General features: G+C 71.4%; 221 protein-coding genes, 6 tRNA genes, 1 other RNA gene, 1 pseudogene and 2 riboswitches (2 of these 231 cut by a window edge). Of the genes and pseudogenes, 143 read left to right on the top strand and 86 right to left on the bottom strand.

The genetic code is table 11. The features are described from left to right. The 5 genes in view from HD594_RS13580 to xseA are tightly spaced (at most 25 nt apart) and all read right to left on the bottom strand, a layout consistent with a single transcriptional unit that may run on beyond the window. Window positions 1-925, bottom strand: the 5' portion of a protein-coding gene (locus tag HD594_RS13580) for a class II fumarate hydratase (RefSeq protein ID WP_184751457.1). 470 nt of this gene lie to the left of the window's left edge; the window shows 925 of its 1,395 coding nt (coding positions 1-925); it begins with the start codon at window positions 923-925; the stop codon falls past the left edge of the window. A gap of 25 nt (window positions 926-950) precedes the next feature. Then, window positions 951-1,577: a carbonic anhydrase gene (locus HD594_RS13575; protein WP_184752877.1), complete on the bottom strand. Its 627-nt coding sequence runs from the start codon at window positions 1,575-1,577 to the stop codon at window positions 951-953. Between the two features lie 14 nt (window positions 1,578-1,591). Continuing rightward, a complete protein-coding gene (locus HD594_RS13570) occupies window positions 1,592-2,227 on the bottom strand; it encodes a DUF4245 family protein (RefSeq protein WP_184751456.1) in 636 nt (211 codons plus the stop codon). Next, a complete protein-coding gene (locus HD594_RS13565) occupies window positions 2,227-2,460 on the bottom strand; it encodes an exodeoxyribonuclease VII small subunit (RefSeq protein ID WP_373877198.1) in 234 nt (77 codons plus the stop codon). The genes HD594_RS13570 and HD594_RS13565 overlap by 1 nt, the downstream gene beginning before the upstream one ends. Before the next feature lie 10 nt (window positions 2,461-2,470). Then, window positions 2,471-3,775 carry an exodeoxyribonuclease VII large subunit gene (xseA, locus tag HD594_RS13560; RefSeq protein WP_184751454.1) on the bottom strand — a complete coding sequence of 435 codons (1,305 nt, stop codon included), beginning with the start codon at window positions 3,773-3,775 and terminating at the stop codon, window positions 2,471-2,473. A gap of 100 nt (window positions 3,776-3,875) precedes the next feature. Between xseA and HD594_RS13555 the strand changes: the two genes are divergently transcribed. The 3 genes from HD594_RS13555 to HD594_RS13545 are packed head-to-tail and all read left to right on the top strand — an operon-like array spanning window position 3,876 to window position 6,044. Next, entirely contained in the window at window positions 3,876-4,913 is a 1,038-nt protein-coding gene (locus HD594_RS13555) for a 4-hydroxy-3-methylbut-2-enyl diphosphate reductase (protein ID WP_184752875.1), read from the top strand. Continuing rightward, the gene (locus tag HD594_RS13550; RefSeq protein WP_184751453.1) at window positions 4,910-5,470 is read left to right on the top strand and encodes a DUF6264 family protein; all 561 of its coding nucleotides are present in this window, start codon (window positions 4,910-4,912) and stop codon (window positions 5,468-5,470) included. The genes HD594_RS13555 and HD594_RS13550 overlap by 4 nt, the downstream gene beginning before the upstream one ends. A 13-nt stretch (window positions 5,471-5,483) precedes the next feature. After that, window positions 5,484-6,044 (top strand): MOSC domain-containing protein, encoded by a 561-nt coding sequence (locus tag HD594_RS13545; RefSeq protein WP_184751452.1) that lies wholly within the window; start codon window positions 5,484-5,486, stop codon window positions 6,042-6,044. Between the two features lie 78 nt (window positions 6,045-6,122). Here the strand turns inward: HD594_RS13545 and fbaA are convergent, their stop codons facing one another. Then, on the bottom strand, window positions 6,123-7,154 hold the full coding sequence (gene fbaA, locus HD594_RS13540) for a class II fructose-bisphosphate aldolase (protein ID WP_184751451.1): 1,032 nt from the start codon (window positions 7,152-7,154) through the stop codon (window positions 6,123-6,125). A gap of 191 nt (window positions 7,155-7,345) precedes the next feature. Here fbaA and glpX point away from each other — a divergent pair, with 191 nt between their 5' ends. Then, window positions 7,346-8,335, top strand: a complete 990-nt coding sequence (gene glpX, locus HD594_RS13535) for a class II fructose-bisphosphatase (RefSeq protein WP_184751450.1) — start codon at window positions 7,346-7,348, stop codon at window positions 8,333-8,335. Between the two features lie 228 nt (window positions 8,336-8,563). Next, window positions 8,564-8,770 carry a UDP-N-acetylmuramyl pentapeptide phosphotransferase gene (locus HD594_RS13530; RefSeq protein ID WP_184751449.1) on the top strand — a complete coding sequence of 69 codons (207 nt, stop codon included), beginning with the start codon at window positions 8,564-8,566 and terminating at the stop codon, window positions 8,768-8,770. Between the two features lie 29 nt (window positions 8,771-8,799). Here the strand turns inward: HD594_RS13530 and HD594_RS13525 are convergent, their stop codons facing one another. Together HD594_RS13525 and HD594_RS13520 are read right to left on the bottom strand one after the other, a co-directional pair. Further along, window positions 8,800-10,104 carry a DNA recombination protein RmuC gene (locus tag HD594_RS13525; protein ID WP_184751448.1) on the bottom strand — a complete coding sequence of 435 codons (1,305 nt, stop codon included), beginning with the start codon at window positions 10,102-10,104 and terminating at the stop codon, window positions 8,800-8,802. Window positions 10,105-10,172: 68 nt separating this feature from the next. Continuing rightward, complete coding sequence (locus tag HD594_RS13520) at window positions 10,173-10,781, bottom strand: exonuclease domain-containing protein (RefSeq protein WP_184751447.1); 609 nt, start codon at window positions 10,779-10,781, stop codon at window positions 10,173-10,175. A gap of 109 nt (window positions 10,782-10,890) precedes the next feature. Between HD594_RS13520 and HD594_RS13515 the strand changes: the two genes are divergently transcribed. The 7 genes from HD594_RS13515 (at window position 10,891) to HD594_RS13485 (ending at window position 14,810) form a co-directional block, all read left to right on the top strand. Then, on the top strand, window positions 10,891-11,640 hold the full coding sequence (locus tag HD594_RS13515; protein WP_184751446.1) for a class I SAM-dependent methyltransferase: 750 nt from the start codon (window positions 10,891-10,893) through the stop codon (window positions 11,638-11,640). Between the two features lie 6 nt (window positions 11,641-11,646). After that, entirely contained in the window at window positions 11,647-12,258 is a 612-nt protein-coding gene (locus HD594_RS13510) for a dihydrofolate reductase family protein (RefSeq protein WP_184751445.1), read from the top strand. Window positions 12,259-12,306: 48 nt separating this feature from the next. Then, window positions 12,307-13,401 (top strand): redox-regulated ATPase YchF, encoded by a 1,095-nt coding sequence (gene ychF / locus HD594_RS13505; RefSeq protein WP_184751444.1) that lies wholly within the window; start codon window positions 12,307-12,309, stop codon window positions 13,399-13,401. A gap of 49 nt (window positions 13,402-13,450) precedes the next feature. After that, a complete protein-coding gene (locus tag HD594_RS13500; RefSeq protein WP_184751443.1) occupies window positions 13,451-13,702 on the top strand; it encodes a hypothetical protein in 252 nt (83 codons plus the stop codon). Window positions 13,703-13,770: 68 nt separating this feature from the next. Then, window positions 13,771-14,052, top strand: coding sequence for a type II toxin-antitoxin system RelE/ParE family toxin (locus tag HD594_RS13495; protein WP_184751442.1), 282 nt, complete (start codon window positions 13,771-13,773; stop codon window positions 14,050-14,052). Beyond that, entirely contained in the window at window positions 14,027-14,347 is a 321-nt protein-coding gene (locus tag HD594_RS13490; protein WP_184751441.1) for a HigA family addiction module antitoxin, read from the top strand. Before HD594_RS13495 ends, HD594_RS13490 begins: the two co-directional genes overlap by 26 nt. Before the next feature lie 103 nt (window positions 14,348-14,450). Further along, window positions 14,451-14,810, top strand: a complete 360-nt coding sequence (locus tag HD594_RS13485; protein ID WP_184751440.1) for a hypothetical protein — start codon at window positions 14,451-14,453, stop codon at window positions 14,808-14,810. A gap of 33 nt (window positions 14,811-14,843) precedes the next feature. Here the strand turns inward: HD594_RS13485 and HD594_RS13480 are convergent, their stop codons facing one another. Beyond that, entirely contained in the window at window positions 14,844-15,305 is a 462-nt protein-coding gene (locus HD594_RS13480; protein WP_184751439.1) for a hypothetical protein, read from the bottom strand. Window positions 15,306-15,522: 217 nt separating this feature from the next. On the opposite strand from HD594_RS13480, the gene HD594_RS13475 reads away from it, so the two are divergent. Further along, a complete protein-coding gene (locus HD594_RS13475) occupies window positions 15,523-16,194 on the top strand; it encodes an alpha/beta fold hydrolase (RefSeq protein WP_184751438.1) in 672 nt (223 codons plus the stop codon). Between the two features lie 43 nt (window positions 16,195-16,237). Here HD594_RS13475 and HD594_RS17725 read toward each other — a convergent pair whose 3' ends face one another. After that, entirely contained in the window at window positions 16,238-18,151 is a 1,914-nt protein-coding gene (locus HD594_RS17725) for a copper chaperone PCu(A)C domain-containing protein (RefSeq protein WP_184751437.1), read from the bottom strand. A gap of 199 nt (window positions 18,152-18,350) precedes the next feature. Between HD594_RS17725 and HD594_RS13465 the strand changes: the two genes are divergently transcribed. Beyond that, window positions 18,351-19,229 (top strand): LLM class flavin-dependent oxidoreductase, encoded by an 879-nt coding sequence (locus HD594_RS13465; protein WP_184751436.1) that lies wholly within the window; start codon window positions 18,351-18,353, stop codon window positions 19,227-19,229. Window positions 19,230-19,242: 13 nt separating this feature from the next. Here the strand turns inward: HD594_RS13465 and HD594_RS13460 are convergent, their stop codons facing one another. Further along, window positions 19,243-19,626 (bottom strand): TraR/DksA family transcriptional regulator, encoded by a 384-nt coding sequence (locus HD594_RS13460; RefSeq protein ID WP_271171171.1) that lies wholly within the window; start codon window positions 19,624-19,626, stop codon window positions 19,243-19,245. 89 nt (window positions 19,627-19,715) lie between these two features. On the opposite strand from HD594_RS13460, the gene HD594_RS13455 reads away from it, so the two are divergent. Next, window positions 19,716-20,105 (top strand): nuclear transport factor 2 family protein, encoded by a 390-nt coding sequence (locus HD594_RS13455; protein WP_184751435.1) that lies wholly within the window; start codon window positions 19,716-19,718, stop codon window positions 20,103-20,105. Between the two features lie 33 nt (window positions 20,106-20,138). Here HD594_RS13455 and HD594_RS13450 read toward each other — a convergent pair whose 3' ends face one another. From HD594_RS13450 to HD594_RS13435, 4 genes are all read right to left on the bottom strand, one after another. Then, window positions 20,139-20,831, bottom strand: coding sequence for a hypothetical protein (locus HD594_RS13450; RefSeq protein ID WP_184751434.1), 693 nt, complete (start codon window positions 20,829-20,831; stop codon window positions 20,139-20,141). 83 nt (window positions 20,832-20,914) lie between these two features. Further along, window positions 20,915-22,195, bottom strand: a complete 1,281-nt coding sequence (locus tag HD594_RS13445; protein WP_184751433.1) for an MBL fold metallo-hydrolase — start codon at window positions 22,193-22,195, stop codon at window positions 20,915-20,917. Further along, complete coding sequence (locus HD594_RS13440) at window positions 22,192-24,249, bottom strand: gluzincin family metallopeptidase (protein WP_184751432.1); 2,058 nt, start codon at window positions 24,247-24,249, stop codon at window positions 22,192-22,194. The genes HD594_RS13445 and HD594_RS13440 overlap by 4 nt, the downstream gene beginning before the upstream one ends. Before the next feature lie 69 nt (window positions 24,250-24,318). Continuing rightward, window positions 24,319-24,987, bottom strand: a complete 669-nt coding sequence (locus tag HD594_RS13435) for a hypothetical protein (RefSeq protein WP_184751431.1) — start codon at window positions 24,985-24,987, stop codon at window positions 24,319-24,321. Between the two features lie 276 nt (window positions 24,988-25,263). Between HD594_RS13435 and HD594_RS13430 the strand changes: the two genes are divergently transcribed. The 5 genes from HD594_RS13430 to HD594_RS13410 all read left to right on the top strand — a co-directional run bounded on the left by HD594_RS13430 (window position 25,264) and on the right by HD594_RS13410 (window position 29,233). After that, window positions 25,264-25,872, top strand: coding sequence for a hypothetical protein (locus tag HD594_RS13430; protein WP_184751430.1), 609 nt, complete (start codon window positions 25,264-25,266; stop codon window positions 25,870-25,872). Window positions 25,873-25,961: 89 nt separating this feature from the next. Beyond that, window positions 25,962-26,594 carry a copper resistance CopC family protein gene (locus HD594_RS13425; RefSeq protein ID WP_184751429.1) on the top strand — a complete coding sequence of 211 codons (633 nt, stop codon included), beginning with the start codon at window positions 25,962-25,964 and terminating at the stop codon, window positions 26,592-26,594. Further along, window positions 26,591-27,121 carry a copper chaperone PCu(A)C gene (locus HD594_RS13420; RefSeq protein ID WP_184751428.1) on the top strand — a complete coding sequence of 177 codons (531 nt, stop codon included), beginning with the start codon at window positions 26,591-26,593 and terminating at the stop codon, window positions 27,119-27,121. Before HD594_RS13425 ends, HD594_RS13420 begins: the two co-directional genes overlap by 4 nt. Continuing rightward, complete coding sequence (locus tag HD594_RS13415; RefSeq protein ID WP_184751427.1) at window positions 27,118-28,356, top strand: Dyp-type peroxidase; 1,239 nt, start codon at window positions 27,118-27,120, stop codon at window positions 28,354-28,356. Before HD594_RS13420 ends, HD594_RS13415 begins: the two co-directional genes overlap by 4 nt. Before the next feature lie 43 nt (window positions 28,357-28,399). Next, window positions 28,400-29,233 (top strand): DNA-formamidopyrimidine glycosylase family protein, encoded by an 834-nt coding sequence (locus HD594_RS13410; protein WP_184751426.1) that lies wholly within the window; start codon window positions 28,400-28,402, stop codon window positions 29,231-29,233. A 40-nt stretch (window positions 29,234-29,273) separates the two neighbouring features. On the opposite strand, the gene HD594_RS13405 is transcribed toward HD594_RS13410, so the two are convergent. Both HD594_RS13405 and HD594_RS13400 read right to left on the bottom strand, forming a co-directional pair. Beyond that, window positions 29,274-30,788 carry an MDR family MFS transporter gene (locus tag HD594_RS13405; RefSeq protein ID WP_184752871.1) on the bottom strand — a complete coding sequence of 505 codons (1,515 nt, stop codon included), beginning with the start codon at window positions 30,786-30,788 and terminating at the stop codon, window positions 29,274-29,276. 150 nt (window positions 30,789-30,938) lie between these two features. Further along, window positions 30,939-31,130, bottom strand: coding sequence for a hypothetical protein (locus HD594_RS13400; protein WP_184751425.1), 192 nt, complete (start codon window positions 31,128-31,130; stop codon window positions 30,939-30,941). Between the two features lie 50 nt (window positions 31,131-31,180). Here HD594_RS13400 and HD594_RS13395 point away from each other — a divergent pair, with 50 nt between their 5' ends. After that, entirely contained in the window at window positions 31,181-33,103 is a 1,923-nt protein-coding gene (locus HD594_RS13395) for an ABC transporter ATP-binding protein (RefSeq protein ID WP_373877186.1), read from the top strand. A gap of 34 nt (window positions 33,104-33,137) precedes the next feature. On the opposite strand, the gene HD594_RS13390 is transcribed toward HD594_RS13395, so the two are convergent. The 5 genes from HD594_RS13390 to HD594_RS13370 are packed head-to-tail and all read right to left on the bottom strand — an operon-like array spanning window position 33,138 to window position 38,899. Beyond that, a complete protein-coding gene (locus HD594_RS13390) occupies window positions 33,138-34,283 on the bottom strand; it encodes a cysteine desulfurase family protein (protein ID WP_184751424.1) in 1,146 nt (381 codons plus the stop codon). Between the two features lie 6 nt (window positions 34,284-34,289). Beyond that, complete coding sequence (gene nadC, locus HD594_RS13385) at window positions 34,290-35,147, bottom strand: carboxylating nicotinate-nucleotide diphosphorylase (RefSeq protein ID WP_184751423.1); 858 nt, start codon at window positions 35,145-35,147, stop codon at window positions 34,290-34,292. Next, complete coding sequence (nadB, locus tag HD594_RS13380; protein WP_184751422.1) at window positions 35,141-36,817, bottom strand: L-aspartate oxidase; 1,677 nt, start codon at window positions 36,815-36,817, stop codon at window positions 35,141-35,143. The genes nadC and nadB overlap by 7 nt, the downstream gene beginning before the upstream one ends. Next, window positions 36,814-38,166, bottom strand: a complete 1,353-nt coding sequence (nadA, locus tag HD594_RS13375) for a quinolinate synthase NadA (RefSeq protein ID WP_184751421.1) — start codon at window positions 38,164-38,166, stop codon at window positions 36,814-36,816. Before nadA ends, nadB begins: the two co-directional genes overlap by 4 nt. A gap of 13 nt (window positions 38,167-38,179) precedes the next feature. Next, entirely contained in the window at window positions 38,180-38,899 is a 720-nt protein-coding gene (locus tag HD594_RS13370; protein WP_184751420.1) for an NUDIX hydrolase, read from the bottom strand. A gap of 121 nt (window positions 38,900-39,020) precedes the next feature. Between HD594_RS13370 and HD594_RS13365 the strand changes: the two genes are divergently transcribed. From HD594_RS13365 to gcvP, 5 genes are all read left to right on the top strand, one after another. Continuing rightward, on the top strand, window positions 39,021-40,196 hold the full coding sequence (locus HD594_RS13365) for a MarP family serine protease (RefSeq protein WP_184751419.1): 1,176 nt from the start codon (window positions 39,021-39,023) through the stop codon (window positions 40,194-40,196). Window positions 40,197-40,260: 64 nt separating this feature from the next. Continuing rightward, a riboswitch (glycine riboswitch) is annotated at window positions 40,261-40,348 on the top strand. Beyond that, window positions 40,349-40,441, top strand: a riboswitch (glycine riboswitch). A 69-nt stretch (window positions 40,442-40,510) separates the two neighbouring features. Continuing rightward, window positions 40,511-41,890, top strand: coding sequence for an L-serine ammonia-lyase (locus tag HD594_RS13360; RefSeq protein ID WP_184751418.1), 1,380 nt, complete (start codon window positions 40,511-40,513; stop codon window positions 41,888-41,890). Window positions 41,891-41,900: 10 nt separating this feature from the next. Then, window positions 41,901-43,118 (top strand): glycine cleavage system aminomethyltransferase GcvT, encoded by a 1,218-nt coding sequence (locus HD594_RS13355; RefSeq protein ID WP_184751417.1) that lies wholly within the window; start codon window positions 41,901-41,903, stop codon window positions 43,116-43,118. Continuing rightward, complete coding sequence (gene gcvH, locus HD594_RS13350; RefSeq protein ID WP_184751416.1) at window positions 43,115-43,498, top strand: glycine cleavage system protein GcvH; 384 nt, start codon at window positions 43,115-43,117, stop codon at window positions 43,496-43,498. The genes HD594_RS13355 and gcvH overlap by 4 nt, the downstream gene beginning before the upstream one ends. A gap of 53 nt (window positions 43,499-43,551) precedes the next feature. After that, complete coding sequence (gcvP, locus tag HD594_RS13345) at window positions 43,552-46,389, top strand: aminomethyl-transferring glycine dehydrogenase (protein WP_221446988.1); 2,838 nt, start codon at window positions 43,552-43,554, stop codon at window positions 46,387-46,389. A gap of 209 nt (window positions 46,390-46,598) precedes the next feature. Here gcvP and HD594_RS13340 read toward each other — a convergent pair whose 3' ends face one another. Both HD594_RS13340 and HD594_RS13335 read right to left on the bottom strand, forming a co-directional pair. Next, entirely contained in the window at window positions 46,599-47,588 is a 990-nt protein-coding gene (locus HD594_RS13340) for a hypothetical protein (RefSeq protein ID WP_184751414.1), read from the bottom strand. Window positions 47,589-47,965: 377 nt separating this feature from the next. Beyond that, the gene (locus HD594_RS13335) at window positions 47,966-48,817 is read right to left on the bottom strand and encodes a CPBP family intramembrane glutamic endopeptidase (RefSeq protein ID WP_271171168.1); all 852 of its coding nucleotides are present in this window, start codon (window positions 48,815-48,817) and stop codon (window positions 47,966-47,968) included. A gap of 210 nt (window positions 48,818-49,027) precedes the next feature. Here HD594_RS13335 and HD594_RS13330 point away from each other — a divergent pair, with 210 nt between their 5' ends. From HD594_RS13330 to HD594_RS13320, 3 genes are all read left to right on the top strand, one after another. Continuing rightward, window positions 49,028-50,806: an ABC transporter family substrate-binding protein gene (locus HD594_RS13330; RefSeq protein ID WP_184751413.1), complete on the top strand. Its 1,779-nt coding sequence runs from the start codon at window positions 49,028-49,030 to the stop codon at window positions 50,804-50,806. A gap of 83 nt (window positions 50,807-50,889) precedes the next feature. After that, a complete protein-coding gene (locus tag HD594_RS13325; protein ID WP_184751412.1) occupies window positions 50,890-52,437 on the top strand; it encodes an ABC transporter permease in 1,548 nt (515 codons plus the stop codon). Between the two features lies 1 nt (window position 52,438). Then, window positions 52,439-53,653, top strand: coding sequence for an ABC transporter permease (locus tag HD594_RS13320; RefSeq protein WP_184751411.1), 1,215 nt, complete (start codon window positions 52,439-52,441; stop codon window positions 53,651-53,653). Window positions 53,654-53,664: 11 nt separating this feature from the next. Here the strand turns inward: HD594_RS13320 and HD594_RS13315 are convergent, their stop codons facing one another. Further along, window positions 53,665-54,261: a PH domain-containing protein gene (locus HD594_RS13315; RefSeq protein WP_246414046.1), complete on the bottom strand. Its 597-nt coding sequence runs from the start codon at window positions 54,259-54,261 to the stop codon at window positions 53,665-53,667. Between the two features lie 51 nt (window positions 54,262-54,312). Here HD594_RS13315 and HD594_RS13310 point away from each other — a divergent pair, with 51 nt between their 5' ends. From HD594_RS13310 to HD594_RS13255, 12 genes are all read left to right on the top strand, one after another. Next, a complete protein-coding gene (locus tag HD594_RS13310; protein ID WP_184751409.1) occupies window positions 54,313-55,986 on the top strand; it encodes an ABC transporter ATP-binding protein in 1,674 nt (557 codons plus the stop codon). Between the two features lie 51 nt (window positions 55,987-56,037). After that, on the top strand, window positions 56,038-58,731 hold the full coding sequence (locus HD594_RS13305; protein ID WP_184751408.1) for a hypothetical protein: 2,694 nt from the start codon (window positions 56,038-56,040) through the stop codon (window positions 58,729-58,731). After that, window positions 58,728-61,448, top strand: a complete 2,721-nt coding sequence (locus HD594_RS13300; RefSeq protein ID WP_184751407.1) for an FtsX-like permease family protein — start codon at window positions 58,728-58,730, stop codon at window positions 61,446-61,448. Before HD594_RS13305 ends, HD594_RS13300 begins: the two co-directional genes overlap by 4 nt. Continuing rightward, window positions 61,448-62,389, top strand: a complete 942-nt coding sequence (locus tag HD594_RS13295; RefSeq protein WP_184751406.1) for an ABC transporter ATP-binding protein — start codon at window positions 61,448-61,450, stop codon at window positions 62,387-62,389. The genes HD594_RS13300 and HD594_RS13295 overlap by 1 nt, the downstream gene beginning before the upstream one ends. Then, window positions 62,382-63,065 carry an ABC transporter ATP-binding protein gene (locus HD594_RS13290; protein ID WP_184751405.1) on the top strand — a complete coding sequence of 228 codons (684 nt, stop codon included), beginning with the start codon at window positions 62,382-62,384 and terminating at the stop codon, window positions 63,063-63,065. Before HD594_RS13295 ends, HD594_RS13290 begins: the two co-directional genes overlap by 8 nt. Window positions 63,066-63,161: 96 nt before the next feature. Continuing rightward, on the top strand, window positions 63,162-65,075 hold the full coding sequence (gene typA / locus HD594_RS13285; protein WP_184751404.1) for a translational GTPase TypA: 1,914 nt from the start codon (window positions 63,162-63,164) through the stop codon (window positions 65,073-65,075). Window positions 65,076-65,108: 33 nt separating this feature from the next. Then, window positions 65,109-65,870 carry an AzlC family ABC transporter permease gene (locus HD594_RS13280; RefSeq protein ID WP_184751403.1) on the top strand — a complete coding sequence of 254 codons (762 nt, stop codon included), beginning with the start codon at window positions 65,109-65,111 and terminating at the stop codon, window positions 65,868-65,870. After that, the gene (locus HD594_RS13275) at window positions 65,867-66,181 is read left to right on the top strand and encodes an AzlD domain-containing protein (protein WP_184751402.1); all 315 of its coding nucleotides are present in this window, start codon (window positions 65,867-65,869) and stop codon (window positions 66,179-66,181) included. The genes HD594_RS13280 and HD594_RS13275 overlap by 4 nt, the downstream gene beginning before the upstream one ends. A gap of 35 nt (window positions 66,182-66,216) precedes the next feature. Next, on the top strand, window positions 66,217-66,585 hold the full coding sequence (locus HD594_RS13270; protein WP_184751401.1) for a DUF6113 family protein: 369 nt from the start codon (window positions 66,217-66,219) through the stop codon (window positions 66,583-66,585). 10 nt (window positions 66,586-66,595) lie between these two features. Then, window positions 66,596-66,916 carry a ferredoxin gene (fdxA, locus tag HD594_RS13265; protein WP_184751400.1) on the top strand — a complete coding sequence of 107 codons (321 nt, stop codon included), beginning with the start codon at window positions 66,596-66,598 and terminating at the stop codon, window positions 66,914-66,916. A gap of 25 nt (window positions 66,917-66,941) precedes the next feature. Beyond that, window positions 66,942-68,048: a succinyldiaminopimelate transaminase gene (gene dapC, locus HD594_RS13260; protein ID WP_184751399.1), complete on the top strand. Its 1,107-nt coding sequence runs from the start codon at window positions 66,942-66,944 to the stop codon at window positions 68,046-68,048. 184 nt (window positions 68,049-68,232) lie between these two features. Continuing rightward, window positions 68,233-69,531, top strand: coding sequence for a citrate synthase (locus tag HD594_RS13255; protein ID WP_184751398.1), 1,299 nt, complete (start codon window positions 68,233-68,235; stop codon window positions 69,529-69,531). A gap of 99 nt (window positions 69,532-69,630) precedes the next feature. Here HD594_RS13255 and ppk2 read toward each other — a convergent pair whose 3' ends face one another. Further along, a complete protein-coding gene (gene ppk2 / locus HD594_RS13250) occupies window positions 69,631-70,461 on the bottom strand; it encodes a polyphosphate kinase 2 (RefSeq protein ID WP_184751397.1) in 831 nt (276 codons plus the stop codon). Between the two features lie 30 nt (window positions 70,462-70,491). Beyond that, window positions 70,492-71,448 (bottom strand): 2,3,4,5-tetrahydropyridine-2,6-dicarboxylate N-succinyltransferase, encoded by a 957-nt coding sequence (dapD, locus tag HD594_RS13245; RefSeq protein ID WP_184751396.1) that lies wholly within the window; start codon window positions 71,446-71,448, stop codon window positions 70,492-70,494. A gap of 65 nt (window positions 71,449-71,513) precedes the next feature. Here dapD and dapE point away from each other — a divergent pair, with 65 nt between their 5' ends. The 3 genes from dapE to HD594_RS13230 all read left to right on the top strand — a co-directional run bounded on the left by dapE (window position 71,514) and on the right by HD594_RS13230 (window position 74,065). Further along, on the top strand, window positions 71,514-72,584 hold the full coding sequence (dapE, locus tag HD594_RS13240) for a succinyl-diaminopimelate desuccinylase (RefSeq protein ID WP_184751395.1): 1,071 nt from the start codon (window positions 71,514-71,516) through the stop codon (window positions 72,582-72,584). Further along, a complete protein-coding gene (locus HD594_RS13235; protein ID WP_373877183.1) occupies window positions 72,572-73,792 on the top strand; it encodes a hypothetical protein in 1,221 nt (406 codons plus the stop codon). The genes dapE and HD594_RS13235 overlap by 13 nt, the downstream gene beginning before the upstream one ends. A 99-nt stretch (window positions 73,793-73,891) precedes the next feature. Beyond that, window positions 73,892-74,065, top strand: a complete 174-nt coding sequence (locus HD594_RS13230; RefSeq protein ID WP_067875042.1) for a DUF3117 domain-containing protein — start codon at window positions 73,892-73,894, stop codon at window positions 74,063-74,065. Between the two features lie 60 nt (window positions 74,066-74,125). On the opposite strand, the gene HD594_RS13225 is transcribed toward HD594_RS13230, so the two are convergent. Beyond that, window positions 74,126-74,761: an O-methyltransferase gene (locus HD594_RS13225; RefSeq protein WP_184751394.1), complete on the bottom strand. Its 636-nt coding sequence runs from the start codon at window positions 74,759-74,761 to the stop codon at window positions 74,126-74,128. Between the two features lie 69 nt (window positions 74,762-74,830). Here HD594_RS13225 and HD594_RS13220 point away from each other — a divergent pair, with 69 nt between their 5' ends. After that, window positions 74,831-75,235, top strand: coding sequence for a twin-arginine translocase TatA/TatE family subunit (locus tag HD594_RS13220; protein WP_184751393.1), 405 nt, complete (start codon window positions 74,831-74,833; stop codon window positions 75,233-75,235). 4 nt (window positions 75,236-75,239) lie between these two features. Here the strand turns inward: HD594_RS13220 and HD594_RS13215 are convergent, their stop codons facing one another. From HD594_RS13215 to HD594_RS13205, 3 genes are read right to left on the bottom strand one after another with little or no spacing between them, the layout of a single operon-like run. Then, the gene (locus HD594_RS13215; protein WP_184751392.1) at window positions 75,240-76,388 is read right to left on the bottom strand and encodes an Mrp/NBP35 family ATP-binding protein; all 1,149 of its coding nucleotides are present in this window, start codon (window positions 76,386-76,388) and stop codon (window positions 75,240-75,242) included. Further along, window positions 76,385-76,921 carry a DUF1003 domain-containing protein gene (locus HD594_RS17510; RefSeq protein WP_184751391.1) on the bottom strand — a complete coding sequence of 179 codons (537 nt, stop codon included), beginning with the start codon at window positions 76,919-76,921 and terminating at the stop codon, window positions 76,385-76,387. Before HD594_RS17510 ends, HD594_RS13215 begins: the two co-directional genes overlap by 4 nt. Next, window positions 76,921-78,201 (bottom strand): magnesium transporter MgtE N-terminal domain-containing protein, encoded by a 1,281-nt coding sequence (locus HD594_RS13205; RefSeq protein WP_184751390.1) that lies wholly within the window; start codon window positions 78,199-78,201, stop codon window positions 76,921-76,923. Before HD594_RS13205 ends, HD594_RS17510 begins: the two co-directional genes overlap by 1 nt. Before the next feature lie 40 nt (window positions 78,202-78,241). On the opposite strand from HD594_RS13205, the gene HD594_RS13200 reads away from it, so the two are divergent. From HD594_RS13200 to HD594_RS13180, 5 genes are all read left to right on the top strand, one after another. Next, a complete protein-coding gene (locus HD594_RS13200) occupies window positions 78,242-78,916 on the top strand; it encodes a YflT domain-containing protein (protein ID WP_246414044.1) in 675 nt (224 codons plus the stop codon). Further along, window positions 78,913-79,608, top strand: coding sequence for an alpha/beta hydrolase family protein (locus HD594_RS13195; RefSeq protein WP_184751389.1), 696 nt, complete (start codon window positions 78,913-78,915; stop codon window positions 79,606-79,608). The genes HD594_RS13200 and HD594_RS13195 overlap by 4 nt, the downstream gene beginning before the upstream one ends. Continuing rightward, window positions 79,608-79,841, top strand: a complete 234-nt coding sequence (locus HD594_RS17190) for a FitA-like ribbon-helix-helix domain-containing protein (RefSeq protein ID WP_221446625.1) — start codon at window positions 79,608-79,610, stop codon at window positions 79,839-79,841. The genes HD594_RS13195 and HD594_RS17190 overlap by 1 nt, the downstream gene beginning before the upstream one ends. Continuing rightward, window positions 79,838-80,251 carry a type II toxin-antitoxin system VapC family toxin gene (locus tag HD594_RS13185; protein ID WP_184751388.1) on the top strand — a complete coding sequence of 138 codons (414 nt, stop codon included), beginning with the start codon at window positions 79,838-79,840 and terminating at the stop codon, window positions 80,249-80,251. The genes HD594_RS17190 and HD594_RS13185 overlap by 4 nt, the downstream gene beginning before the upstream one ends. Before the next feature lie 105 nt (window positions 80,252-80,356). After that, window positions 80,357-80,962: a hypothetical protein gene (locus HD594_RS13180; RefSeq protein ID WP_184751387.1), complete on the top strand. Its 606-nt coding sequence runs from the start codon at window positions 80,357-80,359 to the stop codon at window positions 80,960-80,962. Between the two features lie 40 nt (window positions 80,963-81,002). Here HD594_RS13180 and HD594_RS13175 read toward each other — a convergent pair whose 3' ends face one another. Together HD594_RS13175 and HD594_RS13170 are read right to left on the bottom strand one after the other, a co-directional pair. Then, window positions 81,003-82,235 carry an RNA polymerase sigma factor gene (locus tag HD594_RS13175; protein WP_184751386.1) on the bottom strand — a complete coding sequence of 411 codons (1,233 nt, stop codon included), beginning with the start codon at window positions 82,233-82,235 and terminating at the stop codon, window positions 81,003-81,005. 2 nt (window positions 82,236-82,237) lie between these two features. Continuing rightward, complete coding sequence (locus tag HD594_RS13170) at window positions 82,238-82,600, bottom strand: YciI family protein (protein WP_184751385.1); 363 nt, start codon at window positions 82,598-82,600, stop codon at window positions 82,238-82,240. 231 nt (window positions 82,601-82,831) lie between these two features. Between HD594_RS13170 and HD594_RS13165 the strand changes: the two genes are divergently transcribed. Continuing rightward, window positions 82,832-83,476 carry a hypothetical protein gene (locus HD594_RS13165; RefSeq protein WP_184751384.1) on the top strand — a complete coding sequence of 215 codons (645 nt, stop codon included), beginning with the start codon at window positions 82,832-82,834 and terminating at the stop codon, window positions 83,474-83,476. A 76-nt stretch (window positions 83,477-83,552) separates the two neighbouring features. Here HD594_RS13165 and HD594_RS13160 read toward each other — a convergent pair whose 3' ends face one another. Genes HD594_RS13160 through HD594_RS13150 form a run of 3 tightly spaced genes read right to left on the bottom strand, consistent with a single transcriptional unit; the run spans window position 83,553 to window position 87,822 of the window. After that, complete coding sequence (locus tag HD594_RS13160) at window positions 83,553-85,343, bottom strand: gamma-glutamyltransferase family protein (RefSeq protein ID WP_271171166.1); 1,791 nt, start codon at window positions 85,341-85,343, stop codon at window positions 83,553-83,555. Beyond that, on the bottom strand, window positions 85,340-86,761 hold the full coding sequence (locus HD594_RS13155) for an aminopeptidase P family protein (protein ID WP_184751383.1): 1,422 nt from the start codon (window positions 86,759-86,761) through the stop codon (window positions 85,340-85,342). The genes HD594_RS13160 and HD594_RS13155 overlap by 4 nt, the downstream gene beginning before the upstream one ends. 50 nt (window positions 86,762-86,811) lie before the next feature. Continuing rightward, window positions 86,812-87,822 (bottom strand): endonuclease/exonuclease/phosphatase family protein, encoded by a 1,011-nt coding sequence (locus tag HD594_RS13150; protein ID WP_184751382.1) that lies wholly within the window; start codon window positions 87,820-87,822, stop codon window positions 86,812-86,814. 106 nt (window positions 87,823-87,928) lie between these two features. Here HD594_RS13150 and HD594_RS13145 point away from each other — a divergent pair, with 106 nt between their 5' ends. Further along, the gene (locus HD594_RS13145; protein ID WP_271171165.1) at window positions 87,929-88,792 is read left to right on the top strand and encodes a PHP domain-containing protein; all 864 of its coding nucleotides are present in this window, start codon (window positions 87,929-87,931) and stop codon (window positions 88,790-88,792) included. Window positions 88,793-88,825: 33 nt separating this feature from the next. Here the strand turns inward: HD594_RS13145 and HD594_RS13140 are convergent, their stop codons facing one another. Together HD594_RS13140 and HD594_RS13135 are read right to left on the bottom strand one after the other, a co-directional pair. Then, window positions 88,826-89,251, bottom strand: coding sequence for an SHOCT domain-containing protein (locus HD594_RS13140; protein WP_184751380.1), 426 nt, complete (start codon window positions 89,249-89,251; stop codon window positions 88,826-88,828). Between the two features lie 62 nt (window positions 89,252-89,313). After that, window positions 89,314-90,801 (bottom strand): DEAD/DEAH box helicase, encoded by a 1,488-nt coding sequence (locus HD594_RS13135; protein WP_184751379.1) that lies wholly within the window; start codon window positions 90,799-90,801, stop codon window positions 89,314-89,316. Between the two features lie 130 nt (window positions 90,802-90,931). On the opposite strand from HD594_RS13135, the gene HD594_RS13130 reads away from it, so the two are divergent. Continuing rightward, window positions 90,932-91,648, top strand: coding sequence for a ferritin-like fold-containing protein (locus tag HD594_RS13130; RefSeq protein ID WP_184751378.1), 717 nt, complete (start codon window positions 90,932-90,934; stop codon window positions 91,646-91,648). Between the two features lie 7 nt (window positions 91,649-91,655). Here HD594_RS13130 and HD594_RS13125 read toward each other — a convergent pair whose 3' ends face one another. Together HD594_RS13125 and HD594_RS17505 are read right to left on the bottom strand one after the other, a co-directional pair. Continuing rightward, on the bottom strand, window positions 91,656-91,946 hold the full coding sequence (locus HD594_RS13125) for a hypothetical protein (protein WP_184751377.1): 291 nt from the start codon (window positions 91,944-91,946) through the stop codon (window positions 91,656-91,658). 10 nt (window positions 91,947-91,956) lie between these two features. Beyond that, window positions 91,957-92,181, bottom strand: a complete 225-nt coding sequence (locus tag HD594_RS17505) for a DUF3107 domain-containing protein (RefSeq protein ID WP_184751376.1) — start codon at window positions 92,179-92,181, stop codon at window positions 91,957-91,959. 141 nt (window positions 92,182-92,322) lie between these two features. Between HD594_RS17505 and HD594_RS13115 the strand changes: the two genes are divergently transcribed. Continuing rightward, window positions 92,323-95,535, top strand: coding sequence for an ATP-dependent DNA helicase (locus HD594_RS13115; RefSeq protein ID WP_184751375.1), 3,213 nt, complete (start codon window positions 92,323-92,325; stop codon window positions 95,533-95,535). Further along, a complete protein-coding gene (locus tag HD594_RS13110; protein ID WP_184751374.1) occupies window positions 95,532-98,951 on the top strand; it encodes an ATP-dependent DNA helicase in 3,420 nt (1,139 codons plus the stop codon). Before HD594_RS13115 ends, HD594_RS13110 begins: the two co-directional genes overlap by 4 nt. Here HD594_RS13110 and HD594_RS13105 read toward each other — a convergent pair. After that, entirely contained in the window at window positions 98,873-100,195 is a 1,323-nt protein-coding gene (locus HD594_RS13105; RefSeq protein ID WP_184751373.1) for a phosphotransferase, read from the bottom strand. The two genes, HD594_RS13110 and HD594_RS13105, sit on opposite strands and share 79 nt — an antisense overlap. Before the next feature lie 96 nt (window positions 100,196-100,291). Between HD594_RS13105 and nudC the strand changes: the two genes are divergently transcribed. Both nudC and HD594_RS13095 read left to right on the top strand, forming a co-directional pair. After that, the gene (gene nudC, locus HD594_RS13100; RefSeq protein ID WP_184751372.1) at window positions 100,292-101,188 is read left to right on the top strand and encodes an NAD(+) diphosphatase; all 897 of its coding nucleotides are present in this window, start codon (window positions 100,292-100,294) and stop codon (window positions 101,186-101,188) included. Further along, the gene (locus HD594_RS13095) at window positions 101,185-102,951 is read left to right on the top strand and encodes an ATP-dependent helicase (RefSeq protein WP_184751371.1); all 1,767 of its coding nucleotides are present in this window, start codon (window positions 101,185-101,187) and stop codon (window positions 102,949-102,951) included. Before nudC ends, HD594_RS13095 begins: the two co-directional genes overlap by 4 nt. Before the next feature lie 778 nt (window positions 102,952-103,729). On the opposite strand, the gene HD594_RS13090 is transcribed toward HD594_RS13095, so the two are convergent. Then, window positions 103,730-105,127, bottom strand: coding sequence for a zinc-dependent metalloprotease (locus HD594_RS13090; RefSeq protein WP_184751370.1), 1,398 nt, complete (start codon window positions 105,125-105,127; stop codon window positions 103,730-103,732). 123 nt (window positions 105,128-105,250) lie between these two features. Between HD594_RS13090 and HD594_RS13085 the strand changes: the two genes are divergently transcribed. Continuing rightward, a complete protein-coding gene (locus tag HD594_RS13085; protein WP_184751369.1) occupies window positions 105,251-106,375 on the top strand; it encodes a YlbL family protein in 1,125 nt (374 codons plus the stop codon). 66 nt (window positions 106,376-106,441) lie between these two features. Continuing rightward, entirely contained in the window at window positions 106,442-109,360 is a 2,919-nt protein-coding gene (locus tag HD594_RS13080; RefSeq protein ID WP_184751368.1) for a UPF0182 family membrane protein, read from the top strand. Window positions 109,361-109,435: 75 nt separating this feature from the next. Here the strand turns inward: HD594_RS13080 and HD594_RS13075 are convergent, their stop codons facing one another. The 7 genes from HD594_RS13075 to idi are packed head-to-tail and all read right to left on the bottom strand — an operon-like array spanning window position 109,436 to window position 115,046. Further along, entirely contained in the window at window positions 109,436-110,311 is an 876-nt protein-coding gene (locus tag HD594_RS13075) for a prenyltransferase (RefSeq protein WP_184752861.1), read from the bottom strand. Between the two features lie 11 nt (window positions 110,312-110,322). Continuing rightward, window positions 110,323-110,640, bottom strand: coding sequence for a lycopene cyclase domain-containing protein (locus HD594_RS17500; RefSeq protein WP_184751367.1), 318 nt, complete (start codon window positions 110,638-110,640; stop codon window positions 110,323-110,325). Then, entirely contained in the window at window positions 110,637-110,990 is a 354-nt protein-coding gene (locus tag HD594_RS17495; protein WP_184751366.1) for a lycopene cyclase domain-containing protein, read from the bottom strand. The genes HD594_RS17500 and HD594_RS17495 overlap by 4 nt, the downstream gene beginning before the upstream one ends. 3 nt (window positions 110,991-110,993) lie before the next feature. Next, the gene (gene crtI, locus HD594_RS13060) at window positions 110,994-112,565 is read right to left on the bottom strand and encodes a phytoene desaturase family protein (protein ID WP_184751365.1); all 1,572 of its coding nucleotides are present in this window, start codon (window positions 112,563-112,565) and stop codon (window positions 110,994-110,996) included. Continuing rightward, entirely contained in the window at window positions 112,562-113,449 is an 888-nt protein-coding gene (locus HD594_RS13055; protein WP_184751364.1) for a phytoene/squalene synthase family protein, read from the bottom strand. The genes crtI and HD594_RS13055 overlap by 4 nt, the downstream gene beginning before the upstream one ends. After that, window positions 113,446-114,498 carry a polyprenyl synthetase family protein gene (locus HD594_RS13050; RefSeq protein WP_184751363.1) on the bottom strand — a complete coding sequence of 351 codons (1,053 nt, stop codon included), beginning with the start codon at window positions 114,496-114,498 and terminating at the stop codon, window positions 113,446-113,448. The genes HD594_RS13055 and HD594_RS13050 overlap by 4 nt, the downstream gene beginning before the upstream one ends. Next, the gene (gene idi / locus HD594_RS13045; RefSeq protein ID WP_184751362.1) at window positions 114,495-115,046 is read right to left on the bottom strand and encodes an isopentenyl-diphosphate Delta-isomerase; all 552 of its coding nucleotides are present in this window, start codon (window positions 115,044-115,046) and stop codon (window positions 114,495-114,497) included. Before idi ends, HD594_RS13050 begins: the two co-directional genes overlap by 4 nt. Window positions 115,047-115,125: 79 nt before the next feature. Here idi and HD594_RS13040 point away from each other — a divergent pair, with 79 nt between their 5' ends. Further along, window positions 115,126-115,605 (top strand): MarR family winged helix-turn-helix transcriptional regulator, encoded by a 480-nt coding sequence (locus tag HD594_RS13040; RefSeq protein ID WP_184751361.1) that lies wholly within the window; start codon window positions 115,126-115,128, stop codon window positions 115,603-115,605. A gap of 99 nt (window positions 115,606-115,704) precedes the next feature. Here HD594_RS13040 and HD594_RS13035 read toward each other — a convergent pair. Beyond that, window positions 115,705-115,778: transfer RNA gene (locus HD594_RS13035), tRNA-Met, on the bottom strand. 105 nt (window positions 115,779-115,883) lie between these two features. On the opposite strand from HD594_RS13035, the gene HD594_RS13030 reads away from it, so the two are divergent. Continuing rightward, window positions 115,884-116,696 carry a carbon-nitrogen hydrolase family protein gene (locus tag HD594_RS13030; protein WP_184751360.1) on the top strand — a complete coding sequence of 271 codons (813 nt, stop codon included), beginning with the start codon at window positions 115,884-115,886 and terminating at the stop codon, window positions 116,694-116,696. A gap of 1 nt (window position 116,697) precedes the next feature. On the opposite strand, the gene HD594_RS13025 is transcribed toward HD594_RS13030, so the two are convergent. Further along, window positions 116,698-117,897: an aminotransferase class I/II-fold pyridoxal phosphate-dependent enzyme gene (locus HD594_RS13025; protein ID WP_184751359.1), complete on the bottom strand. Its 1,200-nt coding sequence runs from the start codon at window positions 117,895-117,897 to the stop codon at window positions 116,698-116,700. 129 nt (window positions 117,898-118,026) lie between these two features. Between HD594_RS13025 and HD594_RS13020 the strand changes: the two genes are divergently transcribed. Genes HD594_RS13020 through HD594_RS13010 form a run of 3 tightly spaced genes read left to right on the top strand, consistent with a single transcriptional unit; the run spans window position 118,027 to window position 122,406 of the window. After that, the gene (locus HD594_RS13020; RefSeq protein ID WP_184751358.1) at window positions 118,027-119,643 is read left to right on the top strand and encodes a S1C family serine protease; all 1,617 of its coding nucleotides are present in this window, start codon (window positions 118,027-118,029) and stop codon (window positions 119,641-119,643) included. 43 nt (window positions 119,644-119,686) lie between these two features. Next, on the top strand, window positions 119,687-120,955 hold the full coding sequence (locus HD594_RS13015) for a CDP-glycerol glycerophosphotransferase family protein (RefSeq protein ID WP_184751357.1): 1,269 nt from the start codon (window positions 119,687-119,689) through the stop codon (window positions 120,953-120,955). Then, a complete protein-coding gene (locus HD594_RS13010) occupies window positions 120,952-122,406 on the top strand; it encodes a CDP-glycerol glycerophosphotransferase family protein (RefSeq protein ID WP_184751356.1) in 1,455 nt (484 codons plus the stop codon). Before HD594_RS13015 ends, HD594_RS13010 begins: the two co-directional genes overlap by 4 nt. 11 nt (window positions 122,407-122,417) lie before the next feature. Here HD594_RS13010 and HD594_RS13005 read toward each other — a convergent pair whose 3' ends face one another. Then, window positions 122,418-123,443, bottom strand: coding sequence for a glycosyltransferase family 2 protein (locus HD594_RS13005; protein ID WP_246414575.1), 1,026 nt, complete (start codon window positions 123,441-123,443; stop codon window positions 122,418-122,420). Window positions 123,444-123,556: 113 nt separating this feature from the next. Here HD594_RS13005 and HD594_RS13000 point away from each other — a divergent pair, with 113 nt between their 5' ends. Continuing rightward, window positions 123,557-124,837: a CDP-glycerol glycerophosphotransferase family protein gene (locus tag HD594_RS13000; RefSeq protein ID WP_184751354.1), complete on the top strand. Its 1,281-nt coding sequence runs from the start codon at window positions 123,557-123,559 to the stop codon at window positions 124,835-124,837. Between the two features lies 1 nt (window position 124,838). Here HD594_RS13000 and HD594_RS12995 read toward each other — a convergent pair whose 3' ends face one another. Together HD594_RS12995 and HD594_RS12990 are read right to left on the bottom strand one after the other, a co-directional pair. Then, entirely contained in the window at window positions 124,839-125,807 is a 969-nt protein-coding gene (locus HD594_RS12995) for a hypothetical protein (RefSeq protein WP_184751353.1), read from the bottom strand. Window positions 125,808-125,858: 51 nt separating this feature from the next. After that, entirely contained in the window at window positions 125,859-126,551 is a 693-nt protein-coding gene (locus tag HD594_RS12990; protein ID WP_184751352.1) for a phosphocholine cytidylyltransferase family protein, read from the bottom strand. Window positions 126,552-126,751: 200 nt separating this feature from the next. Here HD594_RS12990 and HD594_RS12985 point away from each other — a divergent pair, with 200 nt between their 5' ends. The 3 genes from HD594_RS12985 to HD594_RS12975 are packed head-to-tail and all read left to right on the top strand — an operon-like array spanning window position 126,752 to window position 130,031. Then, window positions 126,752-128,188, top strand: a complete 1,437-nt coding sequence (locus HD594_RS12985; protein ID WP_338103874.1) for an ABC transporter ATP-binding protein — start codon at window positions 126,752-126,754, stop codon at window positions 128,186-128,188. An 11-nt stretch (window positions 128,189-128,199) separates the two neighbouring features. Next, window positions 128,200-129,732 (top strand): hypothetical protein, encoded by a 1,533-nt coding sequence (locus HD594_RS12980; protein ID WP_221446623.1) that lies wholly within the window; start codon window positions 128,200-128,202, stop codon window positions 129,730-129,732. A 32-nt stretch (window positions 129,733-129,764) separates the two neighbouring features. After that, complete coding sequence (locus tag HD594_RS12975; RefSeq protein ID WP_184751350.1) at window positions 129,765-130,031, top strand: DUF3039 domain-containing protein; 267 nt, start codon at window positions 129,765-129,767, stop codon at window positions 130,029-130,031. Window positions 130,032-130,054: 23 nt separating this feature from the next. Here HD594_RS12975 and HD594_RS12970 read toward each other — a convergent pair whose 3' ends face one another. After that, a complete protein-coding gene (locus tag HD594_RS12970) occupies window positions 130,055-131,410 on the bottom strand; it encodes a nicotinate phosphoribosyltransferase (RefSeq protein ID WP_184751349.1) in 1,356 nt (451 codons plus the stop codon). 40 nt (window positions 131,411-131,450) lie between these two features. Here HD594_RS12970 and murI point away from each other — a divergent pair, with 40 nt between their 5' ends. From murI to HD594_RS12950, 4 genes are all read left to right on the top strand, one after another. Continuing rightward, a complete protein-coding gene (gene murI / locus HD594_RS12965) occupies window positions 131,451-132,272 on the top strand; it encodes a glutamate racemase (protein ID WP_184751348.1) in 822 nt (273 codons plus the stop codon). 93 nt (window positions 132,273-132,365) lie between these two features. After that, complete coding sequence (gene rph, locus HD594_RS12960; protein WP_184751347.1) at window positions 132,366-133,112, top strand: ribonuclease PH; 747 nt, start codon at window positions 132,366-132,368, stop codon at window positions 133,110-133,112. 5 nt (window positions 133,113-133,117) lie between these two features. Next, window positions 133,118-133,720: an RdgB/HAM1 family non-canonical purine NTP pyrophosphatase gene (gene rdgB / locus HD594_RS12955; protein ID WP_184751346.1), complete on the top strand. Its 603-nt coding sequence runs from the start codon at window positions 133,118-133,120 to the stop codon at window positions 133,718-133,720. Window positions 133,721-133,802: 82 nt separating this feature from the next. Beyond that, window positions 133,803-134,714, top strand: a complete 912-nt coding sequence (locus HD594_RS12950) for a cation diffusion facilitator family transporter (protein ID WP_184751345.1) — start codon at window positions 133,803-133,805, stop codon at window positions 134,712-134,714. 3 nt (window positions 134,715-134,717) lie between these two features. Here HD594_RS12950 and HD594_RS12945 read toward each other — a convergent pair whose 3' ends face one another. Continuing rightward, window positions 134,718-137,309: an ATP-dependent DNA ligase gene (locus HD594_RS12945; RefSeq protein WP_184751344.1), complete on the bottom strand. Its 2,592-nt coding sequence runs from the start codon at window positions 137,307-137,309 to the stop codon at window positions 134,718-134,720. 114 nt (window positions 137,310-137,423) lie between these two features. On the opposite strand from HD594_RS12945, the gene HD594_RS12940 reads away from it, so the two are divergent. From HD594_RS12940 to HD594_RS12930, 3 genes are all read left to right on the top strand, one after another. Further along, window positions 137,424-138,803, top strand: coding sequence for a TIR domain-containing protein (locus HD594_RS12940; protein WP_184751343.1), 1,380 nt, complete (start codon window positions 137,424-137,426; stop codon window positions 138,801-138,803). A 71-nt stretch (window positions 138,804-138,874) separates the two neighbouring features. Next, window positions 138,875-139,765 carry a non-homologous end joining protein Ku gene (gene ku, locus HD594_RS12935; RefSeq protein ID WP_184751342.1) on the top strand — a complete coding sequence of 297 codons (891 nt, stop codon included), beginning with the start codon at window positions 138,875-138,877 and terminating at the stop codon, window positions 139,763-139,765. 10 nt (window positions 139,766-139,775) lie between these two features. After that, a complete protein-coding gene (locus HD594_RS12930) occupies window positions 139,776-140,150 on the top strand; it encodes a VOC family protein (RefSeq protein ID WP_184751341.1) in 375 nt (124 codons plus the stop codon). A gap of 22 nt (window positions 140,151-140,172) precedes the next feature. Here HD594_RS12930 and HD594_RS12925 read toward each other — a convergent pair whose 3' ends face one another. The 3 genes from HD594_RS12925 to HD594_RS12915 all read right to left on the bottom strand — a co-directional run bounded on the left by HD594_RS12925 (window position 140,173) and on the right by HD594_RS12915 (window position 141,409). Continuing rightward, window positions 140,173-140,937 (bottom strand): DedA family protein, encoded by a 765-nt coding sequence (locus HD594_RS12925; protein WP_246414041.1) that lies wholly within the window; start codon window positions 140,935-140,937, stop codon window positions 140,173-140,175. Window positions 140,938-140,995: 58 nt separating this feature from the next. Further along, window positions 140,996-141,077 (bottom strand) — tRNA-Leu (locus HD594_RS12920). 71 nt (window positions 141,078-141,148) lie between these two features. Continuing rightward, window positions 141,149-141,409, bottom strand: coding sequence for a PLD nuclease N-terminal domain-containing protein (locus HD594_RS12915; protein ID WP_184751339.1), 261 nt, complete (start codon window positions 141,407-141,409; stop codon window positions 141,149-141,151). A gap of 101 nt (window positions 141,410-141,510) precedes the next feature. On the opposite strand from HD594_RS12915, the gene HD594_RS12910 reads away from it, so the two are divergent. Together HD594_RS12910 and HD594_RS12905 are read left to right on the top strand one after the other, a co-directional pair. Next, window positions 141,511-141,942 carry a hypothetical protein gene (locus tag HD594_RS12910; RefSeq protein ID WP_271171163.1) on the top strand — a complete coding sequence of 144 codons (432 nt, stop codon included), beginning with the start codon at window positions 141,511-141,513 and terminating at the stop codon, window positions 141,940-141,942. Window positions 141,943-141,998: 56 nt separating this feature from the next. Beyond that, window positions 141,999-142,730 (top strand): hypothetical protein, encoded by a 732-nt coding sequence (locus tag HD594_RS12905; protein ID WP_184751338.1) that lies wholly within the window; start codon window positions 141,999-142,001, stop codon window positions 142,728-142,730. 803 nt (window positions 142,731-143,533) lie between these two features. On the opposite strand, the gene HD594_RS12900 is transcribed toward HD594_RS12905, so the two are convergent. Then, complete coding sequence (locus tag HD594_RS12900) at window positions 143,534-144,526, bottom strand: hypothetical protein (RefSeq protein WP_184751337.1); 993 nt, start codon at window positions 144,524-144,526, stop codon at window positions 143,534-143,536. A 195-nt stretch (window positions 144,527-144,721) separates the two neighbouring features. Between HD594_RS12900 and HD594_RS12895 the strand changes: the two are divergent. Then, window positions 144,722-145,027, top strand: a pseudogene (locus tag HD594_RS12895) (ATPase, T2SS/T4P/T4SS family); the annotation flags it as partial. 47 nt (window positions 145,028-145,074) lie between these two features. Here the strand turns inward: HD594_RS12895 and HD594_RS12890 are convergent. Next, entirely contained in the window at window positions 145,075-145,353 is a 279-nt protein-coding gene (locus HD594_RS12890; protein WP_184751336.1) for a hypothetical protein, read from the bottom strand. 85 nt (window positions 145,354-145,438) lie between these two features. Next, window positions 145,439-145,702 (bottom strand): hypothetical protein, encoded by a 264-nt coding sequence (locus tag HD594_RS12885; RefSeq protein WP_184751335.1) that lies wholly within the window; start codon window positions 145,700-145,702, stop codon window positions 145,439-145,441. Window positions 145,703-145,884: 182 nt separating this feature from the next. On the opposite strand from HD594_RS12885, the gene HD594_RS12880 reads away from it, so the two are divergent. Together HD594_RS12880 and HD594_RS17865 are read left to right on the top strand one after the other, a co-directional pair. Beyond that, window positions 145,885-146,979 (top strand): hypothetical protein, encoded by a 1,095-nt coding sequence (locus HD594_RS12880; RefSeq protein ID WP_184751334.1) that lies wholly within the window; start codon window positions 145,885-145,887, stop codon window positions 146,977-146,979. 76 nt (window positions 146,980-147,055) lie between these two features. After that, complete coding sequence (locus HD594_RS17865; RefSeq protein WP_184751333.1) at window positions 147,056-147,313, top strand: Gmad2 immunoglobulin-like domain-containing protein; 258 nt, start codon at window positions 147,056-147,058, stop codon at window positions 147,311-147,313. 233 nt (window positions 147,314-147,546) lie between these two features. On the opposite strand, the gene HD594_RS12870 is transcribed toward HD594_RS17865, so the two are convergent. Both HD594_RS12870 and trxA read right to left on the bottom strand, forming a co-directional pair. After that, window positions 147,547-147,825 (bottom strand): YgaP-like transmembrane domain, encoded by a 279-nt coding sequence (locus HD594_RS12870; protein WP_184751332.1) that lies wholly within the window; start codon window positions 147,823-147,825, stop codon window positions 147,547-147,549. Further along, window positions 147,822-148,214 (bottom strand): thioredoxin, encoded by a 393-nt coding sequence (gene trxA, locus HD594_RS12865; RefSeq protein ID WP_184751331.1) that lies wholly within the window; start codon window positions 148,212-148,214, stop codon window positions 147,822-147,824. Before trxA ends, HD594_RS12870 begins: the two co-directional genes overlap by 4 nt. Before the next feature lie 67 nt (window positions 148,215-148,281). Here trxA and HD594_RS12860 point away from each other — a divergent pair, with 67 nt between their 5' ends. Next, window positions 148,282-148,650: a rhodanese-like domain-containing protein gene (locus HD594_RS12860; protein ID WP_184751330.1), complete on the top strand. Its 369-nt coding sequence runs from the start codon at window positions 148,282-148,284 to the stop codon at window positions 148,648-148,650. A 36-nt stretch (window positions 148,651-148,686) separates the two neighbouring features. Here HD594_RS12860 and HD594_RS12855 read toward each other — a convergent pair whose 3' ends face one another. From HD594_RS12855 to HD594_RS12845, 3 genes are all read right to left on the bottom strand, one after another. Then, a complete protein-coding gene (locus tag HD594_RS12855; RefSeq protein WP_184751329.1) occupies window positions 148,687-149,022 on the bottom strand; it encodes a hypothetical protein in 336 nt (111 codons plus the stop codon). A 52-nt stretch (window positions 149,023-149,074) separates the two neighbouring features. Continuing rightward, window positions 149,075-150,070, bottom strand: a complete 996-nt coding sequence (locus tag HD594_RS12850) for a heme-binding protein (protein WP_221446622.1) — start codon at window positions 150,068-150,070, stop codon at window positions 149,075-149,077. 113 nt (window positions 150,071-150,183) lie between these two features. Further along, on the bottom strand, window positions 150,184-151,425 hold the full coding sequence (locus HD594_RS12845; RefSeq protein WP_184752853.1) for an MFS transporter: 1,242 nt from the start codon (window positions 151,423-151,425) through the stop codon (window positions 150,184-150,186). Window positions 151,426-151,508: 83 nt separating this feature from the next. On the opposite strand from HD594_RS12845, the gene prfB reads away from it, so the two are divergent. From prfB to smpB, 4 genes are all read left to right on the top strand, one after another. Then, window positions 151,509-152,621: a peptide chain release factor 2 gene (gene prfB, locus HD594_RS12840; RefSeq protein ID WP_184751328.1), complete on the top strand. Its 1,113-nt coding sequence runs from the start codon at window positions 151,509-151,511 to the stop codon at window positions 152,619-152,621. Between the two features lie 69 nt (window positions 152,622-152,690). Further along, window positions 152,691-153,743 carry a cell division ATP-binding protein FtsE gene (ftsE, locus tag HD594_RS12835; RefSeq protein WP_184751327.1) on the top strand — a complete coding sequence of 351 codons (1,053 nt, stop codon included), beginning with the start codon at window positions 152,691-152,693 and terminating at the stop codon, window positions 153,741-153,743. Beyond that, the gene (ftsX, locus tag HD594_RS12830; RefSeq protein ID WP_184751326.1) at window positions 153,740-154,654 is read left to right on the top strand and encodes a permease-like cell division protein FtsX; all 915 of its coding nucleotides are present in this window, start codon (window positions 153,740-153,742) and stop codon (window positions 154,652-154,654) included. Before ftsE ends, ftsX begins: the two co-directional genes overlap by 4 nt. A gap of 91 nt (window positions 154,655-154,745) precedes the next feature. Continuing rightward, entirely contained in the window at window positions 154,746-155,222 is a 477-nt protein-coding gene (gene smpB / locus HD594_RS12825; RefSeq protein ID WP_184751325.1) for an SsrA-binding protein SmpB, read from the top strand. 33 nt (window positions 155,223-155,255) lie between these two features. Here smpB and HD594_RS12820 read toward each other — a convergent pair whose 3' ends face one another. After that, complete coding sequence (locus HD594_RS12820) at window positions 155,256-155,924, bottom strand: SIMPL domain-containing protein (RefSeq protein ID WP_184751324.1); 669 nt, start codon at window positions 155,922-155,924, stop codon at window positions 155,256-155,258. Between the two features lie 126 nt (window positions 155,925-156,050). Here HD594_RS12820 and HD594_RS12815 point away from each other — a divergent pair, with 126 nt between their 5' ends. The 8 genes from HD594_RS12815 to HD594_RS12780 all read left to right on the top strand — a co-directional run bounded on the left by HD594_RS12815 (window position 156,051) and on the right by HD594_RS12780 (window position 161,176). Next, window positions 156,051-156,869 carry a DUF4397 domain-containing protein gene (locus HD594_RS12815; RefSeq protein WP_184751323.1) on the top strand — a complete coding sequence of 273 codons (819 nt, stop codon included), beginning with the start codon at window positions 156,051-156,053 and terminating at the stop codon, window positions 156,867-156,869. A 5-nt stretch (window positions 156,870-156,874) separates the two neighbouring features. After that, a complete protein-coding gene (locus HD594_RS12810) occupies window positions 156,875-157,522 on the top strand; it encodes a class F sortase (protein ID WP_184751322.1) in 648 nt (215 codons plus the stop codon). Between the two features lie 35 nt (window positions 157,523-157,557). Further along, a complete protein-coding gene (locus HD594_RS12805; protein WP_271171161.1) occupies window positions 157,558-158,109 on the top strand; it encodes an RNA polymerase sigma factor in 552 nt (183 codons plus the stop codon). Beyond that, a complete protein-coding gene (locus HD594_RS12800) occupies window positions 158,096-158,872 on the top strand; it encodes an anti-sigma factor (protein ID WP_184751320.1) in 777 nt (258 codons plus the stop codon). Before HD594_RS12805 ends, HD594_RS12800 begins: the two co-directional genes overlap by 14 nt. 64 nt (window positions 158,873-158,936) lie before the next feature. Then, complete coding sequence (locus HD594_RS12795) at window positions 158,937-159,377, top strand: hypothetical protein (protein WP_221446621.1); 441 nt, start codon at window positions 158,937-158,939, stop codon at window positions 159,375-159,377. A 124-nt stretch (window positions 159,378-159,501) separates the two neighbouring features. Then, window positions 159,502-159,871: a transfer-messenger RNA gene (gene ssrA / locus HD594_RS12790) on the top strand. A gap of 137 nt (window positions 159,872-160,008) precedes the next feature. Further along, window positions 160,009-160,239, top strand: coding sequence for a phage baseplate assembly protein V (locus HD594_RS12785; protein ID WP_184751319.1), 231 nt, complete (start codon window positions 160,009-160,011; stop codon window positions 160,237-160,239). A gap of 79 nt (window positions 160,240-160,318) precedes the next feature. Continuing rightward, a complete protein-coding gene (locus HD594_RS12780; protein WP_184751318.1) occupies window positions 160,319-161,176 on the top strand; it encodes an aldo/keto reductase in 858 nt (285 codons plus the stop codon). A 16-nt stretch (window positions 161,177-161,192) separates the two neighbouring features. Here HD594_RS12780 and HD594_RS12775 read toward each other — a convergent pair whose 3' ends face one another. From HD594_RS12775 to HD594_RS12760, 4 genes are read right to left on the bottom strand one after another with little or no spacing between them, the layout of a single operon-like run. Continuing rightward, entirely contained in the window at window positions 161,193-162,521 is a 1,329-nt protein-coding gene (locus HD594_RS12775) for a flavin monoamine oxidase family protein (RefSeq protein WP_184751317.1), read from the bottom strand. A 22-nt stretch (window positions 162,522-162,543) separates the two neighbouring features. After that, entirely contained in the window at window positions 162,544-163,083 is a 540-nt protein-coding gene (locus HD594_RS12770; protein WP_184751316.1) for a YaeQ family protein, read from the bottom strand. A 53-nt stretch (window positions 163,084-163,136) separates the two neighbouring features. After that, window positions 163,137-163,547, bottom strand: a complete 411-nt coding sequence (locus HD594_RS12765; protein ID WP_184751315.1) for a hypothetical protein — start codon at window positions 163,545-163,547, stop codon at window positions 163,137-163,139. A 43-nt stretch (window positions 163,548-163,590) separates the two neighbouring features. Continuing rightward, the gene (locus HD594_RS12760) at window positions 163,591-164,301 is read right to left on the bottom strand and encodes an alpha/beta fold hydrolase (protein ID WP_184751314.1); all 711 of its coding nucleotides are present in this window, start codon (window positions 164,299-164,301) and stop codon (window positions 163,591-163,593) included. 80 nt (window positions 164,302-164,381) lie between these two features. Between HD594_RS12760 and HD594_RS12755 the strand changes: the two genes are divergently transcribed. Continuing rightward, window positions 164,382-164,735, top strand: coding sequence for a DUF2200 domain-containing protein (locus HD594_RS12755; protein WP_184751313.1), 354 nt, complete (start codon window positions 164,382-164,384; stop codon window positions 164,733-164,735). A gap of 5 nt (window positions 164,736-164,740) precedes the next feature. After that, window positions 164,741-165,280: an NUDIX hydrolase gene (locus tag HD594_RS12750; protein ID WP_221446962.1), complete on the top strand. Its 540-nt coding sequence runs from the start codon at window positions 164,741-164,743 to the stop codon at window positions 165,278-165,280. A 27-nt stretch (window positions 165,281-165,307) separates the two neighbouring features. Here the strand turns inward: HD594_RS12750 and HD594_RS12745 are convergent, their stop codons facing one another. Together HD594_RS12745 and HD594_RS12740 are read right to left on the bottom strand one after the other, a co-directional pair. Next, on the bottom strand, window positions 165,308-165,883 hold the full coding sequence (locus tag HD594_RS12745; RefSeq protein WP_184751311.1) for a hypothetical protein: 576 nt from the start codon (window positions 165,881-165,883) through the stop codon (window positions 165,308-165,310). A 26-nt stretch (window positions 165,884-165,909) separates the two neighbouring features. Beyond that, entirely contained in the window at window positions 165,910-166,740 is an 831-nt protein-coding gene (locus tag HD594_RS12740; RefSeq protein WP_184751310.1) for an inositol monophosphatase family protein, read from the bottom strand. 93 nt (window positions 166,741-166,833) lie between these two features. On the opposite strand from HD594_RS12740, the gene HD594_RS12735 reads away from it, so the two are divergent. The 10 genes from HD594_RS12735 to HD594_RS12690 all read left to right on the top strand — a co-directional run bounded on the left by HD594_RS12735 (window position 166,834) and on the right by HD594_RS12690 (window position 175,706). Further along, window positions 166,834-166,909: transfer RNA gene (locus HD594_RS12735), tRNA-Lys, on the top strand. A gap of 200 nt (window positions 166,910-167,109) precedes the next feature. Continuing rightward, complete coding sequence (locus tag HD594_RS12730; protein WP_184751309.1) at window positions 167,110-168,306, top strand: substrate-binding domain-containing protein; 1,197 nt, start codon at window positions 167,110-167,112, stop codon at window positions 168,304-168,306. 22 nt (window positions 168,307-168,328) lie between these two features. Further along, entirely contained in the window at window positions 168,329-169,093 is a 765-nt protein-coding gene (locus tag HD594_RS12725; protein ID WP_184751308.1) for an ABC transporter ATP-binding protein, read from the top strand. Next, window positions 169,090-169,803, top strand: coding sequence for an ABC transporter ATP-binding protein (locus HD594_RS12720; RefSeq protein WP_184751307.1), 714 nt, complete (start codon window positions 169,090-169,092; stop codon window positions 169,801-169,803). The genes HD594_RS12725 and HD594_RS12720 overlap by 4 nt, the downstream gene beginning before the upstream one ends. After that, the gene (locus HD594_RS12715) at window positions 169,800-170,675 is read left to right on the top strand and encodes a branched-chain amino acid ABC transporter permease (RefSeq protein ID WP_184751306.1); all 876 of its coding nucleotides are present in this window, start codon (window positions 169,800-169,802) and stop codon (window positions 170,673-170,675) included. The genes HD594_RS12720 and HD594_RS12715 overlap by 4 nt, the downstream gene beginning before the upstream one ends. Continuing rightward, complete coding sequence (locus HD594_RS12710; RefSeq protein ID WP_184751305.1) at window positions 170,672-171,814, top strand: branched-chain amino acid ABC transporter permease; 1,143 nt, start codon at window positions 170,672-170,674, stop codon at window positions 171,812-171,814. The genes HD594_RS12715 and HD594_RS12710 overlap by 4 nt, the downstream gene beginning before the upstream one ends. Next, window positions 171,811-173,376: a class I adenylate-forming enzyme family protein gene (locus HD594_RS12705; protein WP_184751304.1), complete on the top strand. Its 1,566-nt coding sequence runs from the start codon at window positions 171,811-171,813 to the stop codon at window positions 173,374-173,376. The genes HD594_RS12710 and HD594_RS12705 overlap by 4 nt, the downstream gene beginning before the upstream one ends. Then, window positions 173,360-174,043, top strand: coding sequence for a TetR/AcrR family transcriptional regulator (locus HD594_RS12700; RefSeq protein WP_184751303.1), 684 nt, complete (start codon window positions 173,360-173,362; stop codon window positions 174,041-174,043). Before HD594_RS12705 ends, HD594_RS12700 begins: the two co-directional genes overlap by 17 nt. Next, on the top strand, window positions 174,040-174,792 hold the full coding sequence (locus tag HD594_RS12695) for a 3-hydroxybutyrate dehydrogenase (protein WP_184751302.1): 753 nt from the start codon (window positions 174,040-174,042) through the stop codon (window positions 174,790-174,792). Before HD594_RS12700 ends, HD594_RS12695 begins: the two co-directional genes overlap by 4 nt. Next, a complete protein-coding gene (locus HD594_RS12690) occupies window positions 174,777-175,706 on the top strand; it encodes an alpha/beta hydrolase (RefSeq protein ID WP_246414038.1) in 930 nt (309 codons plus the stop codon). The genes HD594_RS12695 and HD594_RS12690 overlap by 16 nt, the downstream gene beginning before the upstream one ends. A 10-nt stretch (window positions 175,707-175,716) precedes the next feature. On the opposite strand, the gene HD594_RS12685 is transcribed toward HD594_RS12690, so the two are convergent. Beyond that, on the bottom strand, window positions 175,717-176,508 hold the full coding sequence (locus HD594_RS12685) for an IclR family transcriptional regulator (RefSeq protein ID WP_184751301.1): 792 nt from the start codon (window positions 176,506-176,508) through the stop codon (window positions 175,717-175,719). Window positions 176,509-176,623: 115 nt separating this feature from the next. Between HD594_RS12685 and HD594_RS12680 the strand changes: the two genes are divergently transcribed. From HD594_RS12680 to HD594_RS12670, 3 genes are read left to right on the top strand one after another with little or no spacing between them, the layout of a single operon-like run. Next, on the top strand, window positions 176,624-177,400 hold the full coding sequence (locus HD594_RS12680) for a CoA transferase subunit A (protein WP_184751300.1): 777 nt from the start codon (window positions 176,624-176,626) through the stop codon (window positions 177,398-177,400). Window positions 177,401-177,402: 2 nt separating this feature from the next. After that, on the top strand, window positions 177,403-178,056 hold the full coding sequence (locus HD594_RS12675) for a 3-oxoacid CoA-transferase subunit B (RefSeq protein WP_184751299.1): 654 nt from the start codon (window positions 177,403-177,405) through the stop codon (window positions 178,054-178,056). Continuing rightward, window positions 178,056-179,243, top strand: coding sequence for an acetyl-CoA C-acetyltransferase (locus HD594_RS12670; RefSeq protein ID WP_184752847.1), 1,188 nt, complete (start codon window positions 178,056-178,058; stop codon window positions 179,241-179,243). The genes HD594_RS12675 and HD594_RS12670 overlap by 1 nt, the downstream gene beginning before the upstream one ends. Window positions 179,244-179,256: 13 nt before the next feature. On the opposite strand, the gene HD594_RS12665 is transcribed toward HD594_RS12670, so the two are convergent. Continuing rightward, entirely contained in the window at window positions 179,257-179,508 is a 252-nt protein-coding gene (locus HD594_RS12665; RefSeq protein WP_184751298.1) for a hypothetical protein, read from the bottom strand. 80 nt (window positions 179,509-179,588) lie between these two features. Between HD594_RS12665 and HD594_RS12660 the strand changes: the two genes are divergently transcribed. The 7 genes from HD594_RS12660 (at window position 179,589) to HD594_RS12630 (ending at window position 187,358) form a co-directional block, all read left to right on the top strand. Then, window positions 179,589-181,019, top strand: a complete 1,431-nt coding sequence (locus HD594_RS12660) for an alpha,alpha-trehalose-phosphate synthase (UDP-forming) (RefSeq protein ID WP_184751297.1) — start codon at window positions 179,589-179,591, stop codon at window positions 181,017-181,019. Continuing rightward, window positions 181,016-181,813, top strand: coding sequence for a trehalose-phosphatase (otsB, locus tag HD594_RS12655; RefSeq protein WP_184751296.1), 798 nt, complete (start codon window positions 181,016-181,018; stop codon window positions 181,811-181,813). Before HD594_RS12660 ends, otsB begins: the two co-directional genes overlap by 4 nt. Before the next feature lie 18 nt (window positions 181,814-181,831). After that, on the top strand, window positions 181,832-183,538 hold the full coding sequence (gene ilvD, locus HD594_RS12650; RefSeq protein WP_184751295.1) for a dihydroxy-acid dehydratase: 1,707 nt from the start codon (window positions 181,832-181,834) through the stop codon (window positions 183,536-183,538). Between the two features lie 45 nt (window positions 183,539-183,583). Next, window positions 183,584-185,389 carry an acetolactate synthase large subunit gene (locus HD594_RS12645; protein ID WP_184751294.1) on the top strand — a complete coding sequence of 602 codons (1,806 nt, stop codon included), beginning with the start codon at window positions 183,584-183,586 and terminating at the stop codon, window positions 185,387-185,389. A gap of 3 nt (window positions 185,390-185,392) precedes the next feature. Next, window positions 185,393-185,902 (top strand): acetolactate synthase small subunit, encoded by a 510-nt coding sequence (gene ilvN / locus HD594_RS12640; RefSeq protein WP_184751293.1) that lies wholly within the window; start codon window positions 185,393-185,395, stop codon window positions 185,900-185,902. Window positions 185,903-185,981: 79 nt separating this feature from the next. Then, window positions 185,982-187,007 (top strand): ketol-acid reductoisomerase, encoded by a 1,026-nt coding sequence (gene ilvC, locus HD594_RS12635; protein WP_184751292.1) that lies wholly within the window; start codon window positions 185,982-185,984, stop codon window positions 187,005-187,007. 195 nt (window positions 187,008-187,202) lie between these two features. After that, the gene (locus HD594_RS12630) at window positions 187,203-187,358 is read left to right on the top strand and encodes a hypothetical protein (protein ID WP_184751291.1); all 156 of its coding nucleotides are present in this window, start codon (window positions 187,203-187,205) and stop codon (window positions 187,356-187,358) included. Window positions 187,359-187,422: 64 nt separating this feature from the next. Here the strand turns inward: HD594_RS12630 and HD594_RS12625 are convergent, their stop codons facing one another. After that, window positions 187,423-188,805, bottom strand: a complete 1,383-nt coding sequence (locus HD594_RS12625) for an NAD(P)-binding protein (RefSeq protein WP_184751290.1) — start codon at window positions 188,803-188,805, stop codon at window positions 187,423-187,425. Between the two features lie 58 nt (window positions 188,806-188,863). Beyond that, on the bottom strand, window positions 188,864-193,117 hold the full coding sequence (locus HD594_RS12620) for an nSTAND1 domain-containing NTPase (protein ID WP_184751289.1): 4,254 nt from the start codon (window positions 193,115-193,117) through the stop codon (window positions 188,864-188,866). Between the two features lie 148 nt (window positions 193,118-193,265). Here HD594_RS12620 and HD594_RS12615 point away from each other — a divergent pair, with 148 nt between their 5' ends. The 11 genes from HD594_RS12615 (at window position 193,266) to HD594_RS12565 (ending at window position 203,269) form a co-directional block, all read left to right on the top strand. Next, complete coding sequence (locus HD594_RS12615; RefSeq protein ID WP_184751288.1) at window positions 193,266-193,601, top strand: hypothetical protein; 336 nt, start codon at window positions 193,266-193,268, stop codon at window positions 193,599-193,601. Between the two features lie 105 nt (window positions 193,602-193,706). Then, window positions 193,707-194,546, top strand: a complete 840-nt coding sequence (locus tag HD594_RS17720; RefSeq protein ID WP_184751287.1) for a peptidoglycan-binding domain-containing protein — start codon at window positions 193,707-193,709, stop codon at window positions 194,544-194,546. Window positions 194,547-194,642: 96 nt separating this feature from the next. After that, a complete protein-coding gene (locus HD594_RS12605) occupies window positions 194,643-195,197 on the top strand; it encodes a DNA polymerase III subunit gamma/tau (RefSeq protein ID WP_184751286.1) in 555 nt (184 codons plus the stop codon). Further along, entirely contained in the window at window positions 195,194-195,532 is a 339-nt protein-coding gene (locus HD594_RS12600) for a bacitracin resistance protein (protein WP_184751285.1), read from the top strand. Before HD594_RS12605 ends, HD594_RS12600 begins: the two co-directional genes overlap by 4 nt. Before the next feature lie 131 nt (window positions 195,533-195,663). Next, entirely contained in the window at window positions 195,664-197,268 is a 1,605-nt protein-coding gene (gene serA / locus HD594_RS12595; RefSeq protein WP_184751284.1) for a phosphoglycerate dehydrogenase, read from the top strand. A 1-nt stretch (window position 197,269) separates the two neighbouring features. Next, window positions 197,270-198,322: a 3-isopropylmalate dehydrogenase gene (locus tag HD594_RS12590; protein WP_184751283.1), complete on the top strand. Its 1,053-nt coding sequence runs from the start codon at window positions 197,270-197,272 to the stop codon at window positions 198,320-198,322. Window positions 198,323-198,375: 53 nt separating this feature from the next. Further along, the gene (locus tag HD594_RS12585) at window positions 198,376-199,476 is read left to right on the top strand and encodes a branched-chain amino acid aminotransferase (protein WP_184751282.1); all 1,101 of its coding nucleotides are present in this window, start codon (window positions 198,376-198,378) and stop codon (window positions 199,474-199,476) included. Window positions 199,477-199,549: 73 nt separating this feature from the next. Continuing rightward, window positions 199,550-200,317, top strand: a complete 768-nt coding sequence (locus tag HD594_RS12580; protein ID WP_184751281.1) for a fumarylacetoacetate hydrolase family protein — start codon at window positions 199,550-199,552, stop codon at window positions 200,315-200,317. Then, on the top strand, window positions 200,310-201,599 hold the full coding sequence (locus tag HD594_RS12575; RefSeq protein ID WP_184751280.1) for an MFS transporter: 1,290 nt from the start codon (window positions 200,310-200,312) through the stop codon (window positions 201,597-201,599). Before HD594_RS12580 ends, HD594_RS12575 begins: the two co-directional genes overlap by 8 nt. 11 nt (window positions 201,600-201,610) lie before the next feature. Then, a complete protein-coding gene (gene gltX / locus HD594_RS12570) occupies window positions 201,611-203,125 on the top strand; it encodes a glutamate--tRNA ligase (protein ID WP_184751279.1) in 1,515 nt (504 codons plus the stop codon). Window positions 203,126-203,197: 72 nt separating this feature from the next. Next, window positions 203,198-203,269: transfer RNA gene (locus HD594_RS12565), tRNA-Gln, on the top strand. Between the two features lie 34 nt (window positions 203,270-203,303). On the opposite strand, the gene HD594_RS12560 is transcribed toward HD594_RS12565, so the two are convergent. Beyond that, window positions 203,304-203,714: a hypothetical protein gene (locus tag HD594_RS12560; RefSeq protein WP_184751278.1), complete on the bottom strand. Its 411-nt coding sequence runs from the start codon at window positions 203,712-203,714 to the stop codon at window positions 203,304-203,306. Window positions 203,715-203,969: 255 nt separating this feature from the next. Here HD594_RS12560 and HD594_RS12555 point away from each other — a divergent pair, with 255 nt between their 5' ends. Continuing rightward, window positions 203,970-204,740: a hypothetical protein gene (locus tag HD594_RS12555; protein ID WP_184751277.1), complete on the top strand. Its 771-nt coding sequence runs from the start codon at window positions 203,970-203,972 to the stop codon at window positions 204,738-204,740. Window positions 204,741-204,789: 49 nt separating this feature from the next. Here the strand turns inward: HD594_RS12555 and HD594_RS12550 are convergent, their stop codons facing one another. Further along, a complete protein-coding gene (locus tag HD594_RS12550; protein WP_184751276.1) occupies window positions 204,790-205,701 on the bottom strand; it encodes an aminoglycoside phosphotransferase family protein in 912 nt (303 codons plus the stop codon). A gap of 113 nt (window positions 205,702-205,814) precedes the next feature. On the opposite strand from HD594_RS12550, the gene HD594_RS12545 reads away from it, so the two are divergent. From HD594_RS12545 to HD594_RS12520, 6 genes are all read left to right on the top strand, one after another. Then, window positions 205,815-206,846 (top strand): class I SAM-dependent methyltransferase, encoded by a 1,032-nt coding sequence (locus tag HD594_RS12545; RefSeq protein WP_184751275.1) that lies wholly within the window; start codon window positions 205,815-205,817, stop codon window positions 206,844-206,846. A gap of 99 nt (window positions 206,847-206,945) precedes the next feature. Beyond that, the gene (locus HD594_RS12540) at window positions 206,946-207,725 is read left to right on the top strand and encodes a DeoR/GlpR family DNA-binding transcription regulator (protein WP_184751274.1); all 780 of its coding nucleotides are present in this window, start codon (window positions 206,946-206,948) and stop codon (window positions 207,723-207,725) included. Continuing rightward, on the top strand, window positions 207,722-208,669 hold the full coding sequence (locus tag HD594_RS12535) for a 1-phosphofructokinase family hexose kinase (protein ID WP_184751273.1): 948 nt from the start codon (window positions 207,722-207,724) through the stop codon (window positions 208,667-208,669). Before HD594_RS12540 ends, HD594_RS12535 begins: the two co-directional genes overlap by 4 nt. A gap of 25 nt (window positions 208,670-208,694) precedes the next feature. Next, the gene (locus HD594_RS12530; RefSeq protein WP_184751272.1) at window positions 208,695-210,716 is read left to right on the top strand and encodes a PTS fructose transporter subunit IIABC; all 2,022 of its coding nucleotides are present in this window, start codon (window positions 208,695-208,697) and stop codon (window positions 210,714-210,716) included. Between the two features lie 40 nt (window positions 210,717-210,756). Continuing rightward, entirely contained in the window at window positions 210,757-211,026 is a 270-nt protein-coding gene (locus HD594_RS12525) for an HPr family phosphocarrier protein (protein ID WP_184751271.1), read from the top strand. Window positions 211,027-211,295: 269 nt separating this feature from the next. Further along, window positions 211,296-212,492, top strand: a complete 1,197-nt coding sequence (locus HD594_RS12520) for an IS30 family transposase (RefSeq protein WP_420827207.1) — start codon at window positions 211,296-211,298, stop codon at window positions 212,490-212,492. 69 nt (window positions 212,493-212,561) lie between these two features. Here HD594_RS12520 and HD594_RS12515 read toward each other — a convergent pair whose 3' ends face one another. Beyond that, window positions 212,562-213,200, bottom strand: coding sequence for an MBL fold metallo-hydrolase (locus tag HD594_RS12515; RefSeq protein WP_184751270.1), 639 nt, complete (start codon window positions 213,198-213,200; stop codon window positions 212,562-212,564). Window positions 213,201-213,307: 107 nt separating this feature from the next. Between HD594_RS12515 and HD594_RS12510 the strand changes: the two genes are divergently transcribed. Continuing rightward, window positions 213,308-213,383: transfer RNA gene (locus HD594_RS12510), tRNA-Glu, on the top strand. A 47-nt stretch (window positions 213,384-213,430) separates the two neighbouring features. Further along, window positions 213,431-213,503, top strand: a tRNA-Glu gene (locus HD594_RS12505). 50 nt (window positions 213,504-213,553) lie between these two features. Here HD594_RS12505 and HD594_RS12500 read toward each other — a convergent pair. Together HD594_RS12500 and HD594_RS12495 are read right to left on the bottom strand one after the other, a co-directional pair. After that, window positions 213,554-214,651, bottom strand: a complete 1,098-nt coding sequence (locus HD594_RS12500) for a DUF4349 domain-containing protein (protein ID WP_184751269.1) — start codon at window positions 214,649-214,651, stop codon at window positions 213,554-213,556. After that, the gene (locus tag HD594_RS12495) at window positions 214,648-215,205 is read right to left on the bottom strand and encodes an RNA polymerase sigma factor (RefSeq protein WP_184751268.1); all 558 of its coding nucleotides are present in this window, start codon (window positions 215,203-215,205) and stop codon (window positions 214,648-214,650) included. Before HD594_RS12495 ends, HD594_RS12500 begins: the two co-directional genes overlap by 4 nt. A 275-nt stretch (window positions 215,206-215,480) precedes the next feature. Here HD594_RS12495 and HD594_RS12490 point away from each other — a divergent pair, with 275 nt between their 5' ends. The 7 genes from HD594_RS12490 (at window position 215,481) to HD594_RS12460 (ending at window position 223,164) form a co-directional block, all read left to right on the top strand. Then, complete coding sequence (locus HD594_RS12490; protein ID WP_184751267.1) at window positions 215,481-216,593, top strand: TerC/Alx family metal homeostasis membrane protein; 1,113 nt, start codon at window positions 215,481-215,483, stop codon at window positions 216,591-216,593. A gap of 168 nt (window positions 216,594-216,761) precedes the next feature. After that, entirely contained in the window at window positions 216,762-218,243 is a 1,482-nt protein-coding gene (gene leuC, locus HD594_RS12485) for a 3-isopropylmalate dehydratase large subunit (RefSeq protein WP_184751266.1), read from the top strand. Window position 218,244: 1 nt separating this feature from the next. Next, a complete protein-coding gene (gene leuD, locus HD594_RS12480; RefSeq protein ID WP_184751265.1) occupies window positions 218,245-218,841 on the top strand; it encodes a 3-isopropylmalate dehydratase small subunit in 597 nt (198 codons plus the stop codon). Between the two features lie 71 nt (window positions 218,842-218,912). Further along, window positions 218,913-220,283 (top strand): UDP-N-acetylglucosamine 1-carboxyvinyltransferase, encoded by a 1,371-nt coding sequence (gene murA, locus HD594_RS12475; protein ID WP_184751264.1) that lies wholly within the window; start codon window positions 218,913-218,915, stop codon window positions 220,281-220,283. A gap of 5 nt (window positions 220,284-220,288) precedes the next feature. Further along, a complete protein-coding gene (locus HD594_RS12470; protein WP_271171256.1) occupies window positions 220,289-221,053 on the top strand; it encodes a lysophospholipid acyltransferase family protein in 765 nt (254 codons plus the stop codon). Next, complete coding sequence (locus HD594_RS12465; protein WP_221446617.1) at window positions 221,043-222,173, top strand: NAD(P)H-dependent glycerol-3-phosphate dehydrogenase; 1,131 nt, start codon at window positions 221,043-221,045, stop codon at window positions 222,171-222,173. Before HD594_RS12470 ends, HD594_RS12465 begins: the two co-directional genes overlap by 11 nt. Then, complete coding sequence (locus tag HD594_RS12460; protein WP_184751263.1) at window positions 222,073-223,164, top strand: D-alanine--D-alanine ligase family protein; 1,092 nt, start codon at window positions 222,073-222,075, stop codon at window positions 223,162-223,164. Before HD594_RS12465 ends, HD594_RS12460 begins: the two co-directional genes overlap by 101 nt. On the opposite strand, the gene HD594_RS12455 is transcribed toward HD594_RS12460, so the two are convergent. Beyond that, on the bottom strand, window positions 223,161-223,652 hold the full coding sequence (locus HD594_RS12455) for a DUF3515 family protein (protein ID WP_184751262.1): 492 nt from the start codon (window positions 223,650-223,652) through the stop codon (window positions 223,161-223,163). The genes HD594_RS12460 and HD594_RS12455 overlap by 4 nt on opposite strands. Window positions 223,653-223,704: 52 nt before the next feature. On the opposite strand from HD594_RS12455, the gene thiL reads away from it, so the two are divergent. Next, window positions 223,705-224,700: a thiamine-phosphate kinase gene (gene thiL, locus HD594_RS12450; RefSeq protein ID WP_184751261.1), complete on the top strand. Its 996-nt coding sequence runs from the start codon at window positions 223,705-223,707 to the stop codon at window positions 224,698-224,700. Here thiL and rsmD read toward each other — a convergent pair whose 3' ends face one another. Together rsmD and HD594_RS12440 are read right to left on the bottom strand one after the other, a co-directional pair. Then, window positions 224,701-225,261, bottom strand: coding sequence for a 16S rRNA (guanine(966)-N(2))-methyltransferase RsmD (rsmD, locus tag HD594_RS12445; RefSeq protein ID WP_184751260.1), 561 nt, complete (start codon window positions 225,259-225,261; stop codon window positions 224,701-224,703). Between the two features lie 4 nt (window positions 225,262-225,265). Continuing rightward, window positions 225,266-225,715, bottom strand: the 3' portion of a protein-coding gene (locus HD594_RS12440; protein ID WP_184751259.1) for a 1-acyl-sn-glycerol-3-phosphate acyltransferase. Its footprint extends 144 nt past the window's final position; the window shows 450 of its 594 coding nt (coding positions 145-594); the start codon falls outside the window, past its right edge — the gene reads right to left on this strand; the stop codon is at window positions 225,266-225,268.

Raw genomic sequence — 225,715 nt, 5'->3', positions numbered from 1 at the left:
CGGGAATGTGCAGCTCGCCGAGGCCGGTGTTGGGGCCCGAGCCCATCCAGCGCAGATCGTTGTTGATCTTCGTCAGCGAGACGGCGATCGTGCGCAGCGCGCCCGAGGTCTCGACGAGGCCGTCGCGGTTGGCCTGCGCCTCGAAGTGGTCCTTCGCCTCGGTGATGGGCAGCTCGGTCTCGCTCGCGAGCAGCGCGATGACCTTCTGCGGGAAGCCGAGCGGCGTGTTGATGCCGGTGCCGGTGGCCGTGCCGCCCAGGGGCACCTCGCCGACGCGGGGGAGCGCGGCCTGGACCCGCTCGATACCCAGGCGCATCTGGCGTGCGTAGCCGCCGAACTCCTGGCCGAGGGTGACGGGCGTGGCGTCCATCAGGTGCGTGCGGCCGGACTTGACGACGTCCTTCCACAGCTCCGCCTTCGCCTCGAGGGCGACCGACAGGTGGTCCAGCGCCGGGATGAGGTCGTCGATGAGCGCCTGCGTCACGGCGATGTGCACGGAGGTCGGGAAGACGTCGTTGGACGACTGCGACGCGTTGACGTGGTCGTTGGGGTGGACCGGCGAGCCGAGGCGGGCCGTCGCGAGGTTCGCGAGCACCTCGTTCATGTTCATGTTCGACGACGTGCCCGAGCCGGTCTGGTACGTGTCGACGGGGAAGTGGGCGTCGTGGACGCCCGTGATGACCTCGTCGGCTGCCGCGGCGATCGCGTCGGCGACGTCGCCGGCCAGGACGCCGAGGTCCTTGTTGGCCAGGGCGGCGGCCTTCTTCACGCGCGCGAGGGCGGCGATCTGCGTCGACTCCAGGCCCTGGCCCGAGATCGGGAAGTTCTCCACGGCCCGCTGGGTCTGAGCGCTGTAGAGCGCGGCGGCGGGGACCCGCACCTCGCCCATGGTGTCGTGCTCGATGCGGTATTCGATGTCGGTCACGTCGTCGTTCCTCCGATGGTGGTTGTCAGTTGTCTTCGCCGGTCAGACCCACGATGAGGTCCGGGACGGCCATTCCCTCGGCGAGCCGGTAGTTCGCGCCCACGATCGCGAGGCGCCCGTTCGCGACGGCGTCGCTGATGAGCTCGGACGAGTGCAGCAGCTCCCCGACGGTGTCGCGCAGGTGCTCGCGGCCGACCTCTTCGGGGCTGATCGTGCTGCCCGAGCCGTTCCGGCGCAGCACGCGGCGGGCCGCCGGGACGATCGGCGCGATCTGCCGCCAGATGTGCGCCGGCAGCGGCGGGGCGTCCAGCTGGGTGCTCTCGATGGCGGCGCCGACGGCGCCGCATGCGTCGTGGCCGAGCACGACGATCAGCGGCACCTCGAGCACCGCCACGGCGTACTCGAGACTGCCGACGACCGAGTCCGAGATGACCTGACCGGCATTGCGGACGACGAAGAGGTCGCCCAGGCCCTGATCGAAGATGATCTCGGCCGCCAGGCGCGAGTCGGCGCAGCCGAACAGCGCCGCTCGCGGACGCTGGCCCCCCGCGAGCGAGCTGCGGCGCTCGACGTCCTGTCGGGGGTGACGGGGAGCACCCGACACGAATCTCCCGTTGCCCTCGACCATCTCCTGCCAGGCCTCGGCCGGCATCGGCTGGGTCACGCTCACTCGTCCTCCTCGCGAAGCTCTCGCACATCATCGGCGACCGACGCGGCCGCGATCTCGAGCGTCTCGTCCGAGACGGCTCCGTACACCATCACGATGTCGTTCCCCGCCTGGGTCGCGAGCGCGCCCGAGATGTTGCCGGCGCGTTCGGGATTGACGATGTCGTAGCGGTCCCACTCGATGCCGTCGATCACGACGGTCTGGCCGGCATCGGCGCCGCTGAGCACGCGCGTCGGCCAGGCCGGATCGGCGTCGAAGCCCTGCGCGACGCGCAGGAACCCCTGTGCGGGTGCGTACACGATCGTCCACGCGCGCACCGAGTCGCCGGTGACCGACGCGGCGTTCACACGCCAGTCCTCGGGGGCGTCGGGCACGACGACGACGCGGCCCTGCGCCGACGAGACCTGCTCGGCCACGGCGGCCACGTCGATCGGCTCCGCTTCGGGGGGCGTGCCGCGCGGAACGGCGAGGATGACGATCGCGACGACGCCGACGGTGACGATGAGGGCGGCGAGCAGGTTCCGCACGTTCTGGCTGGACCGGTAGACGCGCGAGGACTCCGCCTTGCGGTCGGCCGTCTCCTGGGGCGTCTCGGGTCGGCCGAGCTCGGCGACTACGCGGGGACCGCGAGCCATCACGCCTCCGCCTCGTCCGCGCCGCGCCGGGCCTCGTCCAGGCGACGCTTGGCGCCCAGGAGCCACTCCTCGCAGCGCGCGGCGAGCGCCTCGCCGCGCTCCCACAGGGCGAGGGAGTGCTCGAGGGTCGGTGCGCCCTGCTCGAGTTCGGCGACGACCTGCACGAGCTCGTCGCGCGCCTGCTCGAACGTCATCGCCGCGACGTCGGCGGCGGGTTCGCGCGAGTCGGTCATGATCTCCATCCTATTCCGCGCGCGGACCATCGCCCGCGGGGCGGGGATCGGCCACCGCGCCCTCCGACCGGGCCGAGAATCTGCCGCGCGCGACCGTGACGAACAGCTCCTCGCCCTCGGGAGCCTGCTCGGCGTCCCGCACGATCGCCCCGTCGCCGCGCTGGGTGATCGAATACCCGCGCTCCAGCGTCGAGGCGGGCGAAAGGGCGCGCAGGGCCGCGGTCAGCTCGCCGGTGCGCCGTTCGCGGGAGTCCAGGTCGCGGCCGACCCGGTCCCGTCCCCGAGCGGTCAGCAGATGCACCTCGTGCGAGCGGGCCGTGAGCATCGACCACGGGTCGCGCAGCACCGGTCGCGAGCGCAGCTGTTCGAGACCCGCGATGTCGTGCGTGATGCGCTGCGTGAGGCGCATCGTCAGACGAGCGCGCAGCTGCGAGATGAGCGCCCGCTGCTCGGCGACGTCGGGGACGACGCGCTTGGCCGCATCCGTCGGCGTCGACGCCCGCACGTCCGCGACATCGTCGAGCAGCGGATGGTCGTTCTCGTGGCCGATGGCGCTCACGACCGGCGTGGACGCCGCCGCGACGGCGCGGAGCAGCCGCTCGTCGCTGAACCCGAGCAGCGTCTGGGGGTCGCCGCCGCCGCGGGCGATGACGATGACGTCGACGTCCGGGTCGGCGTCCAGCGCCTTCAGCGCGGCGATCGTCTCGGGCACGCAGCGGTCGCCCTGAACGGCTGCGTAGCGGGTGCGGAACCGCACCTGCGGCCAGCGCAGCTCGGCGTTGCGGTGCACGTCCTTCTCGGCATCCGACTTCTCGCCGGTGATGAGGCCGATCAGGTGCGGCAGGAAGGGGAGGGGCTTCTTGCGGGCCGGATCGAACAGCCCCTCGGCGCGCAGCTGGGCGCGCAGGCGCTCGAGCCGTTCGAGCTGATCGCCGAGCCCGACGTGACGCATGGCCGAGACGGCGAACGTGAGGTCGCCGGTCTTGATGAAGTAGTCGGCCTTGACGCACGCGATGACATGGTCGCCGACCTTCAGGTCCGCGGGGAGGCGATTGCGCGTCGAAGACCAGATGCGGAACGAGATCGTCGAGTCCGTCACGAGGTCCTTCAGACGCCCGAAGACGTTGCCGCCGCGCACATTCCACGACGTGATCTCGCCCTCGACCCAGACCGAGCCCCACCCCTGGATGAAGCCGCGGATCGTGTCGTTGAGCCGGGCGACGGAGGTGGGCGCCTCGGCGGTGGACGCGCGAGGCGCGACCGAATCAGGCGGCGGCGCCTCGCCGGGGACGGCGACGGGCTCGAAGGTGGTCATCGTCCTCCTGCGGTGTGCGCTTCTCGTCGGCGGGCCGGGTGCGCGCCTCGCACGTAGAATCGTCAGCGTGAGTGCATCGCCAGCGAACCCGGCCGTCCGCATGCCCGTGCCGCGAATCCCGAAGCGGCGCGAGCGCCTTCAGGATATCCCGGTGCCCGGACGCAAGAAGGTGCTGCTGGCATCTCCCCGCGGCTACTGCGCCGGCGTCGACCGGGCGGTGATCGCCGTGGAGAAGGCGCTCGAGCGCTTCGGCGCGCCCGTGTACGTGCGCAAGCAGATCGTCCACAACATCCATGTCGTGACCGAGCTCGAGGGCAAGGGCGCGATCTTCGTCGACGAGGTCGATGAGGTGCCCGAGGGCGCCCACGTGGTCTTCAGCGCGCACGGGGTGTCGCCCGCCGTCGTGAACGCCGCATCCGATCGGCAGCTGCAGGCGATCGACGCCACGTGCCCGCTCGTGACGAAGGTGCACCGCGAGGCCGTCCGCTTCGCCCGCGACGACTTCGAGATCCTCCTGATCGGCCACGACGGGCACGAGGAGGTCGAGGGCACGGCCGGCGAGGCGCCCGACCACGTCACGGTCGTGAACTCGCCCGAGGAGGCCGCCACGGTCGAGGTGAAGGACCCGTCCAAGGTCGTGTGGCTGTCGCAGACCACGCTGTCGGTGGACGAGACGATGGAGACGGTGCGTCGCCTGCGCGAGCGGTTCCCCGAGCTGCAGGATCCCCCCTCGGACGACATCTGCTACGCCACCCAGAACCGGCAGGTGGCGATCAAGAAGGTCGCGAAGGACGCCGATCTCGTGATCGTCGTCGGCTCGGCGAACTCGTCCAACAGCGTGCGCCTGGTCGAGGTCGCGCTCGAGTACGGCGCGAAGGCCGCCTACCGCGTCGACTACGCCGACGAGATCGAGCAGGCGTGGCTCGACGGCGTCACGAGTGTCGGTGTGACCAGCGGGGCATCGGTGCCGGACGTGCTCGTCCAGCAGGTGCTCGAGGACCTCGCCCACGCGGGCTTCCGCGACGTCGAAGAGGTGCGCACGGCCGAGGAGGACCTGATGTTCTCGCTGCCCAAGGAGCTCCGCCAGGACGCCGAGGCGCGTCGCGGCGGCCGCTCCGCCGGCCGGGTGAACGCGTGAGCGATTCCGCGGACGACCACCGGCCGCGCCCGCGGTACGGCGAGTACGCCACGCCCGAGGAGCAGCGGGCGCGCATCCGCGTGCCCGACCCGGCCCTCATGGACCCGGTGCCGCACGTCGCGGCGGAGCCGGCATCCGCACCGTCCCCCGCGCCCGTGGCCGAGGCCGCCGGCGGACAGCGCCGCGGCCGGCTGTGGGACCGGCTGCTGACGTGGGCGCTGCTGGGCTACGGCTTCATCACGGTGCTGTCGTCGGTGACGGCCCTGATGGACTACGGCGCGTTCGCCGCGACGTTCCTGGAGATCCTCGGCGTCGACGCCGAGCTCGCCGACCCGTCCGCGGGCACCGGCTGGGGGATCGGCGCCGCGGTCGTGCTGGCGCTGGGCTGGATCCTCACCGCGGTGCTGTCGTGGTTCAGCCTTCGCGCCGGACGCATCAGCTTCTGGATCCCGCTCGTGGGCGGCGCCGTGTTCAACATGGCCTCCGGCATGCTGATGCTCGTGCCGATCATGTCGGACCCGACCGTGTGGGACGCGCTCATCGCGACAGCGGGGTGACAGACTCGGGGCCATGACCGCCTCGGGAACACTGCTCGCCGTCTGCGTCGTCCGCGAACTCCATGCGGATGCCGGCAGCATCGGCGTCACCGCGATCGACAAGGGCCCCGTCGACGGTCCGGTGCGGGTGGGCCCGTACGGCGCGTACGCCGACGTGCAGGCCGACCGCAAACACCACGGCGGATTCGACAAGGCCCTGTACGCCTACGGCCAGGAGGATGCCGACTTCTGGGGGGCGCAGCTCGGGCGCGACCTTGCGCCGGGTTTCTTCGGGGAGAACCTGCGGGTGGCGGGCTTCGACGTCAATGCGTCGCGTGTCGGCGACGTGTGGCGCATCGGCGAGACCGTCGAGGTGGAGGTCACCGTGCCCCGCACGCCGTGCCAGACGTTCGCGCGCTGGGTGGGCGGTCCCGACCAGCGAGGCTGGGTCAAGCGGTTCTCGGCCGAGCGCCGGCTCGGGCCGTACCTGCGCGTCGTGCGGGGAGGGCGCATCCAGGCGGGCGACCCGGTGGTCGTGGTGCGCACCGACCCGGATGCTCCGGGGCTGCTCGACGGGTACGTCGACCCGGAGTGAGCACGTCGGCCGCTCGGGTCCCCGACGGCGAACGCCCCGTCCCGCGAGGCGCGGTCCGGGGCGTTCGAGGCGGTTCGGTCAGACGCCGAGGCTCTTGCCCGCCGAGCCGAGCTGCTGGGTCGCCTCGACGACGCGCGCGGCCATCGCCTTCTCGGCGACCTTGCCCCATGCGCGCGGGTCGTACAGCTTCTTGTTGCCGACCTCGCCGTCCACCTTCAGGACGCCGTCGTAGTTCGAGAACATGTAGCCGGCGATCGAGCGGGTGAACGCGTACTGCGTGTCGGTGTCGATGTTCATCTTCACGACGCCGTTGGCGACCGCGAGGGCGATCTCCTCCTCGGTCGAGCCGGAGCCGCCGTGGAAGACGAGGTCGAGGGGCTTGGCGCCGGTGCCGAACTTCGCGGCGATGCCCTCCTGGATCTCGCCGAGGAGCTCGGGGCGCAGCTTCACGTTGCCGGGCTTGTACACGCCGTGCACGTTGCCGAACGTGAGCGCCGAGATGTAGCGGCCGTTCTCGCCGAGGCCGAGGGCCTCGACGGCCTTGGTCACGTCGCCGACGGTGGTGTAGAGAGCCTCGTTCGAGCCCTCGTGCTTGACGCCGTCCTCCTCGCCGCCGACGACGCCGACCTCGATCTCGAGGATCGCGTTGATGTTCTTCATGCGGGGGAGGAGGTCACCGGCGATGGCGATGTTCTCGTCGAGCGGCACGGCCGAGCCGTCCCACATGTGCGACTGGAAGATCGGCTCGCCGCCGGCCTTCACCTGCTCCTCGCTGGCGGCCAGCAGCGGCAGGACGAAGTCCTCGAGCGCGGGCTTGGGGCAGTGGTCGGTGTGGAGCGCGACCGTGATGGGGTAGTTCTTGGCGACCTCGGTCGCGAACTTGGCGAAGGCCAGCGCGCCGGTCGCGCGCGCCTTCACCGACTGGCCGGCGAAGTAGTCGGCGCCGCCGGTGGTGACCTGGATGATGCCGTCCGAGCCCGCCTCGGTCAGGCCCTGGAGAACGGCGTGGATGGTCTGCGAGCTCGAGACGTTGATCGCGGGGTAGGCGAATCCGCCGGCCTTCGCGCGATCGAGCATGTCTGCGTACTGATCAGGGGTGGCGACGGGCATGGTTGCTCCTTGGTCGTAGCGGTTCTGCAGGCTCACTCTAGCGAAGGCGCCCGGTGTCTCGAACGGGACTTCGGTCCCGGACGCCGCGGCAGCCGCGACTCGCATGACACCGGGATAAGAATCGCGAATCCTTCGCGGCGCGAGCATGACATGCACGGCGGCGGAGGGGGCATCCTGGATAGGCTGACGCCATGGTTAGTCTGACCGCGGACATGAGCCCGCTGCACCCCGATAGAAACCTCGCACTGGAGCTGGTTCGCGCCACCGAGGCCGCCGCGATCCGCGCCGTTCCGTTCATCGGACGGGGGGCGAAAGAGGCCGCCGACGGTGCCGCCGTCGACGCGATGCGCGCCTTCTTCACGACGGTCAACTTCGACGGCACGATCGTGATCGGCGAGGGCGAGAAGGACGAAGCGCCGATGCTCTTCAACGGCGAGCGCGTCGGCAACGGCCGCGGTCCGAAGGCGGACGTGGCCGTCGACCCCATCGACGGGACGTCCCTCACGGCCGAGGGCCGCAACAACGCGCTCTCGGTGATCGCCATCTCGGATGCCGGCACGATGCTCGACGCGTCGAGCGTCTTCTACATGGACAAGCTGGTGACCGGGCCCGCCGGCGTCGGCGTCGTCGACATCCGCCTGCCGATCGGCGAGAACATCCGGCTGCTCGCGAAGGCGCTCGGCAAGCCGGTCGACGAGATCGTGGTGTCGGTGCTGAACCGCCCGCGTCACGAGCAGCTCATCCACGACATCCGCGAGGCGGGAGCCGGAACGCGCCTCATGAGCGACGGCGACGTCGCCGGCGGCATCAACGCCGCTCGCCACAACGCCCGCACCGACATGTGCGTCGGCATCGGCGGCAGCCCCGAGGGCATCGTGACCACGTGCGCGATCCAGGCGCTCGGCGGCCACATCCAGGGTCGCCTGTGGCCGCGCGACGATGACGAGCTGCAGAAGGGCAAGGACGCGGGCCTGAACATGGACGGCTACGTGTACGAGGCCGACGAGATGGTCAAGAGCAAGAACACGATCTTCGTCGCGACCGGCGTCACCAACGGCGAGCTGGTCGCGGGCGTGCGTCGCGAGGGTGGCTACGTCTACACCGAGAGCGTCGTGCTGCGCAGCGCCTCGGGCACCCTCCGCCGCATCACGTCGGAGCACCTGACCTCGAAGTGGCTGTGACGGTCTGAACGGACTCGGGGGAGGGGGCGCCGCAGGCGTTCCCTCCCCTTCGCTGTTCCCGCAAGGTCGGCTCCCACTCGGCGCGAAGCCGGCGACGCGGCACCCGGGATCGGTTGCGAATGTCGCGATCGTGACCGCGTCGTGACGTACCTCTCAGGCATCTCTGGCACAATCGGGAGCGGTGTCAATGGTGATGCTTGCCGTCCGTAGATACCCAGGGGGTTCGTGATGTCCGCACAGAGCGGAACCGCACCGCAGACCGGCGCGATCGCCGTCGTCGCCGACGCAGGCGACCCCGCGCGCCGTCCGGACGTCCTGCTGCGCAAGCGACGCGACGAGGGCCACGAGCTCAACGCCTGGTGGATGGTCGGCGCGTTCGTCGGCGTGTCCGCCGCCGTGATCCTGCTGCTGAGCTTCGTGCCCGGCGGCGCCTGAACCGACGCCTTCCGCCCCGTCGGCCGCCCTCAGCGATCGGCGTCGATGCGCGCCCGGATGTCGTCGACGTCCGCTCGTGCCACGACGGGGCCGGCGTCCGCCCCCTCCGCCTCGCTCTCGAGCAGTTCGGGAGCCGTGAGGCGTCGCGGAGCGTTCTCGATGGCATCGGGGGCCGCGACGGCGTCGAGCTTGGTGTCGTCGACGCCCGGGAACTTGCGCGCTGTGACGAGCACGCGCGATTCGAGCGAGCCCACGAACCTGTTGTAGCTGTCGACGGTCCGCTCGATGGCCCGGCGCAGGTCGTCGGCGTGACCGGCGAGCGAGCCGAGCCGCTCGTAGAGCTGGTTGCCGAGGTCGAAGAGCGTGCGGGCCTCTTCCGTCACGTCCTGCTGCGTCCACGTGTACGCGATGGTCTTCAGCACCGCCCACAGGTTCACGGGTGAGGCGAGCGCGACGCGCTTGCCGAACGCGTGGTCGAGCAGCGCCGGGTCCTCTTCGAGCGCCGCGGCCAGCAGGGATTCGCTCGGGACGAAGCAGATGACGAACTCGGGGCTGGAGCCGATGCCGCTCCAGTAGGTCTTCTTCGCCAGCGCGTCCACATGGGCGCGCACGGCGCGCACGTGCTTCTCGAGGAGGGTGCGGCGGCGGTCGGCTTCGGCCCCCGATGCGCTCGGCGGGATGGCGCTGGCCTCGATGTAGGCATCGAGCGGCACCTTCGCGTCGACGGCGATCGCCTTCTCGCCGGGGAGCCGGATGACCATGTCGGGCCGGCCGGTGCCGGCATCCGTCGTGATCGAGGACTGCAGGTCGAAGTCGACATACCGGGTGAGGCCGGCCGCTTCGACGACCCGGCGCAGCTGCGTCTCGCCCCACACCCCGCGGGTCGTGCCCGACCGCAGCGCGCCTGCGAGCGACTCGGTGGTCGCGCGCAGCGCCTCGTCGCTCTCGTGGGCGCGGCGCAGCTGCTCGGCAAGCGACCCGAACTGCTCCGTGCGGTCGCGCTCGAGCCGGTCGACCTTGGTCTGCATCAGTTCGAGGGACTGCTGCACGGGCGACAGCGCCCGCAGCACCGCCTGCTCGCGGCGTTCCCGCTCGTCGCGGACGGCCTGCTCGGCCCGCGTCTGCGACGCCAGCTCGCGGTACAGCAGCTGCTGGTGATCGAGCTGCGCCTGCACGCCCTGGCGCGCGGCGTCGCCGGCGGCCAGCTGCGCGCGCAGGTCGGCTTCGCCGCGGGCCGCTCGCGCCGCCCCCCGGGCGAGCCCGATCGCCCAGCCCGCGAGCGCGCCGACGAGAAGGCTGCCGATGACCAGGCCTGCGACTGCGAGTGCGTCCATGCCGTCAGTGTGCCGCAGGCCTCCGACATCGCGACGTCGACCTTCCGGTGCGCCCCGGTGCGGTCGGATCAGGCGACGGCGGCGGGGAACGACGTCTCGGGCGCGGCGGCCACCGCGATCCGCGACACGCGGATGCGCGCCGCGGCGGCGAGATCGTCGACGTCGTCGACGCCGAGCCGGCCGGCGATGTCGATCATCACGTGCGCGCACGCGAGCGCGTCTGCGACGGCGTTGTGGTGGGCGAACTCGGCGAACCCGGCCTCGGCGGCGACGAACGGCAGGCGGTACGAGGCCAGGTCGTACACCTTGCGCGCGGCCTGCAGGCTGCACGCGTAGCGATAGGGCGGCACGACGTCGGCGCAGGCCTCGGACGCGCGCTGGAGAACCGCCATGTCGAAGCCGGCGTTGTGGGCGACGAGGACGTCGGCGCCCGCGAACGCGGTGAGGTCGCCCAGCTGCTCGCTCCAGGTCTTGGCGTCCGCGACGTCCTCCTCGCGGATGCCGTGGATGCGCGTGTTGAGCTCGAAGAACCGGTCGTACCCCGCGGGCGGGCGGATGAGCCATCCGGTCTGCGCCACGACGCGCCCCGCGCGGACGCGGACCAGGCCGACGGCGCACGCCGACGCGTTGCTGGAGTTCGCCGTCTCGAAGTCGATCGCGGTGAAGTCCAGTGGCACGCTCCCACCCTCGCCCGCCTGGTCGCACGTGCCGGGCAGGCGCGCCGGGAGCCGCCGATCCCGCCGCGGGAGCCGCGCCGACGGCGCCGATCCCGCCTAGGCTCGGTGCATGGCCGGTCGAGAAGAGCTGTCGAGATCGTTCGGAGCGGTCGCCGACGTGTACGAGTCCGGACGCCCCGAGTACCCGTCCGAAGCGGTGGCGTGGCTCCTCGAGCCGGTGCGGAGCGAGGGCCGTGTTCTGCGGGTCGCCGACGCCGGCGCCGGCACCGGCAAGCTCACGCGCGCGGCGGTGGAGTTCGGGGCGCAGGTGGTCGCGGTGGACCCCGACCCGGCGATGCTCGCGCAGCTGCGCGAGCAGGTGCACGGCGTTCCGACGTTCGCGGGCTCGGCGGAGTCGCTGCCGCTGCCCGATGCCTCCCTCGACGCGCTGCTCTACGGCCAGGCGTGGCACTGGGCGGAGCCCGTCGCGGCATCCGCCGAGGCCGGTCGCGTGCTGCGCAGCCGCGGCGTGCTCGGACTGGTGTGGAACATCCGCGACGAGCGTGAGCCGTGGGTGCGGCGGCTCGGCGAGGTCATGACGCCCAGCAGCGCCGAGCGGATGCTGGCCGCGGGCGATCCGCCGGTCGCGGCTCCGTTCACCTCCGTCGAGCACGCGCGGTGGACATGGCGCCGCCCGATGCGTCGCGACGACCTGTTCGCCCTCGCGCGGTCGCGCAGCACCCTGATCACCGCCCCCGACGACGAGCGGGCGCGGGTCGAGGAGGGCCTCGCGGCGCTGTTCGATCAGATCGGCGCCGTCGGCGACGACGCCGTCGAACTGCCCTACGTCACGCACGCGTACCGCGCCGCGCGGCCGTGACGTCGCATGCGCACCCTCACCGTCTGCAACTTCGTCACCGTCGACGGACGGTACGAGGATGACGACCACGACATCGCCTCGTTCTTCGAGCATCAGCATCCGGACTATGCCGGTGCCGACTCCTTCGACCACTACACGGCGTCGCTCGTGGCGGCATCGGACGTGCTGCTGCTGTCGGGACGGCGTTCGGCGCTGGCGAACCTCTCGTACTGGGCGAGCGTCCGCGACAGCGCCGATGCGACCGACATCCGCCGGGAGTTCGCGAGGCTGTTCGCCGGCATCGAGAAGATCGTCGTGTCGGACGCCGTCACCGAAGCCGACATCGCTCCGTACCCGAACACGCGGATCGTGGGGGTCGCCGACGCGCGCGAAGAGGTTCGGCGTCTGAAGGCCGCAGACGGCCGCGGCATCCTGATCCTGCTCGGGCGCGTGCTGTGGAACGACCTCATGCGCGCGGGGCTCGTCGATGAGCTGCACCTCGTGACCTTCCCGCTCATCGCCGGCGGCGGCGTGGGCCTGTTCGACGACAGGCCGCCCGTTGCGCTCAAGCTCCTCGGGACCCACGCCTGGGAGGAGTCGGGCAACGTCCTGATGCGCTGGCGGGTCGACCCCGACTGAGAAGAGAGCGACGGGGGAGCGGCATCCCGCGACGTAGACTGGGTGCCCGTGGCTCTCACCATCGGAATCGTCGGACTCCCGAACGTCGGCAAGTCGACCCTCTTCAACGCCCTGACCAAGAACCAGGTTCTCGCCGCGAACTACCCGTTCGCGACGATCGAGCCGAACATCGGCGTGGTCAACCTGCCCGATCCGCGCCTGGCGACGCTCGCCGAGATCTTCCACAGCGAGCGGATCCTGCCCGCCGCGGTGTCGTTCGTCGACATCGCCGGCATCGTGCGCGGCGCGAGCGAAGGCGAGGGGCTCGGCAACAAGTTCCTCGCGAACATCCGCGAGGCCGACGCGATCGCGCAGGTGGTCCGCGGCTTCGCCGATGACGACGTCGTGCACGTCGACGGCGCCATCAACCCCGCCGGCGACATGGAGACGATCAACGCCGAGCTGCAGCTGGCCGACCTCGAGACGCTCGAGAAGGCGATCACGCGCTACGAGAAGGAAGTCAAGGGCAAGAAGCTCGACCCGTCCGTCCTCGCCGCTGCGGTGGCCGCCAAGGACGCGCTCGAGCGCGGCGTGCTGCTGTCGGCATCCGGCATCGACCTCGCTCCGATCAAGGAGCTGGGTCTGCTCACCGCCAAGCCCTTCATCTTCGTCTTCAACGTCGACGAGGGCGTGCTGACGGATGCGGCGCGCAAGGGCGAGCTCGAGGCGCTCGTCGCCCCGGCGAAGGCGATCTTCCTCGACGCGAAGATCGAGTCCGAGCTCATCGACCTCGACCCCGAGGACGCCGCCGAGCTGCTGGCGTCGACGGGCCAGGAGGAGTCGGGTCTGGACCAGCTGGCCCGCATCGGCTTCGACACGCTCGGGCTGCAGACGTACCTGACGGCCGGCCCCAAGGAGGCCCGCGCCTGGACGATCGGCAAGGGCTGGAAGGCCCCGCAGGCGGCCGGCGTCATCCACACCGACTTCGAGAAGGGCTTCATCAAGGCCGAGGTCATCTCGTTCGACGACCTGGTCGAGACGGGTTCGGTCGTCGAGGCTCGTGCGAAGGGCAAGGCGCGCCTGGAGGGCAAGGACTACGTCATGCAGGACGGCGACGTGGTGGAGTTCCGTCACGGAGGAACATCTGGGAGCGGGAAGAAGTGATCGTGCGCGAACCGGGAGAGTGTTGCTCGTTGGGCCGGGGCGGTTGACGGTGAGTCAGGTGATCGCGGTCGTATGGGGAGTCTTCGCGATTGGCTTCGGCACCGTGTTCGCATGGAAGGCGAACTACCTCGAGGAGACCTACCGCACGGACATGGCCCGATTCCGTCCCACCTGGCGCATGTACACCCGATTCTCCACCTCGCGTATCGTGACAACGTTCTTCCGCGTCAGCGGCATACTGGTTGCCGTCGCGGGCGTAGGTGTCGTAGTCGCAGGCTCGATGGGATGGATCGGGCGTTGAATCTTCACGTCGTCGAGTTTCGGTTTAACGTGTAGCGTTATTGACGCACGGCGTTATATTCTGGTCGTGTGATCAGATCGTTCGGGAACAAGGACACCGAGCGCATCTGGCACGAGCAGTACGTCAAGCGCGTCGACCGTGTGGTGCAGCGGGCGACGCTGCGCAAGCTGGAACTCGTTCACGCGGCGAAGGATGTCGAAGATCTCCGGATCCCACCGGGCAATCGGCTCGAGCAGCTGGTGGGGGACCGTCGCGGTCAGCACAGTATCCGAGTGAACGCGCAATGGCGCATCTGCTTCGTCTGGAGAGATGGAGGTGCGGAAGATGTCGAACTCGTCGACGATCACTGAGAGTGACCTGATCGAGCCGATTCATCCGGGGGAGGTCCTGAAGGAGGACTTCCTCGAGGGCTTCGGGATCACGCAGAACAAGCTCGCCGTGTCGATCGGCGTCCCGCCGCGGCGCATCAATGAGATCGTGCATGGCAAGCGGGGGATCACCGCCGACACGGCGATCCGTCTGGCGCGGTATTTCGGCACGTCCGAGGAGTTCTGGATGAACCTCCAGTCGCACTACGAGCTGCGGATGGAGCGTCGCGCGCTGCGCGACAAGGTCGCTGCGATCACACCGCTGAAGGTCGCGTGAACGATGGGTCGGTCGCACTCCGTCAAGGCGACGCACCGACCCGGTGCGATGCCGAGCGCCGAGCGGACCGGCTGATAGCGGGCGAGTCGAGGGGGTGATGGCCGTGACCCGGAGCGCAACTGCCCTCGCGGGGCCGGCGGTCGTGGTCCTTCTGCTCTCGGGGTGCTATCAGCTTCTCGGGGGTCCAGGGCAGCTGACCATCACTCGGGTCGTCGGCGTCGACTCCGGCACGCAGCTCTGGGTCTATTTCGAGGAGCCGACGTGCGGTGCCGAGTTCGAGGACGACGTGACCCAGACCGACGCCGCGGTCACGATCGACGCCCGCCGCACGAATCCGTACGATGGCGCGGACTGCCTCAAGGCGCTCGAGATCGAGCTGAGCGAGCCGCTCGGATCGCGGACGGTGATCGACGCGGGCACGGGAGAGCAGGTCGAGGTCGTGCCCTCGCCGTACGGGGACTGATCCGCCCGCCCGATCACGACGGGAGGGAGCGACTCACCGCGGCACGTCGATCGTCACGGTCTCGCCGCCGTAGCCGTTCGCCTGGTCGCGTGCCTCGACCGTGACCTGGTCGATGTCGTCGGGGATCGAGAAGGGGCTGCTGGTGCGCGTGAAGGGCTGCTCGCTCGCGTGGTCGTGGGTGAGCTGATGCTCGGCGAGCACCTCGCCGTCGGGCGTCAGCACGCGCCACCCGTCGGCATAGCGCTCGGGTGTGTCGTACGGCGAGCAGATCGTCACCGAGACGGTGAACCCGTCGCTGCCGGGCGCGAGTTCGGCCGCGAGGACGTCGGGGTACTGCTGCTGCGGGTCGACGTCCGATACGTCGCAGGCTGCATCCGGGCTGCTCGACTCCGCGGGCGGAGCGCTCTGGTCGACGGTCGCGGTGCCGGTGCACGACGTCATCAGGCCCAGCATCACAGCGACGGCCGGAGCGAGAAGGAAACCGCGGCGCCTCATGCCGGCCGACGGTACCAGTCCCGGGCGCGGGCCACAGGAGGGCGGGCACGCGCGGGATAGAATTCCTCGAGGATCCGAGGCCGCTCCGGCTCCCGCTGTCCGCTCGGACGCGGAGCGAGCGGAGCGCGTTCTCCCGGTCCCCCCGATCGCTGAGCGAGCGCGGCGAGATGAATCGCCCGCACGCGGACATCCCCCTATGCGAAGGAAGCGCACCGCGATGACCGACATCACCACCTTCGAGCCCGACGGCCGTGCCATCCCCTACGTCGACGAGGGGAGCGGTCCCGCGATCGTGCTCGTGCCCGGCATGGGGCTGAACGTCCGGTACCTGGGACCGCTCGCCGGCGCGCTCGCCGAGGAGGACTTCCGCATCGTCCGCATCGGGTCTCGGCACGGCGCGACCGAGGGCGACCTGACGATGCACGACCTCGCGCAGGACGTCGTGGACGTCATGGACCATCTCGGGCTCGCAGGCGCCTGGGTGGGCGGGCACGCGTTCGGCGGCGCGATCGCGCGCACGGTGTCGCTCGACCACGCCGGACGCGCCAGCGGCGTGCTGCTGCTCGGCGTCGAGGCCGCCGACACGCACGAGTCCGACCTGTCGGAGCTGCCGCCGAACGCCCGCGACGCCGGCGTCGAGGCGATGCAGCTCGCCGCGCGCGAGGCGACGCCCGTCGAGGAGTGGGCGGGCCTGGCCGCGGGCGTCCCGGTGCTCGTCGTGCAGGGCAACGACGACACGATCACACCGCCCGCGAACGGCGAGGCGCTGCAGGCTTCGGCTCCGGACCGCGTGAGCGTCGTCGGCATCGCCGGCGGCGGCCACCTGTTCCCGGCGACGCACATCGGCGAGACGGCGTGGCCGATCGAGGACTACCTCGACTGGGACTGATCCGGCGTTCCCCCGATTCCGCGAAGGCGCGCGGGGACTCGGATCATCCGCCGCTCGCGAACGGCGAGAGCGGCCACGTGATCTCCGCGAGCACCCGCTGGCCCTCGACGCTCGGGTGGAAGTAGTCGGAGGTCGACACGTCCTTCGAGCTGAAGACGTAGTCCGCGACCTCGTAGCCGTCGAACGTGCAGTTCACCGTCGCCGTGCACGCCGCCGCGAGGGCGGCGTTGTAGTCGTCGACGCGCTGCTGCACGCTCAGCCGGCGGTCCTCATCGGCTTGGCTGGTGCTCGTCGGGTTCGCGAGCATCGACTGGCAGATCCCGGCGATGCTCCAGGTGAATCGTGCCGCGAACTTGCCCTTGGACACATTCCACATCTGGTAGAGGTTCGGGATGCTGGCGACGAAGATCTCAGCGTCGGGGCGAGCGGTGTGGAAGGTCTGCAGCGCGGCCCGGATGCGCTGGTCGTAGTCGGCGACCGACGTCATCTCGGCGACGGTGCTCGTGCACGCGTCGTTGGCGCCGATCTCGATGGTCAGGTAGTCGGCACGCGCGCTCACGGCTGAGGTGATCTGCGACGCCAGATCGGCGGACGACGCCCCGACGACGGCGAGGTTCGTCGCCGTCACGCTCGACTGCAGCGTGTCCTGCAGTCGCAGGAGGTGGGAGTCGACGGTGGTCGAGGAGCCCGTCGCCCAGCTGTACTGCGGGTACGAGCCGTATCCGGCCGCGTCGTAGGCCACGGTGATCGAGTCGCCGACGGCGGCCATCACGGACACGGACGGCGCCGGTGGGGGCGGCGGCGGGGTGGCCGGCATCGGGGCGGTGAATTCGAGGGTCGAGGTGTCGGAGAACGTCAGGGTGATCGTGACGTCGGCGGGCAGTGTCTCGGGGAGGTTGGAGAGCCTGATGTGTTCGCCGTCGACCGTGAGGGTGAGGGTGCTGCCGCCGGCGACGGTGAGCTCGGTGACCGCGCCGGTGCTGTCGTGCAGTGCGGCGGTCCCGGCGTCGGCGGATGCCGACGAGATCGTGGCGGCCGTGGCGGAGGAGTTCTCGATGTCTGCGAGCACGGCGTAGTCCGAGCCGGCGGCCTCGATCGAGGCGCTCGTGACGGTGATGGAGTCGGCCACGGGTGCCGGTGGGGGCGGCGGCGGGGTGGCCGGCATCGGGGCGGTGAATTCGAGGGTCGAGGTGTCGGAGAACGTCAGGGTGATCGTGACGTCGGCGGGCAGTGTCTCCGGGAGGTTGGAGAGCCGGATGTGTTCGCCGTCGGGCGCGAGGGTGAGGGTGCTGCCGCCGGCGACGGTGAGCTCGGTGACCGCGCCGGTGCTGTCGTGCAGTGCGGCGGTCCCGGCGTCGGCGGATGCCGACGAGATCGTGGCGGCCGTGGCGGAGGAGTTCTCGATGTCTGCGAGCACGGCGTAGTCCGAGCCGGCGGCCTCGATCGAGGCGGCGGAGACGGTGATGGAGTCGGCCACGGGTGCCGGTGGGGGCGGCGGCGGGGTGGCCGGCATCGGGGCGGTGAATTCGAGGGTCGAGGTGTCGGAGAACGTCAGGGTGATCGTGACGTCGGCGGGCAGTGTCTCCGGGAGGTTGGAGAGCCGGATGTGTTCGCCGTCGACCGCGAGGGTGAGGGTGCTGCGGCGCGGGACCGTGAGCTCGGCGACCACTCCCGTGCCGTCGTGGAGCTCGGCCGTTCCTGCGTCGGCGGACGCCGACGAGATCGTGACGGCGCTCTTGGACGAGTTCGAGAGGTCGCCGATCACGGCGTAGTCCGAGCCCGCGGCCTCGATCGAGGCGCCCGAGACCGTGACGGAGTCGGCCGCGGTCGCGGTCGGCTTGCCCTTGTCCCCGGGCGGCGCGGCGATCGCGGGCGATGCGGTCGCGGCCGTCGCGACGAGCGCGGCAAGCGAGAGAGTGGCGGCAAGGGCGAAGAATCGCCCACGTCGATAGGCCATGTCGGCTCCTCGGTTCCCCAGCCGAGCGCACTCCGGCCCCCCGATGCGCCCGTGTGCCGCCATTGTCCTCTCGGCCGTGTGCGAGGTCAACGGGTGCGAACGCGCGCAGGCGGCTCCGGCAGAAGGGCACGGCGCAGGGCCTGACGGCACGCAGGCCGCAGATCCCGAGCGCGTCCGCCGCCCGTGTCAGAGTGGTCGCATGCGACGCATCGGTGCCATCTTCACGCCCTTCTCGCCGCCCGAGGCGCTTCGCGATGCCGCGCAGGCGGCCGACGAGTCCGGGGTTCCCGAGCTGTGGCTGTGGGAGGACTGCTTCCGCGAGTCGGCGTTCGCGGCCGCATCCGCCGTCCTGGCCTGGACCGCGCGGCTGCGCGTGGGCATCGGGGTCGCGCCGATGCCGCTGCGCAACGTCGCCCTCACGGCGATGGAGATCGCCACGATCGAGCGGCTGTTCCCCGGGCGGCTCATTCCGGGCGTGGGTCACGGCGTCCTGCCGTGGATGGCGCAGGTCGGGGCGCGCGCGGCGTCGCCGCTCACGCTCATGCGCGAGTACGTTCCCGCCCTCCGGTCGCTGCTGGCCGGTGAGGAGGTCAGCACGAGCGGCCGCTACGTCACGCTCGACCGCGTGCGGCTCGACTGGCCGCCGGTGACCGCGCCTCCCGTGGTCGTGGCCGGTGAGGGGCCCAAGACCGTACGGCTGACGGGGCAGGTCGGCGACGGGACCGTGCTGCCCGCGACCAGCAGCCCCGAACGCGTCGCGCGCACCCTCGCCCTCGCCCTCGAAGGCAGGGCGGATGCCGGGCGCGACGGCGCGCATGAGCTCACCGTCTTCGTCGCGACGGCGTTCGGCGGCGACGACGCGCGCGCTCGGCTCGCAGGAGACCTGGAACGGATGCTGGGTGCCGTCGACCCGACTCTGCTGGTCGCCGGTGACGCGGCGGGCGTCGCCGCGGCGATCGAGCCGTTCTTCGCGGCCGGCGCCACGTCGGTCATCCTGCAGCCGCGCGAGGAGGAGACGGACCTCGCGGGCTTCATGGGCGGTGCGGGCGAGGTCGCCGAGATCATCGCCGGAACCTGATCGTCGCGCGCCGTCACAGCCCGGCGCGCGACGCGCAGGAGACGCACCGGGTCGCCGTCGGCCGGACCTCGAGCCGAGCGGCCGGAATGGCGCGGCCGCAGTCGGCGCACGCCCCGTACGTCCCGGCTCTCACGCGCACGAGCGCTCCGTCGATGTCGGTCAGCTCGGCGCGGACGGCGGTGCGCAGACCCTCGAGACGGGACCACTCGGCGGCGAGCGTGTCGCCCTCGGGGTCGTGTTCGTCATCGGCCGACTCGCCCGCGCGATCGGCGCGCAGAACCGCCATCTCGCGCTCGATCCGGGACAGGCGGGCCTCGGCGTCCGCGCGGCGCGCGTCGAGCGCACCCTCGGGCGAGCGGGCCTTCTCCGCTCGAGGTGCGTCTGCGCGTCCGGTCACGACGACGAGGCTAGTCGCTCGTCGCGCGATCCCCGATCGACGGCCCGGGCACGGTTCCGCGCGCCGCCTTCGCGTGCCAGGGTGGGCGCGTGTCCATCGACGACGTGAGCGACGAGGTCGTCCGCGAGCAGCTGCGCGCACGCGAGCCGCTGTTCCACCGCGTCGAGCTCGGCACGAGCCGCGAATGGTTCGAGCACGAGACCGACGACGAGTTCTGGGAGGTGGGCGCATCCGGCGCGGTGTACGACCGCGAGCAGGTGTGGGCGATGCTCGAACCCCGGTACGCCGAGGGCGCCGACGATCCCTGGTCGATCACGGACTTCGCGGTGCGACGTGTGGACGCCGTCGTATACCTCGCCACGTATGTGCTGCACCAGGGCCCGCGCGTGACGCGCCGCGCGACGCTGTGGAGGCGCACCGACACCGGGTGGCGGATCCTGTACCACCAGGGCACCGAGGCGCCGTCCACCCGGATGTGATGGCGCCGGCCGGCCATGGCGCGGCGTGCCTTCCTACAGGTCCGAGAAGTCGTTGCCCGGCGCCTGGATCTGCCTGACGACATCGCCGTCCATGACGAGCAGGACGTAGAGGATGCCGACGGCGTCGGGGCGCGTCAGCGAGGTCGTCCCCGGCACCTCGAGGGGGTCGAGACCGAGGTAGTCGGCGGCGCCGTCGCCGTCGGAGTCCCACTCGTCCCAGGCGCCCGCGGCCACGACGACCTCGCGATCGCTCCCGACCGCGACGCCCGCATCGGTCCGGATCCCGATGCCTCCGGTGGCCGCGGCGTCGACCGCGACGGAGGCCCGCTCTCCGTTGACGCTCACCGAGAACCCCGCCCATTCGTACAGGTCGCGCGGACCGAAGTCGTAGCCGGTCTCGGCGCCCCAGTGCTCCTCGTGGGTGTACTCGGGAGCGGAACCGGTCGCGCCGGTGACCAGCTGCACGACCGCGTCGGGGTCGTCGTACGTCGCCCACTCCGTCTCGTCGGCGCGCTCGAGCGCGATGCCCGCGGAGGACACGACGATCGCGTCCGGCTCGGGTTCGGCGGTGGGGGTCGGGCTGGGGCTCGGCGCTGCGTCGGCGGACGCCGCGGGCGACGGGGACTGCGACGCGCCCGAGGCCTGCGGGGCGGAAGCGCACGCCGCGAGCGCCAGCGAGAGACCGAGAACGCCGACGAGGGACAGGAGCCGTGACGGTGCGCGCATGGCTCCGACGGTAGCCTGTGGCGACACCGCGTCCGGACGCCCTGTGGACAGCGGGAAGACCGTGACGAGACGGGCCGCTCGGATCAGGCCGTGAACGTCACCTCGCTCCACAGCCCGTCCTCGTCGACCGTCACGTCGGGCCCCTCGGGATCGTCGGCGCGGATGACGTGGGTGTCGAGGTCCTCCAGTTCGTCCAGCAGCTTGTGCTCGGGGATGGACGGCCACTGCGGCACGAGGCGGAAGGGCATCATGGCGACGTGGCCGCGCCCGAGGAGCTCCTCGGTGACGTACTCCTTGGGGGTGGCGTTGTGCGACCCGTGATGCCCGACCTTGTAGAAGGCGGGCTGGGTCACGAGCGCCCGCGACTCCGGGTCGTCGAGCACATGCCGCCACGCGCCGTACTGGGAGTCGCCCACGAACACCAGCCGGGTGCCGTCGACGTCCAGCACGAAGTACACGCTGGTGTTGTTGACCGCGTTCTCCAGCAGCGACGACGCGGCGAGGAGCTCGTCCGCCTCGTCGGCGATCGGGCTGAGGTTCAGCGCCCGCTGCGCGTCGCGCAGCACCTGGGGGACCTCTGTCTCGAGCGCTCCGATCGGCACGGTGTAGGCCGGCTCGAAGGGCGGGTGCTCGTCGTCGACGTCGTCCATCCGCTCGTCGGCGGCCAGCTGCAGCCACCGCACGGCCTTGGGCGGATTCATGCGCCGGAGGTCTTCGCGTTCCCGCGAGGGCCCGAGCACGTGCACGACGGTGTCCGGGATCGTCGTGGCGATCACGTTCCGGTCGGGCTCGACGTCCGGCAGATACCTCACCGGCGGCGCGTTGCGGAACGACAGCCCGTTGCGCCCGAGCAGCCGGTCGCTCGCGACGTCGTTCCCCGACGAGTTGGCCGCGAACACCGCGGCGATGGCGAGCGCGTCACGCGCGTGCGGGTCGTCGTCGGCGGCCAGGCGCCGCGTCGCGTCGTCGATGAGGGCGGTCAGCGCGTGCGCGGCACGCGACTGGCCCGATCGCAGCGCCCGCACGTCGGCGTCATCGGGATCCTCGACGAACGGGACCCACACCTCGCCCACGTCCACCTCCTCCCACGCGGGATCGGCGAATCCGGCGATGTGATCGGCGTGGTGGTGCGTCGCGACGACGACGTCCAGGCGGGGCGGCGAGCCGGCCGGGGCGACGGCCGTCAGATCGTCGATGATCGCCCGCACGGATTCGGCGATCGGGCGGGTCTGGCTCGACCGGGAGACGCCGCAGTCCACCAGCATCCGCCACACCTTCTTGGACCGCGTGACGGTGACCACGAACGCGTCGCCGAACCCCACGTCGTACATGCGGACCGTCGCGGTGGTCTTCGCCCTCGTCATGGCCTTGCCCCCTCGGCTTCTGCAGGCCCGACGTCCGCCGGCTCGGGCTGGGCCGCCACCGCCTCGGCTGCGTGGAACCGCGCGAAGTTCAGCCGGTTGACGGCGGGCTCGGTGAACCACGGCGTGAGGGGATCGTCTTCGGCGACCTTCTCCTGCCAGCTCTCGAGGCGCCGGAGCCGCTCGTTGCCCATGGCGTGGAAGTGCCGCACGACATCCGCGCTCGTATGGAACCGCTCCGCGATGGCGGCGATCACGTCGATGAGGTCGTTCGCGCGCTTCTCGGCCTCGAGCGCCAGCGCCGCCACCTCGGCGTCCGGCGCGTCGCGCGCGGCGAGCTGTGCGGCCTTCGCCGCCTTCGCCGCCTCCTCCGCCCGGCGGATCGCGGCGAACGGGAGGGGCTTTGGCACCAGATGCTCGACGGTGCCGTTGACCCGGGCGATCACCGTCGTCGCCGCGTGCATCGGCACCCGCTCGTCCTTGCTCGCCCCCGCGTCCTCGAGGTCCTCGCGCCGTTGCAGCAGCTGCACGACGGCCACCGGCCGTGACTGCCCGTCGGCGGCATTCAGGTACGCGACGTGGAATCCCCTGACCTGGATGGCGTCGTCGGGGTCGAGCCCCAGCGTCGCCGCGTTCGCGGTCGCCCAGCCGTGCAGATCCGAGGCGATCCGGCGTCCGCGCACCGCGGGGTCGTCATCGCCGGCACCGGCCTGCTCGTCGTGCGAGCCGCGGTCGCTCACATCGAGCCGGCGCGTGGCGTCGATGATGAGCATGCTGAGATCGGCGCCGCCGGGCCCGGTCGAGAGATTCAGCGGGTGCGCCGGCTTGTCCCACGCCAGCGCCTCGTCCGCGAGCGACGTCACGCCGGTGGGACGGATGCCGCGGCGGCGCAGCGCCTCGACGAGGGTGGACCGCAGGCGGTTGTCGTCGTCGGGGAAGAGAGCGCGGTCGGCGGTGACGATCGCCTTCACGACGTCGCCGAGGGTGACGTCGACGACGGGCAGGAACTCGAAGGCGCGCACGACCATGCCCAGGAACCGGTCCGCCAGGCGCACGGCCTGCTTCGAGGCGAGGTCGACGAGGTCGGGCGGCAGCGCACCCGGGGGCAGCACGCCGCTGCCTCCGGTGGCCAGGCGCCGCAGGCCGGCGATGGCCTCCTTGTAGGTGTCGACGTACGCGTCGAACACCGCCGCGACGAAGCACGCGCCGCGCGCGTGCGGCTCGGTCGCCTGCAGGAAGGCGTCGGGCGTGCGATCGCCCCGGATGGCGTTGCGCAGCGCCTCACCGCGACCGGTGGACTCGCCGAACTCCTTCGCGAGATCGAGCAGCGCGTCCGCCTGGCTGAGTTCGGCGCGCGAGGTCGCGATCGCGTCGGTGACGACCTCGGGGAACAGGAAGTGATGGAACAGCGCCACGAGGTCGGCGAAGGCCTCGTGCCACGCGTACACGTCGGGGTTCGTCGCGTACTGGTACAGCGGGCGCTGACGGTTCACGATCGCGTGGGTCACCTCATGCGCGATGATGTCGACGGACAGGCACGTGAACATGAGCTGACCCGGCAGGTTCGCGCCCGGGTCGCTGGCCGAGGCCCGGTAGTAGCCGAACAGCACGGCGTTGCGGGACGGATCGAAGTAGGCGTTGCGGCCCTCGAAGGCGTGGGGCACGAGCTTGAGACGCTCGTCGCCCACCCAGCGGAAGCGCCGGCCGCCGAACCGCTCGAACCGCTCGATGACGCTCATCGCGACGGCGTACACGATCTGCTGATGCGTCCGCGGGTCGCTCTCCGACGGGCGCATCCCCTGCTGGGCCAGGATGAACGGGTCGTTGAGGTCGACGGGGCGGTACCACACACGCCGGGACGGGTCGTAGTCGACGACCTCGAGCAGGCCGCCCGCGGGCCCGGGCTGCAGGTCGGTCTCGAACGGCACGTCGACGCGCAGGTACCGGCTGGTCAGCCGCGTCGACATCGGATCGAACGCGAACGCGCGCAGCACGCGGCGGCTGGGCGTGGGGACGGCGGGCGCGACCGGCGGCGCGTCGCCTGCGTCGGTGACCATCGTGACCTCCTCTTCGAGTACACGAGCGGACGGGGCCGCACCGTGATACCAGAGGTACCAGAGATGGCGCTACAGATCGCCCCAGTCGCTCGCGGGGCTGATCATCCGAACGACGGCGTCGCCTTCGAGGATCACGAGGATGAAGTCCACACCCGTCTCCCCGGGGTTCTCCAACGACTCGGTGCCCGGCGCCTCGCGCACCTGCAGGCGCAGCAGATCGGGAAGCCCGTCGCCGGTCTCGTCGCGATCCGGCACAGCTCCGAGCGCGATCGCCTCCTCGCGCGTCATCCCCACCGTCACACCCTCGGTCGTGCGCAGCTCGAGCCCGCCTGTCGCGGCCGCGGCGATCCACACGGTCGCAGGGCCGTCGTCGATCACCGAGACCGACATGTCGCCCCAGTCGTAGAACGTGATCGGGTAGCCCTGGGCGTTCGGGGTGCCCTCGGGGGTGGTGCCGAGCGCGTCTCCCAGGAACGACAGGACCCCCGCGCCGTCGTCGAAGGAGGCCCGCGCGGTGACGTCTTCCGCGCTGTCGACGAGGTCGATCCCGTCGAGCGAGACCTCGAGTGCGGCGGGTTCGGGGTCGGGCTCGGGAGTGGGCGTCGGCGTCGCCGATTCGCTGCTCGACGGCGAAGCGGACGGCTCCGGCGCCGGCTGCACGCACCCGGGGAGCATCGTGGCGGCGATCAGCAGGGCCAGGGCGGTCGCGGCGGTGCGCGTCGTTCGTGGGATCGTCACAGAGTCAGCCTCTCGCGTCGGGGTGTGCGGCCATCCGTGGAAGCATCCTCGCGCGCGCGACGAACCGAGCCGAGCGTGCCATCGTGCGCCCCTCACGTGACCCATCGGTTCTCGCCGCGGCCCCAGTTCCATCCGCGGCGACCCGTGGGATTGGGGCGATTATGCCGTGCGCGAAGTCGGGCCGTCAACGTCCTCGGTGAGCAGCGCGGAGCCGTCGGCGAGGGGCCGTCCGCCGCCGCGCCTCGGCGCGTGGCGGTCCATGGGAGGATGGACCACATGCGTCCGACCCGAGCCCTCCGCGTCCTGCGGGGCTCGGTCGCGGCTTCGGTCGCCACGTTCATCGCGCTGATGTCGCACGTGGCCGGCGGCGGGGGCGTCCCCGGCTGGCTCGGGGTGGCCGTGCCGTGGGTGCTGTCGGTGGCGATCTGCACGATGCTCGCGGGGCGGGCTCTGTCGCTCGCGCGGCTTTCGGCCGGTGTGATCCTCAGCCAGCTGCTCTTCCACGGGCTCTTCGTCCTCGGGGCCGTCGACCCCGCCGCCGCATCGACCCCGGGTCACCATCACGGTGAGGCCCTCGCGCTGTCGGCCGAGTCACTCGGGGTCCCGCTCGCCGCGGATCCCCTCATGTGGATCGCCCACGGCATCGCCGCGGTCATCACGATCGCGATGCTCCACCGCGGCGAGCGCGCCCTCGTCGCCCTGCTGAACCTCGCGGCGAGACTCGGCTCGTGGGTTCGCCGCGCCGTCACGCGCGCGCTCACGCCCCTGGCACCCGTCGGCACCGGGCCGCGGGTCGCCATCGCCACCGTCGACGCGCCGACGCCGCTCGGGCTGCGCGTCGGCGCCGTCCGGCGCCGCGGACCCCCGCTCCTCCCTGTGATCTGAGTCCTGTCGCACCGACCCCTCCGGGGTCGGATCGTCGCGCCGCCCCCGGGCGGCCGATCCGCCTGCTCACGCACGGGGAAGGTCCCTTCATGTCCGCTGTCCGCTCCCTTTCGCGCTTCGGCGTCGCCGTCGCGCTGGCCGCCGCGGCCGCGCTGTCGGCCGCCGTCCCGGCATCCGCCCACGACGACCTCGTCCGCAGCGACCCCGCCGAGGACGCCGCGCTCGCCGCGGCCCCCGCCCAGGTCACGCTGGAGTTCACGGACGAGGTGCTCACGGTCGGAGCCGTGATCGTGGTCGTCGACGCATCGGGCGCCGACTGGGTCGACGGCGACCTCGAGATCCGCGAGGGCACCGTCGTCGCGCCCCTCGAGAAGGGCATGCCCGACGCCGGCTACGAGGTGCGCTGGCGCGTCGTGTCGGCCGACGGCCACCCGATCAGCGGGCTCATCCCCTTCACCGTCGGGGATGCCGAGCCGCTCGCGCGCGAGAGCGCCGCGGGCGCGTCGGGGGACTCCGAGGCGGAGGCGTCGGGCGACACCGGAACTCAGATCACACAGGAGGGCGGCATTCCACGTGTCGTCCTGATCGGCGGGATCGGGGCGGCCGTGGCCGCGGCCGGATTCGCCGCCGTCACCCTCATCCGCCGCCGCGCGAGCGTCGCCGGCGGCACCGGCACCGGCACGAATTCCGCCGGGTCGGAAGACCGAAAGGAATCCCTGTGATCGCACGCACCACCCGCCTCGGCGTCCTCGCCGCCGTCGCCGCCCTCGCCCTGACCGGCTGCGCGACCGGCACGTCGGCCTCGAGCGATGAGGCCGTCTCCGCCGCCGCCGACGTCGTCACCGTCTCGGACGCCTGGGTCAAGGCCGCCGATGAGGGCATGACCGGAGCCTTCGCCGAGCTGGAGAACGACGGCAGCGCCGACGTCACCGTCGTGGCCGCCTCGACGGACGCCGCCGCCATGGTCGAGCTGCATGAGACCGCGATGGGCGACGACGGCGAGATGGCGATGAGCGAGGTCGACGGCGGCTTCGTCGTCACCGCCGGCGGCACCCACGTGCTCGAGCCGGGCGCCGACCACATCATGCTCATGAGCCTGACCGGCCCCCTCGCCGCCGGCGACGAGGTCACCATCACGCTCACCTTCTCCGACGAGTCGACCCTCGAGTTCACCGCGCCCGTCAAGGACTTCAGCGGCGCGAACGAGAACTACGACGAGGGCGAGGACGACATGGAGATGGACGAGTGACCCCCTCCGACCGGGAGCCGCGCCCCGGTCGGGCGGCCTCGACCCGGCGGCAGTTCCTCCTCGGAGGGGCCGTCGTCGGGGCCGGGGCGGCGGCCGCCATCGGCATCGACTACGCGCTGAACGGCGGACGCGAGGACGCCGCGGCGACCGCGTCCGCGCAGGCGCCGCTCAACGGCACCGTCACGGTTCCCTTCCACGGCGTCCACCAGGCGGGGATCGACACGGATGCCCAGGCTCACGGCCTGTTCGTCGCCCTCGATCTGCACGACGACGTCGACCGCGACGGGCTTCGCCGCATGATGAGCATCCTCACCGACGACGCGCGCCGCCTCACGCAGGGCGAAGCGGCACTGGCGGACTCCGAGCCCGAGCTCGCCGTCGCGCCCGCGCGGCTCACGGTGACCTTCGGGTTCGGCCCCGGCTTCGTCGAGCGGGCGGGCGGCGCCAGGCCCGCGTGGCTGCAGCCGCTGCCGGCGTTCTCGATCGACCGGCTCGCGGGCACCCACGACGGCGGCGACCTGCTGCTGCAGATCGCCGCCGACGACGCGCTCACGGTCTCGCACGCCGCGCGCATGCTGCTGAAGGACGCGCGCGGCTTCGCGTCGGTGCGCTGGACGCAGAGCGGCTTCCGCCGCGCCCACGGGTCGGTGGCGCCCGGCACGACGATGCGCAACCTGTTCGGACAGGTGGACGGCACCGCCAATGCGACGCCGGGCACCGCGGAGTTCGACCGCGTCGTGTGGAGCTCGGACGGCTGGCTCGCGGGCGGCACGAGCATGGTCGTGCGCCGCATCGCCATGGACCTCGAGGGCTGGGACAAGCTCGACCGCTCGGGCCGCGAGCAGTCGGTCGGACGGACCCTCGCCAACGGCGCGCCGCTCACGGGCGCCGACGAGCACGACGAGCCCGACTTCGAGGCGACCACGCCCATCGGGTTCCCGGTGATCCCCGAGTTCTCGCACATGCGCCGATCGCGCAGCGACGACGAGGGCGAGCGCATCTTCCGCCGCTCGTTCAACTACGACGAGTCGCCCGCAGCCGGCGAGATCTCCGATTCCGGGCTCGTGTTCGTCTCGTTCCAGGCGGACGTCGACCGTCAGTTCGTGCCGATCCAGCGCCGCCTGGACGAACTCGACCTGCTGAACCAGTGGACGACGCCGATCGGCTCCGCCGTGTTCGCGATACCGCCCGGCTGCGCCGAAGGCGGCTACATCGGCGAGACGCTGCTGGCCTGAACCGGCGGGTGCGGCAGCGCGGGCCCGGTGGCACCATGGGCTCATGCCGGAGTCGCCCGAGGTCGACGCGCTCGTCGGGTTCCTCGACGACTCGCTGCGCGGACGCCGCATCACCGGCATCGAGGTCGTCGAGTTCCGCGCGTGGAAGAGCAGGGACCGCCCGCCCGAGTCGTTCATCGGCGCCCCGGTGACCGGCGTGCGGCGATTCGGCAAGCATGTCGCGCTGCTGACCGACCGCGACGATCTCGTGATCGGTCTCGGCCGCGCCGGGTGGATCCGCATCCGGGCGACCGGCGACGCCGCCGCGGCCGAGGACGAGCCGCCGGCGATCGTGGGCTTCGCCTTCGACGACGGGACGACGCTCGAGGTCACGGATGCGGGGGAGTGGCTCTCGATCGCGGTCACCGCCGCGGAGGACCCCGTGCTCGCGGGCTCCGTCGCACGGCTCGGGCCCGATCCCCTCGGGCAGACGTACACGCGGGCGGACTTCGACCGGGCGCTCGGCACCCGCCGCAAGCAGCTGAAGGCGCTGCTCCAGGAGCAGCAGAGCATGGCCGGCATCGGCAACGCCTACTCGGACGAGATCCTGCACGCGGCCGGCCTGTCGCCGGTCGTGCGCGCATCCGACCTCGACGACGCCGAGCGCGACCGGCTCTACGCGGCCGTGCGCACCGTGCTGTCCGACGCCGCGCGCGATCGCCGCGGCATCCCGATCTCCGATCAGAAGGCGGCCAAGGTCGCCGCGATGCGCGTGCACGGCCGCACCGGCGAGCCGTGTCCCGTGTGCGGCGTCGCGATAGAGGATCTCCCCGGCTCGAAGGGCGGAGCCCAGTACTGCCCGGGGTGTCAGACGGGAGGGGTGCCGCTCGGCGGCTGACCGGCGCGCGTGCGCGTGGCGGATCGCCGCGCGCAGCCGATCAGTGGAAGCCGGCCGGCAGGTCCGCGCCCGACTCGTCGGGCTTGCGGATCAGCACGGCGCTGATCAGCAGCGGCACCGAGACGATCGCCGCGAGCAGGAACGCCGCGCGGGTGCCGCTCACGCCCGCGGCGGTCTCGGCGGCGCCGGCGGCGACCTCGGACGCGGAGACGCCCGAGAAGATCGTCACCAGCAGCGCGATGCCGGCGGCGCCGCCGACCTGCTGGGTGGTGGCGAGCACGGCGGAGCCGTACGAGTAGAAGGGCCGGTCCAGCGAGGCGAGGGAGGCCGTGAACAGCGGCGTGAACGACATCGCGAGGCCGAGCGAGAGCACCGTCTGGGCGATCGCGATCGTGAGGATCGTGGTCGACTCGTCGTAGGTCGTGTAGAACCACAGCATGGCGCTGGTCAGCGCGGTCCCCGGGATCAGCAGGACCCGCGTGCCCCAGCGGTCGTAGATGCGACCGATGACGGGCCCGGCCAGGCCCATCACGAGCGCTCCCGGCAGCACGACCAGCCCGGTCTCGAGCGCCGAGACGCCCAGCACGCTCTGCATGAACAGCGGCAGCAGCGTGATCGTGCCGAAGAACGCCGTCGACATCACGAGCATGTGGACGATCGACAGCGTGAAGTTGCCCGAGCGGAACACGCGCAGATCCAGCAGCGCGTCGTCGATGCGCTGCAGGACCAGCTGGCGCCACACGAACAGGCCGAGCGCGACGACCGCGACCGACAGCGACACCCACAGCGACACCGTGGACACGGTGCCGGCGGCGGCTTCGGCCGCCGTGGCCGCCTCGCCGCCGTGGGCCGCGGCGCCCCCGATCTGGCTGAGGCCGAACACGAGTCCGCCGAAGCCGAGGGCCGACAGGACGACGGAGAGGGCGTCGATCGGGGCGTGCGTCGGCTCGCCGAGGTTGACCATCCACCGTGCACCGGCGGCGAGGGCGAGCACGGCGATCGGGAGCACGAAGCCGAAGATCGAGCGCCACCCGACCGCGTCCAGGAGGAAGCCCGACAGCGTCGGGCCGATCGCGGGCGCGAGCGAGATGACGACGCTGACGCGGCCCATCATGCGGCCGCGCGACGCGGGCGGCACGAGCTCCATGAGCGTCGTCATCAGCAGCGGCATCATGATGGCCGTGCCGGAGGCCTGGACGACGCGGGCCGCCAGCAGCACTTCGAATCCGGGCGCGAGCAGGGCGATCAGCGTGCCGAGCGAGAACAGCGACATCGCCGCGATGAACATCGCGCGGGTCGTGAAGCGGCGGAGCAGGAAGCCCGTGATGGGGATGACGACGGCCATCGTCAGCATGAACGCCGTGGTGAGCCACTGCGCGGCGAGGGCCGTGATGCCGAGGTCGTCGATCAGGTGGGGGATCGCCACCCCCATCGTCGTCTCGTTGAGGATGGCGACGAAGGCGGCGGCCAGCAGCAGCCAGATGACCCGGTTCTCCTCGGGGCGCAGCGCGTCTCCCGCACCCCGGGGCACGGGAATGCTCCCCGTGCGGCTCATCCCGGCGGCTGTCATGCCCACCTCTTTCGGCTCGTCGGATTCGGCGAAGCCACCCGAGGATGGCAAGCCTCCAGGATAACCGCGCGCGTGCGCACGGCATTCCCGATGTCCGCCGGGCGGGACATCGATTCCGGACGTGCCGGGCTCGGGTCAGTCGTCCCCGGGCGGGGTCCACTCCTCCGAGCCGATGGCATCGGTGGGGGCCGGAGTCGGCTCCTCCCTCGCCAGGTCCGCGGGGAGCGGGCTGATCAGCTCCTCCTCGGGGATCTTCTTCAGCTCGTCGATCTCGTCACGGAGGGCTTCGAGGTCCTCGCCGTCGGGGATGTCGCCGGTGCCGCTCATACGGCCGAGCCTAGTGTCTTCGGGCGCGGATAGGCTGGGCCCTCATGAGCATGGGCATGCGGGGCGGCGGGGGCGGCCACGGGGGCGGTCCGCCGGCGTTCCGCGGCGTCGACATCGAGGCGCAGAAGCGGCTGAACGCGCAGGCGCCGAAGATCCCGCACCTGGGCGCACGCGTCGTCGCGCTGTTCCGCCCGTACACCGGCCGCATCGCCGTCACCGCGCTCCTGGTCGTCGCCGGCGCCGCGATCGCGGTGATCCCTGCGCTGCTGGTGCAGCGCGTGTTCGACGAAGCGCTGTTCCCCCTCTCGGGCGGCGGTCCCGATCTGCCGCTGCTGTGGGAGCTCGTCGGGGCCATGATCGGGCTGTTCCTGCTGTCGGCCGCCCTCGGGGTCGTGCAGACGTGGCTGACCTCGACGGTCGGCAACCGCGTGACCGGCGACCTGCGCGTGCGCCTGTTCGACCACCTCCAGGCGATGGAGCTCGGATTCTTCACGCGCACCAAGACGGGGGTCATCCAATCCCGTCTGCAGAACGACGTCGGCGGTGTGTCGGGGGTCCTGACCAACACCGTCACGAGCATCCTGGGCAACGCCGTGACCGTCATCGCCTCGCTCGTGGCGATGGTGATCATCGATTGGCGCCTCACGCTCATCGCGGTCGTGATGATGCCGTTCCTCGTGATCGTGCAGCGGCGCGTGGGGCAGGTGCGCGCGCGCATCGCGGGCGAGACGCAGGAGTCGCTGTCGGAGCTGACCGCCATCACGCAGGAGACCCTGAGCGTGTCGGGCATCCTGCTGTCGAAGTCGTTCAACCGTCAGCGCACCGAGTCGGCCCGCTACGGCGACGAGAACGTCAACCAGGTGCGGCTCCAGGTGCGACGCGCGATGAGCGGCCAGGGGTTCTTCGCGGTCGTGCAGGTGATGATGGCGAGCGTCCCGGCCGTCATCTACCTCGTGTCCGGGTACTTCGTCGCCGGCGGCGCCGACACCATCACGGCGGGCACCATCGTGGCGTTCACGACGGTGCAGGCCCGGCTGCTGATGCCGCTCATGGGCCTCATGCGCGTGGCGCTGGACGTGCAGACCTCGGCGGCGCTGTTCGCCCGCATCTTCGAGTACCTCGACCTCGTGCCCGCGATCACCGACGCCCCCGATGCGATCGGCGTCGAGGACGCGCCGGGCCCGGTCGGGCGGATCGAGTTCCGCGACGTCGTGTTCCGGTACCCGGATGCCGGCCCCGACGCGCGCGCGACGCTCGACGGCGTCAGCTTCGTCGCCGAGCCGGGTCGCCACGTGGCGTTCGTCGGGCCTTCGGGTGCGGGCAAGACCACGATCCTGTACCTCACGCCGCGCCTGTACGAGGCCTCGGGCGGCAGCGTGCTGTTCGCCGGCGCCGACGTGCGGGGGCTGCGCCAGGAGTCGATCGTCGACCACGTCGGGATCGTGTCGCAGGAGACGTACCTGTTCCACGCGAGCATCCGCGAGAACCTGCGCTACGCCAAGCCCGAGGCGACGGATGCCGAGATCGAGGGCGCCTGCCGCGCCGCGAACATCCACCACGTGATCGCCGGATTCGAGCGGGGCTACGACACCGTCGTGGGAGAGCGCGGCTACCGGCTGTCGGGCGGCGAGAAGCAGCGCATCGCGATCGCGCGCGTGCTGCTGAAGGACCCGCCGGTGCTGCTGCTGGACGAGGCCACCTCGGCGCTGGACACCGTGTCGGAGCGCGTCGTGCAGGACGCCATCGACGCCGCCGCACGCGGGCGCACGACCCTCACGATCGCCCACCGGCTGTCGACGGTCGTCGGCGCCGACCGCATCCACGTCGTCGAGGCGGGGCGCATCGTCGAGACCGGCACGCACGCGGAGCTGCTCGCTGCCGGCGGGCTCTACGCCGATCTCGCCGCCGAGCAGCTCGCGGCATCCCGCATCATCGACGCCGAGGAGGCCGCCGAGTCCGGCCGATCCGCGTGAGCGGGGCGTCTGCCGGCCGGAGCGTCGGGCGCGGTCAGGCGCCGGTGCGGACGGCCTCGACGGAGGCGCGCAGCGCGTCGGCCACCGGCTCCAGCGACCCCGCGAGCGATCGCGGGAAGGTGAACCGGACCGACGTGCGGGCAACGTCCGGATCGATCCCCAGCGCGACGAGCACGTGCGAGGGCTCGTCGCTGCCGGCGGCGCACGCCGAGCCGCTCGAGGACACGACCCCGCGGCGCTCCAGCTCGAGCAGCACCGCCTCGCCGCTGGTGCCCTCGAACGTGAAGCTCGCGGTGCCGGGGAGCCGGTTCACGGGGTCACCCGTGAGCCGGGCCGCAGGGATGTCGGCGAGCACGTGCGCGATGAAGGCGTCGCGGATCGGCGTCACGCGCTGCGAGGCCTCGGCGCGCTCGGCCTCGGCCAGCTCGAGCGCCACCGCGAACCCGACGGCGCCGGCGACGTCCTCGGTGCCGCTGCGCCGCTCGCGCTGCTGACCGCCGCCGTGGATCAGGGGCTCCAGCGGCACGCGGCCGCGCACCGCGAGCACGCCGGTGCCCTTGGGGGCGCCGATCTTGTGCCCGGCGATCGAGATCGCGTCGTAGGCGAGGTCGGCGGCCGACAGCGTCAGCCACCCGGCGGCCTGCACGGCGTCGACGTGCAGCGGCACGACGTGCGCGCGGCACACGTCGGCGATCGCCGGCACGTCCTGCACGGTGCCGATCTCGTTGTTGGCGTACCCGAGGCTCACGAGCGCCGTGTCCTCGCGCAGTGCGCCGGCGACGGCATCGGGATCCACGCGGCCGAGCCCGTCGACCGGCACGTGCGTGATCTCGAACCCGTGGAGCCGGTGGAGGTACTCCGCCGACGCGAGCACCGATTCGTGCTCGATCGGCGAGGTCACGACGTGCCGGCTGCCGCGGTGGGCCATGGCAGCCAGCGCGATGCCCTTCACCGCGAGATTGTTGGCCTCGGTGCCGCCCGACGTGAACACGACGGCCCCCGCGCGCATCCCGAGGACGCGCGCGACGCGTCGGCGCGCGTCGTCGAGGGCAGCGGCGGCCCGCTCGCCGACGGTGTGATGGCTCGAGGGGTTGCCGTACACCTGCGTGAGGTACGGCGTCATCGCCTCGAGCACCTCGCGTCGGATGGGTGTGGTCGCGGCGTTGTCGAGGTAGAGCATGATGCGTCAGGACGCGGAGACCCGCACGTCCAATCCGAGGTCGAGCGCGCGCGCCGAGTGCGTGAGTGCACCGACCGAGATGACGTCGACGCCCGTCTCGGCGATGTCGCGCACCGTGTCGAGGGACACGCCCCCCGACGCCTCGACCGTCGCGCGGCCCGCGATCTGCGCGACGCCGGCGCGAAGGTCGGCGAGCGAGAAGTTGTCGAGCATGATCGTGCCGACGCCGGCGGCGAGCACCGCGTCGATCTGGTCGAGCCGGTCGACCTCGACCTCGACGTGCATCGTGTGCGGCAGGCGCGCGATCGCGCCCTGGAGCGCGGCGGTCACCGACACTCCTCTCTGCGCGAGCACGGCCAGGTGGTTGTCCTTGGCCATCACCGCGTCGGACAGCGAGTGGCGGTGATTGTGGCCGCCGCCGCTGACGACGGCATGCCGCTCGAACGCGCGCAGGCCCGGCGTGGTCTTGCGCGTGTCGGCGATGCGGGCGCCGGTGTGGGCGACCTCGGAGACGTAGCGGGCGGTGAGCGTCGCGATGCCGGCCATGCGCTGGACGAAGTTCAGGCCCACGCGCTCGGCCGTCAGCACGGCGCGCGCCGGGCCGGTCACGGTCGCGAGCACGGCTCCGGGTCCGAAGCTCTCGCCGTCGCGCACGAGCAGCCGGACGTCGATCGACGGATCGGTCAGGGCGAACGCCGCGGCGAACACATCGCCGCCGCTGAACACACCCGCCTCGCGCGCGATCAGGTCGGCGTGCGCGTGCGCGGTCTCGGGGATGAGGGCCTCGCACGTGACGTCACCCCACGGTGCGTCCTCGTCGAGCGCGGCGGCCACGGTGTGGTCGATCACGGTGCGGGTCAGCATGCGATGCCTCCGAGACGCTGGGGCTCGTGTGCGGACGCCCACGGACTCCCGTGCGCGTGGTCGCCGGCCCCGGCGGAGACCGCGTCTGCGGCCGGGATCCGCTGAGCGAGGTCCGCGGCGTCGGAGCGGAAGTGCGCTCCGGCCGACTGCCGGCGCGCACGGGCCGCGGCCACGAGCCGCTCCGCGACCAGCAGCAGGTTCTCGTCCTCGTACATGCGCTCGCTGCGCGGCGCGCGGCTCTCCGCGCGCCATCGGGCGATCACGTCGGCCGCGTGGGCCAGCCCGGCCTCGTCGCGGACGAGGCCGGCGTCCTCCCACAGCAGCTCCTGCAGGGCGCGTCGCGAGAACGGCTGCGCACCGTCTCGACCGGCGGGCTCGCCCGCCGCCGGAGCCGGTGCGGGGGAGACGAAGTGCGACACAGCCGGCCATGCGCCCGAGGCGATGTCGGCGGCGATCGCGTCGCCGGCGCGCGCGCCGAACACGGCCCCCTCGAGGAGCGAGTTCGAGGCGAGACGGTTGGCGCCGTGCACGCCGGTGCGCGCGACCTCGCCCACCGCGTAGAGCCCCGGGACCGATGTGCGGCCGTCGAGGTCCGTGACGACGCCGCCCATCAGATAGTGCGCCGCGGGCGTCACGGGGATCGGCTCGCGGGCCCAGTCCAGACCGCGCTCGCGGACGGCCCGGTCGATCGTGGGGAACCGCCGCGCGAGGAACGCCGCGCGCTCGTCGGCGTCGTCGGAGTGCAGCCCGGTGGCGTCGAGCACCACGGGGCGTCCGCCCTGGCGGTCCATCGCGGTCGCGATCGCGCGCGCGACGACGTCGCGAGGCGCCAGTTCGCCGTCCGGGTGCGCATCAAGGGCGAAGCGATGGCCGCTGTCGTCGCGCAGCACCGCGCCCTCCCCGCGCACGGCCTCCGACACCAGGAACGCCTCGCCGACCGCCAGGATCGTCGGGTGGAACTGGAAGAACTCCAGGTCCGCGACGGCCGCGCCCGCGCGCAGCGCCGCAGCGATGCCGTCGCCGGTCGCGACGGCGGGGTTGGTCGAGTGCGCGTAGAGCTCGCCGGCTCCGCCGGTCGCGAGCACGACCGCATCCGCCTCGATCCGGCGGCGGTGGCCGGTGACCGCGGGTGCGGCATCCGTCTCGTCGCGCTCGCCGACGAGCAGGTCGACGCCCCGGACGCGTCCGTCGTCCCGCACGAGGTCGATCAGGAACGCGTGCTCGATCACCTCGACGCGGCTCGCGCGCAGTCGCGCGACCAGCGCCTTCTCGATGACCGTGCCGGTGGCATCCCCGCCGGCGTGGAGGATCCGCGGATACGAGTGCGCGGCTTCGAGACCCTTCACGAACGCGCCGTCGTCGCCGCGGTCGAACGCGACGCCGAGGGCGACGAGCTCGCGGATGCGGTCGGGGCCCTCCTCGACGAGCACGCGCACGGCGTCGGGGTCGTTGAGGCCCACCCCGGCGGTCATCGTGTCGCGGACGTGGTCCTCGGCCCGGTCGTCGTCGAACATGACGCCGGCGATGCCGCCCTGCGCGTAGCGGGTGTTGGCGTGCTCGAGCACGTCCTTGGTCACCAGCGTCGCCGTGCACCCGTGCTCGACGGCGTGCAGGGCGACGGTCAGCCCGGCGATGCCCGAGCCGACGACGACGACATGAGGCGTCGTCACGCGGGGACCCCGGACTTCTCGACGCGGCCTGCCGGGGGCTTGGCGGCCAGCATCCGCTGGAGGGCCACACGGGCCGGCTCGGCGACGTCGGCGGCCACCTCGATGCGGTTGACGACCTCGCCCGCGACGAGCCGCTCGAGCACCCAGGCGAGATAGCCGGGGTGGATGCGGTACATCGTCGAGCACGGGCACACCACGGGGTCGAGGCAGAAGATCTCGTGCTGCGGGTTCTGGGCGGCCAGGCGCTGCACGAGGTTGACCTCGGTGCCGATCGCGAAGGTGGTCGGCTCGGCGGCGTCCTCGATCGCGCGGCGGATGTAGTCGGTGGAGCCTGCCTCGTCGGCGGCGTCCACGACCTCCATCGGGCACTCCGGGTGCACGATGACGCGCACGCCCGGGTGCTCGGCGCGGGCCTGGGAGATCTGGTCGACGCTGAACCGGCGGTGCACCGAGCAGAAGCCGTGCCACAGGATCACGCGGGCGTCTGCCAGCGCCTCTTCGCTCGAGCCGCCCAGGGGCTGACGCGGGTTCCACATCGGCATCCGCTCGAGCGGCACGCCCATCGCCTTCGCGGTGTTGCGTCCCAGGTGCTGGTCGGGGAAGAACAGCACGCGGCGGCCCCGCTCGAACGCCCACTCCAGCACCGTGCGCGCGTTCGAGGACGTGCAGACGATGCCGCCGTGGCGGCCGACGAAGCCCTTGATGGCCGCGGACGAGTTCATGTAGGTGACGGGGATGACCGGCACGAGCCCGTCGGCATCCTGCGCGTCCATGTCGCCGTAGACCTCTTCGAGCTGCTCCCAGCACTCCTCGACCTGGTCGATGTCGGCCATGTCGGCCATCGAGCAGCCGGCGGCGAGGTTCGGCAGGATCACGGACTGCTCCGGCCCCGAGAGCATGTCGGCGGTCTCGGCCATGAAGTGCACGCCGCAGAAGACGATCGCCTCGGCATCCGGGTGCTCGAGCGCCGCGTTCGCGAGCTGGAACGAGTCGCCCACGTAGTCGGCGTGACGGACGACCTCTTCGCGCTGGTAGAAGTGGCCGAGCACGACGAGGCGGTCGCCGAGGGTCTCCTTCGCGGCGCGGATGCGTGCGTCGAGCTCCTCTTCGGAGGCCTCGCGGTACTCCAGCGGCAGCTCGCCCTGGCGGGGCGCGCCCGTGGGGATCACGTCGCCCATCGACGAGCCGGGACCGTAGCCGGGGCGCTCATCGAAGTTCCAGGGGCCGGCGGCGAGATCGGTGTTGCAGGTCTCGCCCACGAGGGCGCCCGAGACGATGGCCTGGATCTCGTGGTCGACCGAGGGATCGATCTCGGGACGGGGCAGCAGGTTCAGGTTCACAGCGGGCATGGCACTACTCGATTCAGTGACGGGTGGACAGCGGCCCGCGCTCGGCGAGCTCGACGTCCTGGTCGTACCGGTACAGGCGCGCGGGGCGATGCGCTCCCGTGCGGAACCGGTCGGTGGGGATGAGGGTTCCGGAGTTCTCGGCCTGGCGGCGGAAGTTCGCGGGGTCCAGGCGCCGGCCGAGGATCGACTCGTACACCTCGCGCAGCTCGGCGAGGGTGAACTCGTCGGCCAGCAGGCCGTGCGCGATGCGGCTGTAGCCGACCTTGTTGCGCAGGCGCCACAGGGCGTATCCGACGATCTCGTTGTGGTCGAAGGCGAGACGGGGGAGGGATGCCGCGTCGAACCACGCGGTGTTCTCGATGCCGGCATCCGGGATCTCGTCGGCGCGGATGAGCGCCCAGTAGACGATCGACACCACGCGCGCGGGAGAGCGGTCGACGGCGCCGAACGCGTACAGCTGCTCGAGGTAGCTCGGCTCGAGCCCCGTCGTCTCGGCGAGCGTGCGGGATGCCGCTGCCTCGAGACTCTCGGCGACGTCGAGCCAGCCGCCCGGGAGCGCCCACAGTCCTTCGTGAGGATCCCGCGTGCGACGCACGAGGGGCAGCGCCAGCTCCATGCGGTCGGTCCGCGGATCGCGCCGGATCGTGAAGATCACGGTGGACACGGCGACGCGCGTCGCGTCCGGCGGTGCGGAGGCGAGCGGCGTGGCGGTGGCTGCGGTTGTTTGTGTCATGGTGACTCTAACTTCGCACCCGATCTTAGTGTCATGGTGACCAGAAGTGCAAAATCGCGGGGAATCACCGCCGTTCTCCCAGCCTCGGGCCGTAGTGTGACCAGTCCCGGAAGGAGACGGCGTGCAGGTGATCGACATCATCCTGATCGGGGTGCTCGTCATCGCGCTCGCCGTCGGCCTGCAGCGCGGGCTCCTGGCGAGCCTGGGCTCGCTGATCGGGCTGGTCGCCGGCGCCTTCGGTGCGCTGTGGGTCATCCCACTGGTCAACGACGCGCTGCCGAGCCAGGCCTGGCGCGGCGTCGTGGTGATCGGCGGGACCATCTTCCTGCTCGTCGTCGGGGCCGCGATCGGCGGGGCGGTGGGCGAGGCTCTGCGCAGCGGCGTGGACCGCACTCCGCTGCGCGGCTTCGAGCGCTTCCTCGGCGGCGTCGCCGGCGTCATCGTCGCCGCCCTGGCGGCATCCTTCGTCGGGCAGGGACTGGCCGCGACAGGCATGCCCGTCGTCGCGCAGGCCCTGGGCTCCTCGGTCGTGCTGCGCACCATCGACGATCTGACCCCGGCGCCGGTGCAGACGACGCTCGCCCAGCTGCGCTCGGCGGTGCTCGACGAGGGCATCCCGCGCCTGGGCATCCTCCTCGTGCCCGACGCCGTCGATGAGCCCCTTCCCGCCATCGCGCTGGACTCCCCGGACCTCGAGTCGGCCGCGGCGTCGGTCGCCCGCATCTCGGGCGTCGCGTACGCGTGCGGCACCAGCTCGACCGGCAGCGGCTTCGTCGCGGCGACCGACCTCGTCGTCACCAACGCCCACGTCGTCGCCGGCGTCGAGACGCCCGTCGTCGAGCTGCCCGGACGCGCCGCCCGCGAGGGGCGCGTCGTCTACTTCGACGCCGTCGACGACATCGCCGTGATCGAGGTCGACGATCTGGAGGCGACGTCGCTGACGGTCACGGCTCCGCTCGGGACGGGTGCCGCCGCCGTCGTGCAGGGCTATCCGTACGGCGGCCCGTTCGAGATGGGATCGGCGCGGGTGCTGTCGGTCGCCACCACGCCCGTGCCCGACATCTACCAGGGATCGAGCGCGCCGCGCGACATCTACGCGCTGCAGGCGACGATCGTCCCCGGCAACTCCGGCGGTCCGCTGCTGAGCACGACCGGGCAGGTCGTCGGCGTCGTGTTCGCCCGCGCGGACGACGGCCGCGACATCGGCTACGCCATGACGACGACCGAGCTGCTGCCCGTGCTGGCGCAGGCCGATGCGCTGGAGCAGCCCGTATCGACCGGCGCCTGCACGACCTGACGCCGGCCGCGCGCGGTCGGAGCCGAGACGTACCGCTAGAATCGACGTACAACTTCACGACCGATCACCCGCCACGGGAGAACGCCGCTTCGCGGCTGCCGTAGGAGCAACCCCTCCCGGAATCTCTCAGGCCCACGTACCGTGGCGACAGGTCACTCTGGAAAGCGGAACCGCATGGTTCCCGCCGACGGGGCAAGCGCAGTATCCTGCGCGGAAACTCTCAGGCCAATGACAGAGCGGGAGGAACTCTCACCCATCCATCCGGATGCCTTCGACAAGGAGTTCCTCATGACCGCCGCCGTACCCTGCCGCCGATGAGCGCCACCGACATCGGTGTCGCCGACCTCTTCTCGATCGGCATCGGCCCGTCGAGCTCGCACACCGTCGGGCCGATGCGGGCGAGCGCCGACTTCGTCGCGCGCCTGGGCGCGAGCATCGTCGACGTCGCCGCCGTCGACGTGGAGCTGTACGGCTCGCTCGCCGCGACGGGCGCCGGCCACGGCACGCTCACGGCCGTCCTGATCGGACTCGAGGGATGCCGCCCCGAGCAGATCGCGTCGGACGAGGTCGCCGCCCGGGCGACGCGGATCGAGCGCGACGGCACGGTGCGCGTCGGCGGCGTGCGCGAGGTCGCGCTGCGCACGTCCGACATCCGCCTTTCGCCGCGCACCGTCCTCGCGGTCCACACCAACGCCGTGCGCCTGCGCGCCACGGCGGCCGACGGGCGCATGGTCGACGAGGCCGTGTACTACTCGGTCGGCGGCGGATTCGTCGTGCGCGAGGGCGAGGCGCCCGCGGCCGACGACCGTCCGTCCGTTCCGCACACGTACTCGACCGCGGCCGAACTGCTGACCCTGTGCGAGGCCGAGGGCGTCGGGATCGCCGAGATCGCCTGGCGCAACGAGTCCGTTCGGCGCAGCGGCGACGACCTCCGGGCCGACATCCTCCGCATCCGGGACGTCATGGACGAGTGCGTCGCGGCGGGGATCGCCGCCGACGGCATCCTCCCCGGCGGTCTCGGCGTGCAGCGCCGCGCCCCGGGCTGGCACGCGCGGCTCGAGCGCGAGGATCCGGACCGCTCCGACGCCTTCGCGCAGGAGTGGGTCAACCTCGTCGCCCTCGCCGTCAACGAGGAGAACGCCGCGGGAGGACGCGTCGTCACCGCGCCCACCAACGGGGCAGCGGGCATCATCCCCGCCGTGCTCCACTACGCCGTGCACTACTCGCCGGCCGCCCGCGCGGGACGCGACCGCGACGACATCGCCGTGGAGTTCCTGCTGACCGCCACCGCCATCGGCGCTCTGTACAAGACGCGCGCGTCCATCTCGGGTGCCGAGGTCGGCTGCCAGGGCGAGGTCGGATCCGCCTGCTCCATGGCCGCCGGCGCGCTCGCCGCGGTGCTCGGCGGAACCCCCGAGCAGGTCGAGAACGCCGCCGAGATCGGCATGGAGCACAACCTCGGCCTCACGTGCGACCCGGTCGCCGGGCTCGTGCAGATCCCGTGCATCGAGCGCAACGCCATCGCGGCGGGCAAGGCCATCAACGCCGCCCGCATGGCGATGTGGGGCGATCGCAGTCACCGCGTGTCGCTGGACGCCGTCATCGAGACGATGCGCCAGACCGGCCGCGACATGAACGACCGATACAAGGAGACCGCTCTGGGCGGCCTCGCCGTCAACGTGGTGGAATGCTGAGGGGGTCCGCATGAGCGAGACGCACGACGACCAGACGCCGGCCGAGCCGGCGACGTACACGTCCCTGAGGGACGTGCACGAGGCGCTCGGCGCCGCCTTCACCGACTTCGGCGGCTGGATGATGCCGGTCCGCTACACGTCCGACCTCGCCGAGCACCACGCGGTGCGGCAGGCGGCCGGTCTGTTCGACATCTCGCACATGGCCGAGTTCATCGTCGAGGGTGAGCCCGCCGGCGCGTTCCTGGACTACGCGCTCGCCGGACGCGTCTCGACGATGCGCGTGGGCAAGGCGAAGTACTCGCTCGTGCTCGCCGAGACCGGCGGCATCGTCGACGACGTCATCGTCTACCGGGTCGCCGACGACCGCTTCCTTGTGATCGCCAACGCCGGCAACCGGGATGCCGTGGCCGCCGCGTTCGCCGAGCGGGCCGCCGAGGCGCCCGTCGCTTCGGTCTTCCGCAGCGCGCGGGTCGCCGGTGACGCGTTCCTGCGCATCGACGGCGCCGACCCGCAGGTCGCGACCATCGAGGACGCCTCGGACGAGTTCGCCCTCATCGCGGTGCAGGGGCCTGTGGCCCGATCCGTGATCGAGGCGACCGCTGCGATCACCGGCGTCGCCCCGGCTCTGGACGAACTCGGCTACTACGCGTGGTCGGCGGCGAGCTTCGCGGGTTCACCCCTGTTCATCGCCCGCACCGGCTACACCGGTGAGGACGGCTTCGAGCTGCTCGTCCCGCAGGCCGCCGCATCCGGGCTGTGGAACGCCCTGCTCGACGCCGGCCGTCCGCTCGGTCTCGTGCCGGCGGGCCTCGCCGCGCGCGACACGCTGCGGCTCGAAGCCGGCATGCCGCTGTACGGCCACGAGCTCTCGCTCGAGGTCGCTCCCGCACAGGCCGGCCTCGGTCGCGCCGTCGCCGCCGACAAGGACGACTTCGTCGGCAAGGGCGCCGCGGTTCCCGCCGACGCCCCCGTGCTGGTCGGACTCGCAGCCGAGGGACGGCGCGCCGGACGGGCCGGCTACGGCGTCTTCGTCGGGGCGGATGCCGACGCCGCCCGCGTCGGCGAGATCACGAGCGGCGCGCTCAGCCCGACGCTCGGCCACCCGATCGCGATGGCCTACGTGACGCCTGCGGCATCCGCCGAGGACACCCAGCTCTACATCGACGTGCGGGGCAAGCGCATCCCCGCGACCGTGACCCCCTTGCCCTTCTACCGGAGGAAGAAATGACCGACCTGAACAGCCTCAAGTACACCGCCGAGCACGAGTGGATCGCCCTCGAGGGCGACACCGCCACCGTCGGCATCACCGACTACGCCGCCGACAAGCTCGGCGATGTCGTGTTCGTCGAGCTCCCCGGCGAGGGCGACGGCGTCACCGCCGGCGACGTGTGCGGCGAGATCGAGTCGACCAAGTCGGTGGGCGAGCTGTACGCGCCTCTCACCGGTGACATCGTCGCCGCGAACGACGCCGTCGTCGACGACCCGTCGCTGGTGAACTCCGACCCGTTCGGCGAGGGCTGGCTCATCAAGATCACGGTCGACCCGGCCGCCGTGGACGGTCTCATGGACCGCGCGGCGTACCTCGAACTCACGGGCGGCGAGGCGTGACCGGCGCCTTCGCGCAGCGTCACATCGGGACGGATGCGGCCGCTCAGCGCGTCATGCTCGACGCGCTCGGCTACGCCGATGTCGACGCGCTCGTGAAGACCGCGGTGCCGGCGTCCATCCAGGTCCAGCCCCGCACCACGAGCGACATTCCCGCGGCGGCGACGGAGGCCGAGGCGCTGGCGGAGCTGCGCGCGCTCGCATCGCAGAACGGTGCCGCGCGCCCCATGATCGGTCTCGGGTACTACGACACGCTCACCCCGAGCGTCATCGCGCGCAACGTCTTCGAGAACCCGTCCTGGTACACCGCGTACACGCCGTACCAGCCCGAGATCTCGCAGGGTCGTCTCGAGGCGCTCATCAACTTCCAGACGATGGTCACCGACCTCACCGGGCTCACGACGGCGAACGCGTCGATGCTCGACGAGTCGACCGCCGTCGTCGAGGGGATGCTGGTCGCGCGACGCGCCTCGAAGTCGCGGTCGGACGCCTTCCTGGTCGACGCCGACGCGCTGCCGCAGACCAAGGCGCTGCTCGAGCACCGCGCGGCGGCGCTCGGCATCCGCATCCGCTACTCGTCGTTCGACACGTCGCCGCCCGCAGACCTCGACGTCTTCGGCGCGTTCTTCCAGTACCCGGGCGCCTCGGGCCGCGTGTGGGACCCGACCGAGGCGATCGCCGCGGTCAAGGACGCCGGCGGGCTCGTCGTGGTCGCGGCCGATCTGCTGGCGCTCACGCTGCTGCGCTCGCCCGGCTCGATGGGCGCCGACGTTGCGGTGGGCACGACCCAGCGCTTCGGCGTGCCGCTCGGGTTCGGCGGCCCGCACGCCGGCTACATGGCCGTGCGCGCAGGGCTCGAGCGTCAGCTGCCGGGTCGCCTCGTGGGCGTGTCGCAGGATGCCGCCGGCCACCCCGCGTACCGGCTGTCGCTCCAGACGCGCGAACAGCACATCCGCCGCGAGAAGGCGACGTCGAACATCTGCACCGCGCAGGTGCTGCTGGCCGTGATGGCCTCGATGTACGCCGTCTACCACGGCCCGACAGGGCTGACCGCGATCGCGACCGAGGTGGCGAAGAAGGCGCAGGCCCTCGCGGAGCGACTGCGCGAGCACGGGCTGTCGGTCGCGCACGAGGCGTTCTTCGACACGCTCCGCGTCACCACGCCCGGCCCGTCCGAGCGCGTCATCGACCGGGCGCGCGAGCGCGGCTACCAGCTGTTCTGGGCCGACGACGCGACCGTCGGCGTCTCGGTGGACGAGACCACGACCGCCGACGACCTCGCCGCCGTCGCGTGGGCGTTCGGCCTCCCCGAAGGCGAGTTCCTCGGTGCGGGGGAGCAGGGCGAGCGGGCGCTGCCGTTCGAGGGCGCCGAGGCGCTCGCCGGCGTCCCGTCGACGCTGCTGCGCGAGAGCGGGTTCCTCGAGCATCCGGTGTTCAACACGCACCGCTCCGAGACCGCCATGATGCGGTACCTCAAGACCCTCGCCGACCGCGACTATGCGCTGGACCGCGGCATGATCCCGCTGGGCTCGTGCACCATGAAGCTCAACGCGGCCACCGAGATGGCGGCGGTGTCGTGGCCCGAGTTCTCGCGCGTGCACCCCTTCGCGCCCGAAGCGGACGTGCACGGCTACCTCGCCATGATCGAGCAGCTCGAGGTGTGGCTGGCCGAGGTCACCGGCTACGACGCGGTGTCGCTGCAGCCCAACGCCGGCTCGCAGGGCGAGCTCGCGGGCCTGCTCGCGATCCGCGGCTACCACCACGCGAACGGCGAGACCGAGCGCACCGTGTGCCTGATCCCGTCGTCGGCGCACGGCACCAACGCGGCATCCGCGGTGCTGGCCGGCATGAAGGTCGTCGTCGTCGCGTGCGACGAGGCCGGAAACGTCGACCTCGACGACCTGCGCGCCAAGATCGCGGCGCACGCCGACGCGCTCGCGGCGCTCATGATCACGTACCCGTCGACGCACGGGGTGTACGAGCACGACGTGCTCGAGATCACGCAGGCGGTGCACGACGCCGGCGGCCAGGTGTACGTCGACGGCGCGAACCTCAACGCGCTGCTCGGCTACGCGCGCTTCGGCGACCTGGGCGGCGACGTGTCGCACCTGAACCTGCACAAGACGTTCGCCATCCCGCACGGCGGCGGCGGCCCCGGCGTCGGCCCGGTGGCGGCGAAGGCGCACCTCGCGCCGTACCTGCCCTCGCACCCGCTCGCGCAACGCAAGGACCACGCCGGCGGACACGTGTTCGACGGCGGCCCGGTCTCGTCGGCGGCGTACGGATCGGCGTCCATCCTGCCGATCACCTGGGCGTACGTGCGCATGATGGGGCTCGCCGGGCTCAAGGACGCCACGGCCGCCGCGGTGCTGTCGGCGAACTACATCGCGTTCCGGCTGAAGGACCACTTCCCGGTGCTGTACGCCGGCGAGGGCGGCCTCGTCGCGCACGAGTGCATCCTGGACCTGCGCCCGCTGCGGGAGGCGACCGGGGTCACCGTCGACGATGTGGCCAAGCGCCTCATCGACTACGGCTTCCACGCGCCGACGATGTCGTTCCCGGTCGCCGGGACGCTGATGGTCGAGCCGACCGAGTCCGAGGACCTCGCCGAGATCGAGCGGTTCGTCGAGGCGATGATCGCGATCAAGGCCGAGGCGGATGCCGTCGCGTCGGGAGTCTGGCCCGCCGAGGACAACCCCCTCGTGAACGCGCCGCACACCGCGGAGTCGGTGGTCGCGGGGGAGTGGGCGCACCCGTACTCCCGCGAGACGGCGGTGTATCCCGTGCACGCCATCGTGCGGAACAAGTACTGGCCGCCCGTGCGCCGCATCGACCAGGCCTACGGCGACCGCAACCTGGTGTGCGCCTGCCCACCCATCGAGGCCTTCGCGTAGCTGCCCGGGTCCCACCGGGCCGCGTCCCCGCGTCCTCGCGTCCCCGCGTCCCCGCGCGCCCGCGTCGGGACCGCGCATCTGCGCTGAGACACACGAATCGCACCGAGACCCCCCGATGATTCGGGGGGTCTCGGTCATTCCGGGGGGTCTCGGTCATTTCGGTGCGTCTCGGTCACTCGCGGGGCGGGCGCGTCGGGGCGGGGACGCAGTCACTCGCCGGCGGCGCGGTCGCGGAGTGGGGTGCGGCCGACGCTGGCAGATGGCGCAACGGAGCGCGGATTCGAGCGGAGCGTGTCGAGCAGCGCGCGAGCGGCGGGCCGCGCGGGCGTCAGACCCGCGGCGGACAGCTTGTCGCCGAGCGGCGTCCCGCGCATCATGTCGGCCCACTCCCAGCGGGCCATCGGGCCTTCGTTCCGGCGCAGCCGGTCTTCGCGCCGCTTCTCATCGACGAAGTGCGCCTTCATCGCGCGCGGGTCGTCCGCGTCGTACTTGCCCCAGCCGTCGGACTCGCCGATGACGCGCCTGACGCGCCAGAAGAAGTCGACCCGGTCGGTGAAACCCTCGTGCTCGAACGCGGTCTGGAGTTCCGGGGCTTCGAAGCCCAGCCACTCGATCACCGCGCGGCTCACCGACTCGCCGACCGACTCGGCGACCGCCGTCGCGCGCTCGTGCACCCAGTCGAGGCGCCGCCGTCCCCGCCGGTCGGCGGCGGCGCGACCGAGCGCAGCGAAGTCGAGGCTCTCAGCGCTCTGTCTCAGCGCGGCGTCCGCGACGGCGAGGGCGAACGCCGGTGGCAGCACGCGGCACAGCGCCACCGCCGTCGGAACGAGTGCGGTGGCTGCGATCCCGTCGTGCCGGACGGTCTCGGCGTCGTCCATCGAACCGTGCACGACGACATCGCCGTAGCGCCGGGACGTGCCGCCGGAGTCGAGGACGTGCACGTCGCGAGGTTCGCCGAACACCGGAAGCGTGCCCAGGACGGCCGCAGATTCGAGGCAGAACACGGGATCGTCCCACGTGAGCGCGACCGCCTCGACCCGATGGCGATACCGGTCCCACGGGCTGAGAGCGCGCCACGCCGCGCCGTCCGCGTAGACGCCCGGGCGCACGCGTGCGAGCCCTCGGCGCCGCGCGGAGGGAAGCACACCCGCATCGCGCGTGCGGAACAAAGTCACCTGATGGTGCGTCGGCTTCGGCATCCATCGACGATGAGTCCGCGCATCCGGCCGCGCCCGCCGGCCGCCCGATCTGTGGACGCCTGCTGCGCGTGCGCGCCATGTGCAGGAGCCCGCGCCCGCTGGTCCTGGACCCGCGCCCGCGCCGGGACGTGGGTCGCTCGCCGAAGCGAAGGTCGCTCGCCGAGACGCAGGTCCCTCGCCCGGACGCAGGTCTCTTGCCCAGACGCGGATCGCTCGCCGAAACGAAGGTCGCTCGCCGAGGCGCGGGTCGCTCGCCCAGACCAAAGTCGCTCACCGAGACGCGGGTCGCTTGCTGAGGCGCGTTTCGTTGGCCCAGACGCGGGTCAGGGGCGCCCGGTCTCGGTCGAAATCCGTGGTCTCGGCGAATCGGGGGCGTGTCAGGCGGACGGGGACGGTGTGGCGGACGGGGACGGGGACGGGGTGGGCGTGGGGGAGACGGCGGGGGCGAAGACGTCGGGCCACAGGGCGGCGGCGACCGGGTAGCCGACGAACGCGACGATGTCGAGCAGCGCGTGGGCGATCACCAGCGGCATGATCCGGCCCCACCGGCGGTAGCACCAGCCGAAGACGACGCCCATCGCGAAGTTGCCCACGATCGCGCCGAAACCCTGATACGCGTGGTACGCCCCGCGCATCGCGGCGGTCGCGAGGATGATCGTCCACCATCCCCAGCCCAGCCGCCGCAGCCGGTCGTACAGCCAGGCGATCCCGATGACCTCTTCGAGCAGCGCCGCGCGCAGGGCCGAGAGCACCAGCAGGGGAATCGTCCACCACGCCGCGTCGAGGGTCGATGCCGCCACGGCGACGTTCAGCCCGAGCACCCGCGCGAGCGCGTAGAGCCCGAGCCCGGGGATGCCGATCACGGCGAACAGCGCGGCTCCGCGCGCCAGGTCGCCCCCGAACCGCGAGAAGTCCAGGCCGATGCGGCGAAGCGCATTCGACCCGGGCTCCCACAGCAGGTAGATCACCAGCGCGACGAGCGCGAGATCGAAGGCGATGTCGAGCACGCGGTAGATCGCGTCCCACACCGCCTGATCGGCGCGCACGGGGTTCAGCTGCGCCGACTGCTGCGACAGCGGAACCTCGATCGTGAGGCGGCGGATCAGGGTCAGTGTGGAGTAGATCGCCTGCTGACCCAGGGTGAGGGCGAGCACGATGCCGACCTCCCACCACAGTCTGGCGCGGCTGGGAGTCCGCTGATCGCCCGGTGGGGGTCCGGTGAACTGCACCTTGTGCACTTCCTCTCAGGGGTGTAGGCGACAAGACGGGCCGTGTTGTCACAATGTCACATCGGATGCCGCTTGAGTAAAGGGCATGTAACGTTTTGGGCTCAAGTTTTGATCATCGATGCAAGCGTGCCTATCGTTTATCCGTTCGTGTCCGAGGACGTACAGCGCGTTCATCGGATACATGTATCCCTTGCACAGGAGGAAATCAGAGTGAAGATCACACGTCTGGGTGCAGGCCTGGGCATCGTTACGGTTGGGGCTCTCGCCCTCGCCGGATGCTCGGTCCCGTACGAGTCGGAGGTCATCGAGGACACCGAGATCACGGTGTCCTGGAACGACATCGTCGACAACTTCAACACCGACAGCACCGCCGGCAACAACGTCGCCAACTCGAACATCGACTACATGACGACGTCGGACTGGAGCTACTACAACGACTCGCCGGAGCTCGTGCAGAACACCGAGTTCGGCACCTACGAGAAGACCAGCGACGACCCGCTGACCGTCGAGTACACGATCAACGAGAACGTCGTCTGGTCGGACGGTACGCCGATCGACGAGGCCGACCTGCTCCTCGCGTGGGTCACGATCTTCGGTGCTTTCGAGACCGAGGACGGCTACCTCTTCAACCACGCGAACCCGCGTCCCGACCTGGCGTCGGCGCTGCCCGAGCTCGACGAGCGCAAGCTGACGCTGGTCTACGACAAGCAGTACGTCGACTGGGAGGTCCAGTACGGCCTCGGCCAGGTCGCCGCGCACGCCGCCGTCATGCTGGCGTACCCGGAGATCGAGGACCCGCAGGAGGCCAAGGACCAGTTCGTCGAGGCCGTCCAGAACGAGGACGTCGAGTGGCTCACCCCGGTCGCGGACGTCTGGAACTCGGACTTCCAGTCGGCCAACACCCCCGACAACGAGCTGAAGTACCTCTCGGCCGGTCCCTACATCGTCGAGGACCTCGTCGAGGAGGACTACGTCACCCTCGTCGCGAACGAGCTCTACACCTGGGGCCCCTCGCCCAAGTACCAGCGCATCACGGTCCGCCAGATCGCCGACCCGACCGCGCAGGTGCAGTCGCTGCAGAACCAGGACGTCCAGGTGGCCTCGGGCCAGCCGACGCCCGACGTGCTGCAGCTCGTCCAGGAGACCGAGACCGCCGAGTACTACACCGGTGACGAGGCCACCTACGAGCACGTCGACCTGACCTTCAACAACGGCGGTCCGTTCGACCCGGCTACCTACGGTGGCGACGAGGAGAAGGCGCGCATGGTCCGCGTCGCGTTCCTCAAGACCATCCCGCGCGAGGAGATCCTCGAGAAGCTGATCCGTCCGCTGAACCCGAACGCCCAGGTCCGCAACTCCACGCTGACCATCGCGGGCTCGCCGTTCTACGACGGCATCGTCTCGGAGAACGGCTCGGCCGAGTACGCCGAGGTCGACATCGACGGCGCCAAGGCGCTGCTCGAGGAGGCCGGTGTCGAGACCCCGGTCGACGTGAAGTTCTGGTACCCCGAGGGCAACACCCGTCGTGCCGCTGAGTTCGAGCTCATCGCCACCTCGGCCGCTCTCGCCGGCTTCAACGTGATCGACGACTCCGAGCCCAACTGGGAGTTCACCGACACGACCGCTCTGCCGATCAACCCGCACGACGCGGTGATCTTCGCCTGGGCGTCGACGAGCCTCGCGCTCACCGGTTCGGACCAGTACCTCGGCTCGGGCCAGCCCTCGAACTTCGGTGGCTACTCGAACGAGGTCGTGGACACGCGTCTGGCGGACCTCGAGACCGAGCTGGATGAGGGCGAGCAGCAGCAGATCCTCATCGACGTCGAGTCCGAGCTCTGGGGTGACGGCTACGGCATCACCATCTTCCAGTTCCCCGGTCTGACCGCATGGGACAAGGGCGTGACCGGCATCGCTCCGGCACCGCTGGCCCCGTACTACTTCTGGAACTTCTGGGAGTGGGCGCCCGTGGACGGCACGGTCGCTGAGTAAGCACTAGTGCATCGCCCCCGGTGGGCCGGATGCGATAGCATCCGGCCCACCGGCCATGTCGATCAACAAAAGGACCCTTGTCGGTGCTCTCCTTCGTTTCACGGCGACTCGTCGCCACCCTCCTCGTTCTTCTCGTCGCGTCGTACGTCGTCTATGTGCTGACCGCGATCTCCGGCGATCCGCTGCTCGAACTGCGCGGCAGCAACGATCCGGACACCCAGGTCAAGATCGAGTACCTCTCCGGGGTGCTCCAGCTGGATGTCCCGCCGGCCCTGCGCTACTTCACGTGGCTGCCCGGTGCGGCCGGATGCCTGATCGGTCAGTGCGACCTCGGCATCTCCGTCGCGCGCGGTGAGCTGCCGGTGACCGAGATCATCCTCACCGCGATGGGCTCCACCCTTCAGCTCGTCACCGTCGCCGTCGTGCTGTCGATCCTCTTCGGTGTCGCCATCGGCATGACCACGGCCCTGCGCCAGTACAGCGGCTACGACTACACGGTGACCTTCGCCACCTTCGTCTTCTACTCGCTGCCCGTCTTCTGGGTCGCGGTGATCCTGAAGCAGTACGGCGGCATCGCCTTCAACCAGTTCCTCGGCGATCCGGTGATCGCGTGGTGGTTCATCGTCGTCTTCGGCCTGGTCGCCGGATTCATCTTCATGGCGGTCGTCGGCGGCAGCCTGAGCACGCGCATCAAGACGTTCATCTTCACCGGCATCGCGGCCGGCGGGTTCCTGGCGCTGCTCGACGTGACCAACTGGTTCGAGCAGCCGTCGATCGGCATCGTGGGCGTCGTCCTCTTCACGATCGGCAATGCGCTGATCGTCGCGAGCCTGACGACCGGGCTGCGTGACCGCACAGCGCTGATCGCCTTCGGCCTCGCCGCCGTCGTCGGTCCCGTGGCGCTGTACTACCCGTTCCAGTACCTCTTCTACTACGGCAACGCGTGGTGGACGATCGCTATCGCAGCGCTCGCGCTCGCGGGCATCGGCGGCCTCGTCGGCTTCCTGTTCGGCGGCGATCGCAAGATGTACATGGCTCGGATCGTCGGCCTCGCGGCGCTGCTCGGCACCATCCCGCTCGTGTTCGACCAGATGTTCCAGCGCTGGGCGACCTACCAGTCGATCATTCCGCTCTCGAGCGGTGTCATCTCGACCATCGGCGCCTCGACGCCGGCGATCGACCGCCAGGACGACTACTGGCTGCAGATGCTCGACTCGCTCACGCACATGATCCTGCCGACCATGACCCTGATGCTGATCTCGCTCGCGGCGTACACGCGCTACTCCCGTGCGAGCCTGCTCGAGGTCATGAACCAGGACTACGTCCGCACGGCGCGCGCGAAGGGCCTCTCCGAGCGCGTCGTCGTCATGCGTCACGCGTTCCGCAACGCCATGATCCCGATCGCGACCATCATCGCGTTCGACTTCGGCGGCCTCATCGGCGGCGCGGTCATCACCGAGACGGTGTTCGCGTGGAAGGGCATGGGTGCGGTGTTCTCCGACGCCCTCAGCCACACCGACGTGAATCTCATGATGGGCTTCTTCCTCGTCACGGGAATCCTCGCCGTCGTCTTCAACATCATCGCCGACCTTCTGTACTCGGCTCTCGATCCTCGAATCCGGGTGAGCTGACATGGCTGACAAGTACAACTCCGAGAACATCCCGCAGGAAGCGAACCCGAACGACCTGCTTCCCAACGAGGACGACTTCGAGTCGCAGCACCGCGATGACCGCGGCAGCGAGATGTCGATCGAGCAGCGCGAGGTCGCCGGCCTCAGCCAGGGGGCGATCGTCCGCCGCCGGTTCTTCCAGCACCGCGGCGCGATCATCTCGCTGATCGTGTTCGCGCTCATCGTGATCCTGGCGTACTCGTCGGTCGGCACCGTCATCGGCGGCACGGGCAACTACAAGATCGACCCGACCACGGGAACACTCGTGATCGACGGCTTCCGCATCACCGGCTGGTGGGGCAAGGACTGGTGGACCCGCTACAACATCGTCAACGGAGGCCAGCCCACGATCCAGCTGTGGCCGTTCCAGCTCGGCGAGCACCCGTTCGGTCAGGACGACCTCGGCAAGGACATGTTCGCCCGCGTCATGCGAGGAACCCAGCAGTCGCTCGTCGTGGTCTTCATCACGGGCTTCCTCGCGACGGTCGTCGGCACCGTCATCGGAGCCGTCTCGGGCTTCTACCGCGGCGTCACCGACTCGCTGCTGATGCGCTTCACCGACGTCATCATCATCATCCCGATCCTCGTCCTCGCGGCGGTGCTCGCGCGCACCGTGGGCGGCAACGCCGTCACGATCGGCGTCGTCATCGGCGTGCTTGCGTGGACCGGTCTCGCGCGACTCGTGCGCGCGGAGTTCCTCGCGCTGCGAGAACGCGAGTTCGTGGATGCCGCACGTGTGGCGGGCGCCAGCGATGTGCGCATCATCTTCAAGCACATCCTGCCCAACACCGTCGGCGTCATCGTCGTGAACTCGACGCTGCTGATGAGCGCCGCGATCCTGATCGAGGTGTCGCTGAGCTTCCTCGGCTTCGGCATCCAGACCCCCGACATCTCGCTGGGTCAGCTCATCAACGAGTACCAGGGTGCGTTCAACACCCGGCCGTGGCTGTTCTGGTGGCCGGGCGTGTTCATCATCGCCATCGCCCTGTGCATCAACTTCGTCGGCGACGGCCTGCGCGACGCGTTCGACCCGCGCCAGAAGCGCGTGCCGAACTTCAACGGCCCGCGCGCCGAGCTCAAGCGCTGGTGGGCGGCGCGCGGCGCCGACCGCACCGGCGCCACGGTTGGCGCGGCGGTCGCGGACGATGCGTCCGCACCCGGCACTGAGAAGCGGTGACGCGGATGTCGCTACACGAACAGCGCGAGCGCGAGCGCCGCGACCAGCGCGGCGCCAGCCGCGATGGTGACGGTGTGGAGCCGAACGTCGACGGCACCGACGTGCGCGTCGAGGGTTCCGGCATCGCGGAGCTGCTCCCAGCGGGTGCGCACGATGTAGGCGGCCACCCCCGAGTCCGAGCCGGTGAGATCGCCGGGGCGCACCGTTCCGGCGACGTAGCTCGACTCAGGCAGGTGCTCGGCCTGATCGCGCCGGATGGTCATCAGCTTGTGGCGGCCGGGAGCGGGCGCGGCCCACGCGACGATGCGCCGCTCGGGCGTGAAGAGGGTCAGCGCGAAGCGCGTGTCGATCCGCTGGATCTGCCCGTAGGGCACACGGATCGTGCGGAAGACGTTCTCGACCGTCACCGCGTCGTCGTCCACGCGCACGGAGGGTCGCCAGTACGCGGCCCACGCGACGTAGGCGAGCAGGCCGAGCATCGGCAGCGCGGCGACGCCGTTCACGGGCGACTGCACGAGCAGCACGACCGCCGCGGCCGCGCAGACGATCATCACCGCACCCGCGAGGAAACGGCCGAATCGGGGACGGAGCACATGGGCTTCGGGCATCCCCCTATCGTCGCAGAAGCGGCGTGACGAAACTCTGAAAGGCATCAGCACGTGAACCACACGCAGAACGGCACCGCACCGGTGCTGGAGGTGCGCAACCTCGGCATCGACTTCTGGGTCGATGGCGAGTGGGTCTCGGCCGCCCGCGGCATCGACTACACGCTCAACCCGGGCGACGTCCTCGCCATCGTGGGTGAGTCCGGTTCGGGCAAGTCGACCAGCTCGATGGGTGTCCTGGGACTGCTCCCCGGCAATGGCCGCGCCACCGGAAGCGCGAAGCTGTCAGGCGAGGAGCTCATCGGCGCATCGCCGGCGAAGCTGCGGAAGATCCGCGGCAAGGGCATCTCGGTCATCTTCCAGGAGCCGATGACGGCCCTGAACCCCGTCTACACGATCGGCTTCCAGATCGTGGAGGCGCTGCAGATCCACAACCCGAACATGCACAAGGTCGAGGCGACCAAGCGCGCGCTCGAACTGCTCAAGCAGGTCGAGATGCCCGACCCGCAGAAGGCGTTCGACTCGTTCCCGCACCAGCTCTCGGGCGGCCAGCGCCAGCGCGCGATGATCGCGCAGTCGATGTCGAACGACCCGAAGCTCCTCATCGCCGACGAGCCGACGACGGCCCTCGACGTCACGGTGCAGGCCGAGATCCTCGACCTGATGCGGCGCCTGCACACCGAGCTCGACTCGGCGATCGTGCTCATCACGCACGACATGGGCGTCGTGGCCGACCTCGCCGATCAGGTGATCGTCATGAAGGACGGCGCCGTCGTCGAGCACGGCAGCATCATCGACATCTTCAACGCCCCGAAGCACCCGTACACGCAGGCGCTGCTGGCCGCGGTCCCGCACCTCGGCACCACCGTCACCGACACCGCCGAGGTCAAGGAGCGCATCGAGAGCGAGAACGTCCTCCATCTGAAGGACCTCGTCATCGAGTATCCGAAGCGTGGACGGGTTCCGGCCTTCCGCGCCGTCGACGGGGTGGACCTCGACATCCGTCGTGGCGAGGTCGTGGGGCTCGTGGGCGAGTCCGGCTCGGGCAAGAGCACGATCGGCCGCGCCGCGATCGGTCTGCTCCCGGTCCACTCCGGCGAACTAGAGGTCGCCGGGCACAACATGGCCGGGATCGGCAAGGGCGAGCTGCTGAAGACGCGCCGCGAGATCGGCATCGTCTTCCAGGATCCGGGCTCGTCGCTGAACCCGCGTATCCCGGTCGGCGAGTCGATCGCCGAGCCGCTCCTGCTGTCAGGCGGCCACACGAAGGCCGAGATGACCCAGCGGGTCACCGAGCTGCTCGACGCGGTGGAGCTGCCGCGGGCGATGCGCAACCGATACCCGCACGAGCTGTCCGGCGGTCAGCGCCAGCGCATCGGCATCGCGCGGGCGCTCGCGCTGCGCCCGAAGTTCCTCGTCGCCGACGAGCCCACCAGCGCCCTCGACGTGTCGGTGCAGGCGCGCGTGCTCACGCTGTTCCAGGATCTGCAGAAGGATCTGGGCTTCGGCTGCCTGTTCATCACGCACGACCTCGCGGTTGTGGACCAGCTCGCCGACCGCATCGCCGTGATGAACCACGGCAAGCTCGTCGAGGTCGGCACGCGCGACCAGATCCTGCGCAACCCGCAGGACCCGTACACGCAGAAGCTCCTCTCGGCCGTTCCGGTTCCCGACCCCGAGGAGCAGCGCCAGCGTCGCGAAGCGCGTCAGGCCGCGCGCGGCCAGTAGGAGCACTGCTCGGCACCGACAGAGGAGACGGCATCCGCCGATGAGGGACGTGTGCGCGTGATCGCGTCGTTCGCGCGCGCACGTGCTCGCGCGGCGCTCGCACCGCTGGTGGCGCTCGCCGTCGTCGCGGCGCTCGCGACCGGGCTCGCCGCCGGCGTCGTGGGCGCGGTCCGCGCCGTCGAGGCGGCAGCCGTCGTGGCGGCGATCGCGGATGCCGGTGGCGACCGGGACCGCGTCGTGGTGCGCTTCGACGGTGACGATCCGGCTGCGGCGGCAATGCCGGATGCCGTCGCCGGCGCACTGTCGGCGCTCGGCGCCGGCGGCTCGCTGTCGACCGGGTCGGATGCCGCCTCCGGACGGCTGGAGTACACGGTCGATCCGTCGCGGTTCACCGTCGACGCCGCGGTCGCACTCATCGTCGGGCTGCCCGACCTCGGCGACGAGATCGAGGACCGCGCCGGGACCGAGGTGCAGGTGTCGGGCGGGCTCCGCTCGACGCTGCTGGGTCAGCGCGAGGGGCTCGAGGCCCGTCGGGGACCGACCGCCGTGGGGCTGGCGGTGTTCGGGCTGCTGGCCGGCGTCGTCGTGGCCACGGTCGCCGTCGAGCCGGTGCGTGTGCGTGCGGGCGAGACGCGGCTGCTGCGGGCGCGCGGAGCGCGGTCCCGCATGCTGCTCGGCCTCACGGGCGTCGAGACCGTCGTGTGCGCGGGAGCCGGGGCGGCGATCGGGGCTGTGCTGGGCACGCTCGCGGTGTCCGCGGCGACCGGTGTCGTGCTCGAGGCGTGGATCGGTGCGGCGGCGGCCGGCGTCGCCGTCGTCATCGCGCTCGCGTCGGCGCTGATCGCCGCCGCCCGCGGCATCCGCCGTCGGAGTGCGCGCGCCGAGGCGACGGCGGGGGTCGGTCTGGCGGTACTCGCCACCGTCCTCACCGGCGTCGCCCTGTGGCAGTTCGTTGCGGCCGGCACACCGGTCATCGAGGGTGCGAACGGGGCGACGCGGATGGATCCGGTCGTCGCGCTCGCCCCCGCCCTCACGCTCGCGCTGGCGGCGCTGCTGGCCGTCCTCGCGGTGACGCCGCTCGCCCGTGTGTTCGCGCGCCTGCTCGACCGGTCGCGGGGCCTGACGCCGATCCTGCCGGTGCGCCTGGTCTCGCGCAGACCCGGACGTCACGCGCTCACGACGGCGGTCGTCGCCTTCGCGATCGGCACGATCACGCTCGCAGCGGCGTACCAGGGCACGGTGTCCGCGGTCGGCGACGCCCCCGAGGCGCTGCGGGTCGGCGCCGACCTGCGCGTGACGTCGCTGCCCGAGGACGCCGATCCCGCCGTCGTCACGGGCATCGAGGGCGTCGACGCGGCGATGGGCGTGCGGTCGGCCACCGCGCGCGGCGCGGACGAGCGCGTGCCCGTGCTGGCGGTGGACGCGCGTGAGTTGGGCGAGGTCATGCTCGACGCCGGCGGGGCGATCGACCCCGCCGACCTGGGAGCGGCACTCCAGGTCCCGACCACGGGCGTCGCGATTCCCGCGGGGACCGAGGAGCTCAGCATCGACCTGACCGTCGCCGAGCCGCCGCTGGAGACGGGTGCCGATGGGCGCCCCTGGCAGGCGGCCGCACCGCTCGTCGCGGTCTCCGTCGTGCTGACCGCCGAGGACGGCCGCACCGCCGAGCTGTGGGTCGCGAACGCCGAGGCGACGGAGGTGTCGACCGAGTCCGGCACCTGGGCGGAGTACGTCACCGAGACGGAGTGGACCGAGGTGCTCGCGCTGCCGGACGGCGGTCCGTGGCGCGTCGCGCTCGTGGGGGCGGTCAACCCGCGGTGGGGAGCCGACGCGGATGCCGTCGTCGAGCTCTCGACCGCGGCGGGCCCGCTCGACGTGTCCGGGTACCGGCTCCGGTCCGACGCCGCCACGGTCGAGCCGGCCGCCGACGGTCTGCGGTTCCGCCTCCCCGCTCCCGGCGTCGAGGACCCCGTGACGCCGTACGCGGTGCCCGGTGACACGCCATCGGCCGCGCCGGCGGCGATCACGGGCGGCCTCGCCGCGTCGCTCGCCCTCGAGGTCGGCGACGTCACGTCGCTCCAGGTGCCCGACTTCTCCGGAGCGCTCGATCTCGAGATCGTCGAGGTCATTCCGGTCCTGCCCGGATCACCGTCCGGTGAGGGCGTGCTCGTCGACCGCGCGGCCGCCGCGCTGGTCGTCGGCCAGCCGCTGGCCGAGAACGAGGTGTGGGTCGCCACCGACGATCCGGTGTCCGTCGCCGAAGCGGTGGCGACGGAGCTGCCGGGGGCGCGGACGGAAGCGGCCGACCACCGCTCGGCGGCCGCGGCCGCCGACACAGCGTGGTCGTTCATCCTCGCGGCGGCGGCGGCCGCCGTGCTCGCCCTCGTGGTGCTGGTGCTGCGGCGGACGCGCAGCAGGGCGGACGCCCGCGAGATCGCCCTGCTCGCCGTGCTCGGCGCGGGACGCTCCGGCGCGAAGCGCGTCCGGGTGTCCGAGGATCTGTTCGCCCTATCCATGGGCGTCCTGGGCGGGCTCGCCGCCGGGGCGGTCACGGCATGGCTCGTCGTGCCGCCGCTGGTGCGCGCCGCGTACGTGAGCGTGCCCGACGGGTTCCCGATCGCCGTGCAGGCGGACGTGCTCACCTTCGCGGGCGCGGTCGCGGCGACCGTCGCCGTCTTCGCGCTCGTCGTCGGGTCCGTGCGCGCTCCCTCGGCGCTGTCGCCGCTGGTGCGGGAGGACGAGTGAGACGGTCGCCCGGGCTCGTCGCCCTCACCCGCCGACGCTTCGCGACACCGCGCAGCGCGGTTCTCGTCGTGGTCGCCCTCGCAGCGCTCGCGGCGTTCATCGTGGCAGGCGCGCCACGAGCACTCGTCGGCGTCATCCGCGCCGAGGTGGCGTATCAGATCGGAGAGGTCCCTGCGGCGCTGCGGGACCTGTCGGGCACCATGCTGCTCCCGCCGGACTTCGCCCCGGCCGAAGACGACGCGCTCGTGGAGGGGTGGGATGCCGGGGCCGCCGACGTCCTCGGCGACCTGGCGCAGCGCCTGGCCGACAACCGCGCGGACTTCGAGGACGTCCTCGTCCCGGTCACCGACGACGCGCAATTCGCGCTGCGCACCGCGACGCTCATCGCGACACCGGAGTCGCTGCCGGCCGACGCCCCCAACGGGAACGTCCAGCTGCTGGCCGACCCGCTTCTGCGCAGCGCCCTCGTCCTCGCGGACGGCGCGTGGCCCGCACCGTGGAGCGGCGACGGCGACATCGAGATCGTGCTCGCGGCGGAGGCCGCCGAGCGCATACAGTGGCCGATCGGCGAGGTGCGCGCGCTCTCGGGCCAGTTCGTCCTCGAGCCGGGTACGGATGCCGCCGTGGTGCTCGTGGGCGTCGTCGAGGCCGCCGATCCCGAGGCCGACCGCTGGCAGCACCTGCCGACCGGCGCGCTCACCGCCACGATCTTCGACGACGGCAATCGGCGACCCGAGGCGACGGCTGTGGCGTACGTCGACGCGGCGGCATGGCCCGAGGTCGTGCACATCATCCGGCACGGACAGACCGAGACGACGGCTTGGTACCCCGTGGACGGCGACGGTGCGCAACAGGCCGACCCGGCCGAACTGCACGCGGCGCTGCGCCAGGCGACGGCGCAGTCGGTCCCGCTCAACGAGGCGGGTTCGGCTCGCATGCGCTTCTCGTCCGACATCGTCGACGTGCTGGGCGCGTCGCTCGCCCGGGCGACCTCGGCGAGCGCCATCCTCACCGTCGCCGCGGTCGGCCCGCTCGCGGTCAGCGTGGCCCTCGTGGTGCTCGCATCCGTGCTGATCATCCGGCGCCGACGCGCCGACCTCACGCTCATGTCGGCGCGAGGGGCGCCGATCGGGCGCCTGCGCGGTCTGCTCGCGGGGGAGGGGCTGGCACTGGGGGCGCCCGCTGCCGCCGTCGGGGTCATCGCCGGAGTTGCGCTGGCCGGCTTCGACGCCGGCCCCCTCCCGACGGTGCTCGGCGTGCTGATCGGCGCGATCCCCGCCGCTGCGCTGGCGATGTCGCTGCGCCCGGGGACGCTGACGACAGAGCGCGCCGACCTCGACACGGCGCGGAGCGGACGTGTCGCGCGCATCGTGGAGGGCCTCGTGGTGCTGCTGGCCGTCACCGCCGTGACGCTGCTGGTGGTCCGCGGCATCGCCCCCGCCGAGGACGCGGTCGATCCGCTGGTCATCGCGGCGCCGCTGCTGGCGACGGTCGCCCTCGCCCTCGCGGTGGTGCGCCTGCATCCGCTTCCGATCGCGGCCGCGCTGCGCGTGGCCTCGCGCGGCCGGGGGGTCGTGGGCTTGGTCGGCGCCGCGCGCAACCTGCGCGAGGCGGCCGCCGGCTCCACGGCGGTGCTCGCGATGCTCGTCGCGGTGGCGATCGCCGTGTTCTCGTCGGTCGTGCTCGCCACGGTCGACAGCGGGGCTCAGACCGCCGCGGAGCGCCAGGTCGGCGCCGACATGAAGGTGTCCGGCCCGTTCCTGAACACCGATCAGCTGGAGGCCATCCGCGGCGTCGACGGCGTCGCGGCCGCCTCGGGCGTGCTCGTCGGCGACCGCGTGAGCGTCGAGGCGGCGGGCGCCTCGGTGACGACGGTCGTGGTGGCGGTCGAGACCGAGCAGCTCGCAGTCGTGCAGGACGGACTCGACGGAGCGCTGCCGACCGCGCACCCCGCGCCCGGACGCGATCCGGTCGACGCGGTCGCCTCGACGGCGCTCGTCGACGAGGTCGGCGACGACGGGCTCACCGCGGCCGGCACGCCGATCGAGGTCGCCGGCGACGTGCCGCGCGTGCTGGGCACCGCCCTGCCGGCCGACTTCGTCGTCGTCGACGCCGCCGACTACCGCGCGATCACCGGGCTCGGCTTCTTCCCGCGCACGATCCTCGTGGGTCTGGACGCGGATGCCGACGTCGACGCCGTCTCGGCGGGGATCGCCCGCGTCATCGGCGGAGCGCACAGCGTCGAGCTGCTGGCCGAGCGCACCGCCGCGATCCAGGCGTCGCCGGCGATCACGGCACTGCGTGTCGCGCTGCTGGCAGCGCTCGGACTCGCCGTGGCGCTGTCTGTCGTGGCCGTGCTGCTCGTGGCCGGCGTCGCCCGCGACGGGCGGTCGCGCACGATCTCGCTGCTGCGCACGATGGGCCTGACCAGGCGCCAGAGCCGAGGCATCGTGGTGTGGGAGTTCGCCCCGCTCGGTGTGACCGCCCTCGTAGGCGGCGTCGTGCTGGGAGCGATCCTGCCCCTGCTCGTGCTCGTCGCCGTCGATCTTCGCCCGTTCACCGGCTCGGCGGCGCAGCCCGCGCTCGCCGTCGACCCGGTGCTGACCGGCGCGCTGCTCGTCGCCGTCGTCGTCGCCCTCGTGCTCGCGGTCGTCGTCGGCGTGGTCAGCGCGCGCACCGCATCCATCGCCACCGTGCTCCGAACCGAGGAGGACTGATGCCCTCATCCACACCGACCCCGGCGCCGCCCGAGATCGTCTGCGAAGGACTCGTGCGGATCTTCACCGTCGCCGACATCGAAGTCCAGGCGCTCCAGGGCCTCGACCTGCTGGTCCGCCAGGGCGAGCTGGTCGCCCTGGTGGGCGCGTCGGGCTCGGGCAAGTCGACGCTGCTGACGATCCTCTCGGCGCTCGACGCGCCCACGGCCGGCAAGGCGACCGTCGCCGGCCGCGACCTGCCCTCGCTGTCGGCGCGCGAACGCGTGCGGTACCGGCGCGACGTCGTCGGCTTCGTGTGGCAGCAGACCGCGCGCAACCTGCTGCCGTACCTGTCGGCGCTCGAGAACGTCCAGCTGGCGCGGGCGATCGGCGGCGACCGGCGGCACCCGCAGCGCGCGATGGAGCTGCTCGACCTCGTCGGCGTCGCCGAGCACGCCGACAAGCGCCCCGCCGAGCTGTCGGGCGGGCAGCAGCAGCGGGTGGCGATCGCGGTCGCCCTCGCCAACGATCCCCGAGTGCTGCTCGCCGACGAGCCGACCGGCGACCTCGACGAGCACACGTCCGTCGAGGTGCTGCGCACGTTCGAGCAGGTCAATCGGGAACTCGGCACCACGGCGCTCATCGTCACCCACGACCCGACGGTGTCCGAGCACGTGCAGCGCACCATCCAGATCCGCGACGGTCGCACCTCGACGGAGGTGCTGCGGTGGACGCACACCGATGACGAGGGGCGCGAGCACGCGATGGCCGAGGAGTTCGCGGTGCTCGACCGGGTGGGGCGGATGCAGCTGCCCGCCGACTACATGGACCGGCTGTCGCTGCGCGACCGCGTGCGGCTGCGGCTCGAGTCCGATCACGTCGGCGTATGGCCGGGCGACCGGAAGACGGTCGGCGACGAACCCGGCCCAGCCGCCGAGGGCGAGGAGCAGGACGATGAGTGACACGGTGCTCGAGGCATCCGGCCTGTCGGTGGTCCACCGCACGCCCGCGGGCGACGTGACGGCGCTCGCCGACGCGACCCTGGAGCTGCGCCGCGGCGAGTTCACCGTCCTCATCGGCCCGTCCGGCGCGGGCAAGACGACGCTGCTCCACGTGCTCGGCGGCATCCAGCATCCGACCACGGGGCGCGTCAGCGTCGGGGGAGTGGACCTCGCGGAGGCCGGCGAGAGCGAGGTCGACCGCATCCGCCGCGACGAGATCGGCTACGTCTTCCAGTCGTTCGGCCTCATCGGCGCGCTCTCGGCGCAGGAGAACGTCGAGCTGCCGCTGCGGATCCAGGGCGCCGACCCCGCCGAGCGGACGCGGGTCGTCGCCCACCTGCTCGAGCGGGTGGGGCTGGCGGCCCACGCGGCGCAGCGTCCCGGGGAGCTGTCGGGCGGCCAGCAGCAGCGCGTCGGCATCGCCCGCGCGCTCGCGGGCCGGCCCACGGTCCTGCTCGCGGACGAGCCGACCGGGCAGCTGGATTCGCACACTGCCGAGGCGATGATCGAGCTGATCGGCTCGATCGCGCATGACGAGGGGGTCGCCGTGCTGCTGTCGACCCACGACCCGAGCATCGTCGATCGCGCCGACCGCGTGCTCGAGATCCACGACGGGGTGCTCAGACACCGGGGCTGATCGCCGCCGGGTGCCGTGCGCCGTCCGCACAGGCAGGGCCCGATAGACTGGTCAGCGCCCGAATCCGGGCGTCACCCCAATCGCAAGGACCCTCACATGGCGCGCGCCCTCCGCCCTGACCTCCGCAACGTCGCGATCGTCGCCCACGTCGACCACGGCAAGACGACCCTCGTGGACGCCATGCTCCGCCAGACGGGCTCGTTCGGCGAGCACGCCCACGTCGACGAGCGCGCGATGGACTCGAACGACCTCGAGCGCGAGAAGGGCATCACGATCCTCGCGAAGAACACCGCGATCACCTACGACGGCGCCCACACCGACATCCCGGTGACGATCAACGTCATCGACACCCCCGGCCACGCCGACTTCGGCGGCGAGGTCGAGCGCGGTCTGTCGATGGTCGACGGCGTCGTGCTGCTGGTCGACGCGAGCGAGGGCCCGCTGCCGCAGACGCGCTTCGTGCTGCGCAAGGCCCTCGAGGCCAAGCTCCCGGTGATCCTGCTGGTCAACAAGACCGACCGCCCCGACGCCCGCATCGCCGAGGTCGAGGAGGAGGCCCACGACCTGCTGCTGGGCCTGGCGAGCGACCTGCACGAGGACATCCCCGACCTCGACGTCGACGCGCTGCTCGACGTTCCGGTCGTGTACGCGTCCGGTCGTGCCGGCGCGGCATCGCGCACCCGTCCCGCCAACGGCGACCTGCCCGACAACGACGACCTCGAGCCGCTGTTCGAGGCGATCCTCGAGCACGTTCCGGCGCCGTCGTACGACGACGACGCACCGCTGCAGGCGTGGGTCACGAACCTCGACTCGAGCCCGTTCCTCGGCCGCCTCGCGCTGCTGCGCGTGTTCAACGGCACGCTCAAGAAGGGCCAGACGGTCGCGTGGGTGCGTCACGACGGCTCGCACACGAACGCCCGCATCACCGAGCTGCTCAAGACGAAGGCGCTCGAGCGCTTCCCGGCCGAGTCCGCCGGGCCCGGCGACATCGTCGCTATCGCCGGCATCGAGGAGATCACCATCGGCGAGACGATCGCCGACCCCGAGGACGTGCGCCCGCTCAAGGCGATCACCGTCGACGACCCGGCGATCTCGATGACGATCGGCACCAACACGTCGCCGCTGGTCGGCAAGGTCAAGGGCCACAAGGTCACCGCGCGCATGGTGAAGGACCGCCTGGACCGCGAGCTGATCGGCAACGTGTCGCTCAAGGTCGTCGACATCGGGCGCCCGGATGCGTGGGAGGTGCAGGGCCGCGGCGAGCTGGCCCTCGCGATCCTCGTCGAGAACATGCGCCGCGAGGGCTTCGAGCTCACCGTCGGCAAGCCGCAGGTCGTCACCCGCAAGGGCGAGGACGGCAAGGTCCAGGAGCCGTTCGAGCACCTCACGATCGACGCGCCCGAGGAGTACCTCGGCGCCATCACGCAGCTGCTCGCCGCCCGCAAGGGCCGCATGGAGACGATGGTGAACCACGGCACCGGCTGGGTGCGCATGGAGTTCATCGTCCCCTCGCGCGGCCTCATCGGCTTCCGCACCGAGTTCCTGTCGGTCACGCGCGGCACGGGCATCGCCAACGCGATCTCGCACGGCTACGACGACTGGGCCGGCCACATCGTCGCCCGCCAGAACGGCTCGATCGTCGCCGACCGCGCCGGCGTCGTCACCCCCTTCGCGATGATGGCGCTGCAGGAGCGCATGAGCTTCTTCGTCCAGCCCACCGAAGAGGTGTACGAGGGCATGGTCGTCGGCGAGAACACGCGCGCCGACGACATGGACGTCAACATCACCAAGGAGAAGAAGCTCACCAACATGCGCTCGTCGACCGCCGACGAGCTCGAGAAGCTCACCCCGCCGCGTCAGCTGTCGCTGGAGGAGAGCCTCGAGTTCGCCCGCGAGGACGAGTGCGTCGAGGTGACGCCCGAGAAGGTGCGCATCCGCAAGGTCATCCTCGACCAGACCGAGCGCGGTCGTGCGGCCTCCCGTCTGAAGCGCCAGGACGCCAACGCCTGATCGGGCTCCCGCCGGCGCAGTAGGCTCTGGCGGGTGACCGACGTTCCGCACTTCGACGAGGGGGCGGATGCCGCGCACCGGCGTCGCGCCTGGCGCGACGGGCTGGGGGTGGCGGTCGCCACGAGCGCCTACGGCGTCTCGTTCGGCGCGCTCGCGGTGGCCGCGGGCCTGGACGTCTGGCAGACGTGCGTGCTGAGCCTGGTGATGTTCACCGGCGGCTCGCAGTTCGCGTTCGCGGGCGTCATCGGCGCCGGGGGACTGGCGGCGATCCCCGCGGCGATCGCCTCGGCGACGCTGCTGGGCGTACGCAACATCGCCTACGGCATGCGCATGTCGCCGGTCATCGGGGCGGGCTTCTGGCGGCGCGCGGCGGCCGCCCAGTTCACGATCGACGAGTCCACCGCGGTCTCGCTCGCCCAGACGACGCATCGTGCGCGCCTCATCGGCTTCTGGGTCACCGGCATCGGCATCTACGTCGGCTGGAACCTCTCCACGCTCGCCGGCGCGCTGCTGGGCGACGTCCTCGGCGATCCGCGCGCGTACGGGCTCGACGCGGCGGCGGCCGCCGCCTTCCTGGCGCTGCTGTGGCCGCGGCTCCGGCAGCGCCAGCCGATCGTCGTCGGGGTGGCCGCGGCCGTGGTCGCGACGGTCCTCACGCCGCTGCTGATGCCCGGCATGCCCGTGCTCATCGCGGCGGTCGTCGCCGTCGTCGTGGGCTGGGCGAACTGGCTCGGACGCGATGAGCGCCCGCCGGAGGAGCCGGACGACGTCCCGGAGCTCGGGGGACTGCCGTGACGCTGTGGAACGCCGTGCTGATCGCCTCGATCCTGGCGGTCGCGCTCAAGACGCTCGGCTACCTGGTGCCGCCGCGCTTCCTCGAGGCGCCCCGGCCGGCGCGGATCGCCGACCTGCTCACGGTCGCCCTGCTGGCCGCCCTCGTGGCCGTGCAGACGCTCGGCGCGGGGCAGGCGGTCGTCGTCGACGCCCGCATCCCCGCCCTCGCGGTGGCGGCGGGACTGCTCGTCGCCCGGGCGCCGTTCCTGGTCGTCGTCGCCGCCGCCGCGCTGGTGGCGGCCCTGCTGCGGCTGTGGGGCTGGGCGGCCTGAGCGTTCGCCAGGGGCGCCCCCTCTAGACTGTCGCGGTGACCTCCTCGTGGGCCCGCTTCGCGACCTGGGCCGTCTCCCTGATCGTGGGCGCCGTGTACGGCGTCGCCGGCACCATCGCGCACTCCTATGAAATCGGCTGGTTCCCGCTCGGGCTGATCCTCGCCGCGATCGGGTGCGCCGCGCTGCTGATGGCGGTCCGGCTGCTGGCCGCCGACCGCTGGGCGGCGCTGGCGGCGGGCCTGGGCATGATGGGCACGACCCTCATGTTCTCGGGCGAGGGTCCCGGCGGTTCGGTCGTCGTGCCCCAGAACACCATCGCGATGGTGTGGACGCTGCTCGTCCCGCTGCTCGTGGTCGTAACAGTGGCGTGGCCCGAGCGCATGCGGGTGCGCCCGGACAACTAGACTGACTCCCGTGACGTACGTGATCGCTCTCCCCTGTGTGGATGTCAAGGACCGTGCCTGCATCGACGAGTGCCCGGTGGACTGCATCTACGAAGGGGACCGGATGCTGTACATCCACCCCGACGAGTGCGTGGACTGCGGCGCCTGCGAGCCGGTGTGCCCGGTCGAGGCGATCTACTACGAGGACGACCTCCCCGACGAGTGGCAGGACTACTACAAGGCCAACGTCGAGTTCTTCGAAGAGGTCGGCTCGCCCGGCGGCGCGGCCAAGGTCGGGGTGATCCACAAGGACCACCCGGTCATCGACGCCCTGCCTCCGCAGGACGCGTGACCCCCGTCCGGCACGGGGAGGCCTGATGGGCGTCGCGGACCTCGCCGACTACCCGTGGGATGCCGTCGCCCCGTACGCGCAGCGCGCCCGCTCGCATCCCGATGGCATCTGCGACCTGTCGATCGGGTCGCCGGTCGATCCGACGCCGGCGGTCGTCGCCGACGCTCTGCGGGCCGCCACCGACGCGCACGCCTACCCCCAGACGATGGGAACGCCGGCTCTCCGCGAGGCGATCGTCGACTGGTACGCCCGTCGACGCGGCGTGGCGGGCCTCACGGCCGAGCACGTGCTGCCGACGGTCGGCTCCAAGGAGCTCGTCGCCCTGCTGCCGCTGCTGCTCGACCTCGGCCCCGGCGACGTCGTCGTCCACCCGCGCGCGGCCTACCCGACCTACGAGGTCGGCGCGCGCCTGGTCGGCGCGACTCCGCTCGCCGCGGACGACCCCTCCGAGTGGCCCGAGAGCGCCCGCCTGATCTGGATCAACTCGCCCGGCAACCCCGACGGACGCGTGTGGGATGCCGCAAGCCTCGCGGCCGCCGTGGCCCGCGCCCGTGAGCTCGGCGCCGTGCTCGCCTCGGACGAGTGCTACGCCGAGCTCGGCTGGGATGCGCCGTGGGACTCCGAGCCCGTGCCGTCGGTGCTGGACGACCGCGCCACCGGCGGCGACCGCACCGGCGTGCTGTCGGTGTACTCGCTGAGCAAGCAGTCGAATCTCGCCGGGTACCGCGCCGCGTTCCTCGCCGGCGACCCCGTGCTGGTCGCCCGGCTGCTCACCGGTCGCAAGCACCTCGGGCTCATGCTCCCGGCTCCGGTCCAGCACGCGATGACGGTCGCGCTCGGCGACGACGCGCACGTGGCCGCGCAGAAGGAGCTCTACCGCCGCCGGCGTGCGGTGCTGCGCCCCGCCGTCGAAGCCGCCGGGTTCCGCATCGACCGCAGCGAGGGCGGACTGTACCTGTGGGCGACCGAGGGGCGCGACGCCTGGGAGTCGCTCGGGAGGCTCGCCGATCTCGGCATCCTCGCCGGCCCCGGGCACTTCTACGGGGCCCACTTCACCGAGCACATCCGGCTGTCGCTGACCGCGACGGACGAACGCATCGACACCGCCGCGGCCCGGCTGCGCGCCCGCTGACGCCATCTCTGAGGAATCCTCCAGTCGATCCACAGATGCCTTGGCTGTGTCGGCAGTAGGTCTGCACGCGCACTAGGCTGTAGAGCGGCGACGGGCTTCCCGTGCCGATTCCCCCGGTCGCGGCGACCCTCGCGACAGCGGGCGGACGAACACCCTGGACGACCAGACATCGCGAGGAGGCGCCGTGAGCGAAGCGGGCACCCAGCAGGAGAAGGCCACCCTCGAAGTCGGAGGGAAGACAGCCGAATTCCCGGTGCTGCGCGGCGTGGACGGCATCCCGAGCATCGACATCGCGACGCTGACGCGCCAGACCGGGCACACCACCCTCGACTACGGCTTCGTCAACACCGCGGCGACCAAGTCGGCCGTCACCTACATCGACGGCGACCAGGGCATCCTCCGCTACCGCGGCTACCCGATCGAGCAGCTGGCCAAGCACTCCAACTACCTCGAGGTCGCCTGGCTGCTGATCTACGGCGAGCTGCCCACGCCCGATCAGCTCGCCGAGTTCGATCACCGCGTGCGCCGCCACACGCTGCTGCACGAGGACCTCAAGCAGTTCTTCTCCGGTCTGCCCCACACCGCGCACCCGATGTCGGTGCTGTCGGCGGCGACCGCGGCGCTCTCGACGTACTACGAGGACCAGTCCGACCCGGCCAACCCCGAGCACGTCGAGCTGAACACGATCCGGCTCCTCGCCAAGCTGCCGGTCATCGCGGCCTACGCCCACAAGAAGAGCATCGGGCAGGCGTTCCTGTACCCCGACAACTCGCTGGGCTTCGTCGACAACTTCCTCAAGCTCAACTTCGGCGTCCTCAGCGAGCCGTACGAGATGAACCCTGTTATGTCGCGCGCGCTCGAGCGCCTGTTGATCCTCCACGAGGACCACGAGCAGAACGCCTCGACCTCGACAGTGCGCCTGGTCGGCTCGACCGGGGCGAACCAGTTCTCGTCGATCTCGGCCGGCATCAACGCGCTCTACGGCCCCCTGCACGGCGGCGCGAACGAGGCGGTCCTCGACATGCTGGCCCGCATCCGCGACTCGGGTGAGAGCGTCCAGCGCTTCGTCGAGCGCGTCAAGAACAAGGAAGACGGCGTGAAGCTCATGGGCTTCGGCCACCGCGTCTACAAGAACTACGACCCGCGGGCGAAGCTGGTCAAGGAGTCCGCCGACGAGGTGCTGCGCGAGCTGGGCGTGCACGACCCGCTGCTCGACCTCGCGAAGGAGCTCGAGGAGATCGCGCTCAACGACGACTACTTCAAGGAGCGTCGCCTCTACCCGAACGTCGACTTCTACACCGGCGTCATCTACAAGGCGATGGGCTTCCCGACGCGCATGTTCACCGTGCTGTTCGCGATCGGCCGCCTCCCCGGCTGGCTCGCCCACTGGCGCGAGATGCAGTACGACCCGCAGACGAAGATCGGCCGCCCCCAGCAGCTGTACACGGGCGCTCCCGAGCGCACGTACCCCGGCCTGGCCTGAGCGTGGTCCGCGGCTGCTCGCCATGACGCGGGCAGCCCGACCGTCGCCGCGCGCCGAGGCGCGTGGGCGATCGAGTGCGTTCGGTCTCGTCCGGCCCGGTCACTCCTCCGCGGCGGCGCGCCGCTCCAGCTCGGCCGCGACGTCGGGCACCTGGGTCGTCAGATCGCGCGGGGGCCGCTCGTAGCCGCCGCCGGCCGGACGAGAGGGGATGACGACCTCTTCGCGCTCGATCGGCTTCCACGGCACCTGCGAGACGAGGTGCGCCATCATGTTGATCCGGCCGCGCCGCTTGTCTTCGTTGTCGACCTCGAACCAGGGCGCCTCGGGGATGTCGGTGTGCACGAACATCGTGTCCTTCGCGCGGGAGTAATCCTCCCACTTCGTGATCGACATCACATCGTTCGGGCTGAGCTTCCAGCGGCGCATCGGGTCCTGCGCGCGCGAGAGGAAGCGGGCCTCCTGCTCGACATCCGACACGCTGAACCAGTACTTCAGCAGCAGCACGCCGTCCTCGACCAGCATCCGCTCGAAGATGGGGGCCTGGTGGAGGAAACGGTGGTACTCGGCGTTCGAGCAGAAGCCCATGACGTGCTCGACGCCGGCGCGGTTGTACCAGGAGCGGTCCATCAGCACGATCTCGCCCGCCGCGGGAAGGTGCGGGATGTACCGCTGGAAGTACCACTGCGTGCGCTCGCGCTCGGTGGGCGCGGGAAGGGCGACGATGCGCGTGACGCGCGGGTTCATGTAGGCCGACACGCGCTTGATCGTCGAGCCCTTGCCGGCGGCGTCGCGGCCTTCGAAGATCACCACGATGCGGGCACCGGTGTTCTGGACCCACGCCTGCATCTCGACCAGCTCGGCCTGCAGGCGCTTGATCTCCTTCTTGTACAGCGGCTTGGGAACCCGCTTGCGCTTCCCGTCGTGCGTCATCATCGCTCCCTCGCGGTCGATGACTCGACTCTAGGCGTGCAGGGCCTCGTTCAGGGTGACCCCCACGCCGTCGCGCGGGACGGCCTCGATCGCGCCGGTGAGCGAATTTCGGCGGAACAGGATGCCGTTCACGCCCGACAGCTCGCCCCCCTTGACCGTGGGGCGCGTGCCGTCGGCGCGAACCGGCTCCTTCGCGAGCACGATCTTCGAGCCCGCGGTGACGTACAGGCCGGCCTCGACGACGCAGTCATCGCCGAGCGAGATGCCCACGCCGGCGTTGGCCCCGAGGAGCGTGCGCGCGCCGATGGCGACCTTGTGGGTGCCGCCGCCCGAGAGCGTGCCCATGATCGATGCGCCGCCGCCGATGTCGCTGCCGTCGCCGACGACGACGCCCTGCGAGATGCGGCCCTCGACCATCGAGGCGCCGAGCGTGCCGGCGTTGAAGTTGACGAAGCCCTCGTGCATCACGGTCGTGCCGGGGGACAGGTACGCGCCCAGGCGCACGCGCGAGGCGTCGGCGATGCGGACGCCGGCGGGCGTGACGTAGTCGAGCAGACGCGGGAACTTGTCGAGCCCCTGCACCTGGATGCCCTCGCGCTGCAGCATGGGGCGCAGCCGCGTCAGGTCGTCGGGGTGCACCGGTCCGGCGTTGGTCCATGCGACGTTCGGCAGGTGCCCGAAGATGCCATCGAGGTTGAGGCCGTTCGGCTCCACGACCCGGTGCGACAGCGCGTGCAGGCGCAGGTAGGCGTCAGAGGTCGACGCGGGGGCGGCATCCAGGTCGACCTCGACGGTCACGACCTCGACGTCGACGCCGCGCCGGGGATCGGCCACCGCGAGACGATCGAGGTCGGCCGGCGGCTTGGACTGGTCGAAGCCGAGGGGGATGCGGCCGGAGCCGACCTCGGGGTACCAGGTGTCGAGCACCGTTCCGTCTGCCGTGGTCGTCGCGAGGCCGACGCCCCAGATCCATCGCTCTTCGCTCACCCGTCCACGATACCGGGCCCGCCTTCGCGGATCGGGCGGCGGGCGTGCGTCGGTAGACTCGGGGGATGCCGCAGCTCGACCTGTCCGCATCCGCTGTCGACCTCACCCGCGCGATCTGCGACATCCCCAGCGTCTCGGACGACGAGACCGTCCTCGCGGATGCGATCGCCGACGCCCTCGCCGATCTGCCGCACCTCGAGGTGCACCGCGATGGCGACACGATCGTGGCGCGCACGATGCTCGGTCGATCCCAGCGCGTCGTGATCGCCGGTCACATCGACACCGTCCCGATCAACGGCAACGTGCCCACGCGCGACGTCGAGGTCGACGGCGAGCCGCACCTGTGGGGTCGCGGCACCGTGGACATGAAGGCCGGCGTGGCGGTGCAGCTCAAGCTGGCCGCAGAGCTCGTCGCCCCCCGCGTCGACATCACCTGGATGTGGTACGACCACGAAGAGGTCGAAGCCGCCAAGAACGGACTCGGGCGCCTGGCGCAGGCGCGCCCCGACCTGTTCGAGGCCGACTTCGCGATCCTCGGCGAGCCCTCGAACGGCCAGGTGGAGGGCGGGTGCAACGGCACTCTGCGCGCCGTGGTGCGCACGCACGGCGTGCGCGCGCACAGCGCCCGGGCATGGATCGGCGAGAACGCGATCCATGCGGCGGCGCCGATCCTCGCGCGCCTGGCGGAGTACCGTCCGCGCGACGTGGAGGTCGAGGGCCTGGAGTACCGCGAGGGGCTGAACGCCGTGCGCATCTCGGGCGGCGTCGCCGGCAACGTCATCCCCGACGCGTGCGAGGTCGAGGTCAACTACCGCTTCGCTCCCAGCAAGGACGCCGATCAGGCCGTCGCGCATGTGCGCACGGTGTTCGAGGGGTTCGAGGTCGAGATCACCGACCTGTCGCCGGGGGCGCGTCCCGGTCTCGATGCGCCGCTCGCGCAGGAGTTCGTGTCGGCCGTCGGCGCCGTGCCGCAGCCGAAGTACGGCTGGACCGACGTCGCGCGCTTCAGCGCCCTCGGCGTTCCGGCGGTCAACTACGGGCCGGGCGACCCGCACCTCGCGCATCACGACGAGGAGCGGGTCCCGCTCGCGCAGATCGAGGCCGTCGAGCGCGGGCTGCGCGCGTGGCTGACCTGAGCAGCGAACCGGCGCCGGCGCACGAGCGCCACCGCGTGCCGAGGTGGGCGGCGATCGCGGCGATCTACCTCGTCGCACGGCTGATCACGACCGGCTTCCTGCTGCTGGCGGCGAACCTGTCGACGGCGTCGTCCCGATTCGGGGCGGATGCCGACCTCGGCTCGCTGCTGGGCGGCTGGGACGCCGCCTGGTACGCGTACATCGCGGCGGTCGGCTACCCCACCGACCTGCCGCTCTCGGCCGACGGCTTCGTCGAGACGAACCAGTGGGCCTTCATGCCCGTGTATCCGTACCTGTCGGCGGTCGTGGGGGCGCCGTTCGGCTCGTGGCTGGCCGGCGCCGTGGTGGTCTCGCTCGCGGCCGGCTACGGCGCGTGCCTGGTGCTGTTCGCGCTCCTGCGGGATCGCATCGGGGATTCGCCGGCGATGTGGGCGGTGGTCTTCTTCTCGGTGGGGCCGCTCGCGGCGCTCTTCCACGTCGGGTACGCCGAGTCGCTGTTCCTGCTGCTGCTGTTCCTGGCCCTCTGGGCGGTGATGCGCCGGCGGTTCGCGTGGGTGTACCCGCTCATCGTCGTGATGGGCTACACGCGCCCGGGTGTGCTGGCGTTCGCGCTGTTCCTCGGGCTCTACGGCATCCATCGCTGGTTCACGCGCCGGCGCGACCCCCTGCCGGTCCGTGACATCGTGCACATCGTCGCACTCGGGGCGCTCGCGACGATCGTGGGGTTCTCATGGCAGTTCATCGCCGCGGCGGTGACCGGCTCCCCGAGCGCGTACCTCGACACCGAGCTGGCGTGGCGGCGGGGCTGGATCGACACCAGCGAGCACTTCGTGCCGTTCAGCGGCTTCATCGAGGGTGCGGCGCTGTGGTTCCGGCTGTGGGGACTGCCCGAGGTGGCCGCCTACGTCGTGCTCGGACTGGTCGTCGCGGGGATCGCGGCTGTGCTGCTGTTCGTTCCCGCGGTGAAGGCGCTCGGACCCGAGATCCGCCTGTGGAGCGCGAGCTATCTGGTGTACCTGCTGGCGGTCTTCTTCCCGCAGTCGAGCGTGTTCCGGCTGCTCGTGCCGCTGTCGCCGCTGTGGGGCGCGGCGGCGGTCCCGCGGTCGGTCTGGTGGCGGGGCGGGGTCGTCGCAGTGTGCCTGCTGGGGCAGTGGTGGTGGATCTACAACATGTATGCGCTCGCCAGCATGTACTGGCAGATCCCCTGACCGCGTGGCGTGATCATCCCCAGATCGGGGCGCGGATTATCCCCCGTCCGGGACCCGGGATAAACTTGTCAGGCTGACACCCGATGTAAAGGAGCCGCAATGGCAGCCATGAAGCCGCGAACCGGAGACGGGCCGATGGAGGCAGTGAAGGAGGGGCGCCTCATCATCGTGCGTGTGCCGTTGGAAGGCGGCGGGCGCCTCGTCGTCTCGGTGAACGACGCTGAGGCCAAGGAGCTTTACGACGTGCTCGGCGGTGTGGTCAACCCCGCGTGAGCCCCATCGCATTCTGAGACGGCCGGTCTTCTGACCGGCCGTTCTCTTTTCCCGGGAGGATCAGTCGCCCTCGACGGTCGTCAGCTGCAGGAGTCCCTCGCCGACGATGGACAGCGCCCCGATGACGGCGGGCGATGCCTGGGTCTCCTGGATGAGAGAGCGGTAGGCGCTGACGACCGGGTCTCGCTTGACGGGATCGGCGACGGCGCCGCCGGCGAGGACCCGCGGCACGAGCACCGTGCCCCCGGGGCGGACCAGCTCCAGACCGTGCTCGACGTACTCGATGACACCGGCCGGATCGGCATCCACCAGCACGATGTCGTAGGACGCCTCGTTCATGCGCGGCAGAACATCCGCGGCGCGGCCCGTGATGAACCGGGCGCGCGCGGGCGGGACCTTGGCCTCCGCGAACGCCCGTCGAGCGGCCCCGAGATGCTCGGGCTCGCTGTCGATCGTCGTGAGCGTCGCCCGCGGCGCGCCGTGCATGAGCCACAGTCCCGAGACGCCGGCGCCGGTGCCGATCTCGACGATGTTCATGGCTCGGCCGACGGCGGCGATGAGGGCGCACTGCGCGCCGACTTCGGGGCTGATCGGCGACGCTCCGAGTTCGAGCGCGTGCGCCCGGGCGCGCGCGATGTGCTCGGGCTCGACCGTCGCCTCGGCGGCGAATCGGCGGTTGGCATCGTGGTCGGACATCTCTCCTCCGGAGTCAGCCTACGACGGCCCTGTGCAAGAACCCGTCCGGCGCGGCGGTAACCTGAACACATGTTCTTCGGGCTCACGATCGAGAAGCTGCTGCTCATCGCCGTCGTCGCAGCGTTCGTCATCGGCCCCGAGCGTCTTCCGCGCGCCGCAGAGGCGCTGGCGCGTTTCACCAGGCAGGCGAAGGACTGGGTCAATTCGGCCAAGACCCGCGTCAAGGACGAGATGGGCGAGGACTTCGACGACGTCGACTGGCGCACGCTGGACCCGCGTCAGTACGACCCGCGTCGCATCATCCGCGAGGCGCTGCTCGACGACGCCCCGACGCCGACCGTCCGCGCCGCACAGGCCGCCGCCGTGACCACGACCGCGCTCTCGGCGCCGGTCGCGTCGCCCTTCAAGGGACCGGAGGCGAAGACGCCCTCCAAGTCCGAGGAGCCCACGCCGTTCGACTCCGAGGCGACCTGAGCTCTCAGGCGGGACGCATCGGCAGCGGGCGTCCCGTGAGTCCGCGCGGCGTGCGCGCGATGTGGTCGGCGACCTGCGCGATCGCGGCGGAGGCCGCATCGCCCGGATGTGCGAGGACCGCGGGCACACCGGCGTCGGCGTCCTGACGCAGCGCCGGGCTGAGCGGGATCGACGCCACGAGGGGCACGTCCTCGTCGTCGGTGCTGAGCGCCGCGGCGACGGCCGCGCCGCCGCCGGACCCGAACAGATCCAGGACCGTGCCGTCGGGCATCGCCATCGCCGCCATGTTCTCGACGACGCCGATGACGCGCTGGCCGGTCTGACGGGCGACGAGGCCGGACCGCACGGCGACGTCGGATGCAGCGGCCTGCGGCGTCGTCACCACCAGCACGTCGGCGTGGGGGAGCAGCTGCCCGACCGAGATCGCGACGTCGCCGGTGCCCGGCGGCATGTCGAGCAGCAGCACGTCGAGGTCGCCGAAGAACACGTCGGTGAGGAACTGCTGCACCGTGCGGTGCAGCATCGGTCCGCGCCAGGCGACGGCGCCCACAGGCCCGTCGGCGTCGCCGCGGCGCAGGAACATCCCGATCGAGATCGTCTTCACGCCGTGCGCGACCGGCGGCAGCATGAGGTCGTCGATGCGGGTCGGCTGGGGCGCCGCACCGTCGGCGTCCGTCAGGCCGAGGAGAGCAGGGATCGAGAACCCGTGCACGTCGGCGTCGATCAGGCCGACCGACAGGCCGCGCTCGGCGAGCGCGACGGCGAGGTTCGCCGTGACGGTGGACTTGCCGACGCCGCCCTTGCCGCTGGTGACGGCGATGATCCGCGTGAGGCTGTCGGGTCCGAACGGCATCTCGCGCGGTGCGCGCCCGTCGCGCAGCTTGTCGGTGAGGGCCGCGCGCTCCGCGGGGGTCATGACGCCGAGTTCCAGGTCGACCTCGTCGACGCCGTCGACCGACAGTGCGGCCGCGCGCACGTCGCGGCTGATGCGATCGGAGGCGGGGCAGCCCACGATCGTGAGGGCGATGCCGACTTGGGCGACCGAGCCGGTCACCGCGATGTCGCGCAGCATGTCGAGATCGGCGAGCGGGCGCCGCAGTTCGGGGTCGGTGACCGCGCCCACCGCGCGGCGCACCGCGTCGGCGGCGCTCACGAGGCGGGTGTCCGGTCGCCGTCGTCGCCGGAGGACTCGTCGAGCCGCTCGAGCATGCGCGAGAGCTCGGCGCGGAGCACGTCGCGGGTGATCGCCTCGCTCTGGTACTCGGTGACGGCCATGCGCAGCGCCACGACCTCGCGGGCGAGGTACTCGGTGTCGGCGAGGTTGCGCTCGGCGCGCTGACGGTCCTGCTCCATCGCGACGCGGTCGCGGTCGTCCTGGCGGTTCTGCGCGAGCAGGATCAGCGGGGCGGCGTAGGAGGCCTGCAGCGAAAGCACGAGCGTGAGCGCCGTGAAGCCGAACGCGGCCGAGTCGAAGCGCCACTCGGGCGGCGCGAGGGTGTTCCACGCGATCCAGCTGAGGCAGAAGACGGTGAGTCCGAGCAGGAACGCCGGGGTGCCCATGTTGCGGGCGATCCACTCGGTGAAGCGGCCGAAGCGATCGCGCGAGCGGCGCGGCGGGCGCGGGCCCAGGACGCCGCCGCGGCCGCGGGGCGCGTCGAGAGAGGGCTGGCGGGGCTGGCGTGCCATCAGCGCACCACCGGGTTGCTCGTGGTCGCCGGCGACGCGTCGCGATGCGCGTCCTGCGAGCGCCAGTCTTCGGGCAGCAGGTAGTCGAGGACGTCGTCGACCGAGACGGCGCCGACGAGCCGGTGTGCGGCGTCGACGACGGGAAGCAGCACGAGGTCGTAGCTGGCGAGGCGCCGCGCGACCTCGGCAGCGCTCGCGGACGCGGGCACGGGTTCGAGCGTCTCGTCGATGATGGCGCCGATCCGCTCGTGCGGCGGATAGCGCAGCATCCGCTGGAAGTGCGCCGTGCCGAGGAATCGCCCGGTGGGGGTTTCGTACGGCGGGAGGGTGATGAAGACGGATGCCGCCAGCGCCGGGTGCATCTCGTGACGGCGGATGAGGGCCAGCGCCTCGGCGACGGTGGCGTCGGCCGGCAGGATGATCGGCTCGCTCGTCATCAGGCCGCCGGCGGTGTCGGGCTCGTACTTCAGCAGCTCGCGGACGTCCTCGGCCTCTTCGGGCTCCATCAGCTCGAGCAGCTGCTCGAGGCGGCCTTCGGGCAGCTGGCCGAGCAGATCGGCGGCGTCGTCGGGGTCCATCGCGTCGAGGATGTCGGCGGCGCGGTCGTCGCCCAGCTGCTCGAGGATGTGGATCTGCTCGTCCTCGGGCATCTCTTCGAGAGCGTCGGCGAGACGGTCGTCGGGAAGCTCTTCGGCGACCTCGAGCAGGCGGTCCTCGGGAAGGTCCAGCAGCGTGTTGGCGAGGTCGGCGGCCTTGAGCTCGGAGTACGTGGCGACGAGCTGCTCGGCGGACTGCGCCTCGCCCGAGGTCTGGTCTTCGCGCACGTCGTTCCAGCCGGCGAAGGTCGTCGGACCCTTGGCGAACGGCGACGGGCTCGTCTTGGGCCGCCGCAGGAACAGCTGGCCGATGTCCCACTCGCCCAGGCGGTTGCGCTCGATGGCGACGTCCTCGATGACGGCTTCGCCGGAGCCGTCGCGCAGGAACACCTTGCGGCCGAGGAGCTCGGCGACCACGCGCACCTCACCGCCGCGCTGCTCGAAGCGGCGGACGTTGATGAGGCCCGTCGTGATGACCTGGCCCGTCGCGATCGACGTGATGCGGCCGATGGAGAGGAACACGTGGCGGCGACCCGGGATCTCGACGACGAGTCCCACGACGCGCGGCGGATCGTCGCGTCGATAGATGACGACGACGTCGCGCACCTTGCCCACCCGATCGCCCGAGGGATCGAAGACCGTGGTGCCGGTCAGGCGCGCGACGAAAACCCTCTGCGTGCTCACACTCACAGAGTAGCCGGGCCGGGCGTGCGAGGATGGAGAGATGACCATGATGGGCGGAGGGCTCCCGCAGGGCAAGGGCGAGGTCGGCGAGACCGTCGCCAACTACCCGACGTACGAGGGCGCGCAGAAGGCGGTGTCGGCGCTCATCGCCGCCGACGTCCCGGCGCGCCACATCGCGATCGTCGGGATGGGCCTGCGATCCGTGGAGCGCATCACCGGACGGCTCGGCTACGCATCGGCCGCGCGCTCGGGCGCGATCAACGGCCTCCTTCTCGGCCTGTTCTTCTCGGCGATCCTCGTCATCGGCAGCCCATCGGTGCCGATCCAGGCATTCGTGGGCGTGCTGTTCGTCGGCATCGCGATCGGCATGCTGATGAGCATCGTGACGTACGCGATCGTGCGCCGCCGCCGCGACTACGCCTCGGTGATGCAGGTCGTCGCCGACCACTACGACGTCACGGTCACCGCCGACAGCTACCACAAGGCGCGCCAGGTCCTCGGGGTGACGGGCGCGCCGCCGGCCCGCCCGCAGGCGGCGCCAGCGCAGGCGCAGCCCGTCGCGCAGCCGGCTCAGCCCGCGCAGCCCGCCCCCGTCGAGCCGCCGAAGTACGGCGAGCGGATCGCTCCCGCGCCGCCGGTGACCGAGGCCGGTTCCGAGGGCTCGGGCGAGGCTCCCGCCGCCGAGCCGCGCGACGGCGAGACCAGCGGGCGATGAGCGAGGGCGACGCCCTGCGGCTGGGCGTCGAGCTGCCGAACGGCGCCGCCGAGGTCTCGGCCGCGTCCGAGCACGCTGACGACGCCTGGGCGACCCTGGCGATCGCGCACGGCGCCGGTGCCGGGTTCGACCACCCGTTCATGATCGGCTTCGCGCGCGGGATGCGCGCCGCCGGAGTGTCGACGCTGCGCTTCAACTTCCCGTACGTCGAGGCAGGCAGGCGGATGCCGGGACCGGCGCCGCATGCGATCCGAACGTGGCAGGCGGTGGCCGAGGCGGCTGCGGGGCTGTCTCCGCAGCCGCTGTGGGCGGCGGGCAAGTCCTACGGCGGCCGCATGGCTTCCATGGCCGCCGCCGAGGGCGTGATCTCGCCGCGTGGGCTGATCTACCTCGGGTACCCGCTGCATCCGCCCGGCAAGCCCGAGAAGCCGCGCATCGAGCACCTGCCGTCGGTCGCCCAGCCGCAGCTGTTCGTCGAGGGCACGCGCGACCCGTTCGTCGATCCGCACGAGCAGCTCATCGAGGCGGTGGCCTCATGTCAGGACGCATCGATCACGTGGATCGAGGGCGGCGGCCACTCGTTCGAGGTCGCCGGCAACAAGCGCCCGGCGGATGTCGTGGGGGAGGAGCTCGCGCCGCTGGTCGCGGAGTGGATGCGCGGCAGAGTGCTAGCATTGCTGTCACGGAGGTGATGGCGATGGCGACCTTGACGATCCGCAACCTGCCCGACGCGACGCGGCTGGCTCTCAAAGCGCGCGCTGCGGCGCACAACCAGTCGATGGAGGCCGAGGTGCGTGACATCCTCGCCGACGCCGTCGCCGCCCGCTCGGACTTCGTCGTCGATTGGATCGCGGCGACCGCTTCGCTTCGCGGCGATTTCGAGGCGCCCGAGCGTTCGCCCGCCCGAGATGTCGACTTGTCGTGATCGTCGCCGACACGAACGTCCTCTCCGAGCCTCTGCGTCCGGCGCCGGACCCTCAGGTTCTGGCGTGGCTGGCTGACCACAGCGGCGAACTCGCCGTCACGACGCTCACCGTGGGTGAATTGTTCTACGGTGCTCAGCGCTTGCCGCCCGGACGGCGGCGGGAACACCTTCTCACTGCTGTCGAGGCGATCGTGTCGTCAGCGGGAGATCGGCTGCTCCCGTATGACTCCCCGGCCGCGCGGCAATATGGACTCCTGCGCGCGCGTCGCGAAGCGGCCGGGCATGCGGTGAGCGTCGAAGACACCATGATCGCCGCGATCTGCCTGGCCGGCGGCCATGAGCTGGCGACCCGGAACACCCGCGACTTCGCAGACACCGGAGTCGTCCTCCACGACCCCTGGACGCAGTAGCCGACGTGGTGTGTGCGCGCCCGCGTGACCTTCGCCTCTGTTCCGCGCGCTCTCGGGGAGGACAGTGGTGTCCGGATAGCGAAGAAGCGAAAGGGGTGAGGCGCCATGTCCGGCAGGGCACGCGCCATCGTCGCCCTTGTCTCGGCGCTCGCACTGGCCGGCGGAGTCGCCGGATGCACGGCGAGCGACTCCGAGCTCGAGGCGCAGCTGGAGCAGGTCACGGCGGAGCGGGATGCGCTGCCGGCGCAGATCGACGCGGATGCCGTGAGATACGACAACACCATCGCGGTCCATGAGGAGGTGCGCGCCATCCTCGACGACCCCGAGGCGTACGGGACCGAAGACGAGGTGGTCGCCGCCCTGGCGGCGCTGGCGACTCCTGAGGCCGAGATGTACGACGACGCCTACGGCGACGGCGTCGGCATGCAGCAGGCCTGGTACCAGACGCTGTACAGCGGTGCCATGGACTCGCGGATCGAACTGGTCCACGAGTGGGTGGCGCGCGACGGCTCCCAGAGCGGCGGGCTGTGGCTCTGGTACGGCACGAATCTCGCCGGCAACGAGTTCCAGCTCGTCGGCGTGCAGATCGACGATCACGACGACGACGGGCTCATCACGCACGAGCTGGTCGTCTACCCGTACCCCGACGCGTATGTGATCGAAGCGCTCGAGGGAGCCGGGACGACGGTCATCGACTTCTCGGGCGAGTAGGCGGCGCAGGCGCTCCCGCGACAGGTCGCCGAGCACCGGGTCACGAGACGGTCGGTCCGGCCGCAGCCAATCGCGCCGCCGCCACCCGGTGGATCGCGCGACGCTCGGCGTCGCTGTCGCAGCAGTCGAGCGCGCGGTCGAACGCCTCGCGTGCGGCGCGCCGGTCGCCGGTCTGGGCGAGCATGTCGGCGCGGGCGAGGTGGAAGTAGTGATAGTCCGCGAGATCGTCCGCCAGCGGCTCGAGCAGCGCCAGGCCGGCCACGCCGCCCTCGGCGAGCGACGCGGCGACGGCTTCATTGAGCCGAATCACCGGCGACGGCTCGAGTTTTCCGAGCACGGCGTACAACCGCCTGATCGTCGCCCAGTCGGTCTCGTCGAACGTCGGCGCGTCGGCGTGAGCGCCGGCGATCGCCGCCTGCAGCTGGTACGGCCCCACCCGGCGATGGCTCAGCGCTCGACGCAGCAGGCGTCGCCCCTCGGCGATGGCCGCGGCGTCCCACAGCGACCGGTCCTGCTCCGAGAGGAGGACCACCTCGCCGTCGGCGTCCAGGCGTGCCGGACGTCGCGCATCGGTGAAGGCGAGCAGCGCCGCGAGCCCCCACGTCTCGGGTTCGTCCGGCAGCAGCTCGCACAGGCATCCGGCCAGCCAGCGGGCCTCGTCGCACAGGTCGCCGCGGATGAGCTCGCCCGTCGGTGCGGCATGGCCCTGCGTGTAGATCACGTAGACGATCCGCAGAACCTCGTGGAGCGACTCCGCCTGGTGACCGCGATCCGGCACCTGGAACGGGATGTTCGTCGCGGCGATCTTCTTCTTCGCCCGCACGAGGCGCTTGGCCATCGTCGCCTCGGGCACGAGGAACGACTTCGCGATCGCCGCCGTCGGGAGCCCGACGACGTAGCGGAGCGTGAGCGCCACGCGCGCGGACTCGTCGAGGGCGCGGTGGCAGCATCCGAAGATCATCGCCAGCAGGTCGTCGGCGATCGGTCCGCGCTCTCGCTGCGGCAGCTCGAGCGCGGCCCGCACGTCGTCCTCGCGCTGCGCCCAGCGGATGTCGCGGCGCGCCTGATCGATCGCCCAGCGGCGCGCGACCGTGACCAGCCACGCGCCGGGGACGTCCGGGGTGCCGTCTGACGGCCAGCGCTCCGAGGCCGCGGCGAACGCGTGCTGGGCGGCATCCTCGGCGAGGTCGAGGTCGCCGAGGTCGGCGCGCAGCGTCGCGACCAGGCGCGGCCACTGCGCGGCGAAGACCTCGGCGACCTCCGCGTCCGGCATCCCTATCCGGCCATCGCCGAGACATCCAGGACGGCGCGGATCTCGACGGAGCCGTAGCCGATGTTCGGCACCTTCTCGGCGTACGAGATCGCGGTGTCGAGGTCGGGAACGTCGATGACGTAGTAGCCGCCGAGGTACTCCTTCGTCTCGGCGAAGGGGCCGTCGGTGACGACCGTGCCGCCGTCGCGCACGCGGACGGTCGTGGCGGTGTCGACGGGGTGGAGCGCCTCGCCCGAGACGAACACGCCCGCCTGCTTGAGCATGTCGTCGTACGCGAACCATTCGCCCATCTCGGCGGCCTCTTCGGGGCTGCCGGGCTGCGGGCCCGCGTCCGGAGCGCTGGTGAGCAGAAGCATGTACTGCATGGGAGTGTCCTCTCGTCACGGGAGCCGCCCCCTGCGGCCCCTCACCGAAGTGACGAACAACAGTCGACCAGATGGACACCTCGAGCGCACGGGTTGTCGCAGATCTCGTGGATCCGCCGACAGCAGGCTTCGAACGGACGTCGGATGCCGCCTCCACCGATCGGTGGATGCCGCGCGGGAGCCCGAGAGCGAGACTCGGGAGCACAGAGTTCGCAGACGGAAGAAGCCATCATGTCCACGCCGGCCATCACGATCCGCCGCCCCGGCCTGGTGCCGGCGCTCGTCTCGCTGCTTCCCACAGCGGTGTTCCTGCTCGTCGACAACTGGCTCGGACTGATCCCGGCGATGATCGCCGCCAGCGCGATCGCGATCGTGCTGATCGTCGTCCGCCGCAGCCGCGGCCGCGGCATCGGCGTGCTGCTGCCGCTCACGCTCGCCTACGTCGTGGTCAAGGCCGTCGCGGGCGTCCTCACGCAGTCGCACGTGGTCTACTTCGGCGCCGGCATCGCCCTGAGTGCCGTGATCGCGGTGGCGGTCGGCGCGACGGCCTTCACGCGCCGGCCGGTCGCCGTCTACCTGATGCCGCTCGTGACCCCGTACCGCCACCTGACCGCGGAGCACGCCGTCTACCGGCGCGTCGCCGCCCACGTCACGCTCGTGTGGGCGCTCGTGGAGCTCGGCATCGCCGGGTGGGAGGCCTGGCACCTGTCGGTGTCGTCGGCGACCGAGTTCGTGATCATGCGCACCATCGGCCCCTGGATGGCGATGGCCGTGCTGATCTTCTTCCTGATCTTCTACATCCGCTTCCGCCTCGACCGCTACGAGTGGGCGATGCGCCGCGCCGAGGAGCGGGAAGCCGCCCAGGTCGCCGCCTGACGGCACTGTCCGTCGATCGGGTTACGCGCGCGCATCGATGCGTGATGCGATGACTTTCGATCTCCCGATCGAGGCTCTACCGCCCCGCGGCGTACCCCTGCATGCCGCGCGGGTTCGCGGCTGCCCACACCGTTCCGCGGTCGCGGTCGATACCAACGGCCGACAGGCGCCCGAGACGCCATTCGCCCGCGCGGACCACGTCGTGCCCGCGCCGCGCGAGTCCCTCGACGATGTCGTCGCCGATGCGATCCTCGACGACGGCGCCGGCAGGCTCCCACGTGCGCGGCCAGAACGAGTCGACGAGCGCGACGGTGTGCAGGATCGGGGCGTCGATGGCCTCCTGCGCGGCATAGCCGCCCGCGAGCATGCGCAGCAGCATCGGCAGTTGCCACTGGTCCTGCTGGTCGCCGCCCGGTGACCCGAGGGCCATGACCGGCGCCCCGTCGCGCAGCACGAGCGTCGGGGTGAGCGTCGTGCGGGGGCGCGCGCCGGGACGCAGCGCCGAGGGCGACGACTCGTCGAGCCACGCCATCTGCAGGCGCGTGCCGAGGCAGAAGCCGAGCTCGGGGATCGTCGGGCTCGACTGCAGCCAGCCGCCCGAGGGCGTCACCGAGACGATGTTGCCCCAGCGGTCGACGACGTCGATGTGGCACGTGTCCCCGCGCGTGTGCCCCTCGCGCGAGACGGTGGGCTCACCGGCGCCGGCGAACGAGACGGCCTCGTCGGCCGAACGGCGCAGCGGCGGACGGAAGGGCTCGCGCCCGGGCACCGAGCCCGGACGCCACGCGCGCGACGCGACGTCGCCGATCTCGGCTCGTCGGCCGGCGAGGTACGCGTCGTCGAGGAGCGGATCAAGATCCACGCCGTCGCCGAAGTACGCGTCGCGATCGGCGAGCACCAGCTTGAGGGTCTCGAGCACCGTGTGGGCGCCGGCCTCGGTCGACACGTCCAGCAGCTCGTCGGGCAGCGGCTCGAGGATCCGCAGCGCCTGCAGCAGCGCCGGGCCCTGGCACCACGCGCCCGCCTTCGCCACGGTGTGGCCGCGGAAGGTCGCCGTCAGGGCCTCCTCGTACCCGGCGCGGAAGCCCGCGAAGTCGGCGGGGGAGATGACCGCAGCGTGGTCGCCGCCGGTGGAGTGGCGGTGGGGCCGGGCGAGGAAGGCGGATGCCGCCTGCGCCACGAGACCGGTCGCCCACTCGGCACGGGCGGCCTCGACGCGCGACGCGCGGTCGTCGGCATCCGCTCCCGCCGCGATGAGCCGTTCGAGCACGCCGGCGTACGCGGGGTTGCGGTGCAGGTCGCCGGCCTGCGGCACCTCGCCGCCGGGCAGCCACAGGTCGGCCGACGTCGGCCAGTGGTCGCGGAAGAGATCGGCCACTCGTTCGATCACGGCGACCGTGGTCGGAAGCAGCGGGGCGCCGTCGCGCGCGTACCCGATCGCAGGGCCGAGCACGTCGGCGAGTTCCATCGTGCCGTGGTCGCGCAGCAGCAGCAGCCACGCGTCGACGGCGCCCGGGATCGCCGCGGCGAGGCCGCCCGCGCCGGGCACGAGGTCGAGCCCCTCGCCGCGGAAGTGCTCGATCGTCGCGCCGGCCGGAGCGGGGCCCTGGCCCATCAGCACGACCGGGCGTCCAGGGTCGTCGGCCGTCGCGAACAGCCCCACGAGGTCGCCGCCCGGGCCGTTGAGGTGCGGCTCGACGACGTGCAGCACGAACGCCCCGGCGACTGCGGCGTCGAACGCGTTGCCGCCGCGCTCGAGCATCGCCTGCGCGCTCGCCGTCGCCAGCCAGTGCGTCGACGCCGACATGCCGAACGTGCCCGTCAGCGTCGGGCGCGTCGTGAACGAGTCGGGTGGGGTGAAGCTCACTTCTTCAGGCGTGTGATCCACGCCTCGACCTCGTCGGCCGTGCGCGGGATGTCGGCCGACAGGTTCACCGGACCGTCCTCGGTCATCAGGATGTCGTCCTCGATGCGCACGCCGATGCCGCGGTACTCCTCGGGGACGGTCACGTCGTCGATCTGGAAGTACAGACCGGGCTCGATCGTGAACACCATGCCGGGCTCGAGCGGCGCGTCGTAGTACATCTCGCGGCGGGCCTGCGCGCAGTCGTGCACGTCGATGCCCAGGTGGTGGCTCGTGCCGTGGACCATGTAGCGGCGGTGGTGTCCGCCGGCATCCGCTTCGAGCGCCTCCTCGGCGGTGACCGGCAGCAGCCCCCACTCGGCGACGCGCGCGGCGATGATCTCCATCGCAGCCGCGTGGACCTCGCGGAACAGCACACCGGGCTTCGCGGCGGCGAACGCGTGGTCGGCGGCTTCGCGGACCGTCTCGTAGATCTTGCGCTGGATGTCGGTGAACGTCCCGCTCACGGGGAGCGTGCGCGTGATGTCGGCCGTGTACAGGCTGTCGACCTCGACGCCGGCGTCGATGAGGATCAGGTCGCCGGGGATCACCGCGCCATCGTTGCGGGTCCAGTGCAGGTAGCACGCGTGGGGGCCGGACGCGGCGATCGTGTCGTAGCCGACCGCGTTGCCGTCGCTGCGGGCGCGCGTGTGGAACACGCCCTCGACGATGCGCTCGCCGCGGGCGTGCTCGATGGAGCGGTCGAGGTTCGCGACGATGTCGTCGAAGCCGCGCGCGGTGACGTCGACCGCGAGACGCATCTGCTCGATCTCGTAGGCGTCCTTGACCAGGCGGAGCTCCGAGACGAAGCGCGTGAGCTCGTCGTCCTCGTCCACCACCAGGTCGTGCTCGCCGGCGGCGAAATCGTCGACGTGCGCGGTCGCCAGGCCGAGGTCCGAGGCGACGCCGTCCAGCGCCGGGCGCGGGCCGATCCAGAACTCGCCGATCGCGGCGTTGGAGTAGAACTCGGCGGTCGTGCGGTCGGCGCGCTCGCGGAAGTAGAGGGTGACGTCGTGCCCCGTCTCGTCGCGCGGCTCGAAGACGAGCAGCGAGTCGGGCTCGGCGTCGGCGGCCCAGCCGGTGAGGTGGGCGAACGCCGAGTGGGGGCGGAACGGGTAGTCGGTGTCGTTGCTGCGCTGCTTGAGCGAACCGGCCGGGACCACGAGCCGGCGGCCCGGGAAGGCGGCCGAGACCGCGTCACGGCGCGCGGCCGCGAAAGCGGCCTGCGCTCGCTGCGGCGGGACGCTCTCGGGGCGGTCGGCCCACCCGGTCGAGATCGTGTCGAGGAAGCCCTGGCCGTACGGCTGGCGGCGGTTGGTGCTCGTCGTGGGCTTCTCGGAGTCGGTCTGAGCGATCGTGTCGCTGTCGCCTGTCGTGCTCATCTCTCCAGTCTCCCATGCCGGCGCCGAGCGCGCCCCGCCCGGGGCGGGCGTCAGCCGGCGGGCTCGAGCTGCACGATGAGCGGGCGGTGGTCGGACCCCGAGTCGTCGGCGGAGCGCAGCACGATCGAGCCGGTCACCGTCCAGTCCGCCGACACCATGACGTGGTCGATCGGCACGCCGACCAGAGACGGGACCTCGGTGGACCAGGTGCCCACCGACCCGTTGCCGGACTCGGCGGCCGCGTCGTAGCACTGGCCGAGCGTGCCGCCGTCGATGCCGAGCCCCGACATGTGCTCGACGGTGGCGTTGAAGTCGCCCGCCATGATGACGTTGGCGTCGCCGCACTGGTCGGCGAGCCACTGCAGGTCCTCGCGCCAGTCGGCCATGTACGACCGCCGCGGGGCGACCGCGTGCGCGGCGACGACGATCGGCCCCCCGCCGTCGGTGGGCATCGCGACGGCGCTCGGAACGGTCGACGTTCCCGCCTGGGAAGCCTCGATGACGGCGTAGTCGCCGAGCTCGGGCGCGATCAGCAGCGTCGTCGACCCGGCATCCCATTCGGTGTCGGGGTAGTCGGTGTAGTGCGCCCACATCGGCTGGCCGAGCTCGCGCATCGCGATCGCGACCTGCTCGCCGCTCTCGATCGTCGTCTCGGGCAGCGCCACGATGTCGGCGTCCATCGCCACCGCGATGCGGGCCACGGTCTCGGGCGCCGTGGCCTCGCCGGCGGTGTTCCAGGTCATGACGCGGATGCTGGAGTCGGTCTTCGCCGGGAGTGTCTCGGTTCCCAGGCCCCGCCCGACCATCATCACGGCGCCGGCGACGGCGGCGATCGCCGAGATCGCGGCCAGCGAGAGCGCGAACCGCCGGAGGGGCCTGACGACCGCCAGCACGAGCGTGATCACGGCGATCGCCGCGAACGCGGCCACGAGCAGACCGCGGAACGAGATGATCTGCGCGATCGGCCACATCCGCTCGACGCGGAAGAATCCCGGCCACGTGAGCACCGCTGCGGCGATCGCCCACAGCACGCTGAAGAGGACACCCACGAGGCGAAGCACGACCGAGACTCTATGTCAGGTGTCTGGGAGATCCGTCAGGGGACATGCCGATCCGGGCATGTCGCGCCGGCCGCTGACGGCGCGCGGCGGACGATACGCTCGTGCCGTGTCGGATTCGCGGCGTTTCGAAGGCCCCAGCGACCTTCATCTGCACTCCACCCGGTCGGACGGCACCGAGCCGCCGGCCCAGGTGATGGCCGCCGCGCACCGCCACGGGCTCGGCACCGTGTCGCTCACCGACCACGACACCACCGCGGGGTGGGCGGAAGCCGCGGAGGCCGCCGCGTCCCTGGGCATGACGCTGCTGCCCGGCATGGAGCTGTCGTCTCGGCAGGAGTGGCGCAGCGTCCACCTGCTGGCCTACCTGTTCGACCCGGACGACCGCGCGCTGCGCGCGCTCACCAGCCGCATCCGCTCGTCTCGCCTGGACCGCGCGCGCCTGATCGCCGAGCGCATCTCGCACGACTTCGACCTCGCGTGGGAGGACATCCTCGAACAGACCGTCGACGGGGCGACCGTCGGGCGCCCGCACATCGCCGATGCGCTGGTCGCGCGCGGTTTCGCGCGGGACCGGGCCGAGGCGTTCTCGGGGATCCTCCACCCCCGGGGGGACTACTACGTCGCGCTGTACGCTCCGGACCCGGTGACCGCCGTCGAGGCGATCGTGGCTGCCGGGGGAGTCGCGATCGTGGCGCACCCGGCGGGCCGCGCGGGCGTGCCGGAGGCGGCGCTGCTCCGGCGCATGCTCGACGCCGGGCTGGCGGGGTTCGAGCTCGGGCACCGCGACAACCATGCGTCCGGTGTGCGGACACTGCGCCGGCTCGTCCGCGAGCGCGACCTCATCGTCACCGGCTCCAGCGACTACCACGGGCTCGGCAAGCCCAATCAGCCGGGTGAGCACACGACCTCCGACGACATGGTCGCGCGCATCATCGACGCCGCAACCGGCAGCGCCCCCGTCTACCCGTAGGCGGACGAGGGCGCTGCGCGCGGCGGAGAAGGATCAGCCGAGGGCCTTGGCCTTGATGGCCTCGTACTCCTCGGGGGTGATCGTCCCGGCGTCCAGGAGCGCCTTGGCCTTGGCGATCTCCTCACTGGGGCTCGAGCTCGCCACCTGCTTGATGTAGGCGTCCTGCGCCTCCTGCATCTGACGTGCCGTGGCGGCGCTGCGCTCGGCCATGCCCTTCCCGCGGGCGATCAGGTAGATCAGGGCCGTGAGGAACGGCACGAAGATCAGGAAGAGGATCCACACCGCCTTCCACCAGCCGTTGAGCTTGCGGTCGCGGAACAGGTCGCCGATGATCGCGAACAGGGCGAACAGATACGCGAAGAACACGAAGACCGCCAGGAACCACCAGATGATGTCCCAGAACGAGCCCCAGAAACCCTGGTACTCATAGCCGGTCGTGACTGCTTCGAGGAAACGCACGATGATGCGCCTTTCTTGAGCGAGGGACGGACGCGGGCGCGTCCGTCGCTCACCCTAGCGCGTCAGCCGGCGGCGGGAGCGCCCGGCGTGCGGGGACCGCGACGACGGCGGCGTCGGCGGGCCGACGGGTTGCCGTCGTGGTGTCCCTTGCCGCTGCCGTCGTGCGTTCCCGCACCTTCCGGGCCGGCGCTCTGCGGTGCCGGAGCGCCGTGCTCGGCCGGGACCTCGGGTGCGCTCTTCGCCGGGCCCTGCGCGCCCTGACCCGACGCCCCCGAACGGCGGCGGCGGCGACGGCGCTGCGACGAGGACCCGTCGCCGTTGCCCGACGGCTGCCCCTTGGTCGGGATCGACTCGGTCTTCGGCGCCGTCCGGATGCGGCCCTTGGTGCCCTCGGGGATGTCGAGGTCGGCGTAGAGGTGCGGGCTCGACGAGTAGGTCTCGACGGGCTCGGGCTGACCGAACTCGAGGGCGCGGTTGATGAGGGCCCACTTGTGCAGGTCCTCCCAGTCGACGAAGGTCACCGCGATGCCGGTCTTGCCTGCGCGGCCGGTGCGGCCCGCGCGGTGCAGGTACGTCTTCTCGTCGTCGGGGATGGTGTGGTTGATCACGTGCGTGACGTCGTTGACGTCGATGCCGCGGGCGGCGACGTCGGTCGCGATCAGCACGTCCTTCTTGCCGGCCTTGAACGACGCCATCGATCGTTCGCGCGCCTCCTGGCTCATGTCGCCGTGGACGGCGGCGGCGTTGAAGCCGCGGTCGCTCAGCTCGTCGACGAGCTTCTGCGCGGCGCGCTTGGTGCGCGTGAAGATCACGCTCTTGCCCCGGCCGTCGGCCTGAAGGATGCGGGCGATGACCTCGTCCTTGTCGAGCGCGTGGGCGCGGTAGACGACGTGCTTGATATTCGCCTGCGTGAGTCCCTCGTCGGGGTCGTTCGCGCGCATGTGGATGGGGTTCGACATGAAGCGACGGGCGAGGGCCACGATCGGGCCGGGCATCGTCGCCGAGAAGAGCTGGGTGTGACGGACGGCCGGCACCTTCTGGAAGATCTTCTCGATGTCGGGCAGGAACCCGAGGTCGAGCATCTTGTCGGCCTCGTCGAGCACGACCTCGGTGGCGTTCGAGAGATCGAGCAGGCGCTGGTTCGCCAGGTCGATGAGGCGACCGGGGGTTCCGACGACGATCTGGGCGCCGGCCTTGAGCTGCTCGATCTGCCCCTCGTACGCCTTGCCGCCGTAGATCGCGACGACGCTGGTCGAGCGGTTCTCGGTGAGCATGTCGATGTCCTCGTAGACCTGCACTGCGAGCTCGCGGGTCGGGACGACGATCAGCGCCTTGACGCCGTGCTCGGGATCCTTGCCCAGGCGCTGGACGACGGGGATGCCGAAGCCGAAGGTCTTGCCCGTGCCGGTCTTGGCCTGGCCGATGATGTCCTGGCCGGGGAGGCCGAGCGGGATCGTCTGCTCCTGGATGGGGAACGCGTCCACGATTCCGCGCGAGGCGAGGGCCTCGACGATGTCCGGGTCGACGCCGAGGTCGGCGAAGGTCGTCACGATATGCACCTGTTCGGGGAGAGGGCGGCGGTGGCCGCGAGATGGATCCACGCCCTCTTCAGCCGCAGGCGCGGGGTCCCGGTCCGACGCCGGGATACATTCCAGGATACCCGGCCATAGGCTAGACCCCGTGGTGAGGTGGTTCTGGCAGCGGCGCTCGGCGGGCGAGCGCACGATGACGCTGCGCTCCCGGGGGGACTTCGGCGACGCCGTGCGCGTGGATTTCGAGGAGCTCGCACCCGATGCCGACACGTTCCTGGGACAGGCGGCGTACCTGCAGCTGGGGTTCTTCGAGACCCTCAGCGAGCTGATCGCGGCGACCCCCGAGCTCGAGGACAAAGAGGCCCTGTCGCGCGCCGCCGGGGCCGCGCTGACCAAGCACGAGGAGCTCGTGGCGCTCATCCGCGAGCGCGGCGACGACCCGACGGCGCTCATGCTGCCGTTCCGGGAGCCCCTCGACGACTTCCGGCGCGAGACGCACGGCGTGCGCCCGCAGGAGACGATGCTCTCGGTGCACATCACGGCGGGCATGCTCGACGACTTCTACCTCGCTCTCGCGTCGAGCTACGGCGACACCGGCCGGCGCGTCGCCCGTATCCTCGGCGTCGACTCCGACCGCGAGGCGATCGTCGACCTCATCCACGCCGCGATCGACGGGGACGTCGAGATGAAGTCGCTGCTGGCGATGTGGGGGAGGCGCCTGGTCGGCGACACGCTCCTGATCGCGCGCGCCGCGCTCCGTCCCCGGCAGCTCGACCTGGCCGACGAGGAGAAGGTCGAGCCGGTGTTCACCGAGCTGATGTCGGCGCATTCGCGTCGCATGGACGCGATGGGCCTCGCCGCCTGAGGCGTCCTCAGCCGATGCCGAGGCGCTCGCGCTCGGCGGCGTCGCGGGCCGTGCGCACGCGCGACAGCACGATGACCGCCGGATAGGTCACCGCCAGCGGCACGACGATCGCCGCCAGCCACGGCCACGGCGTGTCGATGCCGATGCCGGCCCACGTGAGGATCGTCCACGCGCCGCCGCCCGAGATCGCGCCGATCATGGGGGCCAGCGCCGCTCCGCGCGTGGATCGCGCGCCGATGTGGAAGTGCACGCCGATGCCGATCACGGCGCCGGCGATGAACGCGAGCAGGATCTGCATGCCGCCTCCGTCAGGCGACGAAGCCGACGCGGCGCGACTCCTCGGTGCCGAGCTCGATGTAGGCCAGACCCGTGGTCGGGACGATGTAGGAGTTGCCCTTGTTGTCGGCGAAGGTCAGGTGGGTGGCTCCCGCGTCGAGCGCGCCCGCGACGGACTTCTTCACCGCGGCAGCGGGCTCGTCCGTCTCGAAGCTGAGCTCACGGCCGGTGTTCGCGATGCCGATGCGGATCTCCACGTGACTGCCTTTCTCGAGCGTGCGCGACCCGGTGCCCCGGGCGCATGGCCACTCTACGACACGGCCGGTGCGCACCCGCCGCCGGGGCGCACGCTGTGGGCGAACGGCCGTGTCGCCGGCCCGCGCTACCGTCGAGGGGTGATGTCCCGCCGGTTCGATGCGTCCGCCCGCCTGGATGCCGACCAGCGGTCGGTGGTCGACCTCGATCCCGAGGCATCGGGCGTCGTGCTCGGCGCTCCCGGAACGGGCAAGACGACGGTGCTCGTGCGCCGCGTCGCGCGGCTGCTCACCGAAGCCGGCCTCGAACCCGACGAGCTGCTCGTGCTCACCCCGACGCGCCAGACGGCGACGGAGCTGCGCGACCGGCTCGCCGCGGGACTGGACGTCGCCACTCCGGGGCCGCTCGCGCGGTCGACGTCGTCGTTCGCGTTCCAGCTCGTGCGCGCGGCCGCTGTCGCCGCCGATGCGGCACCGCCGCTCCTGCTCACCGCGGGCGACCAGGACCGCATCATCGCCGAGCTCCTCGCGGGCGATGAAGAGGATGCCGCGCACGGAGCCGACCGCTGGCCGGCTGCGCTGTCGCCGGCGGTGCGCCGCTCGCGCGCGTTCCGGTCGGAGCTGCGGGCGCTGTTCGCCGAATGCGCCGAACTCGGACTCGCACCCGCCGACCTCGGCTCCCTCGCGACGGCGCAGGCACATGAGACATGGGCGGCCGCCGCCGGCTTCGCCGCCGAGTACGCGTACACGCTCGGGCGCATGCGCGCCGACCACCGCGACCCCGCCCAGCTCGTGCACGAGGCGGCGGGGCTCCTCGCCACCGCCGATGCCGCCCGCATCGGCCCGGCATCCCGCCTGCGGGTGCTCCTGATCGACGACGCGCAGGAGCTCACGCGCGGCGGCGTCGCCCTGGTGGAGGCCGCCCGCGAGCGCGGCATCGCCGTCCTCGCGTTCGGCGACCCCGACATCGCCTCGGGCGCGTTCCGCGGGGCCAGCGTCGAGCTGTTCGAGCAGCTCGTGCGCATCCTCGGCTCCGACGTCCACGTGCTGGACGGCCCGCATCGCGCCGCACCGGGCCTGACGCGCCTGACCCGGTCGGTGACGGCGTCGATCGGAGCGAGCGGCCGCGTGGACCACCGGCGCGCGCCCGGGCCGGTGACAGACGATGACGCCGTGACGGCGATCGTGGCCGACTCGCCGTTCGCGGAGGTCGACCGCATCGCGCGGACGCTGCGCACCTGGCATGTGATGGACGGGATCGCGTGGGACGACATGGCCGTCATCGCGCACGACACGCGCCAGGTGGCGCAGCTGGACGTCGAGCTGGCCGCGCGCGAGGTCCCCACCCGCGCCGCGAGCGTGCCGCGGCCGCTCGGACGCGAAGAGGTGGTGCGCGATCTCGTCGGCATCGTGCGGCTGGGCATGACGGATGCCGACGAGCGCGATCCCGACGACGTCGCGGACGCGCTGCTGACGGCGTTCGGCGGGCTCGACGCGGTTGGCCTGCGGCGCCTGCGCGCGCGGCTGCGCGTCGCCGAACTGGCAGAGGAGGGCACCCGGTCCGCGCGCGAGCTGCTGGCCGCGGCGATGCGCGAACCCGCGTGGCTCGCGCTCATCGACTCCGCCGAGGCGCGGCGCGCCGGGCGCCTCGCGGCGGCGCTCGAGAAGGTCCATCACCAGGCCCGCCGGGGCGCGACGATCCACGAGCTGCTGTGGACCGTGTGGGAGCGCTCCGGACTCGAGCAGACATGGCTGCGCCGCACGCAGTCCGGCGGCGCGGGCGCGGACGAGGCGACCCGCTCGCTGGACGCGCTCGTCGCCCTCTTCGGCGCGGCCAAGCGCTCCGTCGAGCGGGCGCCCGAGGAGGGGCCGGCGGGGTTCATCCGCGAGATCCTCGACAGCGACGTCCCCGAGGACATGCTCACCGCGCCCGAGCGGTCGGGCACCGTCGCGCTGCTGACCCCGGCCTCGGCCCTCGGCACCGAATTCGAGGCGGTGATCCTCGCGGGCGTCCAGGACGGCGTGTGGCCGAACACCCGGCTGCGCGGCGGGCTGCTGGACGCCTGGCGGCTCGCCGACGCGGCGGCCGCCTGGCGCGACGGCGCGGCCGTGCCCGAGCCGGCCGTGCTCGACCGGCGCCGCTCGGCACTCCACGAAGAGCTGCGACTGTTCGCGCGCGCGGTGTCGCGGGCGCGGTCGCGCGTGGTCGTGACGGCGGTCGACGACGACGACCTCGGCCCGAGCGCGCTGTTCGCCTATCTGCCCGACCCGGTGGCGGATGCCGGTGACGCAGCATCCCACCCGCTGACGCTGCGCGGACTGGTGGCGCGGCACCGGAGGACCCTCACGTCGACCCGGGACGGGGCCGAGCGCGCTCACGCCGCACGGCAGCTGGCTCTGCTGGCCGACGCGGGCGTTCCCGGCGCGCATCCCGACGAGTGGTTCGGCGTCGCCGGGCCCTCGAGTACAGCGCCGCTGCACGACCTCGACGTCTCGCCCGTGCGCATCTCGCCGTCGCGCCTCGAAGGCTTCGAGAAATGCGCGCTCGACTGGGCGGTGCGCGCACTCGGCGGCGACACCAGCTCGTTCTCGTCCGGGCTCGGCACGATCCTCCACGCCGCCATGGAGGCGGCGCCCGACGGCGAGCTCACCGCGCTGCGCGAGGCGGTCGACGATCGCTGGGGCGAACTGCCGTTCGAGGCGGAATGGCTCGAACGGCAGGAGCGTGCGTGGGCCGAGGTGCTCGTGCAGCGGCTCCACGTGTACCTGCGCCGGGTCGGCGCCGAGGGCGGTGTCGCGGTCGGCGCCGAGTCGCGCTTCCGGCTCGCGATCGATCTGCCCGGCGGAGGCGAGCCGTCGGTGCGGACCGCCGACGCCGACGACGAAGGACCTGCCGCGCTGCTGTCGGGCTCCATCGACCGCGTCGAGGTCTACCCGCCGGGGCGCGGCGAGGACGTGCCGGTCACGGGGGCGGGAGACGCACAGCGCGTCGTCGTGCTCGACCTGAAGACCGGACGGTCGGAGTCGCGCGTGTCGGCCGACAAGGTCGCCGACGACGCCCAGCTGGCCGCGTACCAGCTCGCGGTGGCCGAGGGTCTCGTGGAGGGGGTCGACGGGGCCGTGAACGCCGGGGCGCGCCTGCTGGTGCTGTCGAAGACCCTGAAGGGCACCCACTACCGGATCGCCCATCAGCCGCCCATGGACGACGAGGCCCGTGCGGCGTTCCTGCGGCGCATCGGCGTCAACGCCCGCGGCATGGCCGCATCCGACTTCACCGCGAACGTCGACGCCCACTGCACCGACGACCGCTTCGCGGTGTGCCGTCTGCACACGGTGAAGGCGGTGAGCTCGTCGTGACGTCCTCCGGGGCATGGCCGGCCGGAGCAGGCCTGTCGGCATCCGCCATCGCCGCGGCGCTCGGCCTCCCCGAGCCCACGGCCGACCAGCGCGCCGTCATCGAGGCGCCGGCGACGCCCGCGCTCGTGATCGCCGGCGCGGGAAGCGGCAAGACCGAGACGATGGCCGGCCGCGTGGTGTGGCTCGTCGCGAACGGGCACGTGCGCCGCGACGAAGTGCTCGGGCTGACGTTCACGCGCAAGGCCGCCGGCGAACTGGGGGAGCGCATCGGCGCGCGGCTCGCGCGGGTCGACGAGTACGCCCGGCGGGGGCTCGTGCCGCTCATCGGGTCGCTCGCGGCATCCGGGGCGCTCGCCGACGTGTGGGAGCGCGTCGGCGGCGAACCGGAGCGGCGCCGCGGCGCGGCCCTCGGCGAGCAGCTCGACCGCCTCGCGCGCGAGCACGGCACGCTCACCGGCGACCAGGCGGCTCCCGTGGGCGAGGACGTGCTGCTGCGGGCGCGGGTGTCGACGTACAACGCGTTCGCCGACGCGATCGTGCGCGAGCACGCGGCACGCATCGGCCGTGATGCCGAGGCGGCGCTGCTGAGCCAGTCCGGCTCGTGGCTCACCGCGCGCCGGGTGGTGGTGGACTCGCTCGACGAGCGCCTGGCGACGCGGGAGGACCGGTTCGGAACCGTGGTCGACGCCGTCCAGCGGCTCGCGGGCGAAGTGCTCGACAACCGTGCCGACCTCGACGAGGTCGCCCGGTTCGGCGCCGAGCTCGAGGCGGCCGTCGCTCCGCTGGTCAACCCGAACCTCGCGGGGCCCGGCGACATCGAGAAGCTGCACGCGGCCATGGGCGGGCTCGGCATCCTCGCCGATCTCGTGCGCGACTACGACCGCGCCAAGCACGCGCGCGGCGCCCTCGACTTCGCCGACCAGGTCGCGGGTGCGCTCGAGATCGTGCAGACGGCCCCCGACGTCGCCCGCGACCTGCGCGACCAGTACCGCGTCGTGCTGCTCGACGAGTACCAGGACACGTCGGTGCTGCAGACGGAGCTGCTGGGCGGCATCTTCCGCGACACCGCCGTGATGGCCGTCGGCGACCCTCACCAGTCCATCTACGGCTGGCGCGGGGCGAGCGCCGACAACCTGCGCACCTTCGACCGGTCGTTCGCGCAGGAGTCGCCGTGCGCGCGCTACACGCTCATGATCAGCTGGCGCAACGATGAGGCGATCCTCGATGCCGCCAACGCCGTCATCGCGGCGGCCGACGCAGACGTGCCGCCGCTCGCGGCGCGGCCGGGGGCCGGCGACGGGCGCGTGGAGCGCGTGTTCGCCCCGACGATCGAGGAGGAGGCGGCCGCCGTCGCGGACTGGTTCGCGGCGGCCCGCGATGCCCACGACGCCGCGCACGACCGTCCCCACTCCGGAGCCGTCCTCTTCCGGGCCAAGCGGCACATGTCGACGTTCGCCGACGCCCTCGCCGCCCGCGGCATCCCGCACCGGATCCTCGGACTCGGCGGTCTCCTGTCCACGCCCGAGGTCGTGGACGTCGTCGCCGCGCTGCGTGTGCTCAGCGACCCGTCGCAGGGATCGAGCCTGATCCGTCTGCTCGTCGGCCCGCGGTTCGGGGTGGGCGTGGCCGACATGGCCGCGCTCCACGAGCTGGCCAGGTCGCTCGCGCAGCGCGACGCGTCGTTCGCGCGCCTGCCGGACGCGCTCGTGCAGCGGCTGCGCACCTCGGTCGGCGTCGACGAGCAGGTGTCGATCATCGACGCCGTCGACGTCGTGCGCGCCCTGCCCGCCGACTACGCGCTGCTCGCGGGCTTCACCGACGAAGGCCGACGGCGCATCAAGGAGGCCGGGACGGTCTTCGAGCGACTGCGCGCGTCGACGGCGCTGCCGATCCCCGACCTCATCCGCCAGATCGAGCTCGAGCTGCGGCTGGACGTCGAGCTCGCGGCGAACGAGAGCCGGGGGCCGGCGCGTCTCGCCTCGGCGCAGCTGCGCTCGTTCGTCGACGAGATCCGCGGATTCCTCGCCGCCGACGAGCGCGGCTCGATCGGGAGCCTGCTGGCGTGGCTGGACCACGCCGAGGAGACCGACGAGCTCATGCCGCGACCCGAGCCGCCGGAGCCCGGAGTCGTGCAGCTGCTCACCATCCACGGCGCCAAGGGGCTCGAGTGGGACGCCGTGGCGGTGGTGCGGATGGTCACGGACGAGCTCCCCAAGCGTCCGCGCTCGACCCTGGGCTGGCTCGGGTTCGGCGTGCTCCCGTACCGGTTCCGGGGCGACGTCGACGCGCTGCCGCACTTCGACTGGGATCCCGGGACCGCCGGCAACCGCACCGCCCTCCAGCGGGCGATCCGGGACTTCAAGGGCGCGGGGCGCGCGCACCAGGAGTCCGAGGAGCGCCGGCTGGCGTACGTCGCCGTCACCCGCGCGCGCGAAGACCTGCTGCTCACCGGTTCGCGGTGGGGCGGCCAGCTCCAGGCGCGGGGGCCCAGCCCCTACCTGGCCGAGATCATCGCCGCACTGGAGCTCGAGCCGATTGAGGAGCCCGACGACGACGAGAACCCGTACGAGGGCCGGCAGGGCGCGACCCTGCAGTGGCCGCTCGATCCGCTGGGCGAACGCGGCGACCGAGTCCGCGCCGCCGCCGACGAGGTGCGCCGCGCGCTGGAGCGACCCCGCGCCGCCGCCTCCGATGAACTCGACCGCCTGCTGCGCGAGCGGGCCGCACGGGTGGCGCCGCGGGTCGCCGAGCCGCCCGCGCGTGTGGCGGCATCGCGCTTCAAGGACTTCGTCGAGGACTTCGACGGCACCGTCTCGTCGATCGTGCGGCCGGTGCCCGAGCGTCCCTACCGCCAGACGCGCATCGGCACGCTCTTCCACGCGTGGGTGGAGCAGCGTTCCGGGCTCGCCGGACGCGGCACGTCGCTCGACGACGGACTGTGGGAAGTCGACGACGAGCCGGCGAGCGAGGCGTCGCTCGCGGACGCGGCTCAGCTGGGCGCGCTGACCGACACCTTCCTCGCGTCGGAATGGGCTTCGCTGCAGCCCATCGAGGTCGAGACCGAGATCGACGTCACCCTCGCGGGCGCCGAGGGTCTGGTCAATGTCATCTGCAAGCTCGACGCCGTCTACCGGCGCGACGACCGGGGCGGGCGCATCGAGATCGTGGACTGGAAGACCGGCCGGCCGCCCGCCGACGAGGACGAGCGCGACGAGCGGATGCTGCAGCTGGCGCTGTATCGCGTCGCGTACCACAAGCGCCACGGCGTCCCGCTGTCGCAGATCGACGTGACTCTCTACTACGTCGCGGACGACCTCGTCATCCGCTCGGACCGGGTCTACTCCGAGGCGGAGCTCGTCCAGCGCTGGAACGCGGCGCGCGAGGCCCGCTCGGTCTCGAGCTCGGCCTCGGCGTGATCGTCGGCGTACGCGCCGATGTCGATGGGAGCCGTCGAGACGTCCTCGATGCGTGGGGCGGATGCCGGCGCCGACGCGGCGGCCGCGACCGGCAGCTCCACGAGCGGCGCCACGGGCTGGGTGTCGGCGTCGGTGATGGCGGGGTCGGCGCGGTGGGCGGACTCGTCGTCGTCGGAGTGATCGACGTTCATCCACAGGGCCAGCTCGGCCATGTCGTACGCGTCGGTGTGCATCGAGGTGTCGACGCTCGGCGCCGAGCTTCCGGGGACCTGGCCGATCATCGCGATGGCATCGTCGACGTCCACGGCGGTGTCCACGACCAGCGACTGCCCGCGCACGCCCTCGGCGAGCGTCGTCAGCAGCTCGCGCGCGTCGGCGACGATGTCGTCTCGGCCCGCGTCGTGACCGTGCACGAGCCACTTCGCGAACTCGAGTTCGGCGTACAGGCGCGACCGGTCGCGCACGTGCGCGTCGGGCGCGCGGTCGCTGTGCGCGGCGTAGGCGTCGAACACATCGCGCGCGGCCTCGGGCGCCGATGCGAGCCACTCCAGGTCGGCGGCGGGGTCGCCCGCCGACAGCCCGTGCCAGTCGAGCAGACCGGTCACGTGCGGCACGCCGTCGATGTCCTCGAACAGGAAGGATGCGGCGCCGGCGCCGCCGAGCACGATGGTCGACTCGAACCGCCACAGCGCCTCGGCGTCCAGAGCGCCGCGCCAGCGGGCGAGCAGCGGCGCGGGAACCGCGCCCGTCGCCGCGGCGCGGTCCACCACGCGCAGCGCGTCGCCCCGCACCTGTGCGGGGGTGCGGGCGGGAAGGCCTTCGGCGCGGACGATCGACAGCGGCAGCGCGTGCAGCGCGGCCAGCGCCGACCCGAGCGATGTAGCGGCACCGCGCCCGGGCGGCAGATGCGCGGGATCCACGCGGTATCCCGGCAGGAAGTCCACGACGATCGCGGGGGAGCCCGCCATGCCGGTCTCGCCCAGCAGCTCCGGGGCGCGGAAGGGGAGCAGGCCCCGCACACCCGGCGTCAGGGCGCGCAGCGCACGGGCCTGCGCCACGAGCTCGGCTCCGGCCGACGGGTCTGCGGGGGTGCGGACGACGACGGTGCGCCCGTCGTCGAGACGCGCGAGGGCGGAGTCGTAGCGACCGGTCGCCCCCTCGGTGAGTGCGCCGGCTCCGACCACCCCGACGCGGGGGAGAGCCGACGTGACTGCCGCGGCTAGAGTGAGGGGTGAGCGTGCCATGTGCTCAGGGTAGGTCGGGCGCGCGCGTGCGCCGTCGCGCCACGCCCTGTCTGCGGAGCACCGCCGGAATCGTCCGATCACGCGAGAGGGGACCCGATGCCGTCGCCCGAGAGCGCGCCACCGGCGCTCGCCCGAGCCGAGCTCGATCGATCCGCCGCCGAGCGCGACGAGCCGGGCGTGCTCGATCGGCTGCGGTCCGAGCCGTCGACGCGGGTGCTCGTGGTGGCGCGCGACAAGGCGCCGATCTCGGACTCGGGGGCACTCGCGTGGCGGGCGCCGGACGAGGCTCCGGAGGACGCCGAATGGGCGCTGCTCGGCCGCGCCGCCGACGGAGCGGCGCTGCTGGCCGCGGTGATGTCGGAAGCGCCGGCGGACGAGGACTGGGCCGGACTGCGCGCGGTCGGCGCCGCACTCGCACCCGAGGACGCCGCGGCCTTCGTGACGGCGGTCTCGCTCGGCCGCTGGCTGCGCGACGCGCCGTTCTGCCCCGCGTGCGGAGAGCGCGCGCTCGTCGCCCAGGCGGGATGGTCGCGGCGCTGCCCCTCGTGCGGGCGCCAGCACTTCCCGCGCACCGACCCGGCCGTCATCGTCGCCGTTACCAGCGCGGTGGATCCCGACCGGCTGCTGCTCGGCTCGAACGCGATGTGGGCGGGGACCCGCTTCTCGTGCTTCGCGGGCTTCGTCGAGGCGGGGGAGTCGCTCGAACAGGCGGTGCACCGCGAGGTCGAGGAGGAGGCCGGGGTCGCCCTCACCCGCCTGCACTACCGCGGTTCGCAGCCGTGGCCGTACCCGCGTTCGCTCATGGTCGGCTACCTGGCCGAGGCCCGGGACGACGCGGCGGCTCGGCCCGACGGCGAGGAGATCGTCGACGTCCGCTGGTTCACGCGCGATGAGATCGGCGCGGGACTGCGCGGCGACCCCGCGGTCGGCCTGCCGGGCCCCGCCTCGATCGCGCACCGGCTGATCGCCGACTGGCATGCGGGCCGGGCATGACCGGCGGCCCCCTCGACGGTCTCGACGAGCGCCAGCGCGAAGCGGCATCCGCTCTGCGCGGCCCCGTCGCGGTGCTCGCCGGCGCCGGCACCGGCAAGACGCGCGTCATCACGCACCGCATCGCGCACGGCGTGGACACGGGGGCGTTCTCGCCCGGCCGCGTGATGGCGGTGACGTTCACGTCGAAGGCGGCCGGCGAGATGCGCGGACGCCTCCGCGCGCTCGGCGTCGAGGGCGTCGCCGCTCGCACGTTCCACGCCGCCGCCCTCGCGCAGCTCAACTACTTCTGGCCGACGGTCGCCGGCGACACGGCGCCCCGGCTCGTCGACAACAAGGTGCGCGTGCTCGCCCACGCCGCCGACGGCATCGGGCTCGATCCCGACATCGCGACGCTGCGCGACGTCGCGTCCGAGATCGAGTGGCGCAAAGTGACGATGCGCTCGATCGAGCAGTATGCCGCCGAGCGCACCCAGGGCGTCGGACGGATGCCGGTCGAGCGCGTGGCCGACCTGCAGCGCGCCTACGAGAGGCTCAAGGACGAGCGTCGGCAGATCGACTTCGAGGACGTGCTGCTGGCGTGCGCGGGCATGCTCGAGGCCGAGCCGAAGGTCTCGCGCGCCGTCCGCGAGCAGTACCGTCACTTCACCGTCGACGAGTTCCAGGACGTCTCGCCGCTGCAGCATCGGCTGCTGGATCTGTGGGTCGGCGACCGCCGGGACATCTGCGTCGTCGGCGACGCGAGCCAGACGATCTACTCGTTCGCGGGAGCCGACGCGGGGTTCCTGCTCGACTTCGCCCGGCGGTACGAGGACGCGCGTGTCGTGCGGCTGGAGACGAGCTACCGTTCGGACGCGCCGATCCTCGACGTCGCGAACGAGCTGATGCGCGATCGACCCGGTGCGCTCCATCTCGTCGCCCGGCCGGCCGCGGAGGCCGACGCCGACGCGCCGGCGGATGCCGACCGGCCCACGGTGAACGCCTTCGCGGACGACGCGGCGGAGGCCCGTGCGATCGCGGCCGCCGTCGCCGCGCAGATCCGCTCGGGCGCCGAGCCGAGCCAGATCGCGGTGCTGTACCGCGCGCACGCGCAGTCCGCCGAGATCGCGGGGGCCCTCGCCGGCGCGGGCATCGCCTCGACCGTGCTGGGAGGTCGCCGCTTCTTCGATGTGCCCGAGGTGCGGCAGGCGGTGATGGCGCTGCGCGGCGCATCCGTCGCGCCGCTCCAGTCGGCATTCGTCGACGCCGTCCGCGACGTGCTGCGATCTCTGGGTCTCACGGACGAGCCGCCGCAGGCCGGGGGAGCGCTGCGCGACGCCTGGGAGGCCCGGGCCGCGCTCCTGCGCCTGGCCGAGGAGGCCCCGGCGGGGTCGACTCTGCGCACGTTCACCGACGAGCTGATGGCGCGGGCGAAGGCGCAGCACGAACCGGCGATGCGCACCGTGACGCTCGCGACCCTGCACGCCGCCAAGGGCCTCGAGTGGGACCACGTGCACGTGGCGGGCCTCGCCGAGGGGCTGCTGCCGATCGCCTACGCCACGACCTTCGAAGCGGTGGACGAGGAGCGGCGCCTGCTGTACGTCGGGATCACCCGGGCGGCCCGGTCGCTGTCGCTGACGTGGGCTCGGGGTCCGCGAGATCGTCAGCCGTCGCGATTCCTTCGAGAGATCGGCACCCGCACGCTGCGTGCGGTCGGTGCCAGCGGGTCCGGCGGTGCAGCGACCCGGCGTGGAGGGTCAGCGAGCGCGTCCGCGCGCGTCCGCTGACGACGAGGGCGTCGCGCAGCAGCCGCGCGGCGACGGCGCCCGCCTCGGCCGCGCGCGACGGGGCCAGGGGCGGGGCCGACCGGCCCATCAGCTGGGCGGCCACGGCGGGCCAGGCGGGGTCGGCGTCGCGTCGCCGCGTCCACACGCACGCCAGGCACGCGGTGCGTCCGGGGGTGACGACCGGGCCGACCTCGACGTGGCGCTCGCCGACCACGACCGGCACATGGACGAGGTCGGCGGCCATCAGATGCGACACCAGGCGCGGATCGACCACGCGGGCGGCGATGACGACGACGGGGAGTCCGTCGAGGGCGACGCCGGCGGGACGCTGCGGATCGACGGTCGTCCAGCCGCCGTCCGCGAGCGCCTGGACGAGCATGTCGCCTGCGGCGTCCGTGAGGCGCATCTGGTCGAGCACCGCGAGGGGCAGCCGCGGCGCGGCGGGCTCGCGTTCGAGCACGGGGCGAAGCTCGGCGAGGAAGGCGCCGGCCGCGGTCGCGTCGACGCCGAAGCCCGCCGCGATGCGGGCGACGTCCGAATCGGTCGCGCCCGACTCGAGTGCGGCGATGACGCGCTCCTGCCACGGCTGTGGCGCCGCCAGGACGACGCGCGCATCCTCGCCGAACTGCAGGACGTCGGGCGAGCGCCACAGCGGCGGGTGGGCCGGATCCAGGTGCATGCCGAAGATCCTGCTCGACGGCGCCCTCGTCGGACCGCTGTCCACAGGGCGTCCGCGGGCAGACCGTCCTCCTCCGCGTTGGGGAGGAGACGACGGTGCTCAGACGGGCCGGTGGTCGTCCGGATGGTCGTCGGGCTCGTCGGACTCTCCCGGGGCGTCGCCGCCGGCCGAGGGGTCCTCGCCCGCGAGCAGTCGCGCCAGCGCGTCGTCGAACTCGTCCGGCACGGGCTCGTCGCCGCGGGCGCGAGCCTCGAGCCGGGCGACCAGCGCCGAGGGGTCGTCGATGTCGTCGGCTCCCGGCATGAGGTCCGGGTAGTCCCACAGCGCGTCGCGTGCGGCGACGCCGACGGCATCGGTCACCGCGCGCCACATCGCCGCCGCCTCGCGCATGCGGCGCGGTCTCAGCTCGAGTCCGACCAGCGAGCCGAGCGCACGCTCGGCGGGACCTCCGACGGCCCGGCGACGGCGCACCATCTCGGCGATGCGCTCCGCGGACGGGATGCGGGCGGTCGCGTCGGCGGTGACGACGTCGACCCAGCCCTCGATCGTGGCCAGCAGGTTCTCCAGGCGTTCGAGCGCGGCGTTCTGCGCATCCGAACGGGTCGGCAGCAGCTCGCCGCTCTCGATGGCGCGGCGAAGCTCCTCGGGCTCGGACGGATCGAAGCGCGTGGCGAGGTCCTCCAGCGCGTCGGTGTCGACGTGGATCCCCCGGGCGAAGTCGGTCACCTGCGAGATGACGTGCAGCCGCAGCCAGCGGGCGTGGCGGAACAGCCGGGCATGGGCGAGCTCGCGCGTGGCGATGTACAGCGCGAGCTGGTCGTCGGGGATCTCGAGCTCGGCGCCGAGCGTGGCGAAGTTCTGCGGCAGCACGGCGGCCTGCCCGTCGGGCATGAGCGGGATGCCGACGTCGCCGCCGGAGACGACCTCCTTCGACAGCTCGCCCACGACGTGGCCGAGCTGCGTGGCGAACAGGGACCCGCCGACCGTGCGCATGAGGCGTCCGGCGCCCTGGAGCAGGCCCTGCATCTCGGCCGGCGTCTGCGCCGAGAGGGTCTCGGTGAGGGCGTCGGCGATGCTGTTGGCGACCGGGTCGGCCAGTTCCTGCCACACCGGCAGCGTCGCCTCCACCCAGCCGCCGCGCGTGATCGGCGCGGGCGGCGAGGAGAGCTGCGAGATGCCGGTCGCCTCGCTCAGCCACAGGTTGGCCAGCGAGAACGCCTGGTCGACGTCGGTGCGCTGACCGCTCGTGACGCCGAGGCCGTCCTGGTTGGCGATGTGCAGCGCCTGCGTCTTGGCCATGTCCCACGAGATGCCCTCGTCGCCGGCCGCGAACGCGCCCTGCAGATGGCGCATCACCTGCTGCATCATGGCCGGGTCGATCTGCATGCCCGACAGCTGCGACAGCTGCTCGGGGTCCAGCTCGCCCGCGCCGCCGCCGAGCAGATTGCGCAGGAGCTCCTGGAACTCCTCTTCGGGGGTGCGGTCCTCGTCAGCCACTTCAGCCGCCTTTCAGCCGGGTCGGGGCGTCTCGTTCTACGCTAGTCGCGAAGATCCTCGCACCGCCCGGGTGGCACCCGATTCCCGTACGCCGGTCGCGAACGACCCGCCAGAAAGGTACCCGTGGCGCTGTTCGACGAGAATCCCGTCCCTTCGCCGGCGCCCGAGCGCCGACTGTCGCGGGGGGCGGTGGCCGGCACGTGGGCGCTCGCCGTCGCGCTCGTGGTGCTGGTCGTGCTGACGTTCCTCCCGACCTCGTACGTGATCGAGCAGCCCGGGCCGGTCTACAACACGCTCGGCACCGCGCGCGCGTCCGACGGCACGGATGTGCCGCTCATCTCGGTCGACGGCGCCGAGACGTACCCGACCGAAGGGTCGCTGGACCTCCTGACGGTGCAGGTCGTCGGCAATCGCGAGCGCACGCCGTCGTGGTTCGAGCTGGCCACGGCCTGGTTCGACCCGAGCAGGGCCGTCGTCCCGCTGACGTCGATCTTCCCCGACGGGCAGACCAGCGATGAGCGCACCGAGCAGAGCGCCGCGCTCATGGTCGACTCGCAGAAGGAGGCGACGGCGGCGGCGCTGTCGGAGCTGGGCTACGAGGTGCAGCCCGAGTTCAGCGTCTTCTCGTTCGTGACCGACTCCGCGTCCGAGGGCATCCTCGAGGAGGGCGACGTCATCGTGGCCGCGAACGGCACCGAGATCATGGACGTCGACACCCTCCGCGGCATCGTCAACGACGGCGGGGGCGCCGCGATCGAGCTGACCATCGTCCGCGACGGCGAGCAGATGGACGTGTCGGTCACGCCTCAGGTGACCGAGGTCGACGGCGAGACGACGCTGCTGCTGGGCATCTCGCTCATCACCGACTACGAGTTCCCGTTCGACGTCACCATCCAGCTCGACAACGTCGGAGGACCCAGCGCCGGCATGATGTTCGCCCTGGGCATCATGGACGTGCTGACGCCCGGCGAACTCAACGGCGGCGAGCAGGTCGCCGGCACCGGCACGATCACCGGCGACGGGGTCGTCGGCGCCATCGGCGGCATCCGTCAGAAGATGTGGGGCGCGCTCGACTCGGGTGCGGACTGGTTCCTGGCCCCCGAGGCGAACTGCGACGAGGTCGTCGGCCACGTCCCGGGCGATCTGCAGGTGTTCTCGGTCGAGACCCTCGAGGACGCCCTGAGCGTCCTCGAGGCGATCACGGACGACGGAGACCTCTCGGCGCTGCCCACCTGCACCGCGGGCTGATAACGTCCGGGTTACTTCCCAGGCGGGCACGGAGCCGCGCACCGGACGCCGCCTAGGATGGAAGGCGTGACCACGACCTCGGCGCCGAATGCGGCCACACCTTCCCGATCCCGACGCGTCATCGCGATATCGCTCGCGGTGATCGCCGCCCTCGTGGTGGCGTTCTTCATCTTCGCGAACCTGTACACGGACTGGCTGTGGTACGCGCAGCTCGGCTTCGAGTCGGTGCTCATGACGCAGTGGGTCGCTCGCGTGGTGATGTTCGTCGTCGGCTTCCTCGGGATGGCGGTGCCGGTGTGGCTCGCGATCCAGCTCGCCTACCGCCTGCGTCCCGTATACGCCCGGCTGAGCTCGCAACTCGACCGCTACCAGGAGGTCGTCGAGCCGCTGCGGCGCCTGGCGATGTGGGGCATCCCGGTCTTCTTCGGGTTCTTCGCCGGCTTCGCCACGTCGGCGCAGTGGGAGACCACGTGGCTGTGGTTCAACGGCGTCGCGACCAGCCAGACCGATCCCGAGTTCGGACTCGACACCGGCTTCTACCTGTTCGCGCTGCCCTTCTACACGTCGCTGGTGGGGTTCATCTCAGCCGTCCTGCTGGTGTGCCTGCTGGTCACCGCGGCGGTGGCGTACCTCTACGGCGCCGTCCGGATCGGCCAGCGAGAGCTGCGGATCTCGAAGTCCGCGCGCATCCAGCTCGCCGTCCTCGCCGGCCTGTACCTGCTCGTGCAGGGTGCGAGCATCTGGCTCGACCGCTACCGCACGCTCATCGAGCCGGGCGGCATGGGCCGCATCACCGGCCCGGGCTACACCGAGGCCAACGCCGTCATCCCCGGTCAGACGGTGCTCGCGGTCATCGCGGCCGTGGTCGCGATCCTGTTCTTCGTCACGGCGATCATCGGCCGCTGGCGCTACCCCCTCATCGCGACGGCGCTGCTGATCGTCTCGGCGATCGTCGTGGGCGTCGGCTATCCGTGGGTGGTCCGCACGTTCCAGGTGCAGCCGAACCAGCTGTCGCTCGAGAGCGAGTACTACGAACGCAACCTCGAGATGACCAAGGCCGCGTACGGCATCGACGATCTCGAGAAGATCGACTACACCGCCGAGGTCACGACCGAGGCGGGGCAGCTGCGCGAGGATGCCGAGACGACGGCGTCCATCCGCATCATGGACCCCGCGATCATCGGCCCGACGGTGCGGCAGCTCGAGCAGTACCGCGCCTACTACCAGTTCCAGGACCCGCTCGACGTCGACCGCTACGAGATCGACGGCCAGTCGCAGGACACGATCGTGTCGGTCCGCGAGCTGAACACCGACCAGCTGGGCGCGGCCTCCAACTGGCAGAACAACGTCCTGGTCTACACGCACGGCTACGGCATCGTCGCCGCGGCGGGCAACGAGCGCACGGACGACGGCAACCCGGTCTTCCTCGAGCGCGGCATCCCCGCCGCCGGCTTCCTGTCGGACATGGAGGACTTCCAGCCGCGCGTCTACTTCGGCGAGTACTCGCCGGAGTACTCCATCGTCGGAGCGCCCGAGGGGACCGACCCGATCGAGCTGGACTACCCGTCCGGCACCGAGGGCTCGGAGAACGAGACACGGACGACCTTCGACGGCGACGGCGGACCGAGCCTGGGCGGCATCTTCAACCGCCTGCTGTACGCCCTGAAGTTCCAGTCCGAGCAGATCCTCTTCTCGGACTCGGTCAACGAGGACTCGCAGATCCTGTACGACCGCGACCCGAGCCTGCGCGTGCAGAAGGTCGCGCCCTACCTCACGCTCGACAGCGATCCCTACCCCAGCGTGGTCGACGGGCGCATCGTGTGGATCGTGGACGGCTACACGCTCAGCGCCAACTACCCGTACTCGACCACGGTCAGCCTGCAGCAGGCGATCGAGGACTCCAACAACACCGCTCCGCGGTTCGCGCTGGACGACATCAACTACGTCCGCAACTCGATCAAGGCGACGGTCGACGCCTACGACGGCTCGGTCACGCTGTACGCGTGGGACGACGAGGACCCGCTGCTCGAGGCGTGGCAGAAGGTGTACCCGTCGACGCTCAAGTCGGTCAGCGACATGTCGGCCGATCTCATGGCGCATGTGCGCTACCCGACGGACCTGTTCAAGATCCAGCGCGCGCTGCTCGGCGTCTACCACGTCGACGACGCCCGTGCGTTCTTCCAGCGCGACAACGCGTGGGCGACGCCGAACGACCCGCAGACCGATGCGCGCCTGCAGCCGCCGTACTACCTGACGATGCAGATGCCCGGTCAGGACGACCCCAGCTACTCGATGTTCACGACCTTCATCCCGTCCTCCGAGGCGGGCACCGCCAGCCGCAACGTGCTGATGGGGTATCTCGCCGTCGACGCGAACGCGGGCGACACGGCGGGGGAGAAGAACGACGACTACGGCAAGCTGCGCCTGCTCGAGATCTCGGCCGAGACGACCGTGCCCGGGCCCGGCCAGGTGCAGAACCGCTTCGACTCCGACACAGCGGTCTCGTCGCAGATCAACATCCTCCAGCAGGGCCAGTCCGAGGTGCTCAACGGCAACCTGCTGACGCTCCCGGTCGGAGGCGGTCTGCTCTATGTGCAGCCGGTGTTCGTGCAGGCGTCGCAGGGTACGCAGCTGCCGACGATCCGCAAGGTCCTGGTCGCGTTCGGCGACGAGATCGCCTTCGAGGACACCCTCGACGAAGCGCTGAACGCGCTGTTCGGCGGCGAGTCGGGCGCGACGACCGGGGACGAGGGGCTCTCGCCGACCCCCGACGCGACCCCCACGCCCGGCGCGACCCCGACGCCGACCCCGACGCCGAGCGAGCCGACGGAGCCCACCGACGAGTACCAGGCGGCCCTCGAGGACGCCCGTCAGGCGATGCTCGATCGCGACGCGGCTCTCGCGGAGGGCGACTGGACCGCCTACGGCGAGGCCGACGAGCGACTGACCGCCGCCGTCGAGAAGCTCATCGAGCTCGGGGGCTGATCGGCCCGTCCCGCGCGATGAACGCCCCCGGCCCTCGGGCCGGGGGCGTTCCGCATCCCCATCCGGCGGTCTCGATCAGGCCGTGATGATCGCGTACCAGATCAGCAGCAGCGTCACGAGGAAGCCGGCGAGCTGGTTGATCCACAGGAACCGGCGCCACCCGCGTGTGGCCTCGTGCGCGGTCTCGTCGGTGATGGCCCGGTACGGCCAGACCGCGATGAGGTACGGCACGGCGACGACGGCCGCCAGAGGTCCCGGCCAAGCTGTGGCGAGCATCGTGACACCGGCGGCGGCGTAGCAGGTCAGGGCGAACCACACCGTCCAGCGCGCTCCCCGTGCGGTCGCGATCGAGGCGATGCCGGCCTCGCGGTCGGCGACGACGTCCTGCACGGCCCCGAAGGCGTGGGAGGCGACGCCCCACAGCGCGAAGGCGAGGATCACCACGGCGAGCTGCCACGTCCAGTCGGCGCCCGCGAGCACGAGCCCGTACACCGCCGGCGAGAAGAAGTGGATGCTGCTGGTCACCGAATCGGCGAACGGCACCTCCTTGAGCCGCAGCGGCGGTGCGCTGTAGAACACGACGAAGAACAGGCTCGCCGCCAGCACCGCCCACGACACCGGGCCGCCCACGATCGCCAGGTAGACCACGAACGGCGCGCATGCGAGCGCCGCCGCCCACAGCGTGATGCGGTGCATGCGGCGATCGAGCACGGCGCCGTGCGCGCCGCCCTTGCGGGGGTTGCGCAGATCGGACTCGTAGTCGAAGACGTCGTTGATGCCGTACATCGCGAGGTTGTACGGCACGAGGAAGAACAGCGTGCCGATCACCAGGGTCGCGTCGATCTCCCGCGTGGTCAGCAGGTAGGCCGCCGCGAAGGGGTACGCGGTGTTGATCCAGCTGACGGGGCGCGAGGAGACCACCAGCTCGCGCGTCACGCGGGCGGGGGTCAGGGCGTCGGGCGTCACGGGGTCTCCTCGGAGCGGTCGGGAGCGGGCAGCAGGGTGAAGACGGCCGGCACGAGGAAGGCGGCGCACACCGCGTACGAGAAGTCCTCCAGCGGTGCGAGGCCGATCCGCAGGCCGCTCAGGTGCTCGGCGGGGTAGCTGAACAGCCCCGCCGCGATCATCACGTTGTCGAACAGCGCCGTGAGCGCGATGAGGACGACGGCGGCGAGGGCGGATGCGGCCATGCGCCGCCCGAATGCGGGGCGGCGCACCGTCGCCAGCGTGACGGCGATCGTCACGGCGGCGAACGGGAGGACGATGAGCGCGTATGTCACGTCGTGCCCTTCTCGGCGCCGGTGCCGCCGCCTGCGGCGACGGGGCGCCGCAGGCGCTGGGCGCCGCCGTACGCGACGAGGGCGAGGTAGCACAGGAAGGCGAGGAACACGGGCTCCTCGAGCGGCAGTTCGGGCGCGAGGTCGACGCCGACGTACAGGGGGCTGTCGCCCTTCACGAAGACCCCCGTCGCAATCCCGACGAGGTCCCACGCGAGGAAGAACGCCGTCCCCACGGCCACCGCGATGAGCGTCCGCACGGGCGCGGCGAACGCCGCCAGGCGCCAGCGCGCGTCGAGGGCCGCGACGCCCGCCGCCGAGATCAGGATCGCCGCGAGATAGAGCCCCGGCACGCGTCAGACCTTCGCGGGCTCGGCGATCGGACCGGGGGACCGGTCGCCGCGCAGGCGCTTGACGACGAGCTCGGCCGAGATCAGGCACATGGGCAGGCCGATGCCGGGCAGGGCCGACGTGCCGGCGTAGGCGAGCCGATCGACCTTGCGCGACGCGTTGCGGGGCCGGAACATCGCGCTCTGCCCGAGCGTGTGGGCGAGCCCGAGCGCGTTGCCCCGCCAGGCGTTCAGATCCGTCGCGAAGTCGCCCGGCGCGATCGTGCGGCGCACGACGATCCGGTCCTTCAGATCGGGGATGTCGCACCACGCGGCGATCTGGTCGATGACGCGGTCGGCCGCGGCCTCGATGGCGGCGTCGCCGTCGCCGTCCGTGCCGCCGTGCCCGAGCGCGGGTTCGGCGGGTACGGGCACGAGCACGAACAGGTTCTCGTTCCCGTCCGGGGCCACCGTGTCGTCGGTGGCGCTGGGGCGGCAGACGTACAGCGACGCGGGAGTGGGGATGCGGGGGGACGCGCCGAAGATGTCCTCGAAGTTCGCGCGCCAGTCCTCGGTGAACAGCAGCGTGTGGTGGGCGAGCTGCGGGAGCTCGCCTTCCACGCCGAGCAGCAGCAGGAGCGCGCCCGGCGACGGCGTGCGCGAGGCCCACCACTTCTCGGGGTAGGTGCGCAGGTGCTCGGGCAGCAGCACCGTCTCGGTGTGGTGCAGGTCGGCCGTGGAGACGACCAGATCGGCGTCGATGGTCTCGCCGCCGGCCAGCCGGATGCCGGTGGCGACGGCATCCGTCGTCAGGATCTCCGCGACCGGCGCCTCGGTCCGGATCGTCACTCCCCGCGCGCGGGCGAGGCGTTCGATCGCGCGGATCACCTCGGTGAACCCGCCGCGCGGGTACAGCACGCCCTCGTCGAGGTCGAGGTGGCTCATGAGGTGGTACAGGCTCGGCACGCCGTAGGGCGAGCCGCCCAGGAACACCGCCGGGTAGCCGAGGATCTGACGCAGCCGCTGGTCGGTGAACCGCTTGTCGACGTGGGAGGCGAGCGTGCGGGTCAGCAGCGGCGCCAGCTGGGGAACGCGCCGCAGCAGAGCGGGGTCCCGCAGGCCCGCCGTCGTCTCGTAGGTGTCGTACAGGAACCGCGTGACGGCCAGGTCGTACGCGTCGGCCGCCGAGTCGAGGTACGCGGCGAGCCGCTTGCCCGCTCCGGGCTCGATGCTCTCGAACAGCGCCGTGGACTCCTCGCGCCCCGAGCGGACGTCGACGGGCGGCGCGGGATCGGCCCCGGGCTCGGTGTAGACGCGGTACGCCGGGTCCAGCGGCACGAGGTCGAGCTCGTCCGCGGAGGTCGTGCCCAGCAGGCGGAAGAAGTGGTCGAAGACCTCGGGCATGAGGTACCAGCTGGGGCCGGTGTCGAAGCGGAAGCCGTCCTGCTCCCAGGAGCCTGCCCGGCCCCCGACGTCGTCACGGGCCTCGCAGACCGTGACGGTCCATCCCTCCTCGGCCAGCAGGGCCGCCGTGGCGAGGCCGGCGATCCCGCCGCCGACGACGACGGCGGTGCCGGGCTGCTGCGCGGAGACGCTCATGATCGCACCTCCCGCGGTGAGAAGCCGAGCGCGGCTCGCGCGGCCAGACCCGCCTTGACGGGATCGGGCACGCGCACGCGCACGCCGTCGTCGCCGCCGCGGCGCAGGCGCGCCGACAGCGCGGCGAACAGATCGTGGGCCGCCGTCACCGCACGGCGGCAGTCCGCCGGCAGCTTCGGCACGACCGCGGCTGCGGCGGCCAGATCGGCGTCGATGCGATCGAGCACCTCCGTGCGCGTCGTGCGACCGTCCGTGACACCCAGGTAGTCGCGGCCGAGGTCGGAGGCGTCGTGGTCGAGGTCGCGCAGGAAGTTCACGTCCTGGAACGCCGCGCCCAGGCGCCGCGCGCCCTCGACGACGTCGGGGGCCGGCTGCGGCGGCACCGTGGATCCCGCCCCGACGAACACCTGCAGGCACATCAGGCCCACCACCTCGGCCGAGCCGTACACGTACGCGTCGTGCGATGCGTCATCGTGCCGCGCCGTCGACAGGTCGGTCCGCATCGACGCGAAGAAGGGGCGCACGAGGTCCTCGCCGATGCCGCACTCGCGCGCCGTGCGGGCGAACGCGTGCACGATGAGGTTCGCGCTGAAGCCGCGCTCGATCGCGGCGAGCGTCTCGGTCTCGAGGTCGTCGAGCACGGTGTGCAGCGCGTCCGGTGGCAGTCCCGCCGCAGCGCCCGGGCCGTCGACGATCTCGTCGGCGACGCGCACGAGCGCGTAGACGGCGCGCACGTGCGGTCGCGGCCGCGGTCCGAGCAGGCGGCACGCGAGATTGAACGACGTGGAGTACCGGGCGATGACGCGGTCGGCGGCATCCTGTGCGGTCGCGTCGTAGAGGGCGAGGCCGGTCGCCTCTCCGTCTCGGTGGACGGGTCCGTTCACGGCATACGCTCCTGGATGCGGTCGGCGAGGGCGTGCAGCATCCGCCGGGCCGGGCGCGGAAGCGCCTCGTCGTCGTCGGTGCGCACCTGGTCGAGCGTATCGTCGATGAGCTCGCGCAGGCGCGTGCCCGCGCCGCTCGCCTCGAGGGCGCGCTGGGCTGCGCGGACGGCGATCGGGCCGGTGCGGGCCACCTGAAGCGCGGAATCGACCTGCGGCCACGCGGCGCTCTGCCGGGCGAGGGCGACGAGAGCGGTGAGCTTGGACTCGCGCAGATCGCCGCCGGACTCGCGCCCCGCCTGCTCCGCGGAGCCGAACGCGCCGATCAGGTCGTCGACGAGCTGGAACGCCAGCCCCAGGCGGTCGGCGTCCTGCTCGAGCCGGACGAGCGCCCGGTCCGATGCGCCGGCGAGCACGGCGCCGGCCAGCAGCGGAGCGCGGAACGAGTAGACGGCGGTCTTGTGGAAGGCCGTCGCGAGCAGCTCGTCGGCGTCCGCGTCGGCCGGGAGCACGCTGTGCTCGACATCGGAGAGCTCGCCGGCGGCCGAGACCAGCACGGCGTCGTCGAGCAGATCGAGGATGCGCACGCGTGCGTCGGGGGGCACGTCGGCGGTGGCGGCGAGCCGCAGCGCCTCGTGCAGCAGCAGATCGCCGGCGAGGATCGCCGCCGTCTCCCCGAGCAGGTGCGTGCCGTCGGCGTCGGCGCCGTTCGTGCGCGCCCGAACACGGAACTCGCCCGCGACGTTCGGCACGCCGCGGCGCACCGTGTCGTGGTCGATCACGTCGTCGTGCACGACGAAGGCCGCGTGGAGCAGCTCGAACGCGGCGGCGATCTGGTGCAGCCCCGGCACCTCGTCCGTGTCGCCGCCGAACGCCTGGAAGGCGTCGCACACGAGCGCGGGGCGGAAGCGCTTGCCGCCGCGCGCGGCGCGGCCGAGCGCTTCGCTGAGGGCGACGACGGAGTCCCCCAGCGGGAGCGCGCGGGTGCGGATGCGCTGGAGGGCCGTCTCGATCGCGAGGTCGAGTTCGGGTCGGTCTGATCGGAGCGTCATGAGGCGCGTCGCTGCGCGGCGGCGGGTTCGAACAGGCGCAGCTGCTCGGCCTGCAGCACGAGCCACGGGCTGAAGGCCCACGGCGTCGTCGTGAGGGACGCCGCGAGGTCGGCCGGGTCGACCCACTTCGCGTCGACGACCTCGAGCGGGTTCAGCGTGGGCTCCTGGTCGGTGCGCGCCGTGTAGACGGGGCACACCTCGTGCTCGACGATGCCGGTGGCGTCGACCGCGCGGTAGCGGAACAGGGGGAGCGCCAGCTCGATGTCGGTCAGCGTCAGCCCGAGCTCGAACTCGGCGCGTCGGCGGACGGCCGCGATGACCGGCTCGGCGGGACGCGGATGGCCGCAGAACGAGTTGCTCCAGACCCCGGGCCACGTCTTCTTGTCCAGCGCGCGGCGCGTCACGAGCACCTGGCCGGCGTCGTTGACGACATGGCACGAGAACGCCAGGTGCAGCGCCGTGTCGGTGCCGTGCACGCTGCTCTTGGGCGCCGTGCCGATGGCTCGGCCGTCCTCGTCGAGCAGGACGACATGGTCGGTGTCGTTCATGAGCCCCTCCCTGGGTATTCGCTAGCTAAGCTAGCAATCATCGTGGGGTTGATGCTACAAGGGAAGGGGGGTGGTGTCCATGAGTCAAGGCCCGTGGCAGCCGGCCACCGCGCACGAGCACGCGGTGATGGACCTGCTGCTCGCCGTGCGCGCGTTCAGCGACGCGCTCGATCGCATGAACGGCGGCATGAAGGACGACATGGACATGAACGCGTCCGACCTCGCCGCGCTGCGGATGCTGATCATGCGCGAGCAGCGCGGAGAGATCGTCAGCCCCCACGACGTCGCGCGGCACCTGCGCATCTCGACCGCGTCGACGACGAAGCTGCTGGACCGGCTCACCGATTCGGGGCATGTCGAGCGGATGCCGCATCCGACCGACCGGCGTGCCCGCGTCATCCGGCTCACCCCCGAGTCCCGCAAGACCTTCTATCGCCACTTCGGCGAGCGGATGGCGGCGATGCGCGCGGTCGCCGATCGCTACGACGAAGCCGAGCTCGCCCTCATCGTGCGCTTCCTCGGCGAGATGGGCGAGGTCATCGCCGCGCACGGCGAGTAGTCCGACGGCACCGGCGGATCGCGGCCGGGACACAGCGAGAACCCGGTGCAGACGCGAAGAAGGCGCCCCATCCGGGACGCCTTCTTCACTGTATTTCCGTTGCGGGGACAGGATTTGAACCTGCGACCTCTGGGTTATGAGCCCAGCGAGCTACCGAACTGCTCCACCCCGCGGCACAAGAGAAAAGCCTAGCACGGGTTCGGAGGGTCGTCCAATCGGGGCCGCGACCGGGTGACGCTCGCTTGCTCGCAGGGGAGCCCGCGGCCAGGATGAGGGGCATGACGACGTCCGCGTCCCTCGCCCTCGCGATCGCCCAGTTCTCGCCGGCGGCCGACCCCGCGGCGAACCTCCACGCGATCGGTCACCTCGTGGCGACGGCGGCCGATCGGGGCGCACGCGTGGTCGTGCTGCCCGAGTACTCCAGCTACTTCGTCGACCCGTTCGACCGCTCGCTCGTCGAGCATGCGCAGGAGATCGACGGGCCCTTCACGGCGCACCTGCGCGAGCTCGCGGCATCCCACGACGTCGTCATCGCCGCGGGCATGGTCGAGCGCGGGTCCGACGGCGAGCGTGTGCGCAACACGGTCGTCGCCGTCGGCGCCGACGGCGTGCTCGCGCGCTACCGCAAGATGCACCTGTACGACGCGTTCGGCCAGCGCGAGTCCGACTGGGTCGAGCCCGGTGACATCGACGCGCCTCAGGTGTTCGAGGCGGGCGGCCTGCGGTTCGGGCTGATGACCTGCTACGACCTGCGCTTCCCCGAGGTGGCCCGGACCCTCGCCGATGCCGGGGCCGACGTGATACTCGTCCCGGCCGAATGGGTGCGCGGCGCCCTCAAGGAGCACCACTGGCGGACGCTGCTGCACGCCCGTGCCATCGAGAACACGCTGTTCGTCGCTGCGGCCGATCACCCGCCGCCGCTCGGCGTCGGCAACTCGATGGTCGTCGACCCGCAGGGCGTCGAGATCGCGGCCGTCGGCACCGCGACCGACGTGGCCGTGGCCCATCTCGACCTCGGCGCCGTCGCGCGCGTGCGCCGGGTGAACCCCGCGCTCGCGCTGCGACGCTTCCGCGTCGAGCCGATCGGCTGAGTCACGACAGCGCGGCCAGGCGCGCCGCCGCCTCCTCGAGGACGTCGAACCGCTTGCAGGCGGCGAAGCGGACCAGCGACGCGTACTCGGCACGGCGCTCGGGCGTCGTGAACGCCGTCATCGGCACCGCGACGACGCCGGTGCGTCCGGGCAGCGCGCGGCAGAACGCGTGCGCGTCCCGGGCGCCGAGAGCGGCGGCATCCGCCACCGTGAAGTACGACCCGGCAGGCGTCGCGACGTCGAAGCCCGCCGCGCGCAGTCCCGCGCCGAGCACGTCGCGCTTGCGCCGGAGCGTGCCGGCGGCGTCCGCGAACACCTCGTCGGGCAGCCGCAGTCCCGCGGCGATCGCCGGCTGGAACGGGCTTCCGTTGACGTAGGTGAGGAACTGCTTGACCGCCAGCACCGCGTCGACGAGGTCGGCGGGGCCCGAGATCCACCCGATCTTCCAGCCGGTGGTCGAGAACGTCTTCCCGCCGGACGAGATCGAGAGGGTCCGCTCGGCGGCGCCGGGGACCGTCGCGATCGGCGTGTGCGGACCGTCGAACACGAGGTGCTCGTACACCTCGTCGGTGACGATGACGGCGTCGTGGCGTTCGGCGAGGCGGACGATCTCGGCGCGCACCGCGTCGCCGAACACCGTGCCGGTGGGGTTGTGGGGATCGTTCAGGAGGATGATGCGGGTGCGGTCGGTGACCGCCGCCGCGAGCTCGCCCGGGTCGGGCTGGAAGTCGGGCCACCGCAGCGGCACCGTCACCAGGCGGGCCCCCGCCAGTCCCGCCAGCGCGGCGTAGGCGTCGTAGTACGGCTCGAACACCACGATCTCGTCGTCGGGGCCGTCGACCAGTGCGAGGATCGCCGCGGCGAGAGCCTCGGTCGCGCCCGCCGTGACGAGGACTTCGCGCTCGGGATCCAGCGCGATGCCGTAGAAGCGTCGCTGATGCTCGGCGATCGCCTCGCGCAGTTCCAGGATGCCGCGACCGGGCGGGTACTGGTTGGCGCCGGACGCGATCGCCTCGCGAGCGGCCTCGAGGACGACGGCGGGGCCGTCCTCGTCGGGGAAGCCCTGTCCGAGATTGATCGCACCGGTTGCGGCCGCGAGGGCCGACATCTCGGCGAAGATGGTGGGGTGGATCGTGCCGTCCGCGCCGACGAGTCCGGCGCCGGCGGCGGCGCGGCGCCACGCACCGGGAATGTGTCGCATCGGGTCGAGGTTACTCGCCCGCGGCGTGCGCGATCGTGAGGGAATCGCTCATGCGAGTCCAATGCGAGCCATAGGCAACGCACAGAAACCGGAGCCACAGTGGACACCGGTTGGCAGAAGGAGCATCCCATGAGCGACAACCAGGGCGAGCGCCCCGAAGAACAGCACCCCCAGACGCCCGCGGCGGCCCACGAGGCCGCGCCGTCGGACGCGGGCGGCGCCGGACCCGCCCGGACCCCCGACGTGCCGCCCGTGCCTCCCATGCCGCCTGCGCCCCAGGGCGGATGGACCGCGCCCGCGGCATCCGCCCCTCCGGCAGCGCCCGCCGCGCCCGCCCCGCCGGCCGGCTACGCGCCGGGCGCCGCGTACGCGCACCCGCAGGGCTACGCAGCCCCCACCGGGCACACCGCCGCGCAGCCCGCTCCGGCACCCGGCTACGCCGGGCAGGCCTACACCGGCGCCTTCGGTCAGCCGACGTCCTCCGCCGACACGCACGCGACGACGCCGCTCGAGGGCGCCACGCTCACGGCCGCAGAGCCCGAGCCGAAGCAGAAGTCCGGCGCCGGCAAGGTCGCCGCCCTCATCGTGGCAGCCGCCCTCGTCGGCGGGGCCGCGGGCCTCGGCGGCGCCTACGCCGGCGTGAACCTGTTCTCGACGACCGCCTCGGCCCCGGCATCCGGCCCCGTGACGGTGACGGTCAACGACACCGACTCGGTCAACCAGACCGCCGCCATCGCCGCGAAGGTCGTGCCGAGCGTCGTCACGATCTACGCCAGCAGCGACAGCAGCAGCGGCACCGGCTCGGGCGTCGTGCTCTCCAGCGACGGGTACGTCGTCACGAACACGCACGTCGTGACGCTCGACGGCGCCACCGGCAGCGCCGCCATCACGGTCACCACCAGCGACGGCCGCGTGTACGACGCGACCGTGGTCGGCACCGATCCGACCTACGACCTGGCCGTCATCAAGCTGACCGACGCGACGGATCTGACCCCGATCGAGTTCGGCGACTCGTCATCGCTCAACGTCGGCGACGAGACCGTCGCCGTGGGTGCGCCGCTCGGGCTCTCGAACACCGTCACCACCGGCATCGTGAGCGCGCTGAACCGGTCCATTGAGATCCAGTCGTCGGCGGCGCCCGACTCCAGCGACGGCTCCGACTCGGGCGACACCGGCGACGACAGCGAGACGCCGTTCTTCTTCGACTTCGGCCAGGGCACCGGCGGCACCGGCACGAGCGAGACCATCAAGATCGCCGTCATCCAGACCGACGCCGCCATCAACCCCGGCAACTCCGGCGGCGCACTCGTCGACTCCGCCGGCGACCTGATCGGCATCAACGTCGCCATCGCGTCGGCGGGCAGCTCGTCGGGCCAGTCGGGTTCGATCGGTGTCGGCTTCTCGATCCCGTCCGACATCGTCCAGCGGATCACCGACGACATCATCGCCGACGGCACCGCCAGCCACGGCCTGCTCGGGGCGAGCGTGCAGTCGGCCGCCTACGTCGACGGCGTCGACATCACCGGAGCGTACGTCGCCGAGGTGACCGAGGGCGGCGGCGCGGCCAACGCGGGCATCCAGTCCGGCGACATCATCACCGGGTTCAACGGCGTGCCGATCACCGACGCGGTCGACCTGACGGCGCAGGTGCGCGCGGCCGCGGCGGGCAGCGCGGCGACGGTGACCTACGTGCGCGGCGACGAGTCGTTCACCGTCGACGTCACGCTGGGCTCGCTCACGCAGTAGCGCTCCGGCGGCTCCGGACGCCACCCCGCGATAGGCTCGCGGGGTGGCGTCCTTCTCGTTCGGCGCGGGCAACGCGCGCCAGCTCGCCGCACTCCCGCTGCAGGCCGTCGCGCGCCTGGCGACCGCGGCGATCCCGCGCTCGCGCGACCAGTGGGTCTTCGGCTGCGCGGTGGGGGTCGCAGACGGTGCGCTGGCCCTGTGGCGCATCGCGGCCGACGAGGGCGTTCCGGCGGTGTGGCTCGTCGCGTCCGAACGCGAGCGGGCGGATGCCGCGGCGCTGGGCATCCCCACCGTCGCGAAGTCCTCGCCCCGCGGCTGGTGGCGCACCGCGCGTGCGCGCGTCGTGGTCGTCACGCACGGCTTCGGCGACGTGAACCGCTACGGCGCGTGGGGGGCGTTCGTGGTGCAGCTGTGGCACGGCATCCCGCTCAAGCGCATCGGACTCGACTCGCCCGCCACGCTGCGGCTGCCCCGCGCTCTGCGCCGGGTGCTGGGGGAGCAGCGCGCCGCGGGGCTCGTCCGCGTGCTCTACCGGGCGTCGTCGCGCCGCATCAGCGTGATCCCGGCCGCGTCGCACCTCGTGCGCGGCCGGCTCGAGTCCGCGTTCGGGCTCGCCGACGGCCGCGTGCCGGTCACCGGCGAGCCGCGCGTCGACGTGCTGTCGCAGGGATCGCCCGGGGAGCGCCGCGCGCGGGCCCGCTCGCTCGCCGAGGTCGCCACGGGACCGATCGATCCAGACGCCCGCCTGGTGCTCTACGCGCCCACGTGGCGCGACGGGGCACCGGATCCCGCCGTCCCGGGCGCGCACGAGTGGCAGGCGATCGAGGACCTGCTCGAGCGCCGTGACGCCGTGCTGCTCGTGCGCTCGCACCCGCTCGGCGCCGGCGACTACCGCCCGCCGCAGCCGGGCACGCGCGTCCGCGAACTGAGCAGCGAGGCCGTGCCCGACATCACACCGCTGCTGCCGGCCCTGGACGCGCTCGTCACCGACTACTCATCGATCGCGTTCGATGCCGCGCTCGTGCCCGTGCCGACCGTGTTCCTCGCGCCCGACGAGGCGGAATACGCTCGCACCCGCGGGTTCTACGGCGCCTACGCGGACGTGGCCGACGGGGCCGCCGCGACGTGGACCGGCGCGTGCGCTCAACTCGACGCCGTGCTGGGCGACCCCGGCGAGCGCACGCGTCGGATCGAGCGCGCCGAGCAGCTCAGCGCCCGCGTGCACGCCTACCGCGACGGTGGCTCGGCGCGCAGGGTGTACCGTGCGATCCAGGTCCGCGTCAGGGCGGACCGCCGGAGAGGGGACACATGACGGATGCCCGGTTCACGAGCGGAGACGACGCCGCCCTGGTGATCACCGGAACGGGGCCCGCACCCGCTTCGCTCGAGGCGAGGGGTCCCCGCGCGCACGTGGTCGCCGACGTGACGAGCGACGGCGACGTGTGGCGCGCCTCGGTGCCGCTGAGCGCCGCCCGCTGGGGCGGACCGGAGCTGCCGCTGCCCTCGGGTGAGTACGAGATCGCCGCCGTCACCTCCTCGGGCTCCGGCGCGACCGGGCTCGATCTCCCGGATGCGCCGCTCGCCCAGCTCGGCGGCCTGCGCGCCCAGGTGCACGACGGGGCGCTGCGGATCGGGCCGCCGATCGACCCGGCGTACGACTCCGGCGAAGGGCAGGACGCCCTCGAGCGCCGCTATGCGCTGCGCACGGGGGCGCTCGAGGACGCGGTCTTCTTCGAGAGCTTCTACGGGCGCAACGCCAGCTGCAACCCGCTCGCCATCGACCGTGAGCTCGCCGCGCGCGTCCCGGGGATCACGCGCTACTGGAGCGTCGTCGACCTGTCGGTCGAGGTTCCCGACGGCGCCGTGCCGGTGGTCGAGGGCAGCCCCGACTGGTGGCGGGCGCGGGCCGTCTCCCGCCTGCTGGTGGTCAACGACTGGCTCCGCCGCCGCTTCGTCCGCCGCCGCGGCCAGGTCGTGCTCCAGACCTGGCACGGCACGCCCCTCAAGCGCCTGGCGCTGCACCGGCCCGGCTTCGACCCGCGCCGCGCCGTCGCGGTCCTGCGCGAATCCCGTCGGTGGGACGTCCTGCTCGCGCAGAACCCGTACGCCGCGGGCATCCTGTCGAAGGCGTACGCGTTCGGCCGCCGGCCGGTGTGGGTCGAGGGGTACCCGCGCAACGACGTCCTGGTCACCGGCGACGACGGTGACGTGCGGCGCGCCCTCGGCATCGGCCCCGACGAGCGCGTCCTGCTGTACGCGCCGACGTGGCGCGACGATCGCACCGAGATCGTGGACTACGTGGACCCGGCCTCGCTGGCCGTCGACGCCGACGCCGTCGTGCTCGTGCGCGGGCACTCGCGCACGCTGCTGCCGGGACGCGACGCGGTCGGACCGCGTGTCATCGACGTCACCGGGTACCCCGACACCTCACGACTGCTGCTGGCGGCCGACGCGCTCATCACCGACTACTCCTCGGTCATGTTCGACTTCTCGGTGACGGGCAAGCCGATGTACTTCCTCGTGCCCGACCTCGAGCGCTACCGGGGCGAGCTGCGCGGGTTCTACTTCGATCTGGCCGCGCGTGCCCCCGGGCCGCTCGTGCGTTCGCAGGAGGAGCTCGTGGACGCGCTCGCCGCGGACGCCGGCTCGCACGCCCACGCCTACGAGCTGTGGCGCGCACGCTTCAACGCGCGGGAGGACGGCCACTCCGCCGAGCGCGTCGTGGCGCGCATCCTCGACCAGGGCTTCATCCCGCGGAGCTGACCCGCCCGCGGTCACGGCAGGGGCGTGTTACGCGATCCCAGCCGCGACGTGTCGACGGTGTCGTGCGCGCCGCTGGCGGCGCCGATCACGAGGCCCGCGCCCCACGCAAGGTGCATCGTCGGCAGCACCGCCGCCGTCCACACCCGGTCCCGCCAGCCACGGCCCCCGCCCGGGCCGGCTGCGACGACCAGCACCAGCACGGCGTATGCCGCGAGGGGCACGTACACGACGGATGCCGCGAGCGCCCAGACCCCCGTGAGCACGCCGGTGACCTGCAGCAGCGCCACGACGACGCTCAGCGCCGCGTCGAGCACGAGCACGGGCGGCGCGAAGAAGCGCAGCGAGTTGCCGCGGCCGAACCGCCTCACCAGCTCGCCGCGCCAGCGCCCGGTCGCGAAGAACTGCCGCACCAGGCGCGGCCAGCTGTCGCGCGGCCAGTACGTCACCGAGAGCTCGGGGTCGAACCAGACCGCGTAGCCGGCACGGCGGATGCGCAGATTCAACTCCCAGTCCTCACCGCGCCGGATCGACTCGTCGAACAGCCCGACTTCTTCCAGCACCGCCCGGCGCAGCACGCCGAGGTACGCCGACTCGGCCTCGCCCTCGTCGGAGCTGCCGTGGTATGCCCCGCCCCCGAGCCCGATGGGCGAGTTGTACGCGCGGGCCACCGCGCGCTGGAACGGCGTGCGGCCCTCGGCGCGCATCAGCCCGCCGACGTTCGCGGCGCCCGTGCGCTCCAGCGTCTCGAGCGCTCGCCGCGTGTACGCGGGCTCCAGTTCGGAGTGCGCGTCGACCCGCACGACGGTCGGGTGCGTTCCGGCGCGGATCGCGCGGTTCAGGCCCATCGGGATGTCGGCGTCGGGGTTGTCGACCAGCACGATGCGGTCGTCGGCGGCCGCGAGCTCGTGGGCGATCTCGGTCGTGCCGTCGGTGGACGGGCCGAGTGCCAGCACGAGCTCGAAGGGGACCGTCAGATCCTGTGCGAGCACCGATTCGACGGCCGGTCGCAGGTGGCCCTTCTCGTTGAGCACCGGCATGACGAACGTCACGCCTGCGCCGGCCGGGACCGAGGGCGCGCTGCGTCGCGGCCGTTCGGTGTTCTGCACGCGTCCGATCATGTCATGAAGCGGGCGGTCGCTAGGCTGAAGCGGTGAGGCTGTTGGCGGATGCACGCAAGGCTGTCGCGCTCGTGCGCCGGGCTCTGGCGCAGCGCGCAGCGGTCGGCGACGTGCGACGCAGGGTCGCGGCGGGGCCGCAGCATCCGCCCGTCCACTACCGCGTCGCGGTGTACTTCGCCGACGGCGCCGTCAACATGTACCAGATGCGGCAGTGGTACAAGCCGCTCGCCGCGATCGCGGAGAAGTGGCCCGTGGTGGTGCTCAGCCGCGCGGTGACGGGAGCGCAGGCGCTCCTGGCGGACGCCGCGCTGCCGGTGGCGTTCGTGCCCACCGTGCGCGACCTCGAGGCGTTCATCGCGCGGCAGGACATCCGCGTGGTGCTCTACGTGAATCAGAACACCCGCAACTTCCAGATGTTCCGGTACGGCCGCCGCTGGCACGTGTTCATCAACCACGGCGAGTCCGACAAGATGTACATGACGACCAACCAGTTCAAGGCGTACGACTACGCCCTGGTGGCCGGCGATGCGGCCCGCGAGCGCCTGTCGCGCGTGCTGTGGGACTACGACATCGACCGGCGGACGATCGAGATCGGCAGGCCGCAGGCCGACCACTATTCGGGCGAGCTGCCGTACACCCCCGATGACCGGACCGTGGTGCTCTATGCGCCGACGTGGGAGGGCGACCGTCCCAGCGCCCACTACGGATCGATCGTGACGCACGGCGAGGCGCTGGTGACGACGCTGCTGGCCACCGGGCGGCACCGTGTCGTCTACCGGCCGCATCCGCGCTCGGGCGTCGTCAGCGCCGAGTACGGCGCCGCGAACCGCCGCATCGCGGCGGCGATGGCGGCGGCGAACGCCGCCGACCCGTCGGCGCAGCACGTCCACGACACGCGCCCCGAGCTCGGGTGGCAGCTCGCGGCGGCCGATGTCGCGATCGTCGACATCTCGGCGATGGTCTACGACCGTCTCGCCGCCGACCGGCCGCTGCTGATCACGCGACCGGTCGATCCGGCGGCGGCCATCGACGAGCACGGCTACCTGTCGGCGTGCGAGTGGCTCGACGCGTCCCGCGCCGGCGCGATCGACGAGGAGGTCGACCGTGTGCTGTCGGACCCGAACGCCGTCGCGCGGCTGGAGCAGTGGGTGCGCCACTACTTCGGCGACACCGCGCCGGGCGCGGCGAGCGCGCGCTTCGACGGCGCCATCGCGCACCTCATGGCCGAGTGGGATGCGTGGCATGCGCGGACGACCGGCCCCGCCGAGGCGGAGCCCGCCGAGGACGAGGCGGAGCTCGACGACTCCGCGTGACTCACTCGGAGGCGGATGACTCCGCGGCGTCGGCCGATTCCAGCGCTTCCGGCGATTCGGGCGCTTGCACGGCGTCTGCGCCGGACCGGCGCGTCAGCCGGCGTGCGGCGCCCCCGGCGGCCCCTGCTCCGCGCGTGACGGCGCTCGCGATGGCGCCGCCCGCCGAGCGCACGGCGCGCGTGGCGGCGGCCTCGATGCGCACCGAACCCGGACGCGGCTCGATGTCCGGCGGGATCACCGCGGTGGCGGGTCCGAAGGCGCGCCGCGAGGCGACGAGCACGCGCCGCCCCAGGATGTGATTGCCCGTCCCGCCCACGGCGGCGCCGATGCCGAAGGGCAGCGCCTTGCCGATCCAGGATGCGCCGCCGCGCGCCGCGAACTGCCGGATGAAGGCCGACTTGAGCCGGTCCACGAGCGGGCCGACGGCGGCCCGGGGAAGGGTCTTGGTGATCATCTCGCCCCAGTAGCGGTCGCGCGTCTCGCCCTGGCCGGATGCCTGCCGGGCCAGCTGCGACACGAGGTCGACGCCCTCCTGTCCCAGCATCAGGGTGAGCACGAGCGCGCGGGCGCGGTCGGGGTCGGCGACGGGGATGCCGTGGACCTCGGCCACCGACTGCGCGAACAGCGTGGTGGCCTCGAGGAAGCCGACGGTCTCGACGCCGCTGAGGGCGAGCGTCACACCCGTGCCGATGCCCGGCACCACCGCGGTGGCGCCGACCGCGGCGCCGCCGGTGGTCACGGCCGCCAGATACCGGCGCTCCAGCATCCGCACCAGGCCATCGGGCGTGGACTCCGGATGCCGCAGACGCAGGCTCCGCAGATGGGCGAGCACCGCCGGACGCTGGATCGCGAGCACGCGATCGAGCATGCGGATCGCGACGGGATGCTCGGGCGAGCCGGCAGGCGGAAGACCTCCCTGCCACGGCGCGTCGCCGGGCAGCGAGTGGATGCGGTGCACCTTCTCGGCCATCTCGCCGATCCTACGCAGACGCGCTGCGCGCCGCCTGGGGGCTTGACGACCTCACACGAAGAGGTTCGCGCGCTCCAGGTCCTCGGCGAAGTCGACCTCGACGGCGTACAGGTCCGAGATGTCCAGCGGCTGGATGGAGACGCCGTCCTCGGCGATGGCGAGCTCCAGTCCGCGCTCGAAGTAGTCCTGGTCCTCGACCCGCGCCAGCTGACGCATGAAGGCCCGCTTGTCGCGGCGGGAGATGTAGTTGATGCCCACGGCCTCGCCGATGCCGCCGACGACGGTCTTGGAGAGCTCGGCGATGGAGCCGTCCGCGGAGGTGGTGTACTTGACCTCTTCGTCGCCGACGCGAGCGGTGTTCACCGTCACGAACGACCGGTCCTGCTCGATGAGGCCGATCGCGCGGCCGAGCACGCGGGGATCGAAGACGACGTCGCCGTTCATCCAGAGGACGCCGCCGCGGCCGGTGCGCCCCAGCCCGCGCAGCAGGCTCTTGGACGTGTTGGTCTGGTCGTAGCGGTCGTTGTGGACATAGGCGGCGTCGGGGAACGCCTCGACGATCGTCTCGGCGCGGTAGCCGACCACGGTGGTGATGCGCGCGTCCGTGCCGAAGGCGGCGCGGATGTTGTCATGCTGCTGCTGCATGATGCTGCGGCCATCGCCGAGCACCGTCAGGGGCTTGGGCAGGCTGCGACCGAGTCGCGAGCCCATGCCGGCTGCGAGGATGACGGTGTGAAGGGTCAAAGGGTGCGCTCCTGTGGTCTCGTATTCACGGCTTATTCACCTGCTGGCCACCTCTTTGTGTCCGACCACGATACTGAAGCGCTCCTGTAAGCACGCAGGGTGCGGCACGTCCGATGCCGATTCGTGACATTTCGCCCCATGACGGCGCGGACCCGGCGGGGGAGTGCCGCGGCCGGGAGAGGGCTTGGTACCTTGGATCGGTGACAGCGTCGCTTCCGATGCCCCACGAGGCCGATCCGGATCAGCCGGACGGCCGTGGGTCGCGCCCGCGTGTGGTGCGGCTGCCGGCGCACCCGGGTCCGCCTCCGCCGCTTCCGCCCGATCTGGCGCTGCCGGACATGGACGTCCCCCCGCGTCCGCCGCTTCCGGCGTCCGAGCGTGCGGCGGCTGCGGTGAAGGGCCCGGTCGAGATGGTGCTCGCACCGGCGGATGCCCCCACGTCCGCCCGGGCCGGGACCGAGAGCGCGTCGGTCGATGTCGACGACGAGGTGGAGGAAGAGATCGATACCGAGATCGAAGGTTCCCGGACGGTCGCGGACGACGTCGAAGGGGAGGCGAGCGCCGACAGCGTCGATGCCGCGCTCGACGAGGCGACCGAGGCGGACGAGGCGACCGAGCTGACGGACCAGGACGACGTCTTCGACGTGTTCGACGACGATGTCGCGGACGATGTCGCCGAGGCGGTCGACGTGACGGAGGCCCCGGCTGCGCCCGAGGCCCCGGCTGCGCCCACCGTCGTCGACGAGCCGGAGGCCGAGGAGGCACCCGTCGAGGAGCCGGAGGACCAGCAGGTCGTCGGCGCGCCGGCGGTCGGCTCGGCGGCGCCCGCGACGGTCGATCTGCCCGACGGCTTCGCGCCCGGCGTGCCCGAGGGCGCCGCATCCGTCCTCGAGCTGCGTGGCGTGACCAAGAGCTTCGGGGGCGTCCGCGCCGTCGAAGCCATCGACCTCACGGTGCCGGCCGGCACCTTCTACGGTCTGGTGGGTCCCAACGGCGCGGGCAAGACCACGACGCTGTCCATGATCGCCGGCCTGCTTCGGCCCGACTCCGGTGGTATCAGCGTCGCCGGGGTGGACGCGGTGGAGAGGCCGCGCGCGGCCAAGCGGCTGATGGGCGTCCTGCCCGATCGGCTCCGCACGTTCGACCGCCTGACCGGACGTCAGCTGCTCTTCTACTACGGGGCGCTGCGCGGTCTGAAGTCCGCGATGATCGAGTCGCGCACGGCCGACCTCGCTCGCGCCTTCGATCTGTCGGATGCGCTCGGTCGCGTCGTGTCGGACTACTCGGCGGGCATGCTCAAGAAGGTCATGCTCGCGGGAGCCATGATCCACGCACCGCGACTGCTGGTGCTCGACGAGCCGTTCGAAGCGGTCGACCCCGTCTCGAGCGCCGTGATCCTCGAGATCCTGTCGGCGTACGTCTCGCACGGGGGGACGGTCATCCTCTCCAGCCACGGCATGGAGCTGGTCGAGCGGGTGTGCTCGCGCGTGGCGGTCATCGTGGCCGGGCAGGTGCTCGCCGAGGGCACGGTGGACGAGGTGCGCGGCGAGCTCACCCTCGAACAGCGCTTCGTCGAACTCGCCGGGGGCCTCAGCGACGTGGAAGGCCTCGAGTGGCTGCATACATTCTCCGACTGAGGATCGCCCTGATGATCGGCGCCCTCCGCGGGGGCGCCTCGCATGCCACGCGCATCACGATCGGGATGACGCTGCTGGTGATGGCCGTGATCGGCGGGTGCTGGGCGCTGCTGTCGCTGCGCGACGCCGCACCGGCGGTCGCCATGTCGGTGATCGTGATGGGCGGGTCCGCGGTGACGCTCGGCTTCGCGCTCGCGCCGCTCATCGTCGGCGCCGCCGATCCCCTCGACCCGCGCCGGTTCGTGCTCCTGGGCATGCCCGTGCGGAGCCTGGCGTTCATGCTGGTCGTGGCGGGATTCATCAGCATCCCCATCGCCGCGCTGACGACCCTCGCCGTCAGCGCCGGCACCGTGTGGTCGGCCTTCGGCGCCGGCGCGATGCCGGTGATCACGGGAACCGTGCTGGGGCTGCTCACGTGCGTGCTGCTGGCGCGCGTCTGCATGTCGCTGGCGTCGACCTTCCTCAACGAGCGGCGCTCGCGCGAGCTGTCGGGCCTGTTCGTGCTCGCGGTGGTCGTCGTGGTCGTCCCGGTCGGGGTGTTCCTCGCCTCCCTGGAGTGGGGCGGCGCGGTCCCGACCCAGCTCGCCGAGGCGGTCGACGCCCTCGCCCTCACGCCGCTCGGCGCGCCATGGGCCTACGCCGGCCTCGTCGCAGAGGGCTCCGCGAACGCGACCCGCTCGCTGCTGATCTCGCTGGCGAGCATCGTGGCGCTGGGAGCGATCTGGCTGTGGCTCGTCCACCGCGCGCTGACGACGACCGAGCGTCCCGCCGCGAATCGCGAGCGGGCGGGGCTCGGCTGGTTCGCCGTCGCCCCGGGCACCCCCGGCGGCGCGATCGCGGCGCGGAGCCTGCTGTACTGGTTCCGCGACCGGCGCTACGTCGCGAACATCCTCATCATCCCGCTGGCGGCCGCCGTCACGATGGTGCCGCCGCTGGTGGCCGGCATGCCGCTCGAGTACGTGGTGCTCATCCCGGTTCCGTTCGCCGCGCTGTTTCTCGGGTGGCTCCCGCACAACGACCTCGCGTACGACTCGACGGCGCTGTGGATGCACGTCTCCGGCGGCATCCGCGGCTTCTCCGACCGGCTCGGCCGGCTGGTGCCGATCCTGCTGATCGGTGTGCCGCTGCTGGCGCTCGCGATCCCCCTCGCGGTGTCGCAGCACGGTCGGTGGGCCATGCTGCCGGCGCTGACCGGTGTGTGCGTGGCGCTGTTCTTCTCGGCCCTCGGCTTCTCGAGCATCTCGTCGGTCATCGCCCCCTACGCGGTCTCGCGCCCCGGCGAGAGCGCGTTCCAGCAGCCACAGCGCACGGGACCGAGCGGCGTGTTCGCCCAGGCGCTGGTGTTCACCGCCGCCGTCGTGGTGAGCGCGCCGGCGCTGTGGTTCACGTGGCTGGCGCTGACCGAGGACATCGATCAGGCGATGTCGGCCCTGTGGGCGGGGGTGATCGCCGGCGGCGCCGTCTTCGCGATCGGCATCGCCCTCGGATCGATCGTGTTCGAGCGCCGCGGCGACCGACTCATGGAGTTCGCCGAGTCCACCTGAGCGCGCGCGGTGCCGGGCTACACTGTCAGACCATGAGCACTCCTCTCGACAACCCCGATCAGGGGGGCCTGGCCACCCTCGACCGCGAACTCGAAGAGCTCATCCGTGAGGAGACCATCGAGCCCGGAGATCACGAGCGCTTCTCGCACTACGTGAAGAAGGACAAGATCCTCGAATCCGCGATCACCGGCAAGCCGGTGCGTGCGCTGTGCGGCAAGAAGTGGACTCCGGGGCGCGACCCCGAGAAATTCCCGGTGTGCCCCACGTGCAAGGAGATCTACGAGTCGCTCCAGCAGTAGGGGCGGATGCCGTGGGCGCGCGTTCAGCCCGCGGCCTCGACGTACACGGTCGGGATGGCCGGCTCCGACCGGCTGAGCCCGAGCGCGTGGACCGGCAGCTCGCCGCGGACGAGGCGGTGATGAGCGCGCGCCGCTTCGACGCCCGCGTGGCCCTCGGCAGCCGGGTCGATGTCGCCGCGCTCGGCGAGGCGCACGTGGAGGGCACGCGCGCCCGGATGGGCGGCGGGCGAATCCACGGGCTCGAACCCGTCCGACACCGCGATCAACTCGCTCGTGGCCGTGCCGCTCTCGAGCGTGCGGAAGGCGGCCTTGCGGCCGCCGCGCGAGCCCTTGTCCTCGGATGACTTGGCGACGCCGACCCAGGCGCCGGCGGAGTCCTGCCGCGCGACGAGCTTGTAGACCATCCCCGCCGTCGGGGTGCCCGATCCGGTGACCAGCTGCGTTCCGACCCCGTAGGCGTCGACGGGGGATGCGGCCAGTGCGGCGATCGCGTGTTCGTCGAGGTCGCTCGTGACGGTGATGCGTGTGGATGTCGCGCCCAGTGAGTCCAGCTGCGCCCGCACGGCGGCGGCCACCGTGGGGAGGTCGCCGGAGTCGATGCGCACGCCGCCGAGCGAGGTCCCGCCCACGCGCACCGCGGTCTCCACGCCGGCGGCGATGTCGTAGGTGTCGATGAGCAGGGTCGTGCCGGTGCCGAGCGTCGCGATCTGCGCGCGGAAGGCGTCCTCCTCGGTCTCGTGCAGCAGCGTCCACGCGTGGGCTGCGGTGCCCATCGTGGGGATGCCCCAGGTGCGCCCGGCCTCGAGGTTGCTCGTGGCCGAGAAGCCGGCGATGTAGGCGGCGCGCGCGGCCGCCACCGCCGACTGCTCGCCGGCGCGGCGCGAGCCCATCTCGGCGAGCGGCCGGTCTCCGGCGGCGATGCTCATGCGGGCGGCGGCCGTGGCGACGGCCGAGTCGTGGTTCAGCACGCTCAGCGCGAGCGTCTCGAGGATGACGGCCTCGGCGAACGTTCCCTCGACGGTCAGCACGGGCGAGCCGGGGAAGTACAGCTCGCCCTCGCGGTAGCCGGTGACCGTTCCCGAGAACCGGTACCCCTCGAGGAACCGGAGCGTCTCGGCATCCACCACCCGTTCGTCGCGCAGGAACCGCAGCTCGTCGTCGCCGAAGCGGAAGTCGCGCAGCAGCGACATCAGGCGCCCCGTGCCCGCGACGACGCCGAAGCGCCGGCCGCCGGGAAGGCGCCGCCCGAACAGCTCGAACACGCAGCGGCGGTGCGCGGTGCCGTCGCGCAGGGCGGCGTCGAGCATCGTGAGCTCGTAGCGGTCGGTGTGCAGCGCGGTGCTGGGCGCGCCGCCGGGCTGAGCCTCACGAAGCGTCATGCGGTCAGCCTACTGAGCCGCTGGCGTAGGCTGGACGATCGTGAACGACGCTCCCATCGGAATCTTCGACTCGGGCGTCGGTGGGCTCACGGTGGCGCGCGCGATCTCCGCCATGCTGCCGCGCGAGTCCATCCTGTACATCGGCGACACCGCCCGGTCGCCCTACGGCCCGAAGCCCATCGCCGACGTCCGCCGGTACGCCCTCGAAGTGCTGGACAATCTCGTGGACGAGGGCGTGAAGATGCTCGTGATCGCGTGCAACACGGCATCCGCCGCCGTGCTGCGCGACGCCCGCGAGCGGTATGACGTGCCCGTCGTCGAGGTGATCGCGCCGGCTGTGCGCACCGCGATGTCGACGACCCGCAGCGGGCGTGTCGGAGTGATCGGCACGGACGGCACGATCGGCTCCGGCGCGTACCAGGACATGCTCGGCGTGAATGAGAGCCTGACGGTGTTCGCGCAGGCGTGCCCGCGGTTCGTCGAGTTCGTCGAGCGCGGCGTCACCGGCACGCCCGAGGTGCTCGCCGTCGCCGAGGACTACCTGGCGCCGCTGCGGCACGCCGGCGTCGACACGGTCGTCCTGGGCTGCACGCACTACCCGTTCCTCGAAGGCGCGATCAGCTACGTCATGGGGCCCGACGTCAGCCTCGTCTCCAGTGACACCGAGACCGCGAAGGACGTCTACCGCCAGCTCGTCTCGCGCGACCTGCTGGCGGGGCCGGACGCCGTCCCGACCCACGTCTACGAGGCCACGGGCGCCTCGGCCGACGAGTTCCTCGACCTCGCGCACCGCCTGATGGGCCGCGAGGTCTCGACGGTGCGCCTGGTCCAGACCGGCGCCATCGATCTGCCCCGCCCCTGAGGCATCCATGTCCCACATCTCGTCGCTCGCAGCGCCGTCGGGCGACCACACGCGGGACACGACCCCCGAGACGACCCAGAACCAAGGAGAGCAATGAGCGACATCACCCGGGCCGACGGACGTTCGGTCGACCAGCTGCGTCCCATCACGATCGAGCGGGGATGGAGCAGCCAGGCCGAAGGGTCGGCCCTCATCTCGTTCGGCGGCACCAAGGTGCTGTGCACCGCGTCGTTCACCAACGGGGTGCCGCGCTGGCTCACCGGCAAGGGCAAGGGCTGGGTGACCGCCGAGTACGCCATGCTGCCCCGCGCCACGAACACCCGCGGCGACCGCGAGAGCGTCAAGGGCAGGATCGGCGGGCGCACGCACGAGATCTCGCGCCTGATCGGCCGGGCCCTGCGCGCCGTCGTCGACACCAAGGCGCTGGGCGAGAACACGATCGTCATCGACTGCGACGTGCTCCAGGCCGACGGCGGCACCCGCACGGCGGCGATCACCGGCGCGTACGTCGCCCTCGCCGACGCGATCGAGTGGGGCCGCAAGAAGAAGTTCATCGGCCAGAAGTCGCAGGTGCTGTTCGACTCGGTCGCCGCCGTCTCGGTCGGCATCATCGACGGCGAGCCCATGCTCGACCTGGCGTACGTCGAGGACGTGCGGGCCGAGACCGACATGAACGTCGTCGTCACCGGCCGGGGCCTGTTCGTCGAGGTGCAGGGCACCGCCGAGGGTGCCCCGTTCGACAAGCGCGAGCTCGACGCGCTGCTCGAGCTCGGCGTGAACGGCTGCGACGAGCTGCGCGACCTTCAGACCGCGGCGCTCGCCGAGTCCGCGGGGGAGTGATCGGCGTGCCGCAGATCGTCCTGGCAACCCACAACCCGCACAAGGTCGAGGAGTTCCAGGCCATCGTCGCCGCCACGCGTCCGGACCTGACCGTGATCGGCTACGACGGGCCCGAGCCGGTCGAGGACGGCGTCACGTTCGCCGAGAACGCGCTCATCAAGGCGCGCGCCGCGTCGGCGCACACCGGGCTGCCGGCGCTCGCGGACGACTCGGGCATCTGCGTCGACGTCCTGGGCGGCGCGCCCGGCGTCTTCTCGGCCTACTGGGCCGGGCACGCGAAGGACGCTCGCGCGAACCTCGACCTGCTGCTCGACCAGCTCTCCGACATCGCCGACCCGCACCGGGCCGCGCAGTTCGTGTCGACGATCGCGCTCGTGGTGCCGGGCGGTGCGGGTGACGAGCACGTCGTCGAAGGACGGTGGCCCGGGCGCCTCGCGCGCGCGGCCTCGGGCGGCGGCGGGTTCGGCTACGACCCGATCTTCATCCCCGACGGGCAGGACGCGGCCGCCGAGCGCACCGTGGGGGAGTGGACGGCCGAGGAGAAGAACGCCGCGTCGCACCGCGCCCGCGCCTTCGTCGCGCTCGTCCCGCTGCTCGCGGCCCTGTGATGCGCCGGTACTGAGAATCAGGATCATTCCCGACTGGGCCGGTCGGTCGGGCGAGGCGCCGCGTCGCGCCTAGCCTGGAGGCATGCACGACCATGCACCCAGCGGCATCCGCGGCTCCGACAGCCGTCGCCTGCTGGCGCTGTCGCTGGCGATCACCGCCGTCGTGATGGTGGTGCAGGTCGTCGGCTCGGTGCTGTCGGGGTCGCTCGCGCTCCTCGCGGACGCCGCCCACATGTTCACCGACGCCGCGGCGCTCGTCATCGCGCTGATCGCGAGCATGGTGGCCGCTCGTCCCGCAGACGACCGCAACACCTTCGGCTACCAGCGCGCCGAGGTGCTCGGTGCGCTCGTCAACGCGATCATCCTCATCGCCCTGTCGCTGTGGGTGGCGATCGAGGGCGTGCAGCGGCTCATCGATCCCGGCGACGCCGAGGTCGCCGGCGGACTCATGCTGGCCGTCGCGGTCGTCGGCCTGGTCGCCAACGCCTTCGCGATGTGGCTGCTCGGCTCCGCGCAGCGGCGCAGCATCAACGTGCGCGGCGCCTATCTCGAGGTGCTGGGCGACCTGGTCGGCTCGGCCATGGTCATCGTGGCGGCCATCATCATCGCGCTGACCGGCTGGGTGCAGGCCGACGCCCTGGCATCGCTCGCGATCGCGGCGATGATCATCCCCCGCGCCATCGCCCTGCTGCGCGAAGTGATGTCGGTGCTCGCCGAATCCGCGCCGGAGGGGACCCACGTCCAGGAGATCCGGCAGCACATCCTCACCACCGACGGCGTCGTCGACGTCCACGACCTGCACGTGTGGCAGCTGACGCGCGGCGCGCCCGTCTTCACGGCGCACGTCGTCGTCTCGGACGAGGCCTTCCGCGATGGTCGGGCGGCGGCGATCCTCGAGAAGCTGCAGGACTGCCTCGCGCACCACTTCGACGTCGAGCACTCGACGTTCCAGCTCGAGCCGGCCGGTCACGTCGAGCACGACGCCCATACGTGAGGATCAGGCCTCGGGCGTCACGTCCTCGGGGGCCTTGTCGGGGCGGATGCCGCGCCAGCGCGCCTGCCGCAGGATCCCGCCCGGGGTGAACTCGGCGAACTCGACTTCGCCGACGACGTCCGGCCGCACCCACAGGGCGTCCGAGGCGTCGGCCGCCGGCACGTCGATGAAGGGCGCTTCGTCGGTGCGCAGCGGCGTCAGCAGCCGCTCGAGCCGCGCGCGAGCCGCGTCGCTGAACCCCGAGCCGACGCGGCCGGCGTAGCGCAGTCCGTCCACCGAGGGGATCCCCACCAGCAGCGACCCGATCGAGCCGCTGCGGCCGCCCTTGCCGGGGCGGATGCCGCCGATCACGACCTCCTGCGTCCGCGTCAGCTTGACCTTGAGCCACCGGTCGGACCGCTCGCCGCGCCGATACGTCGAGCCCGGGTCCTTCACGACGATGCCCTCGAGCCCGAACCGCTCGCTCATCGCGAGAGCCTCGTCGGTGTCGTCGAACACCGGCGGCACGTCGATCGGGCCCTCCGATGCGGCGGCGATCGACTCGAGCAGCTCGCGCCGCTGCGCGAGCGGCAGCGAGGCCGCATCCCGTCCGTCGACCGAGAGCAGGTCGAACAGGTGATAGCGCACCGGGGTGCGCGGCGCTTCGCGCCTGATCTCCTCGGGCCGCGACAGGTTCATGCGGTTCTGCAGCAGCGGGAAGCTGGGGCGGCCGCGCTCGTCGAGCGCGACGATCTCGCCGTCGACGACGACGGGGGACGGACCCCAGCCCGGGTCGGTGTCGGTGAGCTCGGGGTACTTCGCGGTGATGTCGTTGCCGCTGCGCGCCCGCAGCGTGAGCGTGCGGCCGTCCCACGCGCCGATCGCGCGCACACCGTCCCACTTGACCTCGGCCCACGGGTGGCCGTCGTCGCCCGCCCACCGGCGCGCCGCTTCGCGCGCGATGCCCGGCGTCGCGGCCGTCGCGAGCATCGGTCGCAGCTCCGACGGCGGCGGCACCGTGACCGTCGTTCCCGCGGCCGCCTCCGTCGTCGAGACGCGGGATTCCTGCGGAGACCCGCGTTCGGGCCCGGCGGTTCGGGGGGAATCCGCGGTCTCGGGAGCGATGCGTGCCGCGGCGGGGGCGTGCGGGTCGTCGTCGGCCTGGTCGCTGGCTTCGACGGGGGTGCCGTCGGGCTGCGGCCGGCCGGCGGCATCCGTCTTCATGCGGTGCAGCAGCCACGTCGACTTCTCGCCGGCGCCGTCGGTGCGGATCAGCACGAGCCGCACACGGCCGAGGGGGCCGCCGGGGCGACCCTCGAGCGTGAAGATGATCTCGTCGTCGCGCCACTTCTCCAGGTCGTAGCGGCCGTCGTCCCAGATCGTCATGGTGCCGGCGCCGTACTCGCCCCGCGGGATCGTGCCCTCGAAGTCGGCGTACTCCATCGGGTGATCCTCGGTCTGCACGGCGAGGTTGTTGCGCGTCGTCGTGTGCGGGATGCCGCGCGGCACCGCCCAGCTGACCAGCACGCCGTCGCGCTCCAGGCGCAGGTCCCAGTGCAGGCGCGAGGCGTGGTGCTCCTGGATCACGAAGCGCGGCTTCTCGCCGACGGATGCCGACGCGCCGAGGGCGTTCGCGGGCACCGGCTCGGGGGTGCGGGCGCCGTCGCGCTTGGCGATGTACGCCGCGAGCGGGCCGTGGGCGGCCGCGCGGGCTCCGGCGTGGAAGCCGAGCGGCGCGAGCGGGTCGCCGGACGCCGCGACGCGGTCGAGCACCTCGTGGAACAGCAGCTGGCGCAGGTCGGGGTCCGCCAGCTCGTCCCACGTGCGCGGCCCGGCGACCCACGGCTTCGTCCTGCCGCGCAGCGAGTAGGGGGCGATCGTCGTCTTGGCGGCGTTGTTCTGACTCCAGTCGATGAACACCTTGCCGCCGCGCTCGGCCTTGGCCATCTGACTGACCACGAGCTCGGGGTGGTCGGCCTCGATGGCACGCGCGAGCTCGCGCGCGACCATCGACACCTCGTCGCTCGTCTGGGACTGCGGAAGGGGAGCGTACAGGTGGATGCCTTTGCTGCCGCTGGTCACCGGCAGCGGCTCCAGCCCCATGCCCTGCAGGATCTCGCGCGCCCAGCGGGCGACCTCCGCGCAGTCGGCGAGCGTCGTCCCCGGCCCGGGGTCGAGGTCGAGCACGAGCCGGTCGGGGCGGCCCGGCGTGCCGTCGGGCGCGAATCGCCACTGCGGCACGTGCAGTTCGAGGCTCGCCGCCTGGGCGAGGTACACGAGCGTGGGCACGTCCCCGACGAGCGGATAGTCCTTCGTGCCGGTGGAGTGGGGGATCGGCATCCGCCTCACCCACGACGGCGCGCCCGCTTCGAGGTCCTTCGCGAAGAACGACGGCGCCTCGACGCCGTCGGGCCAGCGCTTGCGGGTGACGGGGCGGCCGATGAGGTGCGGGATCATCACCGGAGCGATGCGGGTGACGTAGTCGATGACCTCGCCCTTGGTCGTGCCCGTCGCCGGATACAGGACCTTGTCGAGGTTGGTCAGGCGCAGCCGGCGGCCGTCGATGCGCACGGTCTGCGGGCTCGACGCCGCGGGCGGCCGCCCGTCCTGTCTCATCACCCCATCCTCGCGTGGTTCGCACCGCCGTGTCACGGGTGATGCGGCCCGCGGGGATCGGCTAGGCTCACGACCATCCGGCCGAGGCCACGATGCGGATTGCTGGGGGATGCAATGTCGCTGTTCATCTCGTACTCGAGTGTCGACATCACCGCCGTCGGCGCGCTCGAGCGCAATCTCGAGTCGTTCGGCAAGAACGTGTGGCGCGACGACGAGATCCTCGGCGGCGAGGTGTGGTGGGCGGCGATCCTCGAGCAGATCCGCGAGTGCGAGGTGTTCATCTTCGCGCTGTCGCCGAACTCGCTCGAGTCCGACCCCTGCCAGTACGAGTACGATTACGCCCGCGCGCTGGGGGTGCCGGTCCTCCCCGTCGAGATCGGCGACGTCCCGACGGCCGAGCGACGCAACCACGCGATCTACCGCGAGCAGCTGATCGACTACCGCAATCCGACCGCCGAGACGGCGATCCAGCTCGTCCGGGCGATCAGCGAGCTCGAGGGCACGCGTCCGCCGCTTCCCGAACCGCTGCCCGAGGCGCCGCCGATCCCGTACGAGTACCTGCTGCGCCTGGGGGCGGTGATCCGGGCGAAGGAGCCGATCCCGTACGGCGAGCAGCGCGATCTGATCAGGCAGTTCCGCGAGGCGCTCGACCGCGAGAAGAACCCCTCGGTGCGCGAGAGCGCGTTCAGCCTGCTGCGGGCGCTCGGCGATCGTCCCGAGACGAGCCGCAGCGTGACCGCCGAGATCGAGGAGCTCATCGCGAAGGCCGGTCTCGCCGAATCCGCGTCCGCGACGTCGGCGACGCCTCCGCCGAAGCCCCCGTCGGGGGATCGGATCGAGCCGACGCCGACCGAGCCGCCCGTCCGGCGCGAGCCGAACCCTCCGGCGAAGGCGGCGCCCGCCGTCGCGGCGAAGGCTTCCTCCGCGAAGACGCCGTCACCGCAGCCGCAGGCCGGCGACGGTCCGCGGCAGGCGCCGTCGTCGAGCGGGCCGTCTCCGTCGGCGGCGACGCCCGTGGTGCCGCATCCGACCACGCCGCCTCCGTCGGGATCCGGCCGCCGGGCGGCCTCCGGATGGTACGCCGACCCGCGCGGCCCCGCGGGGCAGATGCGCTACTGGGACGGCACGCACTGGACCGAGCACACGCACGCGGGGGCGCGGAGCGTGCCGCCGGGGGCGCCGACGGGTCGCCCCGCGCCGGCGTCCCAGCACGCGCCGAAGCAGACCCCGACACCGACACCTGCTCCGGCGCCGTCGCCCGCGCCGACGCCGCCGAAGTCGGGTGGGAACCTGTGGTCGACGCTCGGCATCGTGTTCGGTGCGATCGCGATCATCCCCGTCATCGGATGGGTGACGTGGTTCCTCGGCATCGCCTTCGCGATCGTCGCGGCGGCCCGCCGGGAGCGGCTGTGGGTCGTGGCGCTGGTCGTGGCGATCGTCGGCAGCATCCTCGGATTCATCATCCTGCTGGTGTTCGCGTACAGCGAGCCGTAGCCCGCCGGTCCGGCCGCGGGCGGAAACCGGGGCAGTAGCCGTAACCGGTGTGACGGGTGTGTACTGGTGTGGTGAGAGCGATCTGGAAAGGCGCGCTGACGTTCGGGCTCGTGAACGTCCCGGTCAAGGTGTACTCCGCGACCGAGGACCACGACGTGCCCCTGCATCAGGTTCACAACGCCGACGGCGGCCGCATCCGCTATCAGCGCATCTGCGAGCTGGACGGCGAGGTCGTGCCCTACGGCGACATCGACCGCGCCTACGACGACGGCGAGCGCACCGTGATCCTCACGAAGGAGGACTTCGCGTCGCTGCCGGCCGAAAAGTCGCGCGAGATCGATGTCGTGCAGTTCGTGCCGAGCGACCAGGTCGACCTGCTGACGCTCGACAAGCCGTACTACCTCGAGCCCGACTCGCAGTCGCCCAAGGCGTACGTGCTGCTGCGCAAGACGCTGGAGCAGACCGACCGCACCGCGATCGTGCGGTTCTCGCTGCGCCAGAAGACGCGGCTCGCGGCGCTCCGGGTGCGCGGCGATGTGCTCGTGCTGCAGACGCTGCTGTGGGGCGACGAGGTGCGCGAGGCGTCGTTCCCGTCGCTGGACGAGCCGGTGAAGATCTCGGCCAAGGAGCTCGAACTGTCGGCGTCGCTCGTCGACAGCTTCTCGGGCGACTTCGACGCGTCTGAGTACTCCGACGAGTACCAGGACGAGCTGCGCACGCTCATCGACGCCAAGCTCGAGAAGGGCGACGCGCTCGACACCTCCGAGACGTTCGGCGAGCGGGCCGAGGAGGAATCCGGGGGAGAGGTCATCGACCTCATGGCGGCCCTGCGCGCCAGCGTCGAGCGTTCGCGCGCCGCACGCGAGGGCACGGCGGATGCCGCCGAGCCCGAGCCGAAGGCCGACGAGGCCCCGGCCGAGCCGGCGAAGCCGGCGAAGAAGAAGTCGGCGAAGGCATCCTGACGGGGGACCCATGGAACTCGGCGCGTTCTCGATCAGCCTGGCGGTGCGCGACCTGGAGGCGTCGCGGGAGTTCTACGAGAAGCTCGGCTTCGTCGCGATCGGGGGAGACCCGGCGCAGAACTGGCTGATCCTGCGCGCCGGTGACACGACGATCGGGCTCTTCCAGGGGATGTTCGAGGGGAACATCCTCACGTTCAACCCCGGGTGGGATGCGCAGGGGCAGGACCTGCCGGGCGACTTCGACGATGTGCGCGCGATCCAGGCGCGGCTGCGGGCGAGCGGTGTCGAGCCGGTCGAGGCGACCGACGAGACCGCGTCCGGGCCCGGCTCGATCACCCTCGTCGACCCCGACGGCAACAGCATCCTGATCGATCAGCACCGCTGAGTCCGGGGCGTCCGCCTGCCGGTCAGCCCATCTCGTCGTCGCCGCCGCGGCCGGCCTCCGGGGCGTCCTCGAAGACGCGGCCCGTGGTGGCCGGTCGCGGCTCGTCGTCGGTGTCGCCGGCCTGGTCTCGTTGCGCCTTGCGCTTCTCGGCGAAGTAGTGCCACAGGATGAAGATCACGGTGCCGCCGACGGCGACCAGCAGGATGAGGTCGATGTACTCCTGGACGAACCACGCCACCGGCGGGATGAAGCCGAGCAGATAGCCGAACATCGTCAGGCCGAAGCCCCACAGGATCGCGCCGATGAGGTTGTAGAGCGTGTACTTGCCCTTGTGCATGTGCCCGACGCCGGCCGCGACCGGCGCGAACGTGCGCACGATCGGCACGAAGCGCGCCAGGATGATCGTCAGCCCGCCGTACCGCTCGAAGAACATGTTCGTGCGCTCGACGTTGCGCCGGCTGAACAGGCCCGACTCCTTGCGCTCGAACACCGCGGGGCCGCCCTTGTGCCCGATGAAGTAGCCGACCTCGCCACCGAGGAACGCCGAGACGCCGATGAGCAGCGAAACCCACCACACGCTGATGCCGAACACCCCGTGCGGCGCGAAGGGCTGCTCGTGCGAGAGCAGGCCCGAGATGATCAGCAGCGTGTCACCCGGCAGCAGGAAGCCGACCAGGAGCCCCGTCTCGGCGAAGACGATGAGGCACACCACCAACAGGGCCCAGGGTCCGGCGGCCGCGATGATCGTCTCGGGGTCGAGCCAGGGGATGAGCGCTGTGGGCTGCAAGGCGGGATTCCCGTCGGTGGCTGGGGTCGGCATGGCCGGTCACGGCAGGGCCGCAACGTGCGGAAGGTGGGACTTGAACCCACACGCCCGAAGGCACAGGAACCTAAATCCTGCGTGTCTGCCGATTTCACCACTCCCGCGAGTCCGAATCAGTCTACTGACGCGCAGGGGGCCGCTCGGCCGGGATTCCCCGGCCCTGCGGCTGTTCCCGTCAGCGGCGGATGCCGAACATGAAGTAGCTGGTCGGGCCCACCCAGTTGATCAGGATCACGGGGATCCATGCCGGCTTCGGCCCTTTCACGTCCTCGGCGGGACGGTTGTACAGGTCCCAGAACGCCAGGAACATGTACGCGAACTGCAGGATCGCGAACGGGATCGACAGGATCGTCGCCGCGACACTCTTCTGCTTCTTCGTGCGCTTGTTCTCGGCCGGCTCTTCGGGGCTGGGCTGCTGCTCGTCGACGTCGGTCATCGCGGCTCCTTCCACCACCGCCCATCCTGCCCGAGTCGGGCGCTTTCGTCACCTGTGGATAAGTCCGCAGGAGCGCGGGGCGATCTTGCGAGGATCGCCGTGTGAGCCTCGCCGCCGTCCCCGCAGCCGCCGATCCGGTGCGCGCGATCGTCGAGCGCGTCCGCGAGCGTCTGCGCGCCGAGCGGGCCGACCCGTCGACGGATCCCGAACTGGCCGCCCACATCGCTCGCGCCGAGGTGCGCCGTCACAGCGACTTCGCGCTCGCCCGCGGCGCGGCCACGATCGACGACGAGCTCGCGTGCGTCCGCGAGGTGATCGCCTCGGTCGCCGGCTACGGACCGCTGCAGGCCTATCTGGACGATCCGACCGTCGAAGAACTCTGGATCAATGCTCCAGATCGCATCTTCGTCGCGCGGTCCGGAACTCCCGAGCGCGTCCCACTGGCCCTGACCGACTCCGCGGTGCGGGACCTGGTCGAGCGGATGCTGCACGCGACGGGCCGCCGCGCCGACATGTCAATACCAACAAATTGACATATCACTGACCTGGGGCTTTTCAGATTGTCCTCGCCGCTCGATAGGTTGAGCGCGTGGGCGATGATTACAGCACCTACTGGGCGACCATCGCTCAGATCGTGCCGGTCTTGGCAGTCGCTTTTATCTTCGAGGCGCGATTGTTCTCGCGCTCATTCTCGAAGAAGAAGGTGCTGGCCGCGACGAAGCCGATGAGGGTGCTCTACGCCGTCCTCTATGTCGGCATCGCGTTCGTCCTCTTTGCCGTGTTCCAGGTTGCGCTCACGAATCTCCGGGCGAATGTTGAGCCCACAGCCCAGGCGACATTCTGGCCCGAACTCGGGCTCGTTTCGGCGGCTGGGTTGGCGCTCTTCGTGCCCGCGCTGAACCTTGGAGTTGCGCTCGTGAGCGACGTGGCAATCGACCAGTGGAATCGTCTCCCATTCTCCAGGGTTGGTCGTCGCGAACGTGAGGTGTCTCGTCTGCGGGCCGAGGTCTACGCGATGAACCGTTTGTCCGCGGAGCAACATCGTCAGATTGTCCACCAGTTCGCTGACCAGTTGACACGACTGTCCTACATGGATCGCATGGCCCGGCGAGATCCCGACTGGCCACACGCCGAGGAAGCCAAGGCTATGTTCGCGGACGTCTCACAAGAGGCGCGATTCTGGTTCAAGAGAGCTCGCAAGATGGAGAAGAAGATTGCGAAGGCAATCCGCAAGGCGGAAGCGCGCGATGTCAAGATGAAGGAATTGCGGAGACTGGCAAATCTCAGGGCGAGCGCCGCAGCTCTCAAGACGCAGGTCTAGGGGCTCCTGCGATGGGGCGTGCTGGAGGTTCTCGATCAGCGCGCCGATCTAGAACCCACGATCCAGGCGCCGCACGACCTGGGCCGCGATCGAGGACGTCGGGACGATCGGCCCCGGCGCGCTCGAACACAGCATCTTCCGGCACCTCAACACCCCCAAGCACACGGCATCGACCGCGACCCTCGCAGGCGTCGAGGCGTGGGGAGTGGCCGGCGGGGGAGTGCCGAGCGCGAAGCCCTGGCAGCACGTCGAGAACATCGCGAGGTGGTGCAGCGCCTGGCGCGCGAGTACTAGCGCGCCACCCGCATCGACATCTTGTAGGACGCCAAGGACATCTTCGACCACATCAACGCGAGAGTTATCCACAGGCTGACAGCGCGAAACTCGATGAGAATTCGACACATCTGTGGGCAGCGGGCCGCCTCGCGCGGAAGACCGCCCACCGCGTGTGGATAACCCGCGTGACGCGCGCCACCGGCGGCCACCGTGGGGGAGGTGCTTCGTAGAGTAGCGAGCAGGAGAAAGCCCCCGGACCTTTGGAAAGTCGATACGGGGGCAGTCTCTGCTGAAAGGGTCGCACTCGCCCTAGAGAGAGTGCTGGCAGGGCGGACCTGCTGGGGTCGTCCGAAGTTGGCGCTTCGGACGACCCCACTTCTCATTATGGGTCGGTCGGACCGCTACGGCCAGTCTGGTCGGACCCACCGACATTCTCGTCGGCGAGCCGCCGTGCCAGGACTTCATCACCGCGAACGTACGGTCCTACATCTGGCAGAGGACGATGATGCGGCATCAGCGAACAGTGCCTAGTTGTTGGCGCGAAGCTTCGCTGCGTTCTCAATGATCGGCTGGATGATGTTCGTGATCGAGTCATCGGCGCCTGACTTCCCCTCTGGTGGCGCTTCCAATACACGCTTGCCGAACAACGCGTACATCGTCTGGCGGGCGTCCTCGTCCTTGATCTCGTTGACGAACCCTAGGAACGCTTTCAGCTGGATCTCAATGCCGCGGGCCCAGGTTGCGAGTCGTCTGTAGTGCGTTGCCTGGCGCGCAAGGTAGGCGGACAGCGCCGCGAGAGCTGAAAGGATCGCGAGCCGGTAGATGACTCCATACCAGTCGACGTTTCCTCCAACTGGAGGCGTGTGGTCGATCATGAACCAGAGTCCCAAGCTCGCGGTGAGTACCAGTGTTCCCAGAGTCAGTCCTCTGAACCACCAGGCAGCCTTCTCGCTCGACTTCGCTGTCGTCTCGAACGATCTCTCCAGTGCGGAAGTAGCGCTCCTCGTGGCCGCTCTTTCCGCGTGCATCAGGGCCTCTTTGGCTTCTCGCGCGGCTTCCTGAGTTTCGCTGATTGCCTGGTCTAGTTGCAGCGTGCGATCGCTGACGTAGGTCACTACGCCGACCACCTGCGCCGACTGATCGGCGGCCTTCGAGATCCGCGCCTCATAGGGTTCGAACTCGGCTCCGGGCCGACCCGCCCGACGAAGCTCGCCGAAGACTGCGGAGAACACGTCTAGATATCCACGCACCGCGGCGAGGGCGTCGGCCTTGTTCTTGCCGTGGACCAATTCATACGTCGAGTACGCCTCCTGGGCTTCTTGGGCTGCGCTGACGATGCCCTCTTCCTGCTCAGGTGTCAGTCCTGCAGTCTTTGCCCACTCCAGCGTGGTTGCCCACGCTTCGATCAGCGGGAGCATGGCGAGCTCGTCTATGCCGTTGTCCCCTGACCGATGCAGATCCGTCGCGACCTTCACGAAGACTTTGGCCACGGTCGCCAGGTCAGTAGTGTTCTCCGGCATCGATCCCTCCCCAATGAGTCCCGAGCCTAGGCGATGGGCCGTCTATTCTCGGGCAAGCTCGCGGGGGCTGGGACGCCGAGACAGGGGAACAAGCTAGGACAGGTGGACCGGCGCAGACCGTAGATCCCGCATCACAGCACGGGCAACAGGACGCCGATGCCGCCAGAGCGGAAATAGCCCAGATCAAAAGAACGCACAAATGCTGGTCTAGTCAAGACCACGCTGCTGGCTGCGCTGATCGCAGCCTGCCCGCCCGATCAGCGCATCGTGACGGTCGAGGAGACGTTCGAGCTCGCCGTGCGGGCACCCGATCTCGTGGCGCTGCAGGGCCGTCAGCCCAGCCTCGAGGGGACGGGCGAGGTGACTCTGCGCCGACTCGTGAAGGAGGCGCTGCGGATGCGACCCGACCGTCTCGTGGTGGGCGAGGTCCGCGACGCTGAAGCGCTCGATCTGCTGCTCGCACTGAACACCGGCGTTCCCGACGCGCTAAAGACACATTCAGTGACTCGGGTGTCCAGACGCTCGCGCCTCGTCGGCGGCGGGCAGTCCTACACCTCGCCCGCGCCGAGCTCGAAGCGGGCGGCGGCCTCCTCGGCGCGCATGCGGATGCCGAGGTCGGCCCACGCCTTGAGGCGCTCCGCTTGGGCCTCCTCGCTCGTCTCGGCCCTCCTCTGGACGACGACGGTGTCGAGGTAGCTGGCGCACGCTAGGCGCTCTGTGAGGCGCTCCTCGGGGCGGGCGGCCACTAGGGCGCGCATGGCGTCCTCTGTGAGCTCCTCGGGCGGGCGGATGCGGATGGCGGCTTGATATTCCTCGGTAGTGAGCATGTCGCTGAGCGTAGTGACCGGAGGGGACGCGGTGACTGATCGCCCGCTCTCGCGGACTCTAATCACGGTCGGAGCTCCGGGTGTCTTAGCCCTCGCCCCAGGAGGCCAGCGGGCCGCCCTGCGGGCCGTGCGCGAGGAGGTACGCCGCATGGATGCGCTCGCACGCGACGCGCGCCGAGGTGGCCCACCCGGCGAGCTCGCCGCGGTACTCGGCGCGGTAGCGGAGGCGGTCCTCGCCGACGCGGCGGAGCTTGGCGATGCCGTACTCGCGGCCCTGCGAGTCGAGGACGTGGAAGGTACCGGGCGGGTCCTCGACGGCGTCGAGGATGGGGTGCCAGTCGGGCGGCATGAGGGCTCCTGTCTCGCCCCGGCCCGGCGTCGATGGGGAGCGTAGCGGCGGCGGCTGAAGGTGTGCCGGTAGCGCGAGCAGCCCCCCGAGCGTGGTCATGAGCGCGTGCATGGGCGACGCTAGGCACCGCGCCGGGGCTCGAGGTGGTGCACCCGTGTTTGTCTTGCTGGGATGATGTGCGCATGAACGACGACCGAGTTGGGGCCAACCGCGTCGCACTCTGGCTTGTATCCACGGTGCTTGTCGGTGTGTCGCTGGGTTGGGTTGCCGCGTGGACGCAAGAGGAGTGGTGGATCTGGCTCCTCTACCTCGTTGCAGTTGTCCTCATCGTCATGACGTTCCCAGGGGCGATCTTCCATCGGGACAACCTTGGACCCACTCCGGTGGGTCGAGTCGTCGCCGGCATTGTTCTTGTGTCCTATGTTGTCGTCGGTCCGATCCTCGCTGCGACTGGACAGCTCGCCTCCACCATCGCCGGTGTCGGCCTCCTGTGGGCCGCAGCGACCCTTATTAGCTGGCGCTCGCTACGAAACCGAGTAGCTGCCAACGAGGTAGCCGCTGGTGTCGCGTTCCTGCTGGTGGGTGTCGCGTTTCTTGTGCTGGGTGTCACGCTCCTGCAGCAAGGTTCGGTGCTGTTCGGTGTCGGGAACCTGCTGCTGGGTGTCGGGATCCTGCTGGGGGGTGTCGCGATCGTTCGCCAGTGGTCGGTGCTCGGCAGTGTCGCGTCCCTGCTGGTGGGTGTCGCGTTCCTGTTTGTGGGTGTCGCGTTCCTGCGGCAGGGGTCGGTGCTGGCCGGTGTCGCGGTCCTGCTGGTGGGTGTCGCGTTCCTGCTGGCGGGTGTCGCGCATCTGGGCAAGCCGTGGGCGCTGGGGGGTGTCGCGTTCCTGCTGGCGAGTGTCGCAATGCTGCTGCTGGGTGTCGCGTACCTGTGGCAGGGGTCGGTGCTGGGCAGTGTCGCGGTCCTGCTGGGGGGTGTCGCGTCCCTGTTGATGGGTGTCGCGTCCCTGCGGCAGCGGTTGGGGCTGTTCGGTGTCGCGTTACTGCTGGCGGGTGTCGCAATTCTGCTGCTGGGTGTCTTGTTGCTGTGGCAGGGGTCGGTGCTGGCCGGTGTCGCGTTCCTGCTGGCGGGTGTCGCGGTCCTGCTGGTGGGTGTCGCGGTCGCGCTGGGTGGGGGTATGCCTCAGGGATCGGCCGTGCGCGACTGGGTTGCGCGGTTGCGGGCGTGGGCGGTGCGCCGCGACACGACCGACACGACCGACACGCCGAAGGAATCGTAGACGGGCAGGCCGTCGTCGAACCCGTCCGGGCCGGGCGAACTCTCATGGCAGCCCGAGGTGCGGTGACGTCTATCAGGTGGGCGGGTCGATCTCGATCACCGGAACGGCGGCCGTGCCCGACGCGTCGTTCGTCGTCGAACTGCGCGATGCGGAGGAGACCGTCGCCGCGTCGCTCGTCGTCACAGCCGACGACTGCTGCACGCACTCCTCGTTCCTGTCGAGCCTGGCACTCGACGTGTCGCCCGGGTGGTACGACGTCGTCGCCTACAACGAGGGCACGGCGGACGGGTCGACCCAGAACGAGTTCCGGGTTCAGGTCGAGGTGCGGTGGTAGCGGCGGGCGTGATCATGGCCGCGACCTGGAGGCAGCCCGTCCTCACGCTCTTCGTCCGCGCCGGCGTCGCGCTCGAGGCGACGGCAACCGGTCGCACGGCCCTGCGCTGACTCGCCTGCGTGAGGACGCGCGCCAAACGTCGGACGATCGCGGGTTCGCAGGAGGATCTTGCGTGAAACCCTCCGACGGAGGGCAGATTCTCCGACGCTGCGACGACCGGGAGGTGCGCAGACCTACACGTCGATGTGCTGACGCGCCTCGGGGACGCCGAGGGTGTTCTTCTCGACCGTGTGCTCACGGGAGAAGCGGGGGAGCGAGGGGCACCAGCCGGTGACCGCCGCGAAGACGAGGTAGGCGGCCGCGGCGCCGGCGGGGATCGCGATGATCAGGTTGTCGCCGAAGCTGAACGCCAGGGCGACCATGAAGACCGCGAGGACGGCGCGGACCGCGCGCTCGCCGGGCGTGACCCCGCACAGGCGCGTCCACCGCCGGCGAGCGGGCTGATCGGTCACGCCTGGGCGGCCTCGGCCTGAGCCTGCTCGGCCTTGGCGGCCTCGACCTGGGCGCGGACCTCGTTCATGTCGAGGCCCTTCACCGCGTCGATGACCTGCTGAAGCTGCGGGGCGGCGAGGGCGCCGGGCTGCGCGAAGACGAGGATGCCCTCGCGGAACGCCATCAGCGTCGGGATGCTCGTGATGCGGAAGCCGGCGGCCAGCTGCTGCTCGGCCTCGGTGTCGACCTTGCCGAAGACGATGTCGGGGTGCTCCTCGGACGCCTTCTCGAAGACGGGAGCGAACATGCGGCACGGACCGCACCACGCAGCCCAGAAGTCGAGGAGGACGATGTCGGAGTCCTCGATCGTCGACGAGATGTTCTCCATGGTGATCTCACGGGTGCTCATGCCGACCATCATACCGCAGAATACCCCTGGGGGTATAATCGAGTCGCAACCACCGAAAGGAACCACCATGCGCTTTCGTCGCGCCGTGACGTTCACCGTCGCGCTCGCCGCAGCCGCGGCCGCTCTGACCGCCTGCTCCAGCTCGCCCTCGATCGAGGTGACCGAAGAGACCGTCGTGATCGACGTCCGCACCCCGGGCGAATACGCCGGGGGCCACCTCGAGGGCGCCGTGAACGTCAACCTGCAGTCGCCGACATTCCAGGAGGACATCCTGGAGTACGACCTCGACGGCGAGTACGTCGTCTACTGCCAGTCGGGCAACCGCTCGTCGCAGGCGGTGGCCTACATGGACCAGGCCGGCTTCGAGGACGTCACGGACGCCGGCGGCGTCTCGGAGGCGTCGAAGTCGACCGGACTCGACATCGTCACCGACTAGCGTCCCCGGGGTGTCGGCCACGCGCCGGCACCCCGCTCACCACCCGTACGTGTTGAGCCACTCGCGACGGCTCGCGGCCTCGTGGGCGGGCTCGTCCGGGTCGGACGTGTCGTGCTCGCGCAGCGCGCCGTCCGCGTCGAGCACGACGAAGCGGTGGCACACGTCGCACAGGGCGCGGCCGTGCGGCCACCCGTCGGCGAGCGCCGCCGCGGGCTCACCGTGCTCACCCGAACCGGGGCAGCGCGGCTCGTCGGCCGCGGCATCCGCCCACATGATGGTGCGGTGCCGGTGGAGTCCCGGATGATCGAGCGGGCGCGTGCACCGTCGACCGCGATTGCGGCTGCGGCAGAACCGCACGACCGCCGATGTCATCCGGGACCCCGCTTCCGCCCAGGGGCCCTGGGCACTCTCGCACTCTAGGCCGTCATACCGGCATCCGCGGCACGGCGTCGTACTCGGCGTCGGGCAGCTTCTCCATGACGTTGATCGACACGTGCGGCCACTTGATGAGGCCCTCGACGCCGTCACGCCGGTCGAAGAACTCCAGCATCACGGTCTGGGTGTAGGCCAGCAGCAGGTTCGGCTCGTCGACGCCGTCGCCGTCGAGCTCGAGGATCCAGAACGTCGACGTCATCTCGGACGCGTCGGCCTGACGCTCGATGAACGGGATGTTGTGGATGCCCGCCTCGGCCAGCTTCGTGTCGAACTGCAGCACGGTGTTCTTCACGACGTTCTGCGGCAGCGCGTTCAGCAGCTGGTTGGGGCGGACCGGATCGAACAGCCCCAGGAACGGGTTGTCGTGGTAGTGCCGGTACGGCGCGAGATAGGGACTGTCGAGGTCCTGGTTCACGCCGATCGGCAGTCCCGAGATGTCGTCGATGAACGCCGGCCGGTCGGTCTCGAAGACCCGGCCGAGCCCGAGCGCCGAGTCGCCGTGCGGCACCGACGCCAGGCGCGCGATGCTGATCCCGTTCGTGCGCGGTTCGCCCATGTTCAGGAACAGGCCCGGCTCGTGGTGGATCGCGAGGTCGCCGCCGCCGGCCAGGCCGCTGGACGGCATGTCGTCGGCGTCGGACTGCGCGATCATCTGCTCGTAGTCGAGCGTGACGACCAGCTGGTCGGTGTTCGCCCGGTCGGGGCGATCGACGCCGCGGTTCGGCACGCGCTTGTCGACGAGCGAGAACGTGATCTCCTCATCGAAGCGGTTCACGAGGAGGCGGTAGTCGAGCACGCCGCTCTGCGCGACGAACGGCAGGGCGATCATGTTCCAGCCGCGGCCCTTCAGCCGCTCGGTGTTGCCCCATTTGCCCGGGAGCTTCTTGAACGGCCCGAGTTCCTCGTCGTCCTCGGTGGCGAGTTCGACGACGCGGGAGTTCGCGCGATACATGTCCGCATAGCGGGCATCGCCTGGGTGTGACATCTTCTCTTCCCCAAGAGTCGGCCGACCGGCCCGGAAGACCGATCGGATCGGATGGTTCTCCCCTCAGTCCCAGAGGGAGCAGACCCCGCTCCTGATACCGCCGACGCGGGACGTCAGCCGTGGCGCGGCACGAACCGCGGCACCCACCGCACGAACGCCAGCGCGCCGAGCAGGCCGACCACGCCCATGACGCCGGTCGCGACCGACAGCGACGACACCGCGGCGACGGCCGAGACGAGCAGCGGCGAGGCCGCACCGCCGGCATCCGTCAGCGTGCGCCACGACCCCAGGAACGGCGCCGGATCCGACGGGGGAGCGACATCGGCGCCGAGGGTGAGCAGGATGCCGCTGGACAGCCCGTTGCCCACCCCGAGCACGGCGGCGAACATCGCGAACCACATCGCGGCATCCGGCAGATCGTGCGTGAACGCCAGCGCGAGGAAGCCGGCGCCCATCAGCACCATCGCCGGCAGCGCCGCCCACAGGCGCCCGAAGCGGTCCATCACCTGGCCGCTGGCGTAGAACAGGGCGAAGTCGATCGCCCCCGAGACGCCCACGACGAGCGCGATCGTCTGGGCGTCCAGCCCGATCGACACGCCCCACAGCGGCAGCACGACCTGCCGTGCCGAGCGGACTCCCGACAGCGACGCCGCGGCGATGCCGAGCCGCGACAGCACGCCGCGATGCCGCCACATCGTGCGCAGCACACCGTCGCGCCCGAGCGTCGGGATCGAGCCGGTGACCACCTCGCCGGTGTCCTCGGTCTCGGCGTCGCCCCGCACCAGGGGAGCGGATGCCGCCGCCGGCGGGGCGGGCGCGAAGCGCTCCTCGGGGTCGGGGCCGACGAGCACCAGCACGACCGTGGCGGCCAGGCACACGCCGAAGAACCACACCGCGGCCCGCTCGTCGCCGAAGACCGCCAGCAGGGCGGCGGCGGCGAACGGCCCCACGAACATGCCGAGGCGGAACGTGCCGCCCAGCAGCGACAGTGCGCGGGCACGGAACGACAGCGGCACGCGGGTCGCCATGAACGAATGGCGCGCCAGTCCGAACGCGGCGGCGCAGAAGCCGATCAGGAGCACCGACACCGCGAACACGGCCAGGCCCGGCGCGAACACCATGCCGACGACCCCCGCGAGCGAGATCGTGCCGGCCGCTGCCATCGTGCGGCGCTCGCCGAAGCGCGCGACCGCCCACCCGGCGGGGATGTTCCCCGACAGCTGGCCGACCACGAGAGCGGATGCCACCAGCGCCGCGGTCGCGACGCCGGCGCCGAGCTGGGCGGCGATGATCGGGATGAGGGGGATGACCGCGCCCTCGCCGAGGGCGAACAGCAACGTCGGCAGGTACACCATCGGGCCGAACCGCCATAGGACATCGCGCGCTCCGACGGAATCTGCGCGGTCTGCCACGCTCAACCACGTTAGTCTGGAGTGTCATGCTCGAGCTCGATCTGTCCGCCGATATCCAGGCCCTCCGCTCCACCTTCGCCGACATCCAGGCGGTGGTGGACGTCGATGCGCTCACCGCCGAGATCGCGCGGCTGAGCGAAGCGGCCGCCGCCCCCGACCTCTGGGACGACGTCGAGAAGGCGCAGAAGGTCACCAGCGCCCTCAGCCACCGTCAGGCCGAGCTCAAGCGCGTCACGGACGTCGGCCAGCGCCTCGACGACCTCGAGGTGCTCGTCGAGCTCGCGCAGGAGATGGACGACGAGGACTCCGCCGAAGAGGCACGCCACGAGCTCGCCGAGCTCGAGGACGTCATCGGCCAGCTCGAGGTGCAGACGCTGCTCGACGGCGAGTACGACGCGCGCAGCGCGGTCGTGACGATCCGCTCGGGCGCCGGCGGCGACGACGCCACCGACTTCGCCGAGATGCTGCTGCGCATGTACCTGCGCTGGGCCGAGCGCCACAAGTACTCCGTCAAGGTGATGGACACCTCGTACGCCGAGGGCGCGGGCATCAAGTCCGCCACCTTCGAGGTCGACGCGCCCTACGCCTACGGCACGCTGTCGGTCGAGGCCGGCACCCACCGTCTCGCGCGCATCAGCCCGTTCGGCTCCGCCGACAAGCGCCAGACCAGCTTCGCCGCCGTCGAGGTCATCCCGGTGATGGAAGAGGCCGTCGAGGTCGACATCCCCGAGAACGACATCCGCGTCGACGTCTTCCGTTCGTCGGGACCCGGCGGCCAGTCGGTCAACACCACCGACTCGGCCGTGCGCCTCACGCACATCCCGACCGGCATCGTCGTGTCGATGCAGAACGAGAAGTCGCAGATCCAGAACCGCGCCGCCGCCATGCGGGTCCTGCAGACCCGCCTGCTGCTGCTGAAGAAGGAAGAAGAGGCGGCCAAGAAGAAGGAGCTCGCGGGCGTCATCACCGCCAGCTGGGGCGACCAGATGCGCTCCTACTTCCTCTACGGCCAGCAGCTCGTGAAGGACCTGCGCACCGGCTACGAGGTCGGCAACCCCGCGACGGTCTTCGACGGCGACCTCGACGGCCTCATCTCGGCCGGCATCCGGTGGCGCAAGCGCAAGGACGACGACGACTGATCCGCGGATGCCCGCACCGCGGGTGTCGCTGTGCCCGCGGTCGATGATGGCGCTTAGGCTCGATGCGCCATGATCCGGTTCGAGAACGTCACGAAGCGCTTCCGCGGCACGGCGAAACCGGCGCTCAGCAACGTCGACTTCGAAGTGCTCCGCGGGGAGTTCGTGTTCCTCGTCGGCGCCTCCGGCTCGGGCAAGTCCTCGTGCCTGCGCCTGATCCTGCGCGAGGAGGTCCCGACCGAGGGACGCGTGGTCGTGCTCGGCCGCGACCTGCGCACGCTCCCGAACCGCAAGATCCCCTACTTCCGCCGCCACATCGGCGCGGTGTTCCAGGACTTCCGGCTGCTGCCCGACAAGACGGTCTTCCAGAACGTCGCCTTCACGCTGCAGGTGATCGGCTCCTCGCGCGGCTTCGTCAAGCAGGCCGTGCCCGAGGTTCTCGCCCTCGTCGGCCTCGATGGCAAGGAGAAGCGGCTCCCGCACGAGCTGTCGGGTGGCGAGCAGCAGCGCGTCGCGATCGCCCGCGCCCTCGTGAACCGCCCCCAGGTGCTGCTGGCCGACGAGCCCACCGGCAACCTCGACCCGGCCACCTCGGTCGACATCATGCAGCTGCTCGCCCGCATCAACGCCGGCGGCACGACGGTCGTCATGGCGACCCACGAGAAGGGCTTCGTCGACCAGATGCAGCGCCGCGTCATCGAGCTGCGCGAAGGCGAGCTGATCCGCGACGAGCGGCACGGCGGCTACGGCGACACCTCGGGGCTGCCCAGTCTCGCGCCGCAGCCGCAGCGCGGCGCCGCGGCGGTGGCCGCCCTCACCGCGGTGCTCGAGGTGCAGCGCGAGGCCGCGCTCGCAGCGGCGTCCGGTCGCCCGCAGGCCGAGCCCGAAGTGGACGAGGCGCCCGAAGACGAACCCGCCGAAGCCGTGCCCGAAGTCGAGGTCGAGCCCGAGGCATCCGATGCCGAGGCATCCGATGCCGAGGCGGCCGTGCCCGTCACGGCCAAGACCACCCAGCCGATCCCGATCGCCGACCTCGCCGAGGTCGACGTGGAGGAGCTCGGGCTCGCCGACCGCCTGGGGCTGGGCGGCGCCGACGCCGACGATGAAGTGGGGCCGACCTCGTGAGGCTCGGGCTCGTCCTGGCGGAGGCCTTCAGCGGACTCCGCCGGAACCTCTCGATGGTGATCTCGGTCGTGCTGGTCACCTTCGTGTCGCTGACGTTCGTCGGCGCCGCGATCCTCATGCAGATGCAGATCGGCACGATGCGCGACTACTGGGTCGACCGGGCGCAGGTCGCGGTGTTCATGTGCACCGACATCTCGCAGGAGCCGACGTGCCTCGACGGCGCCGCGACACCCGAGCAGATCGCCGAGGTGCAGGACAAGCTCGACGGCCCCGCCCTGTCGCCGCTGATACGCGACGTGCGGTTCGAGGACCAGGAGCAGGCGTACCAGAACATCATCGACCTGCTCGGCGAGGAGTACGCGAGCGTCATCACCCCCGAGCAGCTCAACCAGACGTTCTGGATCAACCTCGTCGACCAGCGGCAGTCGGATGTCATCATCGAGGCGTTCACGTCGCTGGACGGCGTCGAGGACGTCGAGGACCAGCTGCAGTACCTCGAGCCGCTGTTCCAGGCGCTCACCGTGGCGACCTACATCGCCGTCGGCATCGCCGTGCTGATGCTGATCGCCGCCGTGCTGCTGATCGCCACGACCATCCGGCTGTCCGCGTACGCGCGCCGCCGCGAGCTGCGGATCATGCGGCTCGTGGGCGCGTCGAACCCGTTCATCCAGACGCCGTTCATCCTCGAGGGTGTCTTCGCGGCCCTGCTGGGCGCGATCTTCGCCAGCGGCGCGGTCATCGCCGGCGTGCAGTTCGGCGTCGACGGCTACCTGCGCCGGCGCGTCGACTTCGTCACCACGTGGGTCGGACTCGCCGATGCGTGGATCGTCGTCCCCATCCTGATCGGGATCGGCATCGTGCTCGCGGCCTTCTCAGCGGGCTTCGCGATCCGGCGCTGGCTGCGCGAGTAGTCGCGGGCGCCGCGGCACCGGCATCCGTCCCGGTCGTTGCTAGACTGACAGGCTGCCGTGCGCCTGCGCGGCCGGAGTCGAGGAGTACGCCATGCCCAGGGAACGCGGTGAGACGGTCGTCGCGACGAACCGTCGCGCGCGTCACGAATACAGCATCGAGAAGACCTACGAAGCGGGACTGGTGCTCACCGGCACCGAGGTGAAGTCGCTGCGCCAGGGTCGGGCAAACCTCGCCGACGGCTACGCGTACATCGACGGGGGAGAGGCGTTCCTCGACGCCGTGCACATCCCCGAGTACTCGCAGGGGCACTGGACGAACCACGCCGCCAAGCGCACGCGCAAGCTCCTGCTGCACAAGGACGAGATCATCAAGCTGAGCCACGCCATCTCGGCGGGCGGCTACACGCTCATCCCGCTGAAGCTGTACTTCTCGGACGGCCGCGCGAAGGTCGAGATCGGCGTCGCCAAGGGCAAGGCCGAGTACGACAAGCGGCAGGCGCTGCGCGAGCGGCAGGACAAGCGCGAGGCCGAGCGCGCGATGCGCACCCGCAACCGGATGGGGGAGTGACGCGCCAGCGGATGCCGGAGCGTCCGCGACTGGTCAGCTCGCCGTGAAGCGCGCCTCGACGCCGGCGGCGACGGTGATGTCCTCGGGCTCGAACTGAGCCACCGGAGCGCCGGACGGTGCGCCGGCGAATGCGGCCGCACGCGCCATCTCGGCGCGCGGAGCGGCCGGAGCGGGCGTGTCCGCGAGCAGCCCGAGGTCGGCGATCTCGGCGGGCACGACGGATGCCAGGCCGAGCGCGGCCGCGTACGCCGTGGCCCGCGCGACGGCGACCCCGACCGCCTCGGTCGCGACCTCCTGCTCGACGCGAGCGCGGGTCTCGGGTGTGAGGCGCCAGTCGATCCAGCCGAGCTCGACGCCGTCGCGATCGACCACCTCGCCGACCCACCACGACATCGCCGCGAAGTCCGAGAACGTCGCCACGAAGTCCACCGACGCGTGGTGGACCGGCGCCTGCCGCTTGCCGTCGGGACCCCAGGGGCGATCGGACCACAGCGCGACGCGCTGGCTCGACCACTCCTCGACGGCGCCGGCGGACTTCCGGGCGGCGAGGTCGTCGCGCACGGGCTCCGCCAGGGCGGCGATGCGCTCGACCACCGCGCCGCGGTCGCGGCTCTCGGCACGCACGCTCAGGTGGACGATTCCGCGCTCGGGCGCGATGCGGGTCTCGTGCTGCCCGCGGACGGTGATGACGACGTCTGTCATGGCTGCGACTCTACGCGCGGACGCCGACGCGAACTTTTTCTATTCACGTGCATCCGAATCGAGTGTCGTCGGGGAAGACACACATGACGGGCGACAACCGGTCGCCTCGACCCGAGGAGGACTCTCATGCGCAAGACCCTGATGGGCATCGCCATCGGATCCGCGGTGGCTCTGGGCGCGGTCGCGCCGGCCCACGCCATCTCCGACACGACCGCCGACCTGTCGGTGCTGCACGGCATCCCCGACACCACCGTGGACGTCTACGTCAACGGCGATCTGACGCTGGACGACTTCGAGCCCGGCGACCTCGCCGGACCGCTGGACCTGCCCGCCGGCGACTACGAGGTCGCGATCACCGCGCCGGACGCCGCCGACGCGAGCTCCCCGATCCTCGGGCCCGTCACCCTCACGCTCGAGGCGAACGCGAGCTACACCGCCGTCGCCCACCTGGACGAGGGCGGCGCGCCCACCGTGACGGCGTTCGCGAACGACATCTCGCAGACGGCGGCCGGCGAGGGCCGCCTGACCGTGCGTCACACCGCCGCCGCGCCGGCCGTCGACGTCCTCGCGGGCGGCAGCCCCGTGATCGAGGGGCTGGTCAACCCCGACGAGGCATCGCTGGATCTCGCCCCGGGCACCATCTCGGCCGCCGTCGCGGCCGCCGGAACCACCGACCCGGTGATCGGGCCGGCCGACGTCACGATCGAGGAGGGCGTGCTCACCATCGTCTACGCGTGGGGCAGCCTCGAGGACGACACGCTCGCACTGGCGGTGCAGACGATCGACGGTCTGCACTCCGCACCCCACGGCGTGAACTCCGGCACCGGCGGTCAGCTCGCCGAGCGCGACATGCTCCTGCAGTCGCTGCTGCTGATCGGCGTGTTCGCGGTCGCCGCCGCATCGGTGACCGGCGTCGTCGTCGCCCGCAGCCGGGCGGGGCGCTGATCCCCATGGCATCGGCGGGGACGATCATCCGGGCGCTGGCCGCCGGGGTGGTCGTCCTCGCCCTGTCGGGATGCTCGGGCGCCCCGACAGCGCGCCCGGCACAGACCCCCGAGGCGTCGATCGAGGCGACGGTGGCCGCGCCGCGGCCCACGCCCGTCGTCGATGTGCCGGTCGCGGCGGCGACTCCGGCCCCCGCCCGGGTGAGCGTGCCGCCGGTGCGCCTGCGCATCGAGGCGATCGGCGTCGACATGCCCGTCAAGCCGGTCGGCGTCGAAGACGGTGGCTTCATGGAGCTGCCCGCCGACCCCGCCGTGGCGGGCTGGTACCGCTACGGCGCCGATCCGAGCAGCGCCGAGGGGAGCACGGTGCTGTCGGCGCACGTGGACGCACCGGACCGCCCGATCGGACCGCTCAGCCGCCTGCGCGACCTGCGCGGAGGAGAGACCGTGACCGTGACCGATGACGGAGGCGACGTGCACACGTACCGCATCGACAAGGTGACCTACTACCCGAAGCAGGATCTGCCGGTCGACCGCCTGTTCGCGCGGGCGGGAGACGACCGGCTGATCATCATCACGTGCGGGGGCGCGTTCGATCGCGCCACCGGACGATACGCCGACAACGTCGTCGCCGTGGCCACTCCGGTACGGTGACCATGGCGCCGGCACTCATGACGAGAGGAGGCCGCGTGGACGACCTGGATGAGCTCGAGCTCGTCGAGAGGTTCCGCCGCGGTGACGACCGCGCCCTCGAGCAGGTGTACCGCCGCTGGTCGGCGCTGGTGTTCACGCTGGCGCTGCGATCGCTCGGCGACCGCGGCGACGCCGAGGACGTGACGCAGAAGACGTTCGTCTCGGCGTGGACGTCGCGGACGTCGTACGATCCGGCGAAGGCGAAGCTGGCGACGTGGCTCGTGACCATCGCACGTCGGCGGATCGCCGACATGCACGAGGCCCGCGCACGCGTCCGGGCTCTGCAGGACCAGCTCGTGCGGTTCTCGGACCCCGACGACATGGTGCAGTCCGAGGTCGACCTGGCCGACCGGCTGCTGCTGGCGGATGAGCTCGAGAGGCTCGAACCGGACGCGCGGGACGTGGTCCGCCTCGCGTTCTACGACGACCTGACACATCAGCAGATCGCCGAGCGACTCGCGATGCCGCTGGGGACCGTCAAGAGCCACATCAGACGAAGTCTGTCGAGACTGCGCAGCCGATTGGAGGTGGGCCATGTCGCACCTTGACCCCGACCGCATCGCTCTGATCGCGCTGGGCGAGCCGATGTCGCTCGACGAGTCCCGTCACGTCGAGCAGTGCGACGACTGCACGATCGACCTGTTCGAGCTGAGGCGCACGGTGATCGTCGGGCGCTCCACCGTCGACATGGGCGATCTCGAGTCGCCCCCCGAACGGGTGTGGGATCGCATCGCCGCCGAGGTCGCAGACCTCCCCGACCCCGTGCCGACGCCGGACGAGCGCCTCGACGCGGATTCCGCAGCGCCCGCCGCTGCGAGCCGCGACGAATCGGCCCCCGCCCCGACACAGGCCCCCGGCACCGGCTCGCGCTCGCGTGCGCTGACGCGGGCCATGGTCGGCCTCGCCGCCGGCGCCGCCCTCGTCCTCGCGATCGTCGGCGTGTGGTCGTTCGTGCGTCCCGCACAGGTCGTCGAGGTGGCCGCGGCGACGTTGGCGGCCTTCCCCGATCACCCGGATGCCGCCGGCTCCGCCGTCGTGGTCGAGGAGGCGGACGGCGAGCGCGTCGTGCGCGTCGAACTCGACACGGAGGAGTCCGAGGGCGACGGCTACCGCGAGGTGTGGCTCATCACGGCCGACGCCTCGGCGCTGGTGAGCCTGGGCATCCTCGACGGCAGCGAGGGGGAGTTCGCGATCCCCGACGACATCGACATCCACCAGTACGTCCTCGTGGACGTGTCGCAGGAGCCGCTGGACGGCGATCCCGCCCACTCGGGCGATTCGATCGTGCGCGGCGAACTCGACTTCGCCTGAAGCGGCGGGCGCCGGCGGGCCGAAGGTCCCGTCCGGCGCCCGCGCCGCGCGGTACGGTGCGGTCATGGCCGGGGCCGGCACGCCTGCACGCGGGTGGCGGATCGCATTGGCGACCGTCGCATGGTTCAACCTCGTCTCCGCGCTCATCGGCCTGGTCGGCCTGACCGCCGGAGGCGGCATGGGTCTTCCGCTCGAGGTGCTCGAGGGGTCGCCGTTCACGAGCTACGCGTGGCCCGGAGTGATCCTGGGCGTCGTCGTCGGCGGTGTCCAGGCGCTCGCGCTCGTCGCGCAGTACGGCCGGTTCCGGCTCGCGTGGGGGCTGCACGCGGCAGCCGGGCTCGTCATGATGATCTGGATCTTCGTCGAGCTCGCGATCCTGCGGGAGTGGTCGCTCCTTCAGGGCGTGTACTTCGTGACAGGACTGGCGCAGACGACGCTCGCGGTGCTCGCCCTCGGGGCGTGGCCGCATCCGCTGTTCGCCCGCTCTGACCGGGTCGCACGCTGATCGTCGATGCGGCGGGAATTCCGCGTTCGCGGGATCCGTTGTAGTCTGGGATGCTCGGGTGCACCGCACCCAGCGTGACAACTCCACAGTGTGACAGCGGCCCCTCCTTCGCTGGAAGGATCACGGGGATGATCGGTTTCGACATCGTTTGCCGATCTGCGTGCAGCGGGCCGAGGATGCAGGGTTATCTCGTGAACGCTCCCTGCAAACCAATATCTGCCGAATCCAAGCAGAACGACTTCGCCCTCGCTGCGTAAGCGAGCCCGATAGTCCGTCAGACCGTGGGTGATCCCGACACGGCTCCTGGCGTCATCTAGGGATCTTGCTGCGCGGTGGCGTCTGGACGCCGCGCGGGACTCTTTCCAGGCTGGGCTCGTCGACTTAGGTGTCTGTGACAAAGGTCGGAGCCGAGCAGAACGCCTCTACAGACTGCGCCCGGAGAAACCGCATTGACTCAACGATGGACGGGGGTTCGATTCCCCCCATCTCCACCAAGCCGCTGTCACAGGAGTGAAGGCCCCGGCCCCGCAGCGATGCGCGGGTGTCGGGGCCTTCGTCGTACCCGCCGGAATCGCCGCCCGATCCGGAAAGGCGCTCGCATCCCGGCGCGCCGCGTGGCGATACTGAGGGCATGCCATTGCATCGCGCGACCGTCCTGGACTCCGCGGATCCTCTGGGCCTCGGCCGCCTGTCGGTCGACGTGCCGAGCGTCGGGGTCGCCTCGATCTGGGCTCTGCCCGTCATCCCCTTCGGGGCCCGACGCCACCGCCCGCCCGAGCCCGGCACCGCGGTGTGGATCGAGTTCGAAGAAGGCGACCTGTCGCGCCCCGTGGTGCTCGGCACGATCCCGACACCGGAGTGATCTGCGCTGAGCACGCCCGGGCGCGTAGGGTGGCGACGCGATCCGCGATCGAGCGGTCGAGCCGCCGGGAGGGCTGTGGATGAACGCGAACATCGTCCTGAACGACGGAGCCGCCATCCCGCGGACCGGGCTCGGGGTCTTCCTCGTGACGGACACCGCCGTGTGCGAGTCCAGCGTCACCACGGCCCTCGACGCCGGATACCGGCTGATCGACACCGCCAACGCCTACCGCAACGAGCGGGCGGTCGGCCGCGGCATCCGCGCTTCGGGCGTCGACCGGGAGGAGATCTTCCTCACGACGAAGCTCTGGCCGGGCGACTACGGCGCCCGCAAGTCGGCTGACGCCATCCGCGGGGCACTCGAGCGCCTCGACTGCGGCCACATCGACCTGCTCCTGCTTCATCAGCCCGCCGGCGATGTGCTCGGCGCGTGGAAGGCGATGGAGGATGCCGTCGATAGCGGCACGGTGCGCTCGATCGGCGTGAGCAACTTCGACGTGTCCGACCTCGACCGGCTGCTCGCGTCGGCGCGCATCCGGCCCGTGGTCGACCAGATCGAACTGCACCCGTACTGGCAGCAGCCGGCGCTGCTTCCCTACCTCGCCGAGAACGAGATCGTCGCCCAGGCGTGGTACCCGCTCGGGCACGGGTCGAAGAGGCTGCTCGGCGAACCCGCGATCGTCGAGGCGTCCGCGGCGCACGGCAGATCCGCGGTCCAGGTCGTCCTCCGCTGGCATCGCCAGCGCGGATTCGTGGCGATCCCCAAGTCCACGAATCCGGCCCACATCGCGTCGAACATCGACATCGACGACTTCGCGCTCACCGACGAGCAGATGGCCGCCATCGACGCTCTCGGCGGGAACCGGCCGATGGTGCGGATGCCGCGCTGGCTGATGTCGGCGGTCATGCCGCGCTTCCGCATTCCGCAGCTGCCCTGACGGGCGCCTCAGCGGGTCAGCGGTCCCGCCACGCCCGCTCGATCGCGATGGCGTGCCCGAGGATGTTCTCCGCCGCGCGGTGGCCGGAGTGCATGGCCGCCGGAACCGTCGCCGGATCGTCCGTCCAGGTCGCCTCGCCGGCGATGTGGAGCACACCGCCGACCGGGGTCGCGAGATCGTCGTGGTCGGCGGTCGCCCCGCCGACGGTCATGTACGCGTACGAGCCGTGCGCGAAGGGGTCGTCCTGCCAGGCGGTCATGACGACACCGGTCGGCTGCGGGACGTCGTCGCCGAACAGCCGTCGCAGCTGCGCCATCACCGAGTCCACGACGCGATCCTCGTCCCATTCGCGCGTCTCGCGGGCAGCCGGGCCGGCGGCGAACGTCAGCAGCGTCGGCGTGCCGTCCAGCGCGGTGAGGTCGTACCAGGAATGCCACCAGCGGCTCTCCGGGCCCTGCTGGCGGACGGCGTACACACCGTCGTCCCAGAATCTCGCCGGGAACCGCAGGAACACCTTTTCGAACGCGTTCATCTCCATGCGGTCGAGCGCCCCCGCGACGGGTTCGGGAAGAGGCGGCTCGATCACGAAGGCGTCCGACCTCAGGACGCCGACCGGAACCGTCGCGATCACCGTGTCGGCGGAGAACGCCCCGCGGTCGCTGGTGACGGCCGCGCGGCCGCCCGACCAGTCGACGTGCGAGACGACGTGCTCGAGTCGGACGTCGAGCCCGTCGGCGAGGTGCGCAGGAAGCCGGTCGTACCCCTCGGGGAAGACGACCTCGTCGCCGTCCACGACATCGTCGTCGAGGGCGTGCGCGGCGAGGTCCTCGATCCACGCGCCGTACTGCTCCTCGCTCCGGTGCTCGAGGTACTCGCGAACGCGCTGCGTGCGCTCGGCATCCCATCCCTGGGCCGCCAGCGCGGTCTCGGTCACGTCCCGGTACGACTCATCCGGCCTCGAGGCGGCGATCACGCCCAGAAGGTCCGCGTCGACAGCGTGGATGTCGGCCGCGAACGCGCGGGCGTCGGCATCCGTCAGCCGCTTGCCGTCCGGTCCGTAGTAGGCGATCGGGCGGCTGTCGGGCTGGTACGCGCCGACGGTGAACTCGACGGCGGGCATCCCGAGATCCTCGACGGCCGCGGCGACGGGGCAGTCGGTGACGCCGTGGATCCAGGACGCCCCGCGGTCGGTGACGAGTCCGCCCGTGCGATCCGTCCACACGCGTCCTCCCACGCGGTCGCGCGCCTCGAGGACGACGACGCGGCGGCCGGCTGCGCTCAGGAGCCGTGCGGCGGTCAGCCCGGCCACGCCGGCGCCGATGACGATGGTGTCGAAGTGTTCCATTCCGTGCCTTCTCGCTCCGAGCTCAGCCGACCCGCTGCTCGTGGACATCCGACTCGAAGGACGCGCCGTTGAGCTCGAGGTACATCCGCCGCTCGGTGACCGACAGGGTCAGGGCGCTGCGCCGCTCGATGTGCGCGGCGGCGTCGGCGATCACGCCGCGGTCGAAGCTGTAGAGCGGGATGTCGGCGGCCCGATGGATCCGCTTGCCCTCCCACGGCAGCACCACCTTCGCCGGGTCGCGATGCGTGTACACCGCGACCCGCTCGGACTGCATGCTGCCCGAGTGCAGCTTCTCGGCATCCGGCGCGCCGACCTCGATCCACGCGAGAAGCCTGCCGGTCAGATCGCGCACCCGCACAGCCGGCTGGTCCGTCGCCGAGATCCCCTCGCTGAAGTCGATGCCGTCCTCGAACTCGAGGCAGTACGCGAGCACGCGCGTGAGCATGAACGCGTCGGTCTCGGACGGATGCCGCGCGACGCGGAGCGAGAGATCCTCGTACACGCCGCGGTCCACGTCGGCCAATTGGATCGCGAAGGTGTGCATCGTTGCGCCGGCGGCCATAGCCTCCGAGCCTACGCGGGAATCGGTCGCGCCCACGCCGCGGTCGACGGAGGTCAGTCCTCGCAGAGTCGCGGAACGGGCTGGGAGCCGAACCGGTAGTCGTACGTGACGCCGTCGACCTCGACGACGACCCGCATGCCCTCCTCGAGCGCCTGGGTGTACGCCACGCCCGGCTCGGGGCACCCGAGCGACCCGTCGCCCCACGTGACGGCTTCCGCCGAGACGAGTTCGGGGGTGCCGTCCACTCCGCGCTCGGCGAGGTCGGCCACGACCGCATCCCAGTAGGCGGCGGGCGGCTGGATCGGCTGTCCCGACGGCTCCGCGGCGGGTGGGACGGTGATGTAGGTCGGCCGGTTCACGGGGTCGGGCGTGCCGGAGGGATCGGACATCTGCGCTCCTTGCGAGCAGGCGGTGAGCCCGAGCGCGAGGACCAGCGCTCCGAGGGCCATCCGGGTGCGTCTCATCGTCCTCCTCATCCACTCCCCATGCTAGGCACGCGTCGCGGTGTCAGCCGAAGACTTCGGGGAGTGCCGCGACGAACTCGTCGAAGTGTCCGTACCAGACCGAGTGCGAGGCGCCGGGGATGCTGCGCACCTGCACGCCCGCGGCCTCGAGCGCGGCCGCCTGCTCCGCCGTGACGTAGCGGCTCGGCTCGGGGCGCACCATGATCGATCCCGGAGCCGGCGGCCAGGAGCCGCCCGGGCCGGCCGCGACGGCGGCACCGGTGGCCGCGTCGAACCGGTCCGCCGCGCGCGCCTCGACGTTGCAGTCCTCCTCGCCGTAGAGCGGGTGCGTGGCGCGCAGCCCCGCGACCGTGCGCCGAGCACGCGCGTTCTCGTACTCGGCGGTGACGTCGGCCGCGACCGCGCCCCCGCGGCTGGTGAACGGCGAGTCGACGTACACGGCGATCGCCGGCCGCAGGCGCTCCGCGCCGGCGGCGAGGACGAGGCCGCCGAACGAGTGGCCGATGGCCACGTCGACGCCCGTCACGCCCAGCGCATCGACGGCGTCGGCCACGGCATCGGCCGCGCGGGGGATCGTCAGGCGGTCGTCCCGCGGTGACAGCCCGTGGCCGGGAAGGTCGACCGCGAGCACGCGGTATCCGCGTGAGACGAGGAGCGGCGAAATCCGCCACCAGCTCTCGGCGGAGCCCATCATGCCGTGCAGCAGCACGGCGGTGCGCGGGCCCGAGCCGTGGACGTCGACGTGGAGCGGCATCCGACCATGCAACCACGTCCGGGGCGTCTCGTACGCTGTCAGAGGGCCGTTTCCGGTCTCGAGAGCAAGGAGCACCGATCGTGGCAGAGCACCGCATCTACGGCATGAGCTTCGCGAGCATCTACCCGCTGTACGTGCAGAAGGCCGAACGCAAGGAGCACACGAAGGACGAGGTCGACCAGGTCATCACGTGGCTCACCGGGTACGACGACGCGGGCCTCCGCGAGGCGATCGCCGACGAGGTCGACATGCGCACGTTCTTCGCGCAGGCGCCGGGGATGAACCCCAACGCATCGCTCATCACCGGCGTGATCTGCGGCATCCGGGTCGAAGAGATCGACGATCCGCTCATGCAGAAGATCCGCTACATGGACAAGCTCGTCGACGAGGTCGCCCGCGGCAAGAGGATGACCTCGATCCTGCGGAGCGCGTGACCGCGATGGGGGCCGGCGGCGAGTGGTGGGATCTGACGGATGCCGCGGGCAATCGCCTCGGCCGAACGCATCCGCGCGCCGACCCGGACCTGCCCCACGGTACCTTCCACATCGTCGCCGCGACCTGGGCGGTCGGCCCCGACGGGCGGCTCCTCGTGGCGCAGCGCGCCGCCACCAAGACGTTTCCGCTGGAGTGGGAGTTCCCCGCCGGCAGCGCTCTCGCGGGCGAGTCGAGCCGCGACGCCGCCGCCCGCGAACTCGGCGAGGAGGCCGGCATCCAGGTCGACCCCGCGCACCTGCGGCCGGTCGGCCGGTCGCACGAGCGGACGCAGCTGGTGGACATCTACGTCGTGCACCTCGATGCCGCGGTCGATCCCGTGCCTCAGCCGGAGGAGGTCGCGGCGTCCGAGTGGGTCACCCTCGCCGAGGTCGATCGCCGGCGCCGGGAGGCGCTGTTCGCGCGCCCCTGGCTGAACCGGCTCGACCTGTTCTGGCGCGAGCTCGCCGACGCGGTGGCCGCGGCGCCCGGCGGTCGACCGTCCTGACGGCCGCCGCCGCGCCGGCGCGATCGATCAGCCGACGAGGATGATCCCCTGCTTGGTGTCGGACATCTTCACCCAGCCGTCGCCGAACAGGAACGTCATCCCGTACCCGTCGGCATCCGTCGCGATCGTTGTCTCGGGGTTCTCCGTGATGTACACGCCCTGCTCGTCCTCCTCGCGGATCCAGCCCTGCGAGAGCAGGCTGTCCTGCGCGGTCACGGCGGAGTCGGCGTCGATCGGCGACCAGCCGAACATCTGCAGGTGATCGCCCGCCTGAGCCTCGTAGTCGGCCCACACGCAGAGCACGCCGTCGGCGAGCTCGACCTCGCCCGCCCAGAACGGCTGCTCCTGGTACGTCCAGCCGATGCTGGCGAAGTCGGCGACGGTCGAGGCGGGGAGCATCGACTCGCACGTGACCTCGGTCGCGTCGCCGGCCGGCGCCGGCTCGGGCGTCGACTCCGGCTCGTCGGCTACCGCGATGGGGGTCTCGGAGACCGCGGCGGTGGGCTCTGCTTCGGGGTCGGCTGCGGTCGAGCAGGCGGTCACGGCGAGCATCGCGCCCGCGACGAGGACGGATGCGCCGAGGCGACGGAGGGGGAAGGACATCGAATGGCTCCGGAGGGGGGTAGGGGTCAATCGGGGGAGTGGACGAGCTCGAGGAAGGACTGGTGGAGGACGCCGTTGGTGGCGAGGGCGGAACGGGCCGACAGCGTGTCTTCGCCGTCGAAGGAGGTGAAGCGGCCGCCCGCTTCGTGGACGATCGGGACGTGCGCCGCGATGTCGTACTCCTTGACGTCGAACTCGGCGACGAACTCGAGGCGGCCCTCGGCGAGCAGCATGTAGGGCCACGCGTCGCCGTACCCGCGGTCGCGCCACACGGCGCGCGACAGGCGGATCAGGGCGTCGAGATGACCGGCGTCGTCCCACTGGGCGATGCTCTGGAAGCTCGCGCTCGCCTCGTCGAGCGAATCGACGTCCGACACGCGGATGCCGCGCACCTCGCCGTCGACGGTGCGCGTCCAGGCGCCCTCGCCCGTCGCGGCCCACCAGCGTCGGCCGATCGCCGGCTGGCTCACGACGCCCACGCGCGGGACCCCGTCGATCTCGAGGGCGATGAGCGTGGCCCACATGGGGATGCCCTTGAGGTAGTTCGCGGTGCCGTCGATGGGATCGATGATCCACTGCCGGGCGGAATCGCCCGTGCGGCCGAACTCCTCGCCGAACACCCCGTCCGCCCCTCGTTCGGCTGTCAGCAGCTCGCGGATGGCCCGTTCGGTGGCGAGATCGGCCTCGGTGACGTGGGTCGCATCGGCCTTGAGGCTCACCTCGAGATCGGCCGCGTCGAAGCGCGCCATGGACGCCGCGTCCGCCGCGTCGGCGAGCCGCAGCGCCAGGGCGAGGTCGCCCGCGAGATCGCCGTGGAAGGGCGCATCGAAGGCTGCTGTGTCGGGCGCGGGGGGCACAAGCTCAAGGATACCTGGGTGAGGGGCCTTCGATTTCGCGTGTGGCCGATCGCCTGGTAATGTAATTCCTCGGTTCGCCGCGAGGCGGACGACGCGCCTCTAGCTCAATCGGCAGAGCAACTGACTCTTAATCAGTGGGTTCAGGGTTCAAGTCCCTGGGGGCGCACCACACACGAAGAGCGGTCCCGGACGGGGCCGCTCTTCTGCGTCTGCGGGCGCTGCGGACGACGGCGGCGAAGGTCGCGAAACGGTAACGACCGACACGCCGAGTGCGGTGCGGCTTGACCCCGCGTCCGGTTTCTGCCTACATTTGCCACGACCTGAATCGGATTTCAGGTTGTACCCCTTCCAATGGTGAAAGGCACGCACATGCGGGTTACGAAGAAGTTCCTCCTGGGGTCCGCGGTTGCCGCGACAGCGCTCGTCCTTGCGGCGTGCGCGCCGACGAGCGACTCGGGCTCCGAGACCACCGACGACGTCATGGCCGAGGTCACGGTCGGCATCGTCACGAGCGAGTCGGGCGCGCTGGCCAGCTACGGCGAGCAGTACCTCGACGGTTTCAAGGCCGGTCTCGACTACGCCACCGACGGCACGGGCGAGATCAACGGCACGACGATCAACGTCGAGTACCGCGACGACGGCGGTGACGCGGACAAGGCGGTCACGGCCGTCAAGGAGCTCATCGGCTCCGGCGTCAACATCATCGCCGGCACGGTCTCGTCGGGCGTCGCGCTCTCGGTCGCCGAGCAGGCCGACCAGAACAAGGTGCTCTACATCTCGGGTCCGGCTGCCGCCGACGCGATCACGGGCGTCAACGAGTACACGTTCCGCTCGGGCCGCCAGAGCGCGCAGGACGTCGCCACGGCCGGTACCTTCCTCGACGACATCGAGGGCAAGACGGTCACCGTCTTCGCGCAGGACACCGCGTTCGGCCAGGGCAACCTCGCCGCCGTCGATGCGATCCTGGGTGCCCAGGGCGCCGAGGTCGACTCGATCCTCGTCGCCGAGGACATCACCGAGTTCACGCCGTTCGCGCAGCAGGTGCTCGACGGTTCCCCCGACCTCGTCTTCGTGGCGTGGGCCGGTGCGACCTCGGGTGCGATGTGGCAGGCGATGAGCCAGCAGGGCGTCCTCGACGAGATCCCGGTCGTGACCGGCCTCGGCGACATCGCCACCTACGGCGCCTACGGCGAGGCATCCGAGAAGATCAACTTCCTGAACCACTACTTCTCGGGTGGCCCCTCGAACGAGGTCAACGACGCGATGGTCGAGGCGATCGAGGCCGAGGGCGGCGAGGCCGACCTCTTCAGCCCCGACGGCTTCAACGCTGCGCTCATGATCGTCCACGCGATCGAAGAGGGCCAGGGCGACGTCGACGCGATGATCGCATCGCTCGAGGGCTGGGAGTTCGAGGGCCCGAAGGGCACGATGACCATCCGTGCGAGCGACCACGCTCTCATCCAGGAGATGTACCAGGTCAAGCTCGTCGCGGACGGTGACGCGTTCATCCCCGAGCTGATCGACACCGCCGACGCCGACGCGGTCGCCCCCGCCGAAGCGCAGTAACACCGAGGCAGGCAGCACAGCAATGAGCACCTCAGTCCCGTCCGCACTCCGCGTCGAAGGCCTCGGCCTGCAGATCGGCGGTGCGACCATCCTGAAGGATGTCGACCTCGACGTCCCCGCGGGTTCGCTCGTGGGCGTCATCGGCCCCAACGGCGCAGGCAAGACCACGCTCTTCAACGTGGTCTCCGGCCTGATGACCCCCACGGCCGGGCGCGTCCTGATGAACGGCGAAGACGTCACCTCGCAGTCCGTGGCGGCGCGGTCGCGGGCGGGACTGGGGCGCACATTCCAGACCTCGAGTCTGTTCCCCCGCCTGACCGTCCTCGAGAACGTGCGGCTGGCCGCACAGGTCTCGCTGGGCGGATCGGGCTCCCTCTTCCGATTCCCCCGACGCTCGGACGCCGCTTCACAGCGCGCCCTCGAGACGCTCGAGATCGTCGGACTCGCACACAAGGCCGGCGCCTACGCCGGCGACATCTCGCACGGCGACAAGCGCAAGCTCGAGATCGCCGTGCTGCTGGTGACCGACTCGTCGCTCGTGCTCCTGGACGAGCCGATGGCCGGCGTCGGCTCCGGCGACGTCCCCGGACTCGTCGAGAACATCCGGGACATGCAGCGCGAGAAGAACTGCACCGTGCTCATGGTCGAACACCACATCGACGTGCTCATGGGCCTCGTCGACAAGGTCGCGGTCATGTACTTCGGCAGCATCATCGCCTTCGACACACCGCAGAAGATCATGGAGGATCCGATCGTGCAGAGCGCCTACCTGGGGTCGGCGGCATGAGCGCCGGCAGCATCCTGGAGGTCACGGACCTGAAGTGCTCGATCGCCGGCCAGCAGGTCGTCGAGAAGGTGACCTTCTCGGTCCCCGCCACCGGCATCACCGCGGTGCTCGGCCGCAACGGCGTCGGGAAGACGTCGACGCTGCGCGGCATCCTCGGCCTCATCCACCGACGCGGCGAAGTCCGCCTCGCGGGGGAGCGGATCGACACGCTCCCCACCCACAAGATCGTCCAGCGCGGTGTCGGATACGTGCCCGAGGACCGCGAGGTCTTCGCCAAGCTCAGCGTCGCCGAGAACCTCGCGCTGGCCGAGCGGCAGAAGAACCCGCGCCGCGAGTTCGTCGCCGACCTGTTCCCCGACCTGGTCGCGCGCAAGGACCAGCCCGCGGGTACCCTCTCGGGCGGGCAGCAGCAGATGGTCTCGGTCGCTCGTGCGCTCATGAACGACAACCAGCTGCTCCTCGTCGACGAGCCCACCAAGGGTCTCGCCCCGAAGATCGTCACCGAGGTCGCCGACGCGCTCGCCGAAGCGGCCAAGACCGTCCCCATCCTCCTCGTCGAGCAGAACCTCGATGTCGTGCGGCGCCTCGCGACCGACGCCATCGTCATCAGCGGCGGCCGCGTGGTGCACACCGCGCCCACCCTCGAGATCCTCGACGACCCCGAGCTCACCCAGCGCCTGCTGGGCGTCCACGCGGAGACCCACGCATGAGCACTCTCGTCCTCACCCTCGTCACCGGCGTCGGCCTCGGCGCCCTCTACTTCCTCGTCGCCAGCGGACTGAGCCTCATCTACGGCCTCATGCACGTGCTGAACTTCGCCCACGGCGCCTTCCTCACCCTGAGCGCGTTCATGGGCTGGTTCGTGGCCCAGGCCCTCGGCACCGCGTCGTGGGGTTCGTTCCTGCTGTCGATCCTCGTCGGAGCGGTCGTGGGCGCGGTCTTCGCCACGTTGACCGAACTCGTCCTGATCCGCCCGCTCTACGAGCGGCACATCGAACAGGTGCTCGTCACCGTCGGCCTGTCGCTCGCGGCCGTGGCCCTCTTCGAAGGGCTGTGGGGCTCCGACGCGATCAACATCGCGGGCCCGCCGTGGCTGACGCAGACCACCGAGATCCTCGGGGCCCGCATCCCGAACAAGTACTGGATCCTCATCATCGCCGCGATCATCGTGCTGGCAGCGCTCGTGATCTTCCTCCAGAAGACGCGCTACGGCATGATCATCCGCGCCGGCGTCGAGAACCGGTCGATGGTCACCGCGCTCGGCATCGACGTGCGCAAGTCGTTCACCCTCGTGTTCGCGATCGGCGGCGCGGCAGCCGGCATCGGCGGTGTCCTGGCGATGCACTACACCAGCTACGTGTCTGCCCACATGGGGGCGACGCTGCTGATCTTCGCCTTCATCGTCACCGTCGTCGGCGGTCTCGGCTCGCTCACCGGAGCGGCCATCGCCTCGGTGCTGGTCGCGGTGCTCCAGCAGGTGGCGAACACGTATCTCGGCGGGACCGGCGACTTCATCGTCGTCATCCTGCTGGCGGTCGTGCTCCTGGCACGCCCGACCGGACTTCTCGGGAGGAAGGCATGACCACCACCAGCTCCATCGTGATCCCCCGCACCGTCGAGGGATGGCGCCGGTACATCCCGGTCGCGGTCGGCGTCGCGCTCGTGGCGTTCATGGCCGTCCTGCCGCTGCTGAACATCGACATCCCGGGCTTGCTGCCCACGCCCACGTACCAGCCGGGCGCCCTCGCGCTGCTGTCGCTGTGCATGGTGTTCGCGGCGCTCGCGCTGTCGTACAACCTGCTGCTGGGCTCGGCCGGCATGCTCTCGTTCGGCCACGCGCTGTACTTCGGCGCCGGCGCCTACGGGCTCGGCATCGCACTCGAGCACTTCGGCGTGCCGCTCTGGCCGGGCGTGTTCATCGCGCTCATCGGCGGCATGGTGATCGCCCTCGCGACCGGCGCCGTCTCGATGCGCGTCTCGGGCATCCCGTTCGCGATGGTGACGCTCGCCTTCGCGCAGGCCGGCTCCGTGCTCGTCCGGCGCAACTCCGACGTCACCGGCGGTGAAGAGGGCCTGAGCCTCAACACCGACGGCGTCCCGGAGTTCCTCATCGGCGTCATCAACACCCGCAACCTGTACTGGTTCAGCCTCGCGGTGCTCGTCATCGTGTACCTCGTCGCCCTGTGGGTCGACACGTCGCGGCTCGGCCACCTGGCGCGGGCCACGCGCGAGAACGAGCAGCGCGTGCGCGTCCTGGGGCTCAGCCCCTACCTCGTCCGGCTCGTCGTGTTCGTGGTCGCCGCCGCCCTGGCGAGCCTCGCGGGCGTGGCGTACATGCTGCTCCAGTCGGGAACCGTGCCGCGATCGGTGTCGGCAGATCTGACGATCACCGTCCTCGTGATGGTCGTTCTCGGTGGCGTGGGCTTCCGGTGGGGTGCCATCGTGGGAGGCGTGCTGTACACGCTGCTCGACCAGCGCCTGACCGTGCTGGCCGGATCCGAGGCCATCGAGTCGCTGCCCGAGATCCTGCGCATCCCGCTGTCGGAGCCGCTGTTCCTGCTCGGAACGCTGTTCATCCTCGTGGTGATGTTCCTGCCGGGCGGCATCGCGGGCACGGTCGACAAGATCGCACGCCGCCGGCGCGGCGAGCACACGCGCTCCAGCCTGCACACGCTCGACGACGCCGAGGACGAGGTCATCCGGGAGGAGGCCCGCGTATGACGTGGGAGGACGGCCTCGACGACGGTGCGCACACGATCGGCCGCTGGCTGATCGACCGCGCCGCCGCCTCGCCCCGCCGTGTGGCGATCGACGACCGGGGCGTGTCGATGGACTACGCCACGCTCGCCGGCCGCGCGACGGGGCTGGCCGACCGCTTCCGCGCCGCCGGCTACGGACCGGGGGACCGGTTCGCGACGGTGTCGGGCAACTCCAGCGACCATGTCGTGGCGTTCTTCGCATGCGCTCTGTCCGGCGTCGCGTTCGTGCCGCTGTCGTGGCGGCTGACGCCGCGAGAGCTCGCGGACGTCATCGCACGGACCGACCCCGCGCTGCTGCTGGTGGAGGAGGAGTACCGCTCGCTCGCCGACGCGTCGCTGCGATCCATGACCGAGCCGCCGCTGATGGTCGCTCTCGGCACCACCGGGGTCGAGGCGGCGATCCCCGAGGCGGCCGACCGCGTGACGCCCCGCCCGGTGCGCGACGACGACCCGCTGATGATCATCTTCACCTCCGGCAGCGAGGCTGCGCCGAAGGGCGTCGTGCTCACGCACGCGAACTGCTTCTGGACGAACCTGGCGCTCGCCCAGGCGCTGCCCCTGACGAAGGACGACGTCGTCCTGGCGGTGCTTCCCCAGTTCCACGTCGCCGCCTGGAACTGCCAGCCGCTGCTGGCCTGGTGGGTCGGGGCGACCGTGGTGCTCGAGCGCTCGTTCCAGCCCGAGCGGGCGCTGCGCCTGATCGCCGACCGCGGCGTCACATCGATGATGGGCGTGCCGACGCAGTACGCGATGCTCGGCCGGGACGACAGCTGGCGGGACGCCGACGTGTCGTCGCTGCGCATCGCGCTGGTCGGCGGTTCGACGATGTCGGATGCCGTGCGGCAGCAGTGGGCTGACCGGGACGTCGCGCTCACCCAGGGGTACGGGCTCACCGAGGCGGCGCCGAACGTCCTGCACCTGCCGGCGACCGAGGCCGAGAGCCACCCGGGCGCCGTGGGGCGTCCGTACGCGCATGTCTCGGCCGTCCTCGCCGACCCCGAGACCGGTCTGGTGCTCGAGGGCGAAGCGACCGGCGAGCTGTGGGTGCGCGGCCCGAGCGTGTTCGCCGAGTACCTCGGCGATCCCGAGGCGACCGAGGCCGCGTTCGTGGACGGCTGGCTGCGCACCGGCGATCTCGCGCACCGCGACGCGACCGGCACGTATCGCATCGTCGACCGGCTCAAGGACATCTTCATCTCGGGCGGCGAGAACGTCGCCCCGGCCGAGGTCGAGCACGCGCTGCGTCTGCATCCGCTCATCGATCAGGCGGCCGTCGTCGGCGTCCCCGATCCGGTGTGGGGCGAGCGCGGGGTCGCGTTCGTCGTCCCCGCGCGGGGAGCGGTGCTCTCGGTCGACGAGGTCATGGCGCACGCGCGCCGGAACCTCGCGGCGTTCAAGGTGCCGATCCGCGTCGAGTTCGTGACGGAGCTGCCGCGCGCCACGATCGAGAAGGTGGCCAGGCCCCGGCTGCGCGAGCGCGCGCTCCGGCTGATGGGGGAGGAAGAGCATGAGCCTTCACGATGACATCGCCGACGAGGACCAGGAGCTGATCTCGCCGGCCACCGGCAGGCCCCTCACCAAGCGCGGCGAGGCGACGCGGCGGCGCCTCCTCGAGGCGGCCGAGATCGTCTTCGCGGAGCAGGGCTACCACGAGGCCTCGATCGTGAAGATCACCGAGCGTGCGGGGATCGGGCTGGGCACGTTCTACCTCTACTTCGACTCGAAGCAGTCGATCTTCGAGGCGCTCGTGATCGACCTCAACCGACGCGTGCGGCACTCGATGTCCGAGGCGATGGAGGGCGCGTCCTCGCGGCTCGAGGCCGAGCGCGCCGGATTCGCCGGATTCTTCCGCTTCACCGCCGAGCACCCGGCGCTGTACCGCGTCGTGCGCGAGGCCGAGTTCGTCTCGCCCGAGGTGCTGCGCCTGCACTACACGCGCATCGTCGAAGGGTACGAGGCGGGCCTGCGGGCGGCGCAGGAGGTCGGCGACGTCGACCCGGCGCTCGACCCCGCGACCACCGCGTGGGCCCTCATGGGCATGGGCGAGCTGATCGGCATGCGCTTCCTCCTGTGGGAGCGCGATGCACACGGCCGCCCGCCCGCTGAGCTCGACCCGGCCGTCTTCGACGCCATCTCACGCTTCATCGACAACGCCCTCGCTCCGCGAGCACCACAGGAGGATCAAGGATGATCGAACAGGACCTGGCCGGCAAGCGCGCCCTCGTCACGGGCGGTGCCAGCGGCATCGGACTCGCGTGCGCGCAGGAGTTCGCCGCGCGCGGCGCGCACGTGATCATCGCGGACTTCAACGCAGAAGCCGCGAACGCCGCCGCCGCCGAACTCGGCGGCGAGGCGTGGGTCGCGGATCTGGCCGACACGGCCGCGCTGGACACGCTCGAGCTCGACATCGACATCCTCGTGAACAACGCCGGCATCCAGCGGGTGAGCCCGATCGAGGATTTCGACCCCGACGCCTTCCGGCTCATCCTGCGCCTCATGCTCGAGTCGCCGTTCCTGCTGATCCGTGCCGCGCTGCCGAAGATGTACGAGCGCGGCTGGGGTCGGATCGTGAACATCTCGAGCGCCCACGGGCTGCGCGCCTCCGCGTACAAGTCGGCCTACGTGTCGGCCAAGCACGGACTCGAGGGACTGTCGAAGGTGACCGCGCTCGAGGGCGGCGCGCACGGCGTCACCAGCAACTGCATCAACCCCGCATACGTCCGCACACCGCTGGTCGAGAAGCAGATCACCGACCAGGCGAAGGTCCACGGCATCCCCGAGAGCGAGGTCGTCGAGAAGATCATGCTCACCGAGACGGCCGTCAAGCGCCTCGTCGAGGCCGACGAGGTCGCGTCGCTGGCGGGCTGGCTCGTGTCGGACAAGGCCGGCATGGTCACGGGTGCGTCGTACACGATGGACGGCGGATGGACCGCACGATGACGGGTCACGACTATCGCGAGATCGACGTCCCCGTCGACGGGGGTCTGCTGCACGCCGGCGTGTGGGAGCCCACGGAGCCCGCAGAGGGGAATCCGACCGTCCTGGCCGTCCACGGCATCACCTCGTCGCACCTGGCCTGGCCGTTCGTCGCGCGGCGCCTCCCGGGCGTGCGCATCGTGGCGCCCGACCTTCGCGGCCGTGGCCGCAGCAACGGCATCGAGGGCGCTGCGGGCATGGCCGCCCACGCCGACGACCTCGCCGCCCTGCTCGACGCCGTCGGGATCGACCGGACCGTCGTCGTCGGCCACTCGATGGGCGGCTTTGTCTCGCTCGTCTTCGCCCACCGGCATCCCGAGCGCGTGTCGCGCGTGCTGCTGGTCGACGGCGGCCTGCCGCTCGACGTGCCCGCGGGACTCGACACCGACACCCTGGTGGCCGGCATCCTCGGACCGACCGCGCAGCGTCTGTCGATGCGGTTCGCCGACGTGGGGGAGTACCTCGACTTCTGGCGCAAGCACCCGGCGTTCGGCGAGGCGTGGTCGGACGACCTCGAGCGCTACCTCGCCTACGACCTCGTCGACGACGGCGAGGGGGCGTTCCGCCCGGCGACGAGCTACCGCACGACGGCGGACGACACCGTCGACATGAACACCGGATCCGCCCTTCCGGAGGCCCTCGCGGCCATCGCGCACCCGGTCCGCCTCATCACCGTCCCGCGCGGTCTGCAGAACGAGCCTCCCGGTCTGTACGCTCCCGAGCACATCGAGCGGATGCTGGCGGCCTACCCGTCCGTTCAGCACGAGCGGGTCGATGCCGGCCTCAACCACTACACGATCGTGATGTCGGATGCGGGCGCCGAGGTCGTCGCCGCCGCCGTCCAGGAGGAGCTCGCCGCCGTCGACGCGCGCGTGTAGCGCCGCGACGTCAGCGCGCCGCCGCCACGCGCGTCGTCAGCTGGTGCGCATGGGCCAGCAGCGTGCGCCCGAGTTCCGCGACCCGCTCGGGCGGGAAGCGGAACTCGGCGCCGGTGAGGCTCAGCGCCCACTGCGGGTGCCCCTCGCGGGTGAACACCGCCGCTCCCATGCCCCAGCTGCCCTCGACGATCAGGCCGGGGTTCACCGCGAACCCTCGCGCCTGCGTCTCGCGGAGTCGTGCGCGCAGCCGGCTCTCGCTGTGGGACGCGCCCCACGCATCGCTGAGCTCGGGGTGGCGGGCGAAGTAGCTGTCCACATCGTGAGGCGGCAGGAAGGCGAGGATCGCGAGTCCCGCCGACGCCACGCCGAGCGGAAAGCGCACCCCCTCCGACAGCACGAACGAGCGGATGGGGAAGCTGCCCTCTTCGCGCACGAGGCACACCGTCTCGTCGCCGCGGCGGACCGACAGGAACGCACTCTCCTCGGTGCGCACCGCGAGCGAGCGCACGATGTCGCGCGCGACGCCGGTGATGTCGTAGCGGGATGCCGCGACGCTGCCCATGAGGTACAGCTCGGGCCCCGGCATCCAGCGGCCGGTCGACTCGTCCTGGTCGACGAGGCCCTCGTTGCGCAGCGCCGTGAGCAGCCGGTGCGCGGTCGGACGCGTGAGGTCGGCCTGGCGTGCGAGATCGGCGACGCTGCCGCCGTCGTTCCCTGCCGAGGTCACCAGGCGCAGCAGGCGCGCCGCGCGGGCGACCGACTGCGCCCCAGGCACCGATCGCGCAGAATCCGTGCTGTCCACGATATGGACACTATCGATCGGATCCTCCACATGGCAAACGCCGGGATGCGGTGCGCGCAGCGGCGGGTGAGGATGGGACCTGAATCACCGCGCGCGTTTGAGCAAAGGAGCACACGTGATCGACAAGACCTGGACGTCTGCGGCCGAGGCCGTCGCCGACATCCCCGACGGAGCCTCGCTGGCCGTCGGCGGATTCGGACTGTCCGGCAATCCCATCGCCCTCATCGAGGCGCTGCTCGCGCAGGGCACGAGCGACCTCAGCATCGTCAGCAACAACTGCGGCGTCGACGACTGGGGGCTGGGCGTCCTGCTGAACGCCAAGCGCATCCGCAAGATGACCTCGTCGTACGTCGGCGAGAACAAGGAGTTCGAGCGGCAGTTCCTCTCGGGCGAGCTCGAGCTCGAGCTCACGCCGCAGGGCACGCTCGCCGAGAAGCTGCGCGCCGGCGGATCCGGCATCGCGGCGTTCTTCACGCAGACCGGCGTCGGCACCCAGGTCGCCGAGGGCGGACTGCCCCGCAGGTACAGCCCGGACGGCTCGATCGCCGTGGCGTCGCCCGTCAAGGACGTGCGCACCTTCGACGTGAGCGGCCGCGATCGCGACTACGTGCTCGAAGAGGCGATCGTCACCGACTTCGCCCTCGTCCACGCCCTCCGCGGCGATCGCCACGGCAACCTCGTCTTCAACAAGGCCGCGCGCAACTTCAACCCGCTCGCCGCAATGGCCGGCCGCGTGTGCATCGCGCAGGTCGAGGAGCTCGTCGAGCCGGGCGAGCTCGACCCCGACACCATCCACCTGCCCGGCATCTACGTCCACCGCATCGTCGAGGTGGGCAGCGGCATCGAGAAGCGCATCGAGCGCCGAACCGTCACCGCCACGGAAGGAGCCTGAACATGGCACTCACCCGCAATGAGATGGCCGCGCGCGCGGCGGCGGAGCTCGCCGACGGCGCATACGTCAACCTCGGCATCGGCCTGCCCACGCTCGTGCCGAACTACGTCCCCGCGGGCGTCACGGTCGTGCTGCAGTCCGAGAACGGCATCCTCGGCGTCGGGCCCTACCCGACCGAGGAGAACGTGGATCCCGACCTCATCAACGCCGGCAAGGAGACCGTCACGGTGCTCCCGGGCGCGGCGTACTTCGACTCGGCGACCAGCTTCGGCATGATCCGCGGCGGCAAGATCGACGCCGCCATCCTCGGCGCCATGCAGGTGTCGGCGACCGGCGACCTCGCCAACTGGATGATCCCCGGCAAGATGGTCAAGGGCCCCGGCGGCGCGATGGACCTCGTCCACGGCGCCGGCAAGGTCATCGTGCTCATGGAGCACGTCGCGAAGGACGGCTCGGCCAAGATCGTGAACTCGTGCTCGCTGCCGCTGACCGGCCGCGGCGTCGTCGACCGCATCATCACCGACCTCGCCGTCATCGACGTCACCGACGACGGACTCGTCCTCGTCGAGACCGCGCCGGGCGTCTCGGTCGACGAGGTCATCGCGGCGACCGAGCCCGAACTGACCGTCTCGAACGCACTCACGGTGGAGGCATGATGAACATCAGCGACGACATCGTCATCGTCGCCGCGGCCCGCACGCCCCAGGGGCGGCTGAAGGGCCAGCTGGCGTCGCTCACCTCGGTGCAGCTGGGCAGCGCCGCCATCCGCGGCGCGCTCGAGAAGGGCGGCATCCCGGCCGATGCCGTCGACGCCGTGCTCGTCGGGCAGGTGCTGGCGGCCGGTGCCGGGCAGAACCCCGCGCGCCAGGCGGCCATCGGCGCCGGCATCCCGTGGAACGTCCACGCCGGCTCCGTCAACAAGGTGTGCCTGTCGGGCCTGACGGCCGTCATCGACGCGGCGCGCATGCTCGCCCTCGGCGACGCGACGGTCGTGGTCGCCGCCGGCATGGAGTCGATGACGCGCGCCCCGCACATGCTGATGGGCTCGCGCGAGGGCTGGTCGTACGGCTCGATCGAGGTGCTCGACCACATGGCCTACGACGGCCTCACGGATGCGTATGACTGCGAGAGCATGGGCGCGTCGACCGAGCGGCACAACGAGCGCCTCGAGATCACGCGCGAGGACCAGGATGCCGTCGCCGCCCGCTCGCACCAGCGCGCGGCCGCCGCGACGGACGCCGGGGTCTTCGAGCCCGAGATCGTCCCGGTCGAGATCCCGCAGCGCAAGGGCGACCCCGTCGTCGTGACGCGGGATGAGGGCATCCGCCCCTCGACCACCGTCGAGACGCTCGCGGGTCTGCGTCCGGCGTTCGCGGGCAACGGCTCGATCACCGCGGGCAACTCGTCGCAGATCTCGGACGGCGCATCGGCGGTCGTGCTGACGACGCGCGCGCACGCGGACGAGAACGGATGGGACGTCCTCGCGGTCGTCGGCGCTGCGGGCCAGGTCGCCGGACCCGACAACTCGCTGCACGCCCAGCCGGCGCGCGCGATCGAGAAGGCCTGCGCCAAGCAGGGCATCACCCCCGCCGACCTCGACGTCGTCGAGATCAACGAGGCGTTCGGCGCGGTCGTCGCCCGCTCGCAGCGCGAACTCGGGCTGTCCGACGACATCGTGAACCCGCACGGCGGCGGCATCGCGCTCGGCCACCCCATCGGGGCCTCCGGCAACCGTCTCGTCGTGCACGCCGTGCACGAACTGGTCCGCCGGGGAGGCGGGACGGCAGCGGTGTCGCTGTGCGGCGGCGGCGGTCAGGGCGACGCGCTCATCCTCACCCGCTGAGAGGCAGCCCGGATCAGCCGCGCAGATGACGGCGCATGATGGCGGCCTCGTGCCCGGAGATCGGAGAGTCTTCGGGTGCGAGGACGCCGTGCCGTGCGCGCCGCACGTCGACGATGGCGCCCACGACGAGGGCGACGCTGATGCCCCAGCTGAGCCAGCCCAGCGCCGTGCGCCACGTGAACTGCTCCTCGCGCAGCGAGCGCAACAGGGTGGAGGCGCCGGAGATGGCGCTGAACAGACCGGTCGTGAACAGGTAGGTGCGCATGCACCCACGCTAGCGGCAGGAACGGCCGGGAGCACGGCGCTGTTAGCCTGGCAGACGGAAAGCTCGATCCGGGAGGCCCCGTGACCACCGCAGATTTCGTCGTCGTCGCCAATCGACTCCCTGTCGATCGGGTGACCGGACCCGGAGGCGACAGCTGGCGCCGCTCGCCGGGAGGGCTCGTCACCGCGCTCGAGCAGGTGATGAAGAAGGTCGACGGTGCATGGGTCGGCTGGCCCGGGCGCGCCGACCTCGACGTCGAGCCGTTCGACTTCGACGGCACGCTCCTCGTCCCGGTGAAGCTCTCGTCCGACGATCTCGAGAACTACTACGAGGGATTCTCGAACGACACGATCTGGCCGCTCTATCACGACGTCATCGCCGCTCCCCGCTATCGACGCGTGTGGTGGGACAGCTACGTCCGCGTGAACCGGCGGTTCGCGGAGGCGGCCGCCGCCGCGGCGGCCGACGGCGCGACGGTCTGGGTGCAGGACTACCAGCTGCAGCTCGTGCCGCGCATGCTGCGCGAGCTGCGGCCCGACCTCACGATCGGCTACTTCCACCACATTCCGTTCCCCGCATACGGGCTCTACTCGCAGCTTCCCTGGCGACGCCAGGTGATCGACGGACTGCTGGGCGCCGACGTCATCGGGTTCCAGCGAGTGGCGGATGCCGGCAACTTCGCGCGCGCCGTGCGCCGCATCCACCACTACACGACCAAGGCCTCGGGCATCACGATCCCGCTCCAGGACGGCGGGCACCGCATCGCGCTGGCGAAGGCCTTCCCGATCTCGATCGACGCGGACGGGTACATCGAACTCGCCGAGCGTCCGGACATCCAGGCGCGCGCGGCCGAGATCCGCGAGAGCCTGGGCAACCCCAAGAAGATCCTGCTCGGCGTCGACCGGCTCGACTACACCAAGGGCATCCGCCACCGCATGAAGGCGTTCGGCGAGCTGCTCGAGGACGGTCGCGTCGAAGTGGGCGACGTCACCCTGGTTCAGGTCGCGAGCCCCAGCCGCGAGCGCGTGCAGGCCTACGCCCAGCTGCGCGACGAGATCGAACTGACCGTCGGACGCATCAACGGCCAATTCGACACGATGACCAACACCGCGATCCGGTACCTGCACCAGTCCTATCCCCGCGAGGAGATGGTGGCGCTGTTCCTCGCGGCCGACGTCATGCTCGTCACGGCGCTGCGCGACGGCATGAACCTCGTCGCGAAGGAGTACGTCGCCACGCGGCTCGACAACCGCGGCGTGCTCGTGCTGAGCGAGTTCGCCGGCGCCGCCGACGAGCTCGCGAGCGCCGTGCGCATCAACCCGCACGACATCGACGGCATGAAGGACGCCATCGTCCGCGCGATCGACATGCCCGCCGCCGAGCAGGGGCGGCGCATGCGGGCCCTGCGCCGCAAGGTGCTCGAGAACGACGTCGCGCGCTGGACGCGCGACAACCTCGACGCGCTGGATGTCGCGCGCCAGGCCAAGCTGCGCGAGCAGGCGTCGGCATGAGCGCGGATGCCGCTGCGGACGCGATCGCCCGACTGGCCGCCGTCCCGAAGCTGCTGATCGCCCTCGACTTCGACGGCACGCTGTCACCGCTCGTCGACGAGCCGATGACGGCGCGCATGCTGCCCGAGTCGCGCCGTGCGGTGGAGGCGCTGCTGGACGCACCGGGCACGGTCGTGGCGCTGGTGTCGGGGCGCACCCTCGGCGACCTGCGCGTCATCTCCGAGCACGGCGACGACTCGCGCATCTACCTCGCCGGATCCCACGGAGCCGAGCTGTGGGTGCCGGGGGAGGGACCGGTCGGCGTCCTCGACGACGCCGAGCACGTCGCCCTGCGCGACACGCTGCGAGAGCACGCCGAGGCGGCCACCGCCGGAATGGACGGTGTGTGGATCGAGCCCAAGGCGTTCGGGTTCGGCGTCCACACGCGCACCGCCGACGCGGCCACGAGCAGCGCCGCGAACGATGCGGTCGACGCCATCGTCGCCGCCGAAGCCCCGCACTGGCGCCGGCGCACGGGACACAACATCGTCGAGTACGCGTTCCGCCACGAGGGCAAGGACTCCGCGGTCGCGGATCTGCGCGGGATGACGGATGCCGACGCCGCGCTGTTCGCCGGCGACGACGTCACCGACGAGGACGCGCTGCGCAGTCTCGGACCCGGCGACGTCGGCGTGCACGTCGGCTCGCGCGACGACACCGCCGCGACCGTCATCGTGCCCGACATTCCCGCGTTCGCGGACATGCTGTCCGCACTTGCGCGGACGCGGGTCATAGAGCAGAACCGGGACGCCTGACGGGAATAGACTTCGAGAATGCCTGAGTCGAACAGCAACATCGACATCAAACCCCGCAGTCGCGTCGTCACCGACGGAATCGAGGCGACCACGTCGCGCGGCATGCTCCGCGCCGTCGGCATGGGCGACGCCGACTGGGACAAGCCCCAGATCGGCATCGCGTCCAGCTGGAACGAGATCACCCCCTGCAACCTGAGCCTGGATCGACTCGCCCAGGGCGCCAAGGAAGGCGTCCACGCCGGCGGCGGCTACCCGCTCCAGTTCGGCACCGTCTCGGTCTCGGACGGCATCTCGATGGGCCACGAGGGCATGCACTTCTCCCTCGTGTCGCGCGAGGTCATCGCCGACTCGGTCGAGACCGTCGTCCAGGCCGAGCGGCTGGACGGCACCGTGCTGCTCGCCGGCTGCGACAAGTCGATCCCCGGCATGCTGATGGCCTCGGCGCGCCTGGATCTGTCCAGCGCGTTCCTCTACGCGGGGTCGATCGCGCCCGGGTTCGTCAAGCTCTCGGACGGCACCGAGAAGGACATCACGATCATCGACTCGTTCGAGGGCGTCGGCGCATGTCTGGCCGGACGCATGAGCGAGGAGGACCTCAAGCGCATCGAGTGCTCGTTCGCACCGGGTGAGGGCGCGTGCGGCGGCATGTACACCGCCAACACGATGGCATCCGTCGCCGAGGCCCTCGGGCTCAGCCTTCCGGGCTCGGCCGCGCCTCCCGCGGCCGACCGCCGCCGCGACTACTTCGCGCACCGCTCCGGCGAGGCCGTGGTGAACCTGCTGCGCCAGGGGATCACCACGCGCGACATCCTCACCAAGGAGGCGTTCGAGAACGCGATCGCGCTGGCGATGGCGCTCGGCGGCTCGACGAACGTGGTGCTTCACCTGCTCGCCATCGCACACGAGGCCGAGGTGGAGCTGAGCCTGCACGACTTCAACCGCATCGGCGACAAGGTGCCCCACATCGCCGATATGAAGCCGTTCGGCAAGTACGTCATGAACGACGTCGACCGTCACGGCGGCATCCCGGTCATCATGAAGGCGATGCTCGACGAGGGACTCCTCCACGGCGATGCGCTGACGGTCACCGGGAAGACGCTCGCAGAGAACCTCGCCGACCTCGACCCCGACCCCATCGACGGAGAGGTCGTGCACACGCTCGACGATCCGATCCACGCCACGGGCGGGCTCACGATCCTGCATGGCTCGTTCGCCCCCGAGGGGGCCGTCGTGAAGACGGCGGGCTTCGACGCCAGCGTCTTCGAGGGCCCGGCCCGCGTCTTCGAGCGCGAGCGCGGGGCGCTCGACGCCCTCGCCGCCGGCGAGATCGAGGCGGGCAGCGTGGTGGTCATCCGCTACGAGGGCCCCAAGGGCGGCCCCGGCATGCGCGAGATGCTCGCGATCACCGCCGCCATCAAGGGCGCTGGGCTCGGAAAAGATGTACTACTCTTGACGGACGGCAGATTCTCAGGCGGCACAACCGGCCTGTGCATCGGCCACATAGCACCCGAAGCGGTGGACGCTGGTCCGATCGCCTTCGTGCGCGATGGTGATCTGATACGGGTCGATATCGCGGCTCGCACTCTCGACCTACTCGTCGACGACGCAGAGCTGAGCTCCCGCCGGGACGGCTGGGAGCCCCTTCCCCCGCGCTATACCCGTGGCGTCCTTGCCAAGTACTCCCGTCTCGTGCGCTCTGCAGCCCAGGGCGCCGTCACGGGCTGAACGGCGTCCAGACACAAACCCTCCGAGTCATAGAGGATCTTCACCATGCCTGCCGAACCGATGACGGCCGTGCCCCGGCCCCCCGCTCGCACCGCGTCCGCGCCCGTGCTCACGGGAGCCCAGGCGGTCGTCCGCTCGCTCGAGCTGCTGGGGGTCACCGACGTGTTCGGCATCCCCGGCGGCGCGATCATGCCCGTCTACGACCCGCTGATGGACGACCCCGCCGTGCGGCACTACCTCGTGCGCCACGAGCAGGGGGCCGGCCACGCCGCGGAAGGCTACGCGTCGGCGACCGGGCGCACCGGCGTCGCGATCGCGACGTCGGGACCGGGAGCGACCAACCTCGTCACCGCCATCGCCGACGCCTACATGGACTCCGTGCCGCTGGTGTGCATCACCGGCCAGGTGTTCAGCCACCTGATGGGGACGGATGCGTTCCAGGAAGCCGACATCGTCGGCATCACGATGCCGGTCACCAAGCACTCGTTCCTGGTCAAGACCGCCGAGGAGATCCCCGCCGCCATCGCCGCTGCGTTCGAGATCGCGAGCACGGGCCGCCCCGGCCCGGTCCTGGTGGACATCACCAAGGACGCGCAGCAGGCGTCCGCCCCGTTCGCGTGGCCGCCCAAGCTCGACCTGCCCGGCTATCGACCCGTCACCAAGGCGCACGGCAAGCAGATCAGCGCGGCCGCCCAGATGCTGGCGGCGGCTCAGAAGCCCGTGCTCTATGTCGGGGGCGGTGTGATCCGCGCGAAGGCGTCCGAAGAGCTCCGCGCCCTCGCCGAGGCCACGGGTGCACCGCTGGTGACCACGCTCATGGCCCGCGGCGCGTTCCCGGACTCGCACCCGCAGCACCTCGGCATGCCCGGGATGCACGGGACGGTGCCGGCGGTGCTCGCGCTGCAGGAGGCCGACCTCCTCGTCGCCCTCGGCACCCGCTTCGACGACCGGGTCACGGGCAAGTCCGATCAGTTCGCGCCGAACGCGAAGGTCGTGCACGTCGACATCGACCCGGCCGAGATCTCGAAGATCCGCACAGCCGACGTCCCGATCGTGGGCGACCTCAAGGACGTTCTGGTCGATCTCGCCACCGCGTACTCCAGCGCGGCGGCCGAGGACCGGGCCGACCTCGACCCGTGGTGGGCGTTCCTCGACGGCCTGCGCACCGAGTTCCCGCTGGGCTACGCCCCGACCGAGGACGGCCTGCTCGCGCCCCAGTACGTGATCCAGCGGATCGGCGAGCTGACCGGCCCGGACGCGATCTACGCCGCGGGCGTGGGGCAGCACCAGATGTGGGCGGCCCAGTTCATCAAGTACGAGCGGCCGAACTCGTGGCTGAACTCCGGCGGCGCCGGCACGATGGGCTATGCGGTCCCCGCGGCCATGGGCGCCAAGGTCGCCGACCCCGAGCGTGTGGTGTGGGCGATCGACGGCGACGGATGCTTCCAGATGACGAACCAGGAGCTGGCGACCTGCGTCATCAACGACATCCCGATCAAGGTCGCGATCATCAACAACTCGTCGCTGGGCATGGTCCGTCAGTGGCAGACGCTGTTCCTCGAGGGCCGGCACTCGAACACCGACCTCAACACCGGGCACGGCACCGTCCACATCCCGGACTTCGTCAAGCTGGCCGAGGCCTACGGCTGCCTCGCGCTGCGCGTCGAGACGGAGGACGAGGTGGATGCCGCGATCAAGACCGCGCTCGAGACGAACGACCGCCCCGTGGTGATCGACTTCGTCGTGAGCGCCGACGCGATGGTGTGGCCGATGGTTCCGCAGGGCGTCAGCAACAGCTACGTGCAGTACGCGCGCAACCACTCGCCCGCCTTCAACGAGCAGGAGGACTGAGCCATGTCGAGCCACGTGCTGAGCCTCCTCGTCGAGGACAAGCCGGGTCTGCTGACCCGCGTCGCAGGGCTCTTCGCCCGTCGCGGCTTCAACATCGAGTCCCTCGCCGTGGGCGTGACCGAGGTGCCCGGTCTGTCGCGCATCACGGTCGTCGTCGACGTCGAGGGTCTTCCCCTCGAGCAGGTGACCAAGCAGCTGAACAAGCTCGTGAACGTCATCAAGATCGTCGAGCTGGAGCCCGCCGCATCCGTCCAGCGCGAGCACATGCTGGTGAAGGTGCGCGCCGACAACCAGACGCGCTCGAACGTGCTCGAGGTCGTCAACCTCTTCCGCGGGTCGGTGGTCGACTACGCCGTCGACGCTCTCGTGGTGGAGATCACCGGCGACAAGGGCAAGGTGGACGCGTTCCTGCGCGCCATCGAGCCGTTCGGCATCAAGGAGCTCGCCCAGTCGGGCCTGCTCGCCATCGGGCGCGGCGGCAAGAGCATCACCGAGCGCGTCCTGCGCGGCTGACCCACCAGAATCCGGGCTTGCGCGCGCCGGTCATCGAGCGCGCGGAGCCAGCAGCAACGAAACAACAAGGAGAAACACCATGGCAGAGATGTTCTACGACGAGGACGCCGACCTCTCGCTCATCCAGGGCAAGAAGGTCGCGATCGTCGGCTACGGCTCGCAGGGTCACGCGCACGCCCAGAACCTGCGCGACTCGGGTGTCGAGGTCGTCATCGCCCTCAAGGACGGGTCGAAGTCCACCGCGAAGGCGCAGGAGGACGGCTTCGAGGTCAAGAACGTGGCGGATGCCGCCGAGTGGGCCGACCTCATCATGATCCTCGCGCCCGACCAGCACCAGCGCTCGATCTTCAGCGACAGCATCAAGGACAAGCTCACGCCGGGCAAGACGCTCGCCTTCGCGCACGGGTTCAACATCCGCTTCGGCTACATCGAGGCGCCCGAGGGCGTCGACGTGATCCTCGTCGCCCCCAAGGCACCCGGTCACACCGTGCGCCGCGAGTACGTCGCCGGCCGCGGCATCCCCGACATCATCGCCGTCGAGAAGGACGCGTCGGGCCAGGCCTGGGACGTCGCGAAGTCGTACGCCAAGGCGATCGGCGGCACGCGTGCCGGCGTCATCAAGACGACCTTCACCGAAGAGACCGAGACCGACCTGTTCGGCGAGCAGGCCGTCCTCTGCGGTGGTATGTCGCACCTGGTCCAGTACGGCTTCGAGACGCTGACCGAGGCGGGCTACCAGCCCGAGATCGCCTACTTCGAGGTGCTGCACGAGCTCAAGCTCATCGTCGACCTCATGTGGGAGGGCGGCATCGCCAAGCAGCGCTGGTCGATCTCGGACACCGCCGAGTACGGCGACTACGTCTCGGGCCCGCGGGTCATCGACCCCAGCGTCAAGGAGAACATGAAGGGCGTCCTCGCCGACATCCAGTCGGGCGCGTTCGCGAAGCGCTTCATCGCCGACCAGGACGCCGGCGCCCCCGAGTTCCAGGCTCTCCGCGAGAAGGAGGCGCAGCACCCGATCGAGACGACCGGCCGCGAGCTGCGGGGCCTGTTCGCGTGGAAGCAGCAGGACTCCGACTACACCGAGGGCTCGGCCGCGCGCTGATCCCTCGCCCATGACCGCCGGCTCATAACGCTCGGCTTCACCGGCTCCCGCCCCCCGCACCCAGGGGGCGGGAGCTCTTTCGTGGGCGGGCGCGTGCGCGGTAGCGCGGCTGTAACGGGTCGGACACCCCGCCGATATGCGCGTATGTCACCCTCGACTGCACGATCGGGGAGATCCAGACCGAGGAGGTGCGAGATGGAGGATGTCGCGGGCACAGCGGTCGCGGTGACTGTGATGATGGCCGTCATCGGGATGCTGTCGGTGCGCCCGCCCTGGCTCGGAGTTCCGCCGGCGGCGGACCTGCCGCCCGGCGATGAGCACCTCGACGAGCTCGACGAGTTCTGGACGTAGTCGCCGTCCGTCGACACGGAGGGCGGCGCCGCGCGGTGACCTCGTGCACGCGCGGTCCTGTGTGTCAGACCTGCGCCGCGGCGAGCTCGGCCAGCCGTGCGCGTCCGGGACCGATGCTCGCCTTGAGGCGTGTGACGGCGTCGACGACCGCGGGGTCGTCGGCCCGATCGGCGGGGATCCGCGAGGGATTGAGGGTCGTGGTGTTCGCCCATTCGCGGATGTCGGGGTGGCGCGATATCCCGAGTGATGCGTCGCCGCCGACGATCTGCATCTCGACCCAGTCCTCCGGCGTGTCCGAATACGGCGAGGGGCGGCACGCGTCATTGCGCTCCTCGTCGGTGGTGCGGGTGGCCTCGACGTAGCCGGTGAGGGCGGCGCCGAAGCAGGGGAACCCCACGCGCACCGCGCGCGGGCGGATGGCGTCGGGCTCCCAGATCGGCACGAGCTCGCGGGTGGGCAGCCCAGGGGCGGCGCAGTGCACGATGACCGCGTCGGGCGACACGGCGACGTCTCCGTCGTCGAACGACAGCCGGCCGCGCCCCACCGAGCGCACATGCCCGCGCCGCACGACGTCGTCCACCCGCCGCAGCAGGTCGAGCTCCCACGACGCGATCGTGGGCGTCTTCGCCATCGTGGGGGTCACGCTGCGGTCGATGCGAAGCATGATGTCGCGATCCTCCAGCCGCAGGAAGATGTCGTCGGCGGACTCGGACTCCCTCACCGCCTCCATCGTGTCGGCGGCCATGCCGAGGAAGATCGCCGGGTCTGGCTGGACGACGGCGCGGTTGAGGATCCACGGCTCGCGCGGGCGCACCCAGCAGATCGCGTCCGGGTCGACGCCCTGCTGCTGGAGCCACACGCACGCGTCCATCCCGGTCTTGCCCGAGCCGGCGATGACGAACTGGTCGGGGACGTCGGAGAGGCGGACGAGGTCGTTCACCGGCAGCACGTTCGCGTGATCCTCGACGACGAACGGCGGCGGCGACGTGGCCGGGATCTCGCCCGACAGGTACGTCGCGTCGACGATGCGAGCGCGCGCGGCGTCGTAGCGGGCGCCGCTGACGCGGGAATGGAACAGCCCGTCGCCGTCGTACTCGCATCCGGGGAAGAAGGCGACCCGACCGGTGGCCAGCATGCGGTCCATGACCCGCCCGTAGTACGCGCACACCTCAGGCGCGGTCGCGCGCTCCTGGAGCCCCTTCTCGGGCCCGCGCGTCTGCAGGCGTCCGCCGCCCAGCAGCGTCGAGGCCACACCGTAGAAGGCGGATGCCTGATGCAGGCGCACGAACGGATACGCGTCCAGCCAGTGTCCGCCCGCGGCATGTCGACGATCGACGATCGCGACCGTCACGTCGGCATGGTCGACCAGCGCGTCGGCGAACGCCATCCCCATGGCGCCTGCGCCGACGACGAGGTAGTCGGCGCCGACCTCCGTGGCTTTCGCCATGGAGCCATCACACTCCTGCCGTGAGAGTCCGTCAAGGGCGCGCGCGTCGGATGGGCGCTCATTCCTGCGCCGTGAGCTCGGCAGCGACCGGGCAGGTGGGAGCGACTCGCTCGTCGCCCAGGTAGGTCGACCACTCCAGATCCGTGAGCTCTCTGCTGACCATCGTGCACACCGCATCGCGCAGCGCATCCGGGCTCAGGTCCCACACGAGCAGACCGTCATCGGAGGACGTCACCATCGCCCGCCCGTCGTCGCGCAGATAGCCGACGGGCCAGAAGTTGTCGGGGTCGAACGCCCCGACGATCTCGTCGCCGAGACGGTGTCCGTCGGTGAGGTCGTACAGGGCCAGGCGCTGGTCGATGCTGGCGATCAGCAGCAGCGTGCCGTCGCTGCTCACGGTCATCTGCGCGGGTGCCGTCCCCGCCTTGGCCAGCGCCTCGAGCGGTGACAGGTCCGCGTCGCTGCGCAGCAGGCGCTCCGCGTTGGCGCTGAGGACGGTGCCGTCGGGAAGGGCGATCGCGATGCTGTCGTGGTCGAGCCCTCGGGTGATCTCCTCGCCCGTCTCGATGTCGAAGACGGCCGTGCGGTCTACGCCGCCCGTCCTGCTGCGCCACGTCGCCAGGACGAGTCCTGCGCCGGGGACCTCGCTGACCGAGAGGTATTCGGTCGCTCCATCGAAGGGGATCGCGATCGGGTCGGCCGCCGGCAGGCCGGTGTCCGGATCGAAGGCGATCAGGCGGTCCGAGGTGATGGCCCACGCGTGGCCGCCCGGTCCGCCCGGCGCGAGCCATGCCTCATCGGCTTCGCCGAGCGCGGTGATCGGATAGCGATCGCCGGAGGAGACGTCCTCGAGGGTCCACGCGCCGTCGCGGTCGATGCGTGCGACCACCGTGTCGGACATCCACAGCAGGGCATAGGACGGATCGCCCACAGGTGTGTCTGCCTCGAGGTCCCACAGCTGCATGTACTCCAGCTCTTCGTCGACCTCGAGAACGTTGCCGTCGGGCAGGAGACCCATCACGACATCGCCCCTCGGGCGGATGATCGCCATCGAACCGGACGCCCCGAAGCCGTCCGTGAGGTCGTACCCGGCGGCCACCGGTCGCGTGATCGCGGGAGCATCGTCGATCCGCCACCTCTGCAGCGACGGGGGATTGAAGGGGACCACCGTCACGAACTCCGAGCCGCCGGGGAGGATATCGACCGTGTAGTTGTCCTGGGACAGGGTGTCGAAGACGCGCCCCGTCGCCTCGCCGGTCGCGAGGTCGTGCTCCTTGACGAGTCCGATGCCGGTCGCGCAGAGGAAGCTCACGGGTGCAACGACAGCACCGCTCACGCAGCGGATCGCGGAACCCGACTGACGCCACAGCACGTCGGAGGTAGCGAGGTCGATGCGTACGCCGCCCGCGTCGCCGACGGCGATGAGACCGCCCGCGCCGTCATCCATCATGTGGATATCCGCCAGGTGCGCATCGGGCAGGTCGATCGTGTCTACCAGCCGGAGCGAGTCCGGATCGTAGACGGCGATGTGCTCCTCCATGCCGATGTAGAGCCGACCATCGATCAGGGCGAGACCGTTATAGCGGCCCGGGATGTTCTCGAACTCCTCCGGGTCGTGATCGCGGGAGGCGAAGACCTCGCCGGTGGTGAGATCGATCCACGAGGGGGCGCCGGTCACCCAGTGAGCGAAGTACGCGCGGGACCCGTCGGGTGAGATCGCCGGCTTCTGCCCCGTGCGGGTGTCGAGCAGCACCGTGTCGAACTTCAGCTCTCCGGTGTCCAGGTCGATGGCCGTCATGTAGTTCGCGCAGCAGGTTCCCTCCGGCCGCAGTGTGCCCGTCTGGATGAACGCCGTCGAGGCGTCCTCGCTGATGTAGATGTCGCGCCAGATCCGGAAATCCACCGTGGGAAGCGGCACGTCCAGTTCGTCGAGCACGGCGCCGGTGTCGAGGTCCACCACGGCGGTCTCGGTGTCGCCGCCGTCTCCCGTGCCGGGCGGCGCGTCCGTCACCACGAGCGCCGTGCTCGTGCCGGGGATGAGTCGTGCGGTGACGAGAGAACCCGGGTCGAAGCGGATCGTCCGCACGAGCCCGCCCGCCTCGGTGAGGCTGCCCAGCAGCGCGGAGCGCGCCCGTGGGTCGTCGGGGTGCCGGCGGTACAGCTCCGCGGCCAGAAGCGCCGCGACATCGCGGTCGCTGTCGCGGATGCGCAGCGACGTCGCCGCGAGGGCCTCGATGCGGGCATCCTGAGCGGACGCCTGCGCCTCGGCGCCCCGGAGGGCGGCGATCCCTGTCGCCACGAGGGCCGCCATCAGGAGTACAGCGGCGGCGACCAGCGACAGCCGCAGGCGCCGGTTGTTCGCGCGTTCGCGGTTCGCGCGGGCGGCAAGCTCGCGCACCTCGTCCTGCTGTCTCTCGGCGGCGGCATCGAGGAACGCGGTCTCCACCTCGGTCAGGTCGGGCCACGAGTCCTCGCGCCATTCGAGCGCCGCGTGCAGGCGTGCGCCCCGAAGCAGATCCTCGTCGGCGCGACCGGCGGAGTTCCACACCGCCGCGGCCTCTTCGACCTGTCGCAGCATCCGCGCATTGGCCGCGTCTTCGGTGAGCCACCCGTCCAGCCGCGGCCACGTGCGGCCGACGGCCTCGTGGGCGACCATCGCCGCGTCGCCGTCCACCGTGACGAGCCGCGCCGCGACGAGTCCCTCGACGACCGAGCGCCGAACGCCGTCCGAGGTCAGGGTCGCCAGCGGGACGCGACGTCGCACGACCGTGCCCTCGGGCGTGCGCTCGATCAGGCGCATCATGAGCGACCTGCAGACCTCGCGCGCGGCGGGGGTGAGGCCGGCGTACACCTGCTCGGCGGACTGCGCGATCGCTCCGGCGATGCCGCCGGAGGCTTCGTACCCGTCGAGCGTGAGCGTCGCCCCCTCGCGCCGCGACCACGTGGCCGTGAGGGCGTGCGAGAGCGCGGGCAGGATCCCCGGGCGCTCTCCCGCGTCGCGCAGGATCACATCGATCAGTCCGGGTTCGAGGCGCAGCCCAGCCGCCTCCGCGGGCCCGGTGACGGCCTCGTGCAGCATCGCGGTGTCGAGAGGCGACAGCGCGTAGACCCCCCGGCCGAGCGGCGCGCCGACGCCGGGGAGCGCCGTCGCGCGGTCCAGGGCGTCCGACCGCAGCGTGAGGATGAGGCATCCGCCGCTCTGCACCCACTCCGACGCCCGTGCGCCGAGCTCTCGCAGCTCCTCCGGCGAAAGCGCGAGCAGTTCCTCCGCCTGATCGATGCCGATGACCGACAGTCCGTCCCCGAACGCCTCGGCCGTCGCGGCGCCGGGCGTGATGATCCCCGCCGTCCGTCCCTGCTCGCGCAGCCGCGGAACGACCCCGGCGCGCAGCAGCGAGGACTTGCCGCACCCGCTCGGACCCACGATGGTCACGATGGAGCGCGGCCGGCACCGGGCGAGGACGGCCTGGACATCGGCATCCCGCCCGAAGAACAGCGCCTCGTCGCCCTCGTCGTAGGCGGCGAGCCCGCGCCACGGACACGGCGACGTCGCGGCATCCTCCAGCTCCCCGCCGGGACGCGCGGGAGCTTCGAGCGCGACGTCATGGCGAAGGATCGCCGTCTCGAGGTCCACGAGGCTCCGGCTCGGGTCGACGCCGAGCTCCTCCGACAGTCGCGTCCGGGCGGCACGCAGGACCGCCATAGCCTCGGCCTGGCGGTCGGCCCGGTAGTTCGCCAGGGCGAGCAGGCCCCATCGACGCTCGCGCAGCGGGTCCTCGCGCACGAGGCGCTCGGCGTCCGGGATGACATCGGCATGCTCCCCGCAGCGCAGACGCGCGTCGACCAGCTCGTCCTCGACGCTCGCGCGCACCTCGCGCAGGCGAAGCGCCTCGATCTGACCGGGCGGCCAGGTCGCGACATCCGGCAGCGGGGCTCCGCGCCAGAGGTCCAGTGCCCGCCGGAAGGCCGCGGCGGCACGGTCGGGAGTCCCCTCGAGTCCGAACCGACGGCCGTCGGCCACGAGACGCTCGAACCGCACCGCGTCGATCGCGTCCCCGTCGATCCCGAGCGTGTAGCCGTCGCCGGCGGTCCTCACCGACTCGGTGCCGAGGCGCGAGCGGATGCGGGCGACGGCGTTGCGCACCTGCTGCTGCCACGTCGCGGGCAGATCGTCGCCCCAGGCGGCGTCGGCCAGCTCGGCGCCGGTCATCACGTTCCCCCGACGCACGATGAGGGCTGCGAGGACGGTGCGCTCGCGAGGGCTGAGCTCCGGCCCGTCCACGCTCAGGGGCCCCAGTACCCGCACGGTCATGCACGCCAGTCTCATCCAGCCTCCCGGATGGGTCAACGGGGGTCACCGCTGGCGGATATCGAACGGATATGCCCCGATCACGGACGGATATCCGCCGTCGCGACGCTGTGGGCACGGCGGCAGGGCGCCGTCGAGAAGGAGCGTCATCATGAACACGAACCGCACGCAGACCGGTCGTCGCACCGGCATCGTCCTCGTCCTGGCACTCGCCATCGCGGCGGGCTTCGTCGCGCCGACGGCCGCCGCGGCGCTCGGCCACGCGGTCGGCGCCGCATCCGTCACCGGCTCGAGATGGCTTCCGGTGGACGAGGCGGACTCCGTCACGATCGTCGAGCGTCCCGCCTTCGTCGACCCGCTCGCGCCCGCGGATCGCGCCGAGCGGATCGTCGTCCGCGAACTCGAGCGGCGCCGGCAGCTCGTGCTCGACCTTCAGGGCCTGACCGCGGATCGCCTCGAGCGCGAACTCGCGCGCCAGGGAGGGTGAACCGCGCCCGCGCGGCCGATGCGGGCCGAGGGGAGGGGGGTGTATCAGCGAGCGTCTCGCCGTACTCTCTGGCCAGGGAGGGGTCCGACAGCGAAGGAGCATGCCATGAACGTCTCACCATGGAGCACGATCGGATCCGGCGTCACCTGGGCGCCCGTGAAGAGCATCCAGTACTTCCTGCGCGCACGCGGGCACACGCTCGTCGCGGACGGCATCTACGGTCCCGTGACCGCGGCGGCCGTCGGTGCGTTCCAGTCCACGGTCGGCGCGACGGTCGACGGGATCGTCGGCCCGCAGACCTGGCCGCAGCTGATCATCGCGACCGCCGAAGGCGACACCGGGGACGCCGTGCGAGCCGTCCAGCAGTTCGGCTTCGTCTCGTTCCCGGGAGTGGATCCGCTCCTCGTGGACGGCGTCTACGGACCGGTCACGGCCGAGCGCGTCCGCTTCTTCCAGGAGTCGTGGGGGCTCACGCAGGACGGCATCGCCGGCCCCGAGACCTGGTCGTTCCTCAGCGCCCTCGTGCCCGGGCAGGACCTGTGGCCGCTGGTGAAGGTCGGCGCCACGCAGGCGACCAACTGGCGCGTCCTCATCGCGCAGCATCTGCTCCGAGCCCACGGCTCGGGCATCGTCGCCGACGGCATCTTCGGGCCTCTCAGCGGCGCCGCCGTCACGGCGTTCCAGCAGACGCTCCGCGCGCAGTTCATCAGCACGACGATCGGGCAGCTGGACTGGCCGGCGCTCATCATCACGGTGAAGGCGGGGGACACCGGCGAGGCGGTCAAGGCCGTGCAGAGCTTCTTCCCCGACCTCGTGGTCGACGGCGTGTTCGGTCCGCTCACCGACGCCGCCGTCCGCGGCCTGCAGGGCGTGTTCCTGCCGCCCGCCGACGGAATCGTCGGGCCCATGACCTGGCGCCTGCTCACGGTCCGGCTCTTCGACTGATGTGCGTGCGGCCCGTCGAGCGGCCGGTGAGGCGCCTCCGAGCGGGCAGCCCGAGGGCGCCGGTGGCGACCGACCGCGGGCCGCTACGCTGGCGGGGTGACCAACGACAGGGATGACGACGCGTTCCGGTGGGACGGCGACGCCGACCCGACGCTCGACGCGCCCGCCCCCCGGGCGAAGCTCCCGCGGGGCTTCACCCCGGTGGGCAAGGGGGCTGCGGACGTCGACGAGGACGACGGCGAGACGACATCCGATTCGGGCGCTGAGACGGCCGCGCGCGAGGACGCCGACGAGCCGGCCGCCGCCTCCGAGACGGACACGGGGGAGGCGGATGCCGCGGCCGCGGAGCCGGCGCACACCGGCAACGCGACGCTCGTCACGATCGGCGTGCTGGCGGGCATCGCCGCGATGTGGACCATCGGGTGGGTCATCGGCGGTCTGCGCCTGCAGGGCACGGCGGAGTTCCTCGTGTCGCCCCTGGCGTACATCCCGAGCCTGTGGCTGGCCGCGCTCGCACCCGCCATCTGGTTCGGCGCCGTCTGGCTCCTGACCCGCCGGTCCCGCGCGTGGGTGCGCGTGTCGTGGCTCGTGGCGGGCGCCGTGCTGCTGGTGCCGTGGCCCTTCGTGATGACGGGGACGGTGGGCTCGTGAGCGACACCACGGCCGCACGCCCGGCACCCACCTGGCCCACCGCCACCGTCGCGGGCGCCTTCGGCCTGCTCTACGCCTACTTCGTGTGGAACGCGCTCGCCTTCCTGATCAGCCAGGCGACCGGGGTCCTGGGCATCAACGGCTACGGGTGGTTCGTGCTGCTGTCGGCCGTGGTGTTCCCGATCGTCGCCTTCGCCGCGGCCTTCGCCGTCGCGCGGCGCCGGCGGACGTGGGAGCTCGGCGCCGCCCTGTTCGCGGGGCTCGCGCTGACGGCCGTGTTCTGGCTCGACGTCGTCGCCTACGCGGCGGTGTTCGGCGCCGGAATGCTCGGCTGACGATCGGCGTCACACGGTCGGGAGCGATCCGCGCGCCGCGCTAGGCTGACAGAGGCCGCGCCCCCGAGCATGTGCGGGCGCGGCATCCCGCAATGCACCGCGCCGTCGCGCCATGCCTCGAAGGAACCCCCGTGACGAAGCCCGTCGTTCTGATCGCAGAACAGCTCTCACCCGCCACGATCGATGCGCTCGGTCCCGATTTCGACATCCGCCACGTCGACGGAGCCGACCGGCCCGCGCTCCTGGCCGCACTCGCGGACGCGAACGCGGTCCTCATCCGGTCGGCGACGAAGATGAACGCCGAGGCCATCGAGGCCGCGCCGGTGCTCAAGGTCATCGCCCGCGCCGGCGTCGGTCTGGACAACGTCGACATCAAGGCCGCCACCACCGCCGGTGTCATGGTCGTGAACGCGCCGACCTCGAACATCATCTCGGCCGCCGAACTCACCGTCGGCCACATCCTCAACCTCGCCCGGCACATCCCCGCGGCGCACGCCTCGCTCGCGGGCGGCGCGTGGAAGCGCAGCTCGTTCACCGGCACCGAGCTGTACGAGAAGACGGTCGGCATCGTCGGCCTCGGCCGCATCGGCGGCCTCATCGCCGAGCGACTTCGCGCGTTCGGCGTGCGCGTCGTCGGCTACGACCCCTACGTCACGCCGGTGCGCGCCCAGCAGCTCGGCGTCGAGCTGCTCTCGCTCGACGATGTGCTCCGCGAGAGCGACTTCGTCACGGTGCACATGCCGAAGACCCCGGAGACGACGGGCATGATCGGCGCCGAGCAGTTCGGCATCATGAAGCCGACCGCCTACGTCGTCAACGTCGCGCGCGGCGGGCTCATCGACGAGGCTGCGCTCAAGGTCGCGCTCGAGGCGGGCGAGATCGCCGGCGCGGGCCTCGACGTCTTCACCAGCGAGCCGCCGAAGGAGGGCGGCACGGCGATCGAGCTGCTGAGCCTGCCCAACGTCGTCGTCACGCCGCACCTGGGCGCCTCGACCGACGAGGCCCAGGAGAAGGCCGGCGTCTCGGTCGCGAAGTCGGTCAAGCTCGCGCTCGAGGGCGACCTGGTCCCGGATGCCGTCAACGTCGCCGGCGGCGTCATCGACCCGTTCGTGCGCCCCGGCATCGCCCTGGTCGAGATGCTCGGCCAGTTCTTCACCGGCATCGCGCACGGCGCGCTCGCGAGCCTCGACATCGAGGTGCGCGGCGAGCTCGCCGCCTACGACGTCAGCGTCTACCGCCTCGCGGCGCTGAAGGGGATCTTCACCAACATCGTCAGCGAGAACGTCTCGTACGTGAACGCGCCGGTGTTCGCCGAGCAGCGCGGCATCGAGACGCGCATGATCGTCGAGGCGGACAGCCCCGAGTACCGCAACATCACGATCCTGCGCGGAACGCTCTCCGACGGCACGGTCCTGACGATCGCCGGCACGCTCGCGGGCACGCGGATGGTGCCGAAGGTCGTCGAGATCAACGGCTACGAGATCGAGGTCGCCATCGCGCGCCATCACGTCGTGATGCGCTACGCGGACCGGCCCGGCATCGTCGCCATCTACGGCAAGCACCTCGGGGACGCCAACATCAACATCGAGGCTCTGCAGGTCGCGCAGCCCGACGCGAGCGGACGAGCGCTGTCGGTGCTGACGGTGGACTCCGCGGTGCCCGAGGAGATCCTCGATGCGATGCAGGCCGCGACCAACGCCGATCTGTTCCAGCAGATCGAGATCACGGAGCCCTGACATGTCACGCACGGTGAAGCTCGCGATCATCCCCGGCGACGGCATCGGCGCCGAAGTCGTGGCCGAGGCCGAGAAGGTCCTCGACGCGGTGACCGAAGGCAGCGGCGTCGCGTTCGACAAGACCCGCTTCTCGCTCGGCGCCGCGCGCTACCTCGAGACCGGCGACACGCTGACGGATGCCGACCTCGACGCGATCAAGGAGCACGACGCGATCCTGCTGGGCGCGGTCGGCGGCGTGCCGGGGGACCCGCGGCTGAAGGATGCGAACATCGAGCGCGGCCTGCTGCTGAAGCTGCGCTTCAGCCTCGACCACTACGTGAACCTCCGTCCGTCGAAGCTCTACGTCGGCGCGCCGGGTCCGCTCGCCGATCCCGGCGAGATCGACTTCGTGGTCGTCCGTGAGGGGACCGAGGGGCCGTACGTCGGCAACGGGGGCTCGATCCGCACCGGGACGGCGCAGGAGGTCGCCAACGAGACGTCGGTGAACACCGCGTTCGGCATCGAGCGCGTCGTGCGCTACGCGTTCGACCTCGCCGAGCGGCGCCGGCAGAAGCTCACCCTCGTGCACAAGACCAACGTGCTCGTGCACGCCGGCGGCATGTGGAAGCGCATCGTCGACCAGGTGGCGCAGGAGCACCCCGAGGTCGCCGTAGACTATCTGCACGTCGACGCGGCAACCATCTTCCTGGTCACGAACCCGGGCCGATTCGATGTGATCGTCACCGACAACCTCTTCGGCGACATCCTCACCGACCTGGCCGGCGCCGTCACCGGTGGCATCGGCCTCGCCGCTTCGGGCAACATCAACCCCGACGGCGCGTTCCCCTCGATGTTCGAGCCCGTGCACGGTTCGGCGCCCGACATCGCAGGACAGCAGAAGGCCGACCCCACGGCCGCGATCCTCTCCGTCGCCCTCATGCTCGACCACCTCGGGCTCACGGGCGAGGCGCAGCGCATCACGCGCGCCGTCGAGACGGACATCGCCGAGCGCGGGGACGCCTCACGCACCACCGCACAGGTCGGCGACGCGATCCGCACCCGGCTCCAGGCGTAATCTTGGGGTCTGACGGCGTCGCCGCCACCCCTCACCAGCCAGGACGTGAACACATGACACTCACCGACTCCGACACGACTCTCGCTCCGCTCGAGTTCGCGGTCACGAAGAACCTCGCCGCGAAGTCGCCCGCCCAGCGGGAGGAGATCCTCGCCGCGCCCGCGTTCGGCACGGTCTTCACCGACCACATGGTCGACATCTGCTGGTCGAGCCGCGGTGGCTGGCACCGCCCGCGGGTCCAGCCCTACGGCCCGATCTCGCTGGACCCCGCGGCTGCCGTGCTCCACTACGGCCAGGAGATCTTCGAGGGCATCAAGGCGTACCGTCATGCCGACGGCTCCGTCCACACGTTCCGCCCCGACCGCAACGGCCTGCGGCTCCAGAGCAGCGCACGCCGCCTCGCCCTTCCCGAGCTGCCGGTGGAGTACTTCATCCAGTCGCTGCGCGAGCTCATCGCCGTCGATGCGGCGTGGGTGCCGTCGGGTGAGGACCAGAGCCTGTACCTGCGTCCGTTCATGTTCGCCAAGGAGGCGTTCCTCGGCGTCCGTCCGGCGCAGAAGGTCGCCTACTACGTGATCGCGAGCCCTGTGGGCGCGTACTTCAAGGGCGGCGCCAAGCCGGTCACGATCTGGCTCAGCGAGGACTACGCGCGCGCCGGCAAGGGCGGCACGGGCGCGGCCAAGACCGGCGGCAACTACGCCGCGAGCCTTCTTCCCCAGGCCGAGGCGAACGAGAACGGCTGCGACCAGGTCGTCTTCCTCGACCAGGACCGCAACGTCGAGGAGCTCGGCGGCATGAACGTCGTCTTCGTCCACAAGGACGGCACGATCGTCACGCCGCAGTCCGACTCGATCCTTCCGGGCATCACGCGCGACTCGCTGCTGCAGCTGGCCGAGGACCGCGGACACACCGTGGTGCGGCGCAGCGTCTCGCTCACCGAGTGGCGCGAGGGCGTCGCGTCGGGCGACATCGTCGAGGTCTTCGCGTGCGGCACCGCCGCCGTGGTCGCGCCGATCGGCGTGCTCAAGGGCCGGGACTTCGTCGACGAGCAGCCCATCGGCGAACTGGCGCTGTCGCTGCGCGAGGAGCTCACCGACATCCAGTACGGCCGTCGCGAGGACAGGCACGGCTGGCTGGTCCGCCTCGACGCGTAGGCGCCTCGACGCCTCGAGGTCGTCCCGACGCCTCGTGCCCGGAGTCTCCGCCATGCGTGGGTAGGCTGATCGGGTGAGGATCGCGCGTTTCAGCCACAACGGGGCAATCACCTACGGGATCGTCGACGAGACCGACCTGGTCGTCCTCTCCGGCGACCCGATGTTCGCCGGGTTCGAGACGACCGGAGAGCGCGTCCCGATCGGCGACGTGGCGCTGCTGGCACCGGTCATCCCGCGCTCCAAGGTCGTGTGCGTGGGGCGCAACTACCGCGACCACGCGGCCGAGCTGGGCAACGACGTTCCCGCCGAGCCGATGCTGTTCCTCAAGCCGAACACCTCGGTGATCGGTCCCGGCGACGCCATCTCGCTGCCGCCGCAGTCCGAGCGCGTGGACTTCGAGGGCGAGCTCGCGGCCGTCATCGGGAAGATCGCCAAGAACGTCCCGGCGGACAAGGCGCTCGACTACGTCTTCGGCTACACGATCGGCAACGACGTCACGGCGCGCGACCTGCAGAAGACCGATGGCCAGTGGGCGCGTGCGAAAGGCTTCGACACGTTCTGCCCGCTGGGGCCGGCGCTCGAGACCGACTTCGACCCGACCGGCGATGCCGTGGTCACCACCCGCGTGAACGGCGAGGTCCGCCAGCAGGGGCCGATCAGCGACATGATCTTCTCGCTGGCCGACATCATCGCCTACGCGTCGGCGGCCTTCACGCTGCTGCCGGGCGACGTCATCCTCACGGGAACCCCGGCCGGCGTCGGTCCCTTCGAGGCGGGCGACGTCGTCGAGGTCGAGATCTCGGGTCTCGGCATCCTGCGCAATCACGCACGCCATGCCTGACGCCGACACCGGCTCGACCCTCGACCTCGCCCGCATCCAGCGGCGCACCGTCGCCGTGCTCGCCTCGGGGCAGGTGCTGGGCGGTCTCGCCTTCGGCGCGACCGTCTCGCTCGGGGCGGTGCTCGCGGCCGACATCTCGGGCGACGACGCGCTGTCGGGCCTCGCTGCGGCCGCGGTGACCCTCGGCACGGCGCTGATCGCGATCCCGCTCGCGGCCCTCGCTCGCGGTCGCGGCAGGCGCCTGGCGCTGACGGCGGGCATGCTCATCGCACTGGTGGGCGTGGGGCTGGTCGTCTTCGCCGTGGGCCTCGGGTCCTTCGTGCTGCTGCTGCTCGGCTTCGGCCTGATCGGCGGCGGCCAGGCGGCCAATCTGCAGTCGCGCTTCGCCGCCGCCGATCTCGCGACGGACCGGTCACGCGGCCGCGACCTCTCCATCGTGGTGTGGGCGACGACGATCGGGGCGGTGCTCGGCCCGAACCTCACCGGTCCGGGCGAGGTGATCGGGCAGGCGATCGGCATGCCGCCGCTCACCGGGCCGTACGTGTTCACGATCGTCGCGCAGCTGCTCGGCGTGGCGCTGTACCTCTTCGCGCTCCGGCCCGACCCGCTGCTCCTGGCCCAGCGCGAGGTCGCGAGGGCCACCGAGCACCACGAGGCGACGAGCATCGCCAAGCCCGACCGTCCGCTGGTCGCGCGCTACGCGATCTTCGCGATCGCGGCGGCGCACGGCACGATGGTCGCCGTCATGGCGATGACGCCCGTCCACCTGCTCCACCACGGCGCGACGCTGAGCATCATCGGGCTGACCATCAGCCTGCACATCGCGGGCATGTTCGCGCTCGCGCCGGTGTTCGGCATCCTCGCCGACCGCATCGGACGCCTGCGCACGATCCTCGTCGGCCAGGCGATCCTCGCGCTGTCGCTGCTGACCGCCTCGTTCGGCGCCGAATCCACCGTCGCCGTCACGGTCGGCCTCGTCCTCCTGGGGCTCGGATGGAGCGCGTCGACGGTCGCGGGATCCACGCTGCTGACCGAGGCCTCGAGCGAGCAGCTCCGCACGCGCCGGCAGGGCCTCAGCGACTTCACCATGAGCATCGTGGGCGCCGTCGGGGCGATCCTCGCCGGCGTCGTGCTCGGATGGATCGGCTACGACGGGCTCGCGCTCGTGGTCGGCGTCCTCGTCGTGGCGGTCGTGGCGCTCGCGCCGTGGGGACGTGATCGGCGCGCCGAGGCGGGCGGGGAGCTCCCCGCCGAGCCCGAGGAGACGGCGCCCCGCACGTAGACTGGAGGGCGATGTCTTCCACGCCTGACCCCCGCACCACCACCGCCACCGGAGCCGACGTCCGGGTGCGCTTCTGCCCGTCGCCGACGGGCCTTCCGCACGTCGGGCTGATCCGCACCGCGCTGTTCAACTGGGCCTACGCGCGGCACCACGGCGGCAAGCTCGTGTTCCGCATCGAGGACACCGACGCGGCCCGCGACAGCGAGGAGAGCTACCACCAGCTGCTCGACGCGCTGCGCTGGCTCGAGATCGACTGGGACGAGGGCGTCGAGGTCGGCGGACCCCACGGTCCGTACCGCCAGTCGCAGCGCCACGACGTCTACCGCGAGGTGCTCGCGAAGCTCGTCGAGTCCGGCGCCGTGTACGAGAGCTACTCGACCGCCGCCGAGATCGACGCGCGCAACGAGGCCGCCGGCCGCGCGAAGCAGCTCGGCTACGACAACTACGACCGCACGCTCACCGAGGACCAGAAGGCGGCGTTCCGCGCTGAGGGCCGCGAGCCCGCATGGCGTCTGAAGGTGCCCGACGAGGACATCACGTACATCGACATGATCCGCGGCGAAGTCACTTTCCCGGCCGGGTCGTTCCCCGACTTCGTGCTGGTGCGGGCCGGGGGAGTGCCGCTGTACCCGTTCACGAACCCGGTCGACGACGCCCTCATGGGCATCACCCACGTCATCCGGGGCGAGGACCTCATGCCCTCGACCGCGCGGCAGCTCACGCTTTACCGCGCGCTGGTGGACGCCGGGATCACGGACTTCGTGCCGCGCTTCGCGCACATGCCGCTCGTGCTGGGCGAGACCGGCAACAAGAAGCTGTCCAAGCGCGACCCGAAGGCCGACCTGTTCCTGCAGCGCGAGAAGGGGTTCATCCACGAGGGCCTGCTGAACTACCTGGCGCTCCTCGGCTGGTCGATCGCGCCCGACCGCGACGTGTTCTCGCTCGACGAACTCGTCGCCGCGTTCGACATCGCGGACGTCAACCCCAACCCCGCCCGCTTCGACCAGAAGAAGGCCGAGTCGATCAACGGAGACCACATCCGGATGCTGACGCCCGCCGACTTCGAGGCGCGAATCGTTCCGTACCTGGCCGCCGCCGCCATCATCGACGGCGAGCCGACGCCCGAGCAGGCGGCGATCATCACCGCCGCGGCGCCGCTGGTGCAGGAGCGCGTTCAGATGCTGGGCGACGTGCCGGGTCTGCTCGGGTTCCTGTTCACGAACGACATCGAGTATGCCGAGGACGCCCTGAAGTCGCTGCCGGCGAACGCCGACGAGCTCCTGGCCGCCTCGGTCGCGGCGCTGGAACCCGTCTCCGAGTCCGAGTTCACCGCCGCCGCTGTGCAGGAGGCCCTGACCGGCGCCCTCATCGAGGGTCTCGGGCTGAAGCCCCGCGTCGCCTACGGTCCGCTTCGCGTCGCCGTCAGCGGACGGCGCGTCTCGCCGCCGCTGTTCGAGTCGATGGAGCTTCTCGGCAAGGAGGAGACGCTCCGCAGGCTCGCGGGCCTCGTGGCGCGACACGCCTGAGCGCGTCTCGGTTTGTCCGATCGGCCGACGTCGTCTAAGCTTGATCCTCGGCACGACTTCGGTCGAACACCATGGGGTATGGTGTAATTGGCAACACGGCTGATTCTGGTTCAGTTGTTCTTGGTTCGAGTCCAGGTACCCCAGCAAGAAAAGAAACCCCCGCTCAGCGGGGGTTTTCTCATTTCTCGGCTCTTCGCCAGCGGACGACGCCGATGACGGTGATCGTCGCGCCGACGCCGACGACCGCCAGCGACGGGTAGAGCCAGACCGCGCGGTACTCGGACTGCTGCTGCAGGCGTCCGGCCTGGTAGATCGCCTCGTACTCCTCCTCGGTGCCCTGCCAGACGACCTCGCCCTCTTCGTTCCACGCCGTCCACAGCCCGGGCTGGTCCTGCGGGTCCGACTCGCCCATCTGGGCGAACTCGGCCGCCTGCGAGGACGCCGCCACCGACCCGTAGGACCAGCTGAATCCCGCGACGACACCCCACGCGAGCACTCCCAGCAGCCCCAGAGCCGCCACGACGATGCCGATCGTCCGAAGCGCGGTCCCGCGGCGTCGGGTCACCGCCTCGCCTGTCCCCGTCTCCATCTCCAGCTCCTTCGCCCGATGACGTCCGCATTCAGCCGACCGCGCGATGCGACGCGCGGCCAGAGGCGAACGTCCCGGCGCGACACCGGGCGGATCGAGCGAGTCAGGGGGCGTCGGGCAGCGCGCGCGAACTCGCCGGGGGTCGGTTGCCCGCCGGCGGGCGCGGCGGTAGCTTCGAGCCATCGCAGGGCGCGGGGGTGCGACCATCGTGTGGTCGTGGTCCGTCCTTCCGGAAGACGCCGAGGATCGGGTCGCATGGATGCGGCGAAGCTGACGACAGCGCAGACGCGCGAGCTGGCGGAACTGCGCGTCCGCGCCTACGGCGACTCGGGTGCCCCCGCTCTCGATCCCGGTGAGCAGGCTCGGCTTGCCGAGCTCGAGGCTCTCGCTCGCGCGCCGGCGGGATCGCCGCCGGCGGATGAGCCCGTCGACGCGGATCCCGGTGACTCCGCGCGCAACGTCGCCGATTCCGACGGCACACCGCCGAAGACCGCAGGCGGGGCGACGGAGGGAGCCGCTCGTCCGGTGGACGAGCCGGGCCCGTGGTGGCGTCGCTGGATGACGGCGCAGACGGCCGCCGCGGTGGGCATCGGCGTCGTGATCGGGCTCATCGCCGCACTGGCGCTGCCGAGCGTGACAGCACCGCGCGCCGACATCACGCTCGCCGAAACGGACGAGCAGTGGGCATCCCAGTGGGAGAGCTATCTGGTGAGCTACGACATCGTCCCCGAATCGATGCAGGGGCACGACCGGCTGGACGATGTCCTGATGGTGTGGACCGCCGACGGGATCTTCAACGATCGCTGCCTGCTCATCGGTCACGAGCCCACGATGCGGATAACCGTCGAGACGTGCACCGCGCGCGACCGCTACCCGAGCTACGACCTCATCGTCACCGCTCAGCTGCGCGGCGTCCTGGACAACGCCTACCCCGTGGGCACCACACTGCGCCTGGTCGCCCGTGAGGACGCGGTGGACGTGCACGTGCTCGAACCGGCAGGGGAGGGGCGCGTCACCGGGGGGTGAGGCCGTGCAGGCATGCGCTGTGTGCACGGTCCTGCGATGCCGCCACCGTTCACCCGGCCGCGAGCCGACGCAGCGCGCCCTCGCCGAGACGGCGATAGTCGGGCCGGTCATCGCTGCCCACGGCGAGAATCGCGCCCATCGCCGCGGCCCATCCGCGTGCGCGCGTCCACGTCGCCGCGTCGGTCACCTCGGTCGCCTCGATGAAGGTGCGTCTGCCCGCATCGTCGAAGGCGAGCCAGGCGACGGCGAGGTCGTAGGCGGGATCGCCGGCGGTGAGGTCGCCGAAGTCGATGATCGCCGTCAGTCGTCCGTTCCGCGCGATGAGGTTCCCCGGGTGCAGATCGCCGTGGATCCACACGGGCGGACCGGCCCACGGCGGCGCGCCGAGCGCCGTGTTCCACGCCGCCGTCGCGGCGCGCGCGAGCCCGGGGTCGGTGTCGCGTACGGCCAGCTGCCCCAGCCGTGCCCGGATGGCATCGTCTCGCGCGCGCAGCGGGACGCCGCGGAACGGGTTGGACGGATGGAGCCGCGGCGCGGGGGAGTGCAGTGCCCGCAGCGCCCGTCCGAGCGGCTCGGCCCAGGCGCCCCGCTCCTCGACCTCGACGTCGACGGCCGGGCGGCCGGGCCGCCATGCGACGACCGACCACGGCCACGGGAAGGCGGTCGACCGGGTCCCGCGGACGACGGGCACCGGGGTCGACAGTCCGGACGCGGCGGTGATCCGCGGCCCGAGCATCGGAAGCCACCGTTGCTCGTTCTCGATCAGCGGGGCCGCGACCGCCCGCCGGGGGACGCGCACCGCCCACTGCTCGCCCAGCCGCCACACGTGGTTGTCCCAGCCCTCGGCGACCAGACGCAGCGGCATCCGATCCGCGCCCGCGATCGCGTGCGCCTGGTCGGCCAGCAGGCGCCGGACCAGCGCCTCGTCGGCGACGATCTCTGCAGCGGGGGCGTCGGGCACGTCAGCGAGGCTAGCGGTCGGGTGCTCGTCGATGCTCGTGCACGTCCGCATGTCGGGTGCACGGGCCGGCCCCTCCCTTTCGAGGGTTCCTGTCGTGTGGTTGGCTCGGCGGTATGACCGAGGCGATGGCCGAGGGGTACGACGCGCACTCGCGATATCAGCTGGAAGCCGCCGGTTCGTATGCCGGCGTGGTCCGGCACGCCGCGGGCGACGCCGTGCAGGACGTGCGCGACCCGTTCGTGGGGATCGCCGACTACGGGTGCGCGCAGGGCCAGTCGAGCGATCCGCTGCTGCGCGAGGCCATCGCCGAGATCCGCACCACTCGGCCGCGGTCGCCGATCTTCGTGTGTCACAACGACCAGCCCTCGAACGACTGGGCCGCGCTGCTGGATCGTCTGGAGGGGCCCGACTCGTATCTCGCCGTCTCCGACGGGCCGGTCACGCCGCTGATCTCGCCGGTGTCGTTCTACACGCCCGTCCTGCCGCGCGGCACCGTCCACCTCGGGGTCAGCTTCGCCGCAGCGCAGTGGCTGTCCGTGCCCGGTCCGACCGACGCCGGCACGGCCGTGTACTTCGACCAGCTCGAAGGCGAGCACCGGGAGGCGATGCGTCGGCAGGCTCAGGCCGATTGGGGGACGTTCCTGCGGCTGCGCGCCGACGAGCTGGCCCCGGGCGGCCGCCTCGTGATGGATCTGATGGTCGTGGCCGACGACGGCACTCCCGCGGGGCACGATCTCTGGCGCGAGCTGCGGCGGATCTGCCTCGACATGGCGGACGAGGGTCGGATCGACTCCGCTCGGCTCGCGCGGTACGTGCTCCCGGTGTACGAGCGAACGCGCGAGGAGGTGCTCGAGCCGTTCGAGGCGGGATCCGCCGGCGGCCTGGCGATCGAGGCGCTGGCGACCAGACCCATTCCGAACCCCTACGCCGAGCGCTATCGCCGCGACGGCGACGCGGAGGCCTACGGCGCCGACTTCGCCGGGTTCGTCCGCGCCTTCGCGGGGCCAAGCCTTCGCCGAGGACTCGATCTCTCGCCCGATGCGGAGGACGAGATCTTCCGGCGTCTCGCTCAGGCCGTCTCCGAGCGTGCGGACGGGTTCTGGTTCGAGGTCACCACGATCCTGCTCGTCGTAGCTCGCGCCTGAGTCGCGAGCGCCGTTCAGGCATTTCGCAGGAATGTGGATATTGATCTTGTTATGTGTTGGGCTCTGTTGTAGTGTGTGGGAAATCCGAGGAGGGATTCCATGTACGCGACGGAGCGCCAGCAGCTCATCGAGCGGATGCTGCGCGACTCGGGCAGGGTCAGCGTCATCGATCTGGCGCAGCGTCTCGAGGTCACCACTGAGACGATCCGTCGCGACCTCGGCGTCCTCGAGACCTCCGGCCTTCTGCGCCGGGTGCACGGCGGCGCGGTTCCCGCCGATCGGGCCAGCACGGTGGAGCCCACGCTCGCCGAGCGCCTGAGCGTGCACGGTCCGGCGAAGGACGCGATCGCCCGCCGCGCCGCCGAGGCCGTCCCGGCGGGATTCCGGGGCTCGGTCTTCTTCGACGCGGGCAGCACGACCGCGGCGGTCGCCGAGATGCTCGCGGCGCGGCTGCGCGTGGGCGGCGTCGAAGTCGTGACCCACTCGATCGCCATCGCCGCAGACCTCGCCGCGACGCCCGGCGTCGCCCTCACCGTGGTCGGCGGGCGGGTGCGCGGCGTGACGGCGGCCGCCGTCGGCGCCGGCGCCGTCCGCACGATCGAGATGCTGCGACCCGACATCGCGTTCGTCGGCACGAACGGCGTCTCGGCGGACTTCGGGCTGAGCACCCCCGACCCCGACGAGGCCGCGGTCAAGCGCGCCATCGTCGCGGCCGCGCGACGCGTGGTCGTCGTCGCGGCCGCCGACAAGCTCGGCGATGACCTGCTGGTCAGCTTCGCCGGGCTCGACGACATCGATGTCCTCGTGACCGATGCACAGCCGGATGCCGACCTGGCGTCCGCGCTCGACGACGCAGGCGTGGAGGTCTGGCTCGCATGATCGTGACACTGACCGCGAACCCGTCCCTGGACCGGACGATCACCCTGGCGGATGCCCTGCAGCCCGGCGAGGTCCAGTCCGCCGAGGCGTCGCGCGAGGACGCCGGCGGCAAGGGGATCAACGTGGCCGGGGTCATCCGCGCGGCGGGCATGGCCGTCCGCGCGGTGCTGCCGCTCGCGGCCGATGATCCGTTCGACGCCGTGCTGCAGGCGACCGGACTGGACGCCGTGCGCGTCCCCGTCACCGGCCACGTCCGTGCGAACCTGACGATCGCCGATGCGCAGGGCACGACGACCAAGCTGAACCTTCCCGGCGCCACCCTGTCGGGCCCCGAGCAGGCGGCGCTCATCGCGGCGACCGTGGCGGCGAGCGACGGCGCCGCGTGGCTCGTGCTCGCCGGCTCGCTGCCTCCCGGCGCCCCCGACACGTTCTACGTCGAGGTCGTGCGCGCCGTGCGGGACGCCCATGGGGCGTCCGCTCCGCGGATCGCGGTGGACACCTCGGGGGAGGCGCTGCGCGCCGTCGTGCAGCAGGCGATGCCCGACCTCATCAAGCCGAACGAGGACGAGCTGAGCGAGCTGGCCGGCATCGACCTCGACCCCGCTGCGGGGCTCGCCGAGGACGTCCTCCGGATCGCCCGTCACATCGTCCCGGAGCGGTGCGCCGCGGCGCTGATCACGCTCGGCGCGCACGGCGCCGTGCTCGTCGACGGGGACGGCGCCTGGCACGGAACACCCCCGCCGATCACCGTCGCGAGCACCGTCGGCGCCGGGGACAGCTCCCTCGCGGGCTTCCTCATCGGCGACACCGAGGGGCTCCCCGCCCCGCGTCGCCTCGAGCGCAGCATCCGCTACGGCGCTGCCGCTGCCTCGCTCCCGGGAACGCAGCCGCCGCAGCCGGCGGATCTGCCCACCGGCCCCGTCTCCCTCACACGTCTCACCTGAACCCACATCACCAACGGAGGTCACCATGTCCACCATCACCCCGGGGCTCGTCAGCCTCGATACATCGCTCGGCGGCGACAAAGCATCCGTCATCCGAGCCCTCGCCGAGCGGGTCGTCGCGCAGGGTCGTGCGACCGATGCCGAGGGCCTCTTCGCCGACGCCTGGGCACGCGAGGAGAAGGACGAGACGGGGCTGCCGGGCGGCATCGCGATCCCGCACGCCAAGAGCGCGGCGGTCTCGCAGGCATCGCTCGCCTTCGCCCGTCTCGCGCCCGGCGTCGACTTCGGCGCGTCGGACGGCCCGGCAGACCTGGTGTTCCTGATCGCCGCGCCCGAGGGCGCCGCCGAGGAGCACCTCGCGGTGCTCTCCAAGCTCGCGCGGAGCCTCATGCAGGAGGACTTCACCGGCGGACTGCGGGCCGCCTCCAGCGACGACGAGGTCGTCTCGATCGTGCGCCAGGCGATCGGCGAGGAGGAGGCCGCGCCGGCCGCAGCGGCCGAGCCCGCTCCGGCCGAGGCCGCCGCCGGCGGATCGCTGACCGTCGACGGCCGCCCCGCGCGCATCGTCGCCGTCACCTCGTGCGCCACGGGCATCGCCCACACGTTCATGGCGGCGGACGCCCTCACGGCGGCCGGCAAGAAGGCCGGGATCGAGATGGCGGTGGAGCCGCAGGGCTCCAGCGGCTACAAGGCGCTGCCGGGCGATGTCATCGACTCGGCCGACGCGGTCATCTTCGCCACCGACGTGGACGTGCGCGAACTCGGTCGCTTCGCCGGCAAGCCGGTCGTGCGCTCGGGCGTCAAGAAGGGCATCGAACAGCCCGGCGAGCTCATCGACGAGGCGGTGGCGGCGGCCAACAACCCGAACGCCACGCGTGTGACGGCAGCCGCCGCGGCGGCAGCGGCCACCTCGAACGAGAAGATCGGCTGGGGCGCTCGCATCCAGCGGATCCTGCTCACCGGCGTCAGCTACATGATCCCGTTCGTGGCCGGCGGCGGTCTGCTGATCGCGCTCGGGTTCCTGCTCGGCGGCTACGACATCACCGACAACGCCGGCGCGATCATCGTCGAGAACTCGCTGTGGGATCTGCCCGAGGGCGGGCTGCTGACGTATCTCGGCGCCGTGGCGTTCATGATCGGCGCCACATCGATGGGCTTCCTGGTGTCGGCCCTCGCCGGCTACATCGCCTTCGCAATCGCCGACCGGCCCGGCATCGCGCCGGGATTCGTCGCCGGTGCGGTGGCCGTGCTGATGAACGCCGGCTTCATCGGCGGCATCATCGGCGGTCTGCTCGCCGGTGTCGTGGCCTGGTGGCTCGGCAACCTGTCGGCGCCGAGATGGCTGCGCGGCCTCATGCCGGTGGTGATCATCCCGCTGGTCGCGTCGATCGTCGCCTCGGGCCTGATGATCCTCGTCCTCGGGCGTCCGATCGCGCAGCTCATGATCTGGCTGACCGACTGGCTGAACGGCCTCTCGGGCACCTACGCCGTGCTGCTGGGCATCGTGCTCGGCCTCATGATGTGCTTCGACCTGGGCGGTCCGGTCAATAAGGTCGCGTACGCCTTCGCGGTCGCGGGCCTCGGCGGAGCCGTGCAGGGCGACATCAACACGATGATCATGGCGACCGTGATGGCCGCGGGCATGGTCCCGCCGCTGGGCATGGCGCTGGCCTCGACGGTGCTCGCACGCAACGTCTTCACCCCGGTGGAGCGCGAGAACGGCAAGGCCGCGTGGCTGCTGGGTGCGGCGTTCATCTCGGAGGGCGCGATCCCGTTCGCGGCGGCCGACCCGCTGCGCGTCATCCCCGCTTCGATGCTGGGCGGTGCCGTCACCGGCGCTCTGACCATGGCGTTCGGCGTCGGGTCGCTGGCCCCCCACGGCGGCATCTTCGTGTTCTTCGCGATCGAGCCGATCTGGGGCTTCCTCGTGGCCCTCGCCGCAGGTACCGTCGTGACTGCCCTGGTCGTAGTGGCTCTCAAGCGCTTCGTCGGTCGCAAGGAGCTGGAGCAGGCCGAGGCGCCGATGCAGGCGGCCGTCGCCGCGTGACCGGCGACGCGTGAGAACCGACGACGATGAAGGAGAGAACATGGCAGAACGCAAGGCCACCATCGCGAGCAGCTCGGGGCTGCACGCCCGTCCCGCGAAGCTCTTCGTGCAGGCCGTGCAATCCAAGCCGGTGCCCGTGACGATCGCCACCGAGGGCGGCGCGGACCTGAACGCGGGGAGCATCCTCTCGCTCATGGGTCTGGGGGCCTCGCAGGGGTCCGTGGTCACCCTGAAGGCCGAGGGCGCCGGTGCCGAACAGGCGCTCGACGAACTCGTCGCGTTGCTCGAAACGGATCTCGACGCCGAGTGACGTGAAGACGGATGCCGCGGCCGCTTCGCGGGTTCTAGCGATCCCCGCAACACCCTGAGTTTCAGGGAGTTGCGGGGATCGTGTATTCGAGAGCGTTGAAGGCCGAGTTCTTTGAGGTGCTTCGCCGTGAGGGCGACAATGTCGCTGCGGCTGCGCGGCTGGTGGGCGTGAGTGTGAATACGGCCTACGGGTGGGTTCGGGCCGCCGGGGTTCGCGGTCGAGGGAACCCGTATCGGCATGGGCATCCCGGGCGGGCCGAGTATGAGCGGCTGCGGGCGGCTGGGGTCAGTCGTCGCGACGCTGCCTCGCAGGCGGGGGTCGATGAGCACACGGCTCATGACTGGGACTATGGGATCCGCAAGGTCAGCAACGCGCGCCTGTACCCGGACGGGCGCCGGGTGGACTACACCACGGGTATGACCACCTACGTTGACCAGGTGTCGCCACCGCCGGTGACGGCGCTGGAGGCGGAGCTGCATCCGCGGTTCCTGACGCTCGTCGATCGGGAGACGATCGCGGACCTGCACCGTCAGCACCTGTCGTTGCGAGAGATCGGCAGACGGTTGGGCCGGCCGGCATCGACGGTCAAACGGGAGCTCGACAACCACCGGTCCCGGGACGGCTCCTACCGCCCCTACGCGGCGCACCGCGCCTGGGCCCGGAGCCGCCCTCGCCCCAAGAACAGCAAGCTCACCGTTGACGGTCCGCTGCGCGCGTACGTGACCGACAAGCTCGGAGTGCACTGGTCGCCGGAGCAGATCTGCCACGCTCTGGTCAAGGAGTTCCCCGACGACGAGAGCATGCGCGTGAGCACCGAGACGATCTACCAGGCGATCTACGTCCAAGCCCGCGGCGGTCTGCGCCGCGAGATCGCCGACGCGTTGCGCACCGGACGCACCCGCCGCAAACCCCACCGGCACCCGGACCAGCGCACGCCGCGGTTCACCGACCCGATGGTGATGATCTCCGACCGCCCCGCCGAGGTCGAAGACCGCGCCGTTCCCGGACACTGGGAAGGAGACCTGATCGTCGGCACCGGATCGCAATCCGCGATCGTGACCCTCGTCGAACGCACCACGAGATACGTCCTGCTCGGCCACCTGCCCGCCGGGCACACCGCCGAACAAGTCCGCGACGTCCTCGTCCCGCTGATCGGCACCCTGCCCGCGCACCTGCGCGGGTCGCTGACCTGGGACCAAGGCAGCGAGATGGCCGCGCACAAGCAGTTCACGATCGCGACCGACGTCCCGGTCTACTTCTGCGACCCGCACTCGCCCTGGCAGCGCGGATCCAACGAGAACACCAACGGGCTGCTCCGCCAGTACTTCCCCAAGGGCACCGACCTGACCGTCTACGGACCCGAAGACCTCGAACACGTCGCCCAGGAACTCAACGGCCGACCACGCAAGACGCTCGGCTGGGATACCCCAGCCGAGCGTCTGCGTGATCTACTGACAACCACATAAGCCATCAGGTGTTGCGAGGACCCCTAGAAACCGCCCTTCGGCCGCGGCATCCGTCGTTCCGTTCGCCGGTCAGACGTCCGTGGAGTCACCCGGATCGAGTTCGAGGAACTCTCCGCCGCTCTGCTCGACGGCCCACTTCAGGCGTGCGCGATGCATACCGCGTCCGACCACGGACAGGCCGATGTCGTGCGTGCCGAATGCGCGCTGCGGCGCGACGGCGAGGACGAAGTCCATGGCCTCGCCGATCTTGAGCCAGGGTGCCCCCAGCGGAGCGGCGAGGAGCTTCACCGTCGCTCCCTCCGGCACCGCGTACGAGTCGCCCGGGTAGTAGAACGCGTCGTTGACCAGCACCCCGACGTTGTCGATCACCGGGATCGAGGAGTGGATGACGTTGTGGCGCCCGCCGTGGAACGACAGCCGGAAGGGCCCGACCTGGACGGTGTCGCCGGCGGCCACCTCGGTCACGTCGAACTGCTCGGCGGCCACCGCGAGGCCGTGCGGCCCGAAGATCGGCGTCCCGGGGAACGCCTTGAGGATGCGGGTCAGGTGCTCGGGGGTCCAGTGGTCGGGATGCTCGTGCGTCAGCACGATCCCGACGACGTTCTCGAGGTCGCCCAGCGGAGCGGTGAAGTTCCCGGGATCGATGACGAGGGTCTTCCCCGACTCGACGAGGGTCAGTGTGGCGTGCTCGAACTTCGTGACTCGCATGGCATGAGTCAACCCGGTGAGGCTCGGCGACGGCAAGCGGAAAGGCTCTTCCGGCCTCGATTTGGTCGGGGCGCATCGCCCGTGGCATAATCGAACGGTTGTCTTCCGGCCCCATCGTATAGCGGCCTAGTACGCCGCCCTCTCACGGCGGTAACGCGGGTTCGAATCCCGCTGGGGTCACCACCGGAAGATTCTGCGGAAGCAGTTCCGCGGATCCTGCGGTCGACAACGGCCCCATCGTATAGCGGCCTAGTACGCCGCCCTCTCACGGCGGTAACGCGGGTTCGAATCCCGCTGGGGTCACCGAAAGAAGAAGGCCGGTCCGAATGGACCGGCCTTCTTCGTGTCTCGGCTCAGCTCTCGGCGCCGCCGGCGGGGGCGCGGCGGCGGACCACGCGCACGATGGCCCACACGATGAGTCCGATGACGGCCGCGACGCCCAGCCAGGGCAGCAGGAAGCCGATCGCGATGACGATGCCGTTGAGAGTCGCGACCAGCCCATTCCACCCGGCCGCGAGCCCGTCGCCGAATCCTGCGGGGTCGGCCTCGACCGGCTCGAACGACTGCGTGAGCGACACGGTCAGGCTCGACATCGCGACCCTGCTCTCGATCATCTCGAGCTGCTGCTGGTACGACTCGAGCGTCGCCTGGCGCTCCGACAGCGCGCTCTCCGCCGCGATCAGGTCGCTCAGGTCGCCTGCCTGGCTCATCAGCTCGGTGAGCCGGTCCACCGACGCCTGCGCCGCGTCGATCCGGGCCTGCAGGTCGATCGTCTGGTCGGTGACGTCCTGGCGGCTGATGCTCGACGCCGTCACCTCTCCCACGTCGTCCAGTTCGTCGATGACGGCCGAGAGCTCGTCGGAGGGGACGCGCACGGTCACCCATGCGCCGTAGGGCATGTACTCGTAGGACGTGTACATGTCGTCGGCGACGCCGTCCTCGATCGCTCCCGACGACCGCTGGGCGGTCGTGTCCACGTTCATCGACTCGACGTAGCCGCCGTGCGCCTCCGCGGAGGCGCCGATCTCGCGCGCCGCGGCCGAGAGGTCATCCACGACGACGGTGGCGGCCGCGTTCGTGATGATCGCACGCTCCGCGATGGCGCCGTCGCCGGCGATGGCCTCGTCGGCGGCGATCGAGGACTCCGCGTCGGCTCCGCCGAGGTCGGACTCCTCGACGACGGCGCTGTCGGGCGCCGTGGCGGCGTCGACGCTCGCCCCCGAGGTCCCGACGATCGTCCCCACGCTCGGGGCGATGACGGCGGCGACCGCGATGACCGCGGCGGCCGCTCCTCCGGCGATCCAGTATCCGCGGCGTCGTGTGCGCCGGGCGCGCCCGCGAGCCCGCTCCTGCGCGATGCCGGCGAAGATCTCGTCCTCGATCGCGTCGATGCGGTCCTCGCTCAGCTCGGGCAGGTCCGGTGCGGCGCCGGTGTGCTCGTCGGTGGTCATGTCGTCTCCTTCGCGGCGGTCGTCCGCAGGCGCGTGCGGATGCGGGAGAGACGATTCCTGACGGTTCCGTGCGGAACGCCGAGCTGCTCGGCGGCCGCCTGGTATGCATAGCCCTCGGCGGCGCACAGGCGGAAGATGTCGCGGTCCAGCGGCGACATCAGCTGCACCTGCTCGAGGATGCGCTCGACGAGGACCCGATCGACGACCTGGCTCTCGACGTCGACGGTCGCCGGGAGGGTCTCGTCGGCCTCGCCGGCGCTGTGCTCGCGGTCGCGCCGCTGGCGGCGGATGCGGTTGGCGGCCTGGAATCGGCAGATCGTGACCAGCCATGGCAGGAGCGAGTCGCCCTCGAGGGTCAGATCGGGCAGCTTCCGCCACGCGGCCAGGAAGGTCTCCTGGGTCACGTCCTCGGCGTCGGCGGCCGTCCCCACGAGCCCGTGGGCGAGCCAGTACACCGGCCGCACGTAGGCGCGGTACAGCGAGTGGAAGGCACGCTCGCTGCCGCCCGCGGCAAGGGCCGCGAGCTCCCTGTCGTCGATCGCTTCGTCGGTCATCCCCGTCCCCGGCTCACCTGCGCACCCGTCGTCGGGCCGCCACCGGGCCCATTGTCTCTCACCCTGTCAGTGTCCCGAGGCGGCCGATCGTCTCGCGGTGGACAACCGGATCGACGAGGCCGTGCCCGATCGACGCTGTATCCTGATCACCGCGAGAGGGAGTATCCCGTCCTCGCGCGTCCGTCACCACGAGCAGCGTCGAAGCGGCTCCGGGCGCGCGCCGCCGCCGCGGGGGAGAGACTTTCGGCCTCCGTCCTCCCCTCCGAAAGGCTCCCATGGGCTTCGAGATCCCCGTTTGGTTCGAGATCAGCGCGCTCGTCGTGCTGACGCTCGTCCTCATCGCCGATCTTCTGCTGATCCTCAAGCGCCCGCACATCCCGTCGATGAAGGAGGCGAGCCTGTGGGTCGTCTTCTACGTCGGCCTGGCGCTCGTCTTCGCGGTCGTCATGCTCATGGTCACCGGCAGCCATGATGCGATGGGGCAGTTCATCGCGGGATGGCTGACCGAGTACAGCCTGTCGGTGGACAACCTGTTCGTCTTCGTCCTGCTGATGAGCCAGTTCGCGGTGCCGCGCCGCTACCAGCAGGAGGTGCTGATGGTGGGCATCATCATCGCGCTGATCCTGCGCGCGATCTTCATCCTGCTCGGCGCTGCGCTGATCGAGAACTTCAGCTGGATCTTCTACATCTTCGGGCTGTTCCTGGTCTACACCGCTTGGCGGCAGGCGTTCCCGGGTGCGCACGAGGACGAGGCGCAGAAGGAGACCGGCATCGTCCGGTTCCTGCGCCGCTTCATCGACATCAGCGACGAGTACGACGGGGCGAAGCTGCGCACGGTCGTGAACGGCAAGAAGATCTGGACGCCGATGGTGCTGGTCTTCATCGCGATCGGCTTCACCGATCTGATCTTCGCCATCGACTCGATCCCCGCCATCTTCGGTATCACGCAGAGCCCGTTCATCGTCTTCACGGCGAACCTCTTCGCCCTCATGGGGCTGCGGCAGCTGTACTTCCTGCTCGGGGGACTGCTCGACAAGCTCAAGTACCTGCACTACGGCATCGCGTTCATCCTCGCGTTCATCGGCGTGAAGCTCTTCCTCCATGCGCTCCATGTCAACGAGCTGCCGTTCATCAACGGCGGCGAGCATGTCGACTGGGCTCCCGAGATCAGCACGTGGGCCTCGCTCGCCGTCATCGTCGCGGCGATGCTCGTCGCCACCGTGGCCAGCCTCGCCTCCACCCGCCGCCCGCACATGTCGTCCGCGGACCGCGCGTCGCTCCCGGACGGCTCGGGGGGAACGGATGCCGAGCGCGCGGCCGCAGAGGTGGCCGAGCAGAAGGGCACACCGCCCATCGTGGACCCCGAGCCCGGGCGCGACGAACGCTGACGTCCCGCGTCACGCTCGGGCGGGCCGGTTCGAGCGGGTGATACCCTAACGACGTGCGGATCGCTCGCCTTCTCCTTAGCGGCCGCGACGAGTCCTAGTTCCCAGGCCTCCCTCGTCGCGGAGATCGTCGCGGGCTTGATCCCCCCTTCCCAGGAGAAACGACTGAGCATGAGCAGCACGTCCAACGACGCATCCGCCATTCCCGAGCGCCCGCGCACCCTCGCCGAGAAGGTGTGGGACGACCACCTCGTGGTCAAGGGCGAGGACGGCCAGCCCGACCTCATCTACATCGACCTCCACCTCGTGCACGAGGTCACGAGCCCGCAGGCGTTCGACGGACTGCGCGCCGACGGCCGGCCGGTGCGCCGCCTCGAGCACACCATCGCGACCGAGGACCACAACACCCCGACGCTGGACATCCACCTGCCGATCGCCGATCCCACCAGCCGCACGCAGATCGAGACGCTGCGGCGCAACGCCGACGAGTTCGGCGTGCGCCTGCACTCGCTCGGCGACGCGGAGCAGGGGATCGTGCACGTCGTGGGACCGCAGCTGGGCCTGACGATGCCCGGGATCACGGTCGTGTGCGGCGACTCGCACACCTCGACGCACGGCGCGTTCGGCGCCATGGCGTTCGGCATCGGCACCAGCGAGGTCGAGCACGTGCTCGCCACGCAGACGCTGCCGCTGAAGCCCTTCAAGACGATGGCGATCACCGTCGAGGGAGAGCTCAAGCCCGGCGTCACGGCCAAGGACATCATCCTCGCCGTCATCGCCAAGATCGGCACGAACGGCGGCCAGGGCTACGTGCTCGAGTACCGCGGCAGCGCCATCCGCTCCCTCTCGATGGAGGGGCGCATGACCATGTGCAACATGTCGATCGAGGCCGGCGCCCGCGCCGGCATGGTCGCCCCCGACGAGAAGACCTTCGCGTACCTGAAGGGGCGCGACCACGCGCCGACGGGCGCGGACTGGGACGAGGCGGTCGCGTACTGGCGCACGCTCCCCAGCGACGAGGGCGCCGTCTACGACGCCGAGGTCTTCCTGGACGCGAACGAGCTCGAGCCGTTCGTCACGTGGGGCACGAACCCGGGACAGGGCGTCTCGCTGAACGACGTCGTGCCGGAGCCCTCCGACTTCGCCGACGCGAACGAGCGCGCCGCCGCCGAGCGGGCGTTGGAGTACATGGACCTCGAGGCGGGCACGCCGCTGAAGGAGGTCCCTGTCGACGCGGTCTTCATGGGCTCGTGCACCAACAGCCGCATCGAGGACCTGCGCGCGTTCGCTTCGGTCATCAAGGGCCGCACGAAGGCCGATGGCGTGCGGGTCATGGTCGTGCCGGGCTCGGCGCGCGTGCGCATCGAAGCCGAGGCCGAGGGCCTCGACAAGGTCTTCGAGGACTTCGGCGCCGAGTGGCGCTTCGCCGGATGCTCGATGTGCCTGGGCATGAACCCCGACCAGCTCGCTCCCGGCGAGCGGTGCGCGTCGACATCGAACCGAAACTTCGAGGGGCGGCAGGGCAAGGGCGGCCGCACGCACCTCGTGTCGCCGCTCGTGGCCGCGGCCACCGCGGTCCGCGGAACGCTGTCGAGCCCGAGCGACCTGGAGCCGGTGCCCGAGCCGGTCGCGACGACCGGGGCGGAGGCCTGACATGGAGAAGTTCACCACGCACACCGGCGTCGCAGCTCCCCTGAAGCGCTCCGCCGTCGACACCGACCAGATCATCCCGGCCGTCTACCTCAAGCGCGTCACCAAGACGGGCTTCCACGACGCGCTGTTCGCCAACTGGCGTCAGGATCCGGAGTTCGTCCTGAACCAGCCGGCCTACGAGAAGGCGAGCATTCTCGTCGCGGGCCCCGACTTCGGCACCGGATCCAGCCGCGAGCACGCCGTCTGGGCGCTGCGGGACTACGGCTTCGCCGTCGTGCTCAGCCCCAAGTTCGCCGACATCTTCCGCGGGAACGCCGGCAAGCAGGGACTGGTCACCGGTGTGATCAGCGAGGCGGATCTCGAGGCGATCTGGGCGGCGCTCGACGCCGACCCGGGTGTGCAGATGACCGTCGACCTCGAGACCCGCACCGCCGAGGTCGGCGATATCCGGGTGCCATTCGAGATCGACGATTACACTAGGTGGCGGCTTCTCGAAGGGCTCGACGACATCGGGCTCACGCTGCGCAACGAAGACAAGATCGCGGAGTTCGAGGCCCGCCGCGAGGCATGGCGGCCGCGGACGACACCCGTCCGATGACGCCACGAGCCCGACCACAACCCGGTCGGGCGGGGTTCACCACCCTCGATGACACAAGTGAGGTCCACCGGATGAAGTCGCTTCTCAGCGCCAGCACCGACGACAAGGCAGAGGAGCCCGACGTGTCCGCTGAGACACTGCGCATCCGCGGCGGACGGCCGCTGACCGGCCGCGTCGAGGTCAAGGGCGCGAAGAACCTCGCCACCAAGGCGATGGTCGCAGCCCTGCTCGGCGAGACGCCCAGCACCCTCCGCGACATTCCCGGGATCAGCGACGTCAACGTCGTGCGCTCCCTGCTGGAGGTGCACGGAGTCACGGTCGAGGAGGGCGACGAGCCCGGCTCGCTGCGCCTGGACCCGAGCGGCGCCGTCACGGCCCACTTCGAGGAGATCGACGCCCACGCGGGCGCCTCGCGCATCCCGATCCTGTTCTGCGGTCCGCTGCTGCACCTGCTGGGCGAGGCGCTCATCCCCGACCTCGGCGGCTGCCGCATCGGCGACCGGCCCATCAACTTCCACATGGACGCGCTGCGCGCGTTCGGCGCGATCGTGGACAAGAGCTACGAGGGCATCCGCATCACCGCCCCCGACGGCCTCACCGGGGCCGAGATCGAGCTGCCGTACCCGAGCGTCGGCGCGACCGAGCAGGTGCTCCTGACGGCGGTCAAGGCGAAGGGCGTCACGGAGCTGCGAAACGCGGCGATCGAGCCCGAGATCATGGATCTCATCGCCGTGCTCCAGAAGATGGGCGCGATCATCTCGTACGAGCCCAATCGCGTCATCCTGATCGAGGGCGTCGACGAGCTGCGCGGCTACGACCACCGGTGCATCTTCGACCGCAACGAGGCTGCGTCGTGGGCGTGCGCGGCGCTCGCGACCGACGGCGACATCTTCGTCGGCGGAGCGCGCCAGCAGGAGATGCTGACCTTCCTCAACGTCTTCCGCAAGGCGGGCGGCTGGTTCGACGTCCGCGAGGACGGCATCCAGTTCCGCCGCGGCGGATCGATCAAGCCCGTCGTCGTCGAGACCGACGTGCACCCCGGCTTCATGACCGACTGGCAGCAGCCGCTCATCGTGGCGCTGACGCAGGCGGAGGGCACCTCGGTCGTGCACGAGACCGTGTACGAGAACCGCCTCGGCTTCACCGACGCGCTCAACCAGATGGGCGCCGACATCGTCGTGCACCCCGACGGGATCGCCAGCTCCGACCGCCGCGTTCCGCGGCGCGCCCTCGAGCAGGCCGCGGTCATCAACGGCCCGACGCCCCTGCACGGCGCCGACGTCGAGGTGCCGGACCTGCGCGGCGGATACAGCTACGTCATCGCGGCACTCGCGGCCGAGGGCGAGTCGATCGTCCGCAACGTCGGCATCATCCGGCGCGGCTACGAGAAGTTCTTCACGAAGCTCGACGCCCTCGGCGCCGACTTCGACGTCATCGGGTGAGCGCGGTGGCGAACCCCCGCCCCCGTGCGTCCCGCGAGAAGACCCGTCCGAGCATCTTCTGGCCGCTCGCGGTCATCGTCATCCCGCTGATGAGCTTCGTCGCGAAGCTCGAGATCAGCGGCGGCGAGAAGCTCCCCCGCGAGGGCGCGTTCGTGCTGGCGCCGAACCACGCCAGCGAGATGGATCCGATCCTCGTCGCGTGGGCGGTGTGGCGCATGGGACGCGCGCCGCGGTTCATGGCGAAGGAGAGCCTCTTCCGCATCCCGGTCCTCGGCTGGGTGCTGCGGGCCTCCGGCATGATCCCCGTGGCGCGCGCGACCTCGGCCAGCGCCGCGAAGCAGACCATGACGGCGGCGACCGAGCTCACCGAGCACGGCCGCGGGGTCATCGTGTACCCGGAGGGCTCGCTGACGCGCGACCCCGAGCTGTGGCCCATGCGAGGCAAGACCGGGGCGGTGCGCCTCGCGCTGGCGGGCGACATCCCGGTCGTGCCGCTCGCCCACTGGGGCGTCCAGCAGATCCTGCCCCGCTACGGCAAGCTGAGCCTGTGGCCGCCGCGCAAGCGCGTGCGCATCAGCGTCGGGGACCCGGTCGACCTGAGCGACTTCGCCGATCGCGCCGCGCAGCCGGCCGCGCTGGTGGAGGCCACCGAGCGCGTCATGTCGGCGATCACCGCCGAGCTCGAGACGCTGCGCGGCGAGAAGGCGCCGGCCACCCGCTGGAACCCGGCCGAGCACGGGCAGAAGGAGACGGGGCGCCTTGAGTCGTAGACATGACCGGCCGCGCGTCGCCGTGATCGGAGCGGGCAGCTGGGGGACCACGTTCGGCAAGATCCTCGCCGACGGCGGCGCGGACGTCGTGATGTGGGCGCGCCGCCCCGAGCTCGCGCACGAGATCGACGAAGCCAAGCGCAACAGCCAGTACCTGCCGGGGATCAATCTGCCCCGCGCGATGACGGCGACGCACCACCTCGCCGACGCGCTCGACGGCGCCGAGCAGATCTATCTGTCCATCCCGAGCCAGGCCGTGCGGCAGAACCTGAAGGCGGTCCGCCCGCTGGTCGCCAAGACGGACGTTCCGATCGTGTCGCTCATGAAGGGCGTCGAACGTCGCACGGGCCTGCGCATGAGCCAGGTGATCGAGCAGGAGCTGCACTGCGACCCGGCCCGGATCGCGGTGGCGTCCGGCCCCAATCTCGCCCTCGAGATCGCGCGCGAGCAGCCCACGGCGGCCGTCATCTCCTCCACGAGCGAGGAGACGGCGGATGCGGTCGCCCGACGTGCCCGCAACCGGTACTTCCGCACGTTCGTGAACACGGACGTCATCGGCACCGAGTTCGGGGGCGTGCTGAAGAACCTGATCGCAGTCGCCATCGGCATCGTCGACGGCGTCGGGTACGGCGAGAACACCAAAGCCTCGATCATCACGCGCGGGCTGGTGGAGATGACCGACTTCGCCGTCGCGCAGGGCGCGCAGTCCGAGACGCTCCAGGGGCTGGCGGGGCTGGGCGATCTGATCGCCACGTGCCAGTCGCCGCTGAGCCGCAACAACACCGCCGGGCGCCTGCTCGGTCAGGGGTACGGCTTCCAGGACGTCGTGAAGCAGATGCAGCAGACCGCCGAAGGACTCGCCTCGGTCGCCCCCGTGCTTCAGCTGGCACGCGAGGTCGGCGTCGAGATGCCGATCGTCGAGCAGGTGAAGATGGTGCTGGACGGCACGATGGATCCGCGCGACATCGCGCCCCACCTGACAACCGACGACGACACCCCGAAGGGGGAGAGGACGCAGAATGGACAAGCCGGCGGTGGCGGTGCTCTTTGGCGGTCGCTCGAGCGAGCATTCGATCAGTTCCGCAACCGCGGGCGGAGTGCTCCGGGCGATCGACCGTGACCGGTTCCGCGTCATCCCGATCGGCATCACCCGCGACGGCGCATACGTCCTCGAGGACGACGACCCCGACAAGTTCGCGCTGAACCCCGAGCGGCTGCCCGAGGTCGTCGACAACGGCACCCGCGTGGTGTGGCCGGACTCGACGCTCACGCGCGAGCTGAAGGTCGTCGACGGCGGCGGGGAGCGGTCGCTGGGCGACGTCGACGTCGTGCTGCCGATCCTGCACGGCCGGTTCGGCGAGGACGGGACGATCCAGGGCTTCCTCGAACTCCTCGGCATCCCGTACGCGGGCGCCGGCGTGCTCATGTCGGCGATCGGGATGGACAAGCACACCACCAAGAGCGTGCTGAAGGCCGCGGACGTCCCGGTCGTGCCGTGGGTGACCGTGACGCGCGCCACGCTGGAGCGCGCTCGCGCCGTGTGGGAACAGCGCATCCGGGCCCTCGGTCTGCCCGTCTTCGTCAAGCCCGCGCGGGCAGGCTCGAGCGTCGGCGTGTCGAAGGTCTCGGAGTGGAGCGAGCTCGACGAGGCGCTGGACGTCGCGTTCGCCGAGGACTCCACCGTCCTGGTGGAGCAGTCCGTCGTCGGCCGCGAGATCGAGTGCGGCGTGCTGCAGGCGCGCGACGGCGGGCTGCCGCGCGTGAGTCTCGCGGGCGAGATCGTGATCTCGGGCCGCGACTTCTACGACTTCGAGGCGAAGTACCTCGGTGCTCCCGGCATCGACCTCGTGTGCCCGGCGGACCTCGGCGACGGCGAGCTCGCCGAGATGCAGCGGATCGCCGCCCGCGCCTTCGAGGCCGTGGGGGGCGAGGGCCTGGCCCGCGTCGACTTCTTCTTCACCGGCACCGAGTTCTTCGTCAACGAGGTCAACACGATGCCCGGCTTCACGCCGATCTCGATGTTCCCGACGTGCTGGATCGCCAGCGGCATGACCTACCCGGCGCTGGTGACCGAGCTGATCGACATGGCGCTCGAGCGGGGCGCCGCCTAGCCTTCGTCGGAGTCCTCGGGCAGCCCCTCGGGGTCCACGCAGGCGCCCACCTCCGGCAGCGTTCCGACCGAGATGCTGAGGGCGTCGAGCACGACGTTCGGCGAGACGACCTCGTTGTCGAGGTACACCTCGACGGCGGGCGACCGCCCGTAGGTCGTCAGGCGGAACCGCGGCGACTCCGATTCGTCGACGAGCCAGTCAACCCCGCCGAGCGTGATGCAGCGCAGCGTCGACGGGGCCGGCGTCTCGAGCCCGCACGTGAGCAGCACCGCGGCGGGCTCGCCCCACGCGCCGGTGGCCTGGGCGTCGGTCCAGCGGCGCTCCTGACCGTCGAGCGAGTCGGGCAGGCGCACGATGACCTCGGCACAGGCGGGGTCGTTCGCGTTCGCGGCGGGCTCCATCGGCACGGTGGAGGTGCACGCGGCGAGCCCGGCGGCCAGGGTCCCGGTCAGTGCGAGCGCGACGAGACGGCGGGACAGGCGGGGCACCCCTCCAGGCTAACCCGCCGGAGCGGGCGACCGGCCCCAGTACCGTGGGAGGGTGACCGATCCCGATCCCGATCCCACCGTCGGCAGTCTCACCGAGGGTGCGATCCTGCGGCGCATCCTCGAGGTGCTGGGCCCGTCCTCGGCGCCGGTGGGCCCGGGCGACGACGCCGCCGTGCTGTCGATCGGCGACGGGCGCGTCGTGGCGACGACCGACACGCTCGTGCACGGACCGGACTTCCGCCTGTCGTGGTCGAGCGCGTACGACCTGGGCTGGAAGGCCGCCGCGGTCAACCTCGCCGACGTCGCGGCCATGGGGGCGCGACCCGTGGCGCTGCTGGTGGCGCTCGCGATGCCCGATGAGACGCGCCTGTCGTTCGTGGAGGGCCTCGCCGACGGCCTGCGCGATGCGTGCACGGCCCTCGCGCCGGGATGTGCCGTCGAGGGCGGCGACCTGACGGTGTCCGACACGCTGACGATCGCCGTGACGGCGCTCGGCTCCCTCGACGGCGGCGCGCCCGTGCTGCGCTCCGGCGCCCGGCCCGGCGACGTCGTGGCGCTCGCCGGCGACCTCGGCCACGCCGCGCGCGGGCTCGCGGTGCTCTTCGACCGGTTCACGGATGCCGACGGGAACCCGACGCCGCTGCAGCGCGACGCGCTCACGGGAGCGGATGCCGCCGCCGTCGCCGCGCAGCTGCGCCCGCATCCGCCCCTCGCGCTCGGACCCGCGGCGGCCCGTGCGGGGGCGACGGCGATGATGGACGTGTCGGACGGCCTCGCGCTGGACGCCACGCGCCTGGCGGACGCCTCGGGCGTGACCGTCGACCTCGAGCGCGCCGCCCTCGGGGACGACCCGGCGCTGTCGCTCGGCGGCGGTGAGGACCACGGGCTGCTGGCGGCCTTTCCCGCCGGGATGGCGCTGCCGCCCGGCTTCCGCCCGATCGGCCGCGTGCGGGAGCGCGCCGACGCCGCGGTCACCGTGGACGGGCGCCCGGTCGAGGGGCGGCGCGGCTGGGACCCCTACCGGGACTGGGACAGCGGGCGCGGGTGATCAGTCCGCTTCGGCCCACCACAGCGTGGTGTCGCCGTAGCGCTTCGAACGCAGCGGGACCAGCCCGGGGGGCAGCGACGGCTCGGGCGACCGCGCACCGCGCTCGATGACGACCAGCGCGTCCTCGTTCAGTCGCGGGGAGAGCAGCGCCAGCGTCGCCGCCAGCTCGGTCTCGCCGAGATCGTACGGCGGGTCGAGGAACACCAGGTCGAACGTGCCGCCGGTCGTACGCAGGAACGCGTCGGCCGCGGTGCGATGCACGCGGGCGCGCGCCGACGGACCGGCGGCGGCCGCGACCTTGCGGGCGTTGCGCTCGGCGATCGCCGCGGCGCGCGGCGACTTCTCGACGAGGTCGGCCGACGCCGCGCCGCGGCTCAGCGCTTCGAGTGCGAGCGCGCCCGAGCCGGCGTAGAGGTCGAGCACCGCCGCGTCCCGGATGGCGTCGGCGGACTCGAGCGCGCCGAACAGGGACTCGCGCACGCGGTCGCTCGTGGGCCGCGTTCCGGTTCCCGGCACGTCGAGTGCGAGGGATCCGGCCGAGCCGCCGATGATGCGCGTCACACGCTCACGATAGTCCGGCGGATGCCGCCGCGCCCGTCTCGTCGCGCAGTCGAGGCTCGGTGCGCAGGTGCGGGCGGAGGCCCGACTTGTCGGCGTAGAACGCGCGGATGCGGTCCATGTCGGCCGCGACGTCGCCGGTGAGCTCGATCGTGGAGCCGAGGCCGGTGGTCATCGTGGTGCGGTCGACATAGCCGAGGGTGACGGGCATCCCCGTGTCGTGGGCGATGCGGTAGAACCCCGACTTCCAGTACGTCCCGCTGCCGCGCGTGCCCTCGGGGGTGACGACGAGACCGAAGACCTCGCCGTCGTGCACGCGGGCGACGACGTCGGCGACGACGCCCTGGGGGTTGCGGCGATCGACCGGGATGCCGCCGAGCGCCCGCATGATCGGGCCGCGCCAGCCGCGGAACAGCGAGTCCTTGCCGAGCCACCGCACGTCGATGCCGAGTCGCCA

It is taken from the genome of Microbacterium thalassium, from assembly GCF_014208045.1.
GTDB lineage: Bacteria > Actinomycetota > Actinomycetes > Actinomycetales > Microbacteriaceae > Microbacterium > Microbacterium thalassium.
This window is presented reverse-complemented; position numbering and strand designations above follow the sequence as displayed.

Bases quoted from the DNA above. Each gene is read 5' to 3' on its own strand.
- HD594_RS13575 (WP_184752877.1), bottom strand. From the start codon at position 1,577: ATGCCGGCCGAGGCCTGGCAGGAGATGGTCGAGGGCAACGGGAGATTC.
- HD594_RS13570 (WP_184751456.1), bottom strand. From the start codon at position 2,227: ATGGCTCGCGGTCCCCGCGTAGTCGCCGAGCTCGGCCGACCCGAGACG.
- HD594_RS13565 (WP_373877198.1), bottom strand. From the start codon at position 2,460: ATGACCGACTCGCGCGAACCCGCCGCCGACGTCGCGGCGATGACGTTC.
- xseA (WP_184751454.1), bottom strand. From the start codon at position 3,775: ATGACCACCTTCGAGCCCGTCGCCGTCCCCGGCGAGGCGCCGCCGCCT.
- HD594_RS13555 (WP_184752875.1), top strand. From the start codon at position 3,876: ATGCCCGTGCCGCGAATCCCGAAGCGGCGCGAGCGCCTTCAGGATATC.
- HD594_RS13545 (WP_184751452.1), top strand. From the start codon at position 5,484: ATGACCGCCTCGGGAACACTGCTCGCCGTCTGCGTCGTCCGCGAACTC.
- fbaA (WP_184751451.1), bottom strand. From the start codon at position 7,154: ATGCCCGTCGCCACCCCTGATCAGTACGCAGACATGCTCGATCGCGCG.
- glpX (WP_184751450.1), top strand. From the start codon at position 7,346: ATGGTTAGTCTGACCGCGGACATGAGCCCGCTGCACCCCGATAGAAAC.
- HD594_RS13530 (WP_184751449.1), top strand. From the start codon at position 8,564: ATGTCCGCACAGAGCGGAACCGCACCGCAGACCGGCGCGATCGCCGTC.
- HD594_RS13525 (WP_184751448.1), bottom strand. From the start codon at position 10,104: ATGGACGCACTCGCAGTCGCAGGCCTGGTCATCGGCAGCCTTCTCGTC.
- HD594_RS13515 (WP_184751446.1), top strand. From the start codon at position 10,891: ATGGCCGGTCGAGAAGAGCTGTCGAGATCGTTCGGAGCGGTCGCCGAC.
- HD594_RS13510 (WP_184751445.1), top strand. From the start codon at position 11,647: ATGCGCACCCTCACCGTCTGCAACTTCGTCACCGTCGACGGACGGTAC.
- HD594_RS13490 (WP_184751441.1), top strand. From the start codon at position 14,027: ATGTCGAACTCGTCGACGATCACTGAGAGTGACCTGATCGAGCCGATT.
- HD594_RS13480 (WP_184751439.1), bottom strand. From the start codon at position 15,305: ATGAGGCGCCGCGGTTTCCTTCTCGCTCCGGCCGTCGCTGTGATGCTG.
- HD594_RS13475 (WP_184751438.1), top strand. From the start codon at position 15,523: ATGACCGACATCACCACCTTCGAGCCCGACGGCCGTGCCATCCCCTAC.
- HD594_RS17725 (WP_184751437.1), bottom strand. From the start codon at position 18,151: ATGGCCTATCGACGTGGGCGATTCTTCGCCCTTGCCGCCACTCTCTCG.
- HD594_RS13465 (WP_184751436.1), top strand. From the start codon at position 18,351: ATGCGACGCATCGGTGCCATCTTCACGCCCTTCTCGCCGCCCGAGGCG.
- HD594_RS13450 (WP_184751434.1), bottom strand. From the start codon at position 20,831: ATGCGCGCACCGTCACGGCTCCTGTCCCTCGTCGGCGTTCTCGGTCTC.
- HD594_RS13445 (WP_184751433.1), bottom strand. From the start codon at position 22,195: ATGACGAGGGCGAAGACCACCGCGACGGTCCGCATGTACGACGTGGGG.
- HD594_RS13440 (WP_184751432.1), bottom strand. From the start codon at position 24,249: ATGGTCACCGACGCAGGCGACGCGCCGCCGGTCGCGCCCGCCGTCCCC.
- HD594_RS13430 (WP_184751430.1), top strand. From the start codon at position 25,264: ATGCGTCCGACCCGAGCCCTCCGCGTCCTGCGGGGCTCGGTCGCGGCT.
- HD594_RS13425 (WP_184751429.1), top strand. From the start codon at position 25,962: ATGTCCGCTGTCCGCTCCCTTTCGCGCTTCGGCGTCGCCGTCGCGCTG.
- HD594_RS13410 (WP_184751426.1), top strand. From the start codon at position 28,400: ATGCCGGAGTCGCCCGAGGTCGACGCGCTCGTCGGGTTCCTCGACGAC.
- HD594_RS13405 (WP_184752871.1), bottom strand. From the start codon at position 30,788: ATGAGCCGCACGGGGAGCATTCCCGTGCCCCGGGGTGCGGGAGACGCG.
- HD594_RS13400 (WP_184751425.1), bottom strand. From the start codon at position 31,130: ATGAGCGGCACCGGCGACATCCCCGACGGCGAGGACCTCGAAGCCCTC.
- HD594_RS13395 (WP_373877186.1), top strand. From the start codon at position 31,181: ATGGGCATGCGGGGCGGCGGGGGCGGCCACGGGGGCGGTCCGCCGGCG.
- HD594_RS13390 (WP_184751424.1), bottom strand. From the start codon at position 34,283: ATGCTCTACCTCGACAACGCCGCGACCACACCCATCCGACGCGAGGTG.
- nadC (WP_184751423.1), bottom strand. From the start codon at position 35,147: ATGCTGACCCGCACCGTGATCGACCACACCGTGGCCGCCGCGCTCGAC.
- nadA (WP_184751421.1), bottom strand. From the start codon at position 38,166: ATGCCCGCTGTGAACCTGAACCTGCTGCCCCGTCCCGAGATCGATCCC.
- HD594_RS13370 (WP_184751420.1), bottom strand. From the start codon at position 38,899: ATGACACAAACAACCGCAGCCACCGCCACGCCGCTCGCCTCCGCACCG.
- HD594_RS13360 (WP_184751418.1), top strand. From the start codon at position 40,511: ATGAGCGCCACCGACATCGGTGTCGCCGACCTCTTCTCGATCGGCATC.
- HD594_RS13355 (WP_184751417.1), top strand. From the start codon at position 41,901: ATGAGCGAGACGCACGACGACCAGACGCCGGCCGAGCCGGCGACGTAC.
- gcvH (WP_184751416.1), top strand. From the start codon at position 43,115: ATGACCGACCTGAACAGCCTCAAGTACACCGCCGAGCACGAGTGGATC.
- gcvP (WP_221446988.1), top strand. From the start codon at position 43,552: ATGCTCGACGCGCTCGGCTACGCCGATGTCGACGCGCTCGTGAAGACC.
- HD594_RS13340 (WP_184751414.1), bottom strand. From the start codon at position 47,588: ATGCCGAAGCCGACGCACCATCAGGTGACTTTGTTCCGCACGCGCGAT.
- HD594_RS13320 (WP_184751411.1), top strand. From the start codon at position 52,439: ATGGCTGACAAGTACAACTCCGAGAACATCCCGCAGGAAGCGAACCCG.
- HD594_RS13315 (WP_246414046.1), bottom strand. From the start codon at position 54,261: ATGCCCGAAGCCCATGTGCTCCGTCCCCGATTCGGCCGTTTCCTCGCG.
- HD594_RS13295 (WP_184751406.1), top strand. From the start codon at position 61,448: ATGCCCTCATCCACACCGACCCCGGCGCCGCCCGAGATCGTCTGCGAA.
- HD594_RS13290 (WP_184751405.1), top strand. From the start codon at position 62,382: ATGAGTGACACGGTGCTCGAGGCATCCGGCCTGTCGGTGGTCCACCGC.
- typA (WP_184751404.1), top strand. From the start codon at position 63,162: ATGGCGCGCGCCCTCCGCCCTGACCTCCGCAACGTCGCGATCGTCGCC.
- dapC (WP_184751399.1), top strand. From the start codon at position 66,942: ATGGGCGTCGCGGACCTCGCCGACTACCCGTGGGATGCCGTCGCCCCG.
- ppk2 (WP_184751397.1), bottom strand. From the start codon at position 70,461: ATGACGCACGACGGGAAGCGCAAGCGGGTTCCCAAGCCGCTGTACAAG.
- dapE (WP_184751395.1), top strand. From the start codon at position 71,514: ATGCCGCAGCTCGACCTGTCCGCATCCGCTGTCGACCTCACCCGCGCG.
- HD594_RS13230 (WP_067875042.1), top strand. From the start codon at position 73,892: ATGGCAGCCATGAAGCCGCGAACCGGAGACGGGCCGATGGAGGCAGTG.
- HD594_RS13225 (WP_184751394.1), bottom strand. From the start codon at position 74,761: ATGTCCGACCACGATGCCAACCGCCGATTCGCCGCCGAGGCGACGGTC.
- HD594_RS13220 (WP_184751393.1), top strand. From the start codon at position 74,831: ATGTTCTTCGGGCTCACGATCGAGAAGCTGCTGCTCATCGCCGTCGTC.
- HD594_RS17510 (WP_184751391.1), bottom strand. From the start codon at position 76,921: ATGGCACGCCAGCCCCGCCAGCCCTCTCTCGACGCGCCCCGCGGCCGC.
- HD594_RS13200 (WP_246414044.1), top strand. From the start codon at position 78,242: ATGACCATGATGGGCGGAGGGCTCCCGCAGGGCAAGGGCGAGGTCGGC.
- HD594_RS13195 (WP_184751389.1), top strand. From the start codon at position 78,913: ATGAGCGAGGGCGACGCCCTGCGGCTGGGCGTCGAGCTGCCGAACGGC.
- HD594_RS17190 (WP_221446625.1), top strand. From the start codon at position 79,608: ATGGCGATGGCGACCTTGACGATCCGCAACCTGCCCGACGCGACGCGG.
- HD594_RS13180 (WP_184751387.1), top strand. From the start codon at position 80,357: ATGTCCGGCAGGGCACGCGCCATCGTCGCCCTTGTCTCGGCGCTCGCA.
- HD594_RS13175 (WP_184751386.1), bottom strand. From the start codon at position 82,235: ATGCCGGACGCGGAGGTCGCCGAGGTCTTCGCCGCGCAGTGGCCGCGC.
- HD594_RS13170 (WP_184751385.1), bottom strand. From the start codon at position 82,600: ATGCAGTACATGCTTCTGCTCACCAGCGCTCCGGACGCGGGCCCGCAG.
- HD594_RS13165 (WP_184751384.1), top strand. From the start codon at position 82,832: ATGTCCACGCCGGCCATCACGATCCGCCGCCCCGGCCTGGTGCCGGCG.
- HD594_RS13155 (WP_184751383.1), bottom strand. From the start codon at position 86,761: ATGAGCACGACAGGCGACAGCGACACGATCGCTCAGACCGACTCCGAG.
- HD594_RS13125 (WP_184751377.1), bottom strand. From the start codon at position 91,946: ATGCAGATCCTGCTCGCGTTCATCGCCGGCGCCGTGATCGGCATCGGC.
- HD594_RS13115 (WP_184751375.1), top strand. From the start codon at position 92,323: ATGTCCCGCCGGTTCGATGCGTCCGCCCGCCTGGATGCCGACCAGCGG.
- HD594_RS13105 (WP_184751373.1), bottom strand. From the start codon at position 100,195: ATGGCACGCTCACCCCTCACTCTAGCCGCGGCAGTCACGTCGGCTCTC.
- nudC (WP_184751372.1), top strand. From the start codon at position 100,292: ATGCCGTCGCCCGAGAGCGCGCCACCGGCGCTCGCCCGAGCCGAGCTC.
- HD594_RS13095 (WP_184751371.1), top strand. From the start codon at position 101,185: ATGACCGGCGGCCCCCTCGACGGTCTCGACGAGCGCCAGCGCGAAGCG.
- crtI (WP_184751365.1), bottom strand. From the start codon at position 112,565: ATGAGCGTCTCCGCGCAGCAGCCCGGCACCGCCGTCGTCGTCGGCGGC.
- HD594_RS13050 (WP_184751363.1), bottom strand. From the start codon at position 114,498: ATGACGCTCCGATCAGACCGACCCGAACTCGACCTCGCGATCGAGACG.
- idi (WP_184751362.1), bottom strand. From the start codon at position 115,046: ATGAACGACACCGACCATGTCGTCCTGCTCGACGAGGACGGCCGAGCC.
- HD594_RS13040 (WP_184751361.1), top strand. From the start codon at position 115,126: ATGAGTCAAGGCCCGTGGCAGCCGGCCACCGCGCACGAGCACGCGGTG.
- HD594_RS13030 (WP_184751360.1), top strand. From the start codon at position 115,884: ATGACGACGTCCGCGTCCCTCGCCCTCGCGATCGCCCAGTTCTCGCCG.
- HD594_RS13025 (WP_184751359.1), bottom strand. From the start codon at position 117,897: ATGCGACACATTCCCGGTGCGTGGCGCCGCGCCGCCGCCGGCGCCGGA.
- HD594_RS13020 (WP_184751358.1), top strand. From the start codon at position 118,027: ATGAGCGACAACCAGGGCGAGCGCCCCGAAGAACAGCACCCCCAGACG.
- HD594_RS13010 (WP_184751356.1), top strand. From the start codon at position 120,952: ATGACGGATGCCCGGTTCACGAGCGGAGACGACGCCGCCCTGGTGATC.
- HD594_RS13005 (WP_246414575.1), bottom strand. From the start codon at position 123,443: ATGCCGGTGCTCAACGAGAAGGGCCACCTGCGACCGGCCGTCGAATCG.
- HD594_RS12995 (WP_184751353.1), bottom strand. From the start codon at position 125,807: ATGGCCGAGAAGGTGCACCGCATCCACTCGCTGCCCGGCGACGCGCCG.
- HD594_RS12980 (WP_221446623.1), top strand. From the start codon at position 128,200: ATGATCGGCGCCCTCCGCGGGGGCGCCTCGCATGCCACGCGCATCACG.
- HD594_RS12975 (WP_184751350.1), top strand. From the start codon at position 129,765: ATGAGCACTCCTCTCGACAACCCCGATCAGGGGGGCCTGGCCACCCTC.
- HD594_RS12970 (WP_184751349.1), bottom strand. From the start codon at position 131,410: ATGACGCTTCGTGAGGCTCAGCCCGGCGGCGCGCCCAGCACCGCGCTG.
- rph (WP_184751347.1), top strand. From the start codon at position 132,366: ATGAGCGACATCACCCGGGCCGACGGACGTTCGGTCGACCAGCTGCGT.
- HD594_RS12950 (WP_184751345.1), top strand. From the start codon at position 133,803: ATGCACGACCATGCACCCAGCGGCATCCGCGGCTCCGACAGCCGTCGC.
- HD594_RS12945 (WP_184751344.1), bottom strand. From the start codon at position 137,309: ATGAGACAGGACGGGCGGCCGCCCGCGGCGTCGAGCCCGCAGACCGTG.
- HD594_RS12940 (WP_184751343.1), top strand. From the start codon at position 137,424: ATGTCGCTGTTCATCTCGTACTCGAGTGTCGACATCACCGCCGTCGGC.
- HD594_RS12930 (WP_184751341.1), top strand. From the start codon at position 139,776: ATGGAACTCGGCGCGTTCTCGATCAGCCTGGCGGTGCGCGACCTGGAG.
- HD594_RS12915 (WP_184751339.1), bottom strand. From the start codon at position 141,409: ATGACCGACGTCGACGAGCAGCAGCCCAGCCCCGAAGAGCCGGCCGAG.
- HD594_RS12900 (WP_184751337.1), bottom strand. From the start codon at position 144,526: ATGCCGGAGAACACTACTGACCTGGCGACCGTGGCCAAAGTCTTCGTG.
- HD594_RS12890 (WP_184751336.1), bottom strand. From the start codon at position 145,353: ATGCTCACTACCGAGGAATATCAAGCCGCCATCCGCATCCGCCCGCCC.
- HD594_RS12885 (WP_184751335.1), bottom strand. From the start codon at position 145,702: ATGCCGCCCGACTGGCACCCCATCCTCGACGCCGTCGAGGACCCGCCC.
- HD594_RS12880 (WP_184751334.1), top strand. From the start codon at position 145,885: ATGAACGACGACCGAGTTGGGGCCAACCGCGTCGCACTCTGGCTTGTA.
- trxA (WP_184751331.1), bottom strand. From the start codon at position 148,214: ATGAGCACCCGTGAGATCACCATGGAGAACATCTCGTCGACGATCGAG.
- HD594_RS12860 (WP_184751330.1), top strand. From the start codon at position 148,282: ATGCGCTTTCGTCGCGCCGTGACGTTCACCGTCGCGCTCGCCGCAGCC.
- HD594_RS12855 (WP_184751329.1), bottom strand. From the start codon at position 149,022: ATGACATCGGCGGTCGTGCGGTTCTGCCGCAGCCGCAATCGCGGTCGA.
- HD594_RS12850 (WP_221446622.1), bottom strand. From the start codon at position 150,070: ATGTCACACCCAGGCGATGCCCGCTATGCGGACATGTATCGCGCGAAC.
- HD594_RS12845 (WP_184752853.1), bottom strand. From the start codon at position 151,425: ATGGTGTACCTGCCGACGTTGCTGTTCGCCCTCGGCGAGGGCGCGGTC.
- prfB (WP_184751328.1), top strand. From the start codon at position 151,509: ATGCTCGAGCTCGATCTGTCCGCCGATATCCAGGCCCTCCGCTCCACC.
- ftsE (WP_184751327.1), top strand. From the start codon at position 152,691: ATGATCCGGTTCGAGAACGTCACGAAGCGCTTCCGCGGCACGGCGAAA.
- smpB (WP_184751325.1), top strand. From the start codon at position 154,746: ATGCCCAGGGAACGCGGTGAGACGGTCGTCGCGACGAACCGTCGCGCG.
- HD594_RS12820 (WP_184751324.1), bottom strand. From the start codon at position 155,924: ATGACAGACGTCGTCATCACCGTCCGCGGGCAGCACGAGACCCGCATC.
- HD594_RS12815 (WP_184751323.1), top strand. From the start codon at position 156,051: ATGCGCAAGACCCTGATGGGCATCGCCATCGGATCCGCGGTGGCTCTG.
- HD594_RS12810 (WP_184751322.1), top strand. From the start codon at position 156,875: ATGGCATCGGCGGGGACGATCATCCGGGCGCTGGCCGCCGGGGTGGTC.
- HD594_RS12800 (WP_184751320.1), top strand. From the start codon at position 158,096: ATGTCGCACCTTGACCCCGACCGCATCGCTCTGATCGCGCTGGGCGAG.
- HD594_RS12795 (WP_221446621.1), top strand. From the start codon at position 158,937: ATGGCCGGGGCCGGCACGCCTGCACGCGGGTGGCGGATCGCATTGGCG.
- HD594_RS12785 (WP_184751319.1), top strand. From the start codon at position 160,009: ATGCCATTGCATCGCGCGACCGTCCTGGACTCCGCGGATCCTCTGGGC.
- HD594_RS12780 (WP_184751318.1), top strand. From the start codon at position 160,319: ATGAACGCGAACATCGTCCTGAACGACGGAGCCGCCATCCCGCGGACC.
- HD594_RS12775 (WP_184751317.1), bottom strand. From the start codon at position 162,521: ATGGAACACTTCGACACCATCGTCATCGGCGCCGGCGTGGCCGGGCTG.
- HD594_RS12770 (WP_184751316.1), bottom strand. From the start codon at position 163,083: ATGGCCGCCGGCGCAACGATGCACACCTTCGCGATCCAATTGGCCGAC.
- HD594_RS12765 (WP_184751315.1), bottom strand. From the start codon at position 163,547: ATGAGACGCACCCGGATGGCCCTCGGAGCGCTGGTCCTCGCGCTCGGG.
- HD594_RS12760 (WP_184751314.1), bottom strand. From the start codon at position 164,301: ATGCCGCTCCACGTCGACGTCCACGGCTCGGGCCCGCGCACCGCCGTG.
- HD594_RS12750 (WP_221446962.1), top strand. From the start codon at position 164,741: ATGGGGGCCGGCGGCGAGTGGTGGGATCTGACGGATGCCGCGGGCAAT.
- HD594_RS12745 (WP_184751311.1), bottom strand. From the start codon at position 165,883: ATGTCCTTCCCCCTCCGTCGCCTCGGCGCATCCGTCCTCGTCGCGGGC.
- HD594_RS12730 (WP_184751309.1), top strand. From the start codon at position 167,110: ATGCGGGTTACGAAGAAGTTCCTCCTGGGGTCCGCGGTTGCCGCGACA.
- HD594_RS12725 (WP_184751308.1), top strand. From the start codon at position 168,329: ATGAGCACCTCAGTCCCGTCCGCACTCCGCGTCGAAGGCCTCGGCCTG.
- HD594_RS12720 (WP_184751307.1), top strand. From the start codon at position 169,090: ATGAGCGCCGGCAGCATCCTGGAGGTCACGGACCTGAAGTGCTCGATC.
- HD594_RS12715 (WP_184751306.1), top strand. From the start codon at position 169,800: ATGAGCACTCTCGTCCTCACCCTCGTCACCGGCGTCGGCCTCGGCGCC.
- HD594_RS12710 (WP_184751305.1), top strand. From the start codon at position 170,672: ATGACCACCACCAGCTCCATCGTGATCCCCCGCACCGTCGAGGGATGG.
- HD594_RS12705 (WP_184751304.1), top strand. From the start codon at position 171,811: ATGACGTGGGAGGACGGCCTCGACGACGGTGCGCACACGATCGGCCGC.
- HD594_RS12700 (WP_184751303.1), top strand. From the start codon at position 173,360: ATGAGCCTTCACGATGACATCGCCGACGAGGACCAGGAGCTGATCTCG.
- HD594_RS12695 (WP_184751302.1), top strand. From the start codon at position 174,040: ATGATCGAACAGGACCTGGCCGGCAAGCGCGCCCTCGTCACGGGCGGT.
- HD594_RS12690 (WP_246414038.1), top strand. From the start codon at position 174,777: ATGGACCGCACGATGACGGGTCACGACTATCGCGAGATCGACGTCCCC.
- HD594_RS12675 (WP_184751299.1), top strand. From the start codon at position 177,403: ATGGCACTCACCCGCAATGAGATGGCCGCGCGCGCGGCGGCGGAGCTC.
- HD594_RS12670 (WP_184752847.1), top strand. From the start codon at position 178,056: ATGAACATCAGCGACGACATCGTCATCGTCGCCGCGGCCCGCACGCCC.
- HD594_RS12665 (WP_184751298.1), bottom strand. From the start codon at position 179,508: ATGCGCACCTACCTGTTCACGACCGGTCTGTTCAGCGCCATCTCCGGC.
- otsB (WP_184751296.1), top strand. From the start codon at position 181,016: ATGAGCGCGGATGCCGCTGCGGACGCGATCGCCCGACTGGCCGCCGTC.
- ilvD (WP_184751295.1), top strand. From the start codon at position 181,832: ATGCCTGAGTCGAACAGCAACATCGACATCAAACCCCGCAGTCGCGTC.
- HD594_RS12645 (WP_184751294.1), top strand. From the start codon at position 183,584: ATGCCTGCCGAACCGATGACGGCCGTGCCCCGGCCCCCCGCTCGCACC.
- ilvN (WP_184751293.1), top strand. From the start codon at position 185,393: ATGTCGAGCCACGTGCTGAGCCTCCTCGTCGAGGACAAGCCGGGTCTG.
- ilvC (WP_184751292.1), top strand. From the start codon at position 185,982: ATGGCAGAGATGTTCTACGACGAGGACGCCGACCTCTCGCTCATCCAG.
- HD594_RS12630 (WP_184751291.1), top strand. From the start codon at position 187,203: ATGGAGGATGTCGCGGGCACAGCGGTCGCGGTGACTGTGATGATGGCC.
- HD594_RS12625 (WP_184751290.1), bottom strand. From the start codon at position 188,805: ATGGCGAAAGCCACGGAGGTCGGCGCCGACTACCTCGTCGTCGGCGCA.
- HD594_RS12620 (WP_184751289.1), bottom strand. From the start codon at position 193,117: ATGACCGTGCGGGTACTGGGGCCCCTGAGCGTGGACGGGCCGGAGCTC.
- HD594_RS12615 (WP_184751288.1), top strand. From the start codon at position 193,266: ATGAACACGAACCGCACGCAGACCGGTCGTCGCACCGGCATCGTCCTC.
- HD594_RS17720 (WP_184751287.1), top strand. From the start codon at position 193,707: ATGAACGTCTCACCATGGAGCACGATCGGATCCGGCGTCACCTGGGCG.
- HD594_RS12590 (WP_184751283.1), top strand. From the start codon at position 197,270: ATGTCACGCACGGTGAAGCTCGCGATCATCCCCGGCGACGGCATCGGC.
- HD594_RS12585 (WP_184751282.1), top strand. From the start codon at position 198,376: ATGACACTCACCGACTCCGACACGACTCTCGCTCCGCTCGAGTTCGCG.
- HD594_RS12575 (WP_184751280.1), top strand. From the start codon at position 200,310: ATGCCTGACGCCGACACCGGCTCGACCCTCGACCTCGCCCGCATCCAG.
- gltX (WP_184751279.1), top strand. From the start codon at position 201,611: ATGTCTTCCACGCCTGACCCCCGCACCACCACCGCCACCGGAGCCGAC.
- HD594_RS12560 (WP_184751278.1), bottom strand. From the start codon at position 203,714: ATGGAGACGGGGACAGGCGAGGCGGTGACCCGACGCCGCGGGACCGCG.
- HD594_RS12555 (WP_184751277.1), top strand. From the start codon at position 203,970: ATGGATGCGGCGAAGCTGACGACAGCGCAGACGCGCGAGCTGGCGGAA.
- HD594_RS12545 (WP_184751275.1), top strand. From the start codon at position 205,815: ATGACCGAGGCGATGGCCGAGGGGTACGACGCGCACTCGCGATATCAG.
- HD594_RS12540 (WP_184751274.1), top strand. From the start codon at position 206,946: ATGTACGCGACGGAGCGCCAGCAGCTCATCGAGCGGATGCTGCGCGAC.
- HD594_RS12535 (WP_184751273.1), top strand. From the start codon at position 207,722: ATGATCGTGACACTGACCGCGAACCCGTCCCTGGACCGGACGATCACC.
- HD594_RS12530 (WP_184751272.1), top strand. From the start codon at position 208,695: ATGTCCACCATCACCCCGGGGCTCGTCAGCCTCGATACATCGCTCGGC.
- HD594_RS12525 (WP_184751271.1), top strand. From the start codon at position 210,757: ATGGCAGAACGCAAGGCCACCATCGCGAGCAGCTCGGGGCTGCACGCC.
- HD594_RS12515 (WP_184751270.1), bottom strand. From the start codon at position 213,200: ATGCGAGTCACGAAGTTCGAGCACGCCACACTGACCCTCGTCGAGTCG.
- HD594_RS12500 (WP_184751269.1), bottom strand. From the start codon at position 214,651: ATGACCACCGACGAGCACACCGGCGCCGCACCGGACCTGCCCGAGCTG.
- HD594_RS12495 (WP_184751268.1), bottom strand. From the start codon at position 215,205: ATGACCGACGAAGCGATCGACGACAGGGAGCTCGCGGCCCTTGCCGCG.
- HD594_RS12490 (WP_184751267.1), top strand. From the start codon at position 215,481: ATGGGCTTCGAGATCCCCGTTTGGTTCGAGATCAGCGCGCTCGTCGTG.
- leuC (WP_184751266.1), top strand. From the start codon at position 216,762: ATGAGCAGCACGTCCAACGACGCATCCGCCATTCCCGAGCGCCCGCGC.
- leuD (WP_184751265.1), top strand. From the start codon at position 218,245: ATGGAGAAGTTCACCACGCACACCGGCGTCGCAGCTCCCCTGAAGCGC.
- murA (WP_184751264.1), top strand. From the start codon at position 218,913: ATGAAGTCGCTTCTCAGCGCCAGCACCGACGACAAGGCAGAGGAGCCC.
- HD594_RS12460 (WP_184751263.1), top strand. From the start codon at position 222,073: ATGGACAAGCCGGCGGTGGCGGTGCTCTTTGGCGGTCGCTCGAGCGAG.